Genomic DNA, 224,273 nt, shown 5'->3' on the forward strand with positions numbered 1-224,273 from the left:
CCGACCGGCTGGTGGCCGGCGGGCAGTTGGGCGGGGCCGGGCACGGCGCCGCGGGCCGGCTGATCGAGACCGTCGCCAAGGACATCAACGACGACCGCGCGGTCCTGCTGCTCTGGCGGCAGTGACCGCCCCGGCCGGCGTGCAATCAGACCGCCGGCCGGATGTCAACGGCCAGTGGTGATCTTCGGCCAATCTCCGCCCGGGTGGCTGACGGCCCCTCGGCCCACGAACGGCCCGGCCGGCCACCCCGCCCGACGGTGCGTCAGCTCCCGTCGGCTATCGTCTCGGTCGGCGGAAACTCGTCCCACATGGCAGGACTTTTGGCACCTGTCAGCGGCAAGTCCTTTACGCAGTCAGCACGGTCGACCACACTGAGTCCGGGCGGGACTGGCCGGAACACGGGGGAAATCGGGTGTGCCGTGCCGACGGGTGCCGCCTCGGGACCTTCGGGCAGGCCGTGGTCCGCTCCGCCACGAAATGAGGAAGTGAGTCCGAGTGGCACTCTCCGTCTCCGCGCTGGTCCTGTTCGGCGTGATGCTGATCATCTTCATCCGCGGCAAGCAGATCAAGACGTCGCACGCCATCATCGCCGCGCTGTTCGGCTTCATGCTGAACCAGTCGACGCAGCTCTCCAAGCCGGTCCAGGAGGTGCTCAACTCGGTGAGCACCACCCTGGCCAACGTCACCAAGTAGACGTCGCGGCGGGGCCCGGGCCCGTCCGGTCCTAGTGCCCCGCCCGTCTGGCCTGCCACCACCGGCCCAGCCGGCTGCCCCGGACCACCGGCGGCCCGGCCGGGGCCGGCTCCGGCGTGCCCGGGTCCGCGGCCTCGGCCGAGCGGACCGCCTCCAGCCCGCCGCCCTCGGCGGCCAGCAGGACGAACAGCCGCGCCCAGCAGAAGCGTTCGGCCCGCGGCCAGTCCAGTGCGCCCAGCGCCCGCGAGGCGGCCGGCGCCACCTCGCCGTTCACCCGGACCTCGGCCACCTCGTCGCCGGTCCGCCCGCCGAAGAAGAGCTTCACGCCGTTCAGCCGCGGATCGGCGAGCGCCGGGCCGAGCGCGCCGGCCAGCTCCGGCAGCAGTTCGGTGCGGCCCAGCCAGTCGGTCAGCCTCGCGCTCTGGTAGCCGAAGACCGTGGCCGGCCCCTGCACCGCGTGCCAGCCCGGGAGTTCGGACAGCCGCCGATGGTCGCCGTACCGCCCCCGCCCGTCCAGCAGCTCGACCACGGCCGCCGCGGTGGTGCCGGCCCACATCCGGACCGCGCTCTCCAGCTTCTCGGTCTCGGTGGTGCCCAGGCCCGCCGTGCAGTCCCAGACCACCGGTGCGTCGGCGCTGCCCAGCCGCAGCACGAACCCCAGGTCGGCATGGGCGGCCCCGTCCGGCCCGGCGTGCTCGCGGATCGCCACCGCGGTGCTGCCAGGACCCCGGACCACCTCGCCGTCGACGGCGAACTCCCGTCCGTAACGAGCCAGTTCCCGCACCACCGCGCGCTGGATGACCGCCCGTCGCTGCTCGGGGTCCACACCGCCTCCTTCGCCCCGGATTCGAACAAAACTCGAGGCTAGCGGTGCGGAGCGGCCGCGGACCAGTCCGCGGCCGGCGGCGGGACGGCGGCGGAACGGCGACGGCCCCGCCGCGCTGGTGCGCGGCGGGGCCGTCGATCGGAGCGGGCGACGAGAATCGAACTCGCGTGACTAGTTTGGAAGACTAGGGCTCTACCATTGAGCTACGCCCGCCGGTCCGGGTGGACGGGCAACAGCGTACCCGATCCGATGGGCTGTCGAATATCTGCGAACCGGCGATCCTCGCCGTGTACGCTCTCTCTCGCGTGAATGCGGGGTGTGGCGCAGTTTGGTAGCGCGTCCGCTTTGGGAGCGGAAGGCCGTCGGTTCGAATCCGGTCACCCCGACCAGTCAGTTTCGTGGTACCCGGTAGGATGGGCCGCTGGTGGTCCTGGCTCCCGAGCCGACCGCCCCAGGGTGACAGAGCCCCCGCCCAGCCCCGCACCGGGACCGGGCCGCTCGCCGTCCACCCCATACGGGAGATGCCGCACTCAGGTGGCTCATCACCCGTCTGCCCGGCCCGCGGCCCGCGAGGGACTCGGTCCGGACCAGACAAGCCGACCGCAAGCCCCATAGGAGACCAAACCGTGAAGAGCGCCGTCGAGACTCTGAACCCGACCCGGGTTCGACTCACCGTCGAGGTGCCCTTCGAGGAGCTCAAGCCCAGCCTCGACGCGGCGTACAAGAAGATCAACCAGCAGGTCACGGTTCCGGGCTTCCGGAAGGGCAAGATCCCGAACCGCGTCATCGACCAGCGGTTCGGCCGCGCCGCGGTGCTCGAGGAGACCGTCAACGACGCTCTCCCGCGCTTCTACACGCAGGCCGTCGACGAGAACAAGGTCGAGGTCCTCGGTCAGCCCGACATCACCGACATCAAGGGTGTCGAGGACCTGGACGCCAACGGCCTGACCTTCACCGCCGAGGTGGACGTCCGCCCGGAGATCGCCCTGCCGGACTTCAGCGAGATCTCGGTCGAGGTCGACGCCATCGAGGTCACCGACGAGGACATCGCGAAGTCGCTGGAGCAGCTGCGCGAGCGCTTCTCCTCGGTCAAGGACGTCGAGCGGGCCGCCGCCGAGGGCGACATCGTCGTGGTGGACCTGGAGGCCAAGGTCGACGGCGAGGTGCCGGAGGACGGCACCGCCGCGGGCGTGAGCTACGAGATCGGCTCCGGCCGCCTGCTGGACGGCATCGACGAGGCCGTCGTCGGCCTGTCGGCCGGCGAGTCGAAGACCTTCACCACCGAGCTCAAGGGCGGCACCCAGGCCGGCAAGAGCTCCGAGGTGACCGTCACCGTCACCGCCGTCCAGGAGAAGGAGCTCCCCGAGCTGGACGACGAGTTCGCCCAGCTGGCCAGCGAGTTCGACACCCTCGAGGACCTGCGCGCCGACTCCCGCACCCGGCTCGGCCGGATGAAGGAGTTCGACCAGGCGACCCAGGCCCAGGAGAAGGTGCTGGACGCGCTGCTCGAGAAGATCGAGATCGAGTTCCCGGAGAAGCTGCTCAAGGACGAGGTCGAGACCCGCAAGCACAACCTCGAGCACCACCAGCTGGAGCCGATGGGCCAGACCCTGGAGAGCTACCTCGCCGCCCAGGGCAAGACCGTCGAGGAGTACGAGGCGGACACCGAGGCCCAGGCGAAGAAGGGCATCAAGACCCAGTTCGTGCTGGACGAGATCGTGGCCAAGGAGGAGGTGGGCGTGAACCAGGAGGAGCTCACCGAGCACCTGATCCGCCGCGCCGCCGGCTCCGGCCTCACCCCGGACCAGTTCGCCCAGCAGATCGTCTCCAACCAGCAGGTCCCGCTGCTGGTCGGCGAGGTGGCCCGCGGCAAGGCGCTGGCCCTGGTGGTCGAGGCCGCCACGGTGACCGACAGCAACGGCGAGGTCGTCAACTTCGACGAGGACGAGGACGAGACCGCGGAGGGCACCGCCGCGGCCGAGACCACCGAGGCCGCCGCCGAGGCGACCGAGGAGTCCGCCGAGGCCTGAGCCTCAGCCTGACCCCTGGAACGGGCCCGGACGCCGTGTGCGTCCGGGCCCGTTTCGCTCAGGGCGGGCACCCTGCGCTGACAGCGAACAGTTCTGTGTGAGGGATTCCCGCGCCCGGCCTGCGCGTTAGGGTCAACGAAAGCAAGCTAAACCGACTGAGCAGGTGGCTAAGTGACGTTCCCGCAGATGCAGATGGCTGGCCTGATGACGCCGCGCGCGGCCGGTGGCGACGTGCTCGGTGGCCTGGGCGACCAGGTCTACAACCGGCTGCTCGGCGAGCGGATCATCTTCCTCGGCCAGCAGGTCGACGACGACATCGCCAACAAGATCACCGCCCAGCTCCTCCTCCTGGCCGCCGAGCCGGAGAAGGACATCTACCTGTACATCAACTCCCCGGGCGGCTCCATCACGGCCGGCATGGCGATCTACGACACCATGCAGTACATCAAGAACGACGTGGTCACCATCGCCATGGGCATGGCCGCCTCGATGGGCCAGTTCCTGCTGACCGCGGGCACCCCGGGCAAGCGCTTCGCGCTGCCGAACGCCGAGATCCTGATGCACCAGCCGTCGGCGGGCCTCGGCGGCTCGGCCACCGACATCCGGATCCAGGCCGAGCAGCTGCTCCGGATGAAGAAGCGGATGTCCGAGCTGATCTCCCAGCACAGCGGCCAGAGCTTCGAGCAGATCACCAAGGACTCCGACCGCGACCGCTGGTTCACCGCGGAAGAGGCCAAGGCGTACGGGCTGATCGACGACATCATGCACAGCGCCGCGGATGTCCCCGGCGGCGGCGGCACCGGCGCCTGAGCGCCCCCGCCCCGCCCCCCACCACGTCGGACCAGCCCCCGGAGGACAGAACCGCAATGAACCTTCCCAACACCCCCGCCGGCGACCACCTGCGCGCCCGCGCCGAGTTCACCGCCCCCCGGGCGGAGGGCCGCTACATCGTGCCGCGCTTCGTCGAGCGCACCTCGCAGGGCATCCGCGAGTACGACCCGTACGCCAAGCTGTTCGAGGAGCGGATCATCTTCCTCGGCTCGCAGGTGGACGACGTGTCGGCCAACGACATCATGGCCCAGCTGCTCTGCCTGGAGTCGATGGACCCGGACCGCGAGATCCAGATGTACATCAACTCGCCCGGCGGCTCCTTCACCGCGCTGACCGCGATCTACGACACCATGCAGTACGTCAAGCCGGACATCCAGACCGTCTGCATGGGCCAGGCCGCCTCGGCCGCCGCCGTGCTGCTGGCCGCGGGCACCCCCGGCAAGCGGATGGCGCTGCCGAACGCCCGGATCCTGATCCACCAGCCCTACACCGAGACCGGCCGGGGCCAGGTCTCCGACCTGGAGATCCAGGCCAAGGAGATCTTCCGGATGCGCGAGCAGCTGGAGGAGATGCTCTCCAAGCACTCCAACCGGCCGATCGAGCAGGTCCGCGAGGACATCGAGCGCGACAAGATCCTCACCGCCGAGGAGGCCCTGGAGTACGGCCTCATCGACCAGATCATCTCGACCCGCAAGGCCTCGCTCAACAACTGAGCGACCAGCGCGACCAGGGCGGGGCGTACCAGCCGGTACGCCCCGCCCGATGGGCTCCGGCCTTCGACCCGACGGCATCTGTTCGGTATCAATTCGCCCAGGGCGTAGGGCAGAGCTGTCGAAGTCGGCGGATTCCGCGGGTTGGCAGAGTACCGTCGGATAACGAGACCTGAGCGCCCCCGGCGGGCGACCGTCGGGTCCACAGCACCAGGCCCCGGACCCCCGCGGGGCCCCTGGCGAAGGGGAAGCACCTCGTGGCACGCATCGGAGACGGTGGTGACCTGCTCAAGTGCTCGTTCTGCGGCAAGTCGCAGAAGCAGGTGAAGAAGCTGATCGCCGGCCCAGGCGTGTACATCTGCGACGAGTGCATCGACCTCTGCAACGAGATCATCGAGGAGGAGCTGGCCGAGTCCTCCGAGGTGCGCTTCGAGGAGCTGCCGAAGCCGCGCGAGATCTACGAGTTCCTGGACCAGTACGTGGTCGGCCAGGACCTGGCCAAGAAGGCCCTCTCGGTGGCCGTCTACAACCACTACAAGCGGGTCCAGGCGGGTGAGGCCGGGCGCGGCGGGAACGGCCGCGAGGACGCCATCGAGCTGGCCAAGTCCAACATCCTGCTGCTCGGCCCGACCGGCTCCGGCAAGACCCTGCTGGCGCAGACCCTGGCCCGGATGCTGAACGTGCCCTTCGCCATCGCCGACGCCACCGCGCTGACCGAGGCGGGCTACGTCGGCGAGGACGTCGAGAACATCCTGCTGAAGCTGATCCAGGCGGCCGACTACGACGTCAAGAAGGCCGAGACCGGGATCATCTACATCGACGAGATCGACAAGGTCGCCCGCAAGAGCGAGAACCCGTCGATCACCCGGGACGTCTCCGGCGAGGGCGTGCAGCAGGCGCTGCTGAAGATCCTGGAGGGCACCACCGCCTCGGTGCCGCCGCAGGGCGGGCGCAAGCACCCGCACCAGGAGTTCATCCAGATCGACACCACCAACGTGCTCTTCATCGTGGGCGGCGCCTTCGCCGGCCTGGAGCGGATCATCGAGGGCCGCTCGGGCGGCAAGGGGATCGGCTTCGGCGCCACCATCCGCTCCAAGCGGGAGAGCGACGCCAGCGACCACTTCCGCCAGGTGATGCCGGAGGACCTGGTCAAGTTCGGCATGATCCCGGAGTTCATCGGCCGTCTGCCGGTGATCACCAGCGTGCACAACCTGGACCGCGAGGCGCTGCTGCAGATCCTCACCGAGCCGAAGAACGCGCTGGTCAAGCAGTACCGCAAGCTCTTCGAACTCGACGGCGTGGAGCTGGAGTTCAGCCGGGACGCGCTGGAGGCGATCGCCGACCAGGCGATCCTGCGGGGCACCGGCGCGCGCGGTCTGCGGGCGATCATGGAGGAGGTGCTGATGTCGGTGATGTACGAGGTGCCGTCCCGTCAGGACGTCGCCCGGGTGGTCGTCACCGGTGACGTGGTCTCCAAGCACGCCATCCCGACCCTGGTGCCGCGCGACATGATCAAGCGCGAGCGCCGGGACAAGAGCGCCTGATCCCACGGACAGCGCATGACGAGGGCCCCGCGGCAACTGCCGCGGGGCCCTCGTCATGCGCTGTCCGGCTACTTCGGGATCTCGGCGACCTGGCGCAGCGCCAGGGTGTCCGCGGCGGCCTTGTCCAGGGAGGGCGCGGTGCCCTTGACGGTGGTCTGCATCAGAACCACCAGCGAGCTGTTGTCCACCCAGACGCAGACCGCGTCGGTCTCCTTGCTGCTGATCGCGTCCTCGCAGCTCAGCACCCCGCCCATCGGACCCGGGTCGGGGTGGGTGCGGGGCGAGAAGGTGGCGCCGTTGGTCTTGGCGCCGGCCTCGAAGCCGTTCCAGAAGGAGGTCTCCTCGCTGCGCGGCGAGGCGATCTTGCCGTAGGTGCCGTAGGCCACCAGCCCCCGGTCGGAGGTGGGCGCGTGGTAGACGGTGCTCACCGTGCCGTCCATCTTGGTGTTGATCTCCGCGTTGCCGGTCAGGCTCTGGGAGAGCTGCTGGGCCAGCTTGTTGCTCGGGTCGCTGGTCAGGCCCTGGAAGGTCTCGGGCAGCACCACCTTGTGGGTGCCCTCCTTGGCCACGTTGTCGGCGAGCGTGCCGGCCAGCACCGCGGCGGCCACGCCGATCGCCACCACCACGCCGCCCAGGGTGAAGTAGAGGCCCTTGCGGGACTTCTTCGGCGGGGGCGGCGGGAAGCCGCCGGGCCAGGCGGCCGGGCCGGGCTGCGGCGGCACCTGCCCGTAGTACGGCGGGGGCTGCTGCGGGGCGCCGGGCTGTCCGTACCCGGGCTGCCCGTAGGCCGGCGGCTGGCCGTAGCCGGGCTGCCCGTAGCCGGGCTGGGGCTGCCCGTAGCCGCCCGCCCCGGGCGGGGGCGGCGGGGTCGGCTGGGGCGGACCGAACGGGTACTGGTCGGACAAGGTGATCCCTCCCGGGGCTCGGTCGCAGCGCCCGCCGGAGGGCTCCACCGTCCGTCCGGGCACCGGCACGCTACCGCAGAGCACCGACGTGCTCAGCGGCCTCCGCGGTTCCGTAAACTGTGCGTCGTGACCGACATGACGAACCAGCGCCCCACTGACCACGCGTCCGGGGACAACGCAGCCACCCTCCCGACCGCCTACGCCCCCGGCGAGGTAGAGGGCGAGCTGTACGAGCGCTGGGTGGCCCGCGGTTACTTCGAGGCGGATGCCAAGAGCGAGAAGCCCCCGTACACCATCGTCATCCCGCCGCCGAACGTCACCGGGGCCCTGCACCTGGGCCACGCCTTCCAGCACACCCTGATGGACGCCCTGACCCGCCGCAAGCGGATGCAGGGCTACGAGGCCCTCTGGCTGCCCGGCATGGACCACGCCGGCATCGCCACCCAGAACAAGGTGGAGCAGCAGCTCGCCGAGTCCGGCCTCTCCCGGCACGACCTGGGCCGCGAGGCCTTCGTCGAGAAGGTCTGGGAGTGGAAGCAGAACTACGGCGGCAAGATCCTCGGCCAGATGCGCCGGCTCGGCGACGGCGTGGACTGGTCGCGCGAGCGCTTCACCATGGACGAGGGCCTGTCCAAGGCCGTCCAGACCATCTTCAAGAAGCTCTTCGACGACGGCCTGATCTACCGCGCCGAGCGGATCATCAACTGGTGCCCGCGCTGCCTCACCGCGCTCTCCGACATCGAGGTGGAGCACGAGCCGAGCCCGGGCGAGCTGGTCTCGATCCGCTACGGCGACGGCGAGGACTCGATCGTGGTGGCCACCACCCGGGCCGAGACCCTGCTGGGCGACACCGCCGTCGCCGTCCACCCGGACGACGAGCGCTACCGGCACCTGGTCGGGCGCACCATCAAGCTGCCGCTGACGGACCGTGAGATCCCGGTGGTCGCCGACGAGCACGTCGACCCGGAGTTCGGCACCGGCGCCGTCAAGGTGACCCCGGCGCACGACCCGAACGACTTCGCCATCGGCCAGCGCCACGGCCTTCCGAACCTGACCGTGATGGACGAGACCGGCGCGATCACCGTGCACGGCCCGTTCCTCGGCCTGGACCGGCTGGAGGCCCGCTCGGCCGTGGTCGGCGCGCTGCGCGAGCAGGGCCGGATCGTCGCCGAGAAGCGCCCGTACGAGCACAACGTGGGCCACTGCTCGCGCTGCCACACGATCGTCGAGCCGCGGCTGTCGCTGCAGTGGTGGGTCAAGGTCGAGCCGCTGGCCAAGGCGGCCGGCGACGCCGTCCGGGACGGCCGGGTGCAGATCCACCCGAAGGAGCTGGAGCGCCGCTACTTCGACTGGGTCGACAACATGTACGACTGGTGCATCTCGCGCCAGCTCTGGTGGGGCCACCGGATCCCGGTCTGGTACGGCCCGAACGGCGAGGTCGTCTGCGTCGGACCGGACGAGCAGGCGCCGGCCGGCGAGGGCTGGACCCAGGACCCGGACGTGCTGGACACCTGGTTCTCCAGCGGCCTGTGGCCGTTCTCCACGCTGGGCTGGCCGGAGCAGACCCCGGACCTGGCCAAGTTCTACCCGACCGACGTGCTGCTCACCGGCCACGACATCATCTTCTTCTGGGTCGCCCGGATGATGATGTTCGGCCTCTACGCGATGGACGGCCAGGCGCCGTTCCACACCGTGGCGCTGACCGGCCTGGTCCGCGACGAGTTCGGCAAGAAGATGTCCAAGTCCAACCCGAACGCGGTCGACCCGCTGGTGTGGATGGATGCCTACGGCGCCGACGCGGTCCGGTTCACCCTGGCCAGCGGTGCCAACCCGGGCGCCGACGTGCCGATCGGCGAGGAGTGGGTCAAGGGCTCGCGGAACTTCTGCAACAAGATCTGGAACGCCACCCGGTTCGCGCTGATGAACGGCGCCACCGTGGAGGGCCCGCTGCCCGCGGCGGAGGAGATGACCGCGGCCGACCGGTGGATCCTCTCCCGGCTGGGCGAGACCGTGGCCCAGGTGGACGCGCTCTACGAGGACTACCAGTTCGCCAAGCTCTCCGACGCGCTCTTCCACTTCGCCTGGGACGAGGTCTTCGACTGGTACGTCGAGCTGTCCAAGACCACCCTGGCGGCCGGCGGCCCGCAGGCCGACGCGGCCCGCCGGGTGATCGGCGAGGTGCTGGACGTGACGCTGCGGCTGCTGCACCCGGTGGTCCCGTTCGTCACCGAGGCGCTCTGGACGGCGCTGACCGGCGGCGAGTCGGTGGTGGTCGCCGAGTGGCCGGCCGACGGCGGGTTCCGCGACCCGGCGGCGCAGGCCGAGATCGCCCTGCTGCAGCAGGTGGTCACCGAGGTCCGCCGGTTCCGCAACGACCAGGGCCTGAAGGACGGTCAGAAGGTGCCGGCCACCCTGGAGCTGTCCGGCGCCGGGCTGGCCGACCACGAGGCGGCGATCCGCTCGCTGACCAAGCTGACCGCGGCCGGGGAGGGCTTCACGGCCACCGCCTCGCTGTCGGCGGCCGGCGCCACCGTGGCGCTGGACCTGTCCGGTGCGATCGACGTGGCGGCCGAGCGCAAGCGGCTGGCCAAGGACCTCGCGGTGGCCGAGAAGGAGCTGGCGCAGACCACCGGGAAGCTCGGCAACGAGGGCTTCCTGGCCAAGGCGCCCGACGAGGTGGTGGCGAAGATCCGCACCCGCCAGGCGGCCGCCGAGGCCGACATCGCGCGGATCGGCGCGCAGCTGGCGGCGCTGCCGCAAGCCTGACGCCCCGTCCTCCGGGAGGCCGCGTCCGCTTCGGCGGGCGCGGCCTCCCGCGTTTCCCGGCGGGGGTGGTGCGGCGCGTTCGGGGGGGCGGGCGGTACCACCTCGCGCGCCCTCCTCGACGGCGCGGCGCTTGCTTTCCGGTGACCGGACGGATTACCGGGAGATTTCCACGGAAAGCCAGAAAACGATCGGATTCGCATTCCGCAGGAACAACACTCGGGCATGTTTCGATGACCCCGGAAGGTAAGCCGTATACGGTGTTCCGCAGGTCGGATCAACGGCGGCATCGGGAAGGCGTGGCATGACGCGAGTGCACAGAACGGCCGGCGAACTCCCTGCTCAGCGGGTGGAGGAGGCCAAGGGCCGGGCCGCGACCCTGCTGCTGGCATTCCGGCACGGCAATCAGCTCGCATTCGACGAGGAGTTGGACCGGCTGTTCGCCGAGGAGGAGGAACGGGCGGTCGTCACCCTGCTCGCCTGGGTGGCCGCCGAGGCGGTGCGCAAGGCCTACTCGCCCGAGGTCGGCGACCGGGTGCTGCGGTCGCTGGCCCGGCGGGCGCCGCAGGGCCCGATCGAGGTGGCGGTGGACGAGGAGTCGGCGGACGCGGCCCGGCTGATCGAGGCGGTCCGGGAGGGCGACGTGGCGGGCGTGCGGGAGCTGGTGGCCGCCACCGCCGACACCACCTTCCTGCTCGGCGGGCTGCTGCAGGGGGTGGCGATGATGCTGCCGCTGGTGCCGGAGGAGGAGATCGACGCGGTGGTGGAGGAGCTGAGGCTGCGCCAGGCGGCCGTCCCGGTGCCGGCCGGGGTCTGAGGCCGCTGACGCCGGATCAGGCGGCGGCCGGCGAGCCCGGCGATCCGCGCGGTGGCCCGCCCGTCGCCGTACGGGCTGGGGGTGGCCGCCAGCCGGGTCGGCAGCTCGGTGCGCCCGGCTGCGCCGCCGCACCGGCAGCGTCGGGCGGCGTCGACCATCGGGTCCCGCCCGGCGGCGGCCAGCACCAGGTCGCGGGTGGCGTCCTCGCTGTCGTCGTCCACCACCCAGAGGTGCGCGTGCGGGCAGGCGGTCCGCAGGCCGTCGACGGTCCGGGCGATCACCGCGGCCTCGTCCCGGCAGGGCACCAGCAGGTGCCAGTGGAAGGCGGCCGGATCGCCCGGTTCGGCGGGCCGGTGGCGGCGCAGCGACCGGGCGGAGAGCCGGTCCGACGGACCCGCCCCGCCGCGCGGACTCCGGTGGCGCACTCCGTAGACTTGGCGGTGTGAGCAGCAGCGCCGGGCCGAACCCGTACACCATCCGCCCTGACAGCGCGGACTCCGCCGAGCCGACCGGCCTGCGGGAGATCGAGACCGAGCTGGCCAAGCGCTGGCCCGAGAACAGGATCGAGCCCAGCCTGGACCGGATCCGGGCCCTGATGGACCTGCTGGGCGAGCCCCAGCGGGCGTACCCGTCGATCCACATCACCGGCACCAACGGCAAGACCTCCACCGCCCGGATGATCGAGCAACTGCTCGGCGCCTTCGAGCTGCGGACCGGCCGCTACACCAGCCCGCACGTGGAGTCGGTGACCGAGCGGATCAGCCTGGACGGCCGGCCGATCAGCACCGAGCGGTTCGTCGCCACCTACCAGGACATCGAGCCGTACATCCGGATGGTCGACGACCAGCAGCCGGTCGCGCTCTCCTTCTTCGAGGTGCTGACCGGCATGGCCTACGCGGCCTTCGCCGACGCCCCGGTCGACGTGGCCGTGATCGAGGTGGGCATGGGCGGCAGCTGGGACGCCACCAACGTGATCGACGCGGCGGTCTCGGTGATCACCCCGATCTCGCTGGACCACACCGACCGGCTCGGCAACACCACCGGCGAGATCGCGGTGGAGAAGTCCGGGATCATCAAGACCGACGGCCTCGCGGTGGTCTCCCAGCAGCCGCTGGACGCCGCCCAGGCGATCCTCGCCCGGGCCGTCGAGGTGGACGCCACGGTGGCCCGCGAGGGCCTGGAGTTCGGCGTGCTGCACCGCGAGATCGCGGTCGGCGGCCAGCTGGTGACGCTGCGCGGGCTCGGCGGCGCCGAGTACCCCGACATCTTCCTGCCGCTGCACGGCGAGCACCAGGCGCACAACGCGGCGATGGCGCTGGCCGCGGTGGAGGGCTTCTTCGGTGTCGGCGCGGCCCGCGAGGGCCGGCTGGACCTCGACAAGGTCCGCCAGGCCTTCTCCGGGGTCTCCTCCCCGGGCCGCCTGGAGGTGGTGCGGCGCAGCCCCACCATCCTGCTGGACGCCGCGCACAACCCGGCCGGCGCCGAGGTCACCGCGGCGGCGATCGCCGAATCCTTCGGCTTCACCCGGCTGATCGGCGTGATCGGCACCAGCGGGGACAAGGATGTGACCGGCGTGCTGGAGGCCTTCGAGCCGGTGCTCGCCGAGGTCGTGGTCACCCAGAACTCCACCCACCGGGCGATGGCGGTGGACAACCTGGCGGCCCAGGCGGTCGAGGTCTTCGGCGAGGACCGGGTGGTGGTGGAGCCCCGGCTGGACGACGCCATCGAGGCCGCCGTCACGCTCGCCGAGGAGGAGGGCGACCTGACCGGGGCCGGGGTGCTCATCACCGGGTCCGTGATCACCGTGGGCGAGGCCCGCCTGCTGCTCGGGAGGAAGTGACCATGCGCCAGCTCTGCTCGGCCACGCTGATCGGCGAGGTCTTCGTGGTGCTCTTCGCGGCCTGCGTGGCGATGCGGATCACCGATGTCTCCACCCCGGTGATCTGGCTGGTCAGCGGCATCGCGATGGTGCTCTGCGTGCTGCTCTGCGGGGTGATCACCCGGCCCGGCGCGGTGGCGGTCGGCTGGGTGCTGCAGGCCGGTCTGATCGTCAGCGGGCTGCTGCTGCCGACCATGTACGGGCTGGGCGTGATCTTCGCCGGGCTCTGGTGGTGCTCGGTGCACTACGGGCGCAGGATCGACGAGATCAAGGCGGCCCGGGCGGCGGCCGAGGGCGTCTGAGCGCTACCGGGCAGGGCCCCGGGGAGGCGTTCGCTCACCCAAGGTAACCTCTGTCCGGTGGCACCCACCGCCGCCTGACCTGCCCCGATCTCACTGGAGCCGCACCGTGACCCAGCGCACTCTCGTCCTGCTCAAGCCCGACGCCGTCCGCCGCGGCCTGGCCGGCGAGATCATCAGCCGGATCGAGCGCAAGGCCGGCTGGCAGCTGGCCGCGGTCGAGCTGCGGACCTTCGACCGCGCCACCCTGGAGACCCACTACGCCGAGCACGTGGGCCGGCCGTTCTACGAGCCGCTGCTCGAGTTCATGACCTCCGGCCCGTCGATCGCGCTGATCGTCGAGGGCGAGAACGTGGTCCCCGGCATCCGCGGCCTGGCCGGCGCCACCGACCCGCTGCAGGCCGGCCCCGGCACCATCCGCGGCGACTTCGCGACCATCACGCGGGAGAACCTGATCCACGCCTCCGACTCGGCCGAGTCGGCCGAGCGGGAGATCAAGATCTTCTTCCCCGACCACGCCTGACCGCGTCCGACCGCTCCTGACCACCCGTTCGGCCGCTCCGGCTGACGTGCGGTCAAGAAGGCTGAGCCGGGTCGGGTCAGAGTCGCCTGGCTCAGCCAACCGTGGGAATCTGATCCTCAAATATGGAACTGGTTCCGCCGACACGGCGTCCCAATGCCGGGAGAAGCGGTTCGGCAACGGAGAATGGACGCCATGCCCACCCCGCCGACCAGCTCGCCGGGCGTGGCTACGATGGAGGCGACTCGCGGGCCGCTCGGCCCGCCCGCAGCCCTCACCCCCGGCCCAACGCTGCCTGGGTGAGGCACAACTCCCTGCCCAAGACGTCCAGTTCGGGAAGGCGTTCCTAAGCCCATGGCCAACAACCTGTCGTTCATCGGCCGTGACCTGGCGATCGACCTCGGCACTGCCAACACGCTGGTGTACGTCAGGGGCAAGGGGATCGTCCTCAACGAGCCGTCAGTGGTCGCGGTGAACACCAACACCGGCGGCATCCTGGCGGTGGGCTCCGAGGCCAAGAAGATGATCGGGCGCACGCCCGGCAACATCATCGCCATCCGCCCGCTGAAGGACGGCGTGATCGCCGACTTCGAGATCACCCAGCGGATGCTGCGCTACTTCATCCAGAAGATCCACCGCCGCCGCTACCTGGCCCGCCCCCGCGTGGTGGTCTGCGTGCCCAGCGGCATCACCGGCGTCGAGCGCCGCGCCGTGGTCGAGGCCAGCCACCTGGCCGGCGCCCGCCAGGTGCACATCATCGAGGAGCCGATGGCCGCCGCGATCGGCGCCGGGCTCCCGGTCCACGAGGCCACCGGCAACATGGTGGTGGACATCGGCGGCGGTACCACCGAGGTCGCGGTCATCTCGCTCGGCGGCATCGTCACCGCCCAGTCCATCCGGGTGGCGGGCGACGAGCTGGACAACGCGATCGTCCAGCACATCAAGAAGGAGTACTCGCTGCTGCTCGGCGAGCGCAGCGCGGAGCAGATCAAGATGAGCATCGGCTCCGCCTACGGCTCCGAGAACGAGAAGGACGAGCACGCCGAGATCCGCGGCCGCGACCTGGTCAGCGGCCTGCCGAAGACCGTGGTGATCTCCGCCGCCGAGGTCCGCGAGGCCATCGACGAGCCGGTCAACTCCATCATCGACGCGGTCAAGACCACCCTGGACCAATGCCCGCCGGAGCTGGCGGGCGACGTGATGGACCGCGGTGTGGTGCTCACCGGCGGCGGCGCCCTGCTGCGCGGCCTGGACGAGCGGCTGCGCCGCGAGACCGGCATGCCGATCCACATCGCGGAGAACCCGCTGGACTCGGTGGTGCTCGGCTCCGGCCGCTGCGTCGAGGAGTTCGAGGCGCTGCAGCAGGTACTGGACGCGCAGCCGCGTCGTTAGACCGAAGAAGTCCGCACGTACTCAAGAAGAGGGGCGGCCCCAGCGCCGTGAGGGACACACGAGAGAGCCGACTGCTGCTCATCCTGCTGGTGGCTGTCGCCTTCGCCCTGATCACCGTGGACATCAAGGGCGGCGAGAGCTCCCCGCTGAACGGTGCCCGCAAGACCGCCGCCGACCTGCTCGGCCCGGTCGAGCGGGGCACCGCGGGGGCCGTCGACCCGATAGCCCGCACCATCCGGGCGATCCGCGACTCGGGCACCCAGCAGCAGCGGCTGGACCAGATCGGCAACGAGAACACCGAGCTGCGCCAGCGGCTCGCCTCCTCCGACCTGGCCGGCGCGCGCACCAAGCAGCTCGACGACCTGCTGCGCACCGCGGGCACCGGCGGCTACACCATCAAGGCCGCCCAGGTGATCGCGATCGGTGCGGCCCAGGGCTTCTCCTGGACCATCACCATCGACGCCGGCAGCGACGACGGCCTGCAGCGCGACATGACCGTGATCAACGGCGAGGGCCTGGTCGGCCGGATCACCACGGTGGCCCGCACCACCGCCACCGTGCTGCTCGCCAACGACCCCGGCTTCACCGCCGGCACCCGGATGGAGGGCAGCGGCGAGATCGGCTTCGCGGCCGGCCAGGGCGCCAGCCCGATGAAGGTGGAGCTGCTCAACGGCAAGGCCCAGGTCAAGGCGGGCGACCGGCTGGTCACCTTCGGCTCGCAGAGCGGGCGCCCGTTCGTGCCCGGGGTGCCGGTCGGCAAGGTGGTGCAGGTGGAGGCCACCCCCGGCGAGCTGACCAAGACCGTGCTGGTCGAGCCCTTCGTCTCGTTCACCCGGCTGGACCTGGTCGGCGTGGTCGTGGTGCCGCCGCGCACCGACCCGCGCGACTCGGTGCTGCCGCCGGTGCCCACCGGCACCCCGACCCCGCAGGCCGCCGCCCAGCCGCCGGCCGCACCGCAGCCGCAGCCCAGCTCCGCACCTTCCGGGGGTAACTGACCGATGGCCATCAAGCGCGTCCTGCTGGCCGCCGTCCTGCTGCTGCTCGCCCTGGTGGTCCAGGTCAGCGTGCTCGGCCGGCTGCAGCTGCCCGGGGCCACCCCGGACCTGCTGCTGCTGGTGGTGGTCGGCCTGGCCCTGGTCTTCGGACCGACGGGCGGCTCGCTCACCGGCTTCGCCGGCGGCCTGCTGGCCGACCTGGCGCCGCCGTCCGACCACGCGATCGGCCGGTACGCCCTGGTGCTCTGCCTGATGGGCTACGCCGCCGGGATGTTCCGGGCCGAGCCCGGGCGGCAGCGCTCGGTGCTGGTGCCGCTGCTGGTGGTGGCCGGCTCCGCGGTGCTCTCCACCCTGCTCTACGCGCTGGTCGGCGCGCTGGTCGGGGACACCGCGGCGCGCCACGTCGGCCTGCCCGGGCTGCTGGTCAGCGCCGTCCTCTACGACCTGCTGCTGGCCCCGTTCGTGGTGCCCGCGGTGATGCTGCTGGCCCGCCGGTTCGACGGCGGCCCGCTCGGTGGCGGCGAGGCGACCGGCTCCGGGCTGGGCACCGTGGCCCGCTACCGCACCACCCGCCAGAGCTCCGCGGTCGGCCCTGGCCGCCGGTTCCGCAGCGCCAAGTAACCACCCGAACCGCACGTCTGACACCCAGGGGAGACCTCAGCCGTGAGCAACATCCCGCAGACCGGCCGCACCCGCCGCCTGACGATCCGTCTGGTGGTGCTGCAGGTCCTGGTGCTGTCGCTGCTGGGCACGCTCGGCGGCCGCCTCTGGTACCTGCAGATCCGCAGCGGCAGCGAGTACACCGCCAAGGCGTCCAGCAACCACATCCGCGAGGTGGTCGACCCGCCGGTGCGCGGCGAGATCCTGGACGCCAACGGCAAGGTGCTGGCCGGCAACCAGACCAAGCTGGTGGTCTCGGTCTCCCGCACCTCGCTGCTGCAGCAGAAGGACCACGGCAAGGCCGCGCTGGCCCGGCTGGCCGAGGTGCTCGGGATGAACGCCAAGGACGTCTCCGACAAGGTCCGGCTCTGCGACGCCAAGACCCCGCAGCCCTGCTGGAACGGCTCGCCCTACCAGCCGATCCCGGTGACCGACCAGGCCACCACCCAGCAGGCGATGCAGATAATGGAACGGCGCGAGGACTTCCCCGGCATCACCGCGCAGCCCACCGCCGTGCGCCAGTACCCGAGTCCGGACGGCGCCAACGCCGCCCAGCTTCTCGGCTACCTCTCCCCGGTGACCGACGACGAGGTCAGCAAGACCGCCGGCAAGACCGGCAAGGACAAGTACCTGCCCTCCGACGAGATCGGCCGGGCCGGCCTGGAGTCGGTCTACGACCAGGACCTGCGCGGCACCACCGGCGTGGACCGGCTGGAGGTGGACAACCTGGGCCGGGTGATCGGCAGCGCCGGCACCACCCCCGCCCAGCCCGGCGACAACGTGGTCACCAGCATCGACTCCCGGGTGCAGAAGGTGGTCGAGGACAACCTGGTCCAGGCCATGAACGACGCCCGCACCCAGTTCGACAAGGAGACCAACAAGAACTACGTGGCGGACTCCGGCGCGGCCATAGTGATGGACGTGCACACCGGCCGGGTGATCGCGATGGCCAGCGCGCCGACCTACGACCCCAACCTCTGGGTCGGCGGGATCTCCGCCAAGGACTACGCCAACCTGACCAACCAGGACTCCAACTACCCGCTGCTGAACCGGGCGATCCAGGGCCAGTCGGCCCCCGGCTCGACCTTCAAGGTGGTCTCCACCTCCGCCGCGGTGCAGGCCGGCTACTCGCTGGACGGCCACTACCCGTGCCCGTCGAGCATGACCATCGGCGGCCGCGAGTTCAAGAACTTCGAGGGCGAATCCGCCGGTGACATCTCGCTGGAGAAGGCGCTGGAGATCTCCTGCGACACCGTCTTCTACGGGCTCTCCTACGACCAGTGGATGAAGGACGGCGGGATCAAGCCCAAGTCCGACCCGGCCGACTGGTTCTACAAGACCGCCCACCAGTTCGGCCTCGGCGCCAAGACCGGCATCGACCTGCCCTCCGAGGTGACCGGCCGGGTGCCGGACCGCCAGTGGAAGACCGACTTCTTCAACGCCAACAAGGACGCCTGGTGCAAGCAGGCGGCCGGCGGCGGCACCGACTACGCCACCCAGATCGCCCGCGAGAACTGCGTGGACGGCAACGTGCTGCGCGCCGGTGACTCGGTCAACTACGCGATCGGCCAGGGCGACACCCTGGTCACCCCGGTGCAGATGGCCCGGATCTACTCGGCGCTGGCCAACGGCGGCACGCTCTACCAGCCCTCGGTGGCCAAGGCGATCGTCACCCCGAGCGGCCAGCTGGTCCGGGACATCGCCCCGGTGGTGGCCGGCAAGCTGCCGGACGACCAGAAGACCCTGCAGTACATCAACCAGGCCACCGCCGGCGTCATCACCGAGGGCACCGCGGCCTGGAAGTTCACCGGCGCCGGCTGGCCGCAGGACAAGATCCAGCTGCACGCCAAGACCGGCACCGCCGAGGTCTACGGCAAGCAGACCACCTCCTGGCTGGCCACCTACAGCAACGACTACGCGGTGATCATGACGATCAGCCAGGCCGGCACCGGCTCCGGCGGCTCGGGTGACGCGGTCCGCAAGATCTACCAGGCGCTCTACGGCGTGGACGACAAGGGCGGGATCGACAACAGCAAGGCGCTGCTGCCGACCCCGCAGACCCAGCTGCCCAAGTTCAACCCGGACGGCACCGCGGTGCTGCGGCAGGCCGCCTCGTTCACCGTCGACTACCCGGCCCCGGTCCCGGCGCTGCCCGCCACCGCAACCGACCAGGTCGCCGTCGAGCCCAACCGGTCCTACGGAAGGAGCCGGGTGTGACCTCCTCCTACGGTTCGTACCGCCCGCTGCGGTTCAGCCCCGAGCGGGGCCCGCTGGCCCGGGCGCTGGCCAAGGACGCCCCGCTGCGCCGGATCGACTGGATAATGGTGCTGGCCGCGCTGGCGCTCTCGCTGGGCAGCTCGCTGCTGGTCTGGTCGGCCACCAAGGGCCGCGACTCGCTCACCCACGGGGACCCGCAGTACTTCCTCTACCGCCACCTGACCAACCTGATGATGGGTCTGGTGCTCTTCGGCATCGCGGTGGCGATAGGGCACCACCGGATCCGGGCCGCGGTGCCGCTGCTCTACCTGGGGGCGGTCCTGCTGCTGCTGGCCACCCTCAGCCCGCTCGGCTCCACCATCAACGGCGCGCACTCCTGGATCCAGTTCGGCGGCGGCTTCTCGATCCAGCCCGCCGAGTTCGCCAAGCTGGCGATCGTGCTCGGGATGGCGATGATCCTCTCCTCCCGGGTGGACTCGGGGGAACGCGAACTGCCCTCGGACAAGAACGTGCTGCAGGCGCTGATGCTCGGCGCGATCCCGATGGGCATCGTGCTGATGATGCCCGACCTGGGGTCGGTGATGGTGATGACGGTCACCATCCTGGGCATCCTGCTGGCGGCCGGCGCCCCCAACCGCTGGCTCTTCGGCCTGCTGGCGGCCGGCGGGCTCGGCGCCACGGCGATCTGGAAGCTGGGCGTCCTCAGCAAGTACCAGATCGACCGGTTCGCGGCCTTCGCCAACCCCAAGCTCGACCCCTCCGGGGTGGGCTACAACACCGCCCAGGCCCGGATCGCGATCGGCTCCGGCGGCCTGACCGGCAAGGGCCTGTTCCACGGCACCCAGACCATAGGGCAGTTCGTCCCCGAGCAGCAGACCGACTTCGTCTTCACGGTGGCCGGCGAGGAGCTGGGCTTCATCGGCGGCCTGGCGATCATCCTGCTGGTCGGCGTGATCCTCTGGCGCGGCTGCCGGATCGCCCGGCAGGCCACCGACCTGTTCGGCACCGTGGTGGCCGGCGGCGTCACCACCTGGTTCGCCTTCCAGTCCTTCGAGAACATCGGGATGACCCTCGGCATCATGCCGGTGGCCGGCATCCCACTGCCGTTCGTCAGTTACGGCGGCTCCTCGATGTTCGCCGGGTGGATCGCGATCGGTCTGCTGCAGGCGGTGCGCACCCAGCGGCCGATCGCGGGCTGAAGGGCGTCCGGACCGGTTCGTCCGACCCGGTACCCTTGAGGGTCACCCGCCTGCATCTCTCACAAAGGGTTTCCCCGTATGCCAGTCGAGTCGGTCTTCCCACGCCTGGAGGCCCTCCTCCCGCACGTTCAGAAGCCGATCCAGTACGTCGGTGGCGAGCTCAACTCCACCGTCAAGGAGTGGGAGTCCTGCGACGTCCACTGGGCGCTGATGTACCCGGACGCCTACGAGGTCGGGCTGCCCAACCAGGGCGTCATGATCCTCTACGAGGTGCTGAACGAGCAGCCGGGGGTGCTGGCCGAGCGCACCTACAGCGTCTGGCCCGACCTGGAGGCCCTGATGCGCGAGCACGGCGTGCCCCAGTTCACGGTGGACGCGCACCGGCCGGTGAAGGCCTTCGACTTCTTCGGCCTGTCCTTCTCCACCGAGCTCGGCTACACCAACATGCTGGCCGCGCTCGACCTGGCCGGCATCCCGCTGCTGGCCGCGGACCGGACCGAGGACGACCCGGTGGTGCTGGCCGGCGGCCACGCCGCCTTCAACCCCGAGCCGATCGCCGACTTCCTGGACGCGGCGGTGGTGGGCGACGGCGAGCAGGCCGTGCTCGACATCACCCGGATCACCAAGGAGTGGAAGGCCGAGGGCCGCCCCGGCGGCCGCGAGGAGCTGCTGCTCAGGCTGGCCCGCACCGGCGGCGTCTACGTGCCCCGGTTCTACGACGTCGAGTACCTGCCGGACGGCCGGATCGCCCGCGTGGTCCCGAACGCCCCCGGCGTGCCCTGGCGGGTCTCCAAGCACACCGTGATGGACCTCGACGAGTGGCCCTACCCCAAGCAGCCGCTGGTCCCGCTGGCCGAGACGGTACACGAGCGGATGTCCGTGGAGATCTTCCGCGGCTGCACCCGCGGCTGCCGGTTCTGCCAGGCCGGCATGATCACCCGCCCGGTCCGCGAGCGCAGCATCACCGGCATCGGCGAGATGGTCGACCGCGGCCTCAAGGCCACCGGCTTCGAGGAGGTCGGCCTGCTCTCCCTCTCCAGCGCCGACCACACCGAGATCGGCGACATCGCCAAGGGCCTGGCCGACCGCTACACCGAGGACAAGATCGGCCTCTCGCTGCCCTCCACCCGGGTCGACGCCTTCAACATCGACCTGGCCAACGAGCTGAGCCGCAACGGCCGCCGCTCCGGCCTGACCTTCGCCCCCGAGGGCGGCTCCGAGCGGATCCGCAAGGTGATCAACAAGATGGTCTCCGAGGAGGACCTGATCACCACCGTCGCCACCGCCTACGGCAACGGCTGGCGCCAGGTGAAGCTCTACTTCATGTGCGGCCTCCCCACCGAGACCGACGAGGACGTGCTGCAGATCGCCGAGATGGCGAAGAACGTCATCGCCAAGGGCCGCGAGGTCACCGGCACCAACGACATCCGCTGCACCGTCTCGATCGGCGGCTTCGTCCCCAAGCCGCACACCCCCTTCCAGTGGGCCCCCCAGCTCTCCGCCGAGGAGACCGACGCCCGCCTCGCCAAGCTGCGCGACGCCATCCGCGGCGACCGCAAGTACGGCAAGAACATCGGCTTCCGCTACCACGACGGCAAGCCCGGCATCGTCGAGGGCCTGCTCTCCCGCGGCGACCGCCGCCTGGGCGCCGTCATCCGCGCGGTCTACGAGGACGGCGGCCGCTTCGACGGCTGGCGCGAGCACTTCTCCTTCGACCGCTGGATGACCGCCGCCGACAAGGGCCTCACCGGCACCGGCGTCGACGTCGCCTGGTACACCACCCGCGAGCGCTCCTACGAGGAGGTCCTGCCCTGGGACCACCTGGACAGCGGCCTCGACAAGGACTGGCTCTGGGAGGACTGGCAGGACGCCCTGGAGGAGGTCGAGGTCGACGACTGCCGCTGGACGCCGTGCTTCGACTGTGGGGTGTGTCCGCAGATGGACACCACGATCCAGATCGGCCCCACCGGCAAGAAGCTGCTCCCGCTGACCGTGGTCGGCAAGTGACCCGGGGCCGCCCCCGAGCTGGGTGTTCGGGGGCGGCCCGCGGGCGCGTACCCTGTGAGACTGATGGGATGTCCCGGCCGATGGGCCGGGGCCGGCTACTGATGAAGGACTGAGCGACTCTGGCACGCCGCACTCCGGATGGTCCGCCTCCCGCGCCGACGGTTCAGCGCATTCGGTTGCGCTACACCAAGCGGGGCCGTCTGCGATTCACCAGTCACCGTGACTTCCAGCGCGCCTTCGAGCGGGCGCTGCGCCGTTCCGAGGTGCCGATGGCGTACTCGGCCGGGTTCACCCCGCACCCCAAGGTGTCGTACGCCAACGCCGCGCCGACCGGGGTGGCCAGTGAGGCCGAGTACCTGGAGATCGGGCTGGCCGATGTCCGCGATCCGGAGCAGCTGCGGGTCCGTTTGGACGAGTCGCTGCCGACCGGTCTGGACATCATCGACGCCGTCGAGGTGCGGACGCCGAACTTCGTGGAGCGGCTGGAGGCCTCGCTCTGGGAGCTCCGGCTCCCGGAGGTGAGCGAGGAGGCGGCGGCCGCCGCGGTGGCGCGGTTCCTGGCGGCGGAGCGGGTCGAGGTGGAGCGGCAGACCAAGAACGGGCTGCGGGTCTTCGACGCGCGCGGCGCGGTGGCCCGGTTCGAACCGGTCCTGTCCCAGGTGGCGGTTGGTCCGGTCGGGGAATCGGTTGGCACCTCCGATGTCCGGATCGAGCGACCCTGTGCGATACTGCGCCTGGTAGTACGACACGCCACACCAGCCGTACGACCAGACGACGTCTTGTCCGGTCTCCGTCTGACGGCCGACCTGGCGCTGCCGGTCCCCGCTGAGGTGACCAGGCTGGCGCAGGGGCCGCTCGACGAGGAGACCGGCACGGTGACCGACCCGCTGGCGCTCGACCGCGCTGCGGCCCCGGCCGTCCCATCGGAGACGGCCGTAGAGCCGCAGGCCGCAGCGTCCGCCTAGCGGGCGGAGCCGGGGACCGGACTAACCAACCGGTCCCGTGAGCTCCGGGCCCCCGCGGCTCCCCAGGGGAGCGAGCGTCGTCGCGCACTGGCCGCTCCTTCGTCGGCCGGTCGGCCCGCCAACGGGTCGGCGGCCCCAGGAGCACCACGCCGCCTTTGGGCCGGCGGGGCCCGCCCCGGGAGCCACCCTGGGTTGTGGGGCCGCGCAGCTTGGGAAAACCTGAGAACGCTGGTCCGACCAGAAGACTTTCGACACCCCGCACCGTGCGGGGCGCCGAGCGAGACTACGAGCCCCTGTGCGGCCTCGCGTCCGCACGGCGGCACCGTGGAGAGTCGGCCAGGGCGCCGAGCGCCCGCGGCCGGCCCGTGGTGCCCGGCCGTGCCCGGATACGGAGCCCGGGGGCCTGACGGGAGATCCACCCGCATGCCTGAGAACGAGAACAACGATGCGCAGACGCCCGCAGGTGAACTGGCGGGCGATGCCGCGCCGCCGCGCCGCCGCCGTCGCGCGGTGAGCCGTCCGGCCGGTGCCCCGCAGGGCGCGGCCGAGGCCGCCGAGACCGTGATCCCGGTGGAGGCCGCCGAGGCCGCCGCGCCGGAGCCGGCCGCCGCCGAGGAGCCCGCCGCGCCGGTCCGGGCGCGCCGCACCCGCAAGCGGGCCGAGGCGCCCGCCGGTGCCCCGACCGCCGTCGAGCCGGCCGCGGCCGAGCCGGCCGCCGTCGAGGAGCAGCCGGCCGAGGTGCCGGTCGCCGAGGAGAAGCCGGTGCGCGCCCGTCGGACCCGCAAGCGGGCCGAGGCGCCGGTGACCACTGTGGCCGAGGAGCCCGTGGTCGAGGAGCCGGCTGCCGTCGAGGTGCCGGTCGCCGAGGAGAAGCCGGTGCGCGCCCGTCGGACCCGCAAGCGGGCCGAGGCGCCGGTGACCACTGTGGCCGAGGAGCCCGTGGCCGAGGAGCCGGCCGCCGTCGAGGAGCCCGCCGCCGAGGAGCCGGTGGCCGAGGAGGAGCCCGCGGCCGAGCCCGAGCAGCCCGCCGCCGAGCACCACCGCACCCGCCGCCGCGCCGTCCGCCCGGCCACCGCGATCTTCCAGGCCCCGGTCTTCCAGGAGCCCGCCGCCTTCGTCGCCCAGCCGCAGACGCAGGCCCCGGCCCCGGCCCAGACCCAGGCCCCGGCGGCCGCCGCCGCGCCGGCCGAGCAGCCGGCCGTGGAGGCCGAGCCGGTCCGCACGGGCGAGGACGAGGAGTACGAGTACAGCGGCGTCGGCCGCCGCCGCCGGGTGACCCGTTCGGCCGTCCGGGTGACGCCGTCGGCCGCGAAGTCCGCCAGGTCGGCCAAGGCCGTGGCGAAGGCTCCGGCCCCGGCCCCGGTCGTGGCCCCTGCCCCGGCCCCGGTCGAGGAGCCCGCCGAGCCGGCCCAGGTCGCCCAGGAGACCGGCCCGGAGGCCGACGGCTGGGAGGAGGACCGCCCGTCCTCGCGCCGCCGCCGCCGCGGTGGCCGCCGCCGTCGCCGGGGCGAGGCCGAGGACTTCGAGGCCGCTTCGGCCGAGGAGCCGGTGGCCGAGCAGTCCCAGGTCGAGGACGAGGCCGAGGAGGCCGACGAGGACGGCGACGAGCTGGCCGGCGGCCTGGCCTCGTCCCGCCGCCGCCGTCGGCGCCGCCGGCGCAGCGGTGACGGTGCGGCCGAGCCGGCGGAGACCACCGAGGACGGCGTCCGCACGGTGGTCAAGGTGCGCGAGCCGCGCCGCCGCTCCACCGAGCCCGCGTTCGACCCGGACGAGGTGCAGTCGATCAAGGGTTCGACCCGCCTGGAGGCCAAGAAGCAGCGCCGCCGCGAGGGCCGCGAGCTGGGCCGCCGCCGGGTGCCGATCATCACCGAGGCCGAGTTCCTGGCCCGCCGCGAGTCGGTCGAGCGGGTGATGGTGGTCCGGCAGAACGGCGAGCGCACCCAGATCGGCGTGCTCGAGGACGGCGTGCTGGTCGAGCACTACGTCAACAAGGAGCAGGCCACCTCCTACGTCGGCAACGTCTACCTGGGCAAGGTCCAGAACGTGCTGCCGTCGATGGAGGCCGCGTTCGTGGACATCGGCAAGGGCCGCAACGCGGTGCTGTACGCCGGTGAGGTCAACTTCGGCCAGCTCGGCCACAGCGGTCCGCGCCGGATCGAGTCGGTGCTGAAGTCCGGCCAGTCCGTGCTGGTGCAGGTCTCCAAGGACCCGATCGGCCACAAGGGCGCCCGGCTGACCAGCCAGATCTCGCTGCCCGGCCGCTACCTGGTCTACGTGCCCGAGGGCTCGATGACCGGCATCAGCCGCAAGCTGCCCGAGAACGAGCGGGCCCGCCTGAAGCAGATCCTCAAGAAGATCGTGCCGGACGACGCGGGCGTGATCGTGCGCACCGCCGCCGAGGGCGCCAGTGAGGAGGAGCTCACCCGCGACGTGCAGCGCCTGCAGTCGCAGTGGGAGGAGATCCAGAAGAAGGCGGCCACCGGCAACGCGCCGACCCTGCTCTACGGCGAGCCGGACATGACCGTCCGGGTGGTCCGCGACATCTTCAACGAGGACTTCACCAAGGTCATCGTCTCCGGCGCCGAGGCCTGGAACACCATCCACGGCTACGTCGCCTCGGTGGCCCCGGACCTGACCGAGCGGCTGCAGCGCTGGACCAGCGACGTGGACGTGTTCGCCACCTACCGGATCGACGAGCAGCTGATGAAGGCGCTGGACCGCAAGGTCTGGCTGCCCAGCGGCGGCTCGCTGGTGATCGACCGGACCGAGGCGATGGTCGTGGTCGACGTCAACACCGGCAAGTTCGTCGGCCAGGGCGGCAACCTCGAGGAGACCGTCACCCGCAACAACATCGAGGCGGCCGAGGAGATCGTCCGCCAGCTGCGGCTGCGCGACCTCGGCGGCATCATCGTGATCGACTTCATCGACATGGTGCTGGAGTCCAACCGCGACCTGGTGCTGCGCCGGCTGCTGGAGTGCCTGGGCCGGGACCGGACCAAGCACCAGGTGGCCGAGGTCACCTCGCTGGGCCTGGTGCAGATGACCCGCAAGCGGGTCGGCCAGGGCCTGCTGGAGTCCTTCTCCGAGCCCTGCGTGCACTGCAACGGCCGCGGCGTGATCGTCCACATGGAGCAGCCGACCTCGGTCGGCGGCGGTGGCGGCACGGTCGGCACCGCCGGCGAGGCCGGCTCCGGCAAGCGCCGCCGCCGGGGCAAGGGCGGGGCCGGGCACGAGGAGCCGACCGCCGTCGAGGCGCTGGTCGACGAGCTGCCCGAGCGGGCCGAGGACGAGCACGACCACGAGCACGAGGAGTTCGAGACGGTGCTCCGCGAGGAGCCGGCCGTGGTCGAGGAGCTGGTGGTCGAGGAGGCCCCGCAGGCCACCGAGGCGCCCGCCGAGCAGCCGACCGCCCCGGCCGGCCGCCCGCGCCGCCGCGCGGTCCGCAAGGCCACCGCACCGGCCGGTGCCTCGGCCCCGGAGATCGTGGTGCTGCAGTCCCGGGCCGAGGCCGTGATGGAGGCCGCGCTGGCCGCCGCCGCGGAGGCCGCCGAGGCTGCCGGGAAGTCGGCCGAGCCGACCTCCGAGGCCGTCGAGGCTGTCGAGGCCGTGGAGCCCGCCGCCGAGACCACCGAGGAGGCCGTCGAGGCCGCCGAGGCCGCCGAGGAGGCCGAGGAGGCCCCGGCCCCGAAGAAGCGCGCCGCCCGCAAGACGGCCGCGAAGAAGACCACCGCCGCCAAGAAGACCACGGCAGCGGCGGCGAAGAAGACCACCGCCCGCAAGACCGCCACCAAGCGGACCAGCGCGGCGGCCAAGAAGGCGGCCGCTGCCGAAGGTGAGTCGGCGGCCGAGTGACGCCCGCGGTCCGGGGCGGGCCAAGTGCCCGCCCCGGACCGCGGACGGACCGGCCGTTCCCGGGCCCGGCTCGCCCGGTTTGCCCCGAGGGCGGCCGGTCCGTATTCTTGACCCTCGGCGTGTCTACGCCACGCTCCCGAGCACCTCACCTCCTGATCCTGTTCGCGCAGGTCGGGGGAGGCCTCCTGTGTCCGTACCCAGGTGGCTGGCATCGGCGAGTTCCGAACCGAGCAGTGGAAAGCAGGTACCGCATGTACGCGATCGTTCGCGCCGGCGGCCGCCAGCACAAGGTCGCCGTCGGCGACGTGCTGGAGATCGACCGTGTCGACGTCAAGCCGGGTGACTCGGTGGAGCTCGCGACCATCCTGGTCGTCGACGGCGAGGCCGTCACTTCCGACCCGTGGGTGCTGGCCGGTGTGAAGGTTCACGCCGAGGTCGTCGACCACACCAAGGGCGAGAAGATCACGATCCTCCGCTACAAGAACAAGACCGGCTACCGTCGGCGCCAGGGTCACCGCCAGCGCCACACTGCCATCCGTATCACCAGCATCGACACCGCGAAGTAAGTAAGGGGATAGCGAGATGGCACACAAGAAGGGCGCAAGCTCTACCCGCAACGGTCGTGACTCGAACGCCCAGCGCCTCGGCGTGAAGCGGTTCGGCGGCCAGGTCGTCAGCGCCGGCGAGATCCTGGTCCGCCAGCGCGGCACCCACTTCCACCCGGGCGCGGGCGTCGGTCGCGGTGGCGACGACACCCTGTTCGCGCTGACCGCCGGTGCGGTCCAGTTCGGCAACCGCCGCGGCCGCAAGGTCGTCAACATCGTGGCCGTCGAGGCCTGATCCAGCGTCACCGCTGGATCCCTGCAGGGTGGATCGGGTTCTCCGGTCCACCCTGCGTGTTTTCCCCCACCCCCGTCGCCCAATGGAGGCACCGCTCATGACCACCTTCGTGGACCGCGTCGAACTGCACGTCGCCGCGGGTAACGGGGGCCACGGCTGCGCCTCCGTGCACCGAGAGAAGTTCAAGCCGTTGGGCGGACCCGACGGCGGCAACGGCGGTGAGGGCGGCAGCGTCACCCTGGTGGTGGACAGCCAGATCACCACCCTGCTCGACTACCACCACTCGCGCAGCCGCAAGGCCGGCAACGGCAAGCCCGGCGCGGGCGGCCACCGCACCGGCGCGCTCGGCGAGGACATCGTGCTGCCGGTGCCGGACGGCACCGTCGTGCTGGACCGCCAGGGCAACCTGCTGGCCGACCTGGTCGGCCACGGCACCTCCTTCGTGGCCGCGGCCGGCGGCCGCGGCGGCCTGGGCAACTCGGCGCTGGCCTCGGCCCGCCGCAAGGCCCCCGGCTTCGCCCTGCTCGGTGAGCCGGGCGAGGTCCGCGACATCGTGCTGGAGCTCAAGTCGGTCGCCGACGTGGCCCTGGTGGGCTACCCGAGCGCCGGCAAGTCCTCGCTGATCTCGGTGCTCTCCGCGGCCAAGCCGAAGATCGCCGACTACCCGTTCACCACCCTGGTGCCGAACCTGGGCGTGGTCACCGCGGGCGAGACCGTCTACACCGTGGCCGACGTGCCGGGCCTGATCCCCGGTGCCAGCCAGGGCCGCGGCCTGGGCCTGGAGTTCCTGCGCCACGTGGAGCGCTGCAGCGTGCTGGTGCACGTGCTGGACTGCGCCACCCTGGAGCCCGGCCGGGACCCGCTCACCGACCTGGAGACGATCGAGGAGGAGCTGGCCCAGTACGGCGGCCTGGAGGACCGGCCGCGGCTGGTCGCGCTCAACAAGGTCGACGTGCCGGACGGCCAGGACATCGCCGACCTGACCCGGGCCTCGCTGGAGGAGCGCGGCTACCGGGTGTTCGAGGTCTCCGCCGCCTCCCGCAAGGGCCTGCGCGAGCTGAACTTCGCGATGGCCGGGATCGTCGCCGAGGCCCGCGCGGCCAAGCCGGTGCAGGAGAACACCCGGATCGTGCTGCGCCCGGTGGCGGTGGACGACGCCGGCTTCACGGTCACCGAGGAGGACGGCGCCTTCCGGGTGCGCGGCGTCAAGCCGGAGCGCTGGGTGCGGCAGACCGACTTCACCAACGACGAGGCCGTCGGCTACCTGGCCGACCGGCTGGCCCGCCTCGGTGTCGAGGACCAGCTCTGGAAGTCCGGCGCGCACGAGGGCGACACCGTCATCATCGGGCCCGACGAGAACGCCGTGGTCTTCGACTGGGAGCCCACCATGGCCGCCGGCGCCGAGATGCTGGGCCGCCGCGGCGAGGACCACCGGTTCGAGACCCCGCGCCCCGCGGTGGACCGCCGCCGCGAGCGCCAGAAGGGCCGGGACGCGGCCGAGGCCGAGTTCCTCGCCTTCGAGGCGCTCTCCTCCGGCCGCCCGGCCGAGATCGGCGACGACGAGGACGAGTGACGCAGGGCCCCGCGCGTCATCCCATGCGGTGAAACGCGGTACGGGCGGGCCGCCGAATTCGCGTAGATTGCGCGCAACAGCGGAGTGCGGCGGCGAGGTAGGGCGATGAGCGAGCAGACACTGCGGCAGGACGTGCTGACGGCCCGTCGGATCGTGGTCAAGGTCGGTTCCTCCTCGCTCACGACCGCGGCCGGCGGCCTGGACGCCGACCGGGTGGACGCCCTGGTGGACGCGCTGGCCCGGCGGCTGGACGGGCCGCAGCCGCCGGAGATCGTGCTGGTCTCCTCCGGCGCCATCGCGGCCGGCCTGGCCCCGCTCGGGCTGGACCGGCGGCCGCGCGACCTGGCCCGGCAGCAGGCCGCGGCCAGCGTCGGCCAGGGCCTGCTGGTGGCCCGCTACACCGCCTCCTTCGCCCGCTACGGCCGCCGGGTCGGCCAGGTGCTGCTCACCGCCGAGGACGCCAGCCGCCGGGCGCACTACCGCAACGCCTACCGCACCCTGGACCAGCTGCTGGCGATGGGCGCCGTCCCGGTGGTCAACGAGAACGACACGGTGGCCACCGCCGAGATCAAGTTCGGCGACAACGACCGGCTGGCCGCGCTGGTCGCCCACCTGGTCCGGGCCGACCTGCTGGTGCTGCTCTCCGACGTGGACGGCCTCTACGACGGCGACCCGAGCAAGCCCGGCACCCGGCGGATCGCCGAGGTGCGCGGCCCGCAGGACCTGGCGGGCATCGAGATCGGCAGCACCGGCAAGGCCGGGGTCGGCACCGGCGGCATGGTGACCAAGGTGGAGGCGGCCCGGATCGCCACCGGCGCCGGCATCCCGGTGGTGCTCACCGCCGCCCGGCACGCCGCCGACGCGCTGGCCGGGCGCACCACCGGCACGCTCTTCCACCGCACCGGCTCGCGCAGCGCGGACCGGCTGCTCTGGCTGGCGCACGCCAGCAGCCCGCGCGGTGCGCTGCACCTGGACGAGGGCGCGGTCCGGGCGGTGGTGGACGGCGGCAAGTCGCTGCTCGCCGCCGGGGTGACCAAGGTGGACGGCGAGTTCGCCGCCGGCGATCCGGTGGACCTTCTTGCCGAAAACGGCCACATCGTGGCCCGTGGCCTGGTCAACTTTGATGCGAGGGAGCTGCCGCGCCTGCTCGGAAGGTCGACGCGGGACCTGGCCCAGGAACTGGGCGCCGCGTACGAGCGGGAGGTCATCCACCGGGACGACCTGGTCGTGCTGCGCGGCTGACGGACCGTCGGGCTGCGGTCCGTCCGGGCGGTTGCGCGGCGGGGCGCCGGTCCGGCACCGATCGGCGTCGAACGGGAGGACGCGGTGGGACTCGGGCGCGACCAAGCGCGGGCAGCGGCGACGGGAGCCACCGTCCGCCAACTGCACCCCCGGCGGGAGCCGCCGCCGGAACCGGAGCCCGCGCGGCTCTGGCACGTGGTGCTCAGCCTGGCCGGCGAGGTGACCCCGCTGGGCGCGCTGAAGGCCGGGCTGGAGCAGTTGGCGCACGACCACTCGTTCTTCCTGACGGCCCGCTACGCGGCCGACCACGCCGAGATCCGCTACTGGGAGCAGGCCCGCGACCTGCACGACGCGGCGGCGATCGCGCTGCGGCTGTGGGGCGAGCACCGGACCAGCGCCAAGCTGCCGCCCTGGGAGATCGTCGGCCTGGAGGTGATCGACCGGGCCACCTACCACCAGCGGATCGCCGAGGGCACCGGTGCGCCGGCCGGCCAGCTCGGCGGGGTGCACCCGTACTGAGCCGTCTCACCGGGTGAAAGGCGGCGGGCGGGCCGGTCGGCAGTGGCTAGGCTTCGGGCATGAGCATCGACAGCCCCGTCCTCGCCACCGCGCGGCGCGCCCGTACGGCCGCCGCCGCACTCGCCCCGCTGCCGCGTTCGGCCAAGGACGCCGCGCTGCTGGCCGTCGCCGACGCGCTGACCGCGCGGTCCGCCGAGATCACCGCGGCCAACGCCGAGGACGTCGAGCGGGCCCGGGCGGCCGGCACCGCCGAGTCGGTGGTGGACCGGCTCACCCTGACCGGGGAGCGGATCGCGGCGATCGCCGCCGACGTGCGCAAGGTGGCCGGCCTGCCCGACCCGGTCGGCGAGGTGGTGCGCGGCTACACGCTGCCCAACGGCCTGGACGTCCGTCAGGTCCGGGTCCCGCTCGGCGTGGTGGGCATCATCTACGAGGCCCGGCCCAACGTCACGGTGGACGCGGCCGCGCTCTGCCTGAAGTCCGGCAACGCGGTGCTGCTGCGCGGCTCCGCCTCCGCCTACCGCTCCAACACCGCGCTGGTCGCCGTGCTGCGGGACGCGGTGGCGGGCGCCGGGCTGCCGGCCGACGCGGTGCAGCTGGTGCCCGGCGAGAGCCGGGACTCGGTGACCGAGCTGATGAGGGCCCGCGGCCTGGTGGACGTGCTGATCCCGCGCGGCGGCGCCTCGCTGATCAAGGCCGTGGTGGAGGGCTCCACCGTGCCGGTGATCGAGACCGGCACCGGCAACTGCCACGTCTACGTGGACGCGCAGGCCGACCTGCCGACGGCGGTGGCGATCCTGCTCAACTCCAAGGCCCAGCGGGTCAGCGTCTGCAACGCGGCCGAGAGCCTGCTGGTGCACCGCGACATCGCCGAGGAGTTCCTGCCGCTGGCGTTCGCCGCGCTGGCCGGCGCCGGGGTGACCGTGCACGGCGACGAGGCGGTGCTCAAGCTGGCGGAGGGCTCGCCCGCCACCGTGGTGCCGGCCACCGAGGAGGACTGGGGTGCCGAGTACCTCTCGCTGGACCTGGCCGCCGCGGTGGTGGACTCGCTGGACCAGGCCGTGGAGCACATCCGCCGCTGGTCCTCCGGCCACACCGAGGCGATCGTCACCACCTCGCAGGCCGCCGCCCGCCGCTTCACCCAGCTGGTGGACTCGACCACGGTGGCCGTCAACGCCTCCACCCGGTTCACCGACGGGGGTGAGTTCGGCTTCGGCGCCGAGATCGGCATCTCCACCCAGAAGCTGCACGCCCGCGGCCCGATGGGCCTGCCGGAGCTGACCTCGACCAAGTACATCGTCACCGGCGACGGCCACGTGCGCGGATAGCCCGCAAGGGCCCGCCGGGGCCGACCGGAGCAACCCGGTCCCCCGGCCGGGCCCAAGTGCCGGGAGCCACAGACAAATCACGTCGGCGGTAATACGCTGAGTCCGTGGCTGAGGATGTGGGGGGCTCGCCGTACTCCGACGGCGACAACCACGGTGACGCGGACGACGAGTTCGCCACCGTGGTCTTTGACGAGGCGTTCGTCCGCTCCGCCGCGGTGCACGAGCCCAGCGCCAGAGAGCGCCAGTTGGCTGCCGCCGAGGCCCGGAACGAACAACTGGAAGCGGGCAAGTCGGTCTGGAGCCGGGAACCCTCCGGGGACCGCTTCGACGGACTGCCGCTCGAACTGCGCCCGCACCCGGCGGGCCGCGACGACGACCGGATCTACACCGACCCCTGGGTCGGCGCCGGCTACGGCCGGGGCCGACGCAGAGCCGTCCGCTGGCCCGGCTACGGCGCCCGCTCGGCCGCCCGCGGCCAGATCGCCCAGCAGCGCTGGCACCGGCCGCTGGCCTGGGTGCTGGTGATCGTGATGGGCGTCAGCCTGGTGGCGATCGCGGTGGCCGCGGTCTACCGCGGCTCGGGCAACGGCACCGGCCGCCGCCCGGTGGTCGGCACCAGCGGCCCGGCCTCCCCGGCCGCCACCGCGGCCCGCGCCGACCCGGTCGCGCCGGCCGTTCCGCAGCCCGCCGGGTGACCCCGGCCGGCCGGTCCCGGGAAGTTGCGCGCAGGGCCTCCTCCCGGGCCGGTCGAGGGCTCTACCCTTGACTCATGGGTGACCCGGGTGAGCCTCCGGAGGGTGTGCCCGAGGGCGGTTCCGGAAGCGATGACGAGTACCGATCCGTCGTCTTCGACGAGTCGTTCGTCAAGGCTGCCCGGATCACCGAGCTGTCGGCCGTGGAGCGGCTGGGCGGCGGCGCGCCGCGGGCGGTCCGGCACAAGCTCGGCCTGGGTCTGCTCGCCTCGCTGCCGCGCCAGGCGCTGACCCTGCTGCTGCTCATCGTGCTGGCCTTCGGGGCCGCCGTGTACTTCGGGGTGACCGGTCCGCAGCACCAGGCCGGCGGCCCGGCGGGCAGCCAGCTGACCAGCCAGCTGACCGCGCTGACTCCGCCCGCCGGCACCGTGCCGACGGTCGACCCGAGCAGCCCGTTCGCCAACCTCTCGGCCGCGGCGGGCTACGCGGACGGCAGCGCCGGCTTCGGCCTGCCTGCCGTCCGCACCAGCACCACCCACTTCACCCCGGACCAGGTGAGCACGGCGGTGGACACCGTGCGTCGCTACCTGATCGCCTCCGAGTTGTCCCAGGCGGTGCTGGTGCAGGGCGAGACGGCACCGGTGCGGGCGCTGGTCACGCCGGGGGAGCAGGCCCAGTTCGACCTCGGCACCACCGCGCCGAGCGACGACCAGCACCACAGCGCGACCGGCTGGATGGTCCGGTTCGACCCGATGAAGGAGGCGCTGGCCAGCGACACGGTCAAGGTGGCGGGCAGCGTGGTGGTGCGCGAGCTGGACCCGGCCACCCTGGAGCTGACCGCCGACCATACCCTGATCTACGCGCTGCGCCCGGCCGGTGCCGCGGTCACCGGGCCGGTCAGCCTCTACACGGTGCGCCGGGAGGTCCGCTTCGACCTGGACCGCACCGACATCGTGAACGCCCAGGTTCGGGTGGTCGACGTGGTGCAGCAGGCCGGGCCGAGCGCCTGCGGGGCGGTCCAGGACGAGTACCTCCAGCCGCTCGCCCCCGGGGCGACCGGCCCGGCCGCGGGACAGCCGGGCACGGTCGATCCGGGCGACCGCTCGCACCCGGCCTGGCAGGGCTGCGCGGTGCTGGGCGGTCCGGCGGGTTGAGCCCGGCGGGCTCAGCTGCCGGCGGGCGCCTTCTCCGGCTCGGCATCGCCGCCGTCGCTGCCGTTCCCGCTGCCCTTGCCGGCGCCGGTGAAGGTGTCGCGCAGCTTGCCGCCCACCGAGCCCGCGCCGTCCGCGATGTCGCGCAGCAGCGAGAAGAGCGGGTCCTTGCTCTCCTTTATCGACTTCCCGTAGGAGTCGGCCGCGGCCTTCCACTGGTCGCTGACCTTGGCCTGCGGGTCGTCGCCGCGGCGCGGGTAGGCGCCGGCCAGGATCGAGCGGTACTCGTCGCTCTCCGACCAGGCCTTGAGCTTGGCCACCCGGACCACCGCGAACGGGTGCGACTGGGGCAGCACCTGAAGCAGCTTCAGCACGCCGTCGCGCAGGTCGCCGGCCTTCTCGTACTCCTCGGCCTGCTCCAGGAAGGCGTCGACGTTCATCTCGCCCAGGTTGTGGCCGCCGGCCAGCTTCATCAGGCCGCGCATCGAGGCCTGCGGGTCCTGACCGGCCAGCAGGCCGGCCCGGTCGCAGGAGAGTTCGGCCTTGCGGAACCACTCCTTGAGCGCGGTGATCAGCGCCATGACCGCCAGGTTGCCCAGCGGCAGCCAGCCGATCCGGGTGGCCAGGCTGGTCAGGATCAGCAGCATGGTCCGGTAGACCGCGTGGCCGGACATCGCGTGCCCGACCTCGTGGCCGATCACGGCCCGCAGCTCCTCCTCGTCCAGCAGTTCGACCAGGCCGGTGGTCAGCACGATCACCGGGGTGTCCATCCCGATGCACATCGCGTTGACGGCGGGGTCCTGGGTGACGAACAGGTCCGGCACCTTGTCCAGGTCCAGGACGTAGGCCGCGTCCCGGACCATGTCGTACAGCTCCGGGTACTGGCGCTCGGAGGTCTTCACCGCGGTGGCCAGGAACATCAGCCGGACGCTCCGTTCGGAGACCAGTCCGGCCAGCTTCTTGAGCACGTCGTCGAACCCGGTGAGCTTGCGCAGGGCGACCAGCGCGGAGCGGTCGGCCGGGTGCTCCCAGGCCCGGGTGGAGATCTCGGGGAAACGCTGCCGGCGACGGCTCGGCACGTTGTCGGCCGGGCCGTCGGCCCGGGGGGAATCGGTCATGACTGCTGCGTCCCTCTCGACTCGTCTGTGCTGGTTCTCAACGCTCGACCGCCTCCGGACGTCCCCCGCGGGGGTGGTGCGGGGGCGGCCGCCGGGGGCGGTGCACCGGCCGGGTGTGAAGGCGGCCTAAGCTGGCTGCCCGATCGCACCACGTCCTCCGAGGAGCCCGCCGATGTCCCCCGCCGCCCTGGTGTCCCTGGCCGGTCCGATCTCCGCCGGTTCGGGTCCCGGCCTCTTCCTGCGCCTGATCGTGGTGGGCTCGATCCTCGGCGTGCTGGCGCTGGTCTGGATCCTGGCCCGGGCCAACCGCGACAACTGAGAACCCGGACGAGACCTCACCTGGAGTCAGACGCGGGGAGCCGCCGCGCGGTTGCGCACGGGCGCCCCGTACGATGAGCGCGCGGGCCGCCCCGGTCGCCGGGACCCGCGTCCTGGCCCCCACCGAGTCGAGAAGGCCCTGCCATCATGACCTCCAGTGCCCTGCCCACCCTGACCGCCCTGGCCGAGGGAAGCAACCACGACAGCCTGAACCCGCTGCTGACCGGTGGCAGCGCGCTCTTCATCCTGCTGCTGCTGCTCTTCATCACCACCCGGTTCAACCGCGACCGCTGAGCCGCGGCCGCCGCACCCCGGGGCGCCCCGGCCCCCCGGGGCCGCTCCGCGGTCGACCGGCCGTCTCGCGGGTCGCGTAAGGTGTGGCGGCATGACGGGAGAGAGCAGGCCGGAGCGGCGCAGGCGCCTCGGGGTGATGGGTGGCACCTTCGACCCGATCCACCACGGTCACCTGGTCGCGGCCAGTGAGGTCGCGAGCGCCTTCCACCTCGACGAGGTGGTCTTCGTGCCCACCGGGCAGCCGTGGCAGAAGAGCGAGCGCAAGGTCTCGCCGGCCGAGGACCGCTACCTGATGACGGTGATCGCCACCGCCGAGAACCCGCAGTTCTCGGTCAGCCGGATCGACATCGACCGCGGCGGCCCGACCTACACCGTGGACACCCTGCGCGAGCTGCGGGCCCAGCACCCGGAAGCCGACCTGTTCTTCATCACCGGCGCGGACGCGCTGGCCCAGATCCTCACCTGGCAGGACGCCGAGGAGCTCGCCTCGCTGGCCCACTTCATCGGCTGCACCCGGCCGGGCCACACCCTCACCGACCCCGGCCTGCCCGCCGGCGGGGTCTCGCTGGTCGAGGTCCCGGCGCTGGCCATCTCCTCCACCGACTGCCGGGTGCGGGTGGCCAAGGGCCAGCCGGTCTGGTATCTGGTCCCGGACGGAGTGGTGCGCTACATCGACAAGCGGGCCCTCTACCTGGACGCCGGCTGAGCCGGCCGACCGGCTGATCAGGACACACGGAAGAGCTTGGTGACGGCGTGACCGGAACGGCAGACCGCAACGGGCCCGAGGACGGCGACTGGTCCTCCGGCGGACACCCGCAGGCCTACCAGCAGCAGCCGTACGGGGAGTACGAGGCGTACGGGCAGCAGTACGAGCAGTACCCCGGCCACCAGCCACAGGGGTACCAGCAGCAGGAGTACCAGCAGCAGCCGTACCAGCAGCCGGTCTACGAGCAGCCGTACGGCGGCGACCAGGGCTACCAGCAGCAGGCCTACCCGTACCAGCAGCCGGTCTACGAGCAGCCCTACGGCGGCGAGCCCGGCTACGAGCAGCCGTACTACCAGGAGTACCCGGCGCAGCCGCAGTACCAGGCCGCGCCCCCGGTCCCGCCCGCTCCCGCACCCCCGGCGCCCGCCCCGCCCGCGGCGGGGCCGCCGCGCCCGCGGCAGGCCCCGCCGCAGGCCGCCGAGCCGTCCGCGGAGCCGCCGCAGCCCGCCGAGCCCTCCGAGAAGGTCGGCGGCCGCCGCTCGGCCGCCAAGCCGCGCCCCGAGCAGGACCCGTACCAGACCGGTGAGTTCACCTTCGTCGACGAGGAGGCGGAGGAGTCCGAGGACGTCATCGACTGGCTGAAGTTCGCCGAGTCCCGCAGTGAGCGCCGCGACGAGCGCCGCCGCAAGCTGCGCACCCGGCTGATCGGCGCGGGCGTCGCGCTGCTGCTCGCGGCCGGCGGCACGGTCGGCTACCTCTGGGCCACCGGTTCGATCTTCGGCAGCCCGACGGCCGCGCAGGCCACCGGCGGCCGCAACGTGGTGGCGGTGCACCTGCGCTCGCTGGACGGCAAGGTGAGCACCGCGCTGCTGGTCAATGACGCCTCCAACCACAAGGGCTCGGTCCTGCTGCTGCCGGACAACCTGCTGGTGCCCTCGGCCGACGATGGCGGCACCACCGCGCTGGCCGGTGCGCTGACCGGGCTCGGCCCGGCCACCACCCGGGAGGGCCTGGGCACCGTGCTCGGCGCCCCGGTCTCGGCCACCTGGCGGCTGGACACCCCGTACCTGCGGCTGCTGGTCGCCCAGCTCGGCGGGATCAAGGTGGACACCGACGTCCAGCTCACCGGCCCGGACGGCAAGGTCGCGGTGGAGAAGGGCAGCCAGCGCACCCTGACCGGGGACACCGCGGTGCTCTACGCCACCTACCAGGGTCCGGGCGAGGCCCGGGACGCCCAGTTGCACCGGTTCGGCCAGGTGATGGCCGCGGTGATCGCCGCGATGCCGAACACCATGGCGGACGCCCAGGACGACGTGCACCGGATGGGCCAGGTGCCGGACCCCTCGCTGCCGGAGCGGTCGCTGGCCGGCCTGCTGGTGCAGCTCAACCAGCAGTCCGCGGCCGGCCACCTGAGCACCTCCGAGCTGCCGGTGCAGCCGGACGGCACGCTGGACGAGGCCAAGGCCGGCCCGCTGGTCAAGGACGTGCTCGGCGGCACCGTGCACACCGCGCAGGCCACCAGCGCCCCGGCCCGGGTCAGCCTGGTGGACGCCAGCGGCAGCACCGACAACGCCCAGGCCGCCCAGGCCCAGGTGATCAACGCCGGCCTGACCTTCGTGCCCAACGGCGGCACCGCGCCGGTGCAGCCGACCAGTGAGATCCGCTACACCGACGACTCCCGGGCGCAGGCCGCGCACTCGCTGGCGGCCAGCCTCGGCCTGCCGGACAGTGCGGTGAAGAAGGTCTCGGCCGCCCAGACCGCCGACCTGGTGGTGCTGCTCGGCAAGGACTACCAGGCGCCGAAGGCCCAGTAGCCCGGGGCCGGTCCGCCGCCGGTAAAGGCGCGGTGGCGGGTCGGCCCGGCGTGAGATCCTGGAAGCGGAAACCGCACTGCCCGAGCCGAAAGAGCATCGTGACCGCAACCGAACACTCGCAGGAACTCATCAACGTCGCCGCCCAGGCGGCGGCCGACAAGCTGGCGCACAACGTCGTCGCCTTCGACGTCAGCGACGTGCTGTCGATCACCGACGCCTTCCTGATCGCCTCGGCCGCCAACGACCGCCAGGTGAAGGCGATCGCCGAGGAGATCGAGGACCAGCTGCGCGAGAAGCTGGACGTCAAGCCGGTGCGCCGGGAGGGCGAGCGCGAGGGCCGCTGGGTCCTGCTCGACTACCTGGACATCGTGGTGCACGTGCAGCACTCCGAGGAGCGCTCCTTCTACTCGCTGGACCGGCTCTGGAAGGACTGCCCCGAGCTGCCGCTGCCCGAGGACGCCGTCGCCACCCGCAACCGCCCCGAGGACGCCGCGACCGACGACGCCGGCAACGCCATCGGCTACCTGCAGGACCTCAGCTGAGCGGCCGCGCGGGGGGACCGCGGATCGTCTTCTGGCGGCACGGCCAGACCTCCTGGAACCTGGAGAACCGGTTCCAGGGCACCACGGACATTCCGCTCACCGAGACCGGCTACGCGCAGGCCCGGCGCTCCGCGCGGCTGCTCGCCGGCCTCAAGCCCGACCTGCTGGTCTCCTCCGACCTGGGGCGGGCCGCCGACACCGCGGCCGAGCTGGCCAAGCTCACCGGCCTGGACGTGAAGCACGACCCGGGCCTGCGGGAGACCTACGCGGGCAGCTGGCAGGGCCTGACCCACGCCGAGATCCGCGCGCGGTTCCCGGAGGAGTACGAGGCCTTCCGCCGCGGCGAGCCGGTCCGCCGCGGCGGCGGCGAGCTGACCAGCGAGGTGGCGGACCGCTCGGTCCCGGTGGTGCTGGCCGCGGCCGAGGAACTGCCCGAGGACGGCACCCTGGTGGTGGTCAGCCACGGCGGCACCATCCGGACCATGCTGGGCCGGCTGCTCGGCCTGGAGCCGGAGCTGTGGGAGGCCCTGGGCGGGCTCTCCAACTGCTGCTGGTCGGTGCTGGGCCGGGGCGCCCGCGGCTGGAAGCTGCTGGAGCACAACGCCGGCACCCTGCCGGAGCCGGTGATCGGCGACGAGTCCTGAGCCCGCGGCCCCGGCCGACTCCTCGGGTTCAGGCTCCGCTCGCCGGGATTTCGTCATTCCGGGCCTGACCAGCTAGAGTCTTCCTCGTTCGCAGGGAAGGAACGCGGTCCGAAGGGGCGGCGGGCCTTCCGGGTGCGGGGCTATAGCTCAGTTGGTAGAGCGCTTGCATGGCATGCAAGAGGTCTGGGGTTCGATTCCCCATAGCTCCACTCCGCACCGGACGGTTCCTCAGGGAGCCGCGAGGGCTGCGGGGCTATAGCTCAGTTGGTAGAGCGCTTGCATGGCATGCAAGAGGTCTGGGGTTCGATTCCCCATAGCTCCACCGAAGACCGCAGGGCCGCCTCCCACCGGGAGGCGGCCCTGCGGCGTTCCCGCCGCCGGGCCCGTGCGGCTCAGCCGTGCGCGTGGTCGGCCACCGGCGCGTCCGGGTGGGCGGTCACCCACTCCAGCTTCTCCCGGTCCTGCGGGCCCTCGGGGGTGTAGACGACCAGGTAGAGGTCGGGCACGCCGGGCATGGTCAGGTAGGAGGCCTTGACCCGGATCTCGCCGATCCCGGCGTGCCGGAACACCTTGAGCACGGTGGTGGCCGGGGCCACCTGCTGGCTGGCCCAGAGCTGCCGGAACCGCTCGCTCACCGCGGACAGCTCGCGCAGGTAGTTCTCCCAGGACGGCTCGCCGATGTGGCTGGCGTAGCCGGCCCGCAGCACCCCGACCATCCGGGGCAGCTCCTCCTCCCGGTTCACGAACGGGTTGCAGCAGTCCGGCACGGTCAGCGCGCACCAGAGCGAGTTGCGGCGCCCGTGCGGCGCGGTGGCCCGGGTCGCGCCGGGGAAGAGCGCGTCGTACGCCCCGTTGTAGGCGAGCACGTCGTAGCGGCGGTTGCAGATCGCGGCCGGCAGCGGGGTCAGGCCGTCCAGCACCACCTGCATCGCCGGGTCGACGGAGGGGCAGATCAGGTCGGACAGCTCGGCGGTCGGCAGGCCGGCCAGCCGGAACAGGTGGTCCCGCTCGACCTCGTCCAGCAGGAGTGCCCGGGCCACCGCGGTCATCACCTGGTCGCTGGCGTTGATCGGCCGGCCCTGTTCGAGCCAGGTGTACCAGGTGACCCCGACCCCGGCGAGCTGCGCGACCTCCTCGCGGCGCAGCCCCGGGGTGCGGCGGCGCAGGCCCGGCGGCAGACCGACGTCGGTGGGGGAGACCCGGGCCCGGCAGGCCTTGAGGAAGGCGGCGAGCTCGGTGCGGCGGGTGGGTTCGGCGGCGGTGGTGGCGGGGGCGGCGGACTGCTCCAGCACGGTCATGTCCCCTATCCTGACGTACCGTCCGGCGGTCTGGCAGGTAGTGCCAGTACCAGGATCAGCAGGCTCTAACCACCAGTATCAGCGGCGGTGCAGGCTTGGGGCATGACGGACCTTCAGACAGCGCGGTCGCACACGGCGACCGGTCCCGCCCCGGCGGACGGCAGCGCCGGCGGGGCGGCCCGCGGCGGGCGGCCGGGCGTGGTGCTCGGCCTGATCCTCACCGGCCAGTTCATGGCCATCCTCGACGTCGCCGTGGTGAACGTGGCGGCCCCGACCATCCGCACCGACCTGCACGCCAACGGCGCCGGCCTGCAGATGGTGATCGCCGGCTACACCATCGCCTACGCGGTGCTGCTGATCACCGGGGCCCGGCTGGGCGCCCGGTACGGGCACCGCCGGCTCTTCCAGCTCGGCCTGGCCGGGTTCACCCTCGCCTCGCTGGCCTGCGGCCTGGCGCCCACGGCCGGCGCCCTGATCGGCTTCCGGTTCCTCCAGGGGATCGGCTCGGCGCTGATGGTCCCCCAGGTGATGAGCCTGATCCAGAAGACCTTCACCGGCGCCCCGCGGGCCCGGGCGCTGGGCGTCTACACGGCGGTGATCGCCGGCGGCAGCGTGGCCGGGCAGGTGCTCGGCGGGGTGCTGGTCAGCGCCGACCTGTTCGGCAGCGGCTGGCGGCCGATCTTCCTGGTCAACGTGCCGATCGGGGTGGTGCTGCTGGTGCTCGGCCACCGCACCCTGCCGCACCTGCCGCTGGACCGGGAGCGCCGGCTCGACCTGGTCGGGCTGCTGGTGCTGGCGGCGGCGATCGGCCTGCTGGTGGTGCCGCTGGTGCTCGGGCACGAGTTGCACTGGCCGGTCTGGGGCTGGGTGATGCTGGCCGGCTCGGTGCTCGCCTTCGGGCTGTTCGTGGCGGTCGAGCGGCGGATCGCGCAGCGCGGCGGCCAGCCGCTGATCCACGGCCGGGTGCTGCGCTCGCCGGGCCTGGCGGCGGCCGGGGTGGCGATGTTCCTGATCATGCTCAACTTCTCCGGCTTCCTCTTCTCCTTCGCCATGCACCTGCAGGCGGGCCTGGGCGACTCGCCGCTGAAGGCCGGCCTGACCTTCGCGCCGGTGGCGGTCGGCTTCGGCCTCTCCGGGCTGCACTGGCACCGGCTGCCGAAGCGGCTGCACCTGCCGTTGCCGATGATCGGCCTGCTGGTCGGCGGGGCCGGCTACCTGCTGCTCGGGCTGCTGATGCGCGGCGGCGGGCAGGTCGGGATCGGCCTGGAGCTGCTGCTGGTGGTGAACGGCGTGGCCGCCGGGTTCGCCTATAGCCCGCTCTTCGCCCGGGCGCTCAGCCGGGTCGCGCCGGCCGACGCCCCGGACGCCTCCGGTGTGATGGTCACCATGGTGCAGCTGGGCCAGGTGGTCGGGGTCTCGCTGCTCGGCACCGTCTTCCTCAGCGCGGTGAACTACCCGGCCAAGTCCTCGGCCTCCGGCCACGCGCTGGAGACCACCACGGCCTGCATGATCGTGGTGGCCGCCGTCTCGGCCGTCTTCGCCTTCCGCACCCGGCGCGCCGCCAACCTCGGCTGAGCCGGGGAGCACGGGGTCCGTCGCGTCCCGGCACCGCCCGCCAGCACGGCGGGCGGTGCCGGGAAACGGATTCGTGAAGCACTCCCGGGACCGTGTAAAGTAACTGTTGTCGCCGCGGGAGACCGGTCGGGCGGCAAAAAAATGCTCGGGGCTATAGCTCAGTTGGTAGAGCGCTTGCATGGCATGCAAGAGGTCTGGGGTTCGATTCCCCATAGCTCCACAGTCACCAAGGGCCGCCTCCCGAATCGGGAGGCGGCCCTTCGGCGTTGTTGACGGCGGGTCAGCTGCGGCGGCGGACCAGCCGGGGCAGCACCGCCGCCGCCACGGTCACGGCGCCGAGTGCCAGGAAGGCCGTCGAGTAGGAGGAGCGCGCGGCCACCTGGGCCACCGCCAGCGGACCGGCCAGCCCGGCCATGCCCCAGCCGATCAGCATCAGCCCGTAGACGGCGCCCGCGTGGGCCAGGCCGAAGAACTCCGAGACCACCGCCGGCATGGTGGCGAAGCCGCCGCCGAAGCAGAGGCAGACCAGCGCGGCCAGCGCCAGGAAGGCCCAGGGGGAGTGCGCCCGGGAGAGCGCCAGCAGGCCGAGGCCCTGGGCCAGCAGCATCAGCACGAAGGCGTTCAGCAGCCCGGTCCGCCCGGAGAGCCAGCCCCAGAGCGGGCGGCCCACCGTGTTGAAGACGCCGAGCACGCCGGTGAGCACGGCGGCCCAGGCCGGGCCGAGCCCGGTCAGGCTGCCCGCCGCCGGGGCCACCACCGAGAGCATGCTGATCCCGGCGGCGGTGTTGCAGAACAGGATCAGCGTCAGCAGGTACCAGCGCCCGGTGCGCAGCGCCTGGCCGGGCCGCAGCCCGACCGGACCGGCCTGCGGGCCGGACTGCGCGGGCACGGTGGCGAGCGCGGGCGGGTCGGCGAAGAACGCGGCCCCGGTCAGCGTGGTGACCAGGAAGACCGCGCCGAGCACCAGCAGCACCCGGGCCGGGTCGGCCGCGTAGTGCGCCACCAGCAGCCGGCTCAGCGGCGCGCTGAGCACCGAGCCGAGGCCGAAGCCGCCGGTGGCCACCCCGGCCGCCAGCGCCCGGTGCCGGGGGAACCAGCGCTGCAGCATGGTGGTCGGCACGATGTAGCCCAGCCCGAGGCCGACCCCGCCGATCCCGCCGTAGCCGAGCAGCACCAGCCAGAAGTCCTGCCGCCCTTGCGCGCAGCCGGCCAGCAGGTAGCCGCCCGCGTAGAGCAGTCCGGCCAGCACGGCGATCCGGCGCGGCGAGAGCCGGGAGCGCCGGCCCGGGCTGCCGTCGGCCTGCTGGGGCACCGTCAGCAGCAGTCCGCCGAGCACGGTGCCGACGAAGACCACGGCGTGCGCGGCGGCGAACGGCAGCCCGGCCTCGTCCCGGCCGAGCGCGAAGCTGCCGGCCGGGGACTGCAGCCCGGCGGAGAGGATGCTCCAGGAGTAGACCGCGCCGTAGGCGAGCTGGTTGACCACCACGGCGGCGGCCAGCAGCCCGCGCCGGCGGCCGATCCGTCGGGCCAGCGGGCGGCGGTTCGCGGGCGGCGGGGCGGCGGTGGCGCGGCCGGAGCGGGGGAGCAGGACTGTGGAACGCACGAGGGTGACCCTTCCGGGATCGGGGATGGCGTGCTGTCCTACGCTGAGTGACCGCCCTGGGTTACGCCAGAAGTCGGTTACCGCGTCAGACCTGGTGAAATCCCTGACCCGTTCGGCGGGGTCGATCACCCAAGGTGATTTCCCGGCGATGGTGCTCCAGAACCGGCCACGGTTGGCTACGGTCGGGCCATGGCCGATCTCGCGCGCATCCGCAACGAAGAGCTCGCCCGGATCCTGCACCAGCTGGCCTGGAGCCCGGAGCGGCTGGCCCGCGAGGTCAACCTGGTGCTGCCGCCGGGCCTGTCGATCAGTCAGACCGCGCCCTACAAGTGGCGCGACCGCGGCATGGTCCCGCGCGCCCCGCACGACCAGGCGGTCTGCGAGGTGCTGAGCCGGGCGGTCGGCATCGCCGTCACCTACGAGCAGCTGTGGGGGCGGATGGGCAGCCACCGCGGCGCCAAGGTGCTCTCGGCCCGGCTGCTCACCGACCCGTGGACCGCCGAGACCGCGCAGATCGCGCTCCGCGAGGCCGGCCTCCAGGTGGCGCCGGTCCGGCTGACCGACCTGTTCCGCGGCGACGAGCTGGCCCGTGCCGTCGACCAGTGGTCGGCGCCCCCGCCCCCGCTCACCGGCGGCACCGGGGCGATGCCGGTGACGGCCGATCAGCTGACCGACCTGCAGGCCGCCTGGTCCGGCAAGCGCCGGCTCGGCCGGGCCTTCGGCGGCGGCCTGGTGCTGGAGCCGGCCCGGGCCGAACTCGCCATGGTCGGCAAGCTGCTGGAGCTCGGCAGCTACGCGGAGCAGGAGCCGCTGGGCCGGGCGCTCTACGGCGCGGCCGGCCGGCTGGCCCGGCTGGTCGGCTGGGCCGGGGCCGACCTCGGCCAGGAGGCCGCCGCCCAGCGCGCCTACGTCGCCGCGCTGCGCGCCGCCCACGTGGCCGGCGATCCGCGGCTCGCCGTCAGCGTGGTCGGCAGCCTGGCCGTGCAGCTCACCTACTACGGCGCGGGCCGCGGCCTGGACCCGGCCGAGCTGCTCGGCACCGCGCTGGCCGCGGCCGGTCAGCAGCTCAGCCCGTACCAGCGGGCCCGCCAGCTCGGCCGGCTCGCCCTGGCGCACGGCCGCAACGGCGACCGGGCGGCCGCCGAGGCCGCCGCCGACCGGGCCTGGGCCGCGCTCCCCGGCGGCGCCGAGCGGGCCGAACTGGCCGGCCTGATCGGCTGCTCCCGGCTCTTCCTGGACGACCACAAGCACGCCCGCCCGCTGCTGCTGGAGGCGGTCGCCGAGCTCACCGCCGCCCGGGCCCGGGCCCTGCTGCTGATCCGGCTGGCCGACTCCTACCGCCGCACCGGCGACGCGGCCCGGGCCGCGGCCACCGCCGACCGCGCCCGCACCCTGGCCGCGGGCATGCAGTCCGGCCTGGTCGCCCGGGTGCTGCGGGAGTTCGACGGCCCGCGGCCGCTGCCCGCCCCGGCCGACTGATCGCAACCGCCCCGGCTCCGGGCGCGTCACCGCTCAGGGGGGACGCGCGTTAGGCTGCCCCCGCACACCGAGCGAAGGGTTCAGCGCGGCTCATGAAGGTTCTGATCTCCGGCGGCGCCGGGTTCATCGGCAGCACCGTCGCCACGGCCTGCCTGGCCGCCGGGCACACCCCGGTCATCCTGGACAGCCTGGTCACCGGCCGCCGCGAGTTCACCGAGGGCCGGGTCTTCTACCAGGGCGACATCGCCGACGGCCCGCTGGTGGACCGGATCTTCGCCGAGCACCCGGAGATCGAGGCCGTGGTGCACTGCGCCGCGCTGATCGTGGTGCCCGACTCGGTGGCGGACCCGATCGGCTACTACCGGGCGAACGTGGCCAAGAGCCTGGAGTTCACCGGGCACCTGCTGCGCAACGGCTGCGAGCGGATGATCTTCTCCTCCTCGGCCTCGATCTACGCGGCCGGTGCGGACTTCAGCGTGGACGAGCAGGCGCCGCACGACCCGCAGAGCCCGTACGCCCGGACCAAGGCGGTCTGCGAGGGGATGTTCGCCGACATCGCCGCGACCCAGCCGATCCGGATCCTCTCGCTGCGCTACTTCAACCCGATCGGTGCCGACCCCGAGCTGCGCACCGGCCTGCAGGTGCGCCACCCCAGCCACGCGCTCGGCAAGCTGATCGAGGCGCACACGACCGGCGGGACCTTCCGGATCACCGGCACCGACTGGCCGACCCGGGACGGCTCCGGCATCCGCGACTACGTGCACGTCTGGGACCTGGCCACCGCCCACGTCGCCGCGCTGGAGCGGTTCGACCAGGCGCTGGACGGCGGGCGCTCCGCGGCCGTCAACCTGGGCACCGGCACCGGCACCACCGTGCGCGAGCTGGTCGCGGCGTTCAACTCGGTGGTCGAGGAGCCGGTCGCGGTCACCGAGACCGGCAGCCGCCCGGGCGACGTGGCCGGTGCCTACACCCGCAGCGACCGGGCCGCCCGGCTGCTCGGCTGGAAGCCGGAGCACAGTCTGGTGGACGGCATCCGGGACTCGCTGCGCTGGGTCGCGGTGCGCGACTCGCGGCTGGCCTGACCCGTCGTCGGGCCGCCCCGCGATGCCCTCGGGCGCCGCGGGACGGCCCTAGGGTAGCCTTGGGCCATGCGAACCGTGCGCCTGCTCCTTAGCCGGCCGCGCTGACCAGGACCGGCGGAGCCGAGCGGGCCATGCCGGAGTCAGCGTGGCGACCCCTCCTGCGAGGGGCTTTTTTGTTTCCGGAGCCGCCCTGTGAAGGACCGGGGCCGGACGGCGAGCCCCGCCCCCGACCGCTCAGCTGACGATTCGCTATCTGACACGACGGAGCTTCGAAGGACCATGAGCGAGACGACCCCTGCCTCCGGCGCCGCCGAGGCCACCACCGAGCCGTTCCGGTACACGGCCGCCCTGGCCGCCGACATCGAGTCCCGTTGGCAGGACACCTGGGAGAAGGAGGGCACCTTCAACGCCCCCAACCCGGTGGGCCCGCTGGCCTCGGAGGCCGGCGAAGCGGTCGCGCGCAAGCCGCACAGCTTCATCATGGACATGTTCCCGTACCCGTCGGGCGCCGGCCTGCACGTCGGTCACCCGCTGGGGTACATCGCCACCGACGTGTACGCCCGCTACCAGCGGATGACCGGCCACAACGTGCTGCACACCCTGGGCTACGACGCCTTCGGCCTGCCCGCCGAGCAGCACGCGGTGGCCACCGGCGTGCACCCCCGGGTCTCCACCGAGGCGGCCATCGCCAACATGCGCGCCCAGCTGCGCCGGCTGGGCCTGGGCCACGACCCGCGCCGGTCGATCTCCACCATCGACCCGGAGTACTACCGCTGGACCCAGTGGATCTTCCTGCAGATCTTCGACTCCTGGTACGACCCGGCCGCCGACGCGGCCCGCCCGATCGCCGAGCTGGTCGCGCAGTTCGCCGCCGGCGAGCGCGCCACCCCGGACGGCCGGGCCTGGTCCGAGCTGTCCGCCGTGGAGCGCGACGAGGTGCTGGGCGAGTACCGGCTGGCGTACTCCAAGGAGGTGCCGGTCAACTGGTGCCCGGGCCTGGGCACCGTGCTGGCCAACGAGGAGGTCACCGCCGACGGCCGGTCCGAGCGCGGCAACTTCCCGGTCTTCAAGTCCAAGCTGCGCCAGTGGATGATGCGGATCACCGCGTACGGCGACCGGCTGATCAAGGACCTGGACCTGCTGGACTGGCCCGAGGCGATCAAGCTGCAGCAGCGCAACTGGATCGGCCGCTCCGAGGGTGCCCGGGTCGACTTCCCGGTCGGCGACCGGGAGATCACCGTCTTCACCACCCGCCCCGACACCCTGTTCGGCGCCACCTACATGGTGCTGGCCCCCGAGCACGAGCTGGTCGACTCCATCGTGCCGGCCGCCTGGCCCAGCGAGACGCTGAACGACTGGAAGGGCGGCGCGCACACCCCGGCCGAGGCGGTCGCCGCCTACCGGGCCGCCGCGGCCGCCAAGTCCGACGTCGAGCGGCAGATGGACGCCAAGGTCAAGACCGGCGTCTTCACCGGCGCCTACGCGACCAACCCGGTCACCGGCAAGCCGATCCCGGTCTTCATCGCCGACTACGTGCTGATGGGCTACGGCACCGGCGCGATCATGGCCGTGCCCGCGCACGACCAGCGCGACTTCGCCTTCGCCCGGGCCTTCTCGCTGCCGATGGCCTGCGTGGTGCAGCCCACCGACGGCCGCTCCACCGACCCGGCCGAGTGGGACGACGCCTTCGACACCTACGACTCGGTGCTGGTCAACTCGGCCGGCGAGGGCGTCTCGCTGGACGGCCTGAGCGTGGTGGACGCCAAGCGCACCGTCACCGAGTGGCTGGCCGGGCGCGGCATCGGCGAAGGCACCGTCAACTACCGCCTGCGCGACTGGCTGTTCAGCCGCCAGCGGTACTGGGGCGAGCCGTTCCCGATCGTCTACGACGAGGACGGCGCGATGCACGCGCTGCCCGAGTCGATGCTGCCGGTCGAGGTCCCCGAGGTGGAGGACTACTCCCCGCACACCTACGACCCGGACGACGCCGCCAGCACCCCCAAGACCCCGCTGTCCCGCAACGAGGCCTGGGTCAACGTCGAGCTGGACCTGGGCGACGGCGTCAAGAGGTACCGCCGCGAGACCAACACCATGCCCAACTGGGCCGGCTCCTGCTGGTACGAGCTGCGCTACGTGGACCCGAGCGACCGCGAGGCCCCGGTCGACCCGGCCAACGAGGCCTACTGGATGGGCCCGACCGAGCAGAAGCCGCACGGCGGCGTCGACCTGTACGTCGGCGGTGCCGAGCACGCGGTGCTGCACCTGCTGTACGCCCGGTTCTGGCACAAGGTCCTGCACGACCTGGGCCACGTCTCCTCGGTCGAGCCGTTCCACCGGCTGTTCAACCAGGGCATGATCACCGCCGACGTCTACCGCGACGCCCGTGGCTTCCCGGTCCCGGCCGCGGAGGTCGCGGAGACCGGCGACGGCGGCTACACCTGGCAGGGCGAGCCGGTCACCCGCGAGGCGGGCAAGATGGGCAAGTCGCTGAAGAACGCCGTCGCGCCCGACGACATCTGCGCCGAGTACGGGGCCGACACCCTGCGGCTGTACGAGATGTCGATGGGCCCGCTGGACGTCTCCCGCCCCTGGGACCCGCGCGCCGTGGTCGGCTCGTTCCGGTTCCTGCAGCGGCTGTGGCGCAACATCGTCTCCGAGGAGACCGGCGAGCTGGTGGTCAGCGAGGAGCCGGCCGACGAGGCCACGCTGCGCGCGCTGCACAAGGCGATCGACGGCATCCGCGGCGACCTGGCCGGGCTGCGCTTCAACACCGCGGTGGCCAAGGCGATCGAGCTGAACAACTTCCTGGTCAAGCGCGGCAGCACGCCGCGCGAGGTGGCCGAGCCGCTGGTGCTGATGGTCGCGCCGCTGGCCCCGCACGTGGCCGAGGAGCTGTGGCACCGCCTGGGCCACACCGACTCGCTGGCGTTCGCCGACTTCCCGGTGGCGGACCCGGCGCTGGCCGTGGACGAGTCGGTGGTCTGCGTGGTGCAGATCAAGGGCAAGGTCAAGGCCCGGCTGGAGGTCGCGCCCGGCATCTCGGACGCGGAGCTGGAGCAGCTGGCGCTGGCCGACCCGGCGGTGGTCGCGGCGATCGGGGAGGCCCCGGTGCGCAAGGTGATCACCCGGGCGCCGAAGCTGGTGAACATCGTCACCGGCTGACGGCGGCCCGGTGGTCCGCAGGCCCGGTCGCGGTGCGCGGCCGGGCCTGCGGCGTTCCCGGGGCGGCAGCCTGCTCGGCAGTCTGCGCGGGTGCCTGCGCGGGGCGGGCCGGATGCGTGCGCGCGGTCGGGGCGGCCTCAGGGTCATCCCTGAACGGGCCCTGATCCGGGCGGCCGCAACCCCGGAACCGGGCGACTGACGGGTGGCCGGGGGCTACCGTGGTACCGGGACGGGCCCGTGGCGGAGGGAAGGCGGCAAAGCTGATGTTCGACGCGGTCGGAGTGGTGGTCGTGCTCATCGCGCTCTTCGGAGTCGCCGTCGTGACGCTGCTGGTGGTCGCCGCCGTCAAGGCGGCCAAGGCGGTGGCCAAGGGGATCGACCGGACCGAGGCGCAGGCCCGGCGCGCGGTGGAGAACGTCACCCTGAAGGCCAAGACCTTCACCAAGCCCGGCCCGGCCGGCGAGCTGGCCTCGCTCCGGCTGGGCCTGCGCTCCTCGCTCGGCGGCACCCGCGAGGTGCTGGAGCGCGGGCTGCACGCGGACGCCCAGCTCGGCGAGTCGCTCGGCCTGCTGGCCCGGCTGGAGGCGCACGCCGCCGAGCTGGACGGCGAGCTGCGGATGCTGGAGCGCGAGCCCGAGCCGGCGCGGATCACCGCCAAGCTGCCCGAGCTGCGCGAGCGGGCCGGGCGGATCACGGGCTCGGCGGAGTCGCTGCGCTGGGCCGCGCAGGACCGGGCGCACCGGTTCGCGGCGGACGAGCTGAGCCGGCTGAGCGAGGAGATCGCGACCGAGGCGGGGGCGCTGCGGCACTGGGACGAGGGGAAGCCGGCGGCGGGGGGTTCTTCGGCCTCGGCTTCGGCCGGTCCGTCGGCCTCGCAGAGCGCGCCGCCGCGGGCCGGGCTGGGGTCGGGGAGCGGGCGGCCCTCGGCGGAGGAACTGCTGGGGCTGGGCGAGCCGCTGCGGAACCTCGCGCAGCGGCTGCGCAAGCCGGCGCCGGGCTCGCAGGGGAACTGACGGCCCGTCGGTCCGCAGCCCGCCGCGGTGGCGGGCCGCGGATGTGCCGGGTGACCTCGGGAGGAGTAACCTCCGGCTCATGTCCGCCCAGCTCGCGCTCGTCACCGATTCCACGGCCTACCTGCCCCACCAGGCGGTCGACCGGCACCGGATCTCGGTGGTCCCGCTGAGCGTCGCGGTCGGGGACACCGTGCTCGCCGAGGGCGTGGAGATCGAGCCCAAGGACGTCGCCGAGGCGCTGCGCGCCAAGCAGCGGCTGACCACCTCGCGGCCCAACCCCGAGACCTTCGCCGCCGCCTACCGGGCCGCCGCGGCGGCCGGTGCCGACGGGGTGGTCTCGGTGCACATCTCCGGCGAGCTCTCCGGCACCGCCGAGGCGGCGCGGCTGGCGGCGGCCGAGGCGCCCGTGCCGGTTCGGGTGGTGGACAGCGGACTGGTCGGCATGGCGCTCGGCTACGCGGTGCTGGCCGCGGCGGAGGCGCGGGACGCCGGGCTCGACCTGGCGGCCGTGGCCGGTGCCGCCGAGCTGCGGGCGGCCGGCACCCGGGGCTTCTTCTACGTGGACACCCTGGAGCACCTGCGGCGCGGCGGGCGGATCGGGACGGCGCAGGCGCTGCTCGGGTCGGCGCTGGCGGTCAAGCCGCTGCTGCACCTGGACGGCGGGCGGATCGCGCCGCTGGAGAAGGTGCGGACGGCGTCCCGGGCGATCGCGCGCCTGGCGGAGCTCGCCGTGGCGGAGGCGGGGGAGCGGCCGGTGGACATCACGGTGCACCACCTGGCCGCCGCGGACCGGGCCGAGCCGCTGGCCGGGCAGTTGCGCGAGCGGGTGCCGGGGCTGCGGGAGTTGTACGTGGGGGAGGTGGGCGCGGTGATCGGCGCCCATGTCGGGCCGGGGCTGCTCGCGGTGGTCGTCGCGCCGGTCTGATCAACTGGTTGATGCTGCGTCAGTTGTCCACAGGGGCGGGGTTGTCCACAGGTTCGCGGTTGTCGGTGGGCGGCGCCGGGCGGGGCTCCTAGCGTCTGGGGCATGACGCTCACCGCTGCTCCGCCCGAGTCGTTCCAGGCGCCCGCTCCGTCCGGCGCCGTCCGGCGTCCGACCCTTCCCCGCGCCCGTCCCGCCCGCAGGCCGCGTGCCGCTTCGGCTCGTTGGCGGGCCGGGGACGGCCTCGCCGGGCGGCTGCGAACGCCCGCCGCACGGCGGCGTGCTGCCGATGCGCTGATCCGGGCGCGCCTGGTGCACCTCTTCCCGGGCGCGCTGGCGCCGCCGGGCCGAGAGGCCGTCAGCGGCCCCGTCAGCGGGTCCGACCCGGTCGAGGCCGTTCAGCCCGCCGCCGTAGGGCAGCCGTCCCACCCGCCCGTGCCCGACGGCTGGCCCCATGGCTACGGCAGGCGCACCAAGCCCGCCGCGCTGCCGCCCCTGCCGCCGCTCGCGACCGCCCCGGATCCCGAGCCCGAACCGCCTGCCGCCGTCGCGGACCTCAGCCCGCCCACCCCGGAGCCCGCCGTGACCCTCGACCACGACCCGGATCACGACTCCGGGACCACCGTCCGCCGGAAGCGGCGCAGCCTCAGGCTCCCGGCCGTCCTCCACCCGCTGCTCTGGGCCGACCGCAAGGCCGTGCTGGGCCTCGGCGTGCTGCTCCTGCTCGCCGTGGCCTACGCCGTCCAGCACTTCTGGATCGGCCGGCCCGAGCCGGTCGCCCTGCCCGCGCTGGCCGGCAAGTCCGCCCGCAGCGCGCCCGCCGCCGTCGCCACCGAGCCGGAGGAGGCTGCGGCGGCGCCCGAGCCCGCCCCCGCCGCCGACCCCGAGCAGTCCGCCGAACCCGCGCACCCGGCCGCACCGCCGGTCGTCATCGACGTGGCGGGCAAGGTCCTGCGCCCCGGCCTGCTGACCCTCCCGGCCGGCTCCCGGGTGGCCGACGCGCTCCGCGCCGCCGGCGGCCCGCAGCCCGGGGTGGAGACCGAGGGCCTCAACCTCGCCCGGGTCCTGGTGGACGGCGAGCAGGTCCTGGTCGGCGTCCCCGGCCCGGCGGGCGGGGCCGCCGCCCAGCCCGGTTCCGGACCGCGCGGCCCGGTGAGCGTCAACCGGGCCACCCTGGAGCAGTTGGACGCCCTCCCGGGCATCGGCCCGGTGCTGGCCCGTCACATCCTCGACTTCCGCGCCCAGCACGGCGCGTTCCGCTCCCTGGAACAGCTCCGCGAGATCAGCGGCATCGGGGCTCGGAAGTACGCCGAGCTGAGGCCACTGCTCACCCTCTGACCCCGACCGACCCGACCATCCGCCCGGCAGACCGTCACCCCCTCCGAGCCCCGATGCCCCCGATGCCGACCCGCACCGCGCCCGCCGGTGGCCACCGCCGCCTCGGCCCTGACCCCCAGTCATCCGCTCCCGACCTCCGGCTGGTCCTCCCCGTCCTCGCCGCCTGGGCCGTCACCGTCCTGCTGCTCGGCGCGGAAACCCGGCCCACCACCGCCCTGTTCACCGCCTCCGCGCTCGCCGCGGGCCTCGCCGCCCTCCTGCTCGGCCTGGCCCGCACCCGATCCGCCCCCCGTCCGCACCGCGCCGCCGGGCTCGCCGCCGCCGTCCTGCTGACCGGCGCCGCCGCCACCACCTGCACCGTCCTGCACACCGCCGACCTGCACCGCGGCCCGCTCCCCGCCCTCGCGGCGGCTGCGGCCGCCCCGCACACCGGGCCGGCCGCCACCCCCGTGGTCACCGTGGACCTCACCGTCACCGGCGACCCCCACCTGCGCACCTCGCACGCGCACGGCTCCGACCGGGGCCGCCCGCTGCTGGTCGTCGAGGCGACCGCGGACCGGGTGCGCACCAGCGCCGGTGCCACCACCCGGACCCGCACCCCGGTCACGGTGCTGGTTCCGGACCGGGAGACCGCGGCGTGGCAGCCGCTGCTGCCCTCGGCCCGGGTCCGCACCCTGGCGCGGGTGCTGCCCGAGCGCGCCGAGGGCGGGTCCGACACGGCCGCCGCGCTGGCCGTCAGCGGGCCGCCGCAGTCGCTCGCGGCACCGAGCCGGGTGCAGCGGCTGGCCGGCCGGCTGCGGGCCGGCCTGCGGGAGGCCTGTGCGGGCCTGCCCGCCGACGCCCGGGCCCTGCTGCCCGGCCTGGTGGTCGGCGACACCTCGGCGATGCCGGAGGACTTGGACGAGGCCTTCCGCGCCACCGACCTGGTGCACATCACCGCGGTCAGCGGCTCCAACCTCTCGATCGTGCTGGCCCTGCTGCTCGGCGCCCCGGCCCTCGCGGGCACCGCCGAGCGCGGCGGCCTGGCCGCGCTGCTGGGCATCCCGCTCCGGCTGGCCGCGCTGCTCGGGATCGCGCTGGTCCTCGGGTTCGTCACGCTCTGCCGCCCTGACCCGAGCGTGCTGCGGGCAGCCGCCACCGGCCTGCTGAGCCTGTTCGGGCTGGCCCTGGGCCGGCCCCGCCAGGCGCTCTCCGCGCTCTGCGCCGCCGTCCTGGCGCTGCTGCTGCTCGACCCGTTCCTCTCCCGCTCCTACGGGTTCCTGCTCTCGGTGCTGGCCACCGCCGGCCTGCTCACCCTCGGCCGCCGCTGGGCCCGGGCGCTGCACGCGCGCGGCTGGCCGCACCACCTCGCCGAGGGGATGGCCTGCGCCGCCGCCGCCCAAGTGCTCTGCACCCCCGCGGCGGTGCTGCTCGCCCCGCGGATCAGCCTGCTCGGCATCCCGTGCAACGTGCTGGCCGAGCTGGCCGTCGCCCCGGCCACCCTGCTCGGCTTCGCCGCCCTGGCCGCCGCCCCGCTCTGCGCCCCCGCCGCCGCCTTCCTGGCCGGCATGGCCGGCTACCCGACCGGCTGGCTGGCCCTGGTGGCCCGGGCCGGCGCCGCCCTGCCCGGCGCCGAGATCGCCTGGACACCCGGCTGGCGCGGCGCGGCGACCCTGGTGCTGGCCCTGGCCGCGGCCGGCTACGCGGCCCGGCTGCTGCTCCCCGCCCGCCCCTTCCAGCGCCTGCCGGCGCCCGCCGGCGCCGAGCAGGCCGCGCCCCGCCCGCCCTCGCTGCTCGATCCGGCCACCGCGTCCCGCCCCGGCCGCCGCCGGCTGCGGCGCGCCCTCGCCGCAGCGCTCACCGTCGGCCTGCTGCTCCTGCTGCTGCGCCCGCCGGCCCTGGTGCGGATCGCCACGGGTTGGCCGGCCGCCGGCGCCCGGCTGGTGATGTGCTCGGTGGGCCAGGGCGACCTGCTGGTGCTGCCGCTGACGGACCGTCCGGACACCGCCGTGGTGGTGGACACCGGCCCCGATCCCGGCGCGGCCGACGGCTGCCTGCGCGACCTGGGGATCGTCCGGGTGCCGCTGGTCGTGCTCACCCACTTCCACGCCGACCACAGCGGCGGCCTGCCCGGCGTGCTGCGCCACCGGTCGGTGGGCGCGGTGGAGACCACCACGCTGGCCGAGCCCGCGGCCGAGGCGGCCAGGGTCAGGGAGTCGGCGGCGGCCGCCGGGGTGCCGGTGCTCCGGGTGGCGCCGGGCGAGCGGCGCTCGGCCGGGCCCGGCCTCTCCTGGCAGGTGCTCTGGCCCACCGGCCCGCTGGGGGCGGCGGCGACCGGGCCGAACAACGCCAGCGTCAGCCTGCTGGTCACCGCCGGCTCGCTGCGGTTCGCACTGCTGGGCGACCTCGAACCGGCCGCCCAGTCCGAGCTGCTGCGCACCGCCCGCCCCCGGCCGGTGGACGTGCTCAAGGTGGCCCACCACGGCTCCGCCAACCAGGACTGGGCGCTCGCCCGCGCCCTGCACCCCCGGCTCGCGCTGATCAGCGTCGGTGCCGGCAACTCCTACGGCCACCCCGCCCCGCGCACCGTCGACCGGCTGCGGGCACAGGGCGCGACGGTGCTGCGGACCGACCGGGCGGGCGACATCGCGGTGCTGGGCGACTCCCCGGCCACCCTGCGGGCGGTCACCCACCCGCGGCCCGAGGAGGAGGGGTGATCAGGCGGCGCCCGCCGACCCGGCCGGCTCGCCGCGCCGGTAACTGCTGCCGTCCCGGGTGCGCACCAGCAGCCGGGCCTCCACCAGGTAGCGGCGCAGCGCGGAGTAGTCCTCGTGGACGCCGCGCAGCGCCTCGTTGACCTCCGGCTCGGAGTACCGGCGCTCCGGCGCGAACAGGGTCTCGGTGAGGTGCAGCAGCACCTGCAGGCGGCGGGCCGGCTTGCGCGGCACGGCGGTCAGCCGGCCGCCGGTGAAGAAGGCGGCCAGCTCGGCCGGCGGTGCGTCGGTGCCGGCGCCCGCGGGCCGCTCGGAGGAGTCCTCGGTGGTCATGCGGGGCAGCGTCCCCCGCCCCGGCGGGCGCGGGCAACGGGTTTTCGGGCCCGTCGCCCGGGTTCACTCGGACTCGCGCCACCCCTGGTAGCCGCCCACCAGCTCGTCCAGCGCCGCGACCGTCCCTGCCTGCCAGCCGTCCCAGGGCTCCTCGAGCACCACCAGCCACTGGGCGTCCTCGGCGTCGTCCTCGCCCGCCAGCGAGTCGCGGACCAGCTGGGGCACCCCGAGCGCCGGCCAGCGCTCGGTCAGTTCCTCCGCCAGTTCCTCGGCCGCGTCGCGGTCGGCCAGGACCAGCAGCAGCCGGCCCGCCGGAAGCCGGTCGGTGGGGTGGTCGTCGTGCGTGCTCATCGGACCATTGTGTCCGCAGCCCGTGGGATGCTGGTACGCGATGGCCAGGAAGAGCGCACCCGACGACCTGCTCGCCCCGCTGACCCTCGCGGTCGGCCAGGAGGAGCTGCTGCTGGACCGCGCGGTCGCCCAGGTGGTGGCCGCGGCCCGGCAGGCCGACCCGGACACCGACGTCCGCGACCTCGCCCCCGGCGCCCTGCAGCCGGGCGGCCTGGCCGAGTTGACCACCCCCTCGCTCTTCGCCGAGCGCAAGGTGATCGTGGTCCGGGCCGCCCAGGACCTGGCTGCCGATTCGGTCAAGGACCTGAAGGCCTACCTGGCCGCCCCGGCGGACGAGGTGATCGTGGTCCTGGTGCACGCCGGCGGCGCCAAGGGCAAGGGCCTGCTGGACGCGGCCCGCAAGGCCGGCGCCCGCGAGGTGCAGTGCGCCAAGATGACCAAGGCGGGGGAGCGGCTGGCCTTCGTCCGCGGCGAGTTCAAGGTGCTCGGCCGGTCCGCCACCCAGGAGGCCTGCCAGGCCCTGCTGGACGCCCTCGGCGGTGACCTGCGCGAACTGGCCGCCGCCTGCAGCCAGCTGACCTCCGACGTGGAGGGCCCGATCGACGAGCGGGTGGTGGCCCGCTACTACAGCGGCCGGGCCGAGGCCACCGGCTTCGAGGTGGCCGATCTGGCCGTCACCGGCCGCGCGGCCGACGCGCTGGAGCGGCTGCGCTGGGCGCTCGCCGTCGGCCAGCCGCCGACCGGCATCACCTACGCACTGGCCTCCGGCGTGCGCAGCATCGGCCGGCTGGCCACCGCCGACCGCTCGATGCGCCCCGCCGACCTGGCCCGCGAGCTGGGCATGCCGCCGTGGAAGGTGGACCGGGTCCGCCAGCAGATGCGCGGCTGGACCGGCGACGGCGTGGCCGCCGCCCTGACCGCCATCGCGGCGGCCGACGCGGCCGTCAAGGGCGGCTCGGACGACCCGGCCTACGCCCTGGAGCGTGCCGTGGTCACGGTGGCCCGCGCCGCCCGCGCCGGCGCCCGCCAGTACTGACGCGCCACAGCGGCACTGCCGCGCACCCCAGCGCCGGAAACGCCGAGAGGCGCCGCGCCGGTCCCCGGGGAGGGGACCAGGCGCAGCGCCTCTCGTGAAGCTGTGCACCGCACCCGCGTGGCGAACGCAGGCCGCGTGCGGTGCGTGGTGGTGCGCGTCGCGGGAGTCCGGGTAGAGGGCCGGAGGCGTCCCGCGGCGGTGGAGCTGGGAGTGGTGCTCAGCAGTACTGCTCGAACCGCAGCTGCCGAAGCCGGAGCGCGATGCTCAGGCGGCGACGACCTGCTTGGTGATCGCCGACTTCTTGTTGGCGGCCTGGTTCTTGTGGATGACACCCTTCGAGGCGGCCTTGTCGAGCTTCTTCGAGGCGGCGCGAGCGAGCTCCACGGCCTTCTCGGTCTCGCCGGCGGCAGCGGCCTCACGGGCCTTGCGCAGCGCGGTCTTCAGCTCCGACTTGACGGCCTTGTTGCGCAGGCGCGCCTTCTCGTTGGTCTTGTTGCGCTTGATCTGGGACTTGATGTTCGCCACGAAAGTGCCTCAGTCTTGTCAGTCATCAGTGGAACAGGGTGCGCACCGTGCGCATCGGACCAGCTGAGAGGGCATGCCGAAGCGCGGTGCAGCCGCCTACGGTACCAGGGCCCGCCCAGCGCCCCCAAACCGGCACGGTCCCCCCGGGGCGTGGGAGGATATGGAACGACCCCTGTCTTCGGAACGGGGCCCTCGATCGGACGAGATCGGACCATCGGACCTCAGCGTCCGGCCCCCGGACCTCACGGAGAATCGGACCAAGGTGCCCGCGACCCCCATCAATGTGCCAGAGCCCAGCCGTACCGACCCGGCGCTGATTCGCAACTTCTGCATCATCGCCCACATCGACCACGGCAAGTCGACGCTCGCCGACCGGATGCTGCAGATCACCGGCGTCGTCGACCCCCGGCAGATGCGCGCCCAGTACCTCGACCGGATGGATATCGAGCGCGAGCGCGGCATCACCATCAAGTCGCAGGCGGTCCGCCTCCCCTGGGCCCCGCGCAGCGGCGCCAACGAGGGCAGCACGCACATCCTCAACATGATCGACACCCCGGGGCACGTCGACTTCACCTACGAGGTCTCCCGCTCCCTGGCGGCCTGCGAGGGCACCGTCCTGGTGGTGGACGCCGCGCAGGGCATCGAGGCGCAGACCCTGGCCAACCTGTACCTGGCCCTGGAGAACGACCTCACCATCATCCCGGTGCTCAACAAGATCGACCTGCCGGCCGCCCAGCCCGAGAAGTACGCGGCCGAGATCGCGCACATCATCGGCTGCGACCCGGAGTCGGTGCTCAAGGTCAGCGCCAAGACCGGCCTGGGCGTCGAGGACCTGCTGGACCACATCGTCGACACCATCCCGGCCCCGGTCGGCGTCAAGAACGCCCCGGCCCGCGCGATGATCTTCGACTCGGTCTACGACTCCTACCGCGGCGTGGTCACCTACGTCCGGGTGGTCGACGGCCAGCTCACCAAGCGCGAGCGGATCGCCATGATGTCCACCGGCGCGACCCACGAGCTGCTGGAGATCGGCGTCATCTCACCGGAGCCGAAGGTGGCCGAGGGCCTGGGCGTCGGCGAGGTGGGCTACATCATCACCGGTGTGAAGGACGTCCGGCAGTCCAAGGTCGGTGACACCATCACCTCGATGGTCAAGGGCGCCACCGAGCCGCTGGGCGGCTACAAGGACCCGCGCCCGATGGTCTTCTCCGGCCTCTACCCGCTGGACGGCTCGGACTACCCGCTGCTGCGCGACGCGCTGGACAAGCTGCGGCTGAACGACGCCGCGCTGGTCTACGAGCCGGAGACCTCGGTGGCGCTGGGCTTCGGCTACCGCTGCGGCTTCCTCGGCCTGCTGCACCTGGAGATCATCCGCGAGCGCCTGGAGCGCGAGTTCAACCTGGACCTGATCTCCACCGCGCCGAACGTGGTCTACCGGGTGGTGATGGAGGACGGCACCGAGCACACCGTCACCAACCCGAGCGAGTTCCCGACCGGCAAGATCGCCGAGGTCCACGAGCCGGTGGTGCGCGGCACCATCCTGGCGCCGAACGAGTTCGTCGGCGCGATCATGGAGCTCTGCCAGTCCCGCCGCGGCAACCTCCAGGGCATGGACTACCTCTCCGAGGACCGGGTGGAGCTGCGCTACACCCTGCCGCTGGCCGAGATCGTCTTCGACTTCTTCGACCAGCTGAAGTCCAAGACCCGCGGCTACGCCTCGCTGGACTACGAGCCCATCGGCGAGCAGACCGCCCAGCTGGTCAAGGTCGACATCCTGCTGCACGGCGACGCGGTGGACGCCTTCTCCGCCATCGTGCACAAGGACAAGGCCTACAACTACGGCGTCATGATGGCCGGCAAGCTGCAGAAGCTGATCCCGCGCCAGCAGTTCGAGGTGCCGATCCAGGCGGCCATCGGCTCCCGGGTGATCGCCCGCGAGACGGTCCGCGCGATCCGCAAGGACGTCCTCGCCAAGTGCTACGGCGGTGACATCTCGCGCAAGCGCAAGCTGCTGGAGAAGCAGAAGGAGGGCAAGAAGCGGATGAAGATGGTCGGCCGGGTGGAGGTCCCGCAGGAGGCCTTCATCGCCGCGCTGTCCACCGACGCCGAGGCCCCCAAGGACGCCAAGAAGTAGCCGGCGCCCGGCAGCCCGAGGGCCCGTCAGCTTCCAGCTGACGGGCCCTCGGGCTTTCGCGTGCCGTCCCCGGCGTCAGTCCTGCTCGGCCACGGCCTGGGCGAACTGCGCCTGGTAGAGCCGGGCGTAGGCGCCCTCGGCGGCGATCAGCTCGTGGTGCGAGCCCTGTTCGACGATCGACCCGTTCTCCATCACCAGGATCACGTCCGCGTCCCGGATGGTGGAGAGCCGGTGGGCGATCACGAAGCTGGTCCGGCCGCTGCGCAGCCGGGCCATCGCCCGCTGGATCAGCACCTCGGTGCGGGTGTCCACCGAGCTGGTCGCCTCGTCCAGCACCAGGATCGACGGCTGGGCCAGGAAGGCCCGGGCGATGGTGATCAGCTGCTTCTCGCCCGCGCTGACCCCGGTGCCCTCGTCGTCGATCACGGTGTCGTAGCCGTCCGGCAGGGTCCGGACGAAGCGGTCCACGTGCGCGGCCTTCGCCGCCTCGACCACCTGCTCGCGGGTGGCGCCGGTGGCCCCGTAGGCGATGTTCTCGGCGATGCTGCCGCCGAACAGCCAGGTGTCCTGCAGCACCATGCCGATGCCGGAGCGCAGCTCCTCGCGGGACATCGCGGCGATGTCCACCCCGTCCAGGGTGATCCGGCCGCCGGTCACCTCGTAGAACCGCATCAGCAGGTTGACCAGCGTGGTCTTGCCGGCCCCGGTCGGGCCGACGATGGCCACCGTGTGGCCCGGCTCCACCTTCAGCGACAGGTCCTCGATCAGCGGCTTCTGCGGGTCGTAGCGGAACGCCACGTCCTCGAAGGAGACCAGGCCGCGCAGCTCGGCCGGGCGCAGCGGGTGCTCCGGCTCGGGGGTCTGCTCCTCGGCGTCCAGCAGTTCGAAGACCCGCTCGGCCGAGGCCACCCCGGACTGCACCAGATTGGCCATGCTCGCCATCTGGGTGAGCGGCTGGCTGAACTGGCGGGAGTACTGGATGAAGGCCTGCACGTCGCCGATGGAGAGCTGGCCGCTCGCCACCCGCAGGCCGCCGACCACCGCGACCAGCACGTAGTTGAGGTTGCTGACCAGGAACATCGAGGGCTGGATGATGCCGGAGATGAACTGGGCCTTGAAGGCGGAGGTGTAGAGCGCCTCGTTCTCCCGCTCGAAGACCGCGGCCGCCTCCTGCTGCCGGCCGAACACCTTGACCAGGGTGTGGCCGGTGTACATCTCCTCGATGTGTGCGTTCAGCTTGCCGGTGGTGGCCCACTGGGCGACGAACTGCGGCTGGGCCTTCTTGCCGACCCGGGCCGCCACGACGATCGAGACCGGCACCGAGACCAGCGCGATCAGCGCGAGGATCCAGGAGATCCAGAACATCATCGCCAGCACGCCGACCACGGTGAGCAGCGAGTTCACCAGCTGGCCCATGCTCTGCTGCATGGACTGGCCGATGTTGTCGATGTCGTTGGTGACCCGGCTGAGCACCTCGCCGCGCGGCTGCTTGTCGAAGTAGCTCAGCGGCAGCCGGGACAGCTTGGCCTCGACGTCGGCGCGCAGCCGGTTGACGGTCTGGTTGATCGCCAGCGCGGTGAGCCGGCCCGCCACGATGCCGAAGACCGCCGAGGCCACGTAGATCAGCGCGACCCAGAGCAGCACGACGCCGATGGCGTCGTAGTCCATCGGCTTGCCGGGCACCAGGTGCAGCGAGCGCAGCAGGGCGGACATCTTGCCGCCGTGGGCGATCGCCGCGTCCAGTTGCTGCTGGCTGTGGAACTTCTGGCTGATCGCGCCCTGGACGATCAGGTTGGTCGCCCGGCCGAGCAGCTTGGGCGCGGCGACGTTGCAGGCGACGCTGAACGCGACGAGCAGCATCACGCCCGCGATGGTGGCCCGCTCGGGCTTGAGCAGGCCGAGCACCCGCCGGCTGCTGTTCTTGAAGTCGAGCGACTTCTCGGTGCCCTGGCCGCTCATGAAACGGCCCGGGCCGGCCGGTCCGCGCCGGGCGGCCGCCTCCTGGGAGCGGCTGGGCCGCTGCGGGGTGGTCACGCCGCCTCCTGCTCGGTGAGCTGGGAGAGCACGATCTCCCGGTACGTCGGGTTGTCGGCCATCAGCTCGTGGTGGGTGCCGGTGCCGACCACGGCACCCTCGTCCAGCACGATGATCCGATCGGCCTCGCGGATCGTGCTGACCCGCTGGGCGACGATCACCACGGTGGCGTCCGCGGTCTCCAGGCTGAGCGCGGCGCGCAGCCTGGCGTCGGTCGCGTAGTCCAGCGCGGAGAAGGAGTCGTCGAAGAGGTAGATCTCCGGGCGGCGCACCAGGGTCCGGGCGATCGCCAGGCGCTGGCGCTGGCCGCCGGAGAAGTTGCTGCCGCCCTGGGCCACCGGGGCCTCCAGCCCCTCGTCCAGCTTGGCGACGAAGTCCCGGGCCTGGGCCGTCTCCAGCGCGGCCCACAGCTCCTCGTCGGTGGCGTCCGGCCGGCCGTAGCGCAGGTTGCTGGCGATGGTGCCGCTGAACAGGTAGGGCTTCTGCGGGACCAGGCCGACGGTGCGGGCGAGCAGGTCGGGGGCGATCTCGCGGACGTCGGTGCCGTTGACCAGCACCTGGCCGCCGGTGGCGTCGAAGAGCCGGGGGATCAGGCCGAGCAGCGTGGTCTTGCCGCTGCCGGTGGAGCCGATCACCGCGGTGGTCTCGCCCGGCCGGGCCACGAGGTCGATGCCGCGCAGCACCGAGGCCTCGGCACCGGGGTAGCGGAAGTCGGCGCCGCGCAGCTCCAGGTGGCCGTGCGCGCGCAGCTCGGTCACCGGCGCGACCGGCGCCACCACGCTGCTCTCGGTGTCCAGCACCTCGACGATGCGCTCGGCGCAGACCTCGGCGCGCGGCACCATCATGAACATGAAGGTGGCCATCATGACGCTCATCAGGATCTGCATCAGGTAGGACTGGAACGCCATCAGCGCACCGATCTGCATCCCGCCGGAGGCGATCCGGTGGGCGCCGAACCAGGAGACGGCGACCCCGGCGAGGCTGACCACCAGCATCACCGAGGGGAACATGAAGGCCATCAGCCGGCCGGTGCGCAGCGTCACGGCGGTCAGGTCGTCGTTGGCGCCGGCGAACCGCTCCTTCTCGTGGCCGTCCTTGACGAAGGCCCGGATGACCCGGATGCCGGTGATCTGCTCGCGCATGATCCGGTTCACCGAGTCGATCCGCACCTGCATGCTGCGGAAGGACGGGCGGAGCTTGCGGACCAGCACCACCACGATCGAGCCGAGCAGCGGGACCAGGATCACCAGCAGGGCGGAGAGCGGCACGTCCTGGTTGAGCGCCATGATGATGCCGCCGACGCACATGATCGGGGCCGCGACCATCAGCGTGAAGGTCATCAGCACCAGCATCTGCACCTGCTGGACGTCATTGGTGGTGCGGGTGATCAGGGAGGGCGCGCCGAACTGGCCGAGCTCCCGGGCGGAGAAGCTCTGCACCCGCTGGAAGACCGAGGCGCGGATGTCCCGGCCGACCGCCATCGCGGTCCGGGCACCGTAGTAGACGGCACCGATCGAGCAGACGGCCTGGACCAGCGAGACGCCGATCATCACGCCGCCGGTCTGCATGATGTAGCCGGTGTCGCCCTTGATCACGCCGTCGTTGATGATGTCGGCGTTGAGCGTCGGGAGGTAGAGCGCAGCTATCGTGGAGATCAACTGGAGCAGCATCAGCACCAGGATCTGTGGTTTGTAAGGCCCCAGATGGGCCCTGAGGACTCGGATCAGCACTCGGACACTCTCGTTGTCGGCGGGAGGATTCGCACCCTCGTTCTCGTTCCTCTGGTATGTACGGCACGGGCCCCGCGGGGGGCTCGGAGCGGGCGCCCGGTGGTCCGGTGACCGGATCGGCGGTCCTGCGCACGGGGGCCTGCACTGGCCCCGGCCTGGTGTGTCAGGAAGTCTGCCCCCTTACCTTCGGGCCCTGACGGGCCTAAGCTGTCCGCAGTCTTGTTACTCGCCAGTCAATTACTCGCCGGTTAACAAGCCGTTGGACGACCCACCCCCACCCCTCGTCCGGCGTCCACCCTCGGCCACCAGGTCCCCCGGAGGTCCCGTTGAGCACAGCGCAGTCCGTCATCGGCTCCGACACGATCGCCGGGCGCCCGGCCTCCGTGGCCCACATGTTCCTCAGCAGGGTAGAGGCCACACCTGACCAGCCGGCGTACCGGTACCCCGTTGCGGTCGACGCGCAGGCGGCGGACGGTGCGCCGGGAGCCGAGCAGTGGCACTCGCTGACCTGGGCACAGGCCGCCGAGCGGGTCTTCGCCATCGCCGCCGGACTGCTCGACCTGGGCGTCCGCCCCGAGGACCGGGTGGCCCTGGCCTCCTCGACCAGGGTCGAGTGGATCCTCGCCGACCTGGGCGTGATGTGCGCCGGGGCCGCCGTCACCACCGTCTACCCCAGCACCAACGCCGACGAGACCGGCTACATCATCGCCGACGCCGGCTGCACCGTGCTCTTCGCCGAGGATGCCAAGCAGCTCGCCAAGGCCGTCGCCGAGCGGGCGAACCTGCCCGAGCTGACCACCGTGATCGTCTTCGACATGCCCGCCGAGGCGCCGGCCGTCGACGGGCTGTCCGTGATCGCGCTCACCGAGCTGGAGCGGCGCGGCAGCGCGCTGCTGGCCCGCGAGCCGGAGGCCGTGCGGCGCACCGTCGAGGGGATCGACGCCCAGCAGCTGGCCACCGTGGTCTACACCTCGGGCACCACCGGCCGGCCCAAGGGCGTGCGGCTCTCCCACGACGCCTGGTCCTACCAGGGCGTGGCCCAGGAGGAGAGCGGGCTGCTGCGCCCCGACGACACCCACTACATGTGGCTGCCGCTCTCCCACGTCTTCGGCAAGTCGCTGATCGCCGGCCAGGTCAGAACCGGCCACGTGATGGCGGTGGACGGCCGGGTGGACCGGATCATCCACAACCTGCCGATGATCGAGCCCACCGTGATGGCCTCCGCGCCGCGGGTCTTCGAGAAGGTCTACAACGGCATCGCCGGCAAGGCCCGGGCCGAGGGCGGCGCCAAGTACAAGATCTTCATGTGGGCCGCCCGGGTCGCCCGGCAGTGGGCCCAGGTCACCCAGGAGAACCGGGTCACCACCGGCCGGGACAGCGCCCCGCTCGGCCTGTCCCTGCAGCACGCCATCGCCGACCGGCTGGTCTACGCGAAGATCCGCGCGGCCTTCGGCGGCCGGATGCGCGGCGCCGTCTCCGGCAGCGCCGCGCTCGCGCCCGAGATCGCCTACTTCTTCGCCGGTGTCGGCGTGCCGGTGCTGGAGGGCTACGGACTCACCGAGACCAGCGCCGGCATCATCGTCAACCGGGTCGAGGACTTCCGGGTCGGCACCGTCGGCATCCCGTTCGCCGGCAGCGAGGTGCGGATCGCCGAGGACGGCGAGATCCTGCTCCGCGGCCCCGGTGTGATGAGCGGCTACCACAACCTGCCCGAGCAGACCGCCGAGGTGCTGGAGGCGGACGGCTGGTTCCACTCCGGCGACATCGGCGAGCTCACCCAGGGCGGCTACCTGCGGATCACCGACCGCAAGAAGGACATGTTCAAGACCTCCGGCGGCAAGTACGTGGCGCCCAGCGAGGTCGAGGGCAAGTTCAAGGCGGTCTGCCCGTACGTCAGCAACATCCTGGTGATCGGCAACGGCCGCAACTTCTGCACCGCGCTGATCACCCTGGACGAGCCGGTGATCATGCCCTGGGCCGCCGAGCACGGCGTGACCGGCAAGACCTACCGCGAGGTGGTCACCTCGCCGCAGGTCCGGGGGCTGATCGAGGGCTACGTGGGCAAGCTCAACGCCGAGCTGCAGCGCTGGCAGACGATCAAGAAGTTCACCCTGCTCCCGCGCGACCTGGACATCGAGCACGGCGAGCTGACCCCGAGCCTGAAGATCAAGCGGCCGGTGGTGGAGCGGGTCTACGCCGCCGAGGTCAGTGAGATGTACGCGGGCGCCAACGAGGCGTGACCGCCGCTGCTCCCGTCCCCGGGTGGGACGGGAGCACCGCCGCCGTGCCGGACAATGGAGCCATGCCCTCCGCACTCCCCGACGGCGAACCCCTGCCCACCGACGGCTCCCTGCCCGCCCACGCCCTGGCCGGCCTGGGCGAGCGGCCGTTCGGCTTCTACCTGCACGTGCCCTACTGCGCCAGCCGCTGCGGCTACTGCGACTTCAACACCTACACCGCCACCGAGCTGCACGGCTCCGGCGCGGTCGCCTCGCAGGAGAACTACGCGAGCCACCTGGTCGAGGAGGTCCGGCTGGCCCGCCGGGTGCTGGGCGCGGCCGAGCTGCCGGTGCGCACCGTCTTCCTCGGCGGCGGCACCCCCACCCTGCTGCCGGCCCGCGACCTGGTGGCGATGCTGGCGGCGGTCCGGGACGAGTTCGGGCTGGCCCCGGACGCCGAGGTGACCACCGAGGCCAACCCCGAGTCGGTCACCCCGGCGTACCTGGCCGAGCTGCGCGAGGGCGGCTTCAACCGGATCTCCTTCGGCATGCAGAGCGCCCGGCCGCACGTGCTGCGGGTGCTGGAGCGGCACCACACCCCCGGCCGGCCGGAGGCCTGCGTGGCCGAGGCCCGGGCGGCCGGTTTCGAGCACGTCAACCTGGACCTCATCTACGGGACGCCGGGGGAGTCCGACGAGGACTGGCGGGCCTCGCTGGACGCCGCGATCGGCGCCGGGCCCGACCACGTCTCGGCCTACTCGCTGATCGTCGAGGACGGCACCCGGCTGGCCGCCCGGATCCGGCGCGGCGAGCTGCCGATGGTCGACGACGACGTGCACGCCGACCGCTACCTGATCGCCGAGCAGGCGCTGAGCGCGGCCGGCTACTCCTGGTACGAGGTCTCCAACTGGGCCACCGGTGAGGCCGCCCGCTGCCTGCACAACGAGCTGTACTGGACCGGCGCCGACTGGTGGGGCGCGGGGCCGGGGGCGCACAGCCACGTGGGCGGCACCCGCTGGTGGAACGCCAAGCACCCGGCCGCGTACGCCCGGGCGCTGGCCGACGGCCGCACCCCGGGGCAGGGGCGCGAGGTGCTGGGGGAGGAGGACCGGCGGGTGGAGCGGATCCTGCTGGAGCTGCGGCTGGTCGAGGGCTGCCCGCTGGAGCTGCTGGCGCCGGCCGGCCGGGCGGCGGCCGAACGGGCGCTGGCGGACGGGCTGCTGGAGGGCGGGGCGTTCGCGGCCGGGCGGGCGGCGCTGACGCTGCGCGGGCGGCTGCTGGCGGACGCGGTGGTGCGGGACCTGGTGGACTGACGGCGCGCCGGGTTCCGCCGACCGGGCGGGCTGCCCTGCGGGTCGGGGCCCGCCGCCGATGAAACGCTTCGGGGCCGATCGGCAAAGAAGGGGTGAGGGGACCACGGGGTCCCACCGATCAGGGAGCGAGACCCCAGTGCTCAGCCGTGATCGCGACACCACTCTGGTGGGCGGTGGTGCCATCGCACCGCCGCCCGACCTCACCACCTCGGAGGGCTTCGCCGCCTTCTACGAACAGCACGTCAAGGACATCCTCGGATTCGTCACCCGCAGGGTGACCGATCCGCACCTGGCCGCCGACCTGACCTCGGACATCTTCACCGCCGCCTTCGTGGCCGCCGACCAGTTCCGGCCCGAGAAGGGCAAGCCGATCGCCTGGCTGATCGGCATCGCCCGGAACGTCATCACCGACCACGCCCGCGGCAGGGCGAGGGAGTTGGGCGCGCTCGGCCGGCTTCCCGGGCGGGAGCTCGCCAGCGAGGAGGACATCCTCGCGCTGGAGGAGCGGATCGACGCCCAGCGCGCCGCCCGCGAGCTGATGAAACGCCATGCCGCCCTCTCCGAGCCGCTGCGCGCCGTCCTGGACTTGGTGGCCATCGACGGGCTCAGCACGGCCGAGGCCGCCGAGGCCCTGGGCATCGCCCAGGCCACCGTCCGGGTCCGCCTGTACCGCGCCCGCAGGCTGCTCCGCGCCGAGCAGCCGAGGCCGGCCGCCGCGGCCGCCGCCCTCCCCGCCCCTGGCAAGTCCGACCCCATCTTGGAGGCCCTGCCGTGAACACCCCCGACGACCAGCCCGAGCGCCCCACCACCAGCAACTTCGAGCGCCGCCTCGGCGAGCAGCTGGCCCTCCTGGCGGCGGCCAGGGAGGCGGAGCGGCGGCCGGCCGCCGCTCCGCTGCACGACGCCTTCCGGGCCGGCCGGCCGGTCTTCCGCCTGGCCGCCGGGTTCCGCCACCGGCGCCTGCCGCTCGCCGTGGCGGGGGTGGTCGCGGCCGCGGTCGGCGCAGTGGCCCTGCCGAGCGCCCTGAGCGCCGACGAGGGCGGTTCCGCCGCCTTCGCGGTGAGCCGCGGCTCCGACGGCACGGTGGCGGTGCGGGTCGACGATCCGGCGGCCCTGCCGGCCGCCGTCGCCGCGCTCCGGGCGGACGGCATCAACGCGGTGGCCCTGGAGGCCACCGCCGTCCCGGGGGCCTGCTCCACCCCGGCACCCAAGGGGCCCTCGGCCCAGAGCATCTGGGCCCACCCGGGCGACGCTCCGGGGACGGTCCGGATCGATCCGGCCGCCATCCCCACGGGGCAGACGCTGCTGCTGATCCACGGCACCCAGCACTTCCCCGGGAACGCCACGGCCTTCTTGTTCTACACCCGGGTGGTCACCACCGTCCCCGCCTGCGTGGAGGACACCTCCGTCCAGGGCCCGGTCCCCGTGAGCGGCGTCCCCGCGGCCCCGCCCTCCGGGCACCCGGACACCCGCCTCGTCCCGCCGAGCGGCGTCAGCTCCCCGGTTGGGTGACGAAGTCGATCAGCTCCTCCACCCGCCCGAGCAGTGCCGGTTCCAGATCGCGAAAGGAGTTCACCGAGGCCAGGATCCGCTTCCACGCCGCCGGAGGGTCCACCGGCCAGCCCAGCCGGCGGCAGATGCCCTCCTTCCACACCTCTTCGTAGGGCACGTCGGGCCAGCCCGGGATGCCGACGCTCGACGGTTTGACGGCCTGCCAGATGTCGATGAACGGATGGCCGACCACCAGCACCGCCCCGCCCTGCGAACCGCCACCCGCCCCGCCGCCCATCACCTGCTGCGCGATCCGGTGCTCCTTGGTCCCCGGCAGCAGGTGGTCCACCAGCACCCCGAGGCGCCGGCCGCCGCCCGGCGCGAACTCGGCCACGATCGCGGGCAGGTCGTCGATGCCCTCCAGGTACTCGACCACCACGCCCTCGATCCGCAGGTCGTCGCCCCAGACCCGCTCGACCAGCTCCGCGTCGTGCCGGCCCTCGACGTAGATCCGGGACTCGCGGGCCACCCGGGCCCGGGCACCCGGGACGGCGATCGATCCGGAGGCGGTCCGGGCCGGCCCCTTGGCCGGTGCGGCCGCTGCCGGGCGGACCAGGGTGACCGTCCGGCCCTCCACCAGGAAGCCGCGCGGCACCATCGGGAAGACCCGGTGCTTGCCGAACCGGTCCTCCAGCGTGACCGTCAGCCCCTCGGCGGTCTTCTCGCAGCGCACCACAGCGCCGCAGAAGCCCGTCTCGACCTCCTCCACCACCAGATCCCGCTCGGCGGCCACCTCGGGGGCCGGCGTCGTCCTCTTCCACGGCGGGGTCAGATCCGGGCCGTACTGAGCGCTGCGCATGACGGAACTAAACCAGACGTGCCGTCAGCCGCGGCAGCACCGCTCCTTGACACCTGCACAGCGGACAACCACCCGGCGGTGCGCCGGCCCCGGCCCGGGACCGGCGCACCGCCGCCTTCCAGGACCGGTTCAGAGCCCGGGCGCGCCCCAGACCGGGAACCACCGGCTGAGGTCCGACTCCACCCGCAGGTCGTTCCCCAGCATCGCCTTCACCTGGATCTCCAGCGGGCTGTTCCGCCGCTCCCCGCCGCCCGGCATCGGCGCGAACGGGTAGAAGGTGCCGCGCTTGTACAGGTAGACCAGGGCCAGCGACTGGCCCTCGGCATTGCGGAAGCCCACCAGGGAGCAGAGCAGCTGCGGGCCGAAGCCGTTGGCCTCCAGCTCGCTGTTGACCGCGTGCAGGTCGTTGACCAGCTCCGGCAGCTCCTCGGGCAGGTGGCGGGCGAGCAGCCAGGAGTAGCCGTACCCGTCCCGGCTGGCCTCCACCGGCACCCCGCCCTCGGGGGTGTCGGCGTCCAGCAGCGCCCGCACCTGCCGCTCCACCTCGCCGAAGGCACCGCCCTCCACCGCCGCGAAGCAGACCGAGCCCAGCCCGGTCGGGGTGAAGCCCGCGGCGGCCTCCAGGGTCAGCGCCGCCGAGGGCAGGCCGAAGAGCTGGTCCAGGTCCGGACGGACCGGCTTGCTCCGTCCGAGCAGCGCGTCCAGGAATCCCACAGGTCGTTCCTTCCAGATCGGTTCGGTACCGCCCGGCCGCCGCCGCTGTCGGGGCTGCGCCGTCACCCCCACTCCTACCCCGTCAGTGCCCCAGCTCCCGGGAGATCTTCTCCAGCTGCTCCAGGCGCTGCTCCAGGCTCGGGTGGGTGGACATCAGCTGGGTGGCCGCCTCCTTGGCGCTCAGCGCCGGGGCGAAGAAGAAGGCGTTGTAGGGCTGGGCCTGGCGCAGGTCCTGGGTCGGGATCGCGCCGATCTGCCCGGTCACCTTGGTCAGCGCGGAGGCCAGCGCGCTGGGCCGGCCGGTGAGCTGGGCGGCGGCCCGGTCGGCGGCCAGCTCGCGGTAGCGGGAGAGCAGCCGGGTCAGCAGGAAGCTGATCGCGTAGACCACCACGCTGACCAGCGAGACCACCACGATCGCGATCGCGGTGTTGTCATTGTTGTTGTTGTTCCGGTTGTTGCCGCCCCACATGCCGGTGTAGAGCGCGATCCGGGTGATCGCACCGGCCAGCACGCCGAGGAAGCCAGCGATGGTCATCACCGCGACGTCCCGGTGAGCCACGTGCGAGAGCTCGTGGGCGAGCACGCCCTCCAGCTCCTCCGGCTCCAGCCGGCGAAGCAGGCCGGTGGTGACGCAGACCACGGCGTTCTTCGGGTTGCGGCCGGTGGCGAAGGCGTTCGGCATGTCGTTGTCGGCCACCGCGACCCGCGGCTTGGGCATGTCGGCCAGGGCGCAGAGCCGGTCAATGGTGCCGTGCAGCTGCGGGTACTGCTCGGGGGTGACCTCGTGGGCGCCCATCGCCCGCTGGGTGATCTTGTCGCTGAACCAGAACTGGGCGACGAAGAGCCCGCCGGAGAGCAGCACCACCAGCGGCCAGGCGCCCTTGAGCAACACGATCAGGGCGCCGGTGAAGGCTACGTAGAGCAGCCCGATCAAGAACATGGTGGTGACCATCCGCCCGGTCAGACCACGATCGGGAGCGAAGCGGGTGTGGGGTCCGGCGACCGACATTTCTGCTCCTTGGGGTCCATCCGTCGTGATTGATATCGATGCTGCCACTTCGTCCGGCGGTGGGCACCAACCCGGCGCGCACCGACACGTGATCCGCGCGGCATCCCGGGACAGGGCGTTCCTGCGGTCGTACCCGGGCCTTACACTGGCAGGTACGGTTTTGGCACTCCTCAGTCAAGAGTGCCAACCGATCTACGGAGAGTGCAGGACCTGGTACCAGGACAACGCGCGAAGAGGGAGGTGCGTGCCATGTTCGACGAACCCGAATCCGACCCGCGTCCGACCGGCCGCGAACCGGCGGCCGTCGAGTCCCCGACCGTCGAGTCCCCGGGCGTCGCCGCCGAGGCCGTCGACAGCGGTGCCCCGGCGGGGGGCCGCCGTCCCGGCCGTGCCCCGGCCTCCCGCACCGGCCGCACCCCCGCCGCCCGGGCGGCCGCCGCCCGCTCGCTCACCGGCGGTGAGCCCGGCGCCGCCCTCGCCCTGGACGACCGCAAGCTCGCCGTGCTGCGGGCCATCGTCCAGGACTACGTGGGCACCGAGGAGCCGGTCGGCTCCAAGGCCCTGGTGGAGCGGCACAACCTCGGCGTCTCCCCGGCCACCGTGCGCAACGACATGGCCACGCTGGAGGAGGACGGCTACATCCAGCAGCCGCACACCAGCGCCGGGCGGATCCCCACCGACAAGGGGTACCGCCTCTTCGTGGACCGGCTGGCCGAGGTCAAGCCGATGAGCGCCCCGGAGCGCCGGGCGATCCGCCACTTCCTGGACGGCGCGGTCGACCTGGACGACGTGGTGGCCCGCACCGTGCGGCTGCTGGCCCAGCTGACCCGCCAGGTGGCCGTGGTCCAGTACCCCTCGCTGACCCGGTCGACGGTCCGCCACGTCGAGCTGGTGATGCTCGCACCGGCCAAGGTGATGCTGGTGCTGATCACCAACACCGGCCGGGTCGAGCAGCGGCTGGTGGACTGCCCCGGTCCGGTCCGGGAGACCACCCTGGCCGATCTGCGGGCCCGGCTGAACGCCCGGGCCGGCGGTCGCCGGTTCCCGGACGTGCCGGCCCTGGTGGAGGACCTGCCGGCCTCCTTCGAGCCGGCCGACCGGCCGATCGTGGCCACGGTGCTCTCCACCCTCTTCGAGTCGCTGGTCGAGCAGAACGAGGAGCGGATCATGTTGGCCGGCACGGCCAACCTGACCCGGTTCGGCCATGACTTCCCCCTCACCATCCAGCCGGTGCTGGAGGCGCTGGAGGAGCAGGTGGTCCTGCTCCGGCTCCTCGGTGAGGCCAATGATGGCGGTATGACGGTCCGGATCGGCCGGGAGAACGACTACGAGGGGCTGAATTCCACGTCGGTCGTCTCGGTCGGTTACGGTTCGGGCGATGAGAGCGTGGCCAAACTCGGAGTGATCGGACCGACCCGGATGGACTACCCCGGCACCATGGGGGCGGTCCGTGCGGTGGCCCGGTACGTGGGGCAGATCCTCGCCGAGTCTTAGCAACACCCCAGTTAGCAGCACCTTCTAGAAGCGGAACAAGCGGAGTCATTGGTGGCCACGGACTACTACGCGGTACTCGGCGTCCGACGGGACGCGGGGCAGGACGAGATCAAGAAGGCGTTTCGGCGCCTGGCCCGTGAACTGCACCCTGACGTCAACCCGGACCCGAAGACCCAGGAGCGGTTCAAGGAGATCAACGCCGCTTACGAGGTGCTCTCCGACCCGCAGAAGCGCCAGGTCTACGACCTCGGCGGAGACCCGCTCTCGCCGAACGGCGGGGCCGGCGGGTTCGGCGCCGGTGCGGCCGGGTTCGGGTTCTCGGACATCATGGACGCCTTCTTCGGGGCGGCGGCGGGCCAGCGCGGTCCGCGCTCCCGCACCCGGCGCGGCCAGGACGCGATGATCCGGCTGGAGATCACCCTGGAGGAGGCCGCCTTCGGCACCACCAAGGAACTCCAGGTCGACACCGCCGTCACCTGCACCACCTGCAACGGGGAGGGCGCCGCCCCCGGCACCACCGCGCAGACCTGTGACATGTGCCGCGGCAAGGGCGAGGTCTCCCAGGTGACCCGCTCCTTCCTGGGCCAGGTCATGACCTCGCGCCCCTGCCCGCAGTGCCAGGGCTTCGGCACCGTGGTGCCCACCCCCTGCCCGGAGTGCGCGGGCGACGGCCGGGTCCGGGCCCGCCGTACCCTCACGGTCAAGATCCCCGCCGGTGTCGACAACGGCACCCGGATCCAGCTGGCCGGCGAGGGCGAGGTCGGCCCCGGCGGCGGCCCGGCCGGCGACCTCTACGTGGAGATCGCCGAGACCAGCCACACGACCTTCCAGCGCCGCGGTGACGACCTGCACTGCACGGTGACCATCCCGATGACGGCCGCCTCGCTCGGCACCCAGGTGCCGCTGCAGACCCTGGACGGCCCGGAGGATGTGGACATCCGCCCGGGCACCCAGTCCGGCCAGTCCATCCCGCTGCACGGCCGGGGCATCACCCACCTGCGCGGGGGCGGTCGGGGCGACCTGATAGTGCATGTCGAGGTGCAGACGCCCACCAAGCTCGACGCCGAGCAGGAGGACCTGCTGCGCCGGCTCGCGGTGCTGCGCGGCGAGGAGCGGCCCTCCGGCCAGTTCGCGCCCGGGCAGCAGGGGCTGTTCTCCCGGCTCAAGGACGCCTTCAACGGGCGCTGAGGCTCCGTCGCCCCGGAAGCGGGCGCACCGGGGGCCGGAGGTGGGCTGACCAGCCCCGCCGGCCCCCGTGCCGTTCGCCCCCCACCGGTCGCCCTGGTGCCGCTGGGGGCGCGGCCCCTCCTCTCCCACGCCCACTCCCACCCACCTCCGGAAAGCCAGCCATGACCGCACCCGTCTTCGTCGTCGACTCCGCCCGGCTGACCGCGGCCGCGCCCGGCAGCCTGGTCCGGCTGGACGGCGCCGAGGGGCGGCACGCCGTCGCCGTGAAGCGCCTGGAGCCGGGGGAGCAGGTCACCCTGACCGACGGTCAGGGCCTGGGTGTCCTCGGCACCGTGGCCGCCCTGCACGGCAAGGACGCGCTGGACGTCGAGGTGGCCGAGCTGCGCACCGAGCCGGCGCCCGGCCCGCGGATCACCGTGGTCCAGGCGCTCCCCAAGGGCGACCGCGGCGAGCTGGCGGTGGAGACCATGACCGAGGTCGGCGTGGACGCGGTGGTTCCCTGGGCGGCCGCCCGCTGCATCACCCAGTGGAAGGGCGACCGCGGCGCCAAGGCGCTGGCCAAGTGGCGGGCCACCGCGCGGGAGGCGGGCAAGCAGTCCCGCCGGCTGCGCTTCCCGGAGGTGGCCGACCCGGTGACCACCCGTCAGCTGCTCCCGCTGCTGGCCGCCGCCGACTTCGCCGCGGTGCTGCACGAGGAGGGGGCCGAGCCGCTGGCCACGGCCGAGCTGCCGACGGGCGGCGAGCTGGTGCTGGTGGTCGGTCCGGAGGGCGGCATCAGCCCCGAGGAGCTGGCCGCCTTCGCCGAGGCCGGCGCCCGCCCCTACCGGCTGGGAGCCTCGGTGCTGCGCACCTCCACGGCCGGCGTGGCCGCCGGCGCGCTGCTGCTGGGCCGCACCGGCCGCTGGTCCTGACCTCCCGGGGCCGGTGGGCCCCGCCCGCCCGCCGGGCGCCCGGCCCACCGGCCCGGCCCACCGCCGTCACGCAGCGCCGACTCCCCGTCATCGCCGCGTCAAGCACGTGAACAGGTCTTCCTCCCCACTCCCCGGCAAGCTCCCGGGAATCGGTGGTCCCGGTGCCCTGGCGGTGCATAACCTGACGAGGTGACGGACTCCGAGAGCATCTCCACCGGCGGCGCCTACCTGCGCCATCCCCATCTCCACGGCGACCTGGTGACCTTCGTCGCCGAGGATGACGTCTGGCTCGCGCCGCTCGACGGCGGCCGGGCCTGGCGGCTGACCGCCGACCGCTCCCCGGTCTCCCATCCGCTCTTCTCGCCCGACGGCCGCACCATCGCCTGGACCTCCAGCCGGGACGGCTCGGCCGAGGTCTACGCCGCCCCGGCGGACGGCGGCGAGGCCCGCCGGCTGACCCACTGGGGCAGCACCAACCGCACCCTGCTGCGCGGCTGGACCCCGCAGGGCGAGCCGATCGCGATCACCAGCGCCGGCCAGCCGACCAGCCGCCAGGCCTGGGCCTTCGCCGTCCCGCTGCACGGCGGCAGCCCGCGCCGGCTGCCCTACGGACCGATCGGCGGGCTGGCCCTGGAGCCGGAGGGCGACCGGGCGCTGCTGCTCTCCTCCTTCAGCCTGGAGCCGGCCCGCTGGAAGCGGTACCGCGGCGGCACCGCCGGCAAGCTGTGGATCGGCAGCACCGGCGGCGAGTTCACCCGGATCCACCAGGAGCTGGACGGCAACATCGAGTCCCCGCTCTGGGTGGCCGGCCGGCTGGCCTTCCTGAGCGACCACGAGGGCTGCGGCCACCTCTACTCCAGCCTCCCGGACGGCACCGACCTGCGCCGCCACACCCCGGACAGTGGGGGCACCTCCCGGCCGAAGGCTGGGGGAGAGTTCTACGCCCGCAACGCGAGCACCGACGGCACCCGGGTGGTCTGGCACAGCGCCGGCGACCTCTGGCTGCTGGACAGCCTGGAGGGCGGCGCGCGGCCGCGCCGGCTGGCGGTCACCCCGGCCGGCCCGCGCAGCGGCCGCCGCAGCCACCCGCTGGCCGCCGCCGGCCGGGTGGAGACCGCGGCGCCGGACGCCACCGCCCGGGCCGCCGCCGTGGTGGTCCGGGGCACCGTGCACTGGCTGACCCACCGTGAGGGCCCGGCCCGGGTGCTGGCCGAGGCGCCGGGCGTGCGCAACCGGCTGGCCCGGGTGGTCCCGTCCACCGGCGAGGACGCCCCGCAGGGCGCCCTCTGGGTGACCGACGCGGAGGGCGACGACGCCCTGGAGTACGCCCCGGACGTGCTCGGCGGGGAGCGGCACCGGCTGGCCGCCGGGCAGCTCGGCAGGGTGCTCGGGCTGACCGTCTCGCCGGACGGCCGGCTGGCCGCGGTGGGTTCGCACGACGGCCGGGTGCTGCTGGTCACCCTGGCCGACGGCACGGTGACCGAGCTGGCGCGCAGTCGGGACGGCGAGGTCAGCGGCCTGGCCTTCGCCCCCGAGTCGGACTGGCTGGCCTGGTCCCAGCCCGCCCTCGGCCCCTGGTCGCTGCGGCAGATCATGCTGGCCGAGCTGGCCACCGGGACGGTCTCCGAGGCCACCCCGCAGCGCTTCCACGACACCTCGCCGGTCTTCACCGCCGACGGCCGCCACCTGGTCTTCATCTCGGCCCGCAACTTCGACCCGGTCTACGACGCGCACAGCTTCGACCTGGGCTTCCCCACCGGCGCCCGCCCGTACCTGATCACGCTGGCCGCCGAGACCCCCTCCCCGTTCGGTCCGCAGCGGCTGGGCCGCCCGGCCGACGGCGAGGAGGACAAGTCCGCCGAGAAGCCGGAGAAGCCCGAGTCCGAGTCCGAGTCCGAGTCGGAGGGCGAGGGCGCGGCGGGGGAGCCCGCCGAGGAGCAGCCGGCCCGCACCGAGGTGGACCTGGCGGGCCTGGCCGACCGGATCGTGCCGTTCCCGGTCGAGGGCGGCCGCTTCGGGGTGCTCCGGGCGGCCAAGGACGGCGTGCTCTGGACCAGGTACCCGGTGGTCGGGGAGCTGGGCGACGACGCGGCCACCCCGGAGGACGAGCGCCCCGGCCCGGTGCTGGAGCGGTTCGATCTGCGCAAGCTGCGGGTCGAGCAGCTGGCCGACAGCCTCGACGGCTTCCAGGTCAGCGGCGACGGCAGCCGGCTGGCCGTGCTGGACGGCGGCGAGCTGCGGATCGTGCCCGCCGACCGCAAGCCCGGTGACGAGGACGAGACCCGGGTGGACCTGGCCCGGCTGCGGGTCACCGTGGACCCGGCGGCCGAGTGGCGGCAGATGTTCGACGAGAACGGCCGCCTGATGCGCGACAACTACTGGCGGGCCGACCTGAACGGCGTGGACTGGACCGGGGTGCTGGACCGGTACCGCCCGCTGGTGGAGCGGCTGGGCTCGCACGACGACCTGGTGGACCTGCTCTGGGAGGTGGTCGGCGAGCTGGGCACCTCGCACTGCTACGTCAGCCCGCCCGGCCGCGGCGGCCACGCCTTCCGCCCGCAGGGCCTGCTCGGCGCCGACCTGGAGCGGGACGGCGAGGTCTGGCGGATCGCCCGGATCCTGCCCGGCGAGTCCTCCGACCCGCGGGCCCGCTCCCCGCTGGCCCAGCCCGGGGTGGCGATCCGCCCGGGCGACGCGCTGCTCGCGGTGGACGGCCGCCCGGTGGACCCGGTGACCGGCCCGGCCCCGCTGCTGGCCGGCACCGCCGGCCAGCCGGTGGAGCTGACGGTCCGCCGCGCCGACGGCACGGTCCGGTACCCGGTGGCCGTCCCGCTCGCCGACGACGAGGCGCTGCGCTACCACGACTGGGTGGCCGGCCGGCGGTCCGCGGTCCGCGAGCTCTCCGGCGGCCGGCTCGGCTACCTGCACGTGCCGGACATGATGAGTGCCGGCTGGGCCCAGCTCCACCGCGACCTGCGGGTGGAGGTGGCCAAGGAGGGCCTGCTGGTCGACCTGCGCGGCAACCGGGGCGGCCACACCTCGCAGCTGATCATCGAGAAGCTGAGCCGGCGGATCGTCGGCTGGGGCGTGGGCCGCGACCTGGCCACCCCGGACAGCTACCCGGGCGAGGCCCCGCGCGGCCCGCTGGTGGCGCTGGCCGACGAGCACGCCGGCTCCGACGGCGACATCGTCAACGCCGCCATCCAGGCGCTGGGCATCGCCCCGGTGGTCGGCACCCGCACCTGGGGCGGGGTGATCGGCATCGACCACCGCTACAGCCTGGTCGACGGCACCGGCGTCACCCAGCCCAAGTACGCGATCTGGCTGGAGGGCTACGGCTGGGGCGTGGAGAACCGCGGCGTCACCCCGGACGTGGAGGTGCCGATCGCCCCGCACGAGTGGGCGGCCGGCGAGGATCCGCAGCTCGCCGAGGCGGTCCGGATCGCGCTCGCCAAGCTGGCCGAGCAGCCCGCCAGGACCCCTCCTCCGCTGCCCTGACGGGCCGTCGAGTCCGGTAGGTTGGCGGAACGTCAGACCCCCGGCCCCGCGGCCGGGGGTGTCCGCCGCACCGCCGACCACCGGAGCCCGACTCATGGCCGACCAGCTCGACCCCGACTGCGTCTTCTGCAAGATCGTCACCGGCGCCATCCCGGCCACCGTGGTCCGCGAGACCCCGGCCACGCTGGCCTTCCGGGACATCAACCCGCAGGCTCCGACCCACGTGCTGGTGATCCCCAAGACGCACTACCCGAACGCCGCCACGCTGGCCGCCGCCGAGCCGGAGCTGGCCGCCGGGCTGCTGACCGAGGCCGCCGCGGTCGCCGCCGACGAGAAGATCGCCGACCACGGCTACCGGATGATCTTCAACACCGGTGCGGGCGCCGGCCAGACCGTCTTCCACGCGCACGTCCACGTGCTCGGCGGCGGCGACTTCCACGAGGGCCTGGTCTGACCGGCCGGACCTGAGTCCAGGATCCGTTCAACCCCGGAGCCCCCGTGAGCAACCGCGAACTCGTCGTCCTCGGCACGGCCAGCCAGGTGCCGACCCGGCACCGCAACCACAACGGGTACCTGCTGCGCTGGGACGGCGAGGGGCTGCTCTTCGACCCGGGGGAGGGCACCCAGCGGCAGATGGTGCACGCCGGCGTCTCGGCCACCGACCTGACCCGGATCCTCGTCACGCACTTCCACGGCGACCACAGCCTGGGCCTGGCCGGGGTGATCCAGCGGATCAACCTGGACCGGGTGCCGCACCCGGTCTCCTGCCACTACCCGGCCAGCGGCCAGGAGTACTTCGACCGGCTGCGGTACGCCACGGCCTACCACGAGACGGCCCGGCTGCTGCCCTCGCCGATCCGGTCGGCCGGTCCGCTGCCGCTGCCCGGGGCGCCGTTCACCGTGCAGGCGGTGGAGCTGTCGCACCCGGTGGACTCCTACGGCTACCAGCTGGTCGAGCCCGGCGGGCGGCGGATGCTGCCCGAGAGGCTGGCCGCGCTCGGCCTCAGCGGCCCGATCGTCGGCGAACTGCAGCGGCGGGCCGCGGTCGAGCTGGACGGCCGCACCATCACCCTCGACGAGGTGAGCGAGCCCCACCCGGGCCAGCGGTTCGCCTTCGTGATGGACACCCGGATGTGCGAGGGCGTGGAGCAGCTGGCCGAGGGCGCCGACCTGCTGGTGATCGAGGCGACCTTCCTGGCCGCCGAGGCGCGACTGGCGAAGGAGCACGGCCACCTCACCGCCGGCCAGGCGGCCCGGGCGGCCGCGGCGGCCGGCGTCCGCACCCTGGTGCTGACCCACTTCTCGCAGCGCTACCCCGACCTCTCGGGCCACCTGGCCGAGGCCCGCGAGCAGTTCGACGGCGAGATCGTGGTCGCCGAGGACCTGGCCCGGGTGCCGGTCCCGCCCCGGCGCCGGTGACCGCCGCCGCCCGTGGAAAAGCGCTGGCGCCACCTCCGTCCGTGGCGCACCATCGATCGGGCCGTGCCACAGCGAACACCTGCGCGGCGTACCCTGGTGACCCCGGACGACCCGAGCGTCACCCCGAGACCACGGATGGGATGAAGCAGGCCCCAGCGCCGACCCATGAGCGAACCGATGAGTGACACCGCACAGACCAGCGCCCAGGGCGGCGACGGCTCGACTGCCCGGATCGTGATCCCCGAGAAGCACCCGATGGTCACCCTCCTCGGTGCCACCGACTCCCTCCTGCGGGTGATCGAGCGCTCCTTCCCCGACACCGACATCCACGTGCGCGGCAACGAGGTCACGGCCACCGGCGCCCGGGCCGACATCGCGCTGGTGAAGCAGCTCTTCGACGAGATGATGCTGGTGCTGCGCACCGGCCAGCCGCTGACCGAGGACTCGGTGGAGCGGTCCATCGCGATGCTGAAGAGCGGTGCCGAGGACGTGAGCCCGTCCGCCGTCTTCACCCAGAGCATCCTCTCCAACCGCGGCCGGACGATCCGCCCGAAGACCCTCAACCAGAAGTCCTACGTCGACGCGATCGACCGGCACACCATCACCTTCGGGATCGGCCCGGCCGGCACCGGCAAGACCTACCTGGCGATGGCCAAGGCGGTGCAGGCGCTGCAGGCCAAGGAGGTCAACCGGATCATCCTGACCCGCCCGGCGGTGGAGGCCGGCGAGCGGCTCGGGTTCCTGCCCGGCACCCTCTACGAGAAGATCGACCCCTACCTGCGCCCGCTCTACGACGCGCTGCACGACATGATGGACCCGGACTCGATCCCCCGCCTGATGGCGGCCGGCACCATCGAGGTCGCCCCGCTGGCGTACATGCGCGGCCGGACCCTGAACGACGCCTTCATCATCCTGGACGAGGCCCAGAACACCTCGCCCGAGCAGATGAAGATGTTCCTGACCCGCCTCGGCTTCAACTCCAAGGTCGTGGTCACCGGTGACACCAGCCAGATCGACCTGCCGGGCGGCACCCGCAGCGGTCTCAAGGTGGTCCAGGAGATCCTGGCCGACGTCCCGGACATCCACTTCTCGATCCTGACCAGCACCGACGTGGTCCGCCACAAGCTGGTCGGCCGGATCGTCGACGCCTACGAGCGCTGGGACGCCGCGGAGGCCGACGAGGCCGCCCCGGCTCCCCGCAAGGCGGCCCCGCGCGGCCCCCGAGGCCGCGCGCCCCGACAGCCCCATCGCACCGAAAGCTGAGCCGAGTCCCCGAATGTCCATCGACATCGCCAACGAGTCCGGGTGGGAGGCCGACGAAGAGGCCATCCTCGACGTCGCCCGCTACGCCCTCGACAAGATGCGGATCCACCCGCTCTCCGAACTGTCCGTGATCCTGGTGGACAGCGACGCGATGGAGCAGCTGCACATCCAGTGGATGGACCTGCCCGGTCCGACCGACGTGATGTCCTTCCCGATGGACGAGCTGCGTCCGGGCAAGGAGGGCGAGGAGCTGCCCCAGGGCCTGCTCGGCGACATCGTGCTCTGCCCCGAGGTGGCCAAGGCCCAGGGCCTGGCCGCGCCCTCGCAGCACTCGATGGACGAGGAGCTGCAGCTGCTCACCGTCCACGGGGTGCTGCACGTGCTCGGCTACGACCACGAGGAGCCCGAGGAGGAGCAGGTCATGTTCGGCCTGCAGAAGCGGATCCTCGACGACTGGCGGGCCGGTCGCGGGCTGTCGGGGATCTCCCCGGCCCCCACCACCCACTGACCCGCGGCGATGAGCGGCGATAGTACGAGCTTCCTGGTCGGCGCCTTCCTGCTGGTGATGCTCGGGTGGCTGGCCGCCTGCGCCGAGGCGGGCCTCTCCCGGGTCTCCCGGTTCCGCGCGGAGGAGGCGGTCCGGCACGGCCGGCGCGGCGCCCAGCGGCTGCTGGCGATGGCCTCCGACCCGGTCCGCTACCTCAACCTGGCCACCCTGATCCGGGTGGCCAGCGAGGTGGCGGCCGCGGTGCTGGTCACCGTGGTCTGCGTGCGCAGCTTCCAGCAGACCTGGCAGGGCGTGCTGGTGGCGTTCGGCGTGATGGTGCTGGTCTCCTTCGTGGCGGTCGGCGTCTCGCCGCGCACCATCGGCCGCCAGCACCCGCTGACCACCGCCACCGCCTCCTCCTACGTGCTGCTGCCGCTGGCCCGGATCCTCGGTCCGATCCCGCGGCTGCTGATCCTGCTGGGCAACGCGCTCACCCCGGGCAAGGGGTACCGGGAGGGCCCGTTCGCCTCCGAGGCCGAGCTGCGGGCGCTGGTCGACCTGGCCGAGAAGGACGACCTGATCGAGGACGAGGAGCGCCGGATGGTGCACTCGGTCTTCGAGCTGGGCGACACCATCGTGCGCGAGGTGATGGTGCCGCGCACCGACCTGGTGATGATCGAGCGCCACAAGACGGTGCGCCAGGCGCTGACCCTGGCGCTGCGCTCCGGCTTCTCCCGGATCCCGGTGGTCGGGGACAACGAGGACGACGTGGTCGGCATCGTCTACCTGAAGGACCTGGTCCGGCTCACCCACGTGAACCGGGAGTCCGAGTCCGAGCAGGTGGACACCGTGATGCGCCCGGCGGTCTTCATCCCGGACAGCAAGCCGGCCGGCGACCTGCTGCGCGAGATGCAGCAGATCCGCTCGCACGTGGCGATCGTGATCGACGAGTACGGCGGCACGGCCGGCCTGGTCACCATCGAGGACGTGCTGGAGGAGATCGTCGGCGAGATCACCGACGAGTACGACCGGGAGACCGCCCCGGTGGAGGACCTGGGCGACGGCAGCTACCGGATCACCGCCCGGCTGCTGGTCGAGGACCTGGGCGAGCTGTTCGGCATCGAGCTGGTCGACGAGGACGTCGAGACGGTCGGCGGCCTGCTCGCCAAGAACCTGGGCCGGGTGCCGATCCCGGGCTCCTCCTGCGAGATCCCGGTGCCGGAGGCCGACGGCCCGGCCGGGCTGACGGCGATCAGCCTGACCGCCGAGAGCTCCGCCGGGCGCCGCAACCGGATCGGCACCGTGCTGGCCGCCCCGGTGCACCGCGAGGATCCGGCGCACGGGGAGGCGGCCGCCGAGGACTGACGGCGGCTCAGCCGACCCGCCGCCAGGCCCGCAGCCCGAGGCCGGCGAGCAGCGCGGTGGCGGCCACCACGGCGGCGTCGGTGGCCAGTCCCAGCCGCACCCCGCCCAGGGTGGCCTCGGCGAAGGAGTGCCCGGCCGCCCGCAGCCCGTCGATCCGCGAGGAGGCGAGCGCGGAGAGCAGCGGGATGCCGACGGTCAGCCCGACCTGCTGGGTGCTGGTCACCAGTCCGGTGGCCAGCCCCTGCTCCTCGTCGCCGAGGCCGGAGGTGGCGGTGATGCTGTAGGCGACGATCGCCCACAGGTGCCCGAAGCAGGCGATCGAGCCGGCCAGCACCACCAGCCAGGTGCCGCCCCCGGCGCCGATGCCCAGCATCGCCGCGGTGAACACGGCCTGGATCAGCAGGCCGGCCAGCAGGGTGCGCGGGGCGCCGATCCGTCCGGCCACCCGCGGTGCGACCGTCCCGCCGAGCGCGGCGGCCAGCCCGATCACCCCGAAGACCAGACCAGACTCGCCGGGGCCCAGCCGCAGCACCTGCTGCAGGTAGAGGGTGCTGAGGAAGATCACCGAGCTCATCATCGCGAAGGTGACCAGGCCGCCGAGGTTGCCGAAGGCGACGGTGCGCCGGCGCAGCACCCGCAGCGAGACCAGCGGCTGCGCGGCGCGCGACTCGATCCAGCCGAAGGCGGCCAGCAGCAGCACCCCGGCGGCCAGGCCGGCCAGCACGTCGGCGTGGCCGAAGCCGGTCTGGGCGGCGGTGGAGAGGGCGTAGATCAGTGCCAGCAGGCCGCCGGTGATGGTGGCCGCGCCGGGCACGTCCATCCGCGGCCGCTCGGGCAGCCGGGACTCGGTGAGCAGCCTGGGAGCGCCGGCCAGCACCGCGGCGCCCATCAGCACGTTGAGCGCCATGGTGGAGCGCCAGCCGAGGGCCTGGGTGAGCACCCCGCCGAGCAGCATGCCGGCGGTGAAGCCGAGCGAGAGCAGCAGTCCGGAGACGCCGAGCGCCCGGTCCCGCTCCGGGCCCTCCCGGAAGGTGGTGGTGAGCAGGGCCATCCCGGAGGGCACGATCAGGGCGGCGCCCAGCCCCTGCAGCACCCGCCCGGCCAGGAAGCTGGCCGGGTCCCAGGCCACGGTGGCCAGCACCGAGGCGGCGGTGAAGGCGGCCAGTCCGATCAGGAAGATCCGGCGCCGCCCGTAGAGGTCGGCCAGCCGGCCGGAGAGCAGCAGGAACCCGCCGGAGGGCAGCGCGAAGGCGGTGACGCCCCACTGCAGGTTGGCCTGCCCGATGCCGAGGTCGGCACCGAGCGCGGGCAGCGCCACGTTCAGGATGGAGAAGTCGAGCGCGACCGCGAACTGGGCCGCGCAGAGGACGAAGAGGACGAGCCGGGACCGGGAGCCCAGGGCTGCCGGTGCAGGGGTTGCGGTGACGGTTGCCATGCCCTCGATCCTGGGCCGGGCGGGCCGGGTGTGGAGAGTGCGTACTTATGCTGGTGGTATGACCACCAGTCAGCAGGCCCGAGTCCTGGAGAGCGACCCCGACGCGCAGCGCCGGCAGCAGCTGCGGGAGTTCCTGCGCAGCCGGCGGGCCCGGGTCACCCCCGTGCAGGCCGGCCTGCCGGACGGCGGCGCCAGGCGCCGCACCCCGGGGTTGCGGCGCGAGGAGGTCGCGGTGCTGGCCGGGGTGGGCGTCTCCTGGTACCAGTGGCTGGAGCAGGGCCGCGACATCACGGTCTCCCCGCAGGTGCTGGACTCGGTCTCCCGGGTGCTGCGGCTGGACGAGCCGGAGCGCCGCCACCTCTACCTGCTGGCCGGGCTCAACCCGCCGGTGCAGACCCCCGACCCGGCCCCGGTCTCGGACGGGCTGCGCCGGCTGATCGACGCCTGGATGCCGTTCCCGGCCCATGTGCTGGACCCGTACTGGAACATCGTCGCCTTCAACGACGCGGCCGGCCTGCTGTTCGGCTACACCACCGACACCAACTGCCTGGTGGCCTACTTCACCAACCCGGTGAACCGGGCCCGGGAGGCGGACTGGGCGTCCGGCGCCGAGGCGGTGCTGGCGCAGTTCCGGCTCGCCGCGGCCGAGCGGCCCGGGGACCACGGCTACCAGCGGATCCTGGCGGAGCTGTCGGAGCAGAGCCCGGAGTTCGGCGAGCTGTGGGCCCGCGGCGACGTCCGTGCGCCGGGCCAGCTGACCAAGGTGCTGGCCCACCCGACGGCGGGGGAGCTGCACTTCGAGTCCACCCAGCTGAAGGTGCCGGCCCGTCCGGACCTGACCATCGTGATGCTCAACCCGGTGGCCGGCACCGGCACCGCCGAGCAGCTGGAGTGGCTGACCAGCCCGGAGGGGCGGCGGACCACGCTGCGTCCGGTGGGCCCGGCCGCCTATGCTCGGCCCCATGACTGAGCTTGATCCGGAAGACCAGAAGATCCTCACCCTGGCCCGCTCGATCCGGGCCCGCAACGGTGTGGCCGAGGGCGCGGCGGTCCGCGACGAGACCGGGCGCACCTACGTGGCCGGCGCGGTGGTGCTGCCCTCGCTGACCCTGACGGCGGTGCAGACCGCGGTGGCGATGGCCAAGGCGAGCGGGGCCAGGGGTCTGGAGGCGGCCGCGGTGGTGACCGAGGCGGCCGAGGCCAACCCGGTGGACCTGGCCGTGGTGCGCGACCTGGGCGGCGAGGGCACCCCGCTGCTGCTGGCCGGCCCGGACGGCGTGCTGCGGAGCCGGACCACCGCCTGAGTCTCCACCGCCCGAATCTCCACGGGGGGAGCCCCCACGTCGGTGAGGTAGTCAGATAATCTCACCGAGCATGGGGGCCATTTCCTTCTTCGCCGCGCTCCTCGCCATCCTGATGGCGATGGGCCGCTGGCACGAGACCCACTCCGTGGTCTGGGCGAGCGTCTCGGGCGCTCTCGCCCTGCTCACCCTGATCGGCGTGCTGCTCAAGGAGAAGTGAGGCCGGCCCCTGCGGCGGACCCGGCCGTGCCGGTCGGTCACCCGCGGCCGATCAGGGAGAATGGTGCCCATGAGCGACACCTCCAAGGCCCCGGCAGCCCCCTACCGATCAGGCTTCGCGTGCTTCGTCGGCCGCCCCAACGCCGGCAAGTCCACGCTGACCAACGCCCTGGTGGGGACGAAGGTCGCGATCACCTCCGACCGACCGCAGACCACCCGCCACACCGTGCGCGGCATCGTGCACCGCCCCGACGCCCAGCTGGTGCTGGTCGACACCCCCGGACTGCACAAGCCGCGCACCCTGCTCGGCGAGCGGCTCAACGACCTGGTCCGCAGCACCTGGGCGGAGGTCGACGTGATCGGCTTCTGCCTCCCCGCCGACCAGAAGCTCGGCCCCGGCGACAAGTTCATCGCCAAGGAACTGGCCGAGATCAAGAAGACCCCCAAGGTGGCCATCGTCACCAAGACCGACCTGGTCGACTCCAAGCGGCTGGCCGAGCAGCTGATCGCGATCCAGCAGCTCGGCGTGGAGCTGGGCATCGAGTGGGCCGAGATCATCCCGGTCTCCGCGGTCGGCGACAAGCAGGTCGGCCTGGTGGCGGACCTGCTCACCAAGCTGCTCCCGAAGGGCCAGCCGCTCTACCCGGACGGCGACCTCACCGACGAGCCCGAGCAGATCATGGTCGCCGAGCTGATCCGCGAGGCCGCCCTGGAGGGCGTGCGGGACGAGCTGCCGCACTCGCTGGCCGTGGTGGTCGAGGAGATGCTGCCGCGCGAGGACCGCCCGGCCGACCGCCCGCTGCTGGACATCCACGCCAACGTCTACATCGAGCGGCAGAGCCAGAAGGCCATCGTGATCGGAGCCAAGGGCGCCCGGCTGAAGCACGTCGGCACCACCGCCCGCAAGCACATCGAGGCGCTGCTCGGCACCCCGGTCTACCTCGACCTGCACGTCAAGGTCGCCAAGGACTGGCAGCGCGACCCCAAGCAGCTGCGCAAGCTCGGTTTCTGACGCCCGTTCGGCGGACCGCCGACCAGGGGTCAGGCGGTCCGCTCGACTCCCCGGTTCAGCACCAGGGAGATCAGCTCGCGCTGGGAGTCCGTCAGGTTCGGGTCGGCGCAGTACACCGTCCGGCCGTCCACCCCGATCGCGTAGTGGTAGCCGTCGGGCACGCCGTAGCCCGGGGTCCGCGAGGCGCCGGCCACCGCCTCGCGGGCCAGTGCGTGCACGTGCGGGGCGTCGATCCGGGCGTCCGTGTCCAGCTCGGCCCGGGTGGTGCGCCCGGCGAATCCACCGGTCCTGGTCACCTCTATGCGCATGAGCGCCAGTCTGCTACGGATTGCGCCGGAATACTGGGGATTCCGCCAGGAGGGCGGGGTCCGCTCAGACGGCCAGCCCGACCCGCTTCCAGGCCCCCGCCACCGCCTCGGTGACCGGGCCCTCGCCGAACCGCGCCCCGGCCGCGGCCAGGGTGGCCCGGGCGAACTCGGCGAAGGTCGCGTGCGGGCGCAGCGAGCCGTTGGTCAGCGTGTCGTACCAGATCCGGCCGGCCCGCTCCCAGGCCGGGCCGCCCAGCTCCACCGCGAGCAGTTGGAAGGCCCGGTTGGGGATGCCGGAGTTGATGTGCACCCCGCCCTCGTCCTCCTCGGTGCGCACGTAGTCGTCCATCGAGCCGGGCTGCGGGTCGCGGCCCAGCCGCGGGTCGTCGTAGGCGGTGCCGGGCGCCTTCAGCGAGCGCAGCGCCGTGCCGTGCACACCCGGCCCGAACAGGCCGGCGCCGATCAGCCAGTCCGCGTCCTCGGCCTGCTGGCCCAGCGCGTACTGCTTGACCAGGCTGCCGAAGACGTCCGCCACCGACTCGTTCAGCGCCCCGGACTGGCCCTGGTAGGCCAGGTCCGCGCTGTACTGCACCACGCCGTGGGCGAGTTCGTGGCCGATCACGTCCAGGCAGCCGGTGAAGTCCTTGAACAGCATCCCGTCGCCGTCGCCGAAGACCATCCGGGTGCCGTCCCAGAACGCGTTGTCGTACTTCTCGCCGTAGTGCACGCTCGCCTGCAGCGGCAGCCCGGCGCCGTCCACCGAGCGCCGGCCGTAGACCTCCAGCAGCAGGGCGAGGGTGGCGCCCAGGCCGTCGTAGGCGCGGTTGACGGCGGGGTCGGGGGTCGGCGGGCCGCCCTCGGTGCGCACCACCCGGCCGGGCAGGCGCTCGGTGCGGCCGGCGTCCGCGATGGTCCGGCCGGGGCGGCCGGCGGCGGGTGCGGGGACCGCCGCGAGGCTGGCGCGGGCGGCGCGCAGGGCCGCGTCGGCGGCCAGCGAGCGCCCCGCGGCCTCGTCGCCCAGGGCCGCCAGCCGGTCCAGCAGGTAGGGCGGGATGATGGTGCAGAGCTGCGTCATGGCGCACAGCGTCACCGATGTGTGACCCGGTGTCACGCATCCCGCCGTCTCAAAGCGTGGAAATGTCGCTCGGTCGGCTTCGGCCCCGGGGGCCGCTGGGTTACGCTGGGGCACATCATGCGTTACGGGCTGCTTCTTCTTAGCTGCCGCGGCGAGGGCCTGTAGGACCATTCGGAGGCCGGCTCCCTCGCCGCGGGGTTCTGTGCTGTGCGCATTCACTGAACCAGTGCGTCCGCACCAGTCGGCCCGTCGGGTGACTTCACCCCGACCAGCCCGCATCCGAAGAGAAGCCGAGAGACCCACCCATGACTGAGCAGTCCTCCGTGGCCCGCGCCTTCATCGAGCGGCCGACCCCGATCACCGCGGCGTCCGTGCGGCAGCAGCCCTCCGGCATGCCGTTCCAGCGCTACATCCCGTTCGGCACCGTGGACCTGCCGGACCGCACGTGGCCGGGCAAGCTGATCACCAAGGCGCCGCGCTGGCTCTCCACCGACCTGCGGGACGGCAACCAGGCGCTGATCGACCCGATGTCGCCGGCCCGCAAGCGCAAGATGTTCGACCTGCTGGTGAGGCTGGGCTACAAGGAGATCGAGGTCGGCTTCCCGTCCTCCGGGGCGACCGACTACGAGTTCGTCCGCTCGCTGATCGAGCAGGACGCGATCCCCGAGGACGTCACGATCTCGGTGCTGACCCAGGCCCGCGAGGACCTGATCGAGCGCACCGTGGAGTCGCTGGTGGGCGCGCCGCGCGCCACCGTGCACCTGTACAACGCGACCTCGCCGCTGTTCCGCCGGGTGGTCTTCCGCGGCAGCAAGGAGGACATCAAGGCGATCGCGGTGGACGGCACCCGGCTGGTGATGGAGTACGCCGAGAAGCTGCTGGGCGAGCAGACCGTCTTCGGCTACCAGTACTCGCCGGAGATCTTCATCGACACCGAGCTGGACTTCGCGCTGGAGGTCTGCGAGGGCGTGATGGACGTCTGGCAGCCCGGCGAGGGCCGCGAGATCATCCTGAACCTGCCCACCACGGTCGAGCGCTGCACCCCGAACGTGTACGCGGACATGATCGAGTGGATGTCCCGCAACCTGACCCGCCGTGAGTTCGTGGCGCTCTCCACCCACCCGCACAACGACCGCGGCACCGGCGTGGCCTCGGCCGAGCTGGCCGTGATGGCCGGCGCCGACCGGGTCGAGGGCTGCCTGTTCGGCCAGGGCGAGCGGACCGGCAACCTGGACCTGGTGAACGTCGGGATGAACCTGTTCTCCCAGGGCGTGGACCCGATGATCGACTTCTCGGACATCGACGAGATCCGCCGGACCTACGAGTACTGCAACCAGATGAACGTACCGGAGCGCCACCCCTACGCCGGCGACCTGGTCTACACCTCCTTCTCGGGCTCGCACCAGGACGCGATCAAGAAGGGCTTCGACGCCCTGGAGGCGGACGCGGCGGCGGCCGGGGTGCCGGTCGGCGAGTACACCTGGGGCGTGCCCTACCTGCCGATCGACCCGAAGGACGTCGGCCGCAGCTACGAGGCGGTCATCCGGGTCAACTCGCAGTCCGGCAAGGGCGGCATCGCCTACGTGCTGAAGAACGACCACAAGCTGGACCTGCCGCGCCGGATGCAGATCGAGTTCTCCCGGATCATCCAGGCCAAGACCGACGCCGAGGGCGGCGAGGTCACCCCGGGCGACATCTGGTCGGTCTTCCAGGACGAGTACCTGCCCACCCCGGAGAACCCGTGGGGCCGGCTGGCGCTGCGCGAGCAGCAGGCGCTCACCACCGACGAGGGGCGCGACGCGCTGACCGTGAGCGTGCTGGTGGACGGCGCCGAGGCCGAGCTGACCGGTAGCGGCAACGGCCCGGTCTCCGCCTTCACCGACGCGCTGGCCGGGATCGGCGTGGACGTCCGGGTGCTGGACTACGCCGAGCACGCGCTGAGCGAGGGCGGCGACGCGCTGGCCGCCGCCTACGTGGAGTGCGCGGTGGACGGCCAGGTCCGCTGGGGCGTCGGCATCGACGCCAACACCGTCCGCGCCTCGCTGAAGGCGATCATCAGCGCCGTCAACCGGAGCGCTCGCAGCTGACGTCCAGGTGCGACACAGGTGTGGCCCAGGATGTGTCCTGGGCCACATTTTTTTGGTTCGGCACCCGTTCGGGGTGCTGACACCCGCAGGCAACCGTGGCACCATCGGTGGACCGGAGCCGAGGGTCGGTGGGACGGCCCCCGGACCGGGTCGCGAGACCTGCCCGTCGTCGTGCAGGCCGCCTGCCAAGTCTGGGGAGTTGGCGCCGTGACACGGTTGTGGGGTGTTCGCCCGAGGTGGCGGACGGATGTGCTCGGTGACTTCTTCTGCCCGGGCTGCGGCGGCGACCGCAACTACCGCCGGCAGCACGGCCGGCGGTGGCTGCGGTTGCTCGATCTGCCACTGCTCCCGCTGGGACCGGTGCTGACCAGCGTGCAGTGCACCAACTGCCGTGGCCGGTACGGCCTGGAGTGCCTAGAGGAGCCCACCTGCGTGCGGCTGACCGGGATGCTCCGGGACGCCCAGTACACCGTCGCGCTGGCCATGCTGGCGGCCGGCGGAGCGGGTTCGGCGGCGGCCCGGGCGGAGGCCTGCGAGCTGGTCCGCACGGCCGGCTTCGAGGACTGCGGCGAGATGCAGGTGCTGGCGGCGCTGGCCGCGCTCTCCGGCTACGGCGAGGTCTCCACGGCCGCGGCCGAGCTCGCGCTCGGCACCGGCCTGATGGTCGAACTGCACGCCGCGCTGGAGCCGTTGGCGCCGCACCTGGCCCAGCAGGGCCGCGAGCGGCTGGTCCTCCAAGGCGCCCGGATCGCGCTTGCCGACGGTCGCTACCAGCCCGCCGAGCGCGCCGCGCTGGCCGCCGTGGGCTGCTGCCTGCGGCTGCCCGACGAGGTGGTGACGGGGCTGCTGCAGGCGGCCACCCGCACCTCGCACTGACCCTTCCCGCTCCACCTCCGAGCCGGGCCCCCGGGTACTCCCCCCGCCCCCGGGCCCGCCCCCGTGAACCCGCGCCGGCATCCCCCCGTACGCGCCCGGCGCGGGCTCACGGCCGTCCCTGCGCCGGGCGGGCGCGGCCGGAGGTCCGGGCGCCCCACCGGGTGGGGGAGAATGGGCGCATGAGTCTGTTCCGTGACGACGGCGTCGTGCTGCGCGCCCAGAAGCTCGGCGAGGCGGACCGGATCATCACGCTGCTCACCCGCCAGCACGGCAAGGTCCGGGCGGTGGCCCGCGGGGTGCGCAAGACCAAGTCGAAGTTCGGCGCCCGGCTGGAGCCGTTCTCCCACGTGGACGTGCAGTTCTTCAGCCGCAGCAGCGAGCTGGTCGGCCGCTCGCTGCCGCTCTGCACCCAGGTGGAGACCATCGCCCCCTACGGCGGCGGGATCGTCGGCGACTACGGCCGCTACACCGCCGGCACCGCGATGCTGGAGACGGCGGAACGTTTCGCCGAGAACGAGGGCGAACCCGCCGTCCAGCAGTACCTGCTGCTGGTCGGCGCGCTGCGCACGCTGGCGGCCGGCAGCCATGCCTCGCACCTGGTGCTGGACGCCTTCCTGCTGCGCTCGCTGGCCGTCAACGGGTACGGCGCGAGCTTCGACGACTGCGCCAAGTGCGGGCTGGAGGGCCCGAACCGTTTCTTCTCGCTGCAGGCGGGCGGGGTGCTCTGCGCGGACTGCCGAGTGCCTGGCTGTGCCGTACCCTCCCCTGAGACACTGGTTCTGCTCGGCGCCCTGCTGTCCGGAGACTGGCACACCGCGGACGCCTGTGAACCCCGGTACTGGCGGGAGGGCAGCGGCTTGGTCGCCGCCTACCTCCAGTGGCACCTGGAGCGGGGCATCCGCTCGATGAGATACGTGGAGAAGTGACCATGGCACGGCTGTTCGGCGCCAGCAGCAAGCGTGAGTTCCGGGCCCCGGACCCGCACCCGAGCGGCGCCCGGCCGCCGAAGATCCCCGGCGAGCTGGTTCCCGAGCACGTCGCGATCGTGATGGACGGCAACGGCCGCTGGGCCAAGGAGCGCGGGCTGCCGCGCACCGAGGGCCACAAGGTCGGCGAGAGCGTGGTGCTCGACGTGATGAAGGGCGCCATCGAGCTCGGTGTGAAGAACATCTCGCTCTACGCCTTCTCCACCGAGAACTGGAAGCGCTCGCCGGACGAGGTGAAGTTCCTGATGAACTTCAACCGCGACGTGATCCGCCGCCGCCGCGACGAGCTGGACGCCATGGGCGTGCGGATCCGCTGGGCCGGCCGGATGCCCAGGCTGTGGAAGAGCGTGGTCCAGGAGCTCAAGGTCGCCGAGGAGCAGACCAAGGAGAACGACCTGGTCACCCTCTACATGTGCGTCAACTACGGCGGCCGGGCCGAGGTCGCGGACGCCGCCGCCGCGATCGCCGCCGACGTGGCCGCCGGGAAGCTCGACCCGAAGAAGGTCAACGAGAAGACCCTCGGCAAGTACATGTACCACCCGGACATGCCGGACGTGGACCTGTTCCTGCGCCCCAGCGGCGAGCAGCGCACCTCCAACTTCTGGCTCTGGCAGTCCGCCTACGCCGAGTTCGTGTTCCAGGACGTGCTCTGGCCCGACTTCGACCGCCGAGACCTGTGGCGCGCCTGCGAGCAGTACGCCATGCGCGACCGCCGGTTCGGCGGGGCGCTGCCCAACGAGGTGCCCGCCGACTTCCCCGCCGACCCGGCGCTGGAGGTCCCGGCCCAGCGCTGACCGCACCGCGCACCGCCGACGGCCCGGCCCCCGCCACGGGGGCCGGGCCGTCGCGCGCGACCCCGCGCTGTGCTCCGGAGTCGGCAGGGTACGGTCCACCGGCCCCGGCTGACGCCGCTTCGGCTAGGCGCCGGCCGCCTGCTTGGCGGCGCAGTCGGCGCAGGTGCCGAAGATCTCCAGGGTGTGCGCGATGTCGCTGAACCCGTGCTCGGCGGCGACCGAGTTGGCCCACCGCTCGACGGCCGGACCCTCGACCTCCACGGTGCTGCCGCAGTGCCGGCAGACCAGGTGGTGGTGGTGCCCGCTGCTGCAGCGCCGGTAGACGGCCTCGCCGTCGGCGGTGCGCAGCACGTCGACCTCGCCCGCGTCGGCCAGCGACTGCAGGGTGCGGTAGACGGTGGTCAGGCCGACCGAGTCGCCGCGGTGCTTGAGCAGGTCGTGCAGTTCCTGCGCGCTGCGGAAGTCCTCCAGCTCGTCGAGCGCGGCGGAGACCGCGGCACGCTGGCGGGTCGAGCGGGCGCGTGGCGACGGGCCTGCGGTGGTCACCGGTGCTCCTCCTGGGCTCTGGGGCGGGTCACACCTCATTGTGCCAGCCCCGCACCGGCCGTCGGCTGCCCGACGGAACCCTCCTCCGCGCCCTCCGCCGCCGCCGCGCGGTGCCGGCGCCGGGCCAGCGGCGCGGCGAGCAGGCTGAACACCGCGAAGCAGGCGATGGCGAGCAGCACGATGGCCGAACCCGGCGGCACGTCGGCCTGGTAGGAGGTGACCACACCGCCCAGCGACACCAGCACCCCGATCACGATGGAGAGCAGCTGGGTGGCCCGGAACGAGCGGGTGAGCAGCTGCGCGGCCACCACCGGGACCACCATCATCGCGCTGACCAGCAGCAGCCCGACCACCCGCATCGCCACCGTGACGGTGACCGCGGCCATCACCGCGATCGACAGGTTGAGCAGCCGCACCGGCACACCGGTGACCTTGGCGAACTCCTCGTCCTGGCAGACCGCGAAGAGCTGCCGGCGCAGGCCCAGGCTGACCGCGATCACCACTGCGCCGAGCACCGAGATGGTGATCAGGTCGCCGTTGTCCACGGCCAGGATGGAGCCCCAGAGGTAGCTGTCCAGGCTGCCGCCGGTGCCGCTGGCGGCCGGCGACTTGCTGATCAGCAGCCGGCCGCAGGCCATTCCGCCGTAGAAGAGCATCGCGAGCGCGATGTCCCCGCGCTGGTTGCCCCGCGAGCGCACCAGCTCCATGATCACCGCGGCGACCACGCAGACCACGACCGCCATCCAGACCGGGTCGGTCTGGAAGAGCAGCCCGAGCCCGACACCGGTCAGCGCCACGTGGCCGATGCCGTCGCCCATCAGCGCCTGGCGCCGCTGCACCAGGTAGATGCCGACGGCGGGGGCGGTGATGCCCACCAGCAGCGCGGCGAGCAGCGCGCGCTGCATGAAGTCGTAGGAGAGCAGGTCGCTCATGTCAGCAGCCCCTGGCGGATCTCGGCGTGGTGGTGGTCCTGGTGGTGGTCGGCGCCGACGGGCGGACCGTCCTGCACCACCTGCCCGTCGCGCAGCAGCACGGCGCGGTCGATCAGCGGTGCCAGCGGCCCGAGTTCGTGCAGCACCAGGAGCACCGACGCCCCGCGGGCGACCTCGCCGCGCAGGGTGTCGGCGAGCACCTGCTGGCTGGCCAGGTCCACCCCGGCCATCGGCTCGTCCATGATCAGCAGCTCCGGCGAGCCGACCAGCGCGCGGGCGATCAGCACCCGCTGCTGCTGCCCGCCGGAGAGGTCGGCGACCCCGTCCCGGGCCCGGTCCAGCATCCCCACGGCCTGCAGCGCCGCGTCCACCGCTGCCCGGTCCCTGCGGCCGAACGGCAGCATCCGGTGCTGCGGCAGCCGCCCGGTGGCGACCACCTCGCGCACGGTGGCGGGCACCCCGCCGGCCGCGGTGGTGCGCTGCGGCACGTAGCCGATCCGGCGCCAGTCGCGGAACCGGTGGCCGGGCACCCCGAACAGCTCGCGCTCGCCGCCGGTCAGCGGCACGGTGCCGATCACGGTCTTGATGGTGGTCGACTTGCCGGAGCCGTTGGCCCCGAGCAGCGCCACCACCTCGCCGGGGGCGACGGTGAGGTCGAGGCCGCGGAGCACCGGGCGGCCGCCCAGCGAGGCGCGGGCCGCGGAGAGCCGGACGACGGGTATCGCAGAGTCCATCGGGGTGACGTCCTGTCAGCTCGCGCAGCCGAGGGCGGCCTGCAGGTTGCCCAGGTTCTGCTGCATGATCGTGAAGTAGGTGTCCTGCGAGCCGGCCTTGACGCCCTCCAGCGGGTCGAGCACGGCGGTCTTCAGGTTGAGGTCCTTGGCCACGCTGTCGGCCAGCTTGGGGCTGACCAGGGCCTCGAAGAAGATCGTGGTGACGCCGCTGTCCTTGGCGGTCTGCTGGATCTGGGCCAGCCGGGCGGGGGTGGGCTCGGACTCCGGGTCCACGCCGTTGATCGCGATCTGCTGCAGGCCGTAGTGGTCGGCCAGGTAGCCGAAGGCGGCGTGGCTGGTCACGAAGGACTTCCGGGTGCAGCTCTTCAGGCCGGTCTGGAAGCTCTGGTCCAGGGTGCCGAGCCGGGCGACCAGGTCGTCGGCGTTCTTCTGGTACTCGGCCGCGTGCGCCGGGTCGGCCTTGGCCAGTTCGGCGCCGACGCCCTTGGCGACGGTGGCGTACCGGGTCGGGTCGAGCCAGATGTGCGGGTCGCCGGCGCTCGCCGGGGTGTGGCCGCCGTTCTCGGTGCCCTCGTCGAGGTGGTGGTCCACCAGCGGGGAGAGCGCGGCCGCGTCCACCACGTGCTTGCTGTGCGACTCGGCGACCGCCTTGTCCACGGTCGGCTGCAGGCCCTTGAGGTAGAGCACCGCGCCGGCGCCCTGCACCGAGACCACCTGCTTGGCCGTCAGCTCCAGGTCGTGCGGCTCGACGCCGGCGGCCGTGAGATCGGTGACCTTGACGTGGTCACCGCCGATCTGCTCGGCCAGGTACTGCAGCGGGTAGAAGGCCGCGACCACGTTGAGCCGGCCGTCCGAGCCGCTCGCACCCGCGTTGCCGCCGCAGCCGCTGAGCACCAGGCCGGCGGAGAGGGCGAGGGCGGTCAGGGCTATCGGGGTGGCACGGAGGCGGCGGATCATCATGACAATCATTCTCATGTCAAGTGGAAATGATTGTCAACTCGCGCGCGGAGGCTGCCGGTGGTACGACGCGCCGTGAGTGCGCGGCCACGGAGGGTCGATGCGCGCCGGTAATGGATTTGAGCGCCCCGGGGGCCCGGCCGGTAACCTGAGGTATTCGGGTGCGCGCAACCAGCCGCGCCTTGACCGTGCCGTCGCACGAGAGTGCGGCGACGTATGTGAAGAGAGCACTGTGGCCGCCGACAAGATCGACACGATCGTCAGCCTGAGCAAGCGCCGAGGCTTCGTCTACCCCTGCAGCGAGATCTACGGCGGGACCCGCGCCGCCTGGGACTACGGCCCGCTGGGCGTCGAGCTCAAGGAGAACATCAAGCGCCAGTGGTGGCGCGCGATGGTGCACGCTCGGGAGGACGTCGTCGGTCTCGACTCCTCGGTGATCCTGGCCCGCGAGGTCTGGGAGGCCTCCGGCCACGTCGCCACCTTCAGCGACCCGCTGACCGAGTGCACCTCCTGCCACAAGCGGTTCCGCGCGGACCACCTGGAGGAGGCCTACGAGGCCAAGCACGGCAAGCTGCCGGCCAACGGCCTGGCCGACATCAACTGCCCGCACTGCGGCACCAAGGGCGCCTTCACGGAGCCCAAGGAGTTCTCGGGCATGCTGAAGACCCACCTCGGTGCGTTCAGCGAGGGCGACCCGGCGGGCCTGGCCTACCTGCGCCCCGAGACGGCCCAGGGCATCTTCACCAACTTCCGCGCCGTGCAGACCACCTCGCGCAAGAAGCCGCCGTTCGGCATCGCCCAGACCGGCAAGAGCTTCCGCAACGAGATCACCCCCGGCAACTTCATCTTCCGCACCCGCGAGTTCGAGCAGATGGAGATGGAGTTCTTCGTCAAGCCGGGCGAGGACGAGAAGTGGCACGAGTACTGGCTCCAGGAGCGCTGGAACTGGTACCGCGACCTCGGCCTGCGGGAGGAGAACATGCGCTTCTTCGAGCACCCGAAGGAGAAGCTCTCGCACTACGCCAAGCGCACGGTGGACATCGAGTACCGCTTCAACTTCGGCGGCACCGAGTACTCCGAGCTCGAGGGCATCGCCAACCGCACCGACTACGACCTGACGGTGCACAGCGAGCACTCCGGCCAGGACCTCAAGTACTTCGACCAGGAGTCCGGCGAGCGGTACTTCCCGTACGTCATCGAGCCGGCAGCGGGCCTCAACCGCGCGATGCTGGCCTTCCTGCTCGACGCCTACTTCGAGGACGAGGCGCCGAACGCCAAGGGCCAGATGGAGAAGCGGGTCGGCATGCGGCTGGACCCGCGGCTGGCGCCGGTCAAGGTCGCGGTGCTCCCGCTCTCCCGCAACGCCGACCTCTCGCCGAAGGCCCGCGGCCTGGCCGCCGACCTGCGGCAGGCCTGGAACGTGGAGTTCGACGACGCCGGCGCGATCGGCAAGCGCTACCGCCGTCAGGACGAGATCGGCACCCCGTTCTGCGTGACGGTGGACTTCGACACCCTCGAGGACAACGCGGTGACCATCCGCGAGCGCGACACCATGGCGCAGGAGCGGGTCTCGCTGGACCAGGTGAAGTCGTACCTGGGTGCGCGGCTGATCGGCTGCTGACGACGGGTCAGCTTTACGAGGGCCCTTCCCGGGATCACGGGAAGGGCCCCCGGGCGTGTCAGGAGGCGAGCCGTTCCCGGGCCGCCATCAGCGCGAAGCCGAGCAGGTTGAGCCCGCGCCAGCGCGCCGGGTCGGCGGCCCGCTCGTCGTCGGCGGCCAGGCCGATGCCCCAGACCCGGTCCACCGGGCTGGCCTCCACCAGCACCCGGTTGCCGGTGGAGAGCAGGTAGGCGCGCAGGGCCGGGTCCTGCCCGAACTTGGCCGCGTTGCCCTCGACCACCAGGTCGAACCGGGCCGCGGCCCAGGGCTCCTCGGCGAAGCCGCGGACCAGCCGCCCGAGCTTCTTCGCCTCGGCGGGCGTGCGCGCGGCCAGGATCCGGGGCACGATCTCCTCGTCCCCGAAGAGCCGGGCCTTGCCCGCCATCATCCAGTGCTCGGCGGTGGCGTAGCGGACCCCGTCCAGCTCGAACGGCGAGGGCCACCACTGGCTCAGCGAGCCCGGGCCGGTGCTGCCGTCGCGCTGCGGCCGGTGGCCCCAGAAACAGAAGTACTTGGGCCGCGCACCGGCGGCGGTGACGGCCAGCAGGTCGGCGACGGAACGGGTCTGCGCGGGGTGCTCCATGCCGCTGATCCTCGCACCGGGCACCGACAGCGGCACGCGAATTCCGCTGCTCAGCGCCGGAAGAGCCGACGCCAGCCGCGCCGCCGCCCGCCGTCCAGTAGCGCGCCGACCGCCGCCGCGAACGCCTCCGGCTCCGGCGAGGCGCCCACCGAGAGCAGCCGGTGGGTGCCGTCCGCCGTCCACTCGCCGAGCACCGCGCCCTCCTCCCGGCTGACCGGGTCGATCGCGAACTCCACCGTGAAGTAGCGCAGTTCCCCGGACCCGTGGGGCAGCACCGCCGCCGCCAGGTGGGCCTCCGGCGGGGCGACCGGGCGGGGCAGGGTGACCAGCACCCCGCTGTGCCCCTCGCCGAACCGCCGGTACTCGCCGGCCAGCCCCTCCCAGGGAACCCGCTGGTCGGCCGGCAGCCGCGCCCCCACCTCTCCCCAGAGCTCCAGCAGCAGCGGGGTGATCCCGCCCACCGGCAGCTCGGTGACCAGCTCCGGGCCGAGCGAGCGCAGCGCGGCGGGCAGCGCCCGGTGGGCGAACTGGTAGTGGTGGTGGCGCCGCTCGGGCGGCGCCGGCGGGGCGGCGGCGGTGGTGAAGGCGGGCTCCATGGCGACCAGCAGCCGCCCGTCCGGGGTGAGCGCGGTCTGCGGGGTCAGCCGGCCGTCGCGCCACCAGTAGAGGTGCGGGGAGAGCTCGTCGGCCTGCTGGGCGGTGGGCAGCACCCGGTAGCGCAGCATGGTGCCGAAGACCGAGGCGACGTGCCGGTCCACCGGCGCGAAGAGCAGCTCCTGTTCGGAGGGGACGGCGGCGAGCAGCCCGTCGGCCGGCACCGGACGGCCGGTCAGCTCCTGGTAGAGCTGCTCCAGCACCAGGACCCGGCTGGCCGTCAGCGCCGATACGCCGCTGACCACGTGGAAGTGGCCGCCCCGGATGCCCTCGGCCAGCTCGTGCCGCTCGACCGGCAGCGCCAGCAGGTTGGCCCGGGCCCGGTTGCGCAGCTCGTGCGCGCTGCCGAGCTTGGCCATGCCCTCGGCGGACAGCGTGGAGAGCCCGCCCTCCACCTGGAGCGCCAGGAACTCCCGGACGCCGGGCAGCGGTTCGGGCGCGTGCAGGTACTCCTCGCCGTCCGCCAGAGCGGCCGGGCCGACCAGGAGCGGGAAGAGCCGCGCGAGCAGCTGCTCGCGCGGCGCGCTGTCCAGTTCGGAGGGGCCGGTGGTGTGCTCGATCAGCGCCTGGACGTGCCGGCGGATCAGGCCGGCCCGGTCCCCGCCGGCGCCGGCCAGCCGCCCCAGCTCCTGGTCGAGCACGCCGAGCCCGTAGCTGCGGCCGTGCCGGTCGAAGGCGACCGCCCCGCGCACCACCACCGGCACGCCCTGGGCCGCGAACTCGGCCCTGATCTCGTCCGCGGTACCCGAGTTGATGGACACTCAGCTCTCCCTGGCAATCCGGTCCGGACCCTCCACGCTACCTCCTCGGGCCGGCCGGGTGATCAGCCGATCGACCGGGGCAGCCGGGCCGAGAGGTAGGTGATCGCGGTGCTGCCGGCCAGGCCCAGGGTCAGCACCAGGGCGAGCGCGTGGGCCATGCCCAGGGTGGGCAGCAGGGCGAGGAAGAGGGTGCCCCAGACGGCCACGCCCAGCGCCAGGCTGGACTGCTGGGTGGTGGCCAGCACGCCGCTGCCGGTGCCGGCCCGTTCCAGCGGGACGCTGGCCAGCACCACCCGGAACAGCGGGGTGCCGACCAGGCCGTTCCCGGCGCCGATCAGCACCATGGCGGGCAACAGCGAGAGGATGCCCAGGCCGTTGAAGTCGGTCAGCACCGTGATGATCAGCACCGCCATGCCGATGGGCTGGATCAGCGAGCCGGCCGTGATCACCCGGCTGCCGAACCGCCCGATCAGCCGCGGGCCGGCCAGCGAGGAGCTGAAGTAGCCGACGGCCAGCGGCACCAGCGCCCAGCCGGAGTCCACCGGGCTCAGGTGCAGGCCCTGCTGCAGGGCGATCGCGATGATGAACATGAAGGCGCCGAAGTTGCTGAAGTAGGGCAGTGCGATGCCGAGCCCGCGCCGCATCTCCGGGATCCGCAGCAGCGACAGCGGCACCAGCGGGGCGCCTCCGGCCGCCTCGGTGCGTCGCTCGACGGCAACGAAGGCCCAGGCGATGAACGGGAAGAGCGCCAGCGAGACCCAGGTCCACACCGGCCAGCCGACCGCCCGGCCCTCCATCAGCGGCACGAACAGGCTGAGCAGCGCGGCGCTGAGCAGCACCGTGCCCGGCAGGTCCACCCGGCTCGGGGAGTCGGAGCGGGTCTCCGGCACGAAGCGCAGCGCCAGCAGCGCGGCGACCAGCGCGAACGGCACGTTGAGCAGGAAGACCACCCGCCAGCCGCTGCCGAACAGGTTCGCCTGCACCAGCATGCCGCCGAGCACCTGCCCGATCACCACGCTGATGCCGCCCGCGGCACCGTAGATGCTGAGCGCCCGGGCCCGCTGGGCGCCGTGGGTGGCGGCGGTGATGGTGGCCAGCACCTGCGGGATCAGCAGCGCGGCGGACGCGCCCTGGGCGACCCGGGCGCCGACCAGGGTCCAGGCGGTCGGGGCCAGTCCGCATGCCAGCGAGGTGACGGCGAAGAGCGCGGCGCCCGCCACGAAGAGCCGGCGGCGGCCGAGGCCGTCGCCGAGCCGGCCGCCCAGCACCAGCAGCACCGCGAAGGCGATGCCGTAGCCGGCGGCGACGAGTTCCAGCACGGCGGGCCCGGCGGCCAGGTCGTGGTCGATGGTCGGCAGCGCGACGTTGACGATGAAGAAGTCGAGCATCGGCAGGAAGGCGCCGAGCATGACGGTGACCAGGCCGGCGACCGTGAGGGTGCGGTGCGCGGCGCCGGGGGCGGCCGGTCGGGGAGAGCGGTCGGTCAGGGTGTACGAACGTTCCAGTTGCTGGGTCACGGGTCATACGATCCGCCTGTCCGTACCCAGGTACCAGAGTCTCGTTATCCTGGTACCAGAAGTACCCGGCACCAGGGTCGCGGTCGGCGCACCCACGGCGCATCCTAGGGGCATGAGCAGTGTCGAGACCCCCGTCGCCGCCCCCGCCCGGTCGGCGTCCGAGCCGCCCGCGCCGGTCGCACCGGGTAGGCCGCACGCTCCCGATGTGCGCCGCCAGGAGCTGGCCGCCTTCCTGCGCAGCCGGCGCGAGCGGATCACCCCGGAGCAGGTGGGCCTGCCGGAGACCGGCCGCCGCCGCACCCCGGGCCTGCGCCGCGAGGAGGTGGCGCAGCTCGCCTCGGTCGGGGTGACTTGGTACACCTGGCTGGAACAGGGCCGCGACATCCAGGTCTCCGGCCAGGTGCTGGCCTCGGTGGCCCGGGCGCTGCTGCTCGACCCCAACGAGCGCGCCCACCTCTACACGCTGGCCGGCGCCGCCGTCGCCGCGCCGGGCCAGGAGTGCCCCTCGGTCACGGCCTCGGTGCGCCGGGTGCTGGACCAGCTCTCGCCGCTGCCCGCCTGCGTGCTGAACTCCCGTTACGACCTGCTGGCCTGGAACGACAGCTACCGCAAGCTGGTCGGGGACGTCGAGGCGCTGCCGTTCGAGGAGCGGAACATCGTCTGGCTGCTCTTCACCAGCGAGGAGTTCCGGTCCCGGTTCCTGGAGCCGGACGCGGCCGCCCTCACGGTGGCGGCCCGGCTGCGCGCCGGGCTGGCCGAGCACGTCGGCGACCCGGCCTGGAAGTCGCTGCTCTCCCGGCTGCGGCAGGCCTCGCCGGAGTTCGAGGCGATCTGGCAGCGGCACGACGTGGCGGAGCGGGGGAGCGGCAGCAAGGGGTTCGCCCACCCGGTGGTCGGGCCGATGCGGATGGAGTTCACCAACATGTGGCTGGGCCAGCGGCTCGGCACCCGGCTGGTGACCTACACCCCGGCCGACGAGGAGACCGAGGAGCGGCTGGCCCGGCTGGCAGCGCTCTGACGGCCGCGCAAGGAATCGCCACCGAAGAGCTCAGCAGCGCGAGGAATCACTACTCCAAAGGCCCTGGCCTCGGCAAACTCGCGATCCTCTTGCGCGTTCGCTTCCCTATCATTGCGATAGTCGGATCGTATGAGCAATGCAGAGGAGAGGCAGCCATGGGGCGGATCGTGGTGATCAGCACCGGCGGGACCATCGCGAGCCGGTGGCAGGGCACCGGTTTCGCCGCGGAGGCCGACGGCCAGGAGGTGATGGCCACCGCCTCCGTCCCCAACGGCACCGAGGTCGAGGTGATCGACCTGTTCAGCGTGAACAGCCCGCGCCTCACCTCCGCCCACCAGCTCACCCTGCTGCGCACCGTGCACCGGGTGCTGGCGGACCCCGAGGTGGACGGGATCGTGGTCACCCACGGCACCGACACCCTGGAGGAGACCGCCTTCCTGCTCGACCTGCACCACGACGACCCCCGCCCGGTGGTGCTCACCGGCGCCCAGCTGCCGATGGACACCCCGGACGGCGACGGCCCCGGCAACCTGCACGACGCGATGGTGACGGCGGCCGGCGCGCGCGACCTGGGCGTGCTGGTGGTCTTCGACGGCAAGGTGCACGCCGCCCGCGGCACCGTGAAGACCCAGACCGTCGCCCACGACGCCTTCGCCGACCCGTCCGGGCACCGGGTCGGCGACGTCGGCTTCGGCCGGGTCTCGGTGCTCCGGCTGCCCCAGCGCCCGGCCCCGCTGCCGCTGCCCCAGGCCGTGGCCGTGCCGCCCCGGGTGGACCTGGTGATGCACCACGTGGACGCCGACCCGCTGCTCTTCGAGGCCGCGATCGCCGCCGGCGCGCAGGGCGTGGTGCTGGTCGCCACCGGCGCGGGCAACGCCACCCCGGCGTTCGTCGAGGCGGTGGCCGCCGCCCGGGCCCGCGGGGTGCTGGTGGCGCTGACCACCCGGGTGCCGGCCGGCCCGGTCACCGAGATCTACACCCAGGGCGGGGCGGTCGACCTGGTCGCCGCCGGTGCCGTGCCGACCGGCACGCTGCGGGCCGGCCAGGCCCGGATCGCCGTGCTCGCCGCGCTGCTCGCCACCCCCGAGGCCGAGCGGCGCCAGGACCTGCTGCGTGCGGTGCTCGGCCAGCAGCCCCCGGCGGTCGGCCCGCACGACGTCTCCTCGGCCGCCGCCGCGTAGCCGGCCCGTCGGCCGCCGCCGCGCGGTCCGGAGCGGCCGCCTGTGCCGACCCGGTGTCAGCTCTGTCCCGAGCCTGTGACGGAGCGCCGCACCGGTTGACTCGCCCCACCCCGAACCGGAATCCTGCTCGTCAGTTGCTGCATTCCAGCAGGTGGGGACCAGGGGGAGGGGCGAGTTGGGCGAGCAGCCCACGGGTGGGGCCGGCACCGGTTTCACCGTCAACCACGACACGCTGACCACGGCGGCCGACCGGCTGAAGGCCGCCGCCGACGACCTGGCCGCCGTCAGCGGCAGCCTGGCCTCGCCGCCCGCCTTCGGCGCGGACAACTACGGCGACTACGGGGCCGCCGACGCCGCCCGCGACTTCGTCGCCGCCTGGCAGGACGAGCTCCAGCTCAACCATGACGCACTGGCGCTGCTCGCGGACAAGGTCCGCCAGAGCGCCGCCAACTACCAGGCCGGGGACGCCAAGGTCGCGGCGGGATTGGGGGCGCCCGGTGGCCACCCATCGTGAACAGGTGGAGGCGCTGAGCCGCACCATCGACGGCGCGCACGGCATGTGGGGCGCCGGCGACCTCCAGGACGCCGTCAACCAGGCGCTGACGCTGCCGCCCCCGGCCGGCTCGCCCACCGAGCTGGACACGATCGGCGCCGCCTACACCGCCGCCGCCTCCTCGGTCTGGGAGGTGCTGGTGACGATGGGTCAGGTCGGCAACGAGCAGCTGCCCGCCGCCTGGACCGGCCAGGCCGGGGAGAGGGCCGTCGAGGTGATCGGCGCCGCCCGGGACGACGTCAGCCGGATGCACGACGCCTTCGCCGCCGCCGGACCCGCCTTCACCACCCTGGCCGGCGTGCTGACGACCGCCCAGGCCACCCACGCCAAGGGCCCGGGCCCGCTGGGCCACGCCAAGCAGCTGCTCTCCGACATCGTCGCCTTCGGCGGCATGCCCGACCCCTTCAACTGGGACGACGGCAAGATGCACGAGGCGCACGCCTCCGCCAAGGAGGGCATCGGGCACATGCTGGAGGCCGCCCAGCAGGCCGAGTCCGCGGGGCACACCCTCACCCAGGCGCTCGACAAGCTGGCCGCCGGCGCGATCGCCGGCCGGATCAAGGGCGGCGACCTCAGCGCCGCCGACAAGCTGGTCCTGGCCGACGCCGGCGCGCCCGGCGACCTCGCCAAGATCCTCTCCGACAACGACGCCGCCCGGGCCGGCCAGTTCATGGCCAAGCTCAGCCCGCAGGACCGGGCGCAGTTCGACGCCCTGCTGGCCGGCGCCCGCTCCCCGCAGGAGCGCGCCTACCTGCTCAAGGCGCTCGCCGCCGGGCACAGCGTCGCCGAGGTCGGCGCCTTCGACCAGCGGATCCACGCCCACGGCGACGACCCGCAGTGGCTGGCCGACCGGCTCACCCCGGTGCAGGTGGGCCTGGACTCCACCGGCGGCACCGGACCCAACGGCAGCGAGCAGAACATCGGCTACCAGGGCGCCTCCTGGACCCAGGGCCAGCACCCGACCTGCGTGGCCTCCTCCACGGTGACCGCCCGCGCCATGGTCGACCCGCTCTACGCCCTCCAGCTGACCACCGGCGGCCACCCGGGCGACCCGAACTTCGACAACCCGAACGCCTTCGCCAAGCGGCTGCAGGACGAGCAGAACCGGGTCTACGGGGACGGCCGCCCGTTCTACGCCGACTGGCCGCTGGTCGGCTACGACGGCATCGACGACGACGGCTCCAACAAGGTGGCCAACCAGGAGATCGCCGGGGCCACCGGCGCGAGCTACCACAATGTCGCGCTGGGCAGCGACGACAACCGGCGCGACGCGCTCTCCGGGATCGAGAACTCGGTGGACCAGGGCCGTCCGGTGCCCGTGTCGATCAGCGGTGGCGACGACGCGCACCAGATGATGATCATCGGCCACGACGGCGACAAGCTCCAGATCTACAACCCCTGGGGCTACACCGTCTGGGTCAGTGAGGACGACTTCGTGCACGGCCACATGAACGTCGCCCTCAACGGCCAGTACCCGGACATGCGCAACGTGGACAGCGTCCGGCTCCCGCAGTGAAGGTGGCTCACCGATGACCGAACCCGCCGTCCCCCGCGGGCGCACCGACGACCAGCTCGCCCAGCTCGACGTGCCCGCCCTGCTGCGGTTCGGGCTGCGGGCCGGCTCCGCCCACCACGCCGCGCTCTTCGGCGACGGCACGGTGGCGGCCGCCGTGCTCGCCGACCGCGCCGGGGTGCCGGCCCGGGCCGTCGGCTTCCTGGCCGCCGTGGTCCGCTCCGGCGGCCTGCGGTACGCCGCCGAACTGCCCGAGCCGCTGCCCGGCCCCGGCGCCGGGCTGGCCAGGGACTGGCTGGCCGCCGCCGGCGCGGTGGCGGCCGACCTGGACGACGAGGAGCAGGCGGCGCGCTGGCTGGAGGCCGTCGACGCGGTGCTGCGACTGCGGCAGGCGGGGCGCTGATGCGCACCGGCCGACACCTCGCGGCAGCCGCGGCGGCGGCCCTGGCGCTGGCCCTGGCGGGCTGCGCGGACGAGGGCAGACTGGACCACGGCCAGGTCTTCGCCTTCGGCACCGGCCGGCTGGCGGTGACGGCGGGCCAGACCTTCTCGCTCTACAGCAAGCTGGCCGTGGTGCCGGGCGCCAAGGACTGGACGGTGATCGACCCGCAGCCCGATCCGGCGGTGCTGAAGGTGGTCGGCCCGGACTACCTCAAGGGCGGCGGCAACGCCGGCGACGGCGGCTCGGTCTACCTGGTCTTCAAGGCGGTCGGGAAGGGCAGTACCGACTTCACCGTGGAGAACTGCCTGAACTGCGACGCGATGCTCAAGCCGACCTACCAGGTCCGGAACACCTACCACCTGGTGGTGAAGTAGCCGCCGGTGGAGCGGCGGAACCGAATAGTGTCAAGGGCGGGAATCGATTTCCCCGGAATTCCCGGAGCAGTGATTCAGAGGTAAGTCAACGCCCTTTTCCACATTGGTAGTTCGTGCCGATGCGTGATATTCCTATGGGCGCCGAATCGTCGTCGGCCCCGTCCGAAGGGATCACGCACACGTGATGGACGACCAATTACCCGCGCACGGCTGGCAGATCGACCAGCGCTGCACCAACTGCGACACCGCCCGCCAACTCGCCCCCGGCCTGATCGCCGAGCGCTCCGGCCGCTCCGCCCTGCTGCGCCCGCCGCGCACCGAGCAGGAGCACCGGGCCCTGCGGGCAGCAGCGTTCGCCTGCCCCACCCGCTCGATCCGGCAGGACGGGCGCCTGCCCCGGCCGGCGCTCGACCCGTTCCCGCTGCCGCTCACCGGGCAGGTGCTGCTCTGCGGCCACAACTCCCGGCACACCGCCGGGGCCACCTCCTACCTGCTGCGCCGGCCGGGCGGACACCTGATGATGGTGGACACCCCGCGCTGGAGCAGCGTGCTCGCCACCAGGTACGGGGCACTCGGACCGGTCACCGACGTGCTGCTCACCCACCGCGACCACGCCGCCCACGGCCGCGCCTACGCCGACCACTTCGGCGCCCGGCTCTGGATCCACGAGGGCGACCTGTCCGCCGCCCCGGACGCCGACGCGGTCATCCGGGGTACCGCGCCGGTCGAGATCGCCGAGGGCGTGACCGCCCACCCGCTGCCCGGCCACACCCGGGGCAGCATGCTCTACCTGGCCGACCGCACCTACTGCTTCACCGGCGACAGCTTCTACTGGTCTCGCGCCGACCAGGACTTGGCCGTGGCCGAGTCCGTCACCTGGTACTCCATCACCGAACTCGCCGCCTCGCTGGCCCGGGTCGCGCCCGCGCTGCACTTCGAGTGGGTGCTCCCGGGCCACGGCGACCGCAAGCGGCTGCCGGCCGCCGAGGCCGACCGCCGGCTGCGCGAACTGGCCGCCCGGGTCGGCGAACTCCAGCCCCGGCCGGTCGACTTCACCGCACTGCGCTGGTAACCGAACTCCCTCCCCAGGAGCATCCTTGCCGTTCCCCCTTGCCCCGGGCATCCACTGGCTGCCCACCTCGAAGACCGACAACGCCTACCTGGTCGACGGCGACGACGGCCTGACCCTGGTCGACGTCGGCACCGCCAAGGCCGTCGGTCCGCTGATCGAGGCGATCGCCGAGGCCGGCCGCGACCTGTCCGAGCTCAAGCGCATCGTGCTCACCCACGCCCATCCCGACCATGTCCAAGGGGCGCCCGAAATCAGGGAGTTGACCGGCGCCCAGGTGCTGATCCACCCGGCGGAGGCGGGCTGGCTGGCCGGCGGCCGGGTACCCGAGGAGGGCCGCTCGGGCGCCGGAGCCCGGCGCTACGACGGCACGGCCGCCGGCCGGTGGACCGGGTTCGCCCCGGACGCCACCGTCGAGGACGGCGAACTCATCGCCGGCTCCGGTGGACTGCGGGTGATCCACACCCCGGGCCACTCGCCCGGCCACCTCGTGCTGCTGCACGAGCCGACCCGCACCGTGCTGGTCGGCGACGCCGTCTTCCGCACCGGCAGGCTCGGCTACGGACCCGCCACCTACGCCGCCGACCCCGACGGGCGGGCGGCCGGGGCCGCCCGGATCCCGGTGGAGGTGGCGGCCGTGGGCTTCGGCCACGGCGCGCCGCTGACCGGGGACGGGGCGGAGGAGTTCCGGGCCTTCCTGGCCAAGCAGCGCTGAGCCTGGGGTGACGACAGTCTGGTGGGGGGCGTGGTTCTACTGTCATATTTATCGCTGTGATAGCGGGGATACTGGAGGCCGGTGACGCCGAATCGCCGACGCTGCTGCTGGTCCACGGCGCCGGCCAGGGCGGGCGGCTCTGGCAGCGCCAACTCGCCGAGATGTCGGGCCGGTTCCACCTCCTCGCCCCCGACCTCCCCGGTTTCGGCGCCACGCCCGGACCGTTCACCCTGCCGGCCGCCGTCGAGTCGCTGGCCGACCTGGCCCGACGCTCCGGCGCACCCGTCCACCTCTGCGGGCACTCCCTCGGCGCGATCGTCGCGGCCTGGCTGGCCGCCGAGCACCCCGAGCTGGTGGCCCGGCTGGTGCTGGTCAGCGGCCCCGAGCTCACCCCGGCCCGCACCTCGGCCCGGCGGCTGCGGGTCGGCCGCCGCCGCCCCGGCTGGCTGGTCCGGGCCGGCTCCGACCTGCGCCACCGCGCCGACTGGCTGCGCCTGCTCGACGCCCTCACGGCCACCGACCTGACCGGGCTGCTGCCCCGGATCACCGCACCGACCCTGGTGCTCTGCGGCCAGCGCGACGGCGACACCCTGCCGGACGCGCGGCGGGCGGCCGAGCTGATCCCGGGCGCCCAGCTGGTCGTCGTCCCGCAGGCCGGCCACCTGCTGCCGGTGACCGCGCCGAGGGCGTTCGGCGCGATCGTGCCGGGGTTCCTGCTCGCGAAGCAGGTGCAGCGGTAGGCCGTCAGCCGGCCGGCCGGCGGCGCATGGTGATGACCTCGTGCTCGGTGGCGATCAGCAGCAGCCCGTCGGCGCCCACGGGGTCCGGGTCGTCCAGTCGCCAGAACGTGAGCTGGTCCGAGCAGGTCATCGCGACCGTGCCGCCTCCAGTACCGCGCAGCAGAAACCGGTTGCCCGGGCCGACGGGGCCTGGGCAGGATCGGGGGATGACCGAAGAGCGCCCGTCCCCGTTCGCCCACAAGCCCACGCTCACCGGCGAGTCGGTGGTGCTGCGGCCCCTCGACCTCGCCGCGGACGCCGAGGCGCTGCGCGACCTCCTCACCGACCCCGAGATCTCCCGATTCGCCAACGGCGAGGCGCAGGAGGGTCGTTCGGCGTGGACGGCGGAGCGGGAGCAGATGATGCGGGAGTGGTACGGCAGCCGCAACGAGCAGTCGGACCGGCTCGACCTGGCCGTCGTGGACCGCGCCACCGGGCAGTGCGTCGGTGAGGCGGTGCTCAACCAGTGGAACCCCGACCGGCAGAGCTGCAACTTCCGGATCGGACTGACGGCCGCCGGACGCGACCGCGGCCTGGGCAGCGAGGCGGTGCGGCTGATCGTCGGCCACGGCTTCGAGCAACTCAAGCTCCACCGCATCTCGTTGGGCGTCTTCGCGAACAACCCCCGGGCCCGTCGCGCCTACGAGAAGGCGGGCTTCGTGCTGGAGGGCACCCACCGCGAGGCGCTGTTCATCGACGGCGCCTGGGTGGACGACCTGTCGATGGCAATGCTGGCCTCCGACTGGAAGCCGTAGTCGGCTCCGCGTCTCCTTCCGCGGACCTACGCGGGGTAGCCGCCAGACCGATGCCCTGGAGGTGGGGTGGCATCCGCCCGGCTGATGTGGTGGATCATGGTCCGTTCCTAAGTTCATGGCCATGGCGAATGAACCGATGATCGATCTCCAGGACGCGACGAAGAAGTACGACGACGGCCCGCCCGCGCTGGCCGGGGTGAGCCTGTCCGTGGCGGCCGGTGAGTGCGTGGCGATCCTCGGCCATTCCGGCAGCGGCAAGTCGACGCTGCTGAACCTGGTCGCGGGTCTGGACAAGCCCTCCAGCGGCACCGTGACCGTCAACGGAACCCGGGTCGACCAGCTCGGCGAGGCCGGTTCGGCGAAGTACCGGCGGGCCTCCATCGGCATGATCTTCCAGTTCTTCAACCTGCTCGACGACCTGACGGTGCTGGACAACGTGATGGTTCCGGCGCAGTTGGCCGGGATGGGCAAGGGCGAGGTGAAGCGGCGGGCGACCGAGCTGCTCGCCTCGCTGGGCATCGAGCGGCACGCCAAGGCCTACCCGCAGCGGCTGTCCGGCGGTCAGCGGCAGCGGGTGGCGGTGGCCAGGGCGCTGATGAACCGGCCGGCGCTGCTGCTGGCCGACGAGCCGACCGGCGCGCTGGACTCGCGCTCGGCCGAGGACGTGCGCCGGCTGCTGCTGGAGCTGAACGCCGAGGGCCAGACCATCCTGCTGGTGACCCACGACACCCAGCTGGCCGCGGACACCGCGCGACGCACCATCGAGCTGGTGGACGGTGCGGTGGCCCGGGACGTGGTCAACCCGGTCGGCGGGGCCGCCTCCCACACCCCGGCGGGAGCGGGCCGATGAGCGCCCTGGGCAAGGTCGTGCGCTCCGGCGTCGGCCGGCGCCGAGTGCAGTCCCTCGTGCTGGCCCTGACGACGTTCGCGGCCGTCACCTCCTCGGTGCTCTCGCTCGGTCTGCTGCTCGTCGTGCAGGCTCCGTTCGAGCACGCCTTCAGGGCCCGCAACGGCGCGCACCTCTCGGTCCAGTTCGACGGCTCGAAGGCCACCGCCGCGCAGGCCGCCGCCACCGCGCACACCGCCGGCGTCACCGAGGCGTCCGGGCCGTACCCGGTCACCGCCGCCCTGGACACGGCCGTCGGCACGGACTGCACCAGGAGCATCGCCCCGGGCATGCCGTGGGCCGGTCGCGCCGCCGACCCGGTCGTCGCCACCACCCGGCCCGACCTGGCCGGCACCTCCGGCGTGGACCGGCTGGCCCTGCTGCAGGGCAGGTGGCCGACCGGCGCGAACGAGATCGTCCTGTCCTCCTGGGTCAACGCCTGCGCGAGCAGTTCCGTGGTGTTCGACTCCCTGCCGGGCAAGCCCTCGTTCAAGGTCGTCGGCCTGGCGAACTCGCTGACCAACACCGCGACCGGCTTCCTCACCACCGACGGCTTCGCGCGGCTGACCGCCGCCGGCGCCAGGACCGACCAGGAGATGCTCTACCGGTTCGCCGCATCCGGGACCGACGCCGACCTCGCCACGGACAAGCGGGCGATCACCGCCGCCGCGCCGGCCGGCTCGGTCGAGAGCGGACAGTCCTACCTGGCCGTGGAGAAGCAGGCCGTCGGCGCCACGAAGTCCTACGTGCCGTTCCTGGTCGTCTTCGGCGTCCTCGGCCTGTTCCTGTCGGTGCTGATCATCGCGATCGTGGTCAGCGGCGCGGTGGTCTCGGGAATCCGGCGCATCGGGATCCTGAAGTCGCTCGGCTTCACCCCCTGGCAGGTGGCCCGCGCCTACGCCGCACAAGCCCTGATCCCGGCGGCCGTCGGCGTGCTGGGCGGCACGCTGTTCGGCAACGTGCTGGCCGTTCCGGTCCTGGGCAAGGCCGGCAAGGATCTCGGTGCCGCAGACACCGGCCTGCCGGTGTGGGTCAGCCTCGTCGTGCCGGTCGGCACCTTGGTCATCGTCGGTGTCACCGCGCTCGTCCCGGCACTCCGGGCCGGCCGACTGCCGGCGGTGCAGGTCCTGGTCGTCGGCCGCGCCCCCGGCGCCAGGCGCGGCCAGGGCGCGCAGCGCCTGGCGAGCAGGCTGCCGCTGCCCCGCCCGATGTCGCTGGGACTGGCCCAACCGTTCGCCAAACCGGCCCGGACGGTGCTGGTCGGCGCCGCGGTGCTGTTCGGCGCGGTGAGCGTCACCTTCGCGACCGGACTGGAGAGCGCGTTCACCAAGTACTCGGACACGGGCAGCAATGGCATCAACGCCGGGCCGGTGATCGTGGTGCCCGCCGGAATGCCCGACGGCTTCCACTCCGCCGGCGGTCCTACCAACCCCCACCTGGACTCCACGAAGGTGGCCGCCGCGCTCGCCTCGATCCCGGGCACGAAGGCCGCCTTCGGCTGGGGCGCCAGCGGCGCGACCGTGATCGGCGCGCCGACGGGGGAGCACGCGACGGTGGACACCACCACCGGCGACCTGTCCTGGACCAAGCTGCCGATGCTCCACGGCCGTCTGCACCAGAACCCCGGCGAAGCCGTGGTCAACGACCACCTGGCCTCGGCGACCGGGATGCACGTCGGCGACACCGTCACCGTGGCGCAGGACGACAAGCGGCTGCCGCTGCGGATCGTCGGCATCGACTTCGACGCCAGCAGCGACGGGGTCGTGATGACCGATTCGGCCTCCTTCACCGCCGCCGGCCTGACGCCGTACATCACCCAGTTCAACGTCGAGCCGGCCGACCACGTCGGCGGCTCGGACTGGTCCCGGTCGGCCGCCCCCGCGCTGACCCCGCTGCAGGCCCAAGCCACCGCGAACATCAGGTACGTGAACCCCACGGTGCTCACCATGATCGCTCTGGTGGCCACCCTCACCCTGATGATGGTCGCGGTCGCCGCGCTCGGCGTGCTCAACACCGTGGTGCAGGACACCCGGGAGCGGATCCACGACCTGGGGATCTTCAAGGCCCTCGGGATGACGCCCAGGCAGACCGTCACGATGGTGCTGACCTCGGTGAGCCTCACCGGTCTGATCGCCGGGCTGATCGGGGTCCCGATCGGGATGGCCGCGGAGAACCTGACGCTCAGTCGGATGGGGAGTGCGATCGGCAAGAGCCTGCCGCCGAGCGTGACCCACGTCTACACCACCGGGCTCCTGCTCCCGCTGCTGGCGGGCGGGATCGCGATCGCCCTGCTCGGGGCGGTGCTGCCGGCCGGCTGGGCGGCGCGCTCCCGGACCGCCACCGCGCTGCGGACCGAGTAGCCCGGGCCGGGACGTCCGTGGTGCTGCGGGCTCGATGAACAGGGCCCCGAGCCGGGCCGGAGGTGGGGGTCTCCGGTGGCTCGGGGCCGTGCCGCAACAGCTGTGCTGATCAGGGGTCGCGAATCAGGACAGCGTGCTCCAGGCCTGTCCCGCGGCAGCGGAGTTGGCCTGGTCCGTGACCACGGCCGCGGTGGCCGTGGAGTTCGGGGCGTCCAGCACCAGGCCGGTGGCGGCGTTGGTGATGGTCAGGGCGCCGGTGGCGTTCTGGGTGACGCGCCACTTCTGGGCGGTGTTGTTCGGGTCGAAGGCGTTGGTCACGTAGGCGGCGGCGCCGGGGGTGGCGGAGCCGGCCAGGGTGCCGTGCACCTGGGTCCCGGTGTTGCAGTTGTCGGTGATGTGCACCGTGCCGTCGGAGTTGGCGGCGAAGTTCCACTGCTCCGAGGTGTGGGTGTTCCAGTAGGTGTTGAGGTCCGTCGTGGCACCGTCGTTGGCGCTGCAGGTGCCCTGCACCTCGAGGGCCTGGCCGCCGGTGCCGCCCGCCCCGAGCGCGTGGTACTTGCCGTCACCGGTCACGCCCGCGGGGGTGGCGGCGGGCGTGGAGCCGGCGCTGATCCGGTAGAGCGCGGTGCCGTGGGCGGGGATCCAGCTGCCGCCGATGGTGCCGGTGGTGGTGCCCGTGGTGCCGCTCCAGATCTCCTTGTAGGAGTAGCTGGTGCCGCTCAGGCCGAGCTGGCTCAGCGTCGCGCTGGGCATGGCCCAGTTGGACGGGTCCTGGTTGACCAGGGCGACCGCGAGGTCGCCGTTGGCCAGGGTGCGCTTGAGGACCACCGGCGCGGTGGAGGTGGCGGGCGCGCTGCCGACCAGGGTGGCGGGCTTGGTCAGCGCGTCCTGGTCGATGGCGATCATGCCGGCGTTCTTCAGCAGGCCGAGCGAGGTGGCGCTGATGCCGGTGGACCAGGTGGCGCCGTTCTGGGTCAGCTGGGAGTCACCGGCGTTGCGCAGGTCGGCGCCGGAGATCAGCGGTGCGGCCATCATCGAGAGGATGGACAGCTCGGTGCGCGACTCGTCGTCGGTGAACGGCTTGTGGCAGGTGCAGGTGTCGGTCACGCCGTAGTCGCCGTACGGGTCGTTCCAGCCGGCGAAGGACATGTCCAGGTCGTTCCAGCTGCCCGGGCGGACGTTGCCCGGGTACTGCAGGGCGGTGCCCAACTGGCCGTTGTAGAGAACGCCGTTGACGTCGCTGTTGCGGTCGCCGCCGATCCGGCAGAGGTTGGCGACCTGGCCGCACCAGACCCCGGTGGGCGCGTAGCCGGGCGCCTGGTACTGCGGGGTGCCGGCCGCGACCACCAACGGGTCGGTGCGGGCCGGGTCGTTGGCGTTCAGCAGGTACGGCACGCCGGTGTGCACCGGCTGGGCCGAGACGGAGAGGGTGACCTTCGGCTTGCCCTGGGCGGCGGAGGCGGCGTCCAGCGCCTTCTGGAAGGTCTGCACCCGGGCGTAGATGGACTGGGTGAGCTCCTTGCCCTCGCCCTGGGTGCCGTAGTTGTGGCCGTCCGGGCCGGTGATCGCGGGGCCGTAGGGGCAGTCGTCGTACTTGACGAAGTCCACGCCCCAGGAGACGAAGTCGGCCGCGTCGGTGGACTCGTGGCCGAGGCTGCCGGGGTGCATCTGGCAGGTCTCGTAGGTGTCGGTGCCGTAAAGGCCGAACTTCATGCCCTTGCTGTGGGCGTACCAGGCCAGGTACTGGATTCCGTTGACGGTCTGGCCGTTGACGGTCTGCGCGGGGAAGTCGGCGTTCGGGACCAGGTGGCCGCTGGTCGGGTCGTTGCCCGTGCCGTCGGTGCCGGAGACCGGGTGGCCGTTGGCGTCGTACAGCTGCATGCCGCCGTCGGCGTTGCGGGCGAACTGGGTGCTCTGGCCCGAGCGGTAGTCGAGCGACCAGCCGTCGTCGATGGTGACGGTGTTGTAGCCCGCCTGGACCAGGCCGTTGGCCGACATGAAGTCGATGGTCTGCTTGACCTGCTGCTCGGTCACGTCGGTGCCGAGCGCGTTCCAGGAGTTCCAGCCCATCGGCGGGGTCAGGGCGTTGCCGTTGGCCAGCGCGGCGGCAGGGGTGGCCGTGCCGAGCACGATGGCGGCGCCGAGGCCGGAGGTGGCCAGCGCGACAGCGAGCAGGGCGCTGGGCAGGGTGCGCGTGGTGCGGGAGGGCGACTGGCGCGTCATCGGGCGCAGGCGCATGTGGACTCCAGAGGGGGGTGAGGGTGTGGTGGTGCGGCCCCGCGGCGTCGTCGGGCCAGGGGCTGAGGATGAGAGGATTTGTTCAGATGTGGGGGTGTGATGAGGTGAGCTTCTGAGTTTTGTGGCATACCGCAGCATGATGAGCCGCGTTTCGCTCATGTTTAAACAGAAGCAAACGCAGATTAATGGGCGTGTTCGCACTGCCTCAAGTGGGCGATGGTCACGGTTTGCGCTCGCTGCGGGGTGTGACGGATCGACACTGCGCGTGCGTGAGCAGCGGGTGGGGGTGCGGGTGCGGGTGTCGGAGCGTCAGCGGGTCGGCTCGGCGTCGTAGGCCTCGCGAGCCTGCTCGACCAGCTCCAGGTTGCCGGTGGCCCACTCCGAGAGGTGGGCGAAGAGCGGGGCGAGGCTGCGGCCGAGCTCGCTGATCCGGTACTCGACCCGGGGCGGCACCTCGGCGTGGTAGTGGCGCACCACCAGGCCGTCGCGCTCCAGTTGGCGCAGGCGCTGGGTGAGCACCTTCGGGGTGATGCTGCCGATCAGGCGCTGCAGCTCGACGAAGCGCAGGGTGCCGTGCGCGTTGAGCGACCAGAGGATCGGGGTGGTCCAGCGGCTGAACACGATGTCCACCACCGGGCTGATCGGGCAGGCGAGTTCGGGGTTCCGCGTGTCCTCGCCGGCCATCTCCATGCTGCCCCCGCTCCCCTGCGGCATAGCCGCTTTCCCCTAGGTACCTACTGTACCGGCGGTGTTAGCGTCCTCCCACCGGGTCGTCGAGCGGCCTCGGCGAGTTATCAACCTGCTTTGCTGACAAGGGAGTTGACATGATTGTGGTCACCGGTGCGACCGGCAACGTCGGACGGGTGCTGGTCGAGGCGCTGGCCCGGGCGGGGGAGCGGGTGGTGGCGGTCTCGCGGTCGGTCCCGGAGCGGCTGCCGGACGGGGTGCGGCACGCCGCCGCCGACCTGACCGACCCGGAGAGCCTGCGGCCCGCCGTCGAGGGTGCCTCGGCGCTCTTCCTGCACGACGCCGGCGCGGCGCACGCGCTGCGGGTGCCCGAACTGCTGGACGTGGCCAAGGCGGGCGGGGTGCGCCGGGTGGTGCTGCTCTCCAGCGTGGGCGTGCTCACCCGGCCGGACTCGCCCTCGCACGGCGGGGTGATGGGGGAGATCGAGCGGGCGGTACGCGAGTCCGACCTGGACTGGACGGTGCTGCGGCCGAGCGGGTTCGCCTCCAACACCTTCGCCTGGGCCGAGTCGGTGCGCGGGATGCGCACCGTCCACGCGCCGTTCGGCGGGGTCGGGCTGCCGATGGTGGACCCGGCGGACATCGCCGAGGTGGCCGCGCTGGCGCTGCGTGCGGACGGACACCGGGGCCGCGCCTACCAGCTGACCGGGCCGGCCCTCTGCTCGCCGCGCGAGGCGGCCGCAGTGCTGGCCGAACTGCTGGGCGAGAACGTGGAGTTCGTTGAACTGACCGCCGAGCAGGCGCGGGCGCAGCTGGTCACCATGATGCCGGAGCCGGTGGCGGAGACCACGCTGGCGGTGCTCGGGGCGCCGACCGCCGAGGAGCAGCGGATCACCACCGACATCGAGCGGCTGCTCGGCCGGCCGGCCCGCTCCTACGCCGACTGGGCGGAGCGCAACCTGCCGGCCTTCCGCTGAACGGGGGTCCGGGGGGCGGAAAACCGCTCGGCTCCGGCCCGGTGCACCGCCTAGGCTGCGGCGCACCGGGCCGGTCCGCGCGAGAGCGGGCCGGCCTTCGCCTACCCGTCCGGACCGGGCGGCCGCAGAGAGGGAATCCCGTGACCGAGGTCCTTGCCGTGAACAGCCAAGCGGAGCACGCAGTCTCGGCCGCCATGGCCCGCGTGCTGCCGCGCGGGCTGGCCGGGCGGGATCCGCTGGTCCGGCCCTCCGAACACGCGGACTTCCAGTCCAACGCGGCCATGGCGCTGGCCGGGGCCGCCGGGCTGGCGCCCCGGGAGCTGGCCGAGCGGCTGAAGCAGGAGCTGGCCGGCGAGGCCGCGCTGGAGGTGACCGTCTCCGGTCCCGGCTTCCTCAACCTCACCGTGCCGGACCACCGGCTCTGGGCGCAGGCCGCCGACCGGCTGGCCGCGCCCCGGCTCGGCGCCGGACGGCCGCTGGCCGGCAGCCGGGTGGTGGTGGACTACTCGGGTCCGAACATCGCCAAGGAGATGCACGTAGGCCACCTGCGGTCCAATGTGATCGGCGACGCGCTGGCCAGGGCGCTCGGCTTCCTCGGCGCCGAGGTGATCCGGCAGAACCACCTCGGGGACTGGGGCACGCAGTTCGGCATGCTGATCCAGTACCTGGCGGAGCACCCGGAGCACCCCTGGCGGGAGGGCACGGCCGCCGAGCGGATCTCGCTGCTCGACGCGCTGTACAAGGCGGCCCGGCAACTCTTCGAGGCCGACCAGGAGTTCGCCGAGCGGAGCCGGCTGCGGGTGGTCGCGCTGCAGGGCGGCGACCCGGCGACGACGGCGGTCTGGCAGGAGCTGATCGCCGTCTCCGGCACGGCCTTCCAGCAGCTCTACGACCGGCTCGGCCTGCTGCTCACCCCGGCGGACACCGACGGCGAGTCCGGCTACAACGACGAACTCCCCGCACTGGCGCGGGAACTGGTGGAGGCCGGGATCGCGGTGGAGAGCGAGGGGGCGCTCTGCGTCTTCTTCGACGACCTGGTCGGGCCGCAGGGCGAGCCGGTGCCGCTGATCGTCCGCAAGCAGGACGGCGGCTACGGCTACCAGGCGAGCGACCTCGCGACGATCCGGCACCGGGTGCGCGACCTGGGCGCCGACCGGATCCTCTACGTGGTGGACGCCCGGCAGGCGCTGCACTTCCGGATGGTCTTCGCGGCGGCCCGGCGGGCGGGCTGGCTGCCGGAGTCCGTGGAAGCGGTGCACGTGCCGTTCGGCATGGTCATGGGGCCGGGAGGCACGCCGTTCAAGACCCGGTCCGGGGGCACGGTGCGGCTGGCCGGGCTGCTGGACGCGGCCGTCGACGCGGTGCGCGCGGTGATGGCGGAGAAGGAGGGCGAGCTCACCGGCGCGGAGTCGGAGCGGGTGGCGCAGGCGGCCGGGATCGGCGCGGTCAAGTACGCCGACCTCTCCACCTCGCGGGCCAGGAACTACGTCTTCGACGTGGAGCAGATGGTCTCGCTCAGCGGCAACACCGGCGTCTACCTGCAGTACGCGCACGCCCGGGTGCGGTCCATCCTGGCCAAGGCGGGCGAGGAGCCGGCCGCCGTCGACCCGGCGCAGCCGCTGCACCCGGTGGAGCGGGCGCTGGTACTGCTGCTGGACGGGTTCGACGCGACGGTGCGGGAGGTGGCCCAGGAGCTGGAGCCGCATCGGCTGTGCGGCTACCTGTTCGCGCTGGCGAAGGCGTTCACCGACTTCTACGGTGCCTGTCCGGTGCTCAAGGCGGCCCCGGGGCTGCGCGGGAACCGGCTGGCGCTCTGCCGGCTGAGCGCCGAGACGCTGGCGCTCGGGCTCGACCTGCTGGGGCTGCAGGCGCCGGAGCGGATCTGACGGTCGGTCATACCGACTTCCTGGTGGCGCGTTCGACGGTGAGCACCGCGGCCGCGCCGACCGCCAGCACCACCACGCCCGCGCTGGAGAGCGAGCCGAGGGTGCCCAGGACGGCGACGCCCAGGGCGGATCCGGCCTGCCGGATGCTGTTCAGCGCGCCCTGGGCGGTGGCCGCCAGCCCGGTCGGGGCGGCCACCGCCATCTCGGCCGAGGCGCCGGGGATGGAGAGGGTGCCGGTGGCGGCCAGGGCCAGCTCGGCGGCGATCAGCAGGGCCAGCGGCGGGCGGTGGCCGGTGGCGGCGAGCAGTAGCAGGCCGGCCGGGATGCTCGCCGCCACGCCCGCCAGCAGCACCGGCCGGGCGCCGTGGCGGGCGACCAGGCGGCCGGTGAAGAACGGCATCACGCAGACCGGCAGGGTGAGCGGGACGGAGGCCAGGCCGGCGCCCAGCGGGGAGAGCCGGTAGGCGTGCTGCAGCCAGAGGCCGAGCAGGTAGAGGCTGCCGTAGAAGGAGAAGCAGGCGGTGGCGGCGGCGACCAGGGCGGCCCGCACCCGGGGCAGGGCCAGCAGGGCCGGCGGCAGCACCGGGCTGCCGGACCGGCGCTCGACCAGGGCCAGGGCGGCGAAGGCCGGCACCGCGAGGGCCAGCGGGACCAGGGTCAGCGGGGAGGTCCAGCCGGCCGTGCCCGCCTCCACCAGGCCGAAGGTCAGCGCGCCGAGGGCACCGGTGGAGAGCAGCAGGCCGGGGCGGTCGAGCTTGCGGGCCGCGGCGCGCGGCGGGGCGGGCAGCCGGCGGGCCAGCGCCAGGGCGGCCAGCGCGATCGGCGGGGCCACCAGGAAGACCAGCCGCCAGCCGCCCAGTTCGACCAGGAAGCCGCCGAGCACCGGTCCGGCGGCGGCGCCCAGGCCGCTGACGGCGGTCCAGGCGCCGATCGCCCGGGTGCGGCGGGCCGGGTCGGGGTTGAGCGCGATCAGCAGGCCCAACGAGGCGGGCACCAGGCCGGCCCCGGCGGCGCCGAGCAGGGCCCGGCCGAGGATCAGCGCGCCGACCCCGGGCGCGGCGGCGCAGAGTGCGGAGAGCACGGCGAAGGCGGCGAGCGAGGCGCGGTAGACCCGGCGCGGCCCCCAGCGGTCGGCCAGCGCACCGGCGGCGAGCAGCAGGCCGGCGAAGACCACGGTGTAGGCGTCCACCGCCCAGGGCACGGCCGCGGCGGCGGGGTGCAGCGTGCGCTGGAGGTCGGGCAGGGCGACGTTCAGGATCGAGGTGTCCAGCAGGACGAGCAGGTTCCCGGCCGCGATGCCCGCGAAGGCCAGGCGGGAGCGGGCGGTTGACGGGGCGTGCGGGGCGCGGGTCAGGGTGTCGGTGGTCATGCCCGTACCCTCGTCCGGCCGGGGATTTCCGGGCGACGCCGGAAGTCCGATGGGGCCATCGGATTCTCCGATGGGCGGACAGTACGCTGAGCCCATGGACACCCGGTATCTGCGTGCCTTCGTCGCCGTCGCCGAACAGGGCGGGATCTCGGCGGCCGCGCACTGGCTCGGCTACGCGCAGTCCAGTGTGAGCGCCCAGCTGAAGCGGCTGGAGGCGGAGTTGGGCACGGCGGTGCTGGTCCGGGCCGGCACCGGGGCGGTGCTCACCGAGGCGGGGCAGCGGCTGCTGCCGTTCGCCCGGGAGGCGCTGACGCTGGACGAGCGGATGCGGCGGGCGGCGCTCGGCGAGCGGGTCCGGCTGCGGATCGGCGCCCAGGAGTCGCTGGCGCACGTCTGGGTGCCGGACGTGCTGGCCGCCCTGGAGTACGGCGCGGCCGGGCCGGGCACCAGCGCGGAGGTGGAGCTGAGCGTCGGCAACCGCACCCGGCTCGGCGAGCTCTTCGCGGCGGGGGAGTTGGACGTCGTCTTCCAGTACGACAACGGGCGCCCCGCGCTCGGCCCGCACCGGGTGGTCGGCCACGACCGCACCGTGCTGGCCGTCGGCTCCTCGCACCCGCTGGCCGGCGCCGCGACGGTGACGGTGGAGGAACTGCTCCGCCACGAGTTCCTGGTGGCCGAACCGGGCTGCACCTCGGAGATGCTGCTCGACCGCTTCGGCCGCGACCTGCTGACCGAGGCCCAGGTCGCCATGGTGACCGGCTCGCTCGGCGCGCTGCTCCGACTGGCCGGCCACGGCCGCGGGCTCACCCTGCTCCCGGAACTCGCGCTGGCCCGCGAGCTGGAGACCGGCGAGCTGGTGGAGCTGCGCCTCAGCGAGGCTCTCCAGCCGGTGAGCATCCTCGCCCAGTGGCACCCCCGGCTCGGCCTCGCCGAGGGACCGCTGCGCGCCCTGCTGGAACTGGCGGCCCGCGCCGATCCGCTCCCGGCGGGCACCCGTACGGCCCGGGCCTCCTGAGGCGGGGGCTGCTCCCCGCCCTCCGCCAGGACCGGACGGAGCATGGACTCCATGGTTCCCTCGGTCCGGCCGCCGAGGACCCGGGCGGCCGACCGGCTCCTGCGGTCGATCACCGGTGTGGTCGGGATGAACCGCGGATCGAAGCTGCCCTTGGGGAACGTCCGGTGCCGCCTTGCGCCGCCCGCCTGCCGGGCCGTGGCCGACCCGTCGGAAAACCCGGTGCCCGGTGGCGGTCGAGCGAGCAGACTCGCCCGCATGACCACTCCTCACATCACCCGGATCAACCCTGCCGAACTCCACCCCAACCCCGGTTACCACCACATCACCGTCGTCTCGGCCGGGCGCACCGCCCACCTGGCCGGGCAGTGCCCGCTCGCCCTGGACGGCACGCTGGTCGGACCCGGCGACCTGGCTGCCCAGGTCGACCAGGTGGCCGCCAACGCGCTGACCGCGCTCGGTGCGGTCGGGGCCGGCCCGGAACACGTGGTGCGCTCGGTGATCTACGTGGTCAGCGATGAGACCGCGGTGCTGGCGGCGGCCTGGGACCGGCTGACCGGGTCGGTGATCGGCCCGGCCTTCAGTACCGCCAGCACCCTGTTAGGCGTCGCCCGGCTCGGCTACACCGGGCAGCTGGTCGAGGTGGACCTCACCGCCGCACTGCCCGACTGACGAGAGGTCAGGCAACAGGCAACAGGCAACAGGCAACAGGCGTCAGGCGGCCAGGGCGAGCGCCGGGCGCACCGGCGCCATCGCGGTCGCCGCCGCCGGGCGGCGGCCGCGCAGGGCCAGCAGCGCGCAGAGACCGGCCAGCGGGAGCTCCGCGCAGAGCGCCATCGCCAGCGCCATCAGCAGATCGGTGCCGGTGGTGGCGGAGCCGAGGTCGCAGACCGCGTCAGCGGTGAGCAGCAGGGCGGCCAGTGCGGCGCAGTGGCGGTGCCGGGCCAGGCCGCGGCTGAGCAGGGTGGCGGTGGAGAGCAGGCAGCCCGCCTCCGCCAGGTCGAGCAGCACCCAGCCGGTCGCGTCCCGCAGAGTCAGCGCCAGCACCACCATCCAGGGCAGCAGCGCCAGACCTGCCCCGCCGACCAGCCGCACCTGCCACCGCTTCGCGTTCCCCATCGCTCCGCCCCCGTTCTCCGTTGACCCGTCAGACCCGCTGCCCCGCCCCGCCCCGCTCAGCCCAGCCGGGCCGGTTTCAGCCGCTCCACCAGGCCGTCCCTGCGCCGGGCCATGACCGCGAGCGCCGGACCCGTCGTCCAGGCGAGCCAGAAGCCGCCGGGCAGCTCCACCACCTCGGCCGGCTGCCAGTCGGCCCGGACCCGGGCCCGGGCGAAGGCGACGTCGGGCACCGAACCGTCGGCCGCCAGCCGGCCCCAGGCGATGCCGCCGGAGCGGGCGCGGCGGGCGCCGCGCAGCACATCGCCGCTGAGCGAGCTGGTGACCAGGACGTCGATCAACTCCTCGGCCTCGTACACCTCCAGCGCGCGGCGACCGGACCGGCCGGCCGTCTGCCGGACCGACCACGGGCCGCCGACCGGGCCGGCCGGCAGCGCCGGCTGCTGCAGCTCCTGCACCGTGTTCATCCCCACCACCCCTTGTGAACCCCCTGGTGGGAGCCGGCGCCGCCGGTCCCCCTGACGAGAACAAGACTGCCGGTCAGGGCCGGGTGGTGTCTTTGGCCCTCGGGCCCCTCTTGAGGGTGTACCTAGGTACACCCTGACTCCGGTGTCCAGCACCCATGTGCCGCTCCCACCTGCCCGTTTAAGCTGAGCGCCATGATCAGCACCAGCCGACTGCGAGAGCGGCTCCGCCGCGGCGCGGCGCACCCGAGCGTGGCCTGGGTGCGCGCGGCGGGGGAGGAGCACCAGACCGCCCCCAGTCCCCGCCCGCCCGCGCCGTGGTCCGCCGCGGCCGCCCGCGAGCTGCTGCTGGTGGCCGCCGGGGCGCCGTTCCTGCTGCCCCTGCTGCTCGCCTTCACTAGCAGCAAGTTCTGGCTGGCCATCACGGTCCTGCTGGTGGTGCTGGTCCAGCAGCTCACCCTGGCCCAGCGCAGCCGCTTCCGCACCCTCGGCGGGCTGGAGATCCCGGCCCAGCGCTCGCCGGCCGAGCCCGGCGCCCGGCCGCTGGCGCGGCTGCTCGCCTGGTCCTGGGCCGAGTCGACCTACCGTCAGCTCGGCTACCACCTGATCGTCGGTCCGGTCCTCTCGCTGATCGGGGTGTTCGCCCTGGTCGCCGTCGGCGGCGGCGCCGTGCTGGCCTCGGTGATCGGCTGGAGCTGGCTGATGCCGCGCGGCAGCGTCGTCCGCGGCGGCCACTCCATACCGATGGTGCTGGTGTTCAGCCTGATCGGCATCGGCCTGCTCTTCGCCGCGCCCTGGCTGGCGGTCCGGGTGGCCCGGGTCGACCGGCGGGCGGCCCGGGCGCTGCTCGGCCCCAGCCGGGCCACCGAGCTCCAGCAGCGGGTGGCCGACCTGGCCGAGAGCCGGGCCGGCGTGCTGGACGCGGCCGATGCCGAGCGCCGCCGGATCGAGCGCGACCTGCACGACGGCGCCCAGCAGCGCCTGGTCTCGCTCGCCATGAACCTCGGCCTGGCCCGCCGCACCCTGAAGGACGTGCCGCCCGAGGCGATGCAGGTGATCATCGCCGCGCACGAGGAGGCCCAGGCCGCCATCGCCGAGCTGCGCGACCTGGTCCGCGGCCTCCACCCGGTGGTGCTGGAGGACCGCGGGCTGGACGCGGCGCTCTCCGGGATCGCCGCCCGCGCCCCGCTGCCGGTCCGGCTCACCGTCAGCCTGCAGCGGCGGATGGCGCCCACGGTGGAGGCCGTCGCCTACTTCGTGGTCTCCGAGGCGCTGGCCAATGTGGCCAAGCACGCCCGCGCCTCCCGGGTCGACCTGGCGGTCCGCCAGCTCGGCCCGACCCTGCACCTCACCATCACCGACGACGGGGTCGGCGGCGCCGACCCCACCCGGGGCACCGGCCTGGTCGGGCTGCGCAAGCGCGCCGCCTCGGTCGACGGCACCCTGGCCATCAGCAGCCCCGTGGGGGGCCCGACCACCATCACTGTGGAGTTGCCGTGCGAGCTGTGATCGCCGAGGACTCGGTCCTGCTGCGAGTAGGCCTGGTCAAGGTGCTGGAGGCGGTGGGCTACGAGGTGGTCGCCGCCGTGGGCGAGGCCGATGCCCTGCTCGCCGCCGTCGAGGAGCACCGGCCCCAAGTGGTCGTCACCGACGTCCGGATGCCCCCGGGCTTCACCGACGAGGGGGTGCGGGCCGCCCTGCTGATCCGCCGGCAGTGGCCGCAGGTCGCGGTCCTGCTGCTCTCCCAGTACGTCGAGGAGCGGTACGCGGCCGATCTGCTCTCCTCCAACACCAGCGGCGTCGGCTACCTGCTCAAGGAGCGGGTCGCCAATGTCGACGATTTCGTGGACGCCCTGCAGCGGGTCGCCTCCGGCGGCACCGCGCTGGATCCCGAGGTGGTGGCCCAGCTGCTGGTCCGCCGGCACCGCGATCCGCTGGAGCGGCTGACCCCGCGCGAGCGCGATGTGCTGGGGCTGATGGCCCAGGGCCACTCCAACACCGCCATCGCCGAGGCCCTGGTGGTCAGCGACAGCGCGGTGGCCAAGCACATCAGCAGCATCTTCACCAAGCTCGAGCTGCCCGCCGCCGACGCCACCCACCGCCGGGTGCTCGCCGTGCTGCGCTACCTCGGGGAGGGCTGAGCCATGCCCCCGCACCAGCCCGCCCGCCCCGGCACCCGCCCGGCCGCCCGGCCCGCGCCCGCGACCAGGCGGGCGGCGCAGTGACCACGGAGTACCGCCGCTGGCGGGTGATCGGGGTGGTGGCCACCGTCCTGCTGGTGCTGCTCGGCGCCGGGCAGGCCTGGCGAGCGCTCGCCCAGCAGGACGGCTCGGAGAACTTCCGCTACACCCAGCGGATCACCGCCCTCGACCTCGACCTGCAGAACGCCAGCGCCCGGATCAGCCCGGGCCTGGACGGCGACGTGGTGGTGGGCCTGGCCACCCGCTGGACGGTCGACCGGCCGGTCGTCACCCGGGAGGTGGTCGGCCAGAAGCTGCGGATCACCGTGCGCTGCCCGGACGTCTTCCCGGTGAGCACGCCCTGCTCCAGCAGCCTGACCATCGGCGTCCCGGTGCAGACCTCCGTCACGGTGCGCGGCAGCAGCGCCGACACCAAGATCGTCGGCCTCAGCGGCGACCTCAACCTGCACGCCGGCTCCGGCTCCTTCGAGCTGGACGACGTCACCGGCAAGGTGGCCGCCCAGGTGACCAGCGGCTCGGTGAAGGGCAAGGGGCTCGCCTCCCGGCAGGTGCAGGCCCAGGTCACCTCGGGCTCGGCCGACCTCTCCTTCATCAGCCCGCCCGATTCGGTCTCGCTCTCGGCCGGATCCGGGGAGGTCACGGCGGTGCTCCCGCGCGACTCCACCTACCGCATCGCCGTCAGCACCGGCTCCGGGGGCAGCGACATCGACTCGGGCCTCCAGGACGCCTCCTCCCCGCGCACCATCACGGCGACGGCCGACTCCGGCGCGGTCACCATCCACGCCACCCCGAACTGAGCCGCCCGCCCCCGCCCCCGCCCAGCCCACCGAGCCGGTCGGCCATTCACCCCGCCCACCCGATCGCCGCAGCTCAGAGCGCATCCACCAGTTGGGGGACAATGGAGAGTCCCGTCCACCCCCAGCTGCGAGGATCCGCCGCGCATGACGACCACGCCCGCTCCCGCCCCCGCCGCGGCGACGGCCGCCTCCACCGCGGCCGCCACCGCCGCGGCGCCGCTGTCGATCGGCCCGCTCCAGGTCTGGCCGCCGGTCGTGCTGGCGCCGATGGCGGGCATCACCAACGCCCCGTTCCGCACTCTCTGCCGGGAGCAGTCCGGCGGCAAGGGCCTGTTCGTCAGCGAGATGATCACCACCCGGGCCCTGGTCGAGCGCAACGCCAAGACCATGCAGCTGATCCAGTTCGACCCGAGCGAGCAGCCGCGGTCGATCCAGCTCTACGGGGTGGACCCGGCCACCGTCGGCAAGGCCGCCCGGATGATCGCCGAGGAGGACCTGGCCGACCACATCGACCTCAACTTCGGCTGCCCGGTCCCCAAGGTCACCCGCAAGGGCGGTGGATCCGCCCTCCCCTACAAGCGCAACCTGCTGCGCGAGCTGCTGCGCGAGGCGGTGGCCGGCGCCGGCGGGCTGCCGGTGACCATGAAGATGCGCAAGGGCATCGACGACGACCACCTCACCTACCTGGACGCCGGCCGGATCGGTGCCGAGGAGGGCGTCTCCGCGATCGCCCTGCACGGCCGCACCGCCGCCCAGCACTATGGCGGCCAGGCCGACTGGTCGGCGATCGCCCGGCTGCGCGAGGCCGTCCCCGCGCACGTGCCGGTGCTCGGCAACGGCGACATCTGGTCCGCCCCGGACGCGCTGCGGATGATCCGCGAGACCGGCTGCGACGGCGTGGTGGTCGGCCGAGGCTGCCTGGGCCGACCGTGGCTCTTCAAGGACCTGGTCGCCGTGTTCGAGGGCGTCACCGACCCGGTCCGCCCGACCTTCGCCGAGGTGGGCGCCACCATGCTGCGCCACGCCGACCTGCTCGGCCGCTGGCTGAACGACGAGCACCGCGGCGTGATCGACTTCCGCAAGCACGTCGCCTGGTACACCAAGGGCTTCTCGGTCGGCTCCCAGCTCCGGGTCAAGCTCGCCATGGCGAGCTCGCTCTCCGAGCTCTCCGAGCTGCTGGCCGAGGTGGACCAGGAGCAGCGCTGGCCCGAGTCGGCCGACGGCCCGCGCGGCCGCACCAGCGGCAACGGACGGGTGGTTCTCCCGGAGGGCTGGTTGGACGATCCGTATGACTGCGCCATTCCGTCCGTTGAGGCCGAATCGGACAGCTCTGGCGGCTGAGTTGTACGAGCCGTCTGAATAGGCCCCAAGGGCGGACGGGACGGCTCGGCGCAGCCCTCTTGGCCAATCTGGTCAAGAGGGCTCCCTTTTGGCAGATTTTGATCACGCTACGCAGCAATGACGGCGCGTTGAGCAACAGCATGACGAGTTTCGATACGTACGATGAGCGAGTCGGGTCCGTGACTCTTGCCACATGGAGGTGGGCCTGACGGTTGGTCAGAGTCGCCGAAAGCGCCACGATGTCCAAATCGCTTTCCGAACGGGTGGCACGGTGGATCGGCTCGACTGGCTGCAGGAAATCAAGCCGGCGAAACACGGTGGCCGTACAGCCACTACCCTCCGTCCGGCTCCGGTGATCTTCGCGTGTCCATATCTTCAATTCTTGAAGGCGCGCTAGCGTCACCCGGACGATTTCCACAACAAAGGTGAACGCCTTCACAAGCATTTGATCTCGGGGGTAGCACCGGGCTCCGAGGATCGGACGGCCTATCGGCGGCGCGAAACCGCCTTCGAAATGGGTATGTTCTCCGGCGTCAGGGCAACCCCGTGCGAGGAGACCGACCCGTGGCGGCGACGCAGAAGTTTGTTTACTCCTTCACCGAAGGAAACAAGGACCTCAAGGACCTGCTGGGCGGCAAGGGTGCCAACCTCGCCGAGATGACCAACCTCGGTCTCCCGGTCCCTCCCGGGTTCACCCTCACCACCGAGGCCTGCAAGGTCTTCCTGGAGACCGGCGCCGAGCCGGACTCGCTCCACCTGGAGGTCAGCGAGCACCTGGCCCGCCTCGAGGAGCAGATGGGCAAGAAGCTCGGCCAGGCCGACAACCCGCTGCTGGTCTCGGTGCGCTCCGGTGCCAAGTTCTCCATGCCGGGCATGATGGACACCGTCCTCAACATCGGCCTCTCCGACGCCTCGGTGATCGGCCTGGCCGCGCAGTCCGGCAACGAGCGGTTCGCCTGGGACTCCTACCGCCGCCTGGTCCAGATGTTCGGCAAGACCGTGCTGGGCGTCGAGGGCGAGCTCTTCGAGGAGGCCCTGGACGAGGCCAAGCACGCCAAGGGCACCGCCAACGACCTGGACCTGGACGCCGCCGACCTCAAGGCGCTGGTCGAGACCTTCAAGACCATCGTGCTGAAGGAGACCGGCCGGGAGTTCCCGCAGGACCCGCGCCAGCAGATGGACCTGGCCATCCACGCCGTCTTCCACTCCTGGAACGGCGACCGGGCCCGGCTCTACCGCCGCCAGGAGCGCATCCCGAACGACCTGGGCACCGCGGTCAACATCTGCACCATGGTCTTCGGCAACCTCGGCGAGGACTCCGGCACCGGTGTCGCCTTCACCCGCGACCCGTCCACCGGTGCCCCCGGCGTCTACGGCGACTACCTGTCCAACGCCCAGGGCGAGGACGTGGTCGCGGGCATCCGCAACACCCTGCAGCTCGCCGACCTGGAGCAGCTGGACAAGAAGTCCTACGACGAGCTGATGGCGATCATGCGCAAGCTCGAGCTGCACTACCGCGACCTGTGCGACATCGAGTTCACCATCGAGCGCGGCAAGCTCTGGATGCTGCAGACCCGGATCGGCAAGCGCACCGCCGCGGCCGCCTTCCGGATCGCCGTCCAGCTGGTCGACCAGGGCCTGATCGACCTGGACGAGGCGACCCAGCGGGTCACCGGCGGCCAGCTGGCCCAGCTGATGTTCCCCCGGTTCGCCCCCGAGTCCACCTCCAAGCAGATCGGCCGCGGCCTGGCCGCCTCGCCGGGCGCCGCGATCGGCAAGGTGGTCTTCGACTCCTACACCGCCGTCAAGTGGTCCCGCTCCGGCGAGAAGGTCATCCTGGTCCGCCGGGAGACCAACCCGGACGACCTGGACGGCATGATCGCCGCCGAGGGCATCCTCACCTCGCGCGGCGGCAAGACCTCGCACGCGGCCGTGGTCGCCCGCGGCATGGGCAAGACCTGCGTCTGCGGCGCCGAGGAGCTCGAGGTCGACACCAAGCGCCGCCGGATGACCACCGCGAGCGGCCTGGTCGTCGAGGAGGGCGAGGTCGTCTCGATCGACGGCGGCACCGGCAGGGTCTACCTCGGCGAGGTACCCGTGCTGCCCTCCCCGGTGGTCGAGTACTTCGAGGGCACCCTGCACGCCGGCGCCGACGTCCAGGGCGGCCTGGTCCAGGCCGTGCACCGGATCATGGCGCACGCCGACGGCCGCCGCCGGCTCGCCGTCCGCGCCAACGCCGACAACGCCGAGGACGCGAACCGCGCCCGCCGCTACGGCGCCCAGGGCATCGGCCTGTGCCGCACCGAGCACATGTTCCTCGGCGAGGAGCGCCGCAAGGAGGTCGAGCACCTGATCCTGGCGGACAACGACAAGGACCGGGAGCTGGCCCTCTCCACCCTGCTGCCGCTGCAGAAGGGCGACTTCGTCGAGCTCTTCCAGTCGATGGACGGCCTGCCGGTCACCGTCCGGCTGCTCGACCCGCCGCTGCACGAGTTCCTGCCCGACATCACCGAGCTCTCGGTCCGGGTCGCGCTGGCCGAGGCCCGCCGGGACCCGAACGAGAACGACCTGCGCCTGCTCCAGGCGGTGCACAAGCTGCACGAGCAGAACCCGATGCTGGGCCTGCGCGGCGTCCGCCTCGGCCTGGTCATCCCCGGCCTGTTCGGCATGCAGGTCCGGGCGATCGCCGAGGCCGCGGCCGAGCGCAAGCTGGCCGGCGGCGACCCGCGCCCCGAGGTGATGATCCCGCTGGTCGGCACCGTGCAGGAGCTGGAGATCGTCCGCGAGGAGTGTGAACGGGTTCTCGCCGAGGTGGCGGTTTCCACCGGCGTCCAGCTGGACATCAAGCTCGGTACGATGATCGAACTTCCGCGGGCGGCCGTCACGGCCGGTCAGATCGCCGAGGCGGCCGAGTTCTTCTCCTTCGGGACGAACGACCTCACCCAGACCGTCTGGGGCTTCTCCCGGGACGACGTGGAGGCCTCGTTCTTCACCGCCTACCTGGAGAAGGGCATCTTCGGGGTGTCGCCGTTCGAGACGATCGACCGGGACGGCGTCGGCTCGCTGGTCAAGCACGCGGTGCAGGCCGGCCGGGCCACCCGCCCGGACCTCAAGCTCGGCGTCTGCGGCGAGCACGGCGGTGACCCGGAGTCGGTGCACTTCTTCCACGAGGCGGGCCTGGACTACGTGTCCTGCTCACCGTTCCGCATTCCGGTGGCGCGGCTGGAGGCCGGCCGCGCCGCCATCGAGACTGCGGGCAGCGACTCGCGCTGACCCGCATCCCCTCCGAACGGGGAGGGGCGTCCGTCGGTGCTCGGCGCAGGAGAACCGCCGGACGTAGCGCGGCCGGGCGGAGTGGCCAATGACGTCCACTCCGCCCGGCCGTTGCCGTTCCCGGCCCCGGCCGGGCTGCTCCGTCCGAGTGACCGTCAGCACCCGGCCGGCCCGGGCGCCGCGCCTACCGGCAAGCTGGAGCCCATGACCAACCGCCTGCGCGTGATCACCGTCGCCGTCGTGCTCGCCGTCGCCATCGCCGTCGCCGCCGCCTACGCGATGGGCGGGCACCGGCCCGCCGCGCACCGGGCCGCGACCGGCACCCCGAGCGCCACCGCCCGCCCGGGAACCCCGGCCGGCAAGGGCGGGGTCTGCCAGAGCGGCCTGCCCGGCCAGGCCAAGGACACCCTGGCGCTGATCGCCAAGGGCGGCCCCTACCCGTACCGCAGCGACGGCATCGTCTTCGACAACCGCGAGGGCCGGCTGCCCCGGCAGGCCGGCGGCTACTACCACGAGTACACCGTGGTCACCCCGGGCTCCGGCGACCGGGGCGCCCGACGGATCGTCACCGGCGGCCCGGGCGAGGAGTACTGGACCCAGGACCACTACGCGAGTTTCCAGCGGATCGACACCGGTTGTTGACCGGCCGTCGAGTGACGGCCGATCACCCCCGGGCGCGGGTCCAGGTGATCCGGTGGTACGGACCGTGCGGGCCGGTGGCCAGCAGGGTGCGCAGCTCGCGGACCACCGGACCGGCGTCCGAGCGCAGCTGGTGCGGGGTGGCCCGGACCACCGGCAGCCGGGCGGCCTGCAGCCGGTTGCCCCGGGTGAGGGTCCGCTCGTAGTCGGCCGGCCGCAGGTGCCAGGCCCTCGAGTCGATCTCCAGCGCCACGCAGGCCTGCGGCCAGAACGCGTCCGGCACCGCCAGGAACCGCCCGTCCAGCAGCAGCACCGGGTTCCACAGCGGCTCCGGCAGCCCGGCCCGCCGCAGCACCTCGCGCGCCTCGCCCTCGGCGACCGAGTAGATGCCGCAGGTCAGCTCGTCCGCCACGTGCTGCACGTGGGGGAGCGCGGCGGTCGCGACCGGCCCGCCGAGCAGCCGGGCCAGCAGGTCGGCCCGCTCGCAGTGCCGCCCCTGCACCGCCTCGGCGCAGAGCGCCCGGAACTGCCGGCTGCCCGCCGCGAACGGCGCCCAGTCGGCCAGCGCCCGGGCCACCCCGACGCTCCACAGCCCGTCGTCCCGCTCGAACCCCGCCGGCATCCCGGTCGACCTGGCCGGCGCCCGGTGCACCCGGACGAAGTCCCGGCTGGCCACCCGCCGCCCGGCCGGGATCAGCACGTCGACCACCTCGACGTCCGACGGGTGACCGGCACTCGGCAGCCCGGCCTCGGCCAGCACCGCGAGCCCGGTCAGCAGCACCGAGCCGGGTCTGGGCCGTTCGCCCTTGGGCGCCGCGTAGCTCAGCGCCGCGCGCAGCCGCTGGTGCGGGGAGAGCCGCCCGCTCTGCAGGCAGATCACCCGGGGAAGCACCCGCTGCCAGGGCCCGCCGGGACGCAGCCGGTGGGCGATCGTCCCGGACGGAACGCCGTGCTCGATGAGCTGGGCCCTGGTCAGGATGTGCTGCTGGTCGGCACCGAGCAGCCGGACGGTCTCGAGGGCGGTCATCGCAGTCATGGCGAGGTGGTGCCCGGCTGGACCGTGGGTATGCGAAAGATCACTCCCCCGTGGTCAGCCGGGCACGGTGTTGACCGGAGGGCGAGCCCGCGCCGAGCCCGGCCCGAGCCCGCCCCGAGATCCGGTCAGGCCGGGATCAGCGGCTGGCCCGGTCTGACGCACTCCTCGTCGCGTTCCCGCCCCATCCCCCGGCCGATCCGGTCCGGCGCGCTCGGCGAGGTGGCGGCGGCGATCCGCAGCTCGATGATGTCCCGCACCGCGGGCCACTCCTCGGCCAGGATCGAGTAGAACGCGGTGCTGCGCACCACCCCGTCCAGGCCCCGGCTGTGCGCCCGGCGGACCCCCTCGGGGGTGGCGCCCAGCCGCTCGATCGCGGCCCGCGAGCGCAGGTTGCGGGCGTCGGCCCGCATCGAGATCCGCTGCACGCCCCAGACCTCGAAGGCGTACCGGAGCATCAGCAGCTTGGCCTCGGTGTTGATCCCGGTGCCCTGGGCGTGCCGGGAGAGCCAGGTGCGGCCGATCTCGGCGGCGTCCGGCACGGCGGTCGCCGGATCGCCGACCGGGCCGGCCGGCAGCGGCGGCCAGACCACCGGGCCCTGCCAGTAGTCCAGTTCCAGGAACCGGGTGGAGCCCACCACCAAGCCGTCCGAGGCGCGGACGGTGGCGAAGGCCAGCGACCGCCCGGCGGCCAGATCGGCCCGCGCGGTCGCGATGAACTCGAGGGCGCCGTCCAGCCCCTGCGGGACGGCGGTGAAACCGTAGGTCGTGCGATCCTCGGCGGCCGCGGCGGCCAGGCCTTCCGCGTGCTGCTCGGTGAGGGACTCCAGCCGAACGGTACGGCCGGTGAGGGTGACAGGTGCTGGCACGGAACCTTCGATCCTTCGGCGGTCGGAGGGCCCTCGCGCCCAGTGGTTCCGGGCGTCTGGGGTGGGCAGGTCGCCCCACCCGATGCGGGTCCGCTCCACCCGGGTACGCCGGAGCATCGGCGGTACGACGGGGGGCAGCGGCCCTCGGGCGGGCAGCGCGGTGCCGGAGCGGGCACGGTTCGCATGGACCGGTCCGGCGGGGAGGTGCGGGGGGACAGAGTGCGTCCGCGAGATGGCCGAGTGAGGAACGAGTGCGCGAAGGGAAGCAGGCGGCCAGGTGAAGGCAAGGTGAGAGTCGTTGGCTGACCGTACATGTTCGGGACGGCGTCCTACGGCGTGACTGACGACGTGGCGACGGCGCGACGATGCGGGGCAGCGAGAGGACGATACCTGGCGGAGCCGTCCGCGTCACTTCGCGGCGCGCCCACACTGTGGGGGAACCTTTCGGGGCCCTCGACCGTACCCCGACCACCCCTCGATTCGCCCATGCTGAGCTGCGACGATTCCGGAAGGTGAGCAGTCGCTGGCGGGAGCTCGCGGGAGCCGGGGGGCGGTGCCGGGAATGTCAGCGCGGTGCGGCACGCTGGTGTCCATGACCAGCAGGTAGGACCGACGAGAAACGGGTTGGGTGCGCGGTGCGTGATCCCGGGGAGCTGTACCGACTGGAGCCGCAGGGCCTGGCCGCTCTGACGGCCGCGCGGGCGGAGCCGGCCGAGGGCCTGGTCCTGCTCTACCACTTCGAGGGCTTCATGGACGCCGGTGAGGCCGGCGGCCAGGTCGTCGCCCACCTGCAGGAGCAGGGCGATCCGGTGGTGGTGGCCCGGTTCGACCACGACCGCCTGGTCGACTACCGCGCCCGCCGCCCGGCGATGACCTTCGACCGGGAGACCTGGGTCTCCTACGAGCCGCCGGAGCTGCTGGTGCAGCTGGTCAAGGACGCCACCGGCACGCCGTTCCTGCTGCTCACCGGCCCGGAGCCGGACGTCGAGTGGGAGGCCTTCGCGGCCGCCGTCGGCTCCCTGGTGGACGAGCTGGGCGTGCGGCTGACCGTCGACTTCCACGGCATCCCGATGGGCGTCCCGCACACCCGCCCGGTCGGCCTGACGCCGCACGGCAACCGGCTCGACCTGGCCCCGGGCTACCCGCGCTGGTTCGAGCGGGCCCAGGTGCCGGGCAGCGCCCAGGCGCTGGTCGAGTACCGGCTCGCCGAGTCCGGCCACGACGTGCTGGGCCTGGCGGTGCACGTGCCGCACTACGTGGCCCGCTCGCCCTACCCGGCCGCCGCCGTGGTGATCCTGGAGGCCGTGCAGGCCGCCTCCGGCCTGGTGCTGCCCGGCCAGCAGCTGCGCAGCCGGGTCGGCGAGGTCTACGCCGACATCGAGGAGCAGCTCTCCCAGGGCGACGGCGAGCTGCGCTCGGCGATCCGCGGCATGGAGGGCCAGTACGACGCGGTGGCGGGCGCCGAGGGCCGGGAGAGCCTGCTGGCCGAGGCCGCCGAGCTGCCCTCGGCGGACGAGCTGGGCCGGCAGTTCGAGCAGTTCCTGGCCGAGCACGAGCAGGGCGACTGACGCCACACCGCGGGCCGGAACCAATGCGGGGCGCCCGCGCGTTGGGGCCGGTGTGATCCGTCGACCGTGGGTGCTCGGGCCGCTGGCCGGGCTGCTCGCGCTGGCCGGGTGCGCCGCCGCCGGCGGCGCACCCGGACCGGTGCCGGGCCCGTCCCGCGCCGCGCCGACACGCCCGGCCTGGGTGCCCGGCGGGCCGTACGTGGCGATCGGGGACTCCTACACGGCCGGGCTGCAGGTCCGGCCGGCCGGTGGCGGCCCGCAGGGCTGCGGCCGATCGGCCGTCAACTACCCCTCCCTGGTGGCCCGCGGCCTCGGCCTGTCCGGGGACCAGTTCACCGACGTCAGCTGCTCCAGCGCCACCACCGACGACCTGACCGGCGCCCAGCAGGTGACCGGCGGCCCCAACCCGCCGCAACTGGACGCGCTCAGTGGCCGGACCAACCTGGTCACGGTGGGCATCGGCGGCAACGACGCGGACTTCACCAAGGTGGTCACCCAGTGCGCCGAACAGGGCCTGCTGCACCTGGTGGACATCGCGCACGGCGACTCGCCCTGCAAGGACCACTACACCGGGGCGGACGGCACCGACCTGCTGGCGGGCGTGCTCAGCTCGGTCGGGCAGAAGCTCGGTGCGGTGCTGCACCAGGTGGCGGGCCGGGCGCCGGGGGCGAAGGTCTTCGTGGTCGGCTACCCGGCGCTGCTGCCCGCCGACGCGGCCGGCTGCGGGCAGGCCCTCGGATCCACCGTCACCAAGGCCGACCTGGCCTTCCTCGCCGAGCAGGAGCAGCGGTTGAACACCGTGCTGAAGCAGCAGGCGAGCGCGGCCGGCGCGGTCTACGTGGACACCTACACCCCGTCCCAGGGCCACGACATGTGCGCGGGCCGGTCCGCCCGCTGGGTCGAGCCCCCGCTGGCGGCCGCCGGCGGGGCTCCGCTGCACCCCAACGCGGCGGGCCAGCAGGGCATGGCGGACGCGGTGCTGGGCACCGTCCGCTCCACCCGCTGACTCCCTGCGCGCTGCTGGCGCCCCGGGGTGGTGCCGAAGGCGTGCCGGTAGGCCTCGATGAAGGCGCTGGCGGAGCGGTAGCCGCAGGCGGCGGCGGTGGCGGTGACCGAGCGGCCGTCGGCCAGCAGCACCAGGGCGTGGTGCAGCCGCAGCTGGGCCCGCCACTGCGGGAAGGAGAGCCCCAGGTCGCGGCGGAACAGCCGGCTCAGGGTGCGCTCCCCGGCGCCGACCGCCCGGCCCAGCTGGGCCAGCGTGCGGTCGTCGGCGGGATCGGCGGTGAGCAGTTCGGCCAGGTCGCGCAGCCGCGGGTCGGTGGGCTGCGGCAGCCCCAGCGGCAGCTCGGGCGCGGTGCGCAGCTGGTCCAGCGCCGCCTGCTCCAGGGTCCGGGCGGCCGGTCCGGTGGGCGCCTGCGGCCCGGTGAGCACCGCGATCAGCTCGTGCAGCAGCGGGGTGACGGCGAGCACGGTCGGCACGTCCAGCCGCAGCGGGTTGACCGGCGCCGGGTAGACCAGGCAGCGCAGTTCGCTGGGTCCGTGCGCCTGGTGGGTGTGCGCGACCCTGGCCGGCAGCCAGACCGCGCGGTGCGGCGGCACCACCCAGCTGCCCTGCGGGGTGGTCACCCGCAGCACCCCGAGCCCGGGCGCGACCAGCTGGTTGACGTCGTGGTAGTGCCAGTCGATCCGCTCCCGGTCGGCCAGCGGGCGCCGGGTCGCCCCGATCACCTCTTGGCGGATTATCGACACAATCAGGCAGAGTAGCGGAAGTCCGAACCCCGCCCCGGCCGCCAGGCTGGCCGCATGACGACACCGACGACCGCGGCCGACGAGCCCGGGATCTGGCGCCGGATGCGGATGTGGGGTGCGGCGCACGCCGTCGACGACCTCTACCAGGGCCTGGTGCCCGCCGTGGTGCCCTACTTCGTGCTGGAGCGCGGCTACGACTACGTGGCGGCCGGCGGGCTCACCCTGGCCGCCACCCTCGGCAGCGCGGTGCCGCAGCCGCTGGTCGGGGTGGTGGTGGACCGCTGGCGGCTGCCCTGGCTGGCGGCGGCCGGGCTGGCGCTGGCCGGCCTCGGGGCGGGCCTGTCCGGACTGGCCGGCAGCTACCCGCTGGTCTGGACGTTGGTGCTGCTCTCCGGCCTCGGGGTGGCGATGTTCCACCCGGCGGCGGGCAAGGCGGCCCGGGAGGCGGCCGGCGAGAGCACCGCCGCGATGAGCGTCTTCGCGGCCGGCGGCAGCGTCGGCTTCTTCCTCGCCCCGGTGCTGGCCACCCCGCTGCTGGTCGCCTGGGGCGTCCGGTCCACCGCAGTCTTCCTGCTGCCGGCCCTGGTGACGGCCGGGGTGCTCTACCGGGTGCGGAACCGGCGGCCGGCCCGGGCGGGCGGAGCCGGACGGCGGGCCGGGCGGGACCGCTGGGGGCCGTTCCTGGTGCTCACCGGCGTGGAGGTGGTCCGCTCGGTGGTCTTCTTCGGGGTCAGCACCTTCATCGAGCTGTACTGGCTGCGCCACCTGCACGCCTCGCACCTGCTGGGCGGGGCGGCGCTGACCTGCTTCCTGGCCGGCGGGGTGGCGGGCACCCTGGGCGGCGGCCGGCTGGCCGACCGGATCGGCATGGTGCGGACCGCGCAGTGGGGGACGGCGCTGACCGCGCCGGCGCTGGTGGCGCTGCGGGTGACGCCCGGTCAGTACCCGCCGCTGCTCTTCGCGGTGCTGGCGGGAGCGGCGCTCAACCTGCCGTTCGCGGTGCTGGTGAAGCTGGGGCAGGACTACCTGCCGAACCGGCCGGGCACGGCGGCCGGGGTGACGCTGGGTCTGGCGGTGAGCATCGGCGGGCTGATCGCCCCGCTGCTCGGGCTGGTCGCCCAGTCGCACGGCCCGCAGGGGGTGCTGGCGGTGCTGCCGGCGGTCCCGGTGCTGGGGGTGCTGCTCGGCGCGTTCCTCAGCGAACCGGGGCGGCCATCGGACGCTCCGGCAGGTCCCGCTGCCGCCGCACCGGCGACAGCAGCAGGGCCAGTGCCGCCAGCGGCACGCCCGCGCAGCTGACCCACATGGCGGGCTCCAGGCCCAGGGTCTGGCCGAGCACCCCGGCCAGCAGCGCGCCCAGCGGCATGGTGCCGTAGACCACCACGGCGGTGGTGGCGCTGATCCGGCCGAGCAGGTCGGCGGGCACGTAGCGCTGGTTGAAGGTGGCGCGGAGCACGTTGCCCGCCACCACGCCGGCCGAGACCGCCATGCCGCCGACCAGGTAGCAGACCGTGCCGAGGCCCGGCGCGGTGAGCGGGATCAGCAGCACCAGGGTGGGCAGCACCAGCTGGAAGAGCAGCATCGCTCGGGCGGTGCCGAGCGCGGTGCCGACCCGGCGGGCCACCGCGGCGCCGAGGATGCCGCCGAGGCCGGCCGCGGCGATCAGGGTGCCGATCAGGTCCTGGGAGAGCTTGGCCTGGTCCAGCAGGTAGACCACCTGGATCGACTGGTAGGCGGTCAGCGCCAGGTTGGAGAGCCCGCCGAAGCAGAGGAAGGTGCGCAGCCAGGGGTCGCCCAGCACCAGCCGCAGCCCCTCGCCGACCTCCTGGCGCAGGTTGCGCGGGGCGGCGGCGGGGCGCTCCTCGCGGGCCTTGATCCGGGAGGTGCAGAGGAGCGAGAGCAGGAAGGTGACGGTGTTGGCGAGCAGGCTGTTCACCGGGCCGAGGAGCTGGGCGATGGTGCCGCCGGAGCCGAGCCCGACCAGCTGGGCGGCGGAGGCGCTGCCGTGCAGCTTGGCGTTGCCCTCGCCGCGGTCGGCGGCGTCCACCACGGCGGGCAGCAGCGCGGTGTAGGCGGTCTGGAAGAAGACGCTGCTGGTCCCGGCGCAGAACGCCACGGCGATCAGCTGCGGGTAGCCGAGCAGCCCGAGCGCGCCGGCCACCGGGACGGTCAGGTAGAGCAGCAGCGAGGCGGCGGCCGAGCAGAGCATCACGGTGCGCCGGGGCAGCCGGTCCACCCAGGCGCCGGCCGGCAGGCCGATCAGCAGCCAGGGCAGCCAGGTGGCGGCGGTCAGCGCGCTGACCCCGAGCGGGCCGGTGTGCAGCACGGTCGCCGCGATCAGCGGTAAAGCCAGGCCGGTGAGCGAGGAGCCGAACTTGCCGGTCACCTCGCCCAGGTAGAGCAGGCGGAAGTCGCGGTTGCGGCGCAGCAGGCCGCGCCGGGCGGGGGCGTCGGTGGTGGCGGGGCGGCGGGCGAGCGTGATCACTGGGACTCCTCGTGGGTGGTGGTGGCGGCGTCGGTGTCGTCGTCGAGCATCGACAGGGTCTGGAACTGGATCAGCACCGGCCGGGCGTCCGCCGGCGCCGGGGCCTGCGGGTCGGGCACATGACGCCGGATCACCTCGAGGATCTCGGCGCCGAGCGCGGAGAGCTGGGCGGGCGTCATCTTCACGTCGCCCCAGTCGGACATGTGCCCGGCGCCCACCCACTCCGGCGGGACCGGCGAGGCCAGCGCCCGGGCGGCCCGGCGGAAGCTGCGCTCCAGGTAGTGGCGCTTGTAGGTGTCCAGCGCGGCGCTGGTGGCCGGGTCCACCGAGAGCTCGGCGGAGTTGACGTTGAAGCCCTGCCCGACCCGGCGCCACCAGCGCTCGCGCTTGGTGCCGCGGCCCTGCTCCTCCTCGATGAAGCCGTGCTCGGCGAGGTGGCGCAGGTGCCAGCTGACCGTGCCGGTGTTCTCGCCCAGCCGGTCGGCCAGCCGGGCCGAGGTGGCCGGGCCCTCGTCGGTGAGCAGGTCGAGGATGCGCATCCGCAGCGGGTGGGCGAGCGCCCGCAGGCTGCGCGGGTCGATGGCCCGGCGCTCCGGCTGCGGGGCGGCGGCGGGGTCGTGCTGTGCGGGTTCGTCCTGTGCCATGCAGAGGACTCTATCTTGCAGAGAGTCCTCTGCATAGAGATATCTGCAGAGAGTTCTCTGCAACATGGTCCGCGTCAGCGCGCGTTCGCCGGTCCGTCACCGGCGGCGCGTACCGTGTCGGTGATGGACGACGCGACGAAGGATGACGAACTGTTCGACGACCCGGTGGCCGCTGACCTGCTGACCGACGAGCACGCCCAGGCCCGCTGGGTGCCCGAACCGGACAAGCGGCCCGGCCGCACCGCCTTCCAGCGCGACCGCGCCCGGGTGCTGCACTCCGCCGCACTGCGCCGGCTGGCCGGCACCACCCAGGTGGTCGCCCCGATGCGCAGCGACTTCCCGCGCACCCGGCTGACCCACTCGCTGGAGTGCGCCCAGGTCGGCCGGGAGTTGGGGGCCGCGCTGGGCTGCGACCCGGACCTGGTGGAGACCGCCTGCCTGGCCCACGACATCGGCCACCCGCCGTTCGGCCACACCGGCGAGGAGGCGCTGAACGAGGCGGCGGCCGACTGCGGCGGCTTCGAGGGCAACGCCCAGTCGCTGCGCATCCTCACCCGGCTGGAGCCCAAGCGGTTCGCCCCGGCACAGGAGGAGCCGGCCCGGCTCGCCCCCTGGCCCGGCCGCAGCGTCGGCCTCAACCTCACCCGGGCCGCGCTGGACGCCGCCACCAAGTACCCCTGGCCGCGCGGCGCCCACCCGACCGACCCGCACTCGCCCAAGTTCGGCGTCTACGCCGACGACCTGCCGGTCTTCCGCTGGCTGCGGTCCGGCGCCCCCCAGGGCCGCAAGTGCTTCGAGGCCACGGTGATGGACTGGTCCGACGACGTGGCCTACTCGACCCACGACGTGGAGGACGGCATCTACGCCGGCCACCTCGACCCGGCCGCGCTGCGCAGTCCCGCCGAGCGGGCCGAGCTGTTCGCGGTCGCCGAGCGGTACGCCCGGGGGACCGGGCCGGAGGAGTTCGGCGAGGCGCTGGACCGGCTGCAGGCCCAGGAGTGGTGGCCGCGCGGCTACGACGGCTCGCCGCGCTCCCGGGCAGGCCTGAAGGACCTGACCAGCCAGCTGATCGGCCGGTTCTGCCTGGCCGCCGAGCAGGCCACCCGGGCCGCCTACGGCCCCGGCCGGCTTACCAGGTACGCGGCCGAGCTGGTGGTGCCGCGCGGGGTCCGGCTGGAGTGCGCGGTGCTCAAGGCGGTGGCGGTGCGCTACGTGATGCAGCGCGACGAGCAGGCCCAGCTGCGGGCCCGGCAGCGGGTGGTGATCGGCGAGCTGGCCGAGCGCCTGTCCGCCCGGCTGGCGGCCGGCGACGCCGGCGAGCTGGATCCGGTCTTCCACGCCCAGTACCTTCACGCCCCCGACGACGCCGCCGCGCTACGCGCCGTGATCGACCAGATCGCCAGCCTGACCGACGCCTCGGCCCTCGCCCTGCACGCCCGGCTGACCGCCTAGCACCATCCGGAAGAGGCCGGTGGGCACCACCGCGGCACCACCGGCCGACCACGTAGAATTCCGGGGTGGCAGGGCGGATCCGGGATGAAGACGTGCAGGCGGTGCGCAGCGCGCTGCCCATCGACGTGGTCGTCGGCGACTACGTGCAGCTGACCAATGGCGGCGGCGGACAGCTGAAGGGCGTCTGCCCGTTCCACGACGAGAAGTCGGCCTCCTTCTACGTCAGTCCGAGCAAGGGTGTCTACCACTGCTTCGGCTGCCAGGAGAGCGGCGACACGATCTCCTTCCTGATGAAGATCGAGCACTTCTCCTTCGCCGAGGCCGTGGAGCGGATGGCCGCCCAGGCCAACATCACGCTCCGCTACGAGGAGGGCGGCTACTCCAGCCGCGGGCAGCAGGGCGAGCGGACCAGGCTGGTCGAGGCGCACAAGGCAGCCGCCGCCTACTACCGCGAGCAGCTGGAGACGGCGGAGGGCGAGATCGGCCGCGCCTTCCTGGCCGAGCGCGGCTTCGACGCGGCCGCCGCCGAGCTCTTCGGCGTCGGCTACGCGCCGGCCGGCTGGGAGCACCTGGTCCGCCACCTGCGCGGCAAGGGCTTCACCGACAAGGAGATCCTGCAGGGCGGCCTGGCCTCGCAGGGCCAGCGCGGCGGCCTGATCGACCGGTTCCGCGGCCGCCTGGTCTGGCCGATCCGGGACGCGGCCGGCGAGGTGGTCGGCTTCGGCGCCCGCCGCCTGCGCGAGGACGACAACGGGCCCAAGTACCTCAACACCCCCGAGACGCCGATCTACAAGAAGTCCCACGTCCTGTACGGCATCGACCTGGCCAAGAAGGAGATCGCCAAGACCGGCCGGGCCGTGGTGGTCGAGGGCTACACCGATGTGATGGCCTGTCACCTCTCCGGCGTCACCAGCGCGGTGGCCACCTGCGGCACCGCCTTCGCCGAGGACCACATCAAGATCATCCGCCGGCTGCTGATGGACACCTCGGCCTACCGCGGCGAGACGGTCTTCACCTTCGACGGCGACGCGGCCGGCCAGAAGGCCGCCCTGCGCGCCTTCGAGGACGACCAGAAGTTCGCCGCCCGCACCTCCATCGCGATCACCCCCGGCGGCATGGACCCCTGCGAACTGCGGCTGGCCCAGGGCGAGGAGGCGGTGCGCGAGCTGATCGCCCACCCGGTGCCGCTCTTCGAGTTCGCGCTGCGCACCACGGTGGCCCGGCACCGGGTGGACGCGGCCGAGGGCCGGGCCGCGGCGCTGGAGGAGGCCGCGCCGATCGTCGCCAAGATCAAGGACCCGTCGATCCGCCACGAGTACGCCGTCCAGCTGGCCGGCCTGCTGGGCATCCTGGACGAGCAGTTCGTGGTCCGCCGGATCGGCCAGATCTCCCGCTGGCAGCGCGACAACCCCCAGGCCCCGCGCGGCCAGGCGGCCCGCACCGTGCCGCAGGTCCAGCAGCCGCCCGCCCAGCCGGAGTTCCGGATCGACCACCGCGACCCGGCCCGGTTCGTCGAGCGCGAGCTGCTCAAGCTCGCCCTGCAGCATCCGGAGCTGGTCAGCCCGGCCTTCGACCAGTACGGCGAGGACGAGTTCCCGCCCCCGCCCTACGCGGCGGTCCGCCGGGCCATCGGCAAGGCCGGCGGCACGGCCTGGGGCGCCACCGTGCCCGGCTTCCTCGAGCTGGTCCAGGAGGCCGCCGAGGACGCCCGGATCCGCTCCCTGGTCACGGAGTTGACGGTGGAGCCGATCCGCACCCGGCGCAAGCCGGACGCGATCTACGCCGGTGAGTTCCTGGTCAAGCTGCGCCGGGCCTCGGTGGGCCGCCGGGTGGCCGAGGTCCGGGCCCACCTGCAGCGCCTGGGCAGCCGGGTCGGCCCCGAGGAACTGACTCCGGTCCAGCAGGAGTTGTGGGCCCTCCAGCAGTACGACGACAACCTCCGCACGCGCGGCGCCGCAGGCCTGTAGCGCACCGGTGTGGCGTGGCCCACACTGGAGGGGTCTCAGTCCGTCGGGCGACGGGCCCCAGGGCTCGTGGAGGGTGGGCCACTTGGAGATCGCCAGAGCGTCCGGTGAACTGCTCGAGCAGGAGCCGGGTGCGGACGAGGAGTTCGACGGGGGGTCCGAGCCCGAGGCGGTCGCCGCCGTGCTGCCGCCGGACGCCACCGGCCCGGCGGCCGACCTGTTCCGCCAGTACCTGCGCGAGATCGGCCGGATCCGCCTGCTCACCGCGGTGGAGGAGGTCGAGCTGGCCCGCCAGGTGGAGGCCGGCCTCTTCGCCGAGGAGCACCTGCGGCTGCACGGCCTGCCCGAGGGCCCGCTGGCCGACGAGCTGGACCAGCTGGTGGTGCTCGGCCGCACCGCCAAGCGCCGGCTGATCGAGGCCAACCTGCGCCTGGTGGTCTCGGTCGCCAAGCGGTTCACCGGCCGCGGCCTGACCATGCTCGACCTGGTCCAGGAGGGCAACGTCGGCCTGATCCGCGCGGTGGAGAAGTTCGACTACACCCGGGGCTACAAGTTCTCCACCTACGCCACCTGGTGGATCCGGCAGGCGATGAGCCGGGCGCTGGCCGACCAGGCCCGCACCATCCGGGTCCCGGTGCACGTGGTGGAGCTGATCAACCGGGTGCTGCGGGTGCAGCGCCGGCTGCTCCAGGAGAGCGGCACCGAGCCCAGCCCGGCCGAGGTGGGCCGGGTGCTGGAGCTCACCGAGGCCCGGGTCCGCGAGGTGCTGCGGCTGGCCCAGGAGCCGATCTCGCTGCACGTGCAGGTCGGCGCCGAGGAGGACGTGGCGCTCGGCGACCTGATCGAGGACGCCGACGCCGCCGAGCCCGCCGAGAGCGCCACCTTCCTGCTGCTGCGCGAGCACCTGGAGGCGGTGCTGGCCACCCTCGGCGAGCGCGAGCGCAAGGTGGTCGAGCTGCGCTACGGGCTGACCGACGGGCGGGTGCGCACCCTGGAGGAGATCGGGGAGCTCTTCGGCGTGACCCGGGAGCGGATCCGCCAGATCGAGTCCAAGACCCTGGCCAAGCTGCGCGACCACGCCTTCGCCGACCAGCTGCGCGGCTACCTGGACTGACTCGTCGTCAACGGGCCGCGCACCGATGGTGGCACCTCGTCAGTGGTGAAAGGCGCTCTCGGCGTCGAACCCGCGGTTGCTCAGCGGCTCCGGCTGGGACTTCAGCTCGGGCAGCAGCCTGGCCAGGTCGGCCAGCAGCATGTCGGCCAGGTCGAGGCTGAACCCGTTGCGGCAGACCACCCGCAGCACCGACAGGTCGGTCCGGTTCTCCGGGAAGGTGTAGGCGGGCACCTGCCAGCCGCGCTCGCGCAGCCGCCGGGAGACGTCGAAGACGTCGAAAGAGGTCTCCCCGTCGGCCACCGTGAAGGCGAAGACCGGCAGTTGGTCGCCCCGGGTGAGCAGCCGGAAGCTGCCCAGCGCCTCGATCCCGCCCGCCAGGTGCCGGGCCACGTGGCGGCAGGACCGCTGCACCGCCCGGTACCCCTCGAAGCCCAGGCGCAGGAAGTTGTAGTACTGCGCGACCACCTGGGCGCCGGGCCGGGAGAAGTTCAGCGCGAAGGTCGGCATGTCGCCGCCCAGGTAGTTGACCTTGAAGACCAGCTCGGCGGGCAGCGCCTCCTCGTCCCGCCAGACCGCCCAGCCGACGCCCGGGTAGACCAGGCCGTACTTGTGCCCCGAGGTGTTGATCGAGGCGACCCGGGGCAGCCGGAAGTCCCAGACCAGGTCCGGGTCGAGGAACGGGGCGACCATGCCGCCGGAGGCGCCGTCCACGTGCACCGGGATGTCCAGTCCGGTGCGCTGCTGCAGCCCGTCCAGCGCCGCGCAGATCTCGGCCACCGGCTCGTAGGAGCCGTCGAAGGTGGAGCCCAGCACGGCCACCACGCCGATGGTGTTCTCGTCGCAGAGCGCCAGCGCCGACTCGGCGTCCAGGTGGAACCGGTCGCCCTCCATCGGGGCCAGCCGGCACTCCACCTCCCAGAAGTTGCAGAACTTCTCCCAGCAGATCTGCACGTTGGCGCCCATCACCAGGTTGGGCCGGGCGCCCGCCGCGTACCGCTCCTGGTTGCGGCGCATCCAGCGGCGTTTCAGCGCCAGGCCGGCCAGCATGCAGGCCTCGCTGGAGCCGGTGGTCGAGCAGCCCACCGCCCGGTCCGGCACCGGCGCGTGCCACAGATCGGCCAGGATCGCCACGCAGCGCCGCTCCAGCTCGGCGGTCTGCGGGTACTCGTCCTTGTCGATCATGTTCTTGTCGAGGCACTCGGCCATCAGCTTGTCCGCCTCCGCCTCCATCGAGGTGGTGACGAAGGTGGCCAGGTTGAGCTTGGCGTTGCCGTCCAGCATCAGCTCGTCGTGGATCAGCTGGTAGGCCACGTGCGGCGGCAGCGGGGTGCGGTGCAGCCGGTGCTTGGGCGGGGCCTGGCGCATCGCGCCGACCGGATCGGCCTCGCCCAGCAGCGCGTTGACGGAGAGTCGGTGGTCGTTGCTCGACCCCTTGTGCAGCGGCGCCATTCCTCGATGCCCTTCGTGGGAGAACCGGGTTGCTCCCACGCTAGGCCATCTCGGCGACCTCGGGGTGGACTTGATCGCGGACCACGCCGTACTGCTGCCGAACGGCGTCGCCGAACGGCTGGTCCGGGTCGGGCTCGACCACGGTGGCCTCGGGCAGCTCCCAGTGCGGCGGTTCGGCGGTGCCGGCCAGCGCCCAGGCCGCCTGCCGGGCCGCGCCGCGCGCCGCGTGGTCGCCGGCCGGCGGTATCACCACGGGCGTCTTGAAGACCAGCGAGGCGATCTCGCGCACCGCGGGCAGCCGGCCGACCGCGCCGAGCAGGAAGACCCGGCGGATCGCCACCCCCTTGTTCCGCAGGGTGTCCAGCGCGTCCGCGATGTTGCAGAGCATCCCCTCGACGGCCGCCCGGGCCAGGTGCTCGGGCCGCATCGCCTCGACCCGCAGGCCGGTCAGGGTACCGGCCGCGTGCGGCAGCCGGGGCGTCCGCTCGCCCTCCAGGTAGGGCAGCAGCACCATGCCGTAGGCGCCGGGGCTGGAGCGCAGCGCCAGCTCGCTCAGCCCCTCCAGGTCGCAGCCGAGCAGGTTGGCGGTGGCGCGCAGCACCTGGGCGGCGTTCAGCGTGCCGACCATCGGCAGGTGCCGCCCGGTGGCGTCGGCGAACGAGGAGACGGTGCCGGCCGGGTCGATCACCGGCTCCCCGTGCACCGCGAAGATGGTGCCGGAGGTGCCCAGCGAGACCACCGCGTCGCCCGGGACCAGGCCCAGGCCCAGGGCGGCGGCCATGTTGTCGCCGGTGCCGGCCGAGATCAGCAGGCCCTCGGGCGTGTGCCCGGCCGGCTCGTTGGGCGCCAGCACGTCGGGCAGCCGGGTCAGCTCGTGGCCGAGCGCCAGCTTCACCAGGTCCTGCCGGTACTCGCCGGTGATCGGCGACCAGTAGCCGGTGCCGGAGGCGTCGCCGCGGTCCGTGGTGCGGCGCTGCGGGTGGCCGAGCAGCTGCCAGACCAGCCAGTCGTGCGGCAGCAGCACCTCGGCGATCCGCCGCGCGTTGGCCGGCTCGAACTCGGCCAGCCAGCGCAGCTTGGCGATGGTGTAGGTGGCGGCGGGCACCGAGCCGATCGCCGAGGTCCAGGCGGCCGGGCCGCCGAGTGCGTCCAGCAGGTGGGCCGCGGCGCCGGAGGAGCGCGGGTCGGTCCAGAGCAGTGCCGGACGGACCAGCACCCCGCCGGCGTCCAGCCCGATCAGGCTGTGCTGCTGGGCGGAGACGCCGATCGCCCGCACCCCCTCCAGCAGGCCGCCGTGCGCCGCCTCGCCCAGCGAGTGCAGCCAGGACTGCGGATCCGCCTCGGTGGCGCGGGCCTGGGACGCCTCGGACGGCGGATGCGGCGCCTTGCCGGCGCGCAGCACCTCGCCGGTGTCCGCGTCACACGCGACGATCCGGGTACGGGTGGTCGAGCTGTCGATGCCCGCGACGATGGCCATGGAAGAGATCATGCCGCAGCCGGGGCGGCCCGTTCGGCCGCCGTCGCCAAGTGTTGCCCACTCGGTACAGGCTGTCTCCCGTTCAGGACGGAGCCCGCCGGGTCAGCCGCGCACCGTGCCCCAGCTGTCGTCCGTCCGCCGCCGGGTGAAGTACGGCACCCGGTCGGTGATCGCGTCCGGCAGCCGCTCGCCGACCTTGTCGGTCACCGCGTCCACCGCCTTGCCCGCCGCGTGCCCGGCCGAGTCCTTGGCCTTCTGGGTCGCCTCCTGCACCTTGGGGTGCTCGGCCACCCGCCGGGCCGTCGCCGCCAGCTGTTCGTACCGCTGCCGGCCGGCCCGCGTGCCGAGCACGTACCCGACGGCCGCCCCCGTGATGAACGACAGCTTCCACATCTGCTTCGCCTCCACCCTCTTCTCGCGGCGCCTGCCGCGGTGCCCTACCCGTCCCGGCCGCCGGTGAACCCCGGCCGTTCACCCCAGCATCCCCGCCCGGCGGCCGGGTCGCCCGCCGGGCACGCCGACCGGCGGGGCACCCGCTCACCTGGCCAACTGATCCGAAGCGATTGGCGGAGCACCCCCCTGGATGCGCTAATGTATGTCCCGCAGCAAGCGCCACGCGGCGTGCGCGGCACCCCAACTCAATCCCGCATAGCTCAATTGGCAGAGCAGCCGGCTGTTAACCGGCAGGTTTTTGGTTCGAGTCCAAATGCGGGAGCGCAGGGAGCCGGTCCGGCGCAGTCCGGAGCGGTCCTGAGAGAACGGTCCCCCATAGCTCAATTGGCAGAGCAGCCGACTGTTAATCGGCAGGTTATTGGTTCGAGTCCAATTGGGGGAGCCAGCAAGCGGATGCCCCCCGGCCGGTGGCCGGGGGGCATCCGGCGTTCCAGCCGGAGGCCGGGCCGCCCGCCGCGGGTCAGTTGTCGCTGACGGCCCGTTGGAAGAGTGCGCTGACCCGGTTGTCGAAGGTGATGCTGTACGAGGTGTCGGGGGAGTCCCCGCCCTGCTGGTAGCCGCCGATCACGCCGACCACCTGCCCGTCGGCGGTCAGCCACGGGCTGCCGCTGGTGCCGTCGGAGAAGCCCGCGCAGTCGAACCGCTCCTGGGTGGCGCTCTGTGCGGTGGTGCGGATGGTGCAGGTGACCGGCTCCTCGTGGTCGTACGGGTAGCCGGTGACGGTCACCGGGAGGTCGAAGCCGCGGTTGACGCCCAGCGGGGTGCCGCCGCCGACCGCGTCCTCGATCCGCTGGCCGTCCAGCGGGTCGACGGTGAGGAAGGCCACGTCGTACTCCGGGTCGGCGTCGTCCTGCCAGTGCTGGTCCACGGTGACCCGGCTGATCCGCCACTCGCCCAGCGGCGTGGAGCCGTCCCGGTAGCCGGGGGCGAAGGCGAGGCCGGTCACCGGGCCCTCGCCGGCCGAGTAGACGCAGTGCGCGGCGGTCACCAGCAGGTCGCGGCCCGGGCTGTCCACCACGCTGGCGGTGCAGGACCGGGCGTCGCCCTGGTCGGCCAGCCGGAGCACGCCGATCCGGGCGGTCTGCCCGTCCGAACCGGCGGTCACCGCGGTGATGCTCGGGCGGGGGTGGGCGGTCCCGGCCACCGAGCCGCAGCCGGCCGCGGCCAGGGTCGCGAGCAGGGTGCCCGCCGCCACCGCCGCGTGCCGCAGCCGCCGCCGCGCCATCCGTTCCCCCCGGGTCATGGGTGCGCCCGGCGCGCCGCGCGCCGGAGTCGGAACCAAGATCTACCAGGACCGCCCGGCCCGGCACCAGCGTCGGCCGCCACCGGATCGGCGGCCCGGCCGGCGGCTCAGCTGGTGGCGCGGTCGTAGAGGGCCTGGACGGAGTCGCCGAAGTAGCTGCTGTAGGAGGTGTCCGGGGTGTTCCCGCCCTGCTGGTAGCCGCCGATCACGCCGACCACCGTCCCGGTGCGGGTGGCCGGGTCGAAGCCGGTCACCCAGGGGCTGCCGCTGGTGCCGCCGGTGTAGTCCGGGCAGTCGATACGCAGCTGGGTGGGGCTCTGCTGGCTGGTGTTGTTCACACAGGTGATCGGCACGTCGGCGCTGCTCGGATAGCCGGTCAGCTTCACCGGCAGCTGGTAGCCCTTGTCGACGCCGAGCTTGTTGGCGCCGAGCACCTGCTGCACCTGCTTGCCGCCCTGCGGCTGGACGATCGCGAAGGCCACGTCCAGGTCCGGGTTGCCGCTGTCGGCCCAGCTCTGGTCCACGGTGATCGCGGCCAGCGGCCAGACCCCGCTCGGCGCGTCGCCGCCGCGGTAGCCGGGCACGAAGACCAGGTCGTTGCGCTGGCCGACCCCCGGGTCGTAGACGCAGTGCGCGGCGGTGACGATCAGGTTCTGGCCCGCGCTGTCCACCACGCTGGCGGTGCAGAAGTGGTCGCCGCCCGCGTCGTTGGTGAAGACCGCGCCGACCAGGTCGTTCTGGGCGGTCGGGGAGGCGGTGCGGGTGGTGCCCTTGTGCTTGTCGAAGGCGGCCAGGAAGCGCTGCCGGTTCCACCCGGAGCGGCCGCCGCTCGGACTCCCGGCCGGCGAGGTGACCCAGACGGCGCTGCCGCTCGGCCCGCCGCCCGCACTGCTGCCACCGGACCCGCACCCGCTCACCACCGCGAGCGCGGCCAGCACGGCCGCCGTCCTGCGCACCGTCATGCGCCGTCCTCCAGAGCCCCGTTGCCCAGCACGTCGGGCCCAGCCTCCCCCGACCCCGCCCGGCCCGCCACCGTGGCGGCCACCCTGGATGCCGCTGTGGAGCCCGGGAGCGCACTCGTGGTGCGCCCCCGGCGCGCACCACGGCTGATCGACCGGATATGCTGCCCGAGGCGGCCCTGCGGGGCCGTCTGTGCTGCGATGGACCACCACGGTGGTGGCGGTCCCGAGCGGTGAGGTGTGGGGCGGTAGCTCAGCCGGTTAGAGCAGGGGACTCATAATCCCTGGGTCGTGGGTTCGAGTCCCACCCGCCCTACTCAAGATCCTGATGGGTCGTCACTGGAATCCCGCGCGTGACCTGCGAGAACGCCCCACCTCTCGGGGAAATCCTAGGGCACCGGAGCAGGCGGGAGCCGTAGGCCGGGCCCAGATTCACCCGTCCAGTCGATAGCGGACGGACCGTCAGCCGTGGGCGGCCACGTGGGTGTCGTCGCGCCGGGCGGGCGCCGGCGGATCTCCGGGCCGCCGTACGGGTGATCTTCCCCGGATCGGCTTGTCACCGCCCCGTCGCCGTATGTGATCTTGTCCGCATGCGTCGTACCGCTCTCACACTGCTGATCGCCGCCGCCACCCTGCTCGGGGTGGCCGCCGCGCCGGTTCAGGCCGCCACCGGGAAGGTGGTGGTCTTCTCGACCGAGCTGCAGCCGCTCAAGGTGTACGAGAACCCGACCGGCTGCAACCAGGTGCCCGCCACCGCGCACACGCTGTCCAACGAGACCGACGGCACCATCCGGGTGTACGCCGACCCCTTCTGCACGCTGCCCGCCTCGCTGCCGCTGACCGGGGCGATCGGCGAGCTGCCCGCCGGGTACGGCACGCACGTCACCGGCGTGGGCAGCTTCCGGGCGTAGCCGGTGGTCAGGGCCGCACCGCGCCCATGTAGGAGGGCATGGCGTCGATCGGCAGGACGGTGATGTTCTTGCCGGTGCGCGGGGCGTGGATCATCTGGCCGTTGCCGATGTAGATGCCCACGTGGTGCAGGTCCGAGTAGAAGAAGACCAGGTCGCCCGGCTGCAGGTCGGCACGGGCGATCCGGCGGCCGGCGTTCCACTGGTCCTGGGAGACCCGGGGGAGCGAGACGCCGGCCGCCCGCCAGGCCGCGCCGGTCAGGCCGGAGCAGTCGAAGGAGCCGGGGCCGGTGGCGCCCCAGACGTAGGGCTTGCCGAGCTGGGCATAGGCGAACCGGACGGCCGCGGCAGCGGTGCCCGTCGCGGGGCTCCCGGCGGGATCCGGCGGGGCGGTGGGGCGGTCGGCCGCCCGGGCGGCCCGGGCGTCGGTGCCGTTGACGGCGGCCCGGTCGGCGGGGCTGAGCCGGTTGAGCAGTTGCTGGGCCTGGGCGAGCTTCGCCTGGATCTGCCGCTTCTGCTCGGCGAGCGCGGTGCCGGCCGCCTCGAGTTCGGCGAGCTTGTCGGCGGTCTCCTTGCGGTCCTGGTCCAGCTTGCGCTGCTCCTGGGCCAGCTGACGGAGCATCGCGGCCTGGGCGTCGGAGAGCTGATCCTGCGCCGAGACCCGGCCGAGGTAGTCGTCCGGGGTGGCGCTGAGCAGCAGCCGCACCGAGGGGTCGAGGCCGCCGCCGCGGTACTGCTGGGCGGCGAGCGAGCCGAGCTGGGTGCGCAGGGTGTCCAGCCGGTCCTGGCCGCTCGCCACCTTGTCCTGCAGCAGGCCGGTGCTCTGCTGCAGCTGGCGCTGCTTCTCCTGCAGCCCGTTGTACTTCTCGACCGAGGACTCGGCCTCCTCGTTGAGCTGGTCCACCTGCTGCCTGACGGTCGCCACGCTTGGCGCCGGGTCGGCGTGCGCGGCGACGGCCGCGGCGAGGGCGGCGGTGGAGGCGGCGGCGGTGGTGAGCACCGCGCGCCGCAGCGGGCCGGAGACGGGCTTCGGCTTGCGGCGGGTTCCCATGGCCGGGCGGCCCCTCTCTTCTAAGCTCCTTAGTAACTTAGTAGACCGGGGGCCGGGTCCGGCAAGGGGGGTGCCGCGTCCGGGTGTCAGGGGCCGCAGGCGAGCAGCACCGGGACGGCCGGCAGGCCGGCCGCCAGCATCCAGCAGGCCGCCCGGCCGCCGAGCGGAAGCGGCGGAGCCCCCGCCAGCAGCCGTCGGACCCGGGTGAGCGCGCCGACCTCCCCGGCGGCCAGCGCGTGCCCGGGGGAGCGGCCCGCGGCCACCGTGCAGAGCGCGGTGGCCAGGGTGCGCGCGGAGCAGTGCCGCAGTGCTCGGTCGTCGGCCGCCATCTCGACCAGCAGCGGCACCTGCTCGGCCGCCGCCCGGGCCAGCGGCAGCCGGGGCAGTGCCCTGGCCAGCGCGCCCGCGGCGCCGCTCAGCAGGTGGTGACGGCCCCTCAGATGGGCCCGCTCATGGGCCAGTACGGCCGCCCGCTCGGCCGGTCCGAGCTGCGCCACCGCGCCGGTGGAGAGCACGATCCGCCCGCCCCGGCCCGGCACGCACCAGGCGGCGGCCCGCTCGTCCGGCACCGTCCACCAGCCGGCCCCGGCCTCCTGACGGGCCACCAGGTCCAGCACCCGGCGGTGCCGCCGGCGCACCCGGGCGGCGCGCAGCCAGCCGGCCGCCACCACCGCGCCGGCCGCGCCCAGCACCGCCGCGCCGAACAGCAGCGCGTGCCGGTGGCCGGACGGGCCCTCCACGGCCCGCTCGGCATCGCGGGCCAGCCAGCCGAGCGGCGCATCCCGCAGGTGGCCCGGCTCGCTGAGGGTGTGCGCCGTCATCGCGACGGCGCTGACCAGGGCGAGCCAGAGCCCGGCCCAGAGCACGATGGCGCTGCCGGGCGCCCGCCCGGTCCAGCGGGCCCGGGCCAGTGCGCGGGGCAGTGGGCCGACGACGGCGGCGGTGTAGCCGAGCAGCAGGAGCAGTGCCGCCATCAGGAGCCGCCCTGCCCGGCCGGGTCCTCGGCCAGCGCGGCGCGCAGAGCGGCGGCCTGGCCCGGGGTGATCGAGTCGACGAAGTGCAGCAGGGCGGCGCCCTGGTCGGGGGCCTCGCCCAGCACCTCGCGCATCAGGTCGGCGGTGTGCTCGGCGCGGGTGCGGACCGGCTGGTAGAGCCAGGCGCGGCCCTCCTTGTGCCGGTGCAGCAGGCCCTTGCGGTAGAGGATGTCGGCGACCGTGGTGACGGTGGTGTAGGCGATCGGCCGGGTGCGGTTGAGGTCGTCCACCACTTCGCGCACGCTGGTCGGCCGTCCCCGGTCCCAGAGCCGCTCCATGATCTCGGCCTCCAACTGCCCGAACCCGCGCACCGCCACCGCTCCTCTCCCGCTGCCTGAGGGCCCTCAGCCTAGGCGCTGGGCCAGCCAGTGGGCGCCGCGGGCCAGCGCGGCCCGGCGGCGGGCGCGGCGGGAGGTGCTGCGCGCCTGGGCCGGGATGCGGCCCGGCGGGGCGGCGGCGAGTCCGGCCAGCCGGGCGGCGGCGCGGGCCAGGTCGGCGCGGAGCCGGCGGTGCCGGTCCGGGTCGGTGGCGTGCCGCAGCGCGGCGTGCAGGCCCTCGACCTCGGCGACGGCGGCCGCCAGGCGCAGCGAGTCGGCGGGATTGGCGGAGTCGGCGGACCGGTGGTCCCCCCTGGGCATGGTCAGCGGTGTTCCCTTCGCTGGTGGCGGCTCAGCCGTAGCTGAGGCCGGTGCACGGATCGGCATCGGCGGGTCGGAGGTTCTCGGTGATGCCGCTCGGGACCCCGGTGGCGGAGGCGCTGGGAGTCGGCCGGGCCGACTCCTCGAGCACGCTGCCCTCGGGCGTCTCGGCGGCGGGGTCGGGGGGCGGCGAGAGCGAGGCCAGGGCCGCCGCGTAGTCCGCCCCGAGGGTGACGGTGAGCGCCCCGGCCGCCGGATCGGCCCGCACCTCGGCGCCGGGGAAGTAGCCGGCCAGCTGCTCGGCCGCGGCCTGCTGGCCCGGGCCGTAGCCGATCCCGGTGACGGCCCGTTGGATCCCGTCCGGGTCCACCGTCACGTCCTGGTACCCGGCGGCCCGCAGCCGCTGGGCGGCGCGCACCGCCAGTCCGGGGGTGCGACTGCCGTTCTGCACGGTGACCGGCACGGCCGGGTCGCCGGCCGGGCGGCCGGTGGCCGGCGCCGCGGTGGCGGGCGCGGGCTGCTGCCCGGTGCTGCGGCCGTCCAGCGTGCGGTCCTGGCGCAGCAGGGTCCAGAGCGTGTCCACGTCCGGGTGCACCAGGGCCACCCGCTCCCCGGCATACCGCCAGGGCGTGGTGACGAAACCGAGGTCGGCCAGCCGGATCGAGCGCAGCGAGCGGATGAAGGAGGCCAGCTTCACCGGGCTGCCCAGGTCCTGGTCCACCGTCAGCGACCTGGTGGCCGCGTCCGCCAGCGGCAGCAGGGTGGTCAGGTCGAACCCCTGCCCCTGGACCTTCTTGGCCAGCGCGGCGAGGAAGGCCTGCTGGCGCTTGACCCGGCCGATGTCCGAGCCGTCCCCGATGCCGTGCCGGGCCCGGACGAAGTCCAGCGCGGACTGACCGCTGACGGTCTGCAGGCCCTTGTGCAGGTGGATGCCGTAGCCGTTCACCTCGTTCGGCACGCAGACCTGCACCCCGCCGATCGCCGAGGTCATCGCGGCGAAGCCCTTGAAGTCCACCACGATGGTGTGGTGCACCCGCAGCCCGGTCATCGCCTCCACGGTGTTCTGGCTGCAGGCGGGGTTGCCGGTCGGGGAGGCGCCGACCGAGAAGGCGGAGTTGAACATCTGCTCGTGCTGCGGCTGGGTCCAGTGGCCGCCGGGCAGCAGGCAGGGCGGGATGTCCACCAGCGAGTCGCGCGGGATCGAGACGCCGACGGCGTGCCGGTGGTCGGCGTAGACGTGCAGCAGGATCGCGGTGTCCGAGTTGCCCACCCCGCTGTCCCCGCCGGCCAGCGCCTCGTTGCCGCCCGCGCGGCTGTCCGAGCCGAGCAGCAGCACGTTGACCGGGGTGTTGCCGTTGGGGTCGGCCGGCCCCTCGGGCGGGCGGCTGGCGGCGATGCCCGCGCTGGAGAAGATCGACAGGTTGCCGGTCAGCCGCTCGTAGAACCAGAAGCCTGCCCCCGCGGTGACCAGCACCAGGGCAGCCGCCGTCACCACGGCGACCTTCGCCAGACGGCGGCGCCGTGACGGGGCCGAGGGCAGCTCAGGCCCTAGGCTGGTGCTCTCCGCGCCCCGCTCGGCGCGCTGCTTGCCGGGGCGGGCCTCCGGATCGGTCATCGGGTTGTCTCCGTGCGGTTGCCGGCGGAACCACGGACCACTGGGCGCAGGGGTCGTTCAGGAGGACACGGGGCCGGGTGGATCTGGTTGCACACTTGCGCAATTTAGCAAGTATTAGGCATGCCGCACAGCCCGACGACACCTGTCGGGGCAGGATACGGCTATTCGGCGCAGGGAATCAGAACCCCGGAGTGTCCGGCATGGTCCCGGTTGACGGACCGTCATGCTCCGGGAAGCGCGGGGCCCCCGGCTCGCCGGCCGGCGGCGGGAAGCCCGGCGGCTCGGCGGCCGGCTGCAGCTGCTCGCCCTCGCCGCCGGTGCGCTGGAACGGTCCGCGGCCGAGCGGTCCGCGGCCCCCGCCGGACTGCGCGCTGCCGTGCACCGTCGGCGCGCCGTACGGCGGCGGGGTGCTGCCGCCGGCCGGCGGAGCGGACCGCAGGTACATGGTGTCGGTGTCGCGCCGCTCCTGGCCCGGCTCCGGCTCGCCGCCCTGGCCCGGCACCGCCACCGGCGCGGCCGGCCTGGGCGGGGCGATGGTGGCGTTGGACTCGAACTCCGGCTCCAGCTCGTTGCGCCCGGCCGCGTCGCTGAGCTTCAGCAGCAGACCGGTGAGCAGCCAGTTGGCCAGCGTGGAGGAACCGCCGGCGGCCAGGAACGGCAGCGCCTTGCCGGTCAGCGGGATCAGCCCGCTGACGCCGCCGACCACCACGAAGACCTGCAGCGCCACCGCGCTGGCCAGGCCGGTGGCGAGCAGCTTGCCGAACGGGTCGGAGAGCGCGATCGCGGTCTTCAGACCGCGCTGCACGAAGAGGCCGTAGACCATCAGCACGGCGGTGACGCCGGCCAGGCCCAGCTCCTCGCCGATGCTGGTGAAGATGAAGTCGCTGCGGCCGGCGAAGCCGACCAGCCACGGGCGGCCCAGGCCCAGGCCGGTGCCGGTCAGGTGGCCGGTGCCGAAGCTGAAGAGCGCCTCGGCGGGCTGGTTGGAGGTCAGGGCCGGGTTGTGCACGGCCTTGTAGTAGTCCAGCGGGTGCAGCCAGGCCTCGACCCGGCCGTGCACGTGCGGCTCGATGCTGCCCACCACGGCGGCGCCGCCGACCGCCATGAGCAGGCCGAGCACCGTCCAGCTGGTCCGCTCGGTGGCCACGTAGAGCATCACGATGAAGACGCCGAAGAAGATCAGCGAGGTGCCCAGGTCGCGCTCGAAGATCAGCACCAGCAGGCTGACCGCCCAGATCGCCAGCACCGGTCCGGCGTTGCGCCCGCGCGGCAGGCTCAGGCCCATCACCTTGCGGCCGACCAGCGCCAGCGCGTCCCGGCTGACCATCAGGTAGCCGGCGAAGAAGATGCAGATCGCCAGCTTGACGAACTCGTCCGGCTCCACGGCCGGCAGGCCGGGCAGCTTGATCCAGCGCTTGGCGCCGAAGCTGTCGCTGGAGAAGAAGGCCGGCGCGGCCAGCAGCACCAGGGCGCCGACCATCACGATGTAGACGTAGCGCTGGAAGAACCGGTGGTGCTTGATCAGCGCCACCAGGCCCATCGCGGCCACCACCGAGATGAAGAGGAACTGCACCTGGGAGGGGGCGGTCGGGTACTTCTGGTAGGTCCCGGCGTAGACGATCTTGTACGACTGGTCGAGCCGGTTGAGCAGCACCAGGCCGAGCCCGTTGAGCAGCACCGCGCAGGGCAGGATCAGCGGGTCGGCGTACCGGGCGAACCGGCGCATCACCAGGTGCGCGCCGAGCACCAGCACGGTGAAGGAGACGCCGTAGACCAGCAGGCCGGGCGGCATCTTGTGGTTCATCGCGAGGTCGCCGTCGATGTAGCCGAACAGGCAGACGGCGAGGGCGAGGAGCAGCAGCACCAGTTCCAGGTTGCGCCGCCGGTCGGCCCCGCGTCGCCCTTCGGCCCGCTGGCTGGCCCGCTGGCTGCCTATCACACGAACTCCCCACCGGCACGGCACACTGGACCGGCGAATTCTCGCACGCCGGGCGCCCGCACCCCACCACCGGCCTGCTGGCGAGGGGGCGTGCGACCGCCTCTTCGCGCCGGGGGGCGGCGCGGCTAGACTGAGCCGCCGACCGACCAGGAGAGGGGCAGCAAGGATGACGGGCTGGACCAGGCTCGACGACCCCTCGCCGCAGCTGCTGCAGCAGGCGGCGGCCTCCTTCGGGCTGCTCGCCTCCACCATGCGGCTGCACATCGTCTGGGTGCTCAGCCAGGGTGAGGCCGATGTGGGCACGCTGGCCGACCGGGTCGGCGGCACCCTGCAGGCGGTCAGCCAGCACCTGGCCAAGCTCAAGCTGGCCGGCATCGTCTCCAACCGCCGCGAGGGCCGCCGCCAGGTCTACGGCGTGGAGGACCCGCAGGTCGCCACCCTGGTCCGGCTGATGATCGAGAAGCTGGACGCCGCCGAGGCCGCGCCGCTCGGCGAGCTGCACCGGCTCCGGGGCAGCGGTGCCTGAGCGCGGGTCGCGCCTGCTCCCGCTGCCCGGCATCCGGGCCAGGAGCGGCGCGACCGGCCCGGCCGCCCCGCTGGCGCCGGGCAGCCCGGCGCGGCTGAGCCGCCTCCAGGCACTGCGGGCGCTGGACAGCACCCCGCGCGGCCTGACCGAGGACGAGGCCGAGGACCGCCTCGCCCGGCACGGCGAGAACACCGTCCTGCCCGCCCCCGAACCCGGCACCGCCCGCCGGATCCGGGCCGCGCTGACCGACCCCTTCACCGCCCTGCTCACCGGCCTGGCCGGGATCTGCGCGCTGATCGGCGCCTGGGGAAGCACCGCGATACTCACCCTGCTGGTGACCGCGGCCTGCGCGCTGCGGCTGGCCGACGAGCGGCGTAGCGCCGCCGCGCTGGCCGAACTGCGGGCCCTGCTGCCGAGCACCGCCACCGTGCTGCGCCGGGCCGGCGGGGCCGAGCCGCTGGCCCGCGAGCTGCCGGCCGACCAGCTGGTCCCGGGCGACGTGCTGCGGCTGGCCGCCGGCGACGCCGTGCCGGCCGACCTGCGGCTGCTGCGCGCCGAGGGCCTGACGGTGGACCAGTCCGCGCTCACCGGCGAGAGCGAGCCGGTCGCGCGCACCGCCCCCGATCTGCCGCCGTCCGCCGCCGCCAGCCCGTACGAGGAGCCGCACCTCTGCTTCACCGGCAGCACCGTGCTGACCGGCAGCGCCACCGCGCTGGTGCTGACCACCGGTGCGGACACCCGGTTCGGCGCCGCCCACCGCCCCACCGGCGAGCCGGCCCCGGGCCGCTCGGCGGTCGAGCGCGGGGTGCGCCGGGCGGTCCGCGCGCTGGTGCTCTTCATGGCCGCCGCGGTGCCGGCCACCGTGCTCGCCGACACCCTGCTGCACGGCTGGAGCGGCGCACTTCTGCCCTTCGCAGTGGCCGCCGCCGTCGGCCTCACCCCCGAGCTGCTGCCGCTGGTGGTCAGCTCGGTGCTGGCCGGCGGTAGCGCCGGGCTGCGCCGGCGCGGGGTGCTGGTCCGCCGGCTGCCGGTGATCGGCGAGCTGGGTGCGCTGGACGTGCTCTGCCTGGACAAGACCGGCACCCTGACCAGCGGCGAGACCGCGGTGCTCGGCGGCCTCGACCCGGCCGGCGAGCCGGACCACGAGCCGCTGCGCTGGGCCGCGCTGGCCGCCGAGGCGGCCCTGCTGACCGCCGAGCCGGGCCAGTCCGACCCGCTGGACGAGGCGCTGCTGATCACCGCCGACACCGCCGGGCTGCTGGACGACTGCGAGCCGGGCGTGCTCTCGGTGCTGCCCTTCGACCCGGTGCGGCGCTGCGGCGGCGCGGTGCTGCTGGACGGGCGTCGCCGGGTGCTGGTGGTCAAGGGCGCGCCCGAGGAGGTGCTGGCGCGCTGCGCCGCCCCGGCAGGGGCGGCCCGGCTGGTCGCCGAGCGGACCGCGCGCGGCCGCCGGCTGATCGCGGTGGCGCTGGCCGCCGACCCCGCCGGGGCGACCCCGGGCGAGGACGGGCTGGACCTGCTCGGCTTCGTGGAGCTGCGCGAGGAGCCGCTGCCCGGCGCCGAGCGGGCGCTGGCCGGGCTGGCCGCCGCCGGGACGGCGCTCACCGTGCTGACCGGCGACCACCCGCACACCGCCCGGGCGCTCTGCGAGCGGCTGGGGCTGCCCGCCGACCGGGTGCTGCAGGGCGGTGAACTGGCCGGGCTGACCGGTGCCGAGCTGGCCGCGGCGGCGGCCGGCGGCGCGGTCTTCGCCCGTTGCGACCCGGAGCAGAAGGCCGCCGTGGTGCGGGCGCTGCGGGCGGCCGGGCACACCGTCGGCTACCTGGGCGACGGGGTCAACGACGTCCCGGCGCTCCGCGCGGCGGACGTCGGCTTCGCCACCGCCGGCGCGGTCGGGGCGGCCCGGGCCTGGGCCGACGTGCAGCTGGGGAGCGCCGGTCCGGCGCAGCTGCGGCCGGCCCTGGCGGCCGGGCGGGAGGCGATCGCCCGGGTCACCGCCTACCTGCGGATCTCGCTCTCCTGCAACCTGGGCAACGCGCTGTCGATGCTGGTCGGCGGGGTGCTGCTGCCGTTCCTGCCGATGCTGCCGGCCCAGGTGCTGCTGCAGAACATCTGCTTCGACGCGGCCCAGCTCTCGTTCGCGGCGGCCGGCCGGTTCGTCGGGCGCGGCAGCGGGCCGGTGCGGCTGCGCTGGGGGGCGCTGGGCCGGTTCGCGCTGGTCTTCGGGCTGCTCAACTCGGTCACCGACATCCTGCTCTTCGCGGCGATGCGGCGGGTCAGCGACGGCTTCTCGGCGCCGGCGGCCGAGGGCATGTTCCACACCGCCTGGTTCGCCGAGAACCTGGTCACCCAGGGCCTGGCGCTGCCGCTGCTCTACGGGCTGGCCGGCACCCGGATGAGGCCGCCGCGCGCGGTCTGGGCCGCGGCGGCGGCGCTCGCCGCGGTGGGCGTGCTGCTGCCGGCCCTGCCGCTCGGGCGCCGGCTGGGCTTCGCCCCGCTGCCCGCGGCGGCGTACGGGCCGCTGGTGCTGGTGGTGCTGCTCTTCACGGTGCTGCTGACCGGCGCGCGCTGGTTCTGGCTGCGGCTGGCCGACCGGGGCTGACCGGGGGCGGACCGAGGCCGACCAGGGCCGGCCGGCCGGGCCCTCAGCTCTGGGCGTGCTCCAGCATCCGGCGCAGCAGGGCGCGCAGCGCCTCGCGCTCGCCGGGGTCCAGGGCGGCCAGCGGCTCGCGGGCGAAGTTCAGCGACTCGCGCAGCTCGGCGGTGGCGGTGCGGCCGTCCTCGGTGGCGGCGACCAGCTTCACCCGGCGGTCCTGCGGGTCCGCCTCGCGGGTGACGAAGCCGCGTACCTCCAGCCGGTCGACTATGCCGGTGATGTTGGAGGGCTCGCAGCTGAGCGTCTGGGCGATGTGCCGCATCGGCATCGGCCCGCGGCGCAACAGGCCCAGCACCTTGGCCTGGGCGCCGGTGAGCGAGCGCGCCGCTGCGGCTTCCTCGTACTCGCGGTGGAAGATGGCCACCAGACCGGCCATCAGATCGACCACGTCCCGGGTCAGCTGGTCGTCGGGGCCGCCCGGGCCCTGCGTGTCGGACTGGTTCTCCATACCGCCCAGGGTACCCGAATACTTGACATGGTGAACCTTTCAGGTCCACTGTTTAGTTCACCTGGTCAATCTTTCAGGTACCCCGACATTCCGAGGAGCACCCTCCATGGCCGAGCAGCCGCTGCCCGCCACCGCCCGTGAATGGCACCTGGTGTCACGCCCGAACGGCTGGCCGGTGCCGGCCGACGCCGCGCTGGTCGAGGCGCCGGTCCGGACCCCCGAGCCGGGCGAGGTGGTGGTCCGCAACGCCTACCTCTCGGTCGACCCGTACATGCGCGGCCGGATGAACGACGTGAAGTCCTACACCCCGCCGTTCAAGCTGGGCCAGCCGATGGAGGGCGGCGCGGTCGGCCACGTGGTGGCCTCGGCCGCCGAGGGCTACGAGGTCGGCGACGCGGTGCTGCACTTCCAGGGCTGGCGCGAGTACGCCACCCTGCCCGCCGCGCACACCGTCAAGGTGGACGGCGCGCAGGCGCCGCTCTCCTACTACCTGGGCGTGCTCGGCATGCCCGGCCTGACCGCCTACGCGGGCCTGCTCTCGGTCGGCGCGCTGGAGCCCGGCGAGACGGTCTTCGTCTCCGGCGCGGCCGGCGCGGTCGGCTCGCTGGTCGGCCAGATCGCCCGGCTGAAGGGCGCCGCCCGGGTGGTCGGCTCGGCCGGCTCGGCCGCCAAGGTGAAGACCCTGGTCGAGCAGTACGGCTTCGACGCGGCCTTCAACTACAAGGACGCCCCGGTCGCCGAGCAGCTGGCCGCGGCCGCGCCCGAGGGCATCGACGTCTACTTCGACAACGTCGGCGGGGACCACCTGGAGGCCGCGATCGGCGCGCTCAAGGTGCACGGCCGGGCGGTGCTCTGCGGCGCCATCGCGCAGTACAACGACACCGCCCCGCCGGCCGCCCCGCGCAACCTGGCGCTGGCGATCGGCAAGCGGCTGCGGCTGGAGGGCATGCTGGTGGGCGACCACACCGGCCTGCAGCCGCGGTTCGTCCGCGAGGTGGCCGGCTGGCTGAAGGACGGCAGCCTGCACTACAGCGAGACCGTGGTGGAGGGCGTGGAGCACACCATGGACGCCTTCCTCGGCATGCTGCGCGGCGAGAACACCGGCAAGATGGTGGTCAAGCTGGGCTGACGGCCCATCAGACACCCGCGCGCCCCGTCGGAGAGTCGGTCTCCGCCGGGGCGCGCGGCGTTGTCCGCGCTACCCCTGACGGGCCGTGAGCAGGTGTTCCGACCGACCGTCAGTCCGCGGCCCACGCACCGCGATAGCGTGGGCGCACCGCCGCCGTGCTACCCGATGGGGCCGTTCGGGGGAGAGATCCCGATCAGGGGTAGACCTCGCACCGGAACTGACTACCATGGTTGAAGCCTGTCCGTTTTGCTCAAGTTAGTCACCGAATGTCGATTGACCCGAGCAGAAAACGGGCAGGGAGCGAGCCAAGTGGCGCCCAGGACCGACGGCCACCGGCACGAGGCAGCTGGGGAAGGCGACCCTCGTCCACAGCCTGGAGGTCCCGGTGACGACACGTGGAGTCCTGTACATCCACTCCGCGCCCCGCGCGCTGTGCCCGCACGTCGAATGGGCGGTGGCGGGCGTACTCGGTGTGCGGGTCAACCTTGACTGGATCCGCCAACCGGCCGCCCCCGGGCAATGGCGTTCCGAGCTGTCCTGGCAGGGGGAGGTGGGCACCGCCTCCAAGCTCGCCTCCGCGCTGCGCGGCTGGCAGCTGATGCGCTACGAGGTGACCAGCGAGCCCTGCGCCACGGCCGAGGGGGAGCGCTACTCCAGCACCCCCGGCCTGGGCATCTTCCACGCCGTCACCGGCATCCACGGGGACATCCTGATCCCCGAGGACCGGCTGCGCGCGGTGCTGCTGCGGTCCCGCAGCGAGGGCGCCGACCTGGACTCCGAGCTCTGCCGGCTGCTCGGCAAGCCCTGGGACGACGAGCTGGAGCCGTTCCGCTACGCCGGCGAGGGCGCCCCGGTGCGCTGGCTGCACCAGGTGGTCTGAGCACGCCGATGCCGGGCGGCCCCCGCGGGGGCCGCCCGGCATCCGGACGGTGTGTCAGACGGTGCGGAAGGCCAGCACCACGTTGTGGCCGCCGAAGCCGAACGAGTTGTTCAGCGCGACGATCCGGCCCTCGGGCAGCGCCCGCGGCTCGAACCGGACGATGTCCGCGTCCACCTCGTCGTCAAGGTCGTCCACGTTGATCGTGGGCGGCGCCTGGCGGTGGTACAGGGCCAGCACGGTGGCGACGGTCTCGATGCCGCCGGCCCCGCCGAGCAGGTGGCCGGTCATCGACTTGGTGGCGGAGACCGCCACGTGGTCCAGGTGCTCGCCGAGCTCCTTGCGCAGCGCCTTGACCTCGGCCACGTCGCCCTGCGGGGTGGAGGTGGCGTGCGCGTTCACGTGCACCACCTCGGCCTTGTCCAGGTCCGTGTTGGCGAACAGCTGGGCCAGCGCGCGGGCCACGCCGGAGCCGGTCGGCTCGGGCTGGGCGATGTGGTGGGCGTCCGAGGAGAGGCCCTGGCCGACCGCCTCGCAGTAGACCCGGGCGCCGCGCCTGGCGGCGTGCTCGGCCGACTCCAGCACCACGACGCCGGCGCCCTCGCCCAGCACGAAGCCGTCACGGGCCTTGTCGTACGGCCGGGAGGCGTGCTCGGGCTCGTCGTTGCGCTTGGACATCGCCATCATGTTGGAGAAGGCGACGATCGGCAGCGGGTGGATCGCCGCCTCGGTGCCGCCGGCCACCACCACGTCGGCGCGGCCGGTGCGGATCATCTCGATCGCGTAGCCGATCGCCTCGGCGCCGGAGGCGCAGGCGGAGACCGGGGTGTGCACGCCGGCCTGGGCGCCGACCTCGATGCCCACGTTGGCGGACGGGCTGTTCGGCATCAGCATCGGCACGGTGTGCGGGGAGACCTTGCGCACGCCCTGCTCGCGCAGCACGTCGTACTGGTCCAGCAGGGTGGTGACGCCGCCGATGCCGGAGGCGATCACGGCGCCGAGGCGCTCGGGGTCGAGCGGAGACTCCTGGTCGGTGGCGGCCTTCTCGAAGCCGGCGTCGGCCCAGGCCTCGCGGGCCGCGATCAGCGCGAACTGGGCCGACCGGTCCAGCTTGCGGACCAGCGGCCGGGGCAGGATCTCGGACGGCTCCACGGCGGCCCGGGCGGCGATGCGCACGGGAAGGTCCTGGGCCCAGTCCTCCTCCAGCCGACGCACGCCGGAGCGGCCGGCGAGCAGGCCTTCCCAGGACGAGGCGGCGGTTCCGCCCAGCGGCGTGAACGCGCCGAGACCCGTGACTACCACGGTGCGGTTTTCAGTGGTCACTGGTTGTCTTCTCTCAACGTGTGCGGTGCGGGAGGGGGAGTGCGGGGGCCGGGGTGCCGGCGGGGCGGTGGGCCGCCCCGCCGGCGGCGTGTCAGGCGTTGGCGAGGATGTAGTCCACCGCGTCGCCGACGGTCTTGAGGTTCTTGACCTCGTCGTCCGGGATCTTGACGTCGAAGCGCTCCTCGGCGGCCACGACGACCTCGACCATGGAGAGCGAGTCGACGTCGAGGTCGTCGGTGAAGGACTTGTCGAGCGCGACGTCCTCCTGCGGGATGCCGGCGATCTCGTTGACGATCTCGGCGAGACCTTCCAGGACCTCGTCCTTGGTAGCCATCTTGGCTGCTCCTCATCGGTGTGGATGGCGCTTCGCGGGTGCGACGCGCCGACTGGCGGTGAATAAGGCGTTTGGTGTGCCTAGGGGAGGGTAACGACTGCCGCGGCGTAGACCAGACCCGCCCCGAAGCCGATGATCAGCGCGAGGTCCCCGCTCTTGGCCTCGCCGGTCTGCAGCATGCGCTCCATGGCCAGCGGGATCGAGGCCGCCGAGGTGTTCCCGGTCTCCGCGATGTCGCGGGCCACCGGCACCGACTCGGGCAGCTTCAGCGCCTTGATCATGGCGTCGGTGATCCGCATGTTGGCCTGGTGCGGGATGAAGGCGCCGAGCTGATCGGCCGTCACCCCCGCCGCGTCCAGGGCCTGCTGGGCGACCTTGGCCATCTCCCAGACGGCCCAGCGGAAGACCGGCTGGCCGTCCATCCGCAGCGCCGGCCAGTGCGGGGCCTGCTCGCCGGCGCCGTTGATCGCATCCGGCTTGCCGAGCGCGGTGTCCCAGGCCTCGGTCTGGGTGATGACGTCCTTCTGGGTGGCGTCCGAGCCCCAGATCACCTTGCCGATGCCGGGCGTGTCGGACGGGCCGACCACGACCGCGCCCGCGCCGTCACCGAAGATGAAGGCGGTCGAGCGGTCGTGGATGTCGGTCAGGTCGCTCAGCCGCTCCACGCCGATCACCAGCACGTACTCGGCGCTGCCGCCGCGGATCATGCCGTCGGCCAGGTTGAGGCCGTAGCCGAAGCCGGCGCAGGCGGCCGAGATGTCGAAGGCGGGCGCGGTCGGGCAGCCCAGCTTCAGCGCGATCTCGGTGGCCACCGCCGGGGTCTGCTTGAAGTGCGAGACGGTGGCGACGATGATGCCGCCGATCTGCCCGGGGTCGATCCCGGCCTGGGCGATCGCCTTGCCGGCGGCCTGCACCGACATCTCGGTGACGGACTCGTCCGGGCCGGCCCAGCGGCGCTCGGTGATTCCGCTGCGGGTGCGGATCCACTCGTCCGAGGAATCGATCCACCCCAGCACCTCGGAGTTGGGGATCACCCGGACCGGGCGGTAGCCGCCGACCCCGTGGATCCGGGAGAACGCGGCCCCGGTGGCGGGGCGGATCTGAGCGGCGGTCATGCGGTGGCCTCCTCGGTGCCGTGTTCGGCGATCAGCTCACGGGCCTTGTCCAGGTCGGCCGGGGTCTTCACGGCCAGCGTGACCACGCCCTTGATGTTGCGCTTGACCAGCGCGGTCAGGGTGCCGGCCGGGGCCAGCTCGATCACGCAGGTGGCGCCCAGGCCGGCGATGGTCTCCATGCAGAGGTCCCAGCGGACCGGGTTGGCCACCTGGGCCACCAGCCGCGAGATCACCTCGGCACCGGTGGAGACCAGCGCGCCGTCCTTGTTGGACAGGTAGCGGACCTGCGGGTCGGCGACCTTCAGCGAGGGCGCGAGCTCGGCCAGCCGCTCCACGCCCGGTGCCATGAACTCGGTGTGGAAGGCGCCGGCCACCTTCAGCGCGACCAGCTTCGCCTTGGCCGGCGGGTCGGCCTTCAGCGCCTCCAGCGCGTCCAGCCGGCCGGCCGCGACCAGCTGGCCGCCGCCGTTGTTGTTCGCCGCCACCAGGCCGTGCTCGGCCAGCTTGGCGGCCACCTCCTCGGGGTCGCCGCCGAGCACCGCGACCATGCCGGTCTCGGTGACGGCCGCGGCGGCGGCCATCGCGCGGCCGCGCTCCCGCACGAAGGTCAGCGCGTCCGCCGCGTCGAGCACCCCGGCGCCGGCGGCGGCGGTGATCTCGCCGACGCTGTGGCCGGCCACCGCACCGACGGTGCGGCGGGCCGCCGCCTCGTCCGGGAAGAGCTCACGGGCGGTCATCAGACCGGTGGCCACCAGCAGCGGCTGGGCGACCGCGGTGTCCTTGATCTCCTCGGCGGAGGCCTCGGTGCCGTAGTGCACCAGGTCGATCCCGGCCGCGTCCTGCCAGCCGCGCAGCCGGTCGGCCACGCCGTCCAGCTCCAGCCAGGGGTTGAGCATTCCGGGGGACTGAGCACCTTGTCCAGGGGCGACGATAACGAGCACGGTTCAACCCTCTCTCGCCGAACGCCCGAGGGCGGGTAGGCGACGGTAACGAAGAAAAGCACCTCGGATTGTGGAGTCCCTACAGGGCCGCGGAATCAGTCCGCGAGGGACTCCAACCGACCTAGGGCCAGCGCGATACGCAGCGTAAAGGCTGAACGCACGTCCGAGGGGGCGTAGCCCGTGACGTCTGTCACACGACGCAGCCGATAGCGCACGGTGTTGGGATGGACGAAGAGCATCCGGGCCGCGCCCTCCAGCGAGGAGGCCTGCTCCAGGTAGACACTGAGCGTCTCCAGCAGTGCCGATCCGGCCTCGTCGAGCGGTGTGTAGATCTCCTCCACCAGCTGGCGGCGGGCCACCTGGTCGCCCGCGAGCGCCCGCTCGGGCAGCAGGTCGTCGGCCAGCACCGGGCGCGGGGCGTCCGGCCAGGCGGCGCAGGCCTTCAGGCCGGCCGCGGCGGCGTGCGCCGAGCGGGTCGCCGAGAGCAGGTCGCCGACGGTCGGGCCGACCACCACCGGGCCGGGGGCGAACTGGCCGATCAGCGCCCGGGCGGCGTGCACCGGCTCCTTGTCACCGCCGACCACCACCACCAGGCGCTTGCCGAGCACCCCGGTGAGCACGTGCAGCCGGGCGTAGCGGGCGGCCCGGCGGATCGCCTCCACCACCGCCTCGCTGTCGCCGTCCGGCGCGCTGCCCATCACCACCCGCACCTGGCTGGGCTGGCCCCAGCCGAGTGCGGCGGCCCGGGAGAGCACGCCCTCGTCGGCGTCCCCGGAGAGCAGCGAGTTCACCACCAGCGCCTCGAGCCGGGCGTCCCAGGCGCCGCGAGCCTCGGCGGCCTGGGCGTAGACCTGGGCGGTGGCGAAGGCGATCTCGCGGGCGTAGACCAGCACCGACTGGCGCATGCCGTCCTCGTCGCCCGGGGCGGCCACCTCCGGGATCGCCTCCTCCATCACCTCGATGGTGGTGCGGATCAGCTCCACGGTCTGGCGCAGCGTGATCGCCCGGGTCAGCTCGCGCGGGGCGGTGCCGAAGACGTCGGTGCTGATCGCCTGCGGGGCCTCCGGGTGGCGGTACCACTCGGTGAAGGCGGCGATGCCGGCCTGGGCCACCAGGCCGATCCAGGAGCGGTGCTCGGGCGGCATCCGGCGGTACCAGCCCAGCTGGTCGTCCATCCGGGAGATGGCGGCGGTGGCGAGCTTGCCGGACGCCTTCTCCAGCCGCTTGAGGGTGGCCGAGCGCAGCTCGGCGCGCTCGGCGGCGAGCCGGCGCTCCACGGCGGTGCCGCCGGAGGTCGCGGTCTGGCGCACCTTGCGGTCGGCGGCGGCCTTCGCGGCGGCGGACTGCCCGGCGGGGGCCTTCACGGCAGGTTCCTGGGCGGACGGATCAGAGGGGTCTGGCACAGGAACAAGACTGCCTCACCGCGCGCGGTGCTTGCGCACGCCCCCCGCGGCTCTGCCGCTACGGTGGGTCAGGTGACCGACCCTGCGCGCCCACGGGCCGACCTGCGCCGTACCGGTGAACGGTATACCTCCGAGCCGAGCGCCGGGGTGCTGACCCGGCACGCCTTCTCCTTCTCCGGGCACTACGACCCGAAGAACCTGCACTTCGGCGCGCTGCTCGCCTGCAACGAGGAGACCCTGGCGCCGGGCGCGGGTTTCGAGGAGCACCGGCACCGGGACACCGAGATCCTCACCTGGGTGCTGGAGGGAGCACTGGCGCACCGCGACACCGACGGGCACGCCGGGGTGGTGCGCCCCGGGATGGTGCAGCACCTCAGCGCGGGCTCCGGGGTCTCGCACACCGAGCGCAACGTCGGCGGGGCCGACGTCCCGGTGCGGTTCGTGCAGATGTGGCTGCAACCCGATGTGTTCGGCACCGATCCGGCGTACGGCCTGCGCCGCGCGCCCGCCGGTCCCGGGCTGACCCTGCTGGCCTCCGGGATGGCCCGGGACGCCGACGGCGAGGCGTTGCGCCTGCGCCGCTCGGACGCCGCGCTCTGGGTGGTGCGGGCCGGGCCCTGGGAGGCGCTGCCCGACCTGCCGGAGGCGCCGTTCCGCTACGCCCACCTGACGGCGGGTTCGATCGGCTACCGCACCATCCCCGGCCCGCGCGGCCAGGGCCGCTCGCTCACCCCCGGCGACAGCGTGCGGGTCACCGGCGAGGCCTTCGCCGCGCCGGTCGCGGGGGAGGACGGGGCGGAGCTGCTGCTCTGGGAGATGCACTCGGGGCTGCGCTACGGCTGAGCCGGACCGGCCTCCGTCCAGAAGCCGGCGAGCAGGGCGTTGACCTCGGCCGCCCGGTCCTGGTGCGGCGCGTGGTCGGCGCCGGCCACCAGCACCCGGCGCCCGCCGATCCGCTCGGCCAGGTGGGCGCCGAAGGCCAGGAACGCCTCGCCGCTGAACGCCCGGTACTCCGGGGCGGCCGAGCTCCAGTCGCCGTTCAGCACCAGCTTCGGGTAGCCGGCGGCGGCCAGCGGCTCCAGCGGCAGCACGGCCTCCCAGAGCACCCGCTCCGCCATCGCCGAGGCAGTGGCGCGCAGCCGGCGGGGCGTCAGCTCCGGCATCGGCAGGCCGTACTCCTCGGTGGAGGCCCGCAGGTACTGCTCCGGGTCCATCGGCGGGCGCCGCTCGCCGAAGGCGGCCCGGAACCGGACCAGCGCGGCCGCGACCTCGGGCACCTCCCGCTCGGCGGTGGCGAAGGCGGAGGGCTCGATCAGCGCCAGCGAGCGGACGGCCGCCGGCCGCTCGGCGGCGGCCAGCAGCGCGGCGCCGGTGCCGTAGGAGTGGCCGACCAGGTGGGCGGGGGTGTCCAGCAGGCCGAGCAGGTCGGCGGCGTCGACCTCGTAGTCGCTGCGGGCGGTGTCCGGGCCGGCGCCGAAGCCGCGGCGGTCCATCAGCTCCAGCCGGAAGCGGTCGGCGAGCGGGCGCTGGCCGGCGAAGCACTCGGTGCCCCAGGTCATGGTGCCGTGCACCAGCACGACCCGTTCGGCGGCCGGGCCGTCCTGCCAGACCGTCACCCGCACCGGTTCGTCTGCCATGCATTCGATCCTATGGTCCGTCAGGCCTGCTCGGGAAGGCCGCCCGAGCAGGCCCGGAAGCGGGCCAGCAGGCCGAGCGCGGGCGCGCTCTCCGCGTCGAAGCCGAGGACCGTGGCGAGGCCGTCCGGGCTCGGCCGCGGGCCGATCAGCTCGGCGCCGTGGCAGCGGAAGCAGAAGGCGATCTCGAGCAGGAAGCCGGTGCGGTCGTGGGCGCGGAGCGCGTAGCCGGGGGCGAAGCAGCGCCGCATGTCGTCCGGCGGGAGCGCCTGGACCGCGGCCACGGCCCGGGCGGCCGGCTCGCCGGTCCAGACCGCCAGGGCTTCGGCCGCCCAGCTGGGTCCGTCCGGTCCCGCGGCACGCCGTTCGCCGGTGCGGAAGACCTCGAGCCGGGTGGCGCCGGCGAGGGATTGGGCGAGGGGGTGCGCGGCGAGCGGCTCGGGCAGGTCGAGGAAGTCCATGGGCTCAGCATCCCCGACCCGGGCCGGCGGCGACCAGCACCTGACGGGGACTCACCGCCGCCACCCTGCCTGCTCAGGCGGACTCGACGTCAAGCGGGAGTTGACGGGCCCTTCGGGTGACGCCCCGGCGGTTCGGCGGCCGGCCCGCTCGCGGCGCGGCCTAGCCTCGGGGCGTGACGACTCCTACGGATGCGCGGGTCGCGGTGCTGGGCCTCGGCGCGATGGGCCGGGCGCTCGCCGGCGCCTTCCTGACGGCCGGTCACCGCACCGCGGTGTGGAACCGGACCCCCGGCCGGGCCGCCGAACTGGCCGCCCGCGGAGCCCTGGTGGCCGACTCGGCCGCCGGGGCCGCGACGGCGGCCGAGCTGGTGGTGGTCTGCCTGGCCGACCACGCCGCGGTGCGCGAGACCCTGGCCCCGCTGGGCGGCGCCCTCGCCGGCCGCACCCTGGTCGACCTCACGTCGGGCTCCCCGCCGGACGCCCGCGACACCGACGACTGGGCCCGCGCCCACGGCGTCGACCACCTCTCCGGGGTGATCATGACCACCCCGCCCGGCATCGGCACCCCCGAGGTGCTCCAGCTCTACGCCGGCCCGCGCCCCGCCTTCGACACCGCCCGCCCGCTGCTCACCGCCCTCGGCGAGCCGCTGTACCTGGGCGCCGACCCCGCGCTGCCCTCGGTCTACGACACCGCCCTGCTCGGCCTGATGTGGGGCACCCTGACCGGCTGGCTGCACGGCGCCGCACTGCTCGGCGCCGAGGGCCCGGGCGGCGGCGTCACCGCCACCGCCTTCACCGAGGTCGCGGACCGCTGGCTCACCACCGTCCGCGCGTTCATGCGCGGCTACGCCCCGCAGGTCGACGCCGCCCACTACCCGGGCGACGGCTTCCCGCTCACGCTGCACTCCAGCACCATGGACATCCTGGCCCATGCCAGCCGGCTGCGCGGAGTGGCGGCGGAGTTCCCGGAGCTGCTAAGGGAGTTGACCGGCCGTGCGATCACGGCCGGGCACGGGGAGGACAGTTATGCGCGGTTGGTGGAGTTCATCAGGGTGCCGTGACGGCGCTACGCCTTGGCGCTCGGCAGGTGGCCGTCCTGGGCCTGCTGGGAGCGGGTGGCGAGCATCCGGGCGAGGGGGGTGAAGGCGGCGGTGTCGGCCCGGCCGGTGTTGTAGTCGAGGAGGAGCACGGTGGTGCCGACCCGGGCGATGACCTCGGTGTCCGAGTCGGAGGTGAGGGCGGTGGAGCGGTCGCCGACGGTGGCGAAGGAGTAGGGCTGGGCGTTGTCGGTGAGGTTGGTGGAGGCCAGCATCGCGTCGAAGAGCCGGTCGGCGTCGGCGGTGCTGGTGGTGCTGAAGACACCGAAGCCGAGGCTGACCGACCGGCTGTCCTTGAAGCTGACCTCGGCCACCCCGGTGGTGAGGTGGCAGGCCTCGGTCTGTTGGGCGCCGCTCGCGTTGCTGCAGTCCGGGGTCTCGACGTTCGGGCTGTCGTCCGGGGTCCAGCCGGCGGGGAGGTCGGCCAGGGCGGGCAGCACGGTGCGCAGCCGGTCGTGGTCGAGCGCCGTCGCGCGGTGGCCGCTGCTGAACGGGTGGGAGCCGTACTGCAGGCCCAGGGCGATCAGGCCGGCGATCACCACCAGTGAGCCGGCCAGGATGGCCGCGTTGCGCCCCGTGCGCGCGGGCGGGGCCGGGGGCGGCAGCGGGGGCGGGGTCCAGCTGGCGCGCAGGGCGGCGGCCAGGACCGGGTCGTAGGCGAGCAGTTCGGCCACGGCCAGGGTGAGGTTGCGGTGCGCCTGCGGGTCGCCCGGGGTGCGGGCCAGCTGCTCGGCGGCGGGCGCCCAGCGCGGGTGGGCCAGCAGGCGCTGCCAGGCCTGGCCGAGCAGGTGGTCGCCCAGCGCGGTGCCGGGGTCGCCGCCGCTGCGGGCCGCGCTCTGCGCGAGCTCCTGGACCACCGCACCCGCCAGGTCAGGTCCGACCCCCGACGTCATCCAGGCCCCCCACCGCTGTCACCAGTTGACGGGTACCCTGGCCGATCGGCGGGCCCGCTACACCCGTTGGCCGGAAGAGAGACCAAATCGCTACCAGGCGGCGGCCCGGGCCCGCAGGATGGCCGCGCTCCGCTCGTCGGCCGGCAGGAACGCCTCCAGATGCAGCTCGGCCACCGTCACGTCCACCGCGGTGGCGAAGGTGGTCAGCGTGGTCAGCAGCCGCAACTCGCCCTCGGGGCAGCGCAGTCGCAGCGGGACGGCGAAGCCGAGCGGGTCCTGGGCGGCCGGCTCGGCGGGCAGGTAGCCGGCCAGCTCGGCGGCGAGTTCGGCGAGCGCCGGGTCCTGGTGGCGGCGGGCCCGGGCGGTCAGGTTCTCGGTGATGTGCCGGCCCCAGTCGGCCAGGTTGAGCACCCGCCGGGCCATTCCGTCCGGGTGCAGGGCGAGCCGGTAGAGGTTGACCGGCGGGCGCAGCAGCCCGGCGTCCACGTCCTCGGTGAGCAGCGCGAACGCCGGGTTGGAGGCCAGCAGTTCGCCGTGCGGGCGGGCCACCAGCGCGGGGTAGGGCAGGTGCCCCTCGAGGATCCGGTCCAGCGCCTCGCGGACCGGCCGCAGCAGCGACCCGGCCAGCTCGGACTCCGGGTAGCGGGGTGCGTAGCCGGCCGCCAGCAGCAGGGCGTTGCGCTCCCGCAGGCCCAGCTCCAGCGACTCGGCCAGCCGCAGCACGATCGGCGCGCCGGGGTGCGAGCGGCCGGACTCCATGAAGCTCAGGTGGCGCTGGGTGGTCCCCGCGCGCTCGGCGAGTTCGAGCTGGCTGAGCCGGCGGGTGGCCCGCCAGCGGCGCAGTTCGGCGGGGAAGGCGGGGTGGGCGGCAGCGGCAGTGGTCACCCCGGCAGTTCTAGCGCGGACCACCGCCACCCGGCCATTCCCGGCGGGGAATTGCCGGGCCGCTGCGGGTTCGCGGACGATCCGGGACATCCACGGATGACGAACCCTCAGGAGGGACCACCATGCGCTCCTACCACCTGACCGGCGCCGGCGAGCCGGAGCAGAGCCTGCGGCTGCGCGAGCACCCGATCCCCGAACCCGGCCCCACCGGCCTGCTGGTCCGGGTCCGGGCCGCCGCGCTCAACCGCCGCGACGAGCTGATCCTGCACGACCGCTACCCGCTGCCCTCCCGCCCCGAGGTGGTGCCGCTGAGCGACGGCGCCGGCGAGGTGGTGGCCGTCGGCGCCCGGGTCACCCGGTTCCGGGTCGGCGACCGGGTGGTCGGGAGCTACTGGCCGCGCTGGACCGGCGGCCGGCTGAGCACCCACCTCTACGACCAGCTCGGCAACACCGTGGACGGCATGCTGACCGAGTACGCGGTGCTCGACCAGGAGTGGGCGGTCGGCGTGCCCGACTCGCTGAGCTGGACGGAGGCGGCCACCCTGCCCTGCGCCGCGGTCACCGCCTGGACCTCGCTCACCGGCGGCCGTGGCCTGCGCCCGGGCGGCACCGTGCTGACCCTGGGCAGTGGCGGCGTCTCGCTCTTCGCGCTGCAGCTGGCCAAGGCGATGGGCTGCCGGGTGATCTGCACCACCTCCGCGCCGGAGAAGGCGGAGCGGCTGCTCGCCCTGGGCGCCGACGAGGTGATCGACTACCGGGTCGAGCCGGAGTGGAGCGGGCGGGCGCGCGAGCTGACCGGCGGCGAGGGCGCGGACCTGGTGGTGGAGACGGTCGGCCCGGCCACCTTCGAGCAGTCGATGCGCTCGGCCGGCCTCCACGGCGAGGTGGTCTTCGTCGGCGGCAGCGCGGTCGAGCCGGAGCTGCGGATCGCGACCGCCACCTACGCCCGCACCATGGCCACCGTCCGCCGGGTCTTCGTGGGCAGCCGGGCCGACCTGGCCGACCTGGTCCGGGCGGTGGCGGTGACCGGCATCCGCCCGGTGATCGACTCGGTCTTCCCGTTCGAGCAGGCCCGCGAGGCCTACCGCCACTACCTCTCCGGCGGCAGCTTCGGCAAGGTGGTCATCGCGATCGGCTGAGTCCCCGTCAGCGCAGTTCGGCCAGGACCGCGTCGGTCAGCACCGGCCAGACCTCCGCCGCCCACGGCCCGAACGCCCGGTCAGCCAGCGCCACGCAGGCCGCCCCGGCGGCCGGGTCCACCCAGAGGAAGGTGCCGGACTGCCCGAAGTGCCCGAAGGTGCCGGGCGAGCTGGCCGAGCCGGTCCAGTGCGGCGCCTTGGAGTCGCGGATCTCGAAGCCCAGGCCCCAGTCGTTGGGCTTCTGGTGGCCGTAGCCGGGCAGCACCCCGCTCAGGCCGGGGAAGGACACCTCGCGGGTGGCGGCGGCCACCGTGGACGGGTGCAGCAGCTTGGGCGCCTGCAGCTCCGCGGCGAACCGGGCCAGGTCGGCGGCGGTGGAGACGCCGCCGGCGCCCGCCGGGGTCCGGTGCGCCGGGTCGATGGCGGTGTCCGCCATGCCGAGCGGCCGGAAGACGGCCTCCGCGGCGTACTGCGCGAACGGGATGCCGGCCGCCTCGGCCAGGGTGTCGGCCAGCACGTCGAAGCCCGCGTTGGAGTAGAGCCGACGGGTGCCGGGGGCCGCCATCGCCCGGTGCTCGTCGAAGGCCAGCCCGGAGGTGTGCGCCAGCAGGTGGCGGACGGTGGAGCCGTCCGGCCCGGCCGGGTCGTCCAGCTCGAAGACGCCCTCCTCGACGGCCACCAGGGCGGCGTAGGCGGTCAGCGGCTTGGTCACCGAGGCCAGCTCGAACCGGTGGTGCTGCGGGCCGTGCGCACCCAGCACCGCGCCGTCCGCACCCCGCACCACCACCGCCGCAGCGGTGTCCACCGGCCAGTCCTCGATCATCCGCAAACTCTCCATGGCCAGCACTGTAGTGCGGCCGGAGATTCTTCCGGCGCCGGGTTTGCTTGGAGTGCACTCCAACTCGATAGCGTCGTACCCGTCGCACCGCGGCGAGCGGGACACAGCGAGGAAGGAGCCGGCCATGGGCGCGCAGACCGCCGGATACGGTCCGGACGGCGCGGAGCAGTACAACGGCACCCTGCGGCACGGCATCAGCGAGGTGTCCGAGCTGACCGGCCTGACCGCCCACACGCTGCGCTGGTACGAGCGGATCGGCCTGCTGGACCCGGTCGACCGCACCCACGGCGGCCGCCGGCTCTACAGCGACCGCGACCTGGCCCGCCTGGAGTTCCTGGGCAAGCTCCGGCTCACCGGCATGCCGGTGGCCGACATGCTCCGCTACGTGGAGCTGGCCCGGCAGGGCGAGGGCACGGCCCGGGAGCGGCGGGAGCTGCTGATCTCCCACCGCACCGAGGTCCGGGCCAAAATCGCCGACCTGCACGCCACCCTCGCGGTGCTCGACCACAAGATCGACCTCTACGCGGAGCAGTCCGCGACCACGACCGGTACACAAGGCACTCCCGGGAAGGCAGCACGCCAATGAGCAACACCCTCCCCACCGTCCAGCTCGGCACCGACGGCCCGCTGGTCGGCGTCCAGGGCCTCGGCTGCATGGGCATGAGCGAGTTCTACGGCCCGACCGACACCACCGAGGCGCTGGCCACCCTGGACGCCGCGCTGGAGGCGGGCGTCACCCTCTTCGACACCGCGGACATCTACGGCAGCGGCGCCAACGAGGAGCTGGTCGGCCCGTTCGTCCGGGCCAACCGCGACCGGGTGGTGCTGGCCACCAAGTTCGCCATCGAGCGCGACCCGCAGGACCCCACCCGCCGCGGCATCCGCAACGAGCCGGAGTACATCCGGGCCGCCGTGGACCGCTCGCTGCAGCGCCTGGGCATCGACGTCATCGACGTCTACTACATGCACCGCCGCGACCCCAAGGTGCCGCTGGCCGACTCGGTCGGCGCGATGGGCGAGCTGGTGAAGGCCGGCAAGGTGCGCCACCTGGGCCTGTCCGAGGTGACCGGCGCCGAGCTGCGCGAGGCGCACGCCGTGCACCCGATCGCCGCGCTGCAGTCCGAGTGGTCGATCTTCTCCCGGGACGTCGAGCGGAGCGCGGTGGGCGCCGCCGCCGAGCTGGGCGTGGCCTTCGTGCCGTACTCGCCGCTCGGCCGCGGCTTCCTGACCGGCAGCCTGCCGGCCGCGGGCGAGCTGGCCGCCGACGACTACCGCCGCAACATGCCGCGGTTCAACGGCGACGCGGCCGCGGCCAACGCCGAGCTGATCGCGCCGATCCAGCGGATCGCCGCCGAGCGCGGGGTGACGGCGGCCCAGGTCGCGCTGGCCTGGGTGGCCCAGCGCGCCGAGGTGCACGGCCTGACCGTGGTGCCGATCCCGGGCACCCGCAAGCGCACCCGGCTGGCCGAGAACGTGGCCAGCACCGAGCTGCGGCTGACCGCGGAGGAGCTGGCCGCGCTGGAGCCGATCGCCGCCCAGGTGACCGGCAACCGCTACCCGGACATGGCCTTCACCAGCGTCGGCCGCGAGTAGCGGTCCGCGCCCGCCCGGCGGCTGTCAGTACTTGACGTCCTGGTAGTCGCCGAGGGCGATGGCGGCGAAGTTGTAGAGACTGGTGGTGCCCGGGTCGAAGTAGCCCGCGTGGCCGACCGCGCCGGCCGAGGAGATGTCCTCGGCGCCGAAGTCCGGGCTGGTCGGGTCGGCCCCGTGGCCCAGCCCGCCGACCTCCAGGTACGGCACGTTGCCGATCCAGTCGGCCGGGTTCCGGGTGGCCCAGACGTGCACGGCGGTGCCCAGCCCGGCGGCGCTGTCCACGTTCATCCCCGGGCTGCCCAGCACCACCAGGTCGGTGGTCTCGCCGCGCAGCCTGGGCGCCGCCTCGCCGCAGACCACGGTGCCGTAGGAGTGGCAGATCAGGGCCGGCGGCGCGGCCGGCGCGGTGGTCTGCTGCAGGCCGTCCAGCAGCCGCAGCAGCCGGGGCGCGGCGGCCACCGCCAGCCGGGAGGTGACCGCGTCCGGGCCCAGGCCGACCGGGCTGACGTAGTCGGTCCAGGCGATCAGCGCGGTGGAGGTGTCCGGCGCCAGCCGCTGCTCCTCGGCGCGCACCGCGCGGGCCATCCCGGCCGCGCCCTGCAGCGGGTGGTCGCTCTTGTCGTGGTGGCCCAGGTCGCTGTCCGAGCCGGGCACCACCACGGCGATCCGCTTGGCGGTGGCCAGGTCGCCGAAGACCTCGGCCACCAGGCCGCGGCTGCGCGGGTCGAAGGCGAGGATCTGCCGGCCCGGGTTGAGCAGCGGGCGGCTGTCGTTCACCCGGGCGGTGGCGGTGGCGCGCTGCGCGGCGTCCAGCTTGGCGTCGGTGCTCTGCGCCTCGGCCTGGGCGATCTCGTTCTGGATCGCGATCCGGTTGGCCCGGTAGCGCAGCTGCAGCGGGGCGCCGTCCAGGTTGCCCACCACCAGCGGGTACTCGCGGACCAGCTGGTCCTGCTGGGCCGGGCTGAGCGAGGCGAAGAAGGCGGCCACGGTGGCGGAATCCGCGGTGGCCGGGTCGGGCAGCGCGCGGCCCAGCGAGTGGTCCTGCGCCCAGGCGGCGGAGCCGGCCGGCGGCGTGGTGATCGCCACCTGCTCGTTGGCGGCGGCGGCCTGGGCCGCGGCGGCACCGGCGTCCGCCAGCACCGCGCAGGTCGCGAAAGCGCCGATCATAAGGCGCTTCAGCCGCCTGCGCTGCATCGCGTCAACTCCTGTTGGTACGACGGGCGGTCGAGGACAGCCGGCCCGGGAACAGTCTGGGTACAGTCGGCCAGCGTATGGCCTCCGGAACCGTGATGGAGCGGCGCCAAACTGTGGGTTGAATCACAGTGGAGCCGATCTGGCGTATCGGTGTCCGGGTGTGCTTGGGGCCCCGCGGCCGCTGGTAGGGTCACCCGACGGAGTGTCAGGCCGCAGTTGACGCGCGGGCGTCAGCCACGCCGAAGGCCCGCGAAGGTCCGCTCAGCGCCAGTGGCCGTCCACCAGGGCCGGGCCGAGCTGGTCCAGATGCTGTTCGATCACCGCGATGATCCCCTCGGGCCCCTCCTGCCGGCCCCCCTCGGGCCCCTCCGGGGCGCCGGGGCCGACGGACCAGGACAGGTGCGCGCTGCGCACGGCGGCGCCGAAGACGGCCGCCAGCAGCCGCGGCCGCAGGTCGGTGGCCGGGTCCAGCCCCTCGCGCTCGGCCAGGATTCGGGCCACCCGCTGCTCGCCCTCGGCGGACCGGCGCAGCTGCGCGGCCAGCAGGGTGGGCGTGCCCTCGATCAGCTGGACCAGCTCCAGCGCGGCGGTGACGCCGCGGCCGCCCTGGTGGTGCGCCGCGCTCAGGTCCCGCCAGGAGGCGCAGACGGCGGCGCGCATCGCCCGCAGCGGCGGCTCCTCGGGAGGCCGCTCGGCCAGCCGCTCGATGAAGTAGTCCTCCGAGTCCGCCAGCACCGCGAGGGCGGCCTCCTCCTTGTTGGCGAAGTAGCGGAAGAAGGTGCGCTGCGAGACGTCCACCGCCGCGGCGATCTCGTCCACCGTGGTCTGCGCGTAGCCGTGGCTGAGGAACAGCCGGTGCGCGGCGTCCACCAGGGCGTCCCGGGTGCGCTGCTTCTTCCGCTCGCGCAGACCGGGGACGCCGGCCTGCGGCGCTGTGGAGGTCGGGCCCATGAGGTCACGATAGCGCGCCCGGAGCGGCCCCCATGGTAGTGATGGCAGCCGCTGTCATATTCTGTCGGCGGTGGTGCCCGCGTGCCGACGCGCTCGTGGGGACGGGCAGGACCCGGGCGCCACCCGCCGGCCGGACGGCCGAGGGCCGGCTCCCCCTGCGGGGAGCCGGCCCTCGGTGCGTCGGCGACGGGATCAGGCGTCGCCGCCGGCCTCGCCCGGGTGGGCGGCGGCCACGTCCAGCAGCTGGTAGCGGTCCAGCGCCTCCTTCAGCGCGGAGCGCTCGACCTTGCCCTGCTTGGCCAGCTCGGTCAGCACGCCCAGCACGATCGACTGCGCGTCGATGTGGAAGAAGCGGCGGGCCGCACCGCGGGTGTCGGCGAAGCCGAAGCCGTCGGCACCCAGCGACTGGTACTGGTTCGGCACCCAGCGGGCGATCTGGTCCGGCACGGCGCGCATCCAGTCGGAGACGGCCACCACCGGGCCCTCGGCGCCGTGCAGCTTCTGGGTGACGTACGGCACCCGCTGCGGCTCCTCCGGGTGGAGCAGGTTGAACTCCTCGGCCTCGACCGCGTCGCGGCGCAGCTCGTTCCAGGAGGTGGCCGACCAGACGTCCGCCCGGACGTTCCACTCCTCGGCGAGGATGCGCTGCGCCTCCAGCGCCCACGGCACGGCCACGCCGGAGGCGAGGATCTGCGCCGGGACCTGGCCGGCGGTGCCGGCCTGGTACTTGTGCAGGCCCTTGAGGATGCCCTCGACGTCCACGTTCTCCGGCTCGGCCGGCATCCGGATCGGCTCGTTGTAGACCGTCATGTAGTAGAAGACGTCCTCGCCGTTCGGGTGCTCGGCGGAGGAGCCGTACATCCGGCGCAGGCCGTCCTGGACGATGTGGGCGATCTCGAACCCGTAGGCGGGGTCGTAGGCGACCACGGCGGGGTTGGTGGAGGCCAGCAGGTGCGAGTGGCCGTCCGCGTGCTGCAGGCCCTCACCGGTCAGCGTGGTGCGGCCGGCGGTGGCGCCCAGCACGAAGCCGCGGGCCAGCTGGTCGGCCATCTGCCAGAACTGGTCGCCGGTGCGCTGGAACCCGAACATCGAGTAGAAGACGTAGACCGGGATCAGCGGCTCGCCGTGGGTCGCGTACGACGAGCCGGCGGCGATCAGCGAGGCGGTGCAGCCCGCCTCGGAGATGCCGTCGTGCAGCATCTGGCCGCTCGGGGACTCCTTGTAGGCCAGCAGCAGCTCGCGGTCGACCGACTCGTAGGTCTGGCCCAGCGGGTTGTAGATCTTGGCCGACGGGAAGAGCGAGTCCATGCCGAAGGTGCGGTACTCGTCGGGCGCGATCGGCACGAAGCGGTTGCCGATGCCCTTGTCCCGCATCAGGTCCTTGAGCAGCCGGACGAAGGCCATCGTGGTGGCGATGGTCTGCTGGCCGGAGCCCTTCTTGACCGCCTTGTACGCGTCGTCGCCGGGCAGCTCCAGCCGGCGCGGGCGCACCTTGCGGGTCGGCACGTAGCCGCCGAGCTCCTGCCGGCGGTCGTGCATGTACTGGATCTCCTCCGAGTCGCGACCCGGGTGGTAGTAGGGCGGGTAGCCCTCCTCCAGCTGCTTGTCCGTGATCGGCAGGTGCAGCCGGTCGCGGAAGCGCTTCAGGTCCTCGGTGGTCAGCTTCTTCATCTGGTGGGTCGCGTTGCGGCCCTCGAAGTTCGGACCCAGGGTCCAGCCCTTGACGGTCTGGGCCAGGATCACGGTCGGCTGGCCCTTGTGCTCGCGGGCCGCCTTGAACGCCGCGTAGACCTTGCGGTGGTCGTGGCCGCCGCGGCCCAGGTGCTGGATCTGCTGGTCGGTCATGTTCTCGACCATGGCGCGCAGCCGCAGGTCGCCGCCGAAGAAGTTCTCCCGGATGTACGCACCGGACTCGGTGGCGTAGGTCTGGAACTGGCCGTCCGGGGTGGAGTTCAGCTTGTTGACCAGGACGCCGTCGCGGTCCTGGGCCAGCAGCGGGTCCCAGGTGCGGTCCCAGACCAGCTTGATGACGTTCCAGCCGGCGCCGCGGAACTGCGACTCCAGCTCCTGGATGATCTTGCCGTTGCCGCGGACCGGGCCGTCGAGGCGCTGCAGGTTGCAGTTGACGACGAAGGTCAGGTTGTCCAGGCCCTCGCGGGCGGCCAGCGAGAGCTGGCCGAGCGACTCGGGCTCGTCCATCTCGCCGTCGCCGAGGAAGGCGTAGACGTGCGACTGGGAGGTGTCCTTGATGCCGCGGTGCTCCAGGTAGCGGTTCATCCGCGCCTGGTAGATCGCGCCCAGCGGGCCGAGGCCCATGGAGACGGTGGGGAACTCCCAGAAGTCCGGCATCAGCCGCGGGTGCGGGTAGCTGGAGAGGCCGTAGGGCGCCTTCGACTTCTCCTGCCGGAAGGCGTCGAGCTGCTGCTCGGAGAGTCGGTCCAGCAGGAAGGCGCGGGCGTAGATGCCGGGGGAGGCGTGACCCTGGAAGAAGATCTGGTCGCCCGACTCGCCCTCGGCGTCCTTGCCGCGGAAGAAGTAGTTGAAGCCGACGTCGTAGAGCGACGCGGAGGAGGCGAAGGTGGCGATGTGCCCGCCGACGCCGATGCCGGGGCGCTGCGCCCGCGAGACCATCACGGCCGCGTTCCAGCGGGTCGCGTTCAGGACCTTGCGCTCGATCTCCTCGTTGCCGGGGAAGAACGGCTCGTCCTTGGTCGCGATCGTGTTGACGTAGTCGGTGCTGCGCATCTCGGGCACGGCGACACGCTTCTCGCGGGCGCGCTCGATCAGGCGGAGCATCAGGTACCGGGCGCGCTCACGACCGCGCTCGTCGATGGCCGCGTCGAGCGACTCCAGCCATTCCGCGGTCTCCTCGGGATCGAAGTCCGGGACCTGACTCGGAAGGCCGCCAATGATGATCGGGTTGCGATCTGATCCGGAAGCCACGCTGTTCCTTCACTGTCGGACGAATCTGTGGTGTGTGTCGCGCCGCCTCCATCGTGCTACCGCGCTCGGAGATCCGTCATCTCTACCGATCGGTAACCGTCACCCCTGGTCAGGGCTCCGGTTCAGGTGGCGTGCGGCCGGCGGTCCGCCTTGGCCCGCCGGAGTGAGGGCCAACAGGAGACTCTACGCCGGTGATCTCGCTGCTCTCGAATGCCGTTCGCATCGCGGGCGGCCAGGCGGAACCCGGAGCCCGGCGCACGGGCATCCGCAGCATGGGCGAACGGTGCGCAAAAGGGCAAATCGGTGTGATTCCCGGCACAGGACACGGCGTGTCTTGGGACGACACGTCAACCTTTGGGTGGGATCGGGGGTCGGGTACTTGCGCGAACCGCCGCGCCCGTGTGGACTACGGCCACAGCCCTGGCACCGACGCCGGGCCGAAATACTGGAGGTTATTCCCGTGAGCGCGACCGCGGACCCCGCGGACAAGTCCAACCCGGCCGCCAAGCTGGGCTTCGAGCCCGGTCAGATCGTCCAAGAGCTGGGGTACGACGACGACACCGACCAGAGCCTCCGCGAGGGCATCGAGGAGGTCACCGGTGAGGAACTCGTCGACGAGGACTACGACGACGTCGCCGACGCCGTCCTGCTGTGGCACCGCGAGGAGGACGGGGACCTGACCGACGCCCTCGTCGACGCCCAGGAGTACCTGGTCGAGGGCGGGCTGATCTGGCTGCTGACGCCGAAGAAGGGTCGCAGCGGCCACATCGAGGCCCATGAGGTCGCCGAGGCCGCGCAGACCGCCGGCCTCTCGCAGACCAGCTCGATCGCCGTGGCGGCCGACTGGGCCGGCACCCGGCTGGCCACTCCGAAGGCCGCGAAGTCCAAGCGCTGAGCCCATCCCGCCGGGAGTCCTCGTGACGACCCGTCGCGGCAGGCGTTGACGCCCCCGCTGGAGCTTCCTCCAGCGGGGGCCGTCCGCTTCCGGGCCCGGTTCGTGGCGGACGCCCGGACCACTGTTCGCCCCCGGCGAAACTACCCCCGAAGGGACCCCTGTTCTCACCCGTTCGGCCGAATCGGCCCAAACGGATGCGAGGATGTGGCCGCGGTGGCTGCCGGCCGCCGCGCACTGCTCCTCGCAGCGCAGTGCTCCGCTGAGAAAGGTCCCTCACCATGGCCATCGAGGTCGGCACCCAGGCTCCGGACTTCGAGCTGAAGAACCAGCACGGCGAGCTGGTCAAGCTCTCCGACTTCCGGGGCGAGAAGAACGTCGTCCTGGTGTTCTACCCCTTCGCCTTCACCGGCGTCTGCACCGGCGAGGTCTGCGAGATCCAGCAGGAGCTGCCGCGGCTGCAGAACGGCGACGTGCAGGTGCTGGCGGTCTCCAACGACTCGCCGTTCACCCTGCGGGTCTTCGCGGAGCAGCAGAACCTGGACTACCCGCTGCTCTCCGACTTCTGGCCGCACGGTGCGGCCTCCCGCGCCTACGGCGTCTTCGACGAGGAGAAGGGCTGCGCGGTGCGCGGCACCTTCGTGATCGACAAGGCCGGCGTGGTGCGCTGGTCGATCGTCAACGGCCTCCCGGACGCCCGGGACACCAAGGAGTACCTGTCGGCGATCGAGGCGCTCTGACCCCTCCCGCACGGCTCTGACGGCCCCGGCGTGGCAGCGATCCGCTGCCACGCCGGGCCGTTTCGCCGTGCACGCGGGAACCCGACAGTACGATCGGCCCGTTGGCCGGATGAGGGCCCGCACTGTTACGGGATCAACGCGAACGACGACAGCTTCTGGAGGTACCTGTGGGTGTGAGCCTGAGCAAGGGCGGAAACGTCTCGCTGACCAAGGAGGCGCCGGGCCTGACCGCGGTGCTGATCGGTCTGGGCTGGGACGCCCGGACCACCACCGGCGCCGACTTCGACCTGGACGCCAGCGCCCTGCTCTGCAACGAGCTCGGCAAGGTCACCAAGGACGCCGACTTCGTCTTCTTCAACAACCTCAAGAGCCCGGACGGCTCGGTCGAGCACGCCGGCGACAACCTCACCGGCTCCGGTGGTGGCGACGACGAGGTGATCAAGGTCGACCTGGCCACCGTGCCGGCCGGCATCGCCAAGATCGTCTTCCCGGTCTCGATCTACGACGCGGAGACCCGCGGCCAGAACTTCGGCCAGGTGCGCAACGCCTACATCCGGGTGGTCAACCAGGTCGGCGGCGACGAGATCGCCCGCTACGACCTCTCGGAGGACGCCTCCACCGAGACCGCGATGGTCTTCGGCGAGCTCTACCGCAACGGTGCGGAGTGGAAGTTCCGCGCCATCGGCCAGGGCTACGCCTCCGGCCTGCGCGGCATCGCCCAGGACTTCGGGGTGAACGTCTGAGCCGGTCCCACCGGCCGCGACCGACGGCCCGCCGCGCGAACCGCGCGGCGGGCCGTCGGCATTCGCACCACCTGGGGCCCGTCGGCCGGGCCCGCGACCCCGCTGGCCGGAAATGCTTGCGCGACTGCTTGATAGGTTCCAAGTTCAGCATGTTCAGTGGGCGGTTCAGGACTGATCGGCCTCGGGCGGGCGTAGACATGGAAGTCGGCCCGTACCGCGATCACGGCGCGGGCCGCCAGGGAGTGGGAGGAAGAACCACCATGAGTGTCACGCTCGTCAAGGGCGGAAACGTCTCGCTGAGCAAGGTCGCGCCGAATCTGACACAGGTGCAGATCGGGCTCGGCTGGGACGCCCGGTCGACCACCGGCGCGCCCTTCGACCTCGACGCGAGCGCGCTTCTGTGCGCGGGTGGCAGGGTGCTCGGTGACGAGTACTTCGTCTTCTACAACAACCTCAAGAGTCCTGAGGGTTCGGTCGAGCACCTGGGTGACAACCTGGTCGGCGGAGCCGAGGGCGAGGAGGGGGACGAGGAGGTGGTCGTGGTCAACCTCGACCTGGTCCCCGCGCAGGTGGACAAGGTGGTCTTCCCGGTCTCGATCTACGACGCGGACGCGCGCGCACAGAGCTTCGGCCACGTGCGCAACGCCTACATCCGGGTGGTCAACACGGCGACCGGCGAGGAGATCGCCCGTTACGACCTGACCGAGGACGCCTCCAGTGAGACCGCGATGATCTTCGGTGAGCTGTACCGCTACCAGGGGGAGTGGAAGTTCCGCGCCGTCGGTCAGGGGTACGCCTCCGGGCTTCGTGGGATCGCCCTGGATTTCGGAGTCAACGTACAGTAAAGGTCACGTCAAGATGATGATGTGACCTGCGGGCCGAAAGGTAGTCATAGCGTGTTCCTCCGCACATTCGGATGGTCCTTCGTGACCACGATCGCCGGGTTGGTGGCGGCCGGGCTGATCTGGGGACCGACCGGGTTCGGCGTGGTGCTGATCCTGGCGATCCTGGAGATCTCCCTGTCCTTCGACAACGCGGTGGTCAACGCCACGGTCCTGAAGCGGATGAACCCGTTCTGGCAGAAGATCTTCCTCACGGTCGGCGTGCTGATCGCGGTCTTCGGCATGCGGCTGCTCTTCCCGCTGCTGGTGGTCATGCTGACCGCGCACATCGGGCCGGGCACCGTGATCGACCTGGCGCTCAACTCCACCCACACCTACAACGGGCTGACCTACGGTCAGCACCTGGAGGCGGCCAACCCGGCGATCGCCGCCTTCGGCGGGATCTTCCTGCTGATGATCTTCCTGGACTTCATCCTGGAGGAGAAGGACTACCACTGGCTGCGCTGGATCGAGCGGCCGCTGGAGAAGCTGGGCAAGCTCGAGGCGCTGTCCAGCGTGATCGCGCTGGTCTCGCTGGTGCTGGCCGCGCACTTCTTCGCCGGGGACCGGGCCGAGACGGTGCTGCTGGCCGGTGTGCTCGGCCTGGTCACCTATCTGGCCGTCAACGGGCTCTCCGGGCTGTTCGAGAACTCGATGGAGGCGGAGGAGGAGGCCGAGGAGGAGGCCGAGCGCGAGGGCAAGCCGCTGATCCAGGTGGCCGGCAAGGCGGCGTTCTTCCTCTTCCTCTACCTGGAGGTCCTGGACGCCTCGTTCTCCTTCGACGGCGTGGTCGGCGCCTTCGCGATCTCCAACGACATCTTCCAGATCACCCTGGGCCTGGGCATCGGCGCGATGTACATCCGCTCGCTGACCGTCTTCCTGGTTCGCAAGGGCACCCTGGACGACTACGTCTACCTGGAGCACGGCGCGCACTACGCGATCGGCGCGCTGGCGGGCATCCTGCTGGTCTCCATCGAGTACAAGATCCCGGAGATCGTCACCGGCCTGATCGGGGTCGCCTTCATCGGTGCCTCGCTCGGCTCCTCGATGCTGCGCAACCGGCGCCGGGCCGCGCTGGACGAGCTGGCGGCGGACTCGCCCTCCTCGGTGGGCAGCGGCGGCCGGAACTGAGCAGGGCGCGTACGGCAGAACGGCGGAGCCCCCGCACCCGGACCGGGTGCGGGGGCTCCGCCGTTCTGCCGTGCCGCCCGGTCAGCCGAGCTTCTTCTCCATCGCGCGGAGCTTGCGCTCCAGCGAGTCGAAGGGGGAGTCCAGCTTCGGCATCGAGAGGGTGTCGTCGTCCTGCGTCAGGTCGATCGCGCCGCGGCGGGCGGTCGCCCCGAGCGCGGCCGGCTCCAGGGCGGAGGGGCCGACCTTGGCCATCGGGTCCTCCGACTCAGCTAGCGCAGGCTCCGTAGCGGGCTGGCCGTCGGCGCCGGCCCGCGTGAGCGCGGGGACCTGGCGGCCGCCCCGGCTGCGGGTCAGGCCGCCGTGCCGGGCGATCGCCTTCAGCTCGGCCCGCTCGCGGCGGTCGGCGCTGCGGGCGGCGGTACGGGCGGCCAGCCTGGAGGCGCGCTCCTCGCGGACCTCCTCCACCGCCTCGTCCAGGCTGCGGACGTTCTCCAGCAGCATCAGCGACCAGGCCGCGTAGGTCTCCCGGGGGGCGCGCAGCCAGCGGACGATCCGGATCTGCGGCAGCGGGCGCGGGATCAGACCCTGCTCGCGCAGCGCCGCGCGGCGGGTCTGCTTGAGCGCGCGGTCGAAGAGCACGGCCGCCGAGATCGACATGCCGGCGAAGAACTGCGGGGCGCCGTTGTGGTCGCCGCCGCGCGGGGCGTGCACCCAGTTGAACCAGGCCGAGGCGATGGCGAAGAGCCAGACCAGCATCCGGGAGCCGAGCGCGGCGTCACCGTGGCTGGCCTCGCGGACGGCGAGCACGGAGCAGAACATCGCCGCGCCGTCCAGGCCGAACGGGACCAGGTACTCCCAGCCGTTGCTCAGGCCCAGGTTCTGGGTGCCGAAGCCGACCAGGCCGTGGAAGGAGAGCGCGGCCGCCACCCCGGCGCAGACGAAGAGCAGCACGTAGGAGGAGATGCCGTAGACCATCTCCTTGCGGCGGCGGCGCTCCTCGCTGCGCTCCCAGGAGTCACCGGTGTCGGCGGACTTGGCCGCCTTGACGCGCAGGGTGGCCACCAGGATGGCGGTGAAGAGCAGGGCTGCGCCGCCGACGACGGCCCAGACAACCTGTATGGACGAGAGTGACATGCGGCGTGAGCCTCTGCTTTCCGCGGTCGGGCGGGAGGTGGGAGGGGTACCCGCGGGTGACGGGGGACACCTGTGCGCGATGACGATATCGCGTCCGAAGGGCGGCCATGGTACGGGAGTGCGGTTGGCGCTGCCATCCGCCGCCCGGGGGGTCCGCCGTTGCTCGGACGGTACGGTGACGAACCGTCCGATCCGACGATGGCTCAAGCCGCCCACGGGGTAGGGGTCACGGTGCACAATGGATCGTCAGACGGGCGTCACGGCAGGTGACGACGGGTCGAAGGGGCTGGGGGCGGCAGTGGGCAACGCGGTCTGGGAGTTCCTGCGCGGGGAGCGGCACCTGCCCGAGGTGATGATGAGCCAGGGCGGCAAGATCACCCTGACCAAGTCCAGTCCGGCGCACGCGATCACCTCCGAGGCCGCGATGACCGGCAACCTCTACGTGAACCTGCACTGGACGGCCCGGGTGGACCAGGGCTCGCAGGGCCAGCTGCGCCGCAAGCTGCTGCAGCCCCGGCAACTGCTGCGCCAGGGCGCCGACGGCGGGGACTCGGGGCTGCAGGGCGCCCCGCAGAACGTGGACCTCGACCTCGCCTGCATGTACGAGCTGACCGACGGCACCCGGGGCGTGGTGCAGCCGCTCGGGAAGTTCTTCGGCGACCTCAACCACGCGCCGTACATCAAGCTCAGCGGGGACGACCAGTACGGTGCGCCGTCCGGCGAGACGATGTTCATCAACCTGGAGAAGAAGGACCACTTCAAGCGGCTGCTGATCTTCGTCTACATCTACGACGGCACGCCCGCCTTCGCCAGCACCCATGCGGTGATACAGATCGTGCCGCCCACCGGCCCGCGGCTGGAGGTCATGCTGGACCGGCGGGAGCCGGCCGCGCGGTCCTGCGCGGTGCTGCTGATCGAGAACCAGGGCGGGGTGCTGATGGCCCGTCGGGAGGTGCGGTACGTGCACGGGTTCCAGTCGGACCTGGACCGGCTGTACGGCTTCGGGATGCAGTGGCAGCGGGGCTACAAGGAGGAGTAGCCCCCGCTGCCGGGGAGGCGGCCCCTAGCGGGGCTGGAACTGCGGGCCCTGCGGGGGCATCGCGAAGTTCGGGTCCAGCGGCGGAGCCGGCGGCATCGGGGGCTGGGGCTGGGGCTGGGGCGCGGCCGGGTAGCCGTAGGTGGCCTGGGGCTGGGGCTGTGGGTGCGGCTGCATGGACTGAGGGTAGCCGTAGGCCGCCTGGGGCTGGGTCGGCTGGTGCGGTGGGGGCTGCTGGGGGTTGGGGTAGCCGTATCCGGGCAGCGGCTGGGAGTTCGGATAGCCGTAACCGGTCGCCGGCGGGTTGGCCGGCGGCGGCGGGGTGGCCGCGGCGACCGCCGGGGCGGGGGTCGGGGGCGTGGCCGGGGCGGTCGGCACCGGCGGGGCGGCGGGGGCGACGGTCGGCGGCCTGCTCGGCTGCGGGGGGACCGGGGTGGCGGGCCCCTCGGCGCCCGGGGCGGGCGCGGGCTGCTGGACGGGTGCGGGCCGCGGCTCGGCGGCCTCCTCCTCGTCCTCGTCCACCGTGATGCCGAAGTCGGTGGCCAGGCCGCCCAGACCGGAGGCGTAGCCCTGGCCCACCGCACGGAACTTCCAGCCGCCGTCCCGCCGGTACAGCTCCGCGCAGACCAGCGCGGAGACCGGCTCGACCTCGCGGACCGGGAACTCGGCCAGCGGTTCGGCGCCGCCCGCCGCGCCCGCGTCGTAGAGCAGCACCCGCAGGCTGCCGACGCCGCGGAAGGTGCCGGGCTCGGCGGAGCCGGCCAGCACCACCCGGTCGATCTCGACGGGCAGCTTGGCCAGGTCCACCTCGATGGTGTCGGCGATCTCCTCGGTGCCGTGCACCCGCTGCTTGGGCAGGTGGCGGACCACACCGGAGGGGTGCCGGGGCTGGTTGTAGAAGACGAAGTCGGCGTCCGAGCGCACCTTGCCGCCCGGGCCGAGCAGCAGGGCGGAGGCGTCCACGTCCGGTGCGCCCGCCGCCGCGTTCCAGCGCAGCACGGCGCGGACCGCCGCGGCGGTCAGCGAGATGTTGGCGCCCTTCGCCATCACGTGCGTCATACCGCAATCCTGCCTGCTGCGGCGGGCGCCGGACAACGCGGGTGCGGGGGTGTGTCCGGACCGTGCCATGGCTGAAAACTTGCCCGATTCCGCAACTGATTGATTGTCGCGGCCGTTCGGGCCGCCGGAGCGGGGGCGGGGAAAGTTCAGCGAATTCCGGGTGCGCGGGCGCCCGAACCTCCCTCGGCGAGCCGTACGATGGGCGGCCGGAGGCGGGCTGGGCTGCGAGGACGGATGGCGCGGGCGGTGGCGGGGCGCCCGGTTCCCCGGAGTCCGGTACGGCTCCGGAATTCCGTCGGAATTGCCGGGCCCGGCCGCCGGCCATTGATTCCGCGCTCATGTCCACCGACCGGGGGAGAGTGTTTTGCGCCATTTCGGCCAGCTCGACGCGGACCTGCGCCGCCGGCTGTTCCACCGCGAGCCGGTGCCGGTGGAGCGCGACGGCGATCCCGGCGCCCTGGGCACCGCGCTCGGCGGCACGCTCTACTGCCCCGCGACCCGGGCCACCCTGGCCGCGGACGTCCGGCGGCAGGCCGAACGCGGTGCCGTCTCGCTGGTGATCTGCCTCGAGGACGCGATCGCCGACTCCGAGGTGCCCGCCGCCGAGGCCAACCTGGTGGCCCAGCTCACCGAGCTGGCGCTGGACGGCGGACCGGCCGACCGGCTGCCGCTGCTCTTCGTCCGAGTCCGCGCCCCCGGGCAGATCGAGGCGCTGACCCGGCGGCTCGGTCCCGCCGCCGCGCTGCTCAGCGGCTATGTGCTGCCCAAGTTCACCGAGGCCGTCGGCGCCGAGTACCTGGAGCGGCTGGCCGCGGCCGAGGAGCAGTGCGGGCGGCGGCTGTTCGGCATGCCGGTGCTGGAGTCCCCGGAGCTCGCCCACCTGGAGCACCGCCGTACCGAGCTGCTCGCGGTGGCCGAGCTGCTGGCCAAGCACCGGGAGCGGGTGCTGGCGGTCCGGCTGGGCGTCACCGACCTCTGCGCGGCCTACGGGCTGCGCCGCTCCCCCCAGCTCACCGCCTACGACCTGGCGCTGGTCGCCGCGGTGATCGGCGACGTGGTCAACGTGTTCGGCCGGGCCGACGGCACCGGCTTCACCGTGACCGGCCCGGTCTGGGAGTACTTCCCGCTGCACCGCCGCGGCCCGGAGCTGGAGGGGCTGCTGCGCGAGCTCGAACTGGACCGGGCCAACGGCCTGTTGGGCAAGACCTGCGTGCACCCGAGCCAACTGCCGGTGGTGCACGCCTGGTCCGTGGTCAGCCACGAGGAGTACAGCGACGCGCGGGACATCCTGCGCAGGGAGGCGGGCGGCGTGCTCGGGTCCAGCTACACCAACAAGATGAACGAGGCCGGGCCGCACCGGGTCTGGGCCGAGCGGACGCTCCGGCGGGCCGAGGCCTTCGGCGTGGCGCGGGCCGAGGTGGGGTTCGGCGAGCTGCTGTCGGCGGTGTGCGGTGGCTGAGTGGGACGGGAGCTGGGTGCGGCGGCGGCTCGGGGTGGAGCTGGCCGGCTCCCCGGAACTGCCGGAGCTGCTGGGCCTGGCGGTGCGGGCCGGCAACAGGCGGCGGGCGCAGCTGCTGGTCTCCCGGGTGCTGGGCAAGCACCTGCCGCAGCGGCCGTCGGTCGTGTACGGCGCCGGGCGGCGGCTCGGTGCGCTGGTGCGGGCCGAGCTCGGCGCGGACTGCCCGGCGGTGGTGCTCGGCTTCGCGGAGACGGCCACCGGCCTCGGGCAGTGCGTGGCCGACGAGTTGGGCGCGGTCTCGCTGCACTCGACCCGGCGGCCGGTGGCCGGGATCGAGCCGGTGGCGGGCTTCGAGGAGGAGCACTCGCACGCCACCTCGCACCTGCTGCTGCCGCAGGACCCGGAGCTGCTGGGTGCCGGCGGTGCGCTGGTCCTGGTGGACGACGAACTGTCCACCGGGCGGACGGCGTTGAACACCATCGCGGCACTGCACCGGCGTTGGCCGCGCGAGCGGTACGTGATCGCCGCGCTGGTCGACCTGCGCGGCCCCGAGGACCGGCGGCGGCTGGCCGGGTTCGCCGCCGAACTCGGCGCCTCGGTGCGGGTGGTGGCGCTGGCGCAGGGCGAGGTGCGGCTGCCGGAGGACGTGCTGGAGCGGGCGGCGGGACTGCGGCCGCTGGCGTCCGGCGGGGTGGCCGGCGGGCCGCTCGGCGAGCTGGTCCGGATCGACCCGGACTGGCCGGTGGGCGTTCCCGAGGGCGCCCGGCACGGCTGCCGGCCGGCGCAGGTGCGGCTGCTGGACTCGGCGCTGCCCGGCCTGGGCGCCGAACTCGCGGCGGCGGTGGGCCCGCAGCGGCGGGAGCGGGTGCTGGTGCTGGGGAGCGAGGAGCTGATGTACGCCCCGCTGCGGCTGGCGGGCGCGCTGGCCGAGGCGCTGCCGGAGAGCGAGGTGCGGTTCTCCAGCACCACCCGCTCGCCGGTGCTCGCCGTGGACGAGGACGGGTACGCGATCCGGACCGCGCTGGCCTTCGCGGCGCCGGAGGGCGACGGGGTGCGGTACGCCTACAACGTCGCGCCCGGGCGGCGGGCCGAACTGCGGTACGACGCGGTGGTGCTGGTGGTGGACGCGGTGCAGGACGGCCCCGCGCTGCACGGCCCCGACGGCGCGCTCGCCCGGCTGCGCGAGGTCGCCGACCGGGTGGTGCTGGCCGTGCTGCCCGCCGTCGGCGCGCTGCCCCGGCCGCTCGGCGGCCCGGCGTTCTCCTCCTACGCCGCCGGGGAGGTGCGCTGGCTGCTCACCGACCTCACCGGGGTGGCGCTGGAGGCGCCGACCGCCGAGCGGGAGGCCGCCGTGCAGTCCGGCCGGGCGCACTACGCCGAGTCGCTGCCCGTGGAGTACCAGCCGAGCCCCGCCTACCAGGAGCTCTACCAGCAGGCGCTGGCCGCCACCGCGCCCCGGCTGGCCGTGGCGGTGGGCGTGGTCGCCGAGACCCTGCTGCGCGAGCGCGGGCCGGGGCTGGTGCTCGCCTCGCTGGCCCGGGCCGGCACCCCGGTCGGCCTGCTGATCCGCCGCTGGCTGGCCGCACGGCACGGCCTGGACACCCCGCACTACACCGTCTCGATCGTGCGCGGCCGCGGCATCGACCGGACGGCGCTGCGCTACCTGGCCCACCACCACGACCCGGGGCAGGTCGCCTTCGTCGACGGCTGGACCGGCAAGGGCGCGATCACCCGCGAACTCACCGCGGCGCTGGCCGGCACCCCGTTCGACCCGGCGCTGGCCGTGCTCGCCGACCCGGGCCGCTGCGTGCGCACCTTCGGCACCCGGGAGGACTTCCTGATCCCGTCGGCCTGCCTCAACTCCACGGTGTCCGGGCTCGTTTCGCGCACCGTGCTGCGGCCGGGGCTGATCGGGCCGCACGACTACCACGGGGCGAAGTCGTACCCGGAGCTGGCGGCGCACGACGTGTCGGGCTCCTTCGTGGACGCGGTGGCGCGGTTCTTCCCGGCCGTGCGCCAGGAGCTCCGCACCGTGGAGGAGGCCGACCGCGAGCCCGACTGGGCCGGGTGGGCGGCGGTGGAGCGGATCCGGGAGGAGTACGGGCTGCCCAGCGTCAACCTGGTCAAGCCGGGGGTGGGCGAGACCACCCGGGTGCTGCTGCGGCGGGTGCCCTGGCGGATCCTGGTCCACCCGGGGGCGGGGCCCGAGCTGGACCACGTGCGGCTGCTGGCGAAGGAACGGGAGGTTCCGGTGGAGGCGGTGGGCGGCCTGCCGTACTCCTGCGTGGGGCTGGTGCGGGTGGTGGGGGAGTGAGCGGCGTGAGCTGGATGGTGGCCAGCGACCTCGACCAGACGCTGATCTACTCGGCACGGGCCGTCGGCGATGCCGACGTCCCGCTGCGGGTGGTGGAGCACGGGCCCGGCGGCGAGCCGATGTCCAGCGTCACCGAGCGGGCCGCCGAGCTGCTGAGCGAGGTGGGCCGCCGGGCACTGCTGGTGCCGGTGACCACCCGCACCGTCGAGCAGTACCTCCGGGTCCGGCTCCCCGGCCGCTCGCGGTACGCGATCTGCGCCAACGGCGGCCGGCTGCTGGTGGACGGCGAGTCGGACCGTGACTGGGAGGCGACCGTGGACGCCCGGCTCGCCGCCGCCGGCATACCCCTCGCCGAGGTGACGGCCCGGCTGGCGGCCACGGCGGACCCGTCCTGGCTGCTGAAGCGGCGCACGGCGGAGGGGCTCTTCGCCTACCTGGTGGTGGAGCGGGCCGCGCTGCCGGCGGGCTGGCTGGCCGAGCTGGGCGGCTGGTGCGCGGAGCGCGGCTGGCGGGTCTCGCTGCAGGGCCGCAAGGTGTACGCCGTCCCGACAGCACTGACGAAGAGCGCGGGGGTCGCCGGATTGCGCGGGCGCCTGCCCGGCGACCACCCGGTCATGGCGGCGGGCGACTCGCTGCTGGACGCGGACCTGCTGGCGGCGGCCGACGCGGCGTGGTACCCGGGGCACGGCGAACTGGCGGCGGACGTGGACCACGTCGCGTACGGCGTGCCGCACGTGACGGCGCTGGCGGACCGGGGGCCGGTGGCGGCGGAGGCGATCCTGGGGGCGATGCTGGCGCGGATGGGGTAGCGGGCTCCACGAGCTGCCGCTACCCCGGCGCCGCTCAGCTGCAGCAACCCCCGCCGCAGCACCCGCCACCGCCGCCACCGGCGGCGGGCTGCGGCGCGGCGGCGGCCGAGCCGGCGGAGGTGATGGCGATGGTGGAGAGCAGCTTGGTGGTGTCGGAGTGCCCCTGCGGGCAGACCGCCGGGTCGTTGGCCTGGGCCATCGCGCGGCGCAGTTCGAAGGTGGCCCCGCAGGTGCGGCAACGGAAGTCATAACGTGGCATGACCGCAGCGTACCCGCGCACCTGCGTCGCCTATCCCGCTTACCGCGCCGCCGAGCGGATCATCTCCACCACGTCGGCCGCCGTCCGCCGGGCCGCGTCCAGCTCCGTCAGGTAGTGCCAGTAGTCCGGGTGCCGCCCCGCCCGCTCCAGCGCGGCGTGGGCGCGGTCCAGCCGCAGCACCGCCTCGTCCAGCGGGCGGGCGTGGCGTGGGTCCGGCGTCGCGCGGCCGGCCATCGCCAGGCGCTGGGCGTCGCGGAGCGCGAAGCGGGCCCGCTCCAGCTCCGCCGACGGGTCCCGCTCGACCTCGTTCAGCCGCCGCAGCCGGTCGGCGACGGTCTGCGCGGAGCCGTCGGCCGTCTCCAGCAGGGTGCGCACGGTGGTGACGGCCGTGGTGGCGTCCGCCCAGCGCTGCTCGTCGCGCGCGCGGGCGGCCTCCTCCAGGCGTCCGCCCGCCGTCCGCACCGCCTCGGCGAGCTGCTGCGGCACCCGCTGCAGGTCCTGCCAGCACTCGGAGGCGAACCGGCGCCGCAGCTCGCTCAGCATCGGCTCGATGCCGGCGGCCCTGGTCTCCAGCGCCTGCACCCGGGTGCGCAGGCTGGCCAGCCGGCGGTCGATCTCGCCGGCCCGCTCGGGCAGCCGGGCGGCCTCGGCGGCGAGGTCGCCCGCCCGCCGCTTCAGCTCCTCGGCGCGCCGCAGCGTCTCGTTGACGCCGTGTCGGCTGACGCCCTCGTTGAGCTTGGTCAGTTCGGGCGCGAGCGCGGCCAGCCGGGCGGCGAGGTCGTCCGCGCTCAGCCCGGCGGCCCGCACCGAGTCCAGTGCGCCGGTGGCCTCCAGCAGCGCGCGCTTGGCCTGCTCGACGGCGGGGGTGACCCGGATCAGCTGGGACTCCGCGTGGTTCAGCAGCGGCTGCAGCCGGGAGAGGTAGGCGGCCAGTTCGCTCTGCTTGGCGGTGAGCTCCCGGTGCGCCTGCTCCAGCCGCTGCCGGGCGGCGGCCGCGGCGCCGGGGGGCAGCTCGTCGGCGTCCAGGTCCACCGAGTCCAGTGCGGCGAAGTAGGCCAGGTTCACCTGGTTGATCCGCCCGGTCAGGTCCGCGAAGTCGGCCAGCGCCTGCCGCACGGAATTCGCGTCCTCCGCCGCCCGCACCGTCTCCACGGCCAGCTCGGCCTCGCGCTGCGCCGAGTCCAGGTCGTAGAACGCCTGCTGCGCGGCCTCCCGCGCGGCCAGCGCCTCCGCCTTCCCCGCCTCCCCACCGCGCCGCCACCACGACCCGCGCCCGGCACCGCCACCGCCACCGCTGAACGACCCGGCCGCCGCCACGGCGAGCACGCCGGCCACCGCCAGCGGCATCACCACCAGCTCGCCCACCAGCCGCGATCTGTACCCGCGCCCGCTCCCCGCGCTCACCCAAGCACTCCCTGCTACGCCGCCGACTCCCGGATCCCTCATTCTCGCCGATCACCCGCCCCAACCCCAGCCTCGCCCCCCACTCCCTGCACGACGCCGAGCGCGGGACCAGGTACTCTTGCCTTTCATCGCACGGCCCCCACCCTGGGCACCCGTGCGGCGGGGGCGCGTAGCTCAGCGGTAGAGCGCTGCTCTTACAAAGCAGATGTCGGCGGTTCGAAACCGTCCGCGCCCACCACAGCGAGCAGGCAGTCCGATGATTGTGGCCCAGCCCCGGAGATGAATTCCGCGCTGGGCCGCAGTTGTTCTCGCTACCTTTCGGGGATGAGCAAGCGGCGGTATGTGGCCAGGGGCGTGCCCGGCGGTTACCGGATCCGGGACAACAAGGTGCGTCGCTGGTGGGGGGACCTCTATGAGCTGTGTCCGGACGATCTCCTCGCCGAACTGAACGGCGGAGCCGACAGCGGGAGGATCACCGCGCTCCTCAAGCGGTACCGGGCGCTGAAGCGTTAGCGGTCGCGCTGGGAAGCACCGTTGCTGTCACGGTCCGTGATGCCCCGTCGAAATCCCGGTGTATGGTCTGACGACCGCTGACCCAGGGGATCGGAGCGCGCCTTGACCGGTAAGACAGTTGTCGTCATCCCGACCTACAACGAGGTCGAGAACCTGCCGCGGATCGTCGAGGAGATCCTCGGGCTCGGTGTCACCGGGCTCGGGGTGCTCGTCGTCGACGACGGGAGTCCGGACGGGACCGGGGAGGTGGCGGACAAGCTCGCCGGGACGCATCCCGGGGTGGTCTCCGTCCTGCACCGGACGAAGAAGGAAGGGCTCGGGCGGGCGTACAAGGCCGGGATCGAGCGGGCGTTCGCCGACGGGGCGGACCGGATCGTGCAGATGGATGCCGACTTCTCGCACCCGTCGAGTGCGCTGCCGGTGATGATCGAGCGGGCGCTGGAGGGCAACGGCCTGGTGATCGGGTCGCGGTACACCCGGGGCGGGTCGCTCGACGAGGCCTGGGGCGTACACCGGCGGCTGCTGTCGAAGTGGGCGAACTTCTACGTCCGGACGATCCTGCGGGTGCCGGCCGCGGACATCACCGCCGGGTTCAACCTGTGGACCAAGGAGGCGATCGGGGCGGTCGGCTTCGCCGGGGTGGAGTCCAACGGGTACTCGTTCCAGGTGGAGTTGAAGTACCTGGCGGCGCGCAACGGGGTGAGGATCGCCGAGGTGCCGATCCGGTTCGGGCAGCGCGAGGCAGGCGAGTCGAAGATGTCGCTGAGCACGCAGCTGGAGTCGGCCTGGATGCCCTGGCGGCTGCTGTGGAAGCTCCGCAAGCGCTGAGCTCAGTAGTCGAGGGACGGGTACCACTCGCCGCGGCCCGCCGGGGTGAGGTCGAGCAGGTGCCAGACCGGTGAGAGCAGGTCGATGCCGCGCTCCGTGAGGTCGGCGTCGAGGCGGGGGCGGGCGGAGTAGCGGTGGCGGACCGTGCCGTCGGGGTCCTGGGTGAAGACCGAGACGGTGGAGTCCTGGTGGCCGGCCTCGTCCTCGCTGCCCAGGTCGTACATGAAGGAGTTGGCGCCGCAGCTGAGCAGCCGCAGGCGGTGCCAGCCGCGGCGGCGGGCGTGTTCGCGCAGCTGTTCCGGGTCGGCGGCGGAGACGATCGCGAAGTCGGCGTTGCGCTGCACGTGGTGGGCGACGCCGTTGAAGCCGTCGATCCACAGGGTGCACATCGGGCAGGGGCTGGTCTGCGCCTTGCCGTACATGAAGTGGTAGACGATCAGTGGCCGGCCCGGACCGCTGAACAGTGCGGAGAGCTGGACCGGCTGGACCGGCAGGTCGCCCTGGTCGAGGTGGGGCGGGCCGGCCAGGAAGGTGTAGTCGGTCACGGCCGGGCCCGGCGGCAGGGCCCGGCGGCGCTCCGCCACCGCCTCCCGTTGGCGCATCAACTCGATCTCGGCGGCCTGGAGTCGGTCGCGCGCGGCGCGGTACTCGGGGGTCACGCCGGGCAGCCGGGTCTCATGCGGGTGGAAGGGGGACGGGGTGATGGCCATGCGGCCAGCGTCGGAGGAGGGGCGGGGAGCGGCAACCGCTGGGCGCCGGGCGGGTGACGGCGGGTCAGGACCGGCCCTCGATGAAGACGCCCAGGCCGTCCAGGGTGCGGGCCAGGGAGAAGGCGAAGAGCTGGTCCAGGTCGTAGTCGAAGCCGTCCCCGTCCAGTTCGCCCAGCACCTTGGCGAAGGAGGGGAACCGGCCGCTCGCGAAGACCTCGTCCAGCCGGCCCTCCTGGGTGGCCATCCACTCCTCGTCGGTGAGCTGGTCGCCGCGCCGGTCGGCGGCCTGGAGGTCGAGGTTGACGGCCATCCCGCGGACGAAGGCGAACATCAGGATGTGGATGTAGAGCTTGGCGGCGGGGTCCAGCCGGCAGCCGTCGAGCGAGGCGACCACCCACTCGCCGTGCTTCAGCGCATTGGGCAGCGGGGTCGGGCGGGTCAGTGAGATGGTGCCGCTGAGCCAGGGGTGCCGGCGGAAGATCTCCCACTGGCGCATGGCCAGCACCTCCAGCCGGGGCCGCCAGCCGGTCAGCGAGTCGGGCGGCATCGGGTAGTCGCCGAGCACCTGGTCCGCCATCAGGTCGCCGAGCTCCTCGCGGCTGGCGAGGTGGCGGTAGAGCGCCATCGGGGCCGCGCCCAGTTCGGTGGCGAGCCGGCGCATGGTGACGGCGGCCAGGCCCTCGGCGTCGGCGACGGTGATGGCGGCCCGGACGATCCGCTGCCGGGAGAGGGACGAGGGGGAGGCCGGCCGACCGGGCTGGGGCTCGCCCACCGACTCGGCCGTCGTCCCGCCCGCCACCACCGTGCCCGAGCCCGGCCGGGAGCGGACCAGCCCCTCCTGGCGCAGCGCGGCCAGCGCCTTGCTGGCGGTGGCCATCGCCACCCCGTACTCCTTGGTCAGCTGCCGGGTGGACGGCACCTTGTCGCCCGGGCGCAGCGCGCCCGCGGAGATCCGCTCCCGCAGTTCGGCGGCGATGGTCAGGTAGGGGGGCAGCTCCCGCTGGGTCGTCATGCAGACAACTGTACTAGTGCGGAAGCCCGGAAGAGCCCCTGACAACCAGTTGCATAGCCTAGAGCGCCGCGCGTACTCTGTACGCAACGGCAGGGCGTACTAAGTACGCAGCTGTAGCGGGCCGCACGCCCTGCGGTGCCCGCCCGTACTCGGCGTCCTCTGGGGGGACCGTGATGACCGCTCGACACTCCACCGCCCGCCGGCCCTGGCTGGCGCTGACGGTGCTGATGCTTCCGCTGCTGCTGGTCTCGATGGACGTGTCGGTGCTCTACTTCGCCGTCCCGTTCATCAGCCAGGACCTGCACCCGAGCAGCACCCAGCAGCTCTGGATCTTCGACATGTACGGCTTCGTGCTGGCCGGCCTGCTGCTCACCATGGGCGCGCTGGGCGACCGGATCGGCCGCCGCCGGCTGCTGCTGATCGGGGCGCTCGGCTTCGGCGCCGCCTCCACCCTGGCCGCCTACTCGAGCAGCGCCGGCGCCCTGATCGCGGCCCGCGCCGTGCTCGGCGTGGCGGGGGCCACCCTGATGCCGAGCACCCTGGGCATGATCCGCAACCTGTTCACCGACGAGCGCGAGCGCGGCAAGGCGATCGCCGTCTGGACGGCGGTGACCAGCGGCGGCATCGCGGTCGGCCCGGTGCTCAGCGGCGTGCTGCTGGAGCACTTCTGGTGGGGCTCGGTCTTCCTGATCAACCTGCCCGCGATGCTCCTGCTGCTGGTGCTCGGCCCGGTGCTGCTGCCGGAGACCCCCCGGCTGCGCGGCGGCCGGTTCGACCTGCTCAGCGCGCTGCTCTCGCTGGCCACCGTGCTGCCGCTGATCTACGGCGTCAAGGAGCTGGCCCGCAACGGCTTCCAGCCGGTGCCCGCCGCCGCGATCGTGGCCGGTCTGCTGGTCGGCCTGGTCTTCGTCCGCCGCCAGGCGACCCACCCGCACGCGCTGATCGACCTCGCCCTGGTGCGCAGCCGCGGCTTCGGCGCCTCGATCATGATGAACATGCTGGGGATGTTCGGGCTCGTCGGCATGGCGATCTTCCTCACCCAGTACCTGCAGCTGGTGCGCGGCATGAGCCCGCTGACGGCCGCGCTGTGGAGCGTGCTGCCGAGTGTGGTGGTGGGCGGGGTGGCGCCGCTGGCCACCGTGCTGGGCCGGCGGTTCGGCAGGGCGCTGGTGATCGCGGGCGGCTTCACCGTGATGGCGGCCGGGTTCGCGCTGCTGGCGGTGGTCGGCGCGCACTCCCCGCTCTGGATGCTGCTGGTCGCCGCGAGCCTCTACGCCAGCGGCGGGGTCGGCCTGATGTCGCAGGTCAGCGAGGTGGTGATGGCCGCCGCGCCGATCGAGCGGGCCGGCGCCGCCTCCGCCCTGCTGGAGTCCGGCACCGAACTGGGCGGGGCCCTCGGGATGGCGGTGCTGGGCAGCGTGGGCACCGCGTTCTACCGCCCGCGGATCGACGCCCACCTGCCGGCCGACCTGCCCGGCGCGGCCCGGGGCGCGGTGCGCGACTCGCTCGGCGGCACCGAGGGGGTGCTCGCCCAACTGCCCGAGGCGGTGCGCGGGCCGGTGCTGGCGGCGGCCCGGGACGCCTTCTGCGGCGGGATGCAGGGCGCGGCCGTCGTGACGGCGGCGCTGATGGTGCTCGGCGCGGCGGCGGCCCTGGGGCTGCGCCGGGCGCTGGCGGTCGGCACGGCGGGGAGCCCGAAGGCGGCGGAGCAGGACGAGGTCCTGGTCTGACGGAGCGTCACAGGAGTGGGGCCGTCCGGCGGACGGCCCCACTTCGCGTGTCAGCGGTGGTTCGGGAACTCCACCACCTGCTGGTAGGTCGGGCGGTTCTGCCAGGTGGAGTTGGCGTCGGTCACCCCGCCCAGCGGCCGCTGGATGATCGAGTCGGCGCACCACTGGTCGCCGGCCGAGCAGCTGCTGTCCCCGGGGTAGACCTGTGCCGGGGTCTCGGCGGCCGCCTGCTGGAGGGTGGCCAGCAGCACGGTGCGGCAGGCCGTCAGCGAGCCGCCGCCGCAGAACGGCTGCGCCAGCGGACCGGCGACGGGCCGGCCGAGCACGGCGCGCAGGTCCTTGTCCAGGTAGCTCCACCAGCCGTACTGGAAGGACGAACCCTTGTGCGGGATCGACTCGTTGGCGCTCACCGAGCCGCCGGTGGCGCCGGTCTGGCCGCCGGAGGGCGACTCGTTGATCTGCAGCGCGGCGGTCAGCGCGGAGTACGCCTGGTCGCCGAGCCCGGGGTGCATCACGCCGTCGGCCAGCAGCGGCCACCAGGCGTCCAGCACCCGGATCGCGGCCGCGTCGGCGTACGCGTGGCTGCCCGCCGAGGTCTCCACCCGCTTCGTGCCAGCTGCCTGCCAGGCCGTCAACTGCTGGACCACGGAGGCGAGCTGGGGGTCGGTCACGGGCGCACTGCCGATCACCTTCAGCAGGTCGGGCAGCACGTCCTCGCCGCGCAGGTCGGTGACCGCGGCGTCCTCCATCGCCTTGGTGAGCGCGGACCTGGTCACCCCGCCCTTGGCGACCAGCGCCTTGACCCGGGCGTCCAGCAGGTTGGCGCGGTGCACCGAGCCGTCGCCGAAGGAGGCCGAACCGTAGTCCGCCGCCTGCTTGTTGTTCCAGGAGACGTAGTAGTCCTGGTCCACCGACTGCGGGTGCCGGTCCGGCGGCGTGTACTGGGCGGTGTTGGTCGCCGGGTCGAACCCCTGCCACTCGTAGGCGGGCTGGGCCAGCACCGGCAGGCCGGGGTCGACCCCGGGGGCCCGCACCGGGTTGTCGCCTGAGTTGTAGTAGGCGGTGTGCCGGGAGTCCGCGTAGAACCAGTTGAAGGTGTAGTTGATGTTCTGCGCGGCCTGCTGGAAGCCGCTCGGATCCTGCACCGCCGAGGGGTCGTTGAGCATCTGGAACCCGATGATCGAGTCCACCTCGTGGTCGTAGCTGGAGCGGAGCTGGGTGAAGGCGACCGGCTTGCCGCCGATGGTGCCGCGGGCGGTCACCAGGCCGTAGTCGGAACGGTACATCACCAGCGAGTAGGAGCCGGCCGGGGTGGAGTCGGCGGTGGTCGGCGCCCAGGAGTCGTTCTGCACCAGCTTGTCGAAGGGCGTGCAGACCCCGTGGTAGAGGTAGGACTGGGCGGTCAGGGTGACCGGCGAGCCGTCGGTGGTGCAGAGCGGCACGGCGTAGGTGTCGGTGATGTCCTGCCCGGCCGAGGTGGCGCTCCAGGCGTAGTCCTGGCCGCGGCCCAGCTCGACGTAGAAGCTCAGGCCGGCGAAGGCGGCGCCGCGGGCGCTGATCCCCGGGCCCTGCAGCTCCTCCAGCATCAGCAGCTGCGGCGCGAAGTAGCCGGTCTGCGGGCCGAAGACGGCCACCGGGTGCCCGCTGGCGGTGTACTTGCCGGAGACCACCAGGGCGTTGGACATGCCGTGCTTGGCGGTCAGCAGGTTGCCGGGCAGCACCCCGGCGGCCGCGGTGGCGGCGGTGCCGGTGGCCGAGCCGGTGGCGTTGTAGACCTCCGGCTCCGGCACCACCGAGCCCGGGTCCGGCATGGCGGTGCCCTGCGGGTCGGCGGGCGGCAGCGCGTACGGGAAGGACTGCCCGTCGTGCAGCGTGGTGACCGCCTCCGGGTCGTTCGCCTCGCGCAGCGACTGCCAGACCTGGTCGCCGACGGCCGTCCCGTAGCGCGCGTCGGCGGCCTGCTTCAGCTCGGCCGACTGCAGCTGCCCGCCGCCGCCCGAGCCGAACAGCGCGCCGATCACCGAGGCCAGCGCGACCAGGTCGGTGAGCTTGAAGGGCTGGATCGAGCCGGCGTTGGTGATCGCGTTGATCTGCCCGGTGAGGTCGTACTCGCCGGGGAAGTAGCGGCCGTTGTAGGCCTCGCCGATGTACTGGTTGATCCCGTCGACGTAGGCCTGGGCGTCGGTCAGCGCCTGCTGCCCGCGGGCGCCGTGGGCGGCCACCGTGGAGATCTGCGCCTGCAGCTCGTCCTCGGTGTACGGCGCGGCCTGCCAGAAGCTCTGCTCCAGCTGCCGGTTGGCGGCCGCGCCGCCGGCGAAGCCGGAGAGCTCGCCGCGCCCGACGTGCCGGAACAGGTCCATCACCCAGAGCCGGTCCTGGGCGGCCGCGTAGCCGGCGCCGAACTCGGTGCCGTAGCGGGTGGTTCCGCTGATGTGCGGCACGCCGGTGGCCTTGTCGCGCACGATGGTGACGTCCGGGCGCGGGGTGGCGGTGGAGGCCACCTGGTCGGCGGGGACGCCGAAGGAGGCGTTGTCGAAGAAGCCGTTCAGCTGGGCGTCGGTCAGCCCCGGGTAGCCGGAGGCCAGGGCCGCGTAGGGGCCGAGCTGGTCGTCGGTGTGGGCGGGGCGGGTGCCGAACAGCTTGTTGCCCAGGATGTCGGAGAGGGTGGCGTTGCCGTTCTCGCCGGGCGGCAGGATGTCGTCGCACTGGCCGGCGCAGTAGTCGTTGGCGGCGGTCACGGCCGCGGCGGCGGGGTGGGCGGCGCCGGCGGCCGCGGTGCCGGGCAGGGCGGCCAGCACGGCGGCGACCAGGGCGCCGATCGCGGCGGTGCGCAGGGTCCGCGGCGGCCTTCGGCGGGGCATGCGTGGGGGCACGGTGGGGGCTCCTCGCTCTGCTGGATGGGGAAACTGACGGTAAGTCGGTTACTAGCCGGTTGCCTAGCGGGTGTGCGCGGATTTGTCATGATTTTTTGACATGCCTTGATCGACTCTGGCGCTTCCGGGACCCCTGAGATGTAAGGGAGAGGTAAAGCGCTGGCAGCAGTTCGCCTGTTCGACAGATCCCTTTGGCCCTGCGCACGTTCAGCCCGGCAACAACCTTGGCATGCGAGTCGCCATCATCACCGAATCCTTTCCGCCGGAAGTCAACGGCGTCGCCCACAGCGTGCTCCGCACCGCCGAGCACCTGGTCCGGCGAGGCCACCAGCCCCTGGTGATCACCCCCGCTCCGGCCCGCGGCTCCAGCTGCCCGGAACAGACCTTCGGCCCCGACAGCGCCGAGGTTCCGGTGGTCCGGATCCCGTCCATCCCGCTCCCCGGCTACCCCCAGGTCCGGGTCGCGCTGCGCAGCTCCAAGCTGGGCGGCGCGCTGGCCGCGCACCGGCCCGACGTGGTGCACCTGGCCAGCCCGTTCATCCTCGGCGCGCGCGGCGCGGCCGAGGCCCGCCGGCTCGGCCTGCCCAGCGTCGCCGTCTACCAGACCGACCTGGCCGGCTACGCCCAGGCCTACCGGATCGGCGGCGGCCTCGGCGCCGGCGCCGCCTGGCACCGGCTGCGCACCGTCCACAAGTCCGCCACCCGCACCCTGGCACCGTCCACCCCGGCCGCCCAGGACCTGACGGCGCACGGCATCCCCCGGGTGCACCTGTGGCCGCGTGGCGTGGACTCGCTGCGCTTCCACCCCGGCCACCGCGACCAGGCGCTGCACCGCGCGCTGGCCCCCGGCGGCGAGGTGCTGGTCGGCTACGTCGGCCGGCTCGCCCCGGAGAAGCGGGTCGACCTGCTGGCGGGCGTGGCCGCGCTGCCCGGTGTGCGGCTGGTGGTGATCGGCGACGGCCCGAGCGCCGACTCGCTGCGCGAACTGCTGCCCGGCGCCGTCTTCCTGGGCCGGCGCACCGGTGAGGAGCTGGCCCGCTGCTACGCCACCCTCGACCTGTTCGTGCACACCGGCCCGCTGGAGACCTTCTGCCAGACCATCCAGGAGGCGATGGCCAGCGGCGTCGCCGTGGTCGGCCCCGCCGCCGGCGGCCCGCTCGACCTGGTCGGCCACCGCCGCACCGGCCTGCTGGTGGCCCCGCGCGACCAGCGCGCCGTCACCGAGGCGGTCGCCGAGCTGGCCGCCGACCCGGCCCGCCGGGCCGCCTACGGCAAGGCCGGCCGGGCCGACGTCACCGCCCGCACCTGGGAGTCGGTCGGCGACCTGCTGCTGCGCCACTACGCGGAGGCGATCGCCGAGCACCACGGCACGCCGGTGCGCTACGAGGACGCGCTGCTGCCGGCCGCCGAGGCCGCCCCGGCGATCCCGGCCCAGCCCGGCCCGCCCGCCGCCGTGCCGTCGGCTCCCGCCCAGGCGGCTCCCGTCCAGGCCGCTCCCGTGCCGGTCGCGGCGCCGGTCTCCACCCCGGTCCCGGCGCCGGTCGAGGAGCAGCCGGTATGAGCCTGCGCATCGTCCGGCTGGCCAACTTCGTCACCCCGGTCTCCGGCGGACTGCGCACCGCACTGCGCCACCTCGGCGCCGGGTACCTGGCCGCCGGGCACGAACCGGTGCTGGTCATCCCGGGCCCCGAGCACCGGGACGAGCAGACCGAGCAGGGCCGGGTGGTCACCCTGCCCGGCCCGGTGCTGCCCGCCAGCGGCGGCTACCGGATGCTCACCGACCGGCAGGCGGTCTCCCGCGTGCTGGCCGGGCTGGCCCCCGACCGGCTGGAGGTCTCCGACCGCACCACGCTGCGCTGGACCGGCTCCTGGGCCCGGCAGCACGGCGTGCCCGCCGCGATGGTCTCGCACGAGAGCGCGACCGGCCTGCTGCGCACCCGCAAGGTGCCGGGGCCGGTCGCCCGGTCCCTCGCGGACGGGCTCAACTCCCGTACCGCGCGGGCCTACGACACCGTCATCTGCACCACCGCCTGGGCCGCCGAGGAGTTCGAGCGGATCGGCACCACCAACCTGGCGCACGCCCCGCTCGGCGTGGACCTCTCCGAGCTGCACCCCTGGCGGCACGACCAGGCCGTCCGGGACCGCTACGTGCGGCCGGGCGAGACCCTGCTGGTGATGTGCTCCCGGCTCTCCGCGGAGAAGAAGCCCGGCCGGGCCCTGGACGCGCTGGCCGAGCTGCGCCGCGGCGGCCTGGACGCCTCCCTGGTGGTGGCCGGCACCGGCCCGCTGCGCGAGCGGCTGGCCGCCCGGGCCAACCGGGACGGGCTGCCGGTGCGCTTCCTCGGCCACGTCGCCGAACGGACCGAGCTGAGCGCCCTGCTGGCCTCCGCCGACGCGGTGCTCGCGCCCGGCCCGATCGAGACCTTCGGCCTGGCCGCCCTGGAGGCGCTGGCCTGCGGCACCCCGGTCGCGGTCAGCCGCTCCTCCGCGCTGCCCGGCATCGTCGGCGGGGCCGGCGTGGCGGCCGAGGACTCCGGCGCCGGGTTCGCGGCTGCGGTCCGGGAGTTGCTGGCCCGCCCGGAGCGCGACCGGCGGCTGGCCGCCCGGGACCGCGCCGAGCGCTACACCTGGGAGGCGGCCACCGCGGCCTTCCTGGCGGTGCACGAGTCCGCCCGGCCCGCCCGGGTGGTGAGCCGGGGATGACCGGCGCACGGGGGACCGCGAGCCGGACCGGCAACCGGTGGCACGGCACGGGCACGGCGATGGCGGCGGGCCCGGCCGTCGAGGAGCGGCGCAGCGCACACAGCACGGCACACAGTTTCCGGGAGATCGAGATGACCGCCCCTTACCGCCTCGCCCACGCGGCCCCGGCCGCCCAGCCCGACACCATCCGCTTCGCCGCCCTCGGGGACTCGGTCACCGAAGGGGTCGGCGCCCCCGTGGACTCCGGCTGGTGCGGCTGGCCGGCCCTGCTGGCCCCCGCACTCAGCACCGATCCGGAGCTGGTGGAACACCGCAACCTGGCGATCAGCGGCGCCCTCAGCAGCGACCTGATCAACCGCCAGCTCCCGGCCGCGCTCGCCCTGCGGCCGCACCTGGTCGCCGTCGTCGCCGGCGGCAACGACACCCTGCGGGCCAACTTCGACATCGCCCGCACCGCCGCCGCGCTGGACACGGCGCTGCGCGAACTCTCCGCCGCGGGCTCGGTGCTGCTCACCGCCTGCCTGCCCGACCCGGGCCGGCTGCTGCGGCTGCCCGGCCCGCTGGCCCGCCCGCTGGCCCGGCGGATGAACGCCGTCAACACCGTGGTGCACGAGCTCTCCCGCCGCCACGAGGCGATCCACCTGCACCTGGCCGACCTGCCCTGGCTGGACCACCGTCCGCTGCTCAGCGCCGACCGGCTGCACCCCAGCCCGGCCGGGCACCTGCTGATCGCCAGGGAGTTCCACTCCTGCCTGGCCGCCGCCGGCCACCCGGTCGGCCCGCCGCCGGGCGCGGTGCTGGTGCCGCCCGCCCCGGGCCGGGCCGCCGACCTGTGGTGGATGGCCACCCGCGGCACCGCCTGGATCGCCCGCCGCAGCGTGGACCTGATCCCTGGTCTGCTCGCGCTGGCCACGGCCGAGACGGTGCAGTTGCTGCGCGGCCGCAGCCAGGCGCTGGACGCCGAGGCGCAGGCCAGGGCCTGGGCCGCGCTGGCGGCCCTGCCGCAGGACTGACCCGCGTCATCACGGGCGGGCCGTCCCGGACCCCGGGCGCGGCACCGCCCGCTTCGCGGGTCAACACCCCGTCAGCTCCACCGTCCGGCCGTCCGGATCGGTGAGCAGCCGGCGCTCCGTCACGCCCGGCACTGTGAAGCCCAGCCGCACCGGCCCGCTCTCCCGGCCCGGACCGGCGGGGTAGAGCTCCAGGACCAGCCCGCCGGGCAGTTCGGCCGCGTAGTGCGCCGGACTGCCGCCGTGCCGCTCGGGCCGCAGCGGCAGGCCGAGGCCGGCGTAGAACTCCCGGCACTCCTCGAGCCGGGCCGTGTAGAGCACCAGCAGGGCCAGTCCGGCCATCCCGGGTGCCTCCTTGACCTCAAGTCCGCTTGACGTACCAGCATGGGCCCGGAAGGCGGACCGATCAAGGAGAGAACCCATGCGCGCCATCTGGCTCAAGCAGTTCGGCGACCCGTCCGTGCTGGTCCCGGGCGCGGCACCGGACCCGGTGCCCGGCGCCGGCGAGGTGCTGGTGGCCGTGGAGTACGCCAACACCACGTTCGTGGAGACCCGGTTCCGGGCCACCGGCGCGGGTCCGTTCCGGGCCGAGCTGCCGATGGTGCCCGGCAACGGGGTGGGCGGCACGGTGACCGCGCTGGGCGAGGGGGCGCCGGCCGGGCTGCTGGGCCGGCGGGTGGTGGCGAGCCTCTCCGGCCGGGGCGGGTACGCGGAGCTGGCGGTGGCCGCCGCCTCGGCGGTGCACCCGGTGCCGGACGGGCTGGCGCTGGACGAGGCGGTGGCGCTGCTGGCCGACGGGCGCACGGCGGTGCTCCAGCTGCGCGCGGCGCGCCCGGCGGCGGGGGAGCGGGTGCTGGTGGAGGCGGCGGCCGGCGGGGTGGGCACGCTGCTGGTGCAGCTGGCGGTGGCGGCCGGCGCGCGGGTGGTCGCGGCGGCGGGCGGGGAGCGCAAGCTGGCGCTGGCCCGCTCGCTGGGCGCCCAGGAGGCGGTGGACTACCGGGAGCCCGGCTGGGCGGACCGGGTCGGCCCGGTGGACGTGGTCTTCGACGGGGTGGGCGGGGAGATCGGCCGGGCCGCCTTCGGGCTGCTGCGGCCGGGCGGGCGGATGGACAGCTTCGGCCTGGCGGCGGGGGAGTGGGCGGCGATCCCGGCCGAGGCGGCCGCCGGGCGCGGGGTGGAGCTGGTGGCCGGCGAGCGCACCCCGGAGGCGCTGCGCTCGGCGACGGCGCACGCGCTGGCCGAGGGGGCGGCGGGCCGGCTGCGGCCGGTGATCGGGCAGCGGTTCGCGCTGGCCGAGGCGGCGGCCGCGCACACGGCCATCGAGTCCCGGGCCACCGTGGGCAAGACCCTGCTGGAGGTACGCCGTTGAGGCTGCGGGGCGGCCGGTTAGCATGGGGCGCATCATGCGGCTGAACCCGATCTCCTGGACCCGGCTGACCAAGCTGCTCGCCGACCGGATCGAGCGGTTGGACCCGCAGGACGGCGGGGCCTGGCCCCGGGTGGCGCTGGACGGGGCGCCGGCGGCCGCGCCCGGGCGGCTGGCCGGGGAGCTGGCGGAGGAGCTGCGGCTGCGCGGCCGGGCGGTGCAGCGGATCCGGGCCGACGACTTCCTGCGCTCGGCCTCGCTGCGGCTGGAGTACGGGCACCACGACCCGGACGCCTACCTGGACCGCTGGCTGGACGACGGGGCGCTGTTCCGCGAGGTGTTCACCCCGCTCGACCCCGGCGGCAGCGGGCGGGTGCTGCCGGACCTGCGCGACCCGGTGACCGACCGGTCCACCCGCAGCGACTACCGGGAGCTGGCCCCGGGGACGGTGCTGCTGCTGGACGGCGCCCGGCTGCTCGGCCGCTGGTTCCCGTTCGACCTGACGGTGCACCTGCTGATGTCCCCGGCCGCGCTGGCCCGCCGCACGGCGGCGGAGCAGCAGTGGACGCTGCCGGCCTTCGCCCGGTACGCCGCCGAGGCGCTGCCGGCCGAGGCGGCCGACGTGGTGGTGCGGGTGGACGACCCCAACCACCCGGCCTGGGACCAGGACTGATCCACCAAGCGGTTGACGCCCCATCAGCTGATCGACTGCGAACCATCATCCGAACGAGCGATACCAGCCGTTCGTGTACGGGGGCACGATGGTTCTCGGCACTCCTGGTGCCGAGAACCACGGAAGGGATGTCGGTCATGCGTCTCGGAAGGGCTCTGCCCACTCTCGGAGTCTCCCTGCTCACCCTGCTGGCGCTCAGCGCGCCGGCCGCCGTCGCCACCCCGGCCACCACGATCCACCCGTCCACCACGACCCACCCCGCCACCACGACCAGCCCGGCCGCCGGCCGCGCCGTCACCGCCGCCGCCCCGCGCGGCCACCGCGCCCCGGGGGCGACGCTGCAGGGCGCCAGCGTCAGCTTCCACTCCGACCACGACCAGAAGGACCGCGACACCTCGGTCACCGTCATCGTCCGCGACATCGACGGCAACACCGCGGCCCGGATCTCCAGCACCTTCGGCCTCTTCGAGGCCTACAGCGACGACGGCCCGTTCCAGCTGGCCATCCTCAACCACACGCCCGGGGAGCTGCTCCGAGGCGGCCAGACCACCCTGCGGATCGACCCGCACGGGCACAACCACTGGGAGCCCAACCTCTACGTCGACCTGGTCTTCAGCGACGGCTCGCACCTCTCGACCGACTGTGCGGGCCTGGATCTCGACCAGGAGTCCAGGCAGGTGGCCTGCGGCATCAGCTGAGCAGGCGCACCAGCTCGGCGTGCGTGGCGGGTCCGGCGGCCAGGAAGCCGGCGGACTCCGCCGCCCGCCAGGGCGCCCCGGTGTGGTCGGTCACCAGGGCGCCGGCCTCGGCGGCGATCAGCGCACCGGGCAGCAGATTGCCGCCGTCCAGGCCGAACTCCCAGAACGCGTCCAGGTGTCCGGAGCCGACCTGGGCCACCTGGAGCGCGGTCGGGCCGAGATTGCGCACGGCGGGCACCCCGCCGGCCAGCACGGCGCCGAGCGAACTGCCCGCCCGGCGCACGGCCACCGGGTCGCCCGCCACCGTGGGCGGGTGGCTGGTGGCCACCACGGCGGCACCCAACTCACGCCGGGAGGGGGAGATCGGACGACCGTTCAGCAGTGCACCGCCACCGCGCCGGGCGGTGTAGGTGAAGCCGAGCTGCGGGGCGTGCACCACGGCGAGCTGCGCCTCGCCGTCCCGCAGCAGGGTCGCGGTGACGGCCCAGTGCGGCTGGCCGAGCAGGTACTGCACCGCGCCGTCGGTGGCGTCGCAGAGCCACCAGTCGCCGTCGGCCGGCACGGCGGTCTCCAACTCCTCGGCCACCCAGCTGGCGCCCGGGTGCAAGGCGGTCAGCCGCTCCCGCAGCAGGGCGGCCGCGGGGGCGTCCAGCTCGGCGAAGGCACGCAGCGCCTGCGCCCTGGTGGTGGCCGCCAGCGGCTCGGTGCGGTGCAGCCCGGCCAGCCGGGCGCCGGTCTCGCGCACGGCCGCCTCGAGCCCGGCGGACAGCTCCGTCATCTGCTCCATCGTCCTGGTCCCTTCGGTGTTCCGGTGAACTCCTTGCAGGACAACGGATAGCGTGAATACGGTCCTCAGCGACGTCGATGGGGGAGCAGATGACGGAGATCGGACATTGATTCCTGAAGAAGTGGCGAATCCAGCCAGCGCCCTGGACCGTCTCGACCAGCGGCTGATCTGCGCGCTGCAACTGGACGGCCGGGCCGAGCCTGGGCGGATCGCGGCGGCGCTCGGGGTCTCGGTGCGGACGGTGACCAGGCGGCTGGCCCGGCTGCGGGAAACCGGGGTGGTCCAGGTGGTGCTGGTCCCGCACGCGGCCGACGAGGCGGTGGGCGCCCTGCTGCTGCGGGTCCGGGTGCTGCGCGGCCGGGTGGCCGCGGTGGCCGAGGCGCTGGCGGCCCGCTCCGACGTCCCCTTCGTGGACGTGATGCTCGGCGGCCAGGAGGTGAGCGCGGTGCTGGTCAGCGACCAGCCGGGCCGGGACCGGCTGCTCTACCGCCAGCTGCCCGGCACCGACGCGGTCACCGAGACCACCGTGCACGCCGTGCTGCACCTGTTCGCCGACGCGGGGCAGTGGCGGGCCGGGCTGCTCACCCCGGCGGAGGAGGCGGCCCTGCTGGAGCCGCGGCCGGCTGACGGCCCGTCACGGCGGCTGGCCGCGGGCGAGCTCGACGAGTTGGACCGGTCGCTGCTGGCCGCGCTCGCGGTGGACGCCCGCAGCCCGGCCACCGCGCTCGCGGCGCGGTTGGGCGCGGCCGAGTCCACGGTGCGCCGGCGGCTGCACCGGCTGGCGGCGGGCGGTCTGCTGCGCACCCATGTCACGGTCGACCCGCGACTGCTCGGCATGGCGGTGGACGCCAACCTCTGGCTCTCGGTGCCGCCCGGCAGGCTCGCGGCGGCCGGCGCGGCGCTGGCCGCCCACCCCCAGGTGCACGGGGTGCTGGCCACCAGCGGCCCGCACAACCTGATGGCCGCGGTCTTCTGCCCGGACTACCCGGCGCTCTACCGGTTCAGCACCGAGGTGCTGGGCCCGCTGGGCGCCGACCGGGTGGAGACGGCCGTGGTCGGCCGGGCGGTGAAGCGTGCCGGGGTCCGGGTGCTCCTGCCCAGGCTGTGAGGGCGCGGGGTCCGCACGTCCGGGGTCCGAGCCTTCGGGGGCCGAGCGTCCGGGATCTGAGGATGGCTCAGGCGTGCGTGGTGGAGCCCGGGCGGACCACCATCAGCACGGTGACCACGGCCCAGAGCAGCGAGAAGAGGCCGGTGCTCATGGTGAGCAGCTTGAGGCCGCCGAGCGCCTTCGCGGCGTCCGCGTCCGCCGCGCCGGCCAGCGAGGCGACCACGGCCTCCTGGCGGGGGAGCACCAGCACCAGCAGCACCAGGGCGGCGATCACGGTGAGCACCAGCGAGGTGATCAGCCAGGCGCTGCCCATCACGCCCATCACCTGGGCGGTGCCGATGCCGAACACCGGCACCAGCACGCCGAGCGCCGCGTAGACCTGGGTGATCCGGTACAGGGTGCGCACCGAGGCGGCCTCGCCGGCCGCCTCCGGCCCGTCGGCCAGCGCGGCCCGGGCCTTGCGCGGGAACATGCTGGCCGCCACCGTCACCGGGCCGATGGCGATCACGGCCGCCAGGACGTGCAGGCTCAACAGGAACTTGGCCATGGGAGGGATCGCTTTCGAGCGGAGGGCCGTTCACCTCGCCGCGCGGGTGCGGCGGGGCCGTCCGGCACGCTAACACCCGGACCGGGACGGTCCGCCGTCCGGGCCCTCTTTGAGCTGTTCGGGTGACATTTGATCGTTTTTCCGGCTTGCCCCGGTATGCCCTCCATATGAGCACTCCGCGCTGACCTTGGATGACCCGGTGTGCCCGGTACGGGCGCAGCGGCCGGCGAGGGCGACCAGGAGTGGAGAGGGCAGCATGAGGCATCGAGGAAAATCCGCACTGCTGGCGGCGACCGTCACCGCGGTCACGGCACTGGCCGTGCTCCCCGGGACCTTCGCCTCGGCGGACCAGTTGCCTCCCCCGCTCGGCCCCTGTGGCGGTCCGGACTGCCCCACGACCTGGGAGCCGCCGAACAACGGCCCGATCACCCACCGCGACTCCAACATCAACATCTTCGTCGGCGGCAACTACGACGTGACCGGCCGGGCCGCCGAGGCCGAGGGCCGGATCGTGACCCTGGGCAACCTCGACGTGAGCAAGGACGGCGGCGGGCTGTTCAACATGTCGGTGGTCGGGGTCGGCTCCCGGGTGGTCCCGCCGGACGGCAGCGACTTCGTCTCGGTCGGCGGCAATGTGGCCGCCGAGCCCGGCAACCGGATCGCGGTCGGCGCTCCGGGCGCCTTCGGCAACCTCCGCTACGGCGGCACCAACACCGGTGACGTCGCGGTGGAGCCCACCGGGCAGGCGATCCACGACACCGGCGTGCGCGACCAGTACGCGCCGCTGCGCGACACCATCGAGGCCTTCTCGACCTGTGCCGCCCAGCAGACCGCCACCGGCACCGTGACCCTCACGCCGAGCGAGGCCACCTTCACCGGCGACGGCACCAGCATGCGGCAGATCTTCGACGTCACCCAGAACCTGACCGGCCCGACCGGCGGTCAGATCGGCCTGGTCTTCACCAACATCCCGGCCGGCGCCACGGTGATCGTCAACATGAAGACGCCCAACGCGGTGATCAACACCTACACCGGCACCGGCCAGCCGGGCGACCAGACCACCGAGCTGAGCTCCAAGCTGCTGTGGAACTTCCCGACCGCCGGCGACTCCCTGATCACCGGCAGCGCCCAGTTCCAGGGCTCGATCATGTCCGCCGACCCGGCCGGCACCATGACGCTCTCGCAGCCCGGCGTCAACGGCCGGGTCTACCTGGCCGGCAACCTGCTGCAGACCAGCTCCGGCGGCGGCTACGAGCTGCACTCCTACCCGTTCGACGGCGACCTGCCGGTCTGCGGCACCCCGACGCCCACGCCGACGCCTACTCCGACCCCCACACCGACCCCGACTCCCACCCCCACGCCCACCGAGAGCCCCACCCCCACCCCCACCCCCACGCTGCCCCCGCCCTCTCCGGTGACGCCCACGGGTTCGGTCACGCCCACGGGTTCGGTGACGCCCACGCCCACCGGCTCGCCCACCCCCGCGCCGACCGGTTCGGTGACCCCCACGCCCACCCCGTCGGCGACCTCCAGCGGCCAGCTGCCCAACACGGGTGCGGGCGGCACCGGTCCGCTGCTGGGCACGGTCGGCGCCCTGCTGATCGGCGGCGCCGGCGCGATCCTGGCCGGCCACCGGCTGAGCCGCCGCCGCGGCCGCCACGGCTGATCCCGCGTCAGTACTGAACGACGGTGCCCGCCCGCCCCTGTCGAAGGGGCGGGCGGGCACCGTCACGTACCGGTGGCGCCGGGTCAGGTCACCGCGCCGCGCCGGTTGAACCGCTCGTCCCGCCACTCCCCGCTCGCCAGCACCTCGCGCAGCGCCTCGGCCGCGTCCCAGACGTCGGTGTAGGAGATGTAGAGCGGGGTGAAGCCGAACCGCATCAGGTCGGGCGCCCGGAAGTCACCGATCACCCCGCGCTCGATCAGCGCCTGCACCACCGGGAACCCGTCCGGGTGCCGCAGCGCCACCTGGCTGCCGCGCCGCTCCGGCTCGGCCGGCGTGACGATCTCCAGCCCGGGCGCGAACTCCGCGCAGCGCGCCATGAACAGCCCGGTCAGCGCCAGGCTCTTGGCCCGCACCAGCTCGAGGTCGACCTGCTCCCAGATCTCCAGGGTGGCCCGCAGCCCGGCCAGCGCCAGCAGCGGCGGGAAGCTGGTGAGGAACCGTCCGATCCCCTCGGTCGGCCGGTACTCGGGCCGGAAGGCGAACGGCTCGGCGTGCCCGAACCACCCGGTCAGCGGCTGCCGCACCTCGGCGTGGTGCCGGGGCGCCGCGTAGAGGAAGGCCGGCGCGCACGGTCCGGCGTTGAGGTACTTGTAGGTGCAGCCGACCGCGAAGTCCGCCTGGCAGGCCGTCAGGTCGATCGGCAGCGCGCCCGCCGAGTGGCACAGGTCCCAGATCATCAGCGCGCCCGCCCGGTGCACCCGCGCGGTGATCTCCGCCATGTCCAGCAGCACACCGGTGCGGTAGTCCACCTGGGAGAGCACCACGGCGGCCACGTCTCCGCCGGCCAGCTGCTCGTCCAGCTGGTCCAGGGAGTCCAGCAGCACGCTGCGGGTGCCCTCGAAGAGCCCGGTCACGCCCTCGGCGATGTAGAGGTCGGTCGGGAAGGTGTCCCGCTCGCCGAGCACCGTGTGCCGCCCCGGGCGCATCCGCAGCGCCGCGGTGAGCACCTTGAACAGGTTGACCGAGACGCTGTCGCAGACCAGCACCTCGCCCGCCGCCGCGCCCACCAGCGGCGCGATCCGGTCGCCCAGCACGTACGGCAGCTCGGTCCAGCCGGCCGCGTTCCAGCTGGTGATCAGCCCCTGGCCCCACTCCTCCTCGACGGTGCGCCGGACCACCTCGGGGGTACGCACCGGCAGCACGCCCAGCGAGTTGCCGTCCAGGTAGACGGCGTCCGGGGGCAGCGTGAACTCCTTGCGGAGCGGGCCCAGCGGATCGGCGGCGTCCAGCGCCGCGCACTGCTCACGGGTGGTGGGAACGGTCGTCACAGCTCTCCTCGCACGGTCCACAGCTCCGGGAAGACGTCCTGCTCGGCGGCGGCCTTCAGCCAGGCCAGCCCGCTGGAGCCGCCGGTGCCCGGCTTCTCGCCCATGGTGCGCTTGACCGAGGCGTAGTGCCGCTGACGCCACCGGGTGACCCGTTCGGCAGTGTCCAACAGCGCCTCCCCCAGTGCGAACAGGTCCGCGTGTGCGGGTTCGGTGTAGACGGTCCGCCAGGCCTCCCGCACCGCGTCCTGCGCCCGGTAGCGCTCCGGCGCGGGCGCCGGGGCGGCCGCCAGCAGCCCGCGCCGGGCCAGCAGCCCCAGCACCTCGTCGTAGAGCGTCGCGCCGTGCAGCGCCTCGGTGAGCTCCTGGCGCACCCGGGGCGCGTCGGCGTACATCGCCAGCAGCCGGCCGGACTTGTTGCCGAGCATGAACTCCAGCCGCAGGTAGGCCGAGGACTGGAAGCCGGAGGCCTCGCCGAGCACCGGCCGGAAGGCGCTGAACTCGGTCGGCGTGAGGGTGGCCAGCAGGTCCCAGGAGCCGTTCAGCACGTCCTGGGTGAGCGCGGCCCGGCGCAGCGCGCCCCGCGCGCCCTCCGGGTCGTCCGCCCGCAGCGCCCGCGCCGCCAGCGTCCAGTCGTGCCGCAGCAGGTCGAAGAGGAGTTCCATCACCTGGGTGGTGATGATGAACGAGAGCTCGGCGTCCACCTCGCTGCGCGGCTGCTGCAGGGTGTGCAGCACGTCCAGCCGGGCGTAGCGCTCGTACGGGGTGGCCCCGGTCTGCCCGGCCGCTTCGGCCGCCCGGTCGGCGTCGAAGGCCAGGTGAGGCTCCTGGACGGTGGACTGCGCCATGTCGCGCTACCCCCTGTGATCGTCGGTGCGGACTATTGTGCTGCGGGTCCCGGGGGCTCTTGAATGGGTGACGGCCATGCGATCGGGGCCGGGGCCTTTCGATCGAAAGGTCTTTTCCCCGATCACCCACCCATCGCCCCGGGAGGCTCCGCGATGGCACTGGACGCCCTGGACCGCAGACTGCTCGCCGAACTGCAGGCCGACGCCCGGCTCTCCTACAACGAATTGTCCCGCCGGGTCAGCCTCTCGGCCCCGGCGGTGGCCGAGCGGGTCCGCCGGCTGGAGGCGGAGGGGGTGATCGGCGGCTACCACGCGCACATCGACCTGACCCGGGCCGGGCTGCCGATCACCGCCATCGTCCAGGTGCAGTGCTACGGGCCGCGCTGCGTGCTGCGCGACCCGGAGGTGGCCGACTGGCCCGAGGTGCTGCAACTGCACCGGGTGACCGGCGGAGCCTGCTGCGTGCTGCTGGTCGCCGTCCCCGGGGTGGCCGAGCTGGAGGCGCTGGTCGACCGGCTGGCCGGCTACGGCCGCCCGGAGAGCTCGATGGTGCTCTCCAGCCCGGTGCCCTGGCGGGCGGTCACCCCGCCCTGACCCCGGTCAGTGCCCGCCACCGGCTCCCGCGAAGTGCACCCCCAGCCCCTCCAGCCCGCTCAGGAACAGCTCCACGCCGACCGCGGCCAGCAGCAGCCCGAGCAGCCGGGAGAGCACCTCCAGCGAGGTCTGGTGGGTGAGCCGCAGCAGCGGCGCCAGCACCGCCACCGAGACGGCGTTGATCGCCACCACCGCCAGGTAGGCCCCGGCCACCGTGAACCGCCACCCCCAGGTGTCCTTGGTCAGCGACTCCACCAGCACGGCGGTGATCGCCAGCGGGCTGGCGATGTACGGCACGGTCAGCTCGCGCACGCCCTCCGCCAGCGGGTTGGCCAGCCCGCCCTCGCCGTTCTCGTCGTCTCCCCCGAAGTGGAAGCCCAGCACCAGCCCGACCGCGTAGAGGAAGAAGATCACGCCGCCGGCCAGTTGCAGCGACTCGTCGCTGACGTGGAAGAAGGCCGTCACCCCGTCCGCCAGGAAGGCCATCGCCACCCCCACCGAGGCGGCCAGCGCGGTACTGATACCGAGCAGCTTCATCAGCTCCCGGTGGCTGCGGGTGCGGCTCAGGTGGGCGTAGGACAGCAGCACCTTCGGCGGGCCGACCACGGCGAAGAAGGTGACGAACGCGCTGCTCAGGTTGAGGACGGACATCCCCCCAGCATGGGCGAGCCGCCCCGGGCCGCCGGGCGCGCCGCACCGGCGGGTCGCCCACCGTGACGACCGTCTCACCCGCCCCGCGCCGTGTCCCCCGGATGGCCGCGCCGGGGTCGAGGAGCGGGCGGCGGTCGGCTGGGATGGGCGGTACCGGGGGGCTCCGGGGCGGGAGAGAAGAGGACACCATGGGCTGTGTCAATCGCAAGGACCTCGGCCTGCTCGTGCTGCGGGCGGCCGTCGGCGGGGTGCTGTTCTCGCACGGCACCCAGAAGCTCTTCGGCTGGTTCGGCGGCGGAGGCCTGGAGGGCACCGCGCAGGGCATGGAGGCGATGGGCTTCAAACCGGGCGGGCAGAGCGCCCTGGCGGCCGGACTGGGCGAGGCGGGCGGCGGTGCGCTGCTGATCGCCGGGCTGGCCACCCCGGTGGCCGGGCCGGTGGTGGCGGGCACCATGGCCGGGGCGACCGCGGTGCACTTCCCGCACGGCTTCTTCGCCACCAAGGGCGGCTACGAGTACCCGGCGCTGCTCGGCGTCTGCGGCCTGGCGATCTCCATCGCCGGTCCGGGCCGCTACTCGCTGGACGAGCTGACCGGCCACGCCCTGGGCCGCCCGGCGCTGGGCCTGCTCGCCTTCGCCGCCGCCGCGGCCGGCGCCTACGGCGTGGTGAGCAAGCGCGAGCGCGGGGTCCGGGAGAGCGCCGCCGCGGCGCTCGACTCCGAGCCGGAGTGACATCCCCCGGTCCGCCCCGCGCGAGCACCCCCAACCGAACAAGCGGTGAACTTCGGGCCCCGGCCCGCTCGGCGTCTACAGAGATGTAGTACGTTCTCGCGGGGGAGGGGCCCGAAGGCCGCGCCAACTCGGCTCGGTACGCTGTCGCTCCGACGAGACCCGTACCGCGACTGAGGGTGTGCGATGTCCCTGACCTACCCGGAATCCATCGGCGTGGGCCTGCTGCAAGGTGTCACCGAGCTCTTCCCGGTCTCCAGCCTGGGGCACAGCATCCTGTTGCCGGCGCTGATCGGCGGCCGGGTCGACAAGGACCTGAACATGACCAGCGCCGACTCCCCGTACCTCGCGGTGCTGGTCGGCCTGCACCTGGCCACCGCGCTGGCCCTGGTGGTCTTCTTCCGCAAGGACTGGATCCGGGTGATCCGCGGCTTCTTCAGTTCGATACGCGAGCGGCGGATCGAGACCGTCGACCAGCGGCTGGCCTGGCTGCTGATCGTCGGCACCATCCCGGTCGGCATCGCCGGACTGGTGGCCGAGAAGGCGCTGCGCAGCGCGCTCGGCAAGCCGGTGCCGGCCGCGATCTTCCTGGCGCTGAACGGCCTGGTGCTGCTCGGCGCCGAGCGGCTGCGGCGCGGCGGCGGCGGTCGCCGCCGGGCCGGCGCGGCCGCCGAGCACGCCGCGGGCGAGGACCCGGCGATCGCCTCGGACCGCCGGATCGCCAAGCTGAGCTTCCGTCAGGGCACCTGGATCGGCGCCGCCCAGATCCTGGCCCTCTTCCCCGGCATCAGCCGCTCCGGCGTCACCATGAGCACCGGCATCCTGCGCGGGCTCAACCACGAGGACGCGGCCCGGTTCTCCTTCCTGCTGGCCACCCCGGTGATCGGCGCGGCCGCCGTGCTCAAGCTGCCGGAGCTGATGAAGCCCGAGTACACCGGCATCCGCGGCCCGGTGATCGCCGGCTCGATCGCGGCCTTCGTGGCGGGCTACATCTCGGTCAAGTTCCTCACCAAGTACTTCGAGAACCGCAGCATGACGCCCTTCGCGATCTACTGCCTGGTGGCCGGCATCGGCTCCGCGGTCTACCTGAGCGTCACCGGCTGACCCGCCGCGGGGCCTGACGGGTCCTCACCCGGTTGCCCCGCCCCGGTGGCGGAGCGCGCGGGGGCCGTCGGAGGGTGGGCGGGAGTCCCGACCCAGGAGGCCCCATGGACCGCCGAGTCCCGCCCCGCACCACCGCGTCCCGCGCCACCGGGTCCCGCCCGCCGCGCCTCCTCGTCGCCCCGGTCGCCGTCGTGACCGGGGCGGCGCTGTCGTTCGGCCTGGTGCTGACCGGGTGCACCTCCAGCAACAAGGCCAAGGTCTCCTCGGCGGCCTCCTCGGCCGTCAGCGCCGCCCAGTCGGCGCTCGCCTCGATCGGCAGCGAGGCCGCCTCGCAGGGCGCCTCGGCGGCCTCCTCGGCGCTCTCGGCGGCCGCCTCGGCCGCCTCCTCCGCCTTCGCCGGCGCCACCGGCGGGCTGGACGCGGCCGGCGATGTCTCGCTCGGCAGCGTCTCCACCACCTCGGACGGCAAGGCCCAGGTCCAGGTCACGGTGGCCAACCACCAGAGCGACAGCAAGCGGTACACCGTGCAGGTGAGCTTCAAGGACCAGGGCGGCTCGCTTCAGGACACCGTGGTGCTGACCGTCGGCCCGGTGGCGGCCGGCCAGTCCGCGAACGCCACCGCCACCAGCAACCGCTCGCTCGGCGGCACGGTGACCGCCTCGGTCGAGCGCGCCCTCCGCTACTGATCCGCCGGCCGGCCCTTCGCCACCAGCTCCAGCAGCCGCAGCCCGGCCGCCAGCACCTCCTCGGCGGTCCACTCCAGCGCGGCGGCGCCGACCCGGATCTCGGCCATCGCCAGCCCGGGTGCGACGTCGGCCCAGCTGCCGGCGATCGAGGTGCGCTCGGTCTCGGAGAGCTCCAGGTTGGCCGCGTTCAGCGCCTCGGCGGGGTGCGGCAGGTAGAGCTGGAAGTCGCAGGTCTGCGGGGGAGCCGGGTGGATCCGGGCGCCGGGCAGGTCCGCCAGCGCCGCGGCGACCACCTTGGCGTGCCGGACGTACTCGGGGATCCGGGGCAGCTCGGTCGCCAGCCCGTCCAGCGCCGCCAGCGCGGCCGGCCAGTTGTGCCACAGCTGCCCGCCGTGCCGGTGCCGCCAGCTGCGGGCGTAGCCGGCCAGCGCCGAGTCGCCGGCCAGCAGGGCGCCGTGCGAGGCGCCGAGCGCCTTGTAGGCCGAGACGTAGACGCTGTCGGCCAGCCCGGCGATCTCGGCCAGCGGGCGGCCGTAGAAGGGGGCGGACTCCCAGAGCCGGGCGCCGTCGAAGTGCACCCGGGCACCGGCCGCCCGGGCGGTGCCGGCCACCGCGACCAGCTCGTCCCAGCTCGGCAGCAGGAAGCCGGCGTCGCGCAGTGGCAGCTCCACCGTGGCGGTCCCGTACGGCTGCCCGACGGCGGCCAGCTCCTCGGCGGTGTAGGGGCGGGGCGCGTCGGTCGGCCAGATCGCCCGCAGGCCGCTCAGCTGGCCGTAGGCCTGCCGCTCCCAGCGCTCCAGGTGGCACATCGGGTGCATCGCCACCGCGTCGCGCCCGGTCAGCTCGGCGCCGTAGCGCAGCGCGATCTGCTGGGCCATGGTGCCGCTCGGGAACCAGACGGCCGCCTCGGTGCCCAGCAGCTCGGCGACCCGCCGCTCCACCCGCTCGACCGCGCCGCCCTGGGCGTAGAAGTCGGGCAGCTCGTCCAGCCCGTCCAGGCCGGCGAGGTGGTCGAGCTGTTCGCGGACGGTCTGTGGACGCTTGCCGCTCAGCACGCGGTCGCAGGCGCGCAGCGCGGCGAGGCGGCGGGCGACGGAGGAATCGGTCATCCTGCGATTCTCGGACCGTCAGGTGGGCCGGACCAAACGGTTTTCATAGGCGAAGACCACCGCCTGCACCCGGTCCCGCAGCCCCAGCTTGAGCAGGATTCGGCTGACGTGGGTCTTCACCGTGGCCTCGGCCAGCGCCAGCTCGGCCGCCACCTCGGCGTTGGAGAGCCCGCGGGCCACCTGCACCAGCACGCTGCGCTCGCGCGCGGTCAGCGTCTCCACCGCGCGCTGCGCCCGGTCGGCCGGGCCGCCGTCGGCGGGCAGCTCGCCGGCGAACCGGTCCAGCAGCCGCCGGGTGATCCGCGGCGCCACCACGGCGTCCCCGGCCGCCACGCTGCGCACCGCGCTGAGCAGTTCGGCGGGCTGGGCGTTCTTCAGCAGGAACCCGGAGGCGCCGGCCCGCAGCCCGGCGAAGGCGTACTCGTCCAGGTCGAAGGTGGTCAGGATCAGCACCCGGGTCTCCGGCGCGGCCTCGACGATCTGCCGGGTCGCCTCGATGCCGTCCATGCCGGGCATCCGGACGTCCATCAGCACCACGTCCGGGGCCAGCTCGCGGACCAGCCGGACCGCCTCGGCGCCGTCCGCGGCCTCGCCGGCCACGGCCAGGTCCGGCTGGGAGTCCAGCACCAGGGTGAAGGCGACCCGCAGCAGCGGCTGGTCGTCCACCAGCAGCACTCGGATGGTCATGACGGCGCCTCCTCGGCGGGTGCGGGCAGGTCGAGGTCGAGGGTGGCGGCCACCCGCCAGCCGCCCCCCGGAAGCGGTCCGGCGGTCAGCTCGCCGCCGTAGGCGGCGGCCCGGTCGCGCATGCCGGCCAGTCCGTGGCCGGCGCCGAGCGGGTCGGCGGCGGCCCGGCGCAGCGGGCGGCCGTCGTCGCGCACCTCCACCCGGACGGCGGCGGGGGAGCAGTCCACCGCGACCACCGCCCGGGCGCCGGGCGCGGCGTGCTTGAGGGTGTTGGTCAGGGACTCCTGGACCAGCCGGTAGACGGTCAGCTGGGCGCCGGGGGAGACGTGGCCGTGCTCGCCGGCCAGCCGCAGCTCGCAGGCCAGCCCGGCGGCCCGCACCTGGGCGGCCAGCGCGGCGAGCTGGCCCAGGCCCGGCTGCGGGTGGCGCAGCGCGTCCGGCTCGTCGTCCCGCAGCACGCCGAGGAAGCGGCGCATGTCGGTGAGCGCCTGCCGCCCGGTCTCGGCGGACTGACGCATCGCCGCGGTGGCCTTCTCGGGCGCGTGCTGGTTGGCGTAGACGGCGCCGTCGGCCAGCGCCACCATCACCGAGAGGTTGTGGGTCACGATGTCGTGCATCTCGCGGGCGATCCGGCTGCGCTCCCCGGCCACCGCGAGCGCCGACTGCTGGTCGCGCTGGCGCTCCAGCTCCCGGGCCCGCTGGTGCAGCGCGGCCAGCTTGGCCTGCCGGGCCCGCACGTTGCGGCCGAGCACCACGGCGGCGGTGACCAGGCCGGAGAGCAGGAAGACCACCCGCATCGCGGTCTCGTACTGCGGCCGCTCGGAGAGGACCGGCGGCCAGCGGTAGACGGCCAGCAGCACGCCCAGCTCGGTCACCGCGAAGGCGGCCACCGTCCAGCGGAAGGAGCGGCGGGCGGCGACGGTGTAGAGCGCCACCAGCACCGCCAGGTCGGCCGGGCCCACCGCGATGTGCAGCCACCAGCTGATCGACCACTGCACGAAGGCGGTGGCCGCGACCGCCGCGAAGACCTGCACCGGCCGCCGCCGGCGCAGCGCCAGCGGCAGCACCAGGGCGGCCTGCAGCAGCAGCTCCCACTGCTGCGGGTGGACCCGCTGGTGGGAGCCGATGCTCAGGGCCAGCAGCAGCACCGCCCCGGCGCTGTCCACCAGCAGCGGGAACCGCTCGTCCAGCCGCCGCGCGCGCAGCGCGGCGAGCCCTCGGGCGGCGCCGGGGAAGCGCTGCCCGAGGGCTGTCACGGACGGTTCGGCCGAGCTCATCGCGCCATTGTGCAACGGATCGGCCCGGCCGGGCGGATCACGCGTCGCGCCGCTTCAGCACCACGGCGGCGGCCGCCAGGGCCACGGCCACGTAGCCGCAGAGCAGTCCGAAGCCGGCCCAGGGCGCCATCTCGTGCGGGGCCCGGGTCACGTGCGCCAGCGCCTGTCCGGCGTTGCTGGGCAGGTACGGGATGATGTTGTCCTGCCAGGAGCTGGGCAGCGCCTCGCTGAGCAGCGGCAGCACCAGCAGCAGGCCGAAGACCGAGGCGATGCCGCCGGCGGTGTTGCGCACCAGGGTGCCCAGGGCGACCGCGAGCAGCCCGATGGCGGTCAGGTAGAGGCCGGTGCCGAGCACCACCCGGGTCACCCCGGGCGCGGAGAGCGTGGTGTCCAGGTGCTTCGAGGCCAGGATCGCCTGGCCGGTGAAGAAGGCGACCAGCACCGAGGCGGTGGCCACCACCCAGGTGACCGCGCCGAAGACCAGCGCCTTGGCCCAGAGCACCGGCAGCCGCTTGGGCACCGCGGAGAGCGAGGCCCGGATCATGCCGGTGGAGTACTCGCCGGTGACGACCAGCACGCCGAGCACGCCGATCGCCATCTGCGCCAGGAAGTAGCCGCGCAGGCTGTGCTCGGCGGGCGTGAAGGCGAGCCGCTCGTCGGCCGGCAGGTGGTCCCAGCGGCTCATGGTGGCCCAGCAGAACAGCGCGCCGAGCCCGATGGTGAGCGCCGAGGCGACCACCAGGGTGATCCAGCTGGAGCGCAGCGAGCGGAACTTGATCCACTCCCCGGCGACCACCCGGGGCAGCGTGACGGAGCCGGAGCCGGCCCGTTGGGAGACGAAGGTGGTGCTCATGCGGCGGGCTCCTCGACCAGCTCGGCGGGCCGCACGGCGGCCTCGTACTCGACGGCGTCCCGGGTGAGTTCCATGAACGCCTCCTCCAGCGAGGCCTGACGCGGGGTCAGCTCGAAGAGCACCACCCGGTGCTCGGCGGCCAGCCGGCCGATCGCCTCGCTGTCGGCGCCCTCGACGGTGAGCACGTCGGGCTCCTCCTCGGCGGTGACGCTCGCGCCGGGCAGCGAGCCCAGCAGCGCGGTCAGCTCGGCGGCCTGCGGGGTGCGCACCCGCACGCCGCCGCGGGAGGCGCCGGCGGTGAACTCGGCGACCGAGGTGTCGGCGATCAGCCGGCCCCTGCCGATCACGATCAGGTGCTCGGCGGTGAGCGCCATCTCGCTCATCAGGTGCGAGGAGACCAGCACCGTGCGGCCCTCGGCGGCCAGCGCCTTGAGCAGGTTGCGGATCCACAGGATGCCCTCGGGGTCGAGGCCGTTGACCGGCTCGTCGAGGATCAGCGTGCCCGGGTCGCCGAGCAGCGCGGAGGCGATGCCGAGCCGCTGGCCCATGCCGAGCGAGAAGCCGCCGGCGCGCCGGCGGGCCACCTCGCGCAGCCCGACCAGCTCGATCACCTCGGTCACCCGGGAGCGCGGGATGCCGTGGGTGGCGGCCAGCGCCAGCAGGTGGTTCTGCGCGGTGCGGCCGGTGTGGATGGCGCGGGCCTCCAGCATGGCGCCGACCTCGCGCAGCGGCGCGCGGTGGTCGGCGTAGCGGCGGCCGTTGACCGTCGCGTGGCCGGAGGTGGGGTTGTCCAGGCC

Annotated in this window: 202 protein-coding genes, 9 tRNA genes and 3 pseudogenes (2 of these 214 cut by a window edge); 135 read left to right on the top strand and 79 right to left on the bottom strand. The window is 73.5% G+C overall.

Translation table 11 applies throughout. The features are described from left to right. On the top strand, positions 1 to 125 hold the 3' end of the coding sequence (locus tag ACFYNO_RS10355; RefSeq protein WP_388008502.1) for a PP2C family protein-serine/threonine phosphatase. 1,099 nt of this gene lie to the left of the window's left edge; the window shows 125 of its 1,224 coding nt (coding positions 1,100-1,224); its start codon lies off the left edge, out of view; the stop codon is at positions 123 to 125. Positions 126 to 495: 370 nt separating this feature from the next. After that, positions 496 to 693: a hypothetical protein gene (locus ACFYNO_RS10360; protein WP_388008505.1), complete on the top strand. Its 198-nt coding sequence runs from the start codon at positions 496 to 498 to the stop codon at positions 691 to 693. Positions 694 to 724: 31 nt separating this feature from the next. On the opposite strand, the gene ACFYNO_RS10365 is transcribed toward ACFYNO_RS10360, so the two are convergent. Both ACFYNO_RS10365 and ACFYNO_RS10370 read right to left on the bottom strand, forming a co-directional pair. Continuing rightward, complete coding sequence (locus tag ACFYNO_RS10365) at positions 725 to 1,519, bottom strand: DUF6348 family protein (protein WP_388008508.1); 795 nt, start codon at positions 1,517 to 1,519, stop codon at positions 725 to 727. A gap of 142 nt (positions 1,520 to 1,661) precedes the next feature. After that, a tRNA-Gly gene (locus ACFYNO_RS10370) sits at positions 1,662 to 1,732 on the bottom strand. Positions 1,733 to 1,831: 99 nt separating this feature from the next. Here ACFYNO_RS10370 and ACFYNO_RS10375 point away from each other — a divergent pair. The 5 genes from ACFYNO_RS10375 (at position 1,832) to clpX (ending at position 6,634) form a co-directional block, all read left to right on the top strand. Continuing rightward, a tRNA-Pro gene (locus ACFYNO_RS10375) sits at positions 1,832 to 1,908 on the top strand. A 237-nt stretch (positions 1,909 to 2,145) separates the two neighbouring features. Continuing rightward, a complete protein-coding gene (gene tig / locus ACFYNO_RS10380; RefSeq protein ID WP_388008511.1) occupies positions 2,146 to 3,549 on the top strand; it encodes a trigger factor in 1,404 nt (467 codons plus the stop codon). A gap of 204 nt (positions 3,550 to 3,753) precedes the next feature. Further along, complete coding sequence (locus ACFYNO_RS10385) at positions 3,754 to 4,359, top strand: ATP-dependent Clp protease proteolytic subunit (RefSeq protein ID WP_388009131.1); 606 nt, start codon at positions 3,754 to 3,756, stop codon at positions 4,357 to 4,359. A 56-nt stretch (positions 4,360 to 4,415) separates the two neighbouring features. Beyond that, entirely contained in the window at positions 4,416 to 5,093 is a 678-nt protein-coding gene (locus tag ACFYNO_RS10390; RefSeq protein WP_388008514.1) for an ATP-dependent Clp protease proteolytic subunit, read from the top strand. Between the two features lie 254 nt (positions 5,094 to 5,347). Further along, positions 5,348 to 6,634, top strand: a complete 1,287-nt coding sequence (clpX, locus tag ACFYNO_RS10395) for an ATP-dependent Clp protease ATP-binding subunit ClpX (RefSeq protein WP_388008517.1) — start codon at positions 5,348 to 5,350, stop codon at positions 6,632 to 6,634. Between the two features lie 68 nt (positions 6,635 to 6,702). On the opposite strand, the gene ACFYNO_RS10400 is transcribed toward clpX, so the two are convergent. After that, positions 6,703 to 7,539 (bottom strand): hypothetical protein, encoded by an 837-nt coding sequence (locus ACFYNO_RS10400; protein WP_388008520.1) that lies wholly within the window; start codon positions 7,537 to 7,539, stop codon positions 6,703 to 6,705. A gap of 135 nt (positions 7,540 to 7,674) precedes the next feature. On the opposite strand from ACFYNO_RS10400, the gene ACFYNO_RS10405 reads away from it, so the two are divergent. Further along, on the top strand, positions 7,675 to 10,305 hold the full coding sequence (locus ACFYNO_RS10405; RefSeq protein WP_388009134.1) for a valine--tRNA ligase: 2,631 nt from the start codon (positions 7,675 to 7,677) through the stop codon (positions 10,303 to 10,305). A 301-nt stretch (positions 10,306 to 10,606) separates the two neighbouring features. Continuing rightward, positions 10,607 to 11,119 (top strand): hypothetical protein, encoded by a 513-nt coding sequence (locus tag ACFYNO_RS10410; protein ID WP_388009175.1) that lies wholly within the window; start codon positions 10,607 to 10,609, stop codon positions 11,117 to 11,119. A 164-nt stretch (positions 11,120 to 11,283) separates the two neighbouring features. Here ACFYNO_RS10410 and ACFYNO_RS10415 read toward each other — a convergent pair. Beyond that, positions 11,284 to 11,544 (bottom strand): annotated as a pseudogene (locus tag ACFYNO_RS10415) (glycosyltransferase); the annotation flags it as partial. Positions 11,545 to 11,594: 50 nt separating this feature from the next. On the opposite strand from ACFYNO_RS10415, the gene ACFYNO_RS10420 reads away from it, so the two are divergent. The 19 genes from ACFYNO_RS10420 (at position 11,595) to ACFYNO_RS10510 (ending at position 34,452) form a co-directional block, all read left to right on the top strand. After that, complete coding sequence (locus ACFYNO_RS10420) at positions 11,595 to 12,959, top strand: bifunctional folylpolyglutamate synthase/dihydrofolate synthase (RefSeq protein WP_388009137.1); 1,365 nt, start codon at positions 11,595 to 11,597, stop codon at positions 12,957 to 12,959. Between the two features lie 2 nt (positions 12,960 to 12,961). Then, a complete protein-coding gene (locus tag ACFYNO_RS10425) occupies positions 12,962 to 13,300 on the top strand; it encodes a DUF4233 domain-containing protein (RefSeq protein WP_388008523.1) in 339 nt (112 codons plus the stop codon). A 106-nt stretch (positions 13,301 to 13,406) separates the two neighbouring features. Then, entirely contained in the window at positions 13,407 to 13,820 is a 414-nt protein-coding gene (ndk, locus tag ACFYNO_RS10430; RefSeq protein ID WP_388008526.1) for a nucleoside-diphosphate kinase, read from the top strand. 363 nt (positions 13,821 to 14,183) lie between these two features. Further along, positions 14,184 to 15,209: a rod shape-determining protein gene (locus ACFYNO_RS10435; RefSeq protein ID WP_388009140.1), complete on the top strand. Its 1,026-nt coding sequence runs from the start codon at positions 14,184 to 14,186 to the stop codon at positions 15,207 to 15,209. 47 nt (positions 15,210 to 15,256) lie between these two features. Next, entirely contained in the window at positions 15,257 to 16,204 is a 948-nt protein-coding gene (gene mreC / locus ACFYNO_RS10440; RefSeq protein ID WP_388008529.1) for a rod shape-determining protein MreC, read from the top strand. Between the two features lie 3 nt (positions 16,205 to 16,207). Then, positions 16,208 to 16,825 carry a rod shape-determining protein MreD gene (gene mreD / locus ACFYNO_RS10445; protein ID WP_388008532.1) on the top strand — a complete coding sequence of 206 codons (618 nt, stop codon included), beginning with the start codon at positions 16,208 to 16,210 and terminating at the stop codon, positions 16,823 to 16,825. A gap of 42 nt (positions 16,826 to 16,867) precedes the next feature. Then, positions 16,868 to 19,081, top strand: a complete 2,214-nt coding sequence (gene mrdA, locus ACFYNO_RS10450) for a penicillin-binding protein 2 (RefSeq protein WP_388008535.1) — start codon at positions 16,868 to 16,870, stop codon at positions 19,079 to 19,081. Then, positions 19,078 to 20,280, top strand: coding sequence for a rod shape-determining protein RodA (gene rodA / locus ACFYNO_RS10455; protein WP_388008538.1), 1,203 nt, complete (start codon positions 19,078 to 19,080; stop codon positions 20,278 to 20,280). Before mrdA ends, rodA begins: the two co-directional genes overlap by 4 nt. A gap of 78 nt (positions 20,281 to 20,358) precedes the next feature. Beyond that, complete coding sequence (locus ACFYNO_RS10460; protein ID WP_388008541.1) at positions 20,359 to 22,287, top strand: TIGR03960 family B12-binding radical SAM protein; 1,929 nt, start codon at positions 20,359 to 20,361, stop codon at positions 22,285 to 22,287. 176 nt (positions 22,288 to 22,463) lie between these two features. Further along, entirely contained in the window at positions 22,464 to 23,252 is a 789-nt protein-coding gene (locus tag ACFYNO_RS10465) for a TIGR03936 family radical SAM-associated protein (RefSeq protein ID WP_388008544.1), read from the top strand. A 423-nt stretch (positions 23,253 to 23,675) separates the two neighbouring features. Further along, positions 23,676 to 27,104 (top strand): ribonuclease E/G, encoded by a 3,429-nt coding sequence (locus ACFYNO_RS10470; protein WP_388008547.1) that lies wholly within the window; start codon positions 23,676 to 23,678, stop codon positions 27,102 to 27,104. A gap of 251 nt (positions 27,105 to 27,355) precedes the next feature. After that, the gene (gene rplU / locus ACFYNO_RS10475) at positions 27,356 to 27,670 is read left to right on the top strand and encodes a 50S ribosomal protein L21 (RefSeq protein ID WP_388008550.1); all 315 of its coding nucleotides are present in this window, start codon (positions 27,356 to 27,358) and stop codon (positions 27,668 to 27,670) included. 16 nt (positions 27,671 to 27,686) lie between these two features. Continuing rightward, positions 27,687 to 27,944, top strand: coding sequence for a 50S ribosomal protein L27 (gene rpmA, locus ACFYNO_RS10480; RefSeq protein WP_030058248.1), 258 nt, complete (start codon positions 27,687 to 27,689; stop codon positions 27,942 to 27,944). A 97-nt stretch (positions 27,945 to 28,041) separates the two neighbouring features. Next, positions 28,042 to 29,517: a GTPase ObgE gene (gene obgE / locus ACFYNO_RS10485; protein WP_388008553.1), complete on the top strand. Its 1,476-nt coding sequence runs from the start codon at positions 28,042 to 28,044 to the stop codon at positions 29,515 to 29,517. Positions 29,518 to 29,622: 105 nt separating this feature from the next. Next, positions 29,623 to 30,759: a glutamate 5-kinase gene (proB, locus tag ACFYNO_RS10490; protein WP_388008556.1), complete on the top strand. Its 1,137-nt coding sequence runs from the start codon at positions 29,623 to 29,625 to the stop codon at positions 30,757 to 30,759. Between the two features lie 84 nt (positions 30,760 to 30,843). Then, positions 30,844 to 31,278: a hypothetical protein gene (locus ACFYNO_RS10495; RefSeq protein ID WP_388008559.1), complete on the top strand. Its 435-nt coding sequence runs from the start codon at positions 30,844 to 30,846 to the stop codon at positions 31,276 to 31,278. 59 nt (positions 31,279 to 31,337) lie between these two features. Further along, the gene (locus ACFYNO_RS10500) at positions 31,338 to 32,606 is read left to right on the top strand and encodes a glutamate-5-semialdehyde dehydrogenase (protein WP_388008562.1); all 1,269 of its coding nucleotides are present in this window, start codon (positions 31,338 to 31,340) and stop codon (positions 32,604 to 32,606) included. A 104-nt stretch (positions 32,607 to 32,710) separates the two neighbouring features. After that, on the top strand, positions 32,711 to 33,301 hold the full coding sequence (locus ACFYNO_RS10505; RefSeq protein ID WP_388008565.1) for a hypothetical protein: 591 nt from the start codon (positions 32,711 to 32,713) through the stop codon (positions 33,299 to 33,301). A 74-nt stretch (positions 33,302 to 33,375) separates the two neighbouring features. Next, complete coding sequence (locus tag ACFYNO_RS10510) at positions 33,376 to 34,452, top strand: hypothetical protein (RefSeq protein ID WP_388008568.1); 1,077 nt, start codon at positions 33,376 to 33,378, stop codon at positions 34,450 to 34,452. 11 nt (positions 34,453 to 34,463) lie between these two features. On the opposite strand, the gene ACFYNO_RS10515 is transcribed toward ACFYNO_RS10510, so the two are convergent. Beyond that, positions 34,464 to 35,567, bottom strand: a complete 1,104-nt coding sequence (locus tag ACFYNO_RS10515; protein ID WP_388008571.1) for a M48 family metallopeptidase — start codon at positions 35,565 to 35,567, stop codon at positions 34,464 to 34,466. Positions 35,568 to 35,739: 172 nt separating this feature from the next. Here ACFYNO_RS10515 and ACFYNO_RS10520 point away from each other — a divergent pair, with 172 nt between their 5' ends. The 8 genes from ACFYNO_RS10520 (at position 35,740) to ACFYNO_RS10555 (ending at position 40,207) form a co-directional block, all read left to right on the top strand. Then, positions 35,740 to 35,886 (top strand): hypothetical protein, encoded by a 147-nt coding sequence (locus tag ACFYNO_RS10520; protein ID WP_388008574.1) that lies wholly within the window; start codon positions 35,740 to 35,742, stop codon positions 35,884 to 35,886. A 146-nt stretch (positions 35,887 to 36,032) separates the two neighbouring features. Next, positions 36,033 to 36,179 (top strand): hypothetical protein, encoded by a 147-nt coding sequence (locus ACFYNO_RS10525; RefSeq protein ID WP_388008577.1) that lies wholly within the window; start codon positions 36,033 to 36,035, stop codon positions 36,177 to 36,179. A 91-nt stretch (positions 36,180 to 36,270) separates the two neighbouring features. Next, positions 36,271 to 36,885, top strand: coding sequence for a nicotinate-nucleotide adenylyltransferase (nadD, locus tag ACFYNO_RS10530; RefSeq protein ID WP_388008580.1), 615 nt, complete (start codon positions 36,271 to 36,273; stop codon positions 36,883 to 36,885). Positions 36,886 to 36,932: 47 nt separating this feature from the next. Beyond that, a complete protein-coding gene (locus ACFYNO_RS10535) occupies positions 36,933 to 38,699 on the top strand; it encodes a LytR C-terminal domain-containing protein (protein ID WP_388008583.1) in 1,767 nt (588 codons plus the stop codon). A gap of 98 nt (positions 38,700 to 38,797) precedes the next feature. Then, positions 38,798 to 39,241 carry a ribosome silencing factor gene (gene rsfS, locus ACFYNO_RS10540; protein ID WP_388008586.1) on the top strand — a complete coding sequence of 148 codons (444 nt, stop codon included), beginning with the start codon at positions 38,798 to 38,800 and terminating at the stop codon, positions 39,239 to 39,241. After that, positions 39,238 to 39,885 (top strand): histidine phosphatase family protein, encoded by a 648-nt coding sequence (locus tag ACFYNO_RS10545; protein WP_388009143.1) that lies wholly within the window; start codon positions 39,238 to 39,240, stop codon positions 39,883 to 39,885. The genes rsfS and ACFYNO_RS10545 overlap by 4 nt, the downstream gene beginning before the upstream one ends. Positions 39,886 to 40,021: 136 nt before the next feature. Beyond that, positions 40,022 to 40,094: transfer RNA gene (locus ACFYNO_RS10550), tRNA-Ala, on the top strand. Between the two features lie 40 nt (positions 40,095 to 40,134). Then, positions 40,135 to 40,207, top strand: a tRNA-Ala gene (locus ACFYNO_RS10555). Between the two features lie 70 nt (positions 40,208 to 40,277). Here ACFYNO_RS10555 and ACFYNO_RS10560 read toward each other — a convergent pair. Then, complete coding sequence (locus ACFYNO_RS10560) at positions 40,278 to 41,183, bottom strand: helix-turn-helix transcriptional regulator (protein ID WP_388008589.1); 906 nt, start codon at positions 41,181 to 41,183, stop codon at positions 40,278 to 40,280. A 102-nt stretch (positions 41,184 to 41,285) separates the two neighbouring features. Here ACFYNO_RS10560 and ACFYNO_RS10565 point away from each other — a divergent pair, with 102 nt between their 5' ends. Both ACFYNO_RS10565 and ACFYNO_RS10570 read left to right on the top strand, forming a co-directional pair. After that, a complete protein-coding gene (locus tag ACFYNO_RS10565) occupies positions 41,286 to 42,758 on the top strand; it encodes an MFS transporter (protein WP_388008592.1) in 1,473 nt (490 codons plus the stop codon). 147 nt (positions 42,759 to 42,905) lie between these two features. Next, a tRNA-Ala gene (locus ACFYNO_RS10570) sits at positions 42,906 to 42,978 on the top strand. Positions 42,979 to 43,038: 60 nt separating this feature from the next. On the opposite strand, the gene ACFYNO_RS10575 is transcribed toward ACFYNO_RS10570, so the two are convergent. Then, positions 43,039 to 44,361 carry an MFS transporter gene (locus ACFYNO_RS10575; RefSeq protein WP_388008595.1) on the bottom strand — a complete coding sequence of 441 codons (1,323 nt, stop codon included), beginning with the start codon at positions 44,359 to 44,361 and terminating at the stop codon, positions 43,039 to 43,041. Positions 44,362 to 44,550: 189 nt separating this feature from the next. Here ACFYNO_RS10575 and ACFYNO_RS10580 point away from each other — a divergent pair, with 189 nt between their 5' ends. From ACFYNO_RS10580 to ACFYNO_RS10610, 7 genes are all read left to right on the top strand, one after another. Then, positions 44,551 to 45,840: a hypothetical protein gene (locus ACFYNO_RS10580; RefSeq protein WP_388008598.1), complete on the top strand. Its 1,290-nt coding sequence runs from the start codon at positions 44,551 to 44,553 to the stop codon at positions 45,838 to 45,840. Between the two features lie 92 nt (positions 45,841 to 45,932). After that, a complete protein-coding gene (gene galE, locus ACFYNO_RS10585; protein ID WP_388008601.1) occupies positions 45,933 to 46,922 on the top strand; it encodes a UDP-glucose 4-epimerase GalE in 990 nt (329 codons plus the stop codon). A 279-nt stretch (positions 46,923 to 47,201) separates the two neighbouring features. Further along, positions 47,202 to 50,084, top strand: a complete 2,883-nt coding sequence (leuS, locus tag ACFYNO_RS10590; protein ID WP_388008604.1) for a leucine--tRNA ligase — start codon at positions 47,202 to 47,204, stop codon at positions 50,082 to 50,084. A gap of 263 nt (positions 50,085 to 50,347) precedes the next feature. Then, a complete protein-coding gene (locus ACFYNO_RS10595; protein WP_388008607.1) occupies positions 50,348 to 51,097 on the top strand; it encodes a hypothetical protein in 750 nt (249 codons plus the stop codon). 79 nt (positions 51,098 to 51,176) lie between these two features. Beyond that, positions 51,177 to 52,022 carry a DegV family protein gene (locus ACFYNO_RS10600; protein ID WP_388008610.1) on the top strand — a complete coding sequence of 282 codons (846 nt, stop codon included), beginning with the start codon at positions 51,177 to 51,179 and terminating at the stop codon, positions 52,020 to 52,022. Between the two features lie 102 nt (positions 52,023 to 52,124). Beyond that, positions 52,125 to 53,357, top strand: a complete 1,233-nt coding sequence (locus ACFYNO_RS10605) for a helix-hairpin-helix domain-containing protein (RefSeq protein ID WP_388008613.1) — start codon at positions 52,125 to 52,127, stop codon at positions 53,355 to 53,357. Between the two features lie 62 nt (positions 53,358 to 53,419). After that, positions 53,420 to 56,053, top strand: a complete 2,634-nt coding sequence (locus ACFYNO_RS10610; RefSeq protein WP_388008616.1) for a ComEC/Rec2 family competence protein — start codon at positions 53,420 to 53,422, stop codon at positions 56,051 to 56,053. Here ACFYNO_RS10610 and ACFYNO_RS10615 read toward each other — a convergent pair whose 3' ends face one another. Continuing rightward, entirely contained in the window at positions 56,054 to 56,383 is a 330-nt protein-coding gene (locus tag ACFYNO_RS10615) for a DUF2087 domain-containing protein (protein WP_388008619.1), read from the bottom strand. 63 nt (positions 56,384 to 56,446) lie between these two features. Next, the gene (locus ACFYNO_RS10620; protein WP_388008622.1) at positions 56,447 to 56,734 is read right to left on the bottom strand and encodes a hypothetical protein; all 288 of its coding nucleotides are present in this window, start codon (positions 56,732 to 56,734) and stop codon (positions 56,447 to 56,449) included. A gap of 40 nt (positions 56,735 to 56,774) precedes the next feature. Here ACFYNO_RS10620 and holA point away from each other — a divergent pair, with 40 nt between their 5' ends. Beyond that, positions 56,775 to 57,770 (top strand): DNA polymerase III subunit delta, encoded by a 996-nt coding sequence (gene holA / locus ACFYNO_RS10625; protein WP_388008625.1) that lies wholly within the window; start codon positions 56,775 to 56,777, stop codon positions 57,768 to 57,770. 264 nt (positions 57,771 to 58,034) lie between these two features. Here the strand turns inward: holA and rpsT are convergent, their stop codons facing one another. Beyond that, complete coding sequence (gene rpsT, locus ACFYNO_RS10630) at positions 58,035 to 58,295, bottom strand: 30S ribosomal protein S20 (protein WP_388008628.1); 261 nt, start codon at positions 58,293 to 58,295, stop codon at positions 58,035 to 58,037. 262 nt (positions 58,296 to 58,557) lie between these two features. Here rpsT and lepA point away from each other — a divergent pair, with 262 nt between their 5' ends. After that, positions 58,558 to 60,429, top strand: a complete 1,872-nt coding sequence (gene lepA / locus ACFYNO_RS10635) for a translation elongation factor 4 (protein ID WP_388008631.1) — start codon at positions 58,558 to 58,560, stop codon at positions 60,427 to 60,429. Between the two features lie 75 nt (positions 60,430 to 60,504). Here the strand turns inward: lepA and ACFYNO_RS10640 are convergent, their stop codons facing one another. Together ACFYNO_RS10640 and ACFYNO_RS10645 are read right to left on the bottom strand one after the other, a co-directional pair. Beyond that, on the bottom strand, positions 60,505 to 62,388 hold the full coding sequence (locus ACFYNO_RS10640) for an ABC transporter ATP-binding protein (RefSeq protein ID WP_388009147.1): 1,884 nt from the start codon (positions 62,386 to 62,388) through the stop codon (positions 60,505 to 60,507). A gap of 71 nt (positions 62,389 to 62,459) precedes the next feature. After that, a complete protein-coding gene (locus tag ACFYNO_RS10645; protein ID WP_388008634.1) occupies positions 62,460 to 64,193 on the bottom strand; it encodes an ABC transporter ATP-binding protein in 1,734 nt (577 codons plus the stop codon). Positions 64,194 to 64,519: 326 nt separating this feature from the next. On the opposite strand from ACFYNO_RS10645, the gene ACFYNO_RS10650 reads away from it, so the two are divergent. From ACFYNO_RS10650 to ACFYNO_RS10665, 4 genes are all read left to right on the top strand, one after another. Further along, a complete protein-coding gene (locus ACFYNO_RS10650) occupies positions 64,520 to 66,433 on the top strand; it encodes an AMP-dependent synthetase/ligase (RefSeq protein ID WP_388008637.1) in 1,914 nt (637 codons plus the stop codon). Between the two features lie 62 nt (positions 66,434 to 66,495). Beyond that, positions 66,496 to 67,725 (top strand): radical SAM family heme chaperone HemW, encoded by a 1,230-nt coding sequence (hemW, locus tag ACFYNO_RS10655; RefSeq protein WP_388008640.1) that lies wholly within the window; start codon positions 66,496 to 66,498, stop codon positions 67,723 to 67,725. A 136-nt stretch (positions 67,726 to 67,861) separates the two neighbouring features. Beyond that, on the top strand, positions 67,862 to 68,500 hold the full coding sequence (locus ACFYNO_RS10660; RefSeq protein ID WP_388008643.1) for an RNA polymerase sigma factor: 639 nt from the start codon (positions 67,862 to 67,864) through the stop codon (positions 68,498 to 68,500). Continuing rightward, on the top strand, positions 68,497 to 69,237 hold the full coding sequence (locus ACFYNO_RS10665) for a hypothetical protein (RefSeq protein ID WP_388008646.1): 741 nt from the start codon (positions 68,497 to 68,499) through the stop codon (positions 69,235 to 69,237). The genes ACFYNO_RS10660 and ACFYNO_RS10665 overlap by 4 nt, the downstream gene beginning before the upstream one ends. Here ACFYNO_RS10665 and ACFYNO_RS10670 read toward each other — a convergent pair. The 3 genes from ACFYNO_RS10670 to htpX form a co-directional block, all read right to left on the bottom strand. Next, positions 69,218 to 70,075 (bottom strand): DUF3097 domain-containing protein, encoded by an 858-nt coding sequence (locus ACFYNO_RS10670; RefSeq protein WP_388008649.1) that lies wholly within the window; start codon positions 70,073 to 70,075, stop codon positions 69,218 to 69,220. The two genes, ACFYNO_RS10665 and ACFYNO_RS10670, sit on opposite strands and share 20 nt — an antisense overlap. Positions 70,076 to 70,204: 129 nt before the next feature. Further along, positions 70,205 to 70,789 (bottom strand): hypothetical protein, encoded by a 585-nt coding sequence (locus ACFYNO_RS10675; RefSeq protein ID WP_388008652.1) that lies wholly within the window; start codon positions 70,787 to 70,789, stop codon positions 70,205 to 70,207. 82 nt (positions 70,790 to 70,871) lie between these two features. After that, entirely contained in the window at positions 70,872 to 71,798 is a 927-nt protein-coding gene (gene htpX / locus ACFYNO_RS10680) for a zinc metalloprotease HtpX (RefSeq protein ID WP_388008655.1), read from the bottom strand. Positions 71,799 to 72,047: 249 nt separating this feature from the next. Here htpX and hrcA point away from each other — a divergent pair, with 249 nt between their 5' ends. From hrcA to ACFYNO_RS10725, 9 genes are all read left to right on the top strand, one after another. Continuing rightward, entirely contained in the window at positions 72,048 to 73,292 is a 1,245-nt protein-coding gene (gene hrcA / locus ACFYNO_RS10685; protein WP_388008658.1) for a heat-inducible transcriptional repressor HrcA, read from the top strand. A 51-nt stretch (positions 73,293 to 73,343) separates the two neighbouring features. Beyond that, the gene (gene dnaJ / locus ACFYNO_RS10690) at positions 73,344 to 74,480 is read left to right on the top strand and encodes a molecular chaperone DnaJ (protein WP_388008661.1); all 1,137 of its coding nucleotides are present in this window, start codon (positions 73,344 to 73,346) and stop codon (positions 74,478 to 74,480) included. A 161-nt stretch (positions 74,481 to 74,641) separates the two neighbouring features. Further along, positions 74,642 to 75,391, top strand: a complete 750-nt coding sequence (locus tag ACFYNO_RS10695) for a 16S rRNA (uracil(1498)-N(3))-methyltransferase (RefSeq protein WP_388008664.1) — start codon at positions 74,642 to 74,644, stop codon at positions 75,389 to 75,391. Between the two features lie 189 nt (positions 75,392 to 75,580). Continuing rightward, entirely contained in the window at positions 75,581 to 78,889 is a 3,309-nt protein-coding gene (locus tag ACFYNO_RS10700) for a PDZ domain-containing protein (RefSeq protein ID WP_388008667.1), read from the top strand. Positions 78,890 to 78,983: 94 nt separating this feature from the next. Beyond that, complete coding sequence (locus tag ACFYNO_RS10705; protein WP_388008670.1) at positions 78,984 to 79,343, top strand: histidine triad nucleotide-binding protein; 360 nt, start codon at positions 78,984 to 78,986, stop codon at positions 79,341 to 79,343. A 44-nt stretch (positions 79,344 to 79,387) separates the two neighbouring features. Beyond that, entirely contained in the window at positions 79,388 to 80,308 is a 921-nt protein-coding gene (locus ACFYNO_RS10710) for a ribonuclease Z (RefSeq protein ID WP_388008673.1), read from the top strand. A 177-nt stretch (positions 80,309 to 80,485) separates the two neighbouring features. Next, positions 80,486 to 81,571, top strand: a complete 1,086-nt coding sequence (locus ACFYNO_RS10715) for a PhoH family protein (RefSeq protein ID WP_388008676.1) — start codon at positions 80,486 to 80,488, stop codon at positions 81,569 to 81,571. Positions 81,572 to 81,584: 13 nt separating this feature from the next. Beyond that, positions 81,585 to 82,079 carry an rRNA maturation RNase YbeY gene (ybeY, locus tag ACFYNO_RS10720; RefSeq protein WP_388008679.1) on the top strand — a complete coding sequence of 165 codons (495 nt, stop codon included), beginning with the start codon at positions 81,585 to 81,587 and terminating at the stop codon, positions 82,077 to 82,079. A 9-nt stretch (positions 82,080 to 82,088) separates the two neighbouring features. Continuing rightward, positions 82,089 to 83,423, top strand: coding sequence for a hemolysin family protein (locus tag ACFYNO_RS10725; RefSeq protein ID WP_388008682.1), 1,335 nt, complete (start codon positions 82,089 to 82,091; stop codon positions 83,421 to 83,423). A 7-nt stretch (positions 83,424 to 83,430) separates the two neighbouring features. Here the strand turns inward: ACFYNO_RS10725 and ACFYNO_RS10730 are convergent, their stop codons facing one another. After that, entirely contained in the window at positions 83,431 to 84,858 is a 1,428-nt protein-coding gene (locus ACFYNO_RS10730; RefSeq protein ID WP_388008685.1) for an MFS transporter, read from the bottom strand. A 58-nt stretch (positions 84,859 to 84,916) separates the two neighbouring features. Here ACFYNO_RS10730 and ACFYNO_RS10735 point away from each other — a divergent pair, with 58 nt between their 5' ends. From ACFYNO_RS10735 to era, 4 genes are all read left to right on the top strand, one after another. Further along, positions 84,917 to 85,828, top strand: a complete 912-nt coding sequence (locus tag ACFYNO_RS10735; RefSeq protein WP_388008688.1) for a helix-turn-helix transcriptional regulator — start codon at positions 84,917 to 84,919, stop codon at positions 85,826 to 85,828. After that, the gene (locus ACFYNO_RS10740; RefSeq protein WP_388008691.1) at positions 85,809 to 86,162 is read left to right on the top strand and encodes a cytidine deaminase; all 354 of its coding nucleotides are present in this window, start codon (positions 85,809 to 85,811) and stop codon (positions 86,160 to 86,162) included. The genes ACFYNO_RS10735 and ACFYNO_RS10740 overlap by 20 nt, the downstream gene beginning before the upstream one ends. A 70-nt stretch (positions 86,163 to 86,232) precedes the next feature. After that, on the top strand, positions 86,233 to 86,379 hold the full coding sequence (locus ACFYNO_RS10745) for a hypothetical protein (RefSeq protein WP_388008694.1): 147 nt from the start codon (positions 86,233 to 86,235) through the stop codon (positions 86,377 to 86,379). Positions 86,380 to 86,439: 60 nt separating this feature from the next. Next, the gene (gene era, locus ACFYNO_RS10750) at positions 86,440 to 87,390 is read left to right on the top strand and encodes a GTPase Era (protein WP_388008697.1); all 951 of its coding nucleotides are present in this window, start codon (positions 86,440 to 86,442) and stop codon (positions 87,388 to 87,390) included. A gap of 29 nt (positions 87,391 to 87,419) precedes the next feature. Here era and ACFYNO_RS10755 read toward each other — a convergent pair whose 3' ends face one another. Together ACFYNO_RS10755 and ACFYNO_RS10760 are read right to left on the bottom strand one after the other, a co-directional pair. Further along, the gene (locus ACFYNO_RS10755) at positions 87,420 to 87,698 is read right to left on the bottom strand and encodes a protealysin inhibitor emfourin (RefSeq protein ID WP_388008700.1); all 279 of its coding nucleotides are present in this window, start codon (positions 87,696 to 87,698) and stop codon (positions 87,420 to 87,422) included. A gap of 64 nt (positions 87,699 to 87,762) precedes the next feature. Then, a complete protein-coding gene (locus ACFYNO_RS10760) occupies positions 87,763 to 88,773 on the bottom strand; it encodes a M4 family metallopeptidase (RefSeq protein WP_388008703.1) in 1,011 nt (336 codons plus the stop codon). Positions 88,774 to 89,078: 305 nt separating this feature from the next. On the opposite strand from ACFYNO_RS10760, the gene leuA reads away from it, so the two are divergent. The 4 genes from leuA to ACFYNO_RS10780 all read left to right on the top strand — a co-directional run bounded on the left by leuA (position 89,079) and on the right by ACFYNO_RS10780 (position 93,516). Beyond that, positions 89,079 to 90,860 carry a 2-isopropylmalate synthase gene (leuA, locus tag ACFYNO_RS10765; protein ID WP_388008706.1) on the top strand — a complete coding sequence of 594 codons (1,782 nt, stop codon included), beginning with the start codon at positions 89,079 to 89,081 and terminating at the stop codon, positions 90,858 to 90,860. A 249-nt stretch (positions 90,861 to 91,109) separates the two neighbouring features. Continuing rightward, complete coding sequence (locus tag ACFYNO_RS10770) at positions 91,110 to 91,736, top strand: TerB family tellurite resistance protein (RefSeq protein WP_388008709.1); 627 nt, start codon at positions 91,110 to 91,112, stop codon at positions 91,734 to 91,736. 179 nt (positions 91,737 to 91,915) lie between these two features. Then, entirely contained in the window at positions 91,916 to 92,662 is a 747-nt protein-coding gene (gene recO, locus ACFYNO_RS10775; protein ID WP_388008712.1) for a DNA repair protein RecO, read from the top strand. 2 nt (positions 92,663 to 92,664) lie between these two features. Next, on the top strand, positions 92,665 to 93,516 hold the full coding sequence (locus tag ACFYNO_RS10780; protein WP_388008715.1) for an isoprenyl transferase: 852 nt from the start codon (positions 92,665 to 92,667) through the stop codon (positions 93,514 to 93,516). 123 nt (positions 93,517 to 93,639) lie between these two features. On the opposite strand, the gene ACFYNO_RS10785 is transcribed toward ACFYNO_RS10780, so the two are convergent. From ACFYNO_RS10785 to ACFYNO_RS10800, 4 genes are read right to left on the bottom strand one after another with little or no spacing between them, the layout of a single operon-like run. Continuing rightward, a complete protein-coding gene (locus ACFYNO_RS10785; RefSeq protein WP_388008718.1) occupies positions 93,640 to 94,062 on the bottom strand; it encodes a Fur family transcriptional regulator in 423 nt (140 codons plus the stop codon). A gap of 35 nt (positions 94,063 to 94,097) precedes the next feature. Continuing rightward, entirely contained in the window at positions 94,098 to 94,994 is an 897-nt protein-coding gene (locus ACFYNO_RS10790; RefSeq protein WP_388008721.1) for a metal ABC transporter permease, read from the bottom strand. Then, positions 94,991 to 95,728 (bottom strand): metal ABC transporter ATP-binding protein, encoded by a 738-nt coding sequence (locus ACFYNO_RS10795; protein WP_388008724.1) that lies wholly within the window; start codon positions 95,726 to 95,728, stop codon positions 94,991 to 94,993. The genes ACFYNO_RS10790 and ACFYNO_RS10795 overlap by 4 nt, the downstream gene beginning before the upstream one ends. Positions 95,729 to 95,743: 15 nt before the next feature. Further along, the gene (locus ACFYNO_RS10800; RefSeq protein WP_388008727.1) at positions 95,744 to 96,688 is read right to left on the bottom strand and encodes a metal ABC transporter substrate-binding protein; all 945 of its coding nucleotides are present in this window, start codon (positions 96,686 to 96,688) and stop codon (positions 95,744 to 95,746) included. A gap of 229 nt (positions 96,689 to 96,917) precedes the next feature. Between ACFYNO_RS10800 and ACFYNO_RS10805 the strand changes: the two genes are divergently transcribed. Beyond that, entirely contained in the window at positions 96,918 to 98,306 is a 1,389-nt protein-coding gene (locus ACFYNO_RS10805) for a glycine--tRNA ligase (RefSeq protein WP_388008730.1), read from the top strand. Between the two features lie 58 nt (positions 98,307 to 98,364). Here ACFYNO_RS10805 and ACFYNO_RS10810 read toward each other — a convergent pair whose 3' ends face one another. The 3 genes from ACFYNO_RS10810 to ACFYNO_RS10820 form a co-directional block, all read right to left on the bottom strand. Continuing rightward, positions 98,365 to 98,928: an NADAR family protein gene (locus tag ACFYNO_RS10810; RefSeq protein WP_388008733.1), complete on the bottom strand. Its 564-nt coding sequence runs from the start codon at positions 98,926 to 98,928 to the stop codon at positions 98,365 to 98,367. 50 nt (positions 98,929 to 98,978) lie between these two features. Continuing rightward, positions 98,979 to 100,343 carry a hypothetical protein gene (locus ACFYNO_RS10815; RefSeq protein ID WP_388008736.1) on the bottom strand — a complete coding sequence of 455 codons (1,365 nt, stop codon included), beginning with the start codon at positions 100,341 to 100,343 and terminating at the stop codon, positions 98,979 to 98,981. Between the two features lie 62 nt (positions 100,344 to 100,405). After that, positions 100,406 to 101,752, bottom strand: coding sequence for an MFS transporter (locus ACFYNO_RS10820; RefSeq protein WP_388009150.1), 1,347 nt, complete (start codon positions 101,750 to 101,752; stop codon positions 100,406 to 100,408). Positions 101,753 to 101,972: 220 nt separating this feature from the next. Here ACFYNO_RS10820 and ACFYNO_RS10825 point away from each other — a divergent pair, with 220 nt between their 5' ends. The 9 genes from ACFYNO_RS10825 (at position 101,973) to ACFYNO_RS10865 (ending at position 109,465) form a co-directional block, all read left to right on the top strand. Next, positions 101,973 to 102,878 carry a helix-turn-helix transcriptional regulator gene (locus ACFYNO_RS10825; protein WP_388008738.1) on the top strand — a complete coding sequence of 302 codons (906 nt, stop codon included), beginning with the start codon at positions 101,973 to 101,975 and terminating at the stop codon, positions 102,876 to 102,878. 155 nt (positions 102,879 to 103,033) lie between these two features. After that, positions 103,034 to 104,059 (top strand): asparaginase, encoded by a 1,026-nt coding sequence (locus tag ACFYNO_RS10830; RefSeq protein WP_388008741.1) that lies wholly within the window; start codon positions 103,034 to 103,036, stop codon positions 104,057 to 104,059. A gap of 175 nt (positions 104,060 to 104,234) precedes the next feature. Beyond that, positions 104,235 to 104,573, top strand: coding sequence for a type VII secretion target (locus ACFYNO_RS10835; RefSeq protein WP_388008744.1), 339 nt, complete (start codon positions 104,235 to 104,237; stop codon positions 104,571 to 104,573). A 4-nt stretch (positions 104,574 to 104,577) separates the two neighbouring features. Continuing rightward, complete coding sequence (locus ACFYNO_RS10840; protein ID WP_388008747.1) at positions 104,578 to 106,128, top strand: peptidoglycan-binding protein; 1,551 nt, start codon at positions 104,578 to 104,580, stop codon at positions 106,126 to 106,128. 13 nt (positions 106,129 to 106,141) lie between these two features. Then, complete coding sequence (locus ACFYNO_RS10845) at positions 106,142 to 106,528, top strand: hypothetical protein (protein WP_388008750.1); 387 nt, start codon at positions 106,142 to 106,144, stop codon at positions 106,526 to 106,528. Then, positions 106,528 to 106,941 (top strand): hypothetical protein, encoded by a 414-nt coding sequence (locus tag ACFYNO_RS10850; RefSeq protein ID WP_388008753.1) that lies wholly within the window; start codon positions 106,528 to 106,530, stop codon positions 106,939 to 106,941. The genes ACFYNO_RS10845 and ACFYNO_RS10850 overlap by 1 nt, the downstream gene beginning before the upstream one ends. A gap of 184 nt (positions 106,942 to 107,125) precedes the next feature. Then, positions 107,126 to 108,013, top strand: a complete 888-nt coding sequence (locus tag ACFYNO_RS10855) for an MBL fold metallo-hydrolase (protein WP_388008756.1) — start codon at positions 107,126 to 107,128, stop codon at positions 108,011 to 108,013. Between the two features lie 25 nt (positions 108,014 to 108,038). Further along, the gene (locus ACFYNO_RS10860) at positions 108,039 to 108,725 is read left to right on the top strand and encodes an MBL fold metallo-hydrolase (protein WP_388008759.1); all 687 of its coding nucleotides are present in this window, start codon (positions 108,039 to 108,041) and stop codon (positions 108,723 to 108,725) included. 56 nt (positions 108,726 to 108,781) lie between these two features. Then, positions 108,782 to 109,465: an alpha/beta fold hydrolase gene (locus ACFYNO_RS10865; protein WP_388008762.1), complete on the top strand. Its 684-nt coding sequence runs from the start codon at positions 108,782 to 108,784 to the stop codon at positions 109,463 to 109,465. Positions 109,466 to 109,469: 4 nt separating this feature from the next. Here the strand turns inward: ACFYNO_RS10865 and ACFYNO_RS10870 are convergent, their stop codons facing one another. Next, positions 109,470 to 109,595, bottom strand: a complete 126-nt coding sequence (locus tag ACFYNO_RS10870) for a hypothetical protein (protein ID WP_388008765.1) — start codon at positions 109,593 to 109,595, stop codon at positions 109,470 to 109,472. Positions 109,596 to 109,671: 76 nt separating this feature from the next. Between ACFYNO_RS10870 and ACFYNO_RS10875 the strand changes: the two genes are divergently transcribed. The 3 genes from ACFYNO_RS10875 (at position 109,672) to ACFYNO_RS10885 (ending at position 113,505) form a co-directional block, all read left to right on the top strand. Further along, positions 109,672 to 110,259, top strand: coding sequence for a GNAT family N-acetyltransferase (locus ACFYNO_RS10875; protein WP_388008768.1), 588 nt, complete (start codon positions 109,672 to 109,674; stop codon positions 110,257 to 110,259). 121 nt (positions 110,260 to 110,380) lie between these two features. Further along, positions 110,381 to 111,109, top strand: coding sequence for an ABC transporter ATP-binding protein (locus ACFYNO_RS10880; protein WP_388008771.1), 729 nt, complete (start codon positions 110,381 to 110,383; stop codon positions 111,107 to 111,109). Beyond that, a complete protein-coding gene (locus ACFYNO_RS10885; protein ID WP_388008774.1) occupies positions 111,106 to 113,505 on the top strand; it encodes an ABC transporter permease in 2,400 nt (799 codons plus the stop codon). Before ACFYNO_RS10880 ends, ACFYNO_RS10885 begins: the two co-directional genes overlap by 4 nt. Positions 113,506 to 113,628: 123 nt before the next feature. On the opposite strand, the gene ACFYNO_RS10890 is transcribed toward ACFYNO_RS10885, so the two are convergent. Then, complete coding sequence (locus tag ACFYNO_RS10890; protein WP_388008777.1) at positions 113,629 to 115,743, bottom strand: alpha-galactosidase; 2,115 nt, start codon at positions 115,741 to 115,743, stop codon at positions 113,629 to 113,631. Positions 115,744 to 116,052: 309 nt separating this feature from the next. Then, positions 116,053 to 116,457: a winged helix-turn-helix transcriptional regulator gene (locus ACFYNO_RS10895; protein WP_388008780.1), complete on the bottom strand. Its 405-nt coding sequence runs from the start codon at positions 116,455 to 116,457 to the stop codon at positions 116,053 to 116,055. 110 nt (positions 116,458 to 116,567) lie between these two features. On the opposite strand from ACFYNO_RS10895, the gene ACFYNO_RS10900 reads away from it, so the two are divergent. Continuing rightward, entirely contained in the window at positions 116,568 to 117,407 is an 840-nt protein-coding gene (locus ACFYNO_RS10900; RefSeq protein ID WP_388008783.1) for an NAD(P)H-binding protein, read from the top strand. Between the two features lie 140 nt (positions 117,408 to 117,547). Next, a complete protein-coding gene (gene argS, locus ACFYNO_RS10905) occupies positions 117,548 to 119,293 on the top strand; it encodes an arginine--tRNA ligase (protein WP_388008786.1) in 1,746 nt (581 codons plus the stop codon). Positions 119,294 to 119,300: 7 nt separating this feature from the next. Here argS and ACFYNO_RS10910 read toward each other — a convergent pair whose 3' ends face one another. Continuing rightward, positions 119,301 to 120,662: an MFS transporter gene (locus ACFYNO_RS10910; RefSeq protein ID WP_388008789.1), complete on the bottom strand. Its 1,362-nt coding sequence runs from the start codon at positions 120,660 to 120,662 to the stop codon at positions 119,301 to 119,303. A 94-nt stretch (positions 120,663 to 120,756) separates the two neighbouring features. Between ACFYNO_RS10910 and ACFYNO_RS10915 the strand changes: the two genes are divergently transcribed. Together ACFYNO_RS10915 and ACFYNO_RS10920 are read left to right on the top strand one after the other, a co-directional pair. Next, entirely contained in the window at positions 120,757 to 121,677 is a 921-nt protein-coding gene (locus ACFYNO_RS10915) for a LysR family transcriptional regulator (protein WP_388008792.1), read from the top strand. Positions 121,678 to 121,932: 255 nt separating this feature from the next. After that, a complete protein-coding gene (locus ACFYNO_RS10920; protein WP_388008795.1) occupies positions 121,933 to 122,346 on the top strand; it encodes a RidA family protein in 414 nt (137 codons plus the stop codon). A 42-nt stretch (positions 122,347 to 122,388) separates the two neighbouring features. Here ACFYNO_RS10920 and ACFYNO_RS10925 read toward each other — a convergent pair whose 3' ends face one another. Together ACFYNO_RS10925 and ACFYNO_RS10930 are read right to left on the bottom strand one after the other, a co-directional pair. Further along, a complete protein-coding gene (locus ACFYNO_RS10925) occupies positions 122,389 to 122,793 on the bottom strand; it encodes a hypothetical protein (protein WP_388008798.1) in 405 nt (134 codons plus the stop codon). A 56-nt stretch (positions 122,794 to 122,849) separates the two neighbouring features. Then, positions 122,850 to 123,257 carry a hypothetical protein gene (locus tag ACFYNO_RS10930; RefSeq protein ID WP_388008801.1) on the bottom strand — a complete coding sequence of 136 codons (408 nt, stop codon included), beginning with the start codon at positions 123,255 to 123,257 and terminating at the stop codon, positions 122,850 to 122,852. 192 nt (positions 123,258 to 123,449) lie between these two features. Between ACFYNO_RS10930 and ACFYNO_RS10935 the strand changes: the two genes are divergently transcribed. The 6 genes from ACFYNO_RS10935 (at position 123,450) to ACFYNO_RS10960 (ending at position 131,508) form a co-directional block, all read left to right on the top strand. Next, on the top strand, positions 123,450 to 124,763 hold the full coding sequence (locus ACFYNO_RS10935) for a histidine kinase (RefSeq protein ID WP_388008804.1): 1,314 nt from the start codon (positions 123,450 to 123,452) through the stop codon (positions 124,761 to 124,763). Beyond that, entirely contained in the window at positions 124,751 to 125,395 is a 645-nt protein-coding gene (locus ACFYNO_RS10940; protein WP_388008807.1) for a response regulator, read from the top strand. The genes ACFYNO_RS10935 and ACFYNO_RS10940 overlap by 13 nt, the downstream gene beginning before the upstream one ends. Before the next feature lie 80 nt (positions 125,396 to 125,475). Next, on the top strand, positions 125,476 to 126,252 hold the full coding sequence (locus ACFYNO_RS10945; RefSeq protein ID WP_388008810.1) for a DUF4097 family beta strand repeat-containing protein: 777 nt from the start codon (positions 125,476 to 125,478) through the stop codon (positions 126,250 to 126,252). 144 nt (positions 126,253 to 126,396) lie between these two features. Beyond that, a complete protein-coding gene (dusB, locus tag ACFYNO_RS10950; protein ID WP_388008813.1) occupies positions 126,397 to 127,593 on the top strand; it encodes a tRNA dihydrouridine synthase DusB in 1,197 nt (398 codons plus the stop codon). A 564-nt stretch (positions 127,594 to 128,157) separates the two neighbouring features. Next, entirely contained in the window at positions 128,158 to 130,866 is a 2,709-nt protein-coding gene (gene ppdK / locus ACFYNO_RS10955) for a pyruvate, phosphate dikinase (RefSeq protein WP_388008816.1), read from the top strand. 204 nt (positions 130,867 to 131,070) lie between these two features. After that, on the top strand, positions 131,071 to 131,508 hold the full coding sequence (locus ACFYNO_RS10960; RefSeq protein WP_388008819.1) for a ribonuclease domain-containing protein: 438 nt from the start codon (positions 131,071 to 131,073) through the stop codon (positions 131,506 to 131,508). 22 nt (positions 131,509 to 131,530) lie between these two features. Here the strand turns inward: ACFYNO_RS10960 and ACFYNO_RS10965 are convergent, their stop codons facing one another. Together ACFYNO_RS10965 and ACFYNO_RS10970 are read right to left on the bottom strand one after the other, a co-directional pair. Continuing rightward, positions 131,531 to 132,541, bottom strand: coding sequence for a hypothetical protein (locus ACFYNO_RS10965; protein WP_388008822.1), 1,011 nt, complete (start codon positions 132,539 to 132,541; stop codon positions 131,531 to 131,533). 125 nt (positions 132,542 to 132,666) lie between these two features. Next, on the bottom strand, positions 132,667 to 133,407 hold the full coding sequence (locus ACFYNO_RS10970; RefSeq protein WP_388008825.1) for a GNAT family N-acetyltransferase: 741 nt from the start codon (positions 133,405 to 133,407) through the stop codon (positions 132,667 to 132,669). A 635-nt stretch (positions 133,408 to 134,042) separates the two neighbouring features. Here ACFYNO_RS10970 and ACFYNO_RS10975 point away from each other — a divergent pair. Both ACFYNO_RS10975 and ACFYNO_RS10980 read left to right on the top strand, forming a co-directional pair. Further along, positions 134,043 to 134,975 carry a PAC2 family protein gene (locus ACFYNO_RS10975; protein WP_388008828.1) on the top strand — a complete coding sequence of 311 codons (933 nt, stop codon included), beginning with the start codon at positions 134,043 to 134,045 and terminating at the stop codon, positions 134,973 to 134,975. Between the two features lie 52 nt (positions 134,976 to 135,027). Beyond that, positions 135,028 to 135,981, top strand: a complete 954-nt coding sequence (locus ACFYNO_RS10980) for an SGNH/GDSL hydrolase family protein (RefSeq protein ID WP_388008831.1) — start codon at positions 135,028 to 135,030, stop codon at positions 135,979 to 135,981. A gap of 26 nt (positions 135,982 to 136,007) precedes the next feature. Here ACFYNO_RS10980 and ACFYNO_RS10985 read toward each other — a convergent pair. Beyond that, a pseudogene (locus ACFYNO_RS10985) lies at positions 136,008 to 136,850 on the bottom strand (AraC family transcriptional regulator); the annotation flags it as partial. On the opposite strand from ACFYNO_RS10985, the gene ACFYNO_RS10990 reads away from it, so the two are divergent. Continuing rightward, positions 136,779 to 138,023 (top strand): MFS transporter, encoded by a 1,245-nt coding sequence (locus ACFYNO_RS10990; protein WP_388008834.1) that lies wholly within the window; start codon positions 136,779 to 136,781, stop codon positions 138,021 to 138,023. The pseudogene ACFYNO_RS10985 and the gene ACFYNO_RS10990 sit on opposite strands and share 72 nt — an antisense overlap. Here the strand turns inward: ACFYNO_RS10990 and ACFYNO_RS10995 are convergent. Then, the gene (locus ACFYNO_RS10995) at positions 137,920 to 139,209 is read right to left on the bottom strand and encodes an MFS transporter (protein WP_388008837.1); all 1,290 of its coding nucleotides are present in this window, start codon (positions 139,207 to 139,209) and stop codon (positions 137,920 to 137,922) included. The two genes, ACFYNO_RS10990 and ACFYNO_RS10995, sit on opposite strands and share 104 nt — an antisense overlap. After that, on the bottom strand, positions 139,206 to 139,853 hold the full coding sequence (locus tag ACFYNO_RS11000) for an ArsR/SmtB family transcription factor (protein ID WP_388008840.1): 648 nt from the start codon (positions 139,851 to 139,853) through the stop codon (positions 139,206 to 139,208). The genes ACFYNO_RS10995 and ACFYNO_RS11000 overlap by 4 nt, the downstream gene beginning before the upstream one ends. Positions 139,854 to 139,976: 123 nt before the next feature. On the opposite strand from ACFYNO_RS11000, the gene ACFYNO_RS11005 reads away from it, so the two are divergent. From ACFYNO_RS11005 to ACFYNO_RS11015, 3 genes are all read left to right on the top strand, one after another. Further along, complete coding sequence (locus ACFYNO_RS11005; protein ID WP_388008843.1) at positions 139,977 to 141,305, top strand: deoxyguanosinetriphosphate triphosphohydrolase; 1,329 nt, start codon at positions 139,977 to 139,979, stop codon at positions 141,303 to 141,305. Between the two features lie 65 nt (positions 141,306 to 141,370). Then, positions 141,371 to 143,272 (top strand): DNA primase, encoded by a 1,902-nt coding sequence (dnaG, locus tag ACFYNO_RS11010; protein WP_388008846.1) that lies wholly within the window; start codon positions 141,371 to 141,373, stop codon positions 143,270 to 143,272. Between the two features lie 73 nt (positions 143,273 to 143,345). Then, positions 143,346 to 144,383, top strand: coding sequence for an RNA polymerase sigma factor (locus ACFYNO_RS11015; RefSeq protein ID WP_388008849.1), 1,038 nt, complete (start codon positions 143,346 to 143,348; stop codon positions 144,381 to 144,383). Positions 144,384 to 144,422: 39 nt separating this feature from the next. On the opposite strand, the gene ACFYNO_RS11020 is transcribed toward ACFYNO_RS11015, so the two are convergent. The 3 genes from ACFYNO_RS11020 to ACFYNO_RS11030 form a co-directional block, all read right to left on the bottom strand. Next, on the bottom strand, positions 144,423 to 145,832 hold the full coding sequence (locus tag ACFYNO_RS11020) for a glutamate decarboxylase (protein WP_388008852.1): 1,410 nt from the start codon (positions 145,830 to 145,832) through the stop codon (positions 144,423 to 144,425). A gap of 40 nt (positions 145,833 to 145,872) precedes the next feature. Further along, a complete protein-coding gene (locus ACFYNO_RS11025; RefSeq protein ID WP_388008855.1) occupies positions 145,873 to 147,309 on the bottom strand; it encodes an FGGY family carbohydrate kinase in 1,437 nt (478 codons plus the stop codon). A gap of 102 nt (positions 147,310 to 147,411) precedes the next feature. Further along, on the bottom strand, positions 147,412 to 147,702 hold the full coding sequence (locus ACFYNO_RS11030; RefSeq protein WP_388008858.1) for a hypothetical protein: 291 nt from the start codon (positions 147,700 to 147,702) through the stop codon (positions 147,412 to 147,414). Between the two features lie 249 nt (positions 147,703 to 147,951). Here ACFYNO_RS11030 and ACFYNO_RS11035 point away from each other — a divergent pair. Together ACFYNO_RS11035 and ACFYNO_RS11040 are read left to right on the top strand one after the other, a co-directional pair. Then, positions 147,952 to 148,024 (top strand) — tRNA-Asn (locus ACFYNO_RS11035). Between the two features lie 47 nt (positions 148,025 to 148,071). Further along, positions 148,072 to 148,147: transfer RNA gene (locus ACFYNO_RS11040), tRNA-Asn, on the top strand. 75 nt (positions 148,148 to 148,222) lie between these two features. Here the strand turns inward: ACFYNO_RS11040 and ACFYNO_RS11045 are convergent. Beyond that, positions 148,223 to 149,005 (bottom strand): trypsin-like serine peptidase, encoded by a 783-nt coding sequence (locus tag ACFYNO_RS11045; protein ID WP_388008861.1) that lies wholly within the window; start codon positions 149,003 to 149,005, stop codon positions 148,223 to 148,225. Positions 149,006 to 149,112: 107 nt separating this feature from the next. Beyond that, positions 149,113 to 149,967, bottom strand: coding sequence for a trypsin-like serine peptidase (locus ACFYNO_RS11050; RefSeq protein ID WP_388008864.1), 855 nt, complete (start codon positions 149,965 to 149,967; stop codon positions 149,113 to 149,115). Between the two features lie 239 nt (positions 149,968 to 150,206). Between ACFYNO_RS11050 and ACFYNO_RS11055 the strand changes: the two genes are divergently transcribed. Together ACFYNO_RS11055 and ACFYNO_RS11060 are read left to right on the top strand one after the other, a co-directional pair. Continuing rightward, positions 150,207 to 150,280: transfer RNA gene (locus ACFYNO_RS11055), tRNA-Ile, on the top strand. 274 nt (positions 150,281 to 150,554) lie between these two features. After that, a complete protein-coding gene (locus tag ACFYNO_RS11060) occupies positions 150,555 to 150,875 on the top strand; it encodes a hypothetical protein (RefSeq protein WP_388008867.1) in 321 nt (106 codons plus the stop codon). A 7-nt stretch (positions 150,876 to 150,882) separates the two neighbouring features. On the opposite strand, the gene ACFYNO_RS11065 is transcribed toward ACFYNO_RS11060, so the two are convergent. The 6 genes from ACFYNO_RS11065 to ACFYNO_RS11090 all read right to left on the bottom strand — a co-directional run bounded on the left by ACFYNO_RS11065 (position 150,883) and on the right by ACFYNO_RS11090 (position 157,149). Then, complete coding sequence (locus ACFYNO_RS11065) at positions 150,883 to 151,923, bottom strand: NlpC/P60 family protein (protein ID WP_388008870.1); 1,041 nt, start codon at positions 151,921 to 151,923, stop codon at positions 150,883 to 150,885. 86 nt (positions 151,924 to 152,009) lie between these two features. After that, positions 152,010 to 152,897, bottom strand: a complete 888-nt coding sequence (locus ACFYNO_RS11070) for a M56 family metallopeptidase (protein ID WP_388008873.1) — start codon at positions 152,895 to 152,897, stop codon at positions 152,010 to 152,012. After that, entirely contained in the window at positions 152,897 to 153,268 is a 372-nt protein-coding gene (locus ACFYNO_RS11075) for a BlaI/MecI/CopY family transcriptional regulator (protein WP_388008876.1), read from the bottom strand. Before ACFYNO_RS11075 ends, ACFYNO_RS11070 begins: the two co-directional genes overlap by 1 nt. Before the next feature lie 33 nt (positions 153,269 to 153,301). Continuing rightward, the gene (locus ACFYNO_RS11080; RefSeq protein WP_388008879.1) at positions 153,302 to 153,595 is read right to left on the bottom strand and encodes a hypothetical protein; all 294 of its coding nucleotides are present in this window, start codon (positions 153,593 to 153,595) and stop codon (positions 153,302 to 153,304) included. Positions 153,596 to 153,626: 31 nt separating this feature from the next. Continuing rightward, positions 153,627 to 155,210, bottom strand: a complete 1,584-nt coding sequence (locus tag ACFYNO_RS11085; RefSeq protein WP_388008882.1) for an LCP family protein — start codon at positions 155,208 to 155,210, stop codon at positions 153,627 to 153,629. Between the two features lie 178 nt (positions 155,211 to 155,388). Next, positions 155,389 to 157,149: an FtsW/RodA/SpoVE family cell cycle protein gene (locus tag ACFYNO_RS11090; protein ID WP_388008885.1), complete on the bottom strand. Its 1,761-nt coding sequence runs from the start codon at positions 157,147 to 157,149 to the stop codon at positions 155,389 to 155,391. A gap of 166 nt (positions 157,150 to 157,315) precedes the next feature. Between ACFYNO_RS11090 and ACFYNO_RS11095 the strand changes: the two genes are divergently transcribed. Both ACFYNO_RS11095 and ACFYNO_RS11100 read left to right on the top strand, forming a co-directional pair. Continuing rightward, positions 157,316 to 157,675 carry an ArsR/SmtB family transcription factor gene (locus ACFYNO_RS11095; RefSeq protein ID WP_388008888.1) on the top strand — a complete coding sequence of 120 codons (360 nt, stop codon included), beginning with the start codon at positions 157,316 to 157,318 and terminating at the stop codon, positions 157,673 to 157,675. After that, positions 157,668 to 160,277 carry an HAD-IC family P-type ATPase gene (locus tag ACFYNO_RS11100; protein ID WP_388008891.1) on the top strand — a complete coding sequence of 870 codons (2,610 nt, stop codon included), beginning with the start codon at positions 157,668 to 157,670 and terminating at the stop codon, positions 160,275 to 160,277. Before ACFYNO_RS11095 ends, ACFYNO_RS11100 begins: the two co-directional genes overlap by 8 nt. A 43-nt stretch (positions 160,278 to 160,320) precedes the next feature. Here the strand turns inward: ACFYNO_RS11100 and ACFYNO_RS11105 are convergent, their stop codons facing one another. Beyond that, complete coding sequence (locus ACFYNO_RS11105; protein ID WP_388008894.1) at positions 160,321 to 160,779, bottom strand: MarR family winged helix-turn-helix transcriptional regulator; 459 nt, start codon at positions 160,777 to 160,779, stop codon at positions 160,321 to 160,323. A gap of 106 nt (positions 160,780 to 160,885) precedes the next feature. On the opposite strand from ACFYNO_RS11105, the gene ACFYNO_RS11110 reads away from it, so the two are divergent. Beyond that, on the top strand, positions 160,886 to 161,908 hold the full coding sequence (locus ACFYNO_RS11110; protein WP_388008897.1) for an NADP-dependent oxidoreductase: 1,023 nt from the start codon (positions 160,886 to 160,888) through the stop codon (positions 161,906 to 161,908). A 385-nt stretch (positions 161,909 to 162,293) separates the two neighbouring features. Next, on the top strand, positions 162,294 to 162,788 hold the full coding sequence (locus tag ACFYNO_RS11115) for a DUF3145 domain-containing protein (RefSeq protein ID WP_388008900.1): 495 nt from the start codon (positions 162,294 to 162,296) through the stop codon (positions 162,786 to 162,788). 54 nt (positions 162,789 to 162,842) lie between these two features. Here ACFYNO_RS11115 and fabF read toward each other — a convergent pair whose 3' ends face one another. The 5 genes from fabF to ACFYNO_RS11140 form a co-directional block, all read right to left on the bottom strand. Continuing rightward, the gene (gene fabF, locus ACFYNO_RS11120; protein ID WP_388008903.1) at positions 162,843 to 164,108 is read right to left on the bottom strand and encodes a beta-ketoacyl-ACP synthase II; all 1,266 of its coding nucleotides are present in this window, start codon (positions 164,106 to 164,108) and stop codon (positions 162,843 to 162,845) included. Between the two features lie 91 nt (positions 164,109 to 164,199). Beyond that, complete coding sequence (locus ACFYNO_RS11125) at positions 164,200 to 164,442, bottom strand: acyl carrier protein (RefSeq protein ID WP_388008906.1); 243 nt, start codon at positions 164,440 to 164,442, stop codon at positions 164,200 to 164,202. Between the two features lie 80 nt (positions 164,443 to 164,522). Beyond that, positions 164,523 to 165,557, bottom strand: coding sequence for a beta-ketoacyl-ACP synthase III (locus ACFYNO_RS11130; protein WP_388008909.1), 1,035 nt, complete (start codon positions 165,555 to 165,557; stop codon positions 164,523 to 164,525). Continuing rightward, on the bottom strand, positions 165,554 to 166,498 hold the full coding sequence (locus ACFYNO_RS11135) for an ACP S-malonyltransferase (RefSeq protein WP_388008912.1): 945 nt from the start codon (positions 166,496 to 166,498) through the stop codon (positions 165,554 to 165,556). Before ACFYNO_RS11135 ends, ACFYNO_RS11130 begins: the two co-directional genes overlap by 4 nt. Before the next feature lie 95 nt (positions 166,499 to 166,593). Beyond that, positions 166,594 to 167,775, bottom strand: coding sequence for a PucR family transcriptional regulator (locus ACFYNO_RS11140; RefSeq protein ID WP_388009153.1), 1,182 nt, complete (start codon positions 167,773 to 167,775; stop codon positions 166,594 to 166,596). Positions 167,776 to 167,973: 198 nt separating this feature from the next. Between ACFYNO_RS11140 and ACFYNO_RS11145 the strand changes: the two genes are divergently transcribed. Beyond that, positions 167,974 to 168,744: a pirin family protein gene (locus tag ACFYNO_RS11145; RefSeq protein ID WP_388008915.1), complete on the top strand. Its 771-nt coding sequence runs from the start codon at positions 167,974 to 167,976 to the stop codon at positions 168,742 to 168,744. Here the strand turns inward: ACFYNO_RS11145 and ACFYNO_RS11150 are convergent. Both ACFYNO_RS11150 and ACFYNO_RS11155 read right to left on the bottom strand, forming a co-directional pair. Then, the gene (locus ACFYNO_RS11150; RefSeq protein ID WP_388008918.1) at positions 168,735 to 169,538 is read right to left on the bottom strand and encodes an alpha/beta fold hydrolase; all 804 of its coding nucleotides are present in this window, start codon (positions 169,536 to 169,538) and stop codon (positions 168,735 to 168,737) included. The two genes, ACFYNO_RS11145 and ACFYNO_RS11150, sit on opposite strands and share 10 nt — an antisense overlap. Positions 169,539 to 169,558: 20 nt before the next feature. After that, the gene (locus ACFYNO_RS11155) at positions 169,559 to 169,996 is read right to left on the bottom strand and encodes a hypothetical protein (protein ID WP_388008921.1); all 438 of its coding nucleotides are present in this window, start codon (positions 169,994 to 169,996) and stop codon (positions 169,559 to 169,561) included. Between the two features lie 173 nt (positions 169,997 to 170,169). On the opposite strand from ACFYNO_RS11155, the gene ACFYNO_RS11160 reads away from it, so the two are divergent. Next, the gene (locus tag ACFYNO_RS11160; protein ID WP_388008924.1) at positions 170,170 to 171,057 is read left to right on the top strand and encodes an NAD(P)-dependent oxidoreductase; all 888 of its coding nucleotides are present in this window, start codon (positions 170,170 to 170,172) and stop codon (positions 171,055 to 171,057) included. A 5-nt stretch (positions 171,058 to 171,062) separates the two neighbouring features. Here the strand turns inward: ACFYNO_RS11160 and ACFYNO_RS11165 are convergent, their stop codons facing one another. Further along, a complete protein-coding gene (locus ACFYNO_RS11165; RefSeq protein WP_388008927.1) occupies positions 171,063 to 171,986 on the bottom strand; it encodes a hypothetical protein in 924 nt (307 codons plus the stop codon). Between the two features lie 90 nt (positions 171,987 to 172,076). Then, positions 172,077 to 172,871: a helix-turn-helix domain-containing protein gene (locus ACFYNO_RS11170; RefSeq protein ID WP_388008930.1), complete on the bottom strand. Its 795-nt coding sequence runs from the start codon at positions 172,869 to 172,871 to the stop codon at positions 172,077 to 172,079. A gap of 122 nt (positions 172,872 to 172,993) precedes the next feature. Here ACFYNO_RS11170 and ACFYNO_RS11175 point away from each other — a divergent pair, with 122 nt between their 5' ends. After that, on the top strand, positions 172,994 to 174,010 hold the full coding sequence (locus tag ACFYNO_RS11175) for an NAD(P)-dependent alcohol dehydrogenase (protein WP_388008933.1): 1,017 nt from the start codon (positions 172,994 to 172,996) through the stop codon (positions 174,008 to 174,010). 7 nt (positions 174,011 to 174,017) lie between these two features. On the opposite strand, the gene ACFYNO_RS11180 is transcribed toward ACFYNO_RS11175, so the two are convergent. After that, complete coding sequence (locus tag ACFYNO_RS11180; protein WP_388008936.1) at positions 174,018 to 174,848, bottom strand: serine hydrolase domain-containing protein; 831 nt, start codon at positions 174,846 to 174,848, stop codon at positions 174,018 to 174,020. A 124-nt stretch (positions 174,849 to 174,972) separates the two neighbouring features. Here ACFYNO_RS11180 and ACFYNO_RS11185 point away from each other — a divergent pair, with 124 nt between their 5' ends. Beyond that, the gene (locus tag ACFYNO_RS11185; protein ID WP_388008939.1) at positions 174,973 to 175,434 is read left to right on the top strand and encodes a MerR family transcriptional regulator; all 462 of its coding nucleotides are present in this window, start codon (positions 174,973 to 174,975) and stop codon (positions 175,432 to 175,434) included. Further along, positions 175,431 to 176,441, top strand: a complete 1,011-nt coding sequence (locus ACFYNO_RS11190; RefSeq protein ID WP_388008942.1) for an aldo/keto reductase — start codon at positions 175,431 to 175,433, stop codon at positions 176,439 to 176,441. The genes ACFYNO_RS11185 and ACFYNO_RS11190 overlap by 4 nt, the downstream gene beginning before the upstream one ends. Before the next feature lie 24 nt (positions 176,442 to 176,465). Here the strand turns inward: ACFYNO_RS11190 and ACFYNO_RS11195 are convergent, their stop codons facing one another. The 3 genes from ACFYNO_RS11195 to aceE form a co-directional block, all read right to left on the bottom strand. Beyond that, entirely contained in the window at positions 176,466 to 177,635 is a 1,170-nt protein-coding gene (locus ACFYNO_RS11195; protein WP_388008945.1) for an alpha/beta hydrolase, read from the bottom strand. A 261-nt stretch (positions 177,636 to 177,896) separates the two neighbouring features. Then, positions 177,897 to 178,586: a TetR family transcriptional regulator gene (locus tag ACFYNO_RS11200; protein ID WP_388008948.1), complete on the bottom strand. Its 690-nt coding sequence runs from the start codon at positions 178,584 to 178,586 to the stop codon at positions 177,897 to 177,899. A 192-nt stretch (positions 178,587 to 178,778) separates the two neighbouring features. After that, positions 178,779 to 181,529, bottom strand: coding sequence for a pyruvate dehydrogenase (acetyl-transferring), homodimeric type (gene aceE / locus ACFYNO_RS11205; RefSeq protein ID WP_388008951.1), 2,751 nt, complete (start codon positions 181,527 to 181,529; stop codon positions 178,779 to 178,781). 460 nt (positions 181,530 to 181,989) lie between these two features. Here aceE and ACFYNO_RS11210 point away from each other — a divergent pair, with 460 nt between their 5' ends. The 5 genes from ACFYNO_RS11210 to ACFYNO_RS11230 all read left to right on the top strand — a co-directional run bounded on the left by ACFYNO_RS11210 (position 181,990) and on the right by ACFYNO_RS11230 (position 185,916). Beyond that, entirely contained in the window at positions 181,990 to 182,424 is a 435-nt protein-coding gene (locus ACFYNO_RS11210) for a DUF3052 domain-containing protein (RefSeq protein WP_388008954.1), read from the top strand. A 278-nt stretch (positions 182,425 to 182,702) separates the two neighbouring features. Beyond that, positions 182,703 to 183,161, top strand: coding sequence for a peroxiredoxin (locus tag ACFYNO_RS11215; protein ID WP_388008957.1), 459 nt, complete (start codon positions 182,703 to 182,705; stop codon positions 183,159 to 183,161). 167 nt (positions 183,162 to 183,328) lie between these two features. Further along, positions 183,329 to 183,904: a TerD family protein gene (locus ACFYNO_RS11220; protein WP_388008960.1), complete on the top strand. Its 576-nt coding sequence runs from the start codon at positions 183,329 to 183,331 to the stop codon at positions 183,902 to 183,904. Between the two features lie 260 nt (positions 183,905 to 184,164). Continuing rightward, the gene (locus ACFYNO_RS11225) at positions 184,165 to 184,749 is read left to right on the top strand and encodes a TerD family protein (RefSeq protein WP_388008963.1); all 585 of its coding nucleotides are present in this window, start codon (positions 184,165 to 184,167) and stop codon (positions 184,747 to 184,749) included. 51 nt (positions 184,750 to 184,800) lie between these two features. Then, positions 184,801 to 185,916 (top strand): DUF475 domain-containing protein, encoded by a 1,116-nt coding sequence (locus tag ACFYNO_RS11230; protein ID WP_388008966.1) that lies wholly within the window; start codon positions 184,801 to 184,803, stop codon positions 185,914 to 185,916. A gap of 81 nt (positions 185,917 to 185,997) precedes the next feature. Here the strand turns inward: ACFYNO_RS11230 and ACFYNO_RS11235 are convergent, their stop codons facing one another. Next, positions 185,998 to 187,050 (bottom strand): DUF2637 domain-containing protein, encoded by a 1,053-nt coding sequence (locus ACFYNO_RS11235; protein ID WP_388008969.1) that lies wholly within the window; start codon positions 187,048 to 187,050, stop codon positions 185,998 to 186,000. A gap of 352 nt (positions 187,051 to 187,402) precedes the next feature. On the opposite strand from ACFYNO_RS11235, the gene ACFYNO_RS11240 reads away from it, so the two are divergent. Continuing rightward, positions 187,403 to 188,089: a Tellurium resistance gene (locus tag ACFYNO_RS11240; protein WP_388009156.1), complete on the top strand. Its 687-nt coding sequence runs from the start codon at positions 187,403 to 187,405 to the stop codon at positions 188,087 to 188,089. Positions 188,090 to 188,113: 24 nt separating this feature from the next. On the opposite strand, the gene ACFYNO_RS11245 is transcribed toward ACFYNO_RS11240, so the two are convergent. Then, a complete protein-coding gene (locus ACFYNO_RS11245) occupies positions 188,114 to 189,145 on the bottom strand; it encodes a TerD family protein (protein WP_388008972.1) in 1,032 nt (343 codons plus the stop codon). Between the two features lie 364 nt (positions 189,146 to 189,509). Between ACFYNO_RS11245 and ACFYNO_RS11250 the strand changes: the two genes are divergently transcribed. The 3 genes from ACFYNO_RS11250 to ACFYNO_RS11260 are packed head-to-tail and all read left to right on the top strand — an operon-like array spanning position 189,510 to position 193,727. After that, the gene (locus tag ACFYNO_RS11250; protein ID WP_388008975.1) at positions 189,510 to 190,604 is read left to right on the top strand and encodes an HpcH/HpaI aldolase/citrate lyase family protein; all 1,095 of its coding nucleotides are present in this window, start codon (positions 189,510 to 189,512) and stop codon (positions 190,602 to 190,604) included. Further along, positions 190,597 to 192,918: a phosphoribosyltransferase gene (locus ACFYNO_RS11255; protein ID WP_388008978.1), complete on the top strand. Its 2,322-nt coding sequence runs from the start codon at positions 190,597 to 190,599 to the stop codon at positions 192,916 to 192,918. The genes ACFYNO_RS11250 and ACFYNO_RS11255 overlap by 8 nt, the downstream gene beginning before the upstream one ends. A gap of 14 nt (positions 192,919 to 192,932) precedes the next feature. Beyond that, on the top strand, positions 192,933 to 193,727 hold the full coding sequence (locus tag ACFYNO_RS11260) for an HAD family hydrolase (protein ID WP_388009158.1): 795 nt from the start codon (positions 192,933 to 192,935) through the stop codon (positions 193,725 to 193,727). Positions 193,728 to 193,761: 34 nt separating this feature from the next. Here the strand turns inward: ACFYNO_RS11260 and ACFYNO_RS11265 are convergent, their stop codons facing one another. Both ACFYNO_RS11265 and ACFYNO_RS11270 read right to left on the bottom strand, forming a co-directional pair. Beyond that, positions 193,762 to 193,986: a zinc ribbon domain-containing protein gene (locus ACFYNO_RS11265; protein WP_388008981.1), complete on the bottom strand. Its 225-nt coding sequence runs from the start codon at positions 193,984 to 193,986 to the stop codon at positions 193,762 to 193,764. A 39-nt stretch (positions 193,987 to 194,025) separates the two neighbouring features. Beyond that, complete coding sequence (locus ACFYNO_RS11270) at positions 194,026 to 195,333, bottom strand: hypothetical protein (protein ID WP_388009160.1); 1,308 nt, start codon at positions 195,331 to 195,333, stop codon at positions 194,026 to 194,028. A gap of 220 nt (positions 195,334 to 195,553) precedes the next feature. On the opposite strand from ACFYNO_RS11270, the gene ACFYNO_RS11275 reads away from it, so the two are divergent. The 3 genes from ACFYNO_RS11275 to ACFYNO_RS11285 all read left to right on the top strand — a co-directional run bounded on the left by ACFYNO_RS11275 (position 195,554) and on the right by ACFYNO_RS11285 (position 196,731). Then, positions 195,554 to 195,628 (top strand) — tRNA-Val (locus ACFYNO_RS11275). 86 nt (positions 195,629 to 195,714) lie between these two features. After that, complete coding sequence (locus ACFYNO_RS11280) at positions 195,715 to 195,903, top strand: hypothetical protein (RefSeq protein WP_388008984.1); 189 nt, start codon at positions 195,715 to 195,717, stop codon at positions 195,901 to 195,903. 102 nt (positions 195,904 to 196,005) lie between these two features. Continuing rightward, positions 196,006 to 196,731, top strand: coding sequence for a polyprenol monophosphomannose synthase (locus ACFYNO_RS11285; protein ID WP_388008987.1), 726 nt, complete (start codon positions 196,006 to 196,008; stop codon positions 196,729 to 196,731). A gap of 2 nt (positions 196,732 to 196,733) precedes the next feature. Here the strand turns inward: ACFYNO_RS11285 and ACFYNO_RS11290 are convergent, their stop codons facing one another. Then, positions 196,734 to 197,441, bottom strand: coding sequence for a DUF899 family protein (locus ACFYNO_RS11290; protein ID WP_388008990.1), 708 nt, complete (start codon positions 197,439 to 197,441; stop codon positions 196,734 to 196,736). A gap of 64 nt (positions 197,442 to 197,505) precedes the next feature. After that, complete coding sequence (locus ACFYNO_RS11295) at positions 197,506 to 198,453, bottom strand: GntR family transcriptional regulator (RefSeq protein WP_388008993.1); 948 nt, start codon at positions 198,451 to 198,453, stop codon at positions 197,506 to 197,508. Positions 198,454 to 198,626: 173 nt separating this feature from the next. Between ACFYNO_RS11295 and ACFYNO_RS11300 the strand changes: the two genes are divergently transcribed. After that, positions 198,627 to 200,183, top strand: coding sequence for an MFS transporter (locus tag ACFYNO_RS11300; protein WP_388008996.1), 1,557 nt, complete (start codon positions 198,627 to 198,629; stop codon positions 200,181 to 200,183). A 50-nt stretch (positions 200,184 to 200,233) separates the two neighbouring features. Here ACFYNO_RS11300 and ACFYNO_RS11305 read toward each other — a convergent pair whose 3' ends face one another. Further along, positions 200,234 to 203,044: a penicillin acylase family protein gene (locus ACFYNO_RS11305; protein ID WP_388009163.1), complete on the bottom strand. Its 2,811-nt coding sequence runs from the start codon at positions 203,042 to 203,044 to the stop codon at positions 200,234 to 200,236. Between the two features lie 241 nt (positions 203,045 to 203,285). On the opposite strand from ACFYNO_RS11305, the pseudogene ACFYNO_RS11310 reads away from it, so the two are divergent. The 3 genes and pseudogenes from ACFYNO_RS11310 to ACFYNO_RS11320 all read left to right on the top strand — a co-directional run. Then, positions 203,286 to 204,413 (top strand): annotated as a pseudogene (locus tag ACFYNO_RS11310) (glycosyltransferase family 4 protein); the annotation flags it as partial. Between the two features lie 200 nt (positions 204,414 to 204,613). Further along, entirely contained in the window at positions 204,614 to 205,759 is a 1,146-nt protein-coding gene (locus ACFYNO_RS11315) for a glycosyltransferase (protein ID WP_388008999.1), read from the top strand. Beyond that, positions 205,756 to 206,772, top strand: a complete 1,017-nt coding sequence (locus ACFYNO_RS11320; protein ID WP_388009002.1) for an SGNH/GDSL hydrolase family protein — start codon at positions 205,756 to 205,758, stop codon at positions 206,770 to 206,772. The genes ACFYNO_RS11315 and ACFYNO_RS11320 overlap by 4 nt, the downstream gene beginning before the upstream one ends. Positions 206,773 to 206,832: 60 nt before the next feature. Here ACFYNO_RS11320 and ACFYNO_RS11325 read toward each other — a convergent pair whose 3' ends face one another. After that, a complete protein-coding gene (locus ACFYNO_RS11325; protein WP_388009005.1) occupies positions 206,833 to 207,111 on the bottom strand; it encodes a VOC family protein in 279 nt (92 codons plus the stop codon). A gap of 79 nt (positions 207,112 to 207,190) precedes the next feature. Between ACFYNO_RS11325 and ACFYNO_RS11330 the strand changes: the two genes are divergently transcribed. The 3 genes from ACFYNO_RS11330 (at position 207,191) to ACFYNO_RS11340 (ending at position 209,506) form a co-directional block, all read left to right on the top strand. Continuing rightward, positions 207,191 to 208,138 carry a zinc-binding dehydrogenase gene (locus ACFYNO_RS11330; protein ID WP_388009008.1) on the top strand — a complete coding sequence of 316 codons (948 nt, stop codon included), beginning with the start codon at positions 207,191 to 207,193 and terminating at the stop codon, positions 208,136 to 208,138. 34 nt (positions 208,139 to 208,172) lie between these two features. Next, entirely contained in the window at positions 208,173 to 208,808 is a 636-nt protein-coding gene (locus ACFYNO_RS11335; RefSeq protein WP_388009011.1) for a uridine kinase, read from the top strand. 137 nt (positions 208,809 to 208,945) lie between these two features. Further along, positions 208,946 to 209,506 carry a hypothetical protein gene (locus tag ACFYNO_RS11340; RefSeq protein ID WP_388009014.1) on the top strand — a complete coding sequence of 187 codons (561 nt, stop codon included), beginning with the start codon at positions 208,946 to 208,948 and terminating at the stop codon, positions 209,504 to 209,506. On the opposite strand, the gene ACFYNO_RS11345 is transcribed toward ACFYNO_RS11340, so the two are convergent. Next, a complete protein-coding gene (locus tag ACFYNO_RS11345) occupies positions 209,499 to 210,284 on the bottom strand; it encodes an inositol monophosphatase family protein (protein ID WP_388009017.1) in 786 nt (261 codons plus the stop codon). The two genes, ACFYNO_RS11340 and ACFYNO_RS11345, sit on opposite strands and share 8 nt — an antisense overlap. A 130-nt stretch (positions 210,285 to 210,414) precedes the next feature. On the opposite strand from ACFYNO_RS11345, the gene ACFYNO_RS11350 reads away from it, so the two are divergent. Further along, the gene (locus ACFYNO_RS11350) at positions 210,415 to 211,401 is read left to right on the top strand and encodes an Lrp/AsnC family transcriptional regulator (protein ID WP_388009020.1); all 987 of its coding nucleotides are present in this window, start codon (positions 210,415 to 210,417) and stop codon (positions 211,399 to 211,401) included. Positions 211,402 to 211,468: 67 nt separating this feature from the next. Here ACFYNO_RS11350 and ACFYNO_RS11355 read toward each other — a convergent pair whose 3' ends face one another. After that, positions 211,469 to 211,948 carry a hypothetical protein gene (locus tag ACFYNO_RS11355; RefSeq protein WP_388009023.1) on the bottom strand — a complete coding sequence of 160 codons (480 nt, stop codon included), beginning with the start codon at positions 211,946 to 211,948 and terminating at the stop codon, positions 211,469 to 211,471. A gap of 256 nt (positions 211,949 to 212,204) precedes the next feature. Here ACFYNO_RS11355 and ACFYNO_RS11360 point away from each other — a divergent pair, with 256 nt between their 5' ends. Continuing rightward, the gene (locus ACFYNO_RS11360) at positions 212,205 to 213,614 is read left to right on the top strand and encodes a choice-of-anchor A family protein (RefSeq protein ID WP_388009026.1); all 1,410 of its coding nucleotides are present in this window, start codon (positions 212,205 to 212,207) and stop codon (positions 213,612 to 213,614) included. A gap of 83 nt (positions 213,615 to 213,697) precedes the next feature. Here ACFYNO_RS11360 and kynU read toward each other — a convergent pair whose 3' ends face one another. Together kynU and ACFYNO_RS11370 are read right to left on the bottom strand one after the other, a co-directional pair. After that, positions 213,698 to 214,942, bottom strand: a complete 1,245-nt coding sequence (gene kynU, locus ACFYNO_RS11365) for a kynureninase (RefSeq protein WP_388009029.1) — start codon at positions 214,940 to 214,942, stop codon at positions 213,698 to 213,700. Further along, a complete protein-coding gene (locus ACFYNO_RS11370; RefSeq protein ID WP_388009032.1) occupies positions 214,939 to 215,787 on the bottom strand; it encodes a tryptophan 2,3-dioxygenase in 849 nt (282 codons plus the stop codon). The genes kynU and ACFYNO_RS11370 overlap by 4 nt, the downstream gene beginning before the upstream one ends. Before the next feature lie 153 nt (positions 215,788 to 215,940). Here ACFYNO_RS11370 and ACFYNO_RS11375 point away from each other — a divergent pair, with 153 nt between their 5' ends. Next, on the top strand, positions 215,941 to 216,381 hold the full coding sequence (locus tag ACFYNO_RS11375; RefSeq protein WP_388009035.1) for an Lrp/AsnC family transcriptional regulator: 441 nt from the start codon (positions 215,941 to 215,943) through the stop codon (positions 216,379 to 216,381). 6 nt (positions 216,382 to 216,387) lie between these two features. Here the strand turns inward: ACFYNO_RS11375 and ACFYNO_RS11380 are convergent, their stop codons facing one another. After that, positions 216,388 to 217,032 carry a MarC family protein gene (locus tag ACFYNO_RS11380; protein ID WP_388009038.1) on the bottom strand — a complete coding sequence of 215 codons (645 nt, stop codon included), beginning with the start codon at positions 217,030 to 217,032 and terminating at the stop codon, positions 216,388 to 216,390. 188 nt (positions 217,033 to 217,220) lie between these two features. Here ACFYNO_RS11380 and ACFYNO_RS11385 point away from each other — a divergent pair, with 188 nt between their 5' ends. From ACFYNO_RS11385 to ACFYNO_RS11395, 3 genes are all read left to right on the top strand, one after another. Next, entirely contained in the window at positions 217,221 to 217,763 is a 543-nt protein-coding gene (locus tag ACFYNO_RS11385) for a DoxX family protein (RefSeq protein WP_388009041.1), read from the top strand. A 183-nt stretch (positions 217,764 to 217,946) separates the two neighbouring features. Next, positions 217,947 to 218,864, top strand: a complete 918-nt coding sequence (locus ACFYNO_RS11390; protein ID WP_388009044.1) for an undecaprenyl-diphosphate phosphatase — start codon at positions 217,947 to 217,949, stop codon at positions 218,862 to 218,864. Between the two features lie 104 nt (positions 218,865 to 218,968). Then, entirely contained in the window at positions 218,969 to 219,550 is a 582-nt protein-coding gene (locus ACFYNO_RS11395) for a hypothetical protein (protein ID WP_388009047.1), read from the top strand. Here ACFYNO_RS11395 and ACFYNO_RS11400 read toward each other — a convergent pair. The 5 genes in view from ACFYNO_RS11400 to ACFYNO_RS11420 are tightly spaced (at most 37 nt apart) and all read right to left on the bottom strand, a layout consistent with a single transcriptional unit that may run on beyond the window. Next, positions 219,544 to 220,659 carry a threonine aldolase family protein gene (locus ACFYNO_RS11400; RefSeq protein WP_388009050.1) on the bottom strand — a complete coding sequence of 372 codons (1,116 nt, stop codon included), beginning with the start codon at positions 220,657 to 220,659 and terminating at the stop codon, positions 219,544 to 219,546. The two genes, ACFYNO_RS11395 and ACFYNO_RS11400, sit on opposite strands and share 7 nt — an antisense overlap. An 18-nt stretch (positions 220,660 to 220,677) precedes the next feature. Next, positions 220,678 to 221,346: a response regulator gene (locus ACFYNO_RS11405; RefSeq protein ID WP_388009053.1), complete on the bottom strand. Its 669-nt coding sequence runs from the start codon at positions 221,344 to 221,346 to the stop codon at positions 220,678 to 220,680. Continuing rightward, positions 221,343 to 222,623 carry a sensor histidine kinase gene (locus ACFYNO_RS11410; RefSeq protein WP_388009056.1) on the bottom strand — a complete coding sequence of 427 codons (1,281 nt, stop codon included), beginning with the start codon at positions 222,621 to 222,623 and terminating at the stop codon, positions 221,343 to 221,345. Before ACFYNO_RS11410 ends, ACFYNO_RS11405 begins: the two co-directional genes overlap by 4 nt. Before the next feature lie 37 nt (positions 222,624 to 222,660). Then, positions 222,661 to 223,476 (bottom strand): ABC transporter permease subunit, encoded by an 816-nt coding sequence (locus ACFYNO_RS11415; protein ID WP_388009059.1) that lies wholly within the window; start codon positions 223,474 to 223,476, stop codon positions 222,661 to 222,663. Beyond that, positions 223,473 to 224,273 carry the 3' portion of an ABC transporter ATP-binding protein gene (locus ACFYNO_RS11420; RefSeq protein ID WP_388009062.1) on the bottom strand. The gene runs 144 nt beyond the window's last position, so the window shows 801 of its 945 coding nt (coding positions 145-945); its start codon lies off the right edge, out of view; the stop codon is at positions 223,473 to 223,475. Before ACFYNO_RS11420 ends, ACFYNO_RS11415 begins: the two co-directional genes overlap by 4 nt.

The sequence above is a fragment of the Kitasatospora sp. NPDC006697 genome (genome assembly GCF_042869935.1).
Taxonomy (GTDB): Bacteria; Actinomycetota; Actinomycetes; order Streptomycetales; family Streptomycetaceae; genus Kitasatospora.

Excerpts from the sequence above, each read along its gene's own strand:
- ACFYNO_RS10470 (WP_388008547.1), top strand. The coding sequence starts at position 23,676 with ATGCCTGAGAACGAGAACAACGATGCGCAGACGCCCGCAGGTGAACTG.
- era (WP_388008697.1), top strand. The coding sequence starts at position 86,440 with ATGGTGCCCATGAGCGACACCTCCAAGGCCCCGGCAGCCCCCTACCGA.
- dusB (WP_388008813.1), top strand. The coding sequence starts at position 126,397 with ATGACGACCACGCCCGCTCCCGCCCCCGCCGCGGCGACGGCCGCCTCC.
- ACFYNO_RS11125 (WP_388008906.1), bottom strand. The coding sequence starts at position 164,442 with ATGGCTACCAAGGACGAGGTCCTGGAAGGTCTCGCCGAGATCGTCAAC.
- ACFYNO_RS10895 (WP_388008780.1), bottom strand. The coding sequence starts at position 116,457 with ATGCCGCAGGGGAGCGGGGGCAGCATGGAGATGGCCGGCGAGGACACG.
- ACFYNO_RS10600 (WP_388008610.1), top strand. The coding sequence starts at position 51,177 with ATGTCCGCCCAGCTCGCGCTCGTCACCGATTCCACGGCCTACCTGCCC.
- ACFYNO_RS11380 (WP_388009038.1), bottom strand. The coding sequence starts at position 217,032 with ATGTCCGTCCTCAACCTGAGCAGCGCGTTCGTCACCTTCTTCGCCGTG.
- ACFYNO_RS10935 (WP_388008804.1), top strand. The coding sequence starts at position 123,450 with ATGATCAGCACCAGCCGACTGCGAGAGCGGCTCCGCCGCGGCGCGGCG.
- holA (WP_388008625.1), top strand. The coding sequence starts at position 56,775 with ATGGCCAGGAAGAGCGCACCCGACGACCTGCTCGCCCCGCTGACCCTC.
- ACFYNO_RS10790 (WP_388008721.1), bottom strand. The coding sequence starts at position 94,994 with ATGAGCGACCTGCTCTCCTACGACTTCATGCAGCGCGCGCTGCTCGCC.
- ybeY (WP_388008679.1), top strand. The coding sequence starts at position 81,585 with ATGTCCATCGACATCGCCAACGAGTCCGGGTGGGAGGCCGACGAAGAG.
- ACFYNO_RS10560 (WP_388008589.1), bottom strand. The coding sequence starts at position 41,183 with ATGACCGTGCTGGAGCAGTCCGCCGCCCCCGCCACCACCGCCGCCGAA.
- ACFYNO_RS10850 (WP_388008753.1), top strand. The coding sequence starts at position 106,528 with ATGCGCACCGGCCGACACCTCGCGGCAGCCGCGGCGGCGGCCCTGGCG.
- ACFYNO_RS11190 (WP_388008942.1), top strand. The coding sequence starts at position 175,431 with ATGAGCAACACCCTCCCCACCGTCCAGCTCGGCACCGACGGCCCGCTG.
- ACFYNO_RS10385 (WP_388009131.1), top strand. The coding sequence starts at position 3,754 with ATGACGCCGCGCGCGGCCGGTGGCGACGTGCTCGGTGGCCTGGGCGAC.
- ACFYNO_RS11165 (WP_388008927.1), bottom strand. The coding sequence starts at position 171,986 with ATGACGTCGGGGGTCGGACCTGACCTGGCGGGTGCGGTGGTCCAGGAG.
- ACFYNO_RS11195 (WP_388008945.1), bottom strand. The coding sequence starts at position 177,635 with ATGCAGCGCAGGCGGCTGAAGCGCCTTATGATCGGCGCTTTCGCGACC.
- leuS (WP_388008604.1), top strand. The coding sequence starts at position 47,202 with ATGAGCGAGACGACCCCTGCCTCCGGCGCCGCCGAGGCCACCACCGAG.
- ACFYNO_RS10405 (WP_388009134.1), top strand. The coding sequence starts at position 7,675 with ATGACGAACCAGCGCCCCACTGACCACGCGTCCGGGGACAACGCAGCC.
- ACFYNO_RS10615 (WP_388008619.1), bottom strand. The coding sequence starts at position 56,383 with ATGACCACCGAGGACTCCTCCGAGCGGCCCGCGGGCGCCGGCACCGAC.
- ACFYNO_RS11265 (WP_388008981.1), bottom strand. The coding sequence starts at position 193,986 with ATGCCACGTTATGACTTCCGTTGCCGCACCTGCGGGGCCACCTTCGAA.
- ACFYNO_RS11005 (WP_388008843.1), top strand. The coding sequence starts at position 139,977 with ATGGACGACGCGACGAAGGATGACGAACTGTTCGACGACCCGGTGGCC.
- ACFYNO_RS10795 (WP_388008724.1), bottom strand. The coding sequence starts at position 95,728 with ATGGACTCTGCGATACCCGTCGTCCGGCTCTCCGCGGCCCGCGCCTCG.
- ACFYNO_RS10565 (WP_388008592.1), top strand. The coding sequence starts at position 41,286 with ATGACGGACCTTCAGACAGCGCGGTCGCACACGGCGACCGGTCCCGCC.
- ACFYNO_RS11335 (WP_388009011.1), top strand. The coding sequence starts at position 208,173 with ATGCGGCTGAACCCGATCTCCTGGACCCGGCTGACCAAGCTGCTCGCC.
- ACFYNO_RS10915 (WP_388008792.1), top strand. The coding sequence starts at position 120,757 with ATGGACACCCGGTATCTGCGTGCCTTCGTCGCCGTCGCCGAACAGGGC.
- ACFYNO_RS10910 (WP_388008789.1), bottom strand. The coding sequence starts at position 120,662 with ATGACCACCGACACCCTGACCCGCGCCCCGCACGCCCCGTCAACCGCC.
- ACFYNO_RS11355 (WP_388009023.1), bottom strand. The coding sequence starts at position 211,948 with ATGGCCAAGTTCCTGTTGAGCCTGCACGTCCTGGCGGCCGTGATCGCC.
- htpX (WP_388008655.1), bottom strand. The coding sequence starts at position 71,798 with ATGTCGGTCGCCGGACCCCACACCCGCTTCGCTCCCGATCGTGGTCTG.
- ACFYNO_RS11415 (WP_388009059.1), bottom strand. The coding sequence starts at position 223,476 with ATGAGCACCACCTTCGTCTCCCAACGGGCCGGCTCCGGCTCCGTCACG.
- ACFYNO_RS11065 (WP_388008870.1), bottom strand. The coding sequence starts at position 151,923 with ATGGGAACCCGCCGCAAGCCGAAGCCCGTCTCCGGCCCGCTGCGGCGC.
- ACFYNO_RS11020 (WP_388008852.1), bottom strand. The coding sequence starts at position 145,832 with ATGGCGCCGCTGCACAAGGGGTCGAGCAACGACCACCGACTCTCCGTC.
- ACFYNO_RS11185 (WP_388008939.1), top strand. The coding sequence starts at position 174,973 with ATGGGCGCGCAGACCGCCGGATACGGTCCGGACGGCGCGGAGCAGTAC.
- ACFYNO_RS10960 (WP_388008819.1), top strand. The coding sequence starts at position 131,071 with ATGACCAACCGCCTGCGCGTGATCACCGTCGCCGTCGTGCTCGCCGTC.
- ACFYNO_RS11325 (WP_388009005.1), bottom strand. The coding sequence starts at position 207,111 with ATGGCCGGACTGGCCCTGCTGGTGCTCTACACGGCCCGGCTCGAGGAG.
- galE (WP_388008601.1), top strand. The coding sequence starts at position 45,933 with ATGAAGGTTCTGATCTCCGGCGGCGCCGGGTTCATCGGCAGCACCGTC.
- ACFYNO_RS10500 (WP_388008562.1), top strand. The coding sequence starts at position 31,338 with ATGAGCATCGACAGCCCCGTCCTCGCCACCGCGCGGCGCGCCCGTACG.
- ACFYNO_RS10695 (WP_388008664.1), top strand. The coding sequence starts at position 74,642 with ATGACCGCACCCGTCTTCGTCGTCGACTCCGCCCGGCTGACCGCGGCC.
- nadD (WP_388008580.1), top strand. The coding sequence starts at position 36,271 with ATGACGGGAGAGAGCAGGCCGGAGCGGCGCAGGCGCCTCGGGGTGATG.
- ACFYNO_RS10880 (WP_388008771.1), top strand. The coding sequence starts at position 110,381 with ATGGCGAATGAACCGATGATCGATCTCCAGGACGCGACGAAGAAGTAC.
- ACFYNO_RS10920 (WP_388008795.1), top strand. The coding sequence starts at position 121,933 with ATGACCACTCCTCACATCACCCGGATCAACCCTGCCGAACTCCACCCC.
- ACFYNO_RS10825 (WP_388008738.1), top strand. The coding sequence starts at position 101,973 with ATGAGCAGTGTCGAGACCCCCGTCGCCGCCCCCGCCCGGTCGGCGTCC.
- ACFYNO_RS10990 (WP_388008834.1), top strand. The coding sequence starts at position 136,779 with ATGACGACACCGACGACCGCGGCCGACGAGCCCGGGATCTGGCGCCGG.
- ACFYNO_RS10885 (WP_388008774.1), top strand. The coding sequence starts at position 111,106 with ATGAGCGCCCTGGGCAAGGTCGTGCGCTCCGGCGTCGGCCGGCGCCGA.
- hemW (WP_388008640.1), top strand. The coding sequence starts at position 66,496 with ATGCCCTCCGCACTCCCCGACGGCGAACCCCTGCCCACCGACGGCTCC.
- ACFYNO_RS11300 (WP_388008996.1), top strand. The coding sequence starts at position 198,627 with ATGACCGCTCGACACTCCACCGCCCGCCGGCCCTGGCTGGCGCTGACG.
- ACFYNO_RS10595 (WP_388008607.1), top strand. The coding sequence starts at position 50,348 with ATGTTCGACGCGGTCGGAGTGGTGGTCGTGCTCATCGCGCTCTTCGGA.
- ACFYNO_RS11295 (WP_388008993.1), bottom strand. The coding sequence starts at position 198,453 with ATGACGACCCAGCGGGAGCTGCCCCCCTACCTGACCATCGCCGCCGAA.
- rplU (WP_388008550.1), top strand. The coding sequence starts at position 27,356 with ATGTACGCGATCGTTCGCGCCGGCGGCCGCCAGCACAAGGTCGCCGTC.
- ACFYNO_RS10515 (WP_388008571.1), bottom strand. The coding sequence starts at position 35,567 with ATGACCGATTCCCCCCGGGCCGACGGCCCGGCCGACAACGTGCCGAGC.
- ACFYNO_RS10830 (WP_388008741.1), top strand. The coding sequence starts at position 103,034 with ATGGGGCGGATCGTGGTGATCAGCACCGGCGGGACCATCGCGAGCCGG.
- ACFYNO_RS11130 (WP_388008909.1), bottom strand. The coding sequence starts at position 165,557 with ATGACCGCCGCTCAGATCCGCCCCGCCACCGGGGCCGCGTTCTCCCGG.
- ACFYNO_RS11045 (WP_388008861.1), bottom strand. The coding sequence starts at position 149,005 with ATGACCCGGGGGGAACGGATGGCGCGGCGGCGGCTGCGGCACGCGGCG.
- ACFYNO_RS10390 (WP_388008514.1), top strand. The coding sequence starts at position 4,416 with ATGAACCTTCCCAACACCCCCGCCGGCGACCACCTGCGCGCCCGCGCC.
- ACFYNO_RS10760 (WP_388008703.1), bottom strand. The coding sequence starts at position 88,773 with ATGACGCAGCTCTGCACCATCATCCCGCCCTACCTGCTGGACCGGCTG.
- ACFYNO_RS10620 (WP_388008622.1), bottom strand. The coding sequence starts at position 56,734 with ATGAGCACGCACGACGACCACCCCACCGACCGGCTTCCGGCGGGCCGG.
- ACFYNO_RS10820 (WP_388009150.1), bottom strand. The coding sequence starts at position 101,752 with ATGCTCGGCGCCTTCCTGCCGATGCTCGACTTCTTCATCGTCAACGTC.
- ACFYNO_RS10730 (WP_388008685.1), bottom strand. The coding sequence starts at position 84,858 with ATGGCAACCGTCACCGCAACCCCTGCACCGGCAGCCCTGGGCTCCCGG.
- ACFYNO_RS11315 (WP_388008999.1), top strand. The coding sequence starts at position 204,614 with ATGAGCCTGCGCATCGTCCGGCTGGCCAACTTCGTCACCCCGGTCTCC.
- ACFYNO_RS10410 (WP_388009175.1), top strand. The coding sequence starts at position 10,607 with ATGACGCGAGTGCACAGAACGGCCGGCGAACTCCCTGCTCAGCGGGTG.
- ACFYNO_RS10740 (WP_388008691.1), top strand. The coding sequence starts at position 85,809 with ATGCTCGGCCCCATGACTGAGCTTGATCCGGAAGACCAGAAGATCCTC.
- ACFYNO_RS11405 (WP_388009053.1), bottom strand. The coding sequence starts at position 221,346 with ATGACCATCCGAGTGCTGCTGGTGGACGACCAGCCGCTGCTGCGGGTC.
- ACFYNO_RS11110 (WP_388008897.1), top strand. The coding sequence starts at position 160,886 with ATGGCCGAGCAGCCGCTGCCCGCCACCGCCCGTGAATGGCACCTGGTG.
- rpmA (WP_030058248.1), top strand. The coding sequence starts at position 27,687 with ATGGCACACAAGAAGGGCGCAAGCTCTACCCGCAACGGTCGTGACTCG.
- ACFYNO_RS11225 (WP_388008963.1), top strand. The coding sequence starts at position 184,165 with ATGAGTGTCACGCTCGTCAAGGGCGGAAACGTCTCGCTGAGCAAGGTC.
- ACFYNO_RS10755 (WP_388008700.1), bottom strand. The coding sequence starts at position 87,698 with ATGCGCATAGAGGTGACCAGGACCGGTGGATTCGCCGGGCGCACCACC.
- ACFYNO_RS11390 (WP_388009044.1), top strand. The coding sequence starts at position 217,947 with ATGTCCCTGACCTACCCGGAATCCATCGGCGTGGGCCTGCTGCAAGGT.
- ACFYNO_RS11180 (WP_388008936.1), bottom strand. The coding sequence starts at position 174,848 with ATGGAGAGTTTGCGGATGATCGAGGACTGGCCGGTGGACACCGCTGCG.
- ACFYNO_RS11155 (WP_388008921.1), bottom strand. The coding sequence starts at position 169,996 with ATGGACTTCCTCGACCTGCCCGAGCCGCTCGCCGCGCACCCCCTCGCC.
- obgE (WP_388008553.1), top strand. The coding sequence starts at position 28,042 with ATGACCACCTTCGTGGACCGCGTCGAACTGCACGTCGCCGCGGGTAAC.
- ACFYNO_RS11240 (WP_388009156.1), top strand. The coding sequence starts at position 187,403 with ATGATGAGCCAGGGCGGCAAGATCACCCTGACCAAGTCCAGTCCGGCG.
- ACFYNO_RS10810 (WP_388008733.1), bottom strand. The coding sequence starts at position 98,928 with ATGGAGCACCCCGCGCAGACCCGTTCCGTCGCCGACCTGCTGGCCGTC.
- ACFYNO_RS10670 (WP_388008649.1), bottom strand. The coding sequence starts at position 70,075 with ATGCGCAGCGCTCAGTACGGCCCGGATCTGACCCCGCCGTGGAAGAGG.
- ACFYNO_RS11370 (WP_388009032.1), bottom strand. The coding sequence starts at position 215,787 with ATGGCGCAGTCCACCGTCCAGGAGCCTCACCTGGCCTTCGACGCCGAC.
- ACFYNO_RS11410 (WP_388009056.1), bottom strand. The coding sequence starts at position 222,623 with ATGAGCTCGGCCGAACCGTCCGTGACAGCCCTCGGGCAGCGCTTCCCC.
- ACFYNO_RS10580 (WP_388008598.1), top strand. The coding sequence starts at position 44,551 with ATGGCCGATCTCGCGCGCATCCGCAACGAAGAGCTCGCCCGGATCCTG.
- ACFYNO_RS11270 (WP_388009160.1), bottom strand. The coding sequence starts at position 195,333 with ATGCCGCTGGCGGTGGCCGGCGTGCTCGCCGTGGCGGCGGCCGGGTCG.
- proB (WP_388008556.1), top strand. The coding sequence starts at position 29,623 with ATGAGCGAGCAGACACTGCGGCAGGACGTGCTGACGGCCCGTCGGATC.
- ACFYNO_RS10525 (WP_388008577.1), top strand. The coding sequence starts at position 36,033 with ATGACCTCCAGTGCCCTGCCCACCCTGACCGCCCTGGCCGAGGGAAGC.
- ACFYNO_RS10845 (WP_388008750.1), top strand. The coding sequence starts at position 106,142 with ATGACCGAACCCGCCGTCCCCCGCGGGCGCACCGACGACCAGCTCGCC.
- ACFYNO_RS11080 (WP_388008879.1), bottom strand. The coding sequence starts at position 153,595 with ATGCCCAGGGGGGACCACCGGTCCGCCGACTCCGCCAATCCCGCCGAC.
- ACFYNO_RS10965 (WP_388008822.1), bottom strand. The coding sequence starts at position 132,541 with ATGACTGCGATGACCGCCCTCGAGACCGTCCGGCTGCTCGGTGCCGAC.
- ACFYNO_RS11320 (WP_388009002.1), top strand. The coding sequence starts at position 205,756 with ATGACCGGCGCACGGGGGACCGCGAGCCGGACCGGCAACCGGTGGCAC.
- mreD (WP_388008532.1), top strand. The coding sequence starts at position 16,208 with ATGGCCATCAAGCGCGTCCTGCTGGCCGCCGTCCTGCTGCTGCTCGCC.
- ACFYNO_RS10875 (WP_388008768.1), top strand. The coding sequence starts at position 109,672 with ATGACCGAAGAGCGCCCGTCCCCGTTCGCCCACAAGCCCACGCTCACC.
- ACFYNO_RS11050 (WP_388008864.1), bottom strand. The coding sequence starts at position 149,967 with ATGACGGTGCGCAGGACGGCGGCCGTGCTGGCCGCGCTCGCGGTGGTG.
- ACFYNO_RS11345 (WP_388009017.1), bottom strand. The coding sequence starts at position 210,284 with ATGACGGAGCTGTCCGCCGGGCTCGAGGCGGCCGTGCGCGAGACCGGC.
- ACFYNO_RS11235 (WP_388008969.1), bottom strand. The coding sequence starts at position 187,050 with ATGTCACTCTCGTCCATACAGGTTGTCTGGGCCGTCGTCGGCGGCGCA.
- ACFYNO_RS10705 (WP_388008670.1), top strand. The coding sequence starts at position 78,984 with ATGGCCGACCAGCTCGACCCCGACTGCGTCTTCTGCAAGATCGTCACC.
- ACFYNO_RS10425 (WP_388008523.1), top strand. The coding sequence starts at position 12,962 with ATGCGCCAGCTCTGCTCGGCCACGCTGATCGGCGAGGTCTTCGTGGTG.
- ACFYNO_RS10640 (WP_388009147.1), bottom strand. The coding sequence starts at position 62,388 with ATGAGCGGCCAGGGCACCGAGAAGTCGCTCGACTTCAAGAACAGCAGC.
- ACFYNO_RS10900 (WP_388008783.1), top strand. The coding sequence starts at position 116,568 with ATGATTGTGGTCACCGGTGCGACCGGCAACGTCGGACGGGTGCTGGTC.
- ACFYNO_RS10510 (WP_388008568.1), top strand. The coding sequence starts at position 33,376 with ATGGGTGACCCGGGTGAGCCTCCGGAGGGTGTGCCCGAGGGCGGTTCC.
- leuA (WP_388008706.1), top strand. The coding sequence starts at position 89,079 with ATGACTGAGCAGTCCTCCGTGGCCCGCGCCTTCATCGAGCGGCCGACC.
- ACFYNO_RS11395 (WP_388009047.1), top strand. The coding sequence starts at position 218,969 with ATGGACCGCCGAGTCCCGCCCCGCACCACCGCGTCCCGCGCCACCGGG.
- ACFYNO_RS11085 (WP_388008882.1), bottom strand. The coding sequence starts at position 155,210 with ATGACCGATCCGGAGGCCCGCCCCGGCAAGCAGCGCGCCGAGCGGGGC.
- ACFYNO_RS10930 (WP_388008801.1), bottom strand. The coding sequence starts at position 123,257 with ATGAACACGGTGCAGGAGCTGCAGCAGCCGGCGCTGCCGGCCGGCCCG.
- recO (WP_388008712.1), top strand. The coding sequence starts at position 91,916 with ATGAGTCTGTTCCGTGACGACGGCGTCGTGCTGCGCGCCCAGAAGCTC.
- ACFYNO_RS10610 (WP_388008616.1), top strand. The coding sequence starts at position 53,420 with ATGCCGACCCGCACCGCGCCCGCCGGTGGCCACCGCCGCCTCGGCCCT.
- ACFYNO_RS11375 (WP_388009035.1), top strand. The coding sequence starts at position 215,941 with ATGGCACTGGACGCCCTGGACCGCAGACTGCTCGCCGAACTGCAGGCC.
- ACFYNO_RS11070 (WP_388008873.1), bottom strand. The coding sequence starts at position 152,897 with ATGGCGGCACTGCTCCTGCTGCTCGGCTACACCGCCGCCGTCGTCGGC.
- ACFYNO_RS10520 (WP_388008574.1), top strand. The coding sequence starts at position 35,740 with ATGTCCCCCGCCGCCCTGGTGTCCCTGGCCGGTCCGATCTCCGCCGGT.
- ACFYNO_RS10460 (WP_388008541.1), top strand. The coding sequence starts at position 20,359 with ATGCCAGTCGAGTCGGTCTTCCCACGCCTGGAGGCCCTCCTCCCGCAC.
- hrcA (WP_388008658.1), top strand. The coding sequence starts at position 72,048 with ATGTTCGACGAACCCGAATCCGACCCGCGTCCGACCGGCCGCGAACCG.
- ACFYNO_RS10800 (WP_388008727.1), bottom strand. The coding sequence starts at position 96,688 with ATGATGATCCGCCGCCTCCGTGCCACCCCGATAGCCCTGACCGCCCTC.
- ACFYNO_RS11280 (WP_388008984.1), top strand. The coding sequence starts at position 195,715 with ATGAGCAAGCGGCGGTATGTGGCCAGGGGCGTGCCCGGCGGTTACCGG.
- ACFYNO_RS10925 (WP_388008798.1), bottom strand. The coding sequence starts at position 122,793 with ATGGGGAACGCGAAGCGGTGGCAGGTGCGGCTGGTCGGCGGGGCAGGT.
- ACFYNO_RS11095 (WP_388008888.1), top strand. The coding sequence starts at position 157,316 with ATGACGGGCTGGACCAGGCTCGACGACCCCTCGCCGCAGCTGCTGCAG.
- ACFYNO_RS10735 (WP_388008688.1), top strand. The coding sequence starts at position 84,917 with ATGACCACCAGTCAGCAGGCCCGAGTCCTGGAGAGCGACCCCGACGCG.
- ACFYNO_RS11105 (WP_388008894.1), bottom strand. The coding sequence starts at position 160,779 with ATGGAGAACCAGTCCGACACGCAGGGCCCGGGCGGCCCCGACGACCAG.
- ACFYNO_RS10725 (WP_388008682.1), top strand. The coding sequence starts at position 82,089 with ATGAGCGGCGATAGTACGAGCTTCCTGGTCGGCGCCTTCCTGCTGGTG.
- ACFYNO_RS11360 (WP_388009026.1), top strand. The coding sequence starts at position 212,205 with ATGAGGCATCGAGGAAAATCCGCACTGCTGGCGGCGACCGTCACCGCG.
- ACFYNO_RS11025 (WP_388008855.1), bottom strand. The coding sequence starts at position 147,309 with ATGGCCATCGTCGCGGGCATCGACAGCTCGACCACCCGTACCCGGATC.
- ACFYNO_RS11340 (WP_388009014.1), top strand. The coding sequence starts at position 208,946 with ATGCGTCTCGGAAGGGCTCTGCCCACTCTCGGAGTCTCCCTGCTCACC.
- ACFYNO_RS10605 (WP_388008613.1), top strand. The coding sequence starts at position 52,125 with ATGACGCTCACCGCTGCTCCGCCCGAGTCGTTCCAGGCGCCCGCTCCG.
- ACFYNO_RS10890 (WP_388008777.1), bottom strand. The coding sequence starts at position 115,743 with ATGCGCCTGCGCCCGATGACGCGCCAGTCGCCCTCCCGCACCACGCGC.
- ACFYNO_RS11200 (WP_388008948.1), bottom strand. The coding sequence starts at position 178,586 with ATGGGCCCGACCTCCACAGCGCCGCAGGCCGGCGTCCCCGGTCTGCGC.
- ACFYNO_RS11290 (WP_388008990.1), bottom strand. The coding sequence starts at position 197,441 with ATGGCCATCACCCCGTCCCCCTTCCACCCGCATGAGACCCGGCTGCCC.
- ACFYNO_RS10870 (WP_388008765.1), bottom strand. The coding sequence starts at position 109,595 with ATGACCTGCTCGGACCAGCTCACGTTCTGGCGACTGGACGACCCGGAC.
- ACFYNO_RS11215 (WP_388008957.1), top strand. The coding sequence starts at position 182,703 with ATGGCCATCGAGGTCGGCACCCAGGCTCCGGACTTCGAGCTGAAGAAC.
- ACFYNO_RS11060 (WP_388008867.1), top strand. The coding sequence starts at position 150,555 with ATGCGTCGTACCGCTCTCACACTGCTGATCGCCGCCGCCACCCTGCTC.
- ACFYNO_RS11000 (WP_388008840.1), bottom strand. The coding sequence starts at position 139,853 with ATGGCACAGGACGAACCCGCACAGCACGACCCCGCCGCCGCCCCGCAG.
- ACFYNO_RS11150 (WP_388008918.1), bottom strand. The coding sequence starts at position 169,538 with ATGGCAGACGAACCGGTGCGGGTGACGGTCTGGCAGGACGGCCCGGCC.
- ACFYNO_RS10780 (WP_388008715.1), top strand. The coding sequence starts at position 92,665 with ATGGCACGGCTGTTCGGCGCCAGCAGCAAGCGTGAGTTCCGGGCCCCG.
- ACFYNO_RS11400 (WP_388009050.1), bottom strand. The coding sequence starts at position 220,659 with ATGACCGATTCCTCCGTCGCCCGCCGCCTCGCCGCGCTGCGCGCCTGC.
- ACFYNO_RS11175 (WP_388008933.1), top strand. The coding sequence starts at position 172,994 with ATGCGCTCCTACCACCTGACCGGCGCCGGCGAGCCGGAGCAGAGCCTG.
- ACFYNO_RS10715 (WP_388008676.1), top strand. The coding sequence starts at position 80,486 with ATGAGTGACACCGCACAGACCAGCGCCCAGGGCGGCGACGGCTCGACT.
- ACFYNO_RS11305 (WP_388009163.1), bottom strand. The coding sequence starts at position 203,044 with ATGCCCCGCCGAAGGCCGCCGCGGACCCTGCGCACCGCCGCGATCGGC.
- ACFYNO_RS10745 (WP_388008694.1), top strand. The coding sequence starts at position 86,233 with ATGGGGGCCATTTCCTTCTTCGCCGCGCTCCTCGCCATCCTGATGGCG.
- ACFYNO_RS10855 (WP_388008756.1), top strand. The coding sequence starts at position 107,126 with ATGGACGACCAATTACCCGCGCACGGCTGGCAGATCGACCAGCGCTGC.
- ACFYNO_RS11030 (WP_388008858.1), bottom strand. The coding sequence starts at position 147,702 with ATGTGGAAGCTGTCGTTCATCACGGGGGCGGCCGTCGGGTACGTGCTC.
- ACFYNO_RS11330 (WP_388009008.1), top strand. The coding sequence starts at position 207,191 with ATGCGCGCCATCTGGCTCAAGCAGTTCGGCGACCCGTCCGTGCTGGTC.
- ACFYNO_RS11245 (WP_388008972.1), bottom strand. The coding sequence starts at position 189,145 with ATGACGCACGTGATGGCGAAGGGCGCCAACATCTCGCTGACCGCCGCG.
- ACFYNO_RS11260 (WP_388009158.1), top strand. The coding sequence starts at position 192,933 with ATGGTGGCCAGCGACCTCGACCAGACGCTGATCTACTCGGCACGGGCC.
- ACFYNO_RS11385 (WP_388009041.1), top strand. The coding sequence starts at position 217,221 with ATGGGCTGTGTCAATCGCAAGGACCTCGGCCTGCTCGTGCTGCGGGCG.